Here is a 196,396-nt window from a genome sequence, read left to right as displayed (position 1 = left end):
CGGCCCCCGGCGCCCCCCCGGGGGGGGGGGGGGGGGGGCGCCCGCCCCCCCCCCCCCCCCGGCGCCGCCGACCGCGCCGGCCGGCACTGCCCACGCACCTGCCCACCCCTTGGAGACCCCGTTGTTCCCCACCCTTCACCGCACGCTGCCCTGGAAGAAGGCGCAGGCAGAACTCGCGCTTCCCGCCCACCGGGAGCAGCTCGACCACCTCACCGTGCACACCCGCGTCCGGCTGACCTTCCGGATACCGCTGGAGCTCACGTTCACCCACCGGGAGACCCCGGCCGGCTGGGAGCGGCTGAGTCTGGCGGTGCACCCGAGCGACAAGGCCGACAGCGCCTCCGCCCGCACGGCGCTGGCCACCCTGGAGCCGCTGGTCGTCGCGCTGCTCGCCGACCCGGCGCTGCGGGCCGACCTCGGGCCGCTGCGCGAGGAGGTGCTGCGCTGGCAGGCGGCCGTCGAGCTGAAGGCCGTGCGGCGCAGGCGGGCCGAGGTCGCCGCGGCCGCCGCCGGCCTGCGCGAGCAGGAGCGGGAGTTCGCGCGGTACGGCATCGACTGGGAAGTCGCCGCCGCCACCCTGGTGGAAGTGGAGGCCAGGGCCGCGGCGGAGACGGCGAGGTGGCTCGGGCACCGGTGACAGGCACCGCGGGCGGTGGGTTGGCGCCGGGTCCGGCGCCAACCCACCGCACAAATCGAACTTCAATTGTGGTATAGTTCTTTTTGTTGGCGAGGGTTGGCGCCCCGCCCGTCCACTCGATCCGCCCATCTCCATGGAGGAACCATGCCCCTGCGCCGAATCAGGATCGACCGGGACGAACACGGCCTGCCGCCGCTGTACGTCTCGGTCCTGGAACTCGTCGCCCGCCGCGATCCCAATTTCTTCGGTGGCCACTACCACGGCCTGATCGTGGTGTTCGGGATCTCCCTGCGGGCCGAGGGCGACCCGGAGGCGGACGGCAGGCTGCAGGCCGATCGGCTCGCGGGCGAAGTCGGCTGGCGGGTCGGTGCCGGACTGGGGCCCTGGGACCGCACGGAGGGCGTCCGCAGGATCGCCACCGCGCTGGAGGCCCTCGCGGACTCCGTGGCCCTGCAACGCGCCCTGATCGACACGGCCGCCCCGACGCAGCCCCTGCAACTCGCCTGCTGCGCCCGAGGGGACCACCCGGCCCCCGGCCCGGCGTCGGCCCTGGCCGCCGGGGGGCTCTCATGACGTGGAACCTCCGCCGGGGAACCGTGCTGTCGCGCGAAGCCGTGCACAGGCGGTTCGGGGGGCGTACGCGCGGGCGCATCAGCCCTTCCCGACAAGGCTTCGTGATGATCTTCCTCAACCACGAGAGCCCCGGCCGCCGGTACGAGGGGTGGACCGGCACCCACGTACAGGTGCTGGGCGAGGGCGGCGACAACGGCACGGACCAGCGAATGGTCCGCGGGAACAGCTCCATCCTGAACCACCGGGAGGAGGGACGGACGCTGCACCTGTTCGTCCCCGAGGCGCAGCAGGTGCGCTACGTCGGCGAGTTCGCGGTGGACGAGGCCCTGCCCTGGGTCCGCACGCGGATCGAGGAGGCCCCCACGCTGCGCTCCGGCAGCGGCCGCCTCGCGCTGGTCTTCCGACTGCTGCCCGTCGGCACAGCGCCGACCGGCCTGCCCGCCACGCGCGGCCCGGTCACCCGGATCACGCGGCTGAGCGTTCCCGCGATGACCGCGCGTCTGGGGCTGGACGAGCGCGAGCAGGTAGCCGCGTCGCTTCTGCGCGCCTACGCGGAGCACCAGGCACGCAGCCGCACCCCGTGCCCGGGCTTCACGGGGTGGCACATCACGCTGCCGGAGAACCTGGCCCCGCTGGAGGTCGACCTGTTCGACGAGGTGAACCGCGAACTCGTCGTCGCCGCGCCGAGCATGGCTGACACGGAGATGTACCTGAGCCTGGGCGAACTGCTGGACCTCGAAAGGCTTTTCGAGAGCGCGCCCCGCATGGTCGCCCTGCTGCCGTCGCGCCCGCAGGAGTGGCGGATCGCGTGGTTCAACGAGCGCGGCGTCGCGGTGGCCTGGCCCGAGGACGAAGGGTTCGTTCGCCGCGATCCGTCGTAGGCGCAGCGGCGTCCCGGCGGGGACGGTATCGGGGTTGCCCCGATACCGTCCCCGCCCGCGAGCAGCCGCCGGGCCGGCGGCAGGCTGCAGGTGCCGGCCTGGCAGCCGCCAGGCCGGTGCGGCAGGGCAGGCAGGCAACCCTTCGTCATTCAATTGTGGTATGCTTCTTCTTGTCGGTTCGGGTTGGCGCCCGACCCGGCCGCTCGATCCGACCAGAAGGAGATCCATGCCCACGCCCCCTCCGAGCCAGCATCTGACCAGGCCGCCGGGCCCAACAGTCTTCACGATTGTCCGAGCCGCCTTCGACGGGGCCGCGATCCCATACCGAGTCGACGGGCAGCCCAGCATCGACTACCAGGCGGTGATCGTCGAGCTTGAGAATCTGGCCCACCCCGGCGTCAACGACATCCCCGAGATTCGGGTCACCGACAACAACTCGTCGATGCGATACGGCGAGAAGGACTTCCACGGCCTGTGGGCGGTTCTCTACCAGTCCTACGACGACGACGGCCAGGACGTGTTCCAGTCCTCCGACTTCGGCGAGACCGGCGACGGCCGCGCCCGCCTGCGCGCGGACCTGGACGCGCTGATCACCGTGGTGTCGGGGCTCCGCAGCCGCACCGCCTGACACCTGCCGGGGCCACCTCCGGGCGGCCCCGGCCCACCATCCGCCAGCAACGAGGGGCCCACGTGCAGCAGACGAACATTCACCTCAGCCGGACCGACCCCGTCACCGGCGCGACGGAGGCGGCCGACTGGGGCCGCGAGTTCACCGAGGTCGACGGCGTGGTCCTGGTGGTGAAGCACACCTACCGCGGCGCCACCCGGCACCAGTTCTGGCGCGCGGAGGCCTACACCGATCACATCGCCGCCGCCGGATTCCAGGAGTGGGCGCAGGCGGGGCACGGCTTCGGCTTCGCGCACGTGCGGCGCAAGCTGCTGCTGCGCCAGATCGCCGACCTGGTGGGCACCGAGGAGTGGGCCGCCAAGCGCGCGGCGTGGCTGGCCGCACCCGCGGTGGTGGGGAACCTATCGCGCCGTCAACCGGGGCACCCGCCAGTGGTGGCTGGCGCCGAACACCCCGAGTCGCGACACCGAACTCGGGCCGTTCCCCAGCCGTCCCGCCGCACTCGCCGCCCGTCCCTGAACCCCTGATCACCCAAAGGACCGCCATGCCGCCCTCGCAGCCCCTCTCCCCCGCCCTCGCCGACGCATTGGCCCGCCACGTCGCCACCGGCGCCCGCCGCACCCGGACCGATCTGCCGGGCGGGTACGCGGTCGTCGCCGGCTTCGGTCCGGACGGCCCCACGGGCGACCTGCGGGTCGCCGTGCTCGCACCCTCGCCCCGGGGCCGGATCTGCAACGCCTGCTTCTCCCCCGGGACAGCGCTGCCCGCCGCCACGCGGCTGCTGGTCCGCGCCGTCCGCGAAGCGCCTGCCGTCCCTTGCGGTCCGACCGTCCGGCCCGCGCCCGCGGACGTGGCCGCGCACCTGACGATCGGCGCGCCGGAGCAGCGGCCCGGGGAGCCGGGCCTGTTCGTCGGGTACGGCCATGCGACCGGATGGCTGTGCGACGGCCGGCTGGGCGTCACGCTGGGCAGCGCGGCGTCGGGTGCCAGCATCACCCTCTCGGGGCCGTGGGACGCCGTGGCGGTGGCCGCGGTGGTCGACTGCGCGCTGCTGGAGCTCACCGACGCGCAGGCCCTGGCGGCCGAGGTCTCCGCGCTTCTGCCCGCGCGCTGGAACCGGGTGCTGCACGATCAGTGGCACCCGGCGGCCGCCGTCCTGCTCCCCCGCCACTCCCCGGGCCCCGACGATCCGCTCGGCCGGGTGTTCTCCCGGGAGCTCATGGCCGTGGGCAGGGATCTCCTGACCCGCTGGCCCGACCTGGAGATGCAGCCCTTCCTCTCCAACGAGGGCGCTGCGGTGGCGCTTCGGGTCACCCGCCGCGAGGCGCAGGTGCCGGAGCTGGTGAAGTTCGCGCGGCTGGTTCCGCCGCGCGCGGGAGAGCCGCCGATCAGCGTGCTGCACTCCGAGTACGTTCCGCCGGCCGTCCGGACGGCCCGTCGGGCGGCGCTCGCAGGCGAGAGGCTGTAGCACCGGACAAAATCAGACTGCATTTGTGGTATTCTTATTTTCATCGGAGGGGTTGGCGCCCCTTCGGCCACTCGATCCGCCTACCCGAAGGAGCATTCCGTGCCCACCAACAGCGCATCGGAGCCGTTCTACCCCGACCACTGCACAGCGTGCGGTTCGACCAGGCTCGAAGACGTCGACGAGGCCGACCGCTCGGACTGCTGCGACGCATCCGTCTGCGCCGGACCGCGGCTGATCAACTTGGGCACGCCCCGCCGCCATCGGCCCCACCCGTGCTGCGCCAGCGACCCCCGCTACCGCCCCGCGCTGACGAAGGTCCTCGGTGACGCCGGGATCGGCCACCACGGCATCAGGGTCGCGGACTTCCCGCACGACGTGCAGAACGCCCTCGATCTGCTCCTGCCGCAGCACATCACGCGCGAGGACCTGCGCCGGATCGTCGCTTCCCTGCGCCGGGGCGGCTGGCACTGCCGTCCGGATCGGTTCGACGCCCACCGAGCCCGGACGGTCGTCCGAATCGGGGTGGGCCCGGAGCCCAGCAGGCCGAAGCGGTCGGCCCTGCTCGCGGAGGCGGACCGGGTGGTCCAGCTCGCCGGATTCAGCCCATACCGGGACGGGCACGACCGGGCTCCGTTCTGGGGCTACATCGCCAGCCAGCTGTTCGACGACGAGGCCGGGTCGGTGTACATCGGTGCGCACGGCCCCGAAGGCGTCGGCTCCGCCGAGGCCGCCGAGGAGTCCGAGGCGATGCAGCAAGCATTGCGCGAGGTCGGGTGGACAGTCCAACCCGCACTCAACCACTCCTTTCACGCCTTCGCCCCCCTGCCGCCCGCCGCCTGAGCCGCCCCGCCCCGGGCGCGGAACCGCCGCGCCCGGGCTTCCGGGAACAGCCGGCCCCCGGGCTGGCACCCACAGCATCAGCCACACTCGAATGTTAATTGTGGTATGCTTATTTTCATCGGCGGGGTTGGCGCCCCTCCGGCCACTCGACCCATCCACCCGAAGGAGCTCCCCGTGCCGACCAGCGCTACCGAACCCGAGGCAGAGATTCCCGACCACTGCGAGGCCTGCGGCTCGACGGACCGGGAACACACCGAGGACCGCGGCTACTCGGGCTGTTGCAACGAGCCGGTCTGTCCCGGCCCGTGGCCCGTCGACTACTCCTTCCGCGCCCCCCGGCGCTACCTGGCCGACCCGTGCTGCGACAGCGACCCCCGGTACGCCCCCGCGCTGCTGAAGGCCGTCGACAACGCCAAGATCGGACGCCACCACGGCATCGGGAAGCCGCGAGGCGTGGAGAACGCCCTCGACCTCTTCCTGCCGCAGGATCTCGCCCGCGAGCACCTGCGCCGGGTCGTCGCGTCCCTGCGCCGGGACGGCTGGCACTGCCGCCCGGAGAGAATCGACACCTACCAGTCCCTGCCGGTCGTGCGGATCGAGGTCGGTCCGGAACGCAGCGGGCAGACGACGGCCCCGCAGGTCGCAAACGAGGACCAGGTGCTCCAGCTCGCTGGCTTCAGCCCGTACCGGCCTGGGCGGGACCGGGCCCCGTTCTGGGGCTACACATCCGACTTCCAGCTCGGGAACGAGAGCTGGTCGGTGCACATCGGCGCGCACGGCCCCGAAGGCGTCGGCTCCGCCGAGGCCGCCGAGGAGTCCGAGGCGATGCAGCAGGCGCTGCGCGAAGCCGGGTGGACGGTCCAGCCCGCACTCAGTCACTCCTTCAACGCCTTCGCGCCCCTCAGCCCCTCCGCCTGATTCTCCCCTGCCCCTCCCCGGGCGCGCCAGGATGCGCCCGGGGCCCAGACCATCCAAGGAGCCAGCAGCCATGGCTGTTTCGCCCAGGTTGAACGAGAAGTACCGCCGCACCGCCCGTTTCTGGCCCGCGACCCGAGAGGAGCCGGACGGCCCTCTGACCCCTCCTGCCATGCAGGAGGCCGGCGCCTTCGTCTTCACCTACGTCGACGGGAACACGCTGGTCGTGAGCGTCGACGTGGAGACCGTCCACAAGGGGCTGGTGGAACGCCGCGGCACAAGCGCGCGGGTCCCGCTGCACATCACGGTCAACGGCACCACGGTGTTCTACGAGCCCTCGGAGCGCTCCGGCCACACGGCATGGCGCGTCGTCGGACCGGGAAACGAGGTCGCCCTGTTCGCGGACGACGAGGTGTGGATGGCGCGGCGCCTGGTCCAGGAGAACGGCGGCGTGCTCCAGTTCCGGCGGGCGGGGCACGCCGAGTGGCACAACCCGGGCGCGCCAGCCGCCAGGCCGCTGCGGCCCCGGCGGTGGCGGGCGGCGGTCGGGTGGATGCGTCGGCTCGCCTTCCGGTGCGGCGTCGGTCGGTGGCTTCGATGAAGAGCTTCCGACAGGACGTGCTCCCGTTGGAGCTGGGGGAGTTCCCGACGTCGTCGCCCTGGTGCCAGCGGTGGGACGGGCGGCGGCATGCGTGGCGGCACGTGAGCGAGGGCGGGTTCGACGCCCGCCGCTACGTCGTCGGGGCGGTGTCGGAGGAGGAAGCTAAGGCGTTCGTGGTACGGCACCACTACTCGGGCTCGTACCCGGTCGCGGTGCGGCGCCTTGGCCTGTTCGACGTCTCGGAGGGGGGCCGGGTGCTGGCGGGGGTGGCGGTGTTCGGCGTGCCGGCCGGCCCGCGGGTGCTGACGCACGCGCTGCCGGAGTTGCGTCCGGTGACGGAGTCGCTCGAACTGGCAAGGTTCGTCCTGCACACGAATTGCCCGGGGAATTCGGAGAGTTGGTTTCTGGCCCGGTGCTTCGAGGACCTGCGCGCCGCGGGCGTGCGGGGAGTGGTGTCGTTCGCGGACCCGGTTCCGCGGCGCGGCGCCGACGGCCGGCTGGTGGCGGTGGGGCACGTCGGGACGATCTACCAGGCGACGAACGCGCTCTACACGGGCCGGGCGGCCCCACGGACGCTCAAGATCTTGCCCGACGGCCGAGTGCTGAGCGAGCGGGCGGTGCAGAAGGTGCGGCGGCAGGAGCAGGGCCACCAGTACGCGGAACGGATCCTGTGCTCGTTCGGGGCGCGGCCGCTGCGGGCCGGCGACGACCCGACACTGTGGCTGCGGCGCGCCTTGGCGGAGGCCGGGGTGCGTACCCTTCGGCACCGCGGCGCGCACCGATACATCTTCCGGCTGCGGGCCCGGCGGCGGGAGCGGGAGGCGATCCGGCTGGGCGTCCAGCCCGATCCGCGCTATCCGAAGGCCCCAGATCTCGATCCGTGGGCTTTCCCGGGTGCCCCAGGACCACAAAAGTGACCTAACTGTGGTATGCTTCTTTCTGTCGGCAGGGGTTGGCGCCCCTCCACCACTCGATCCCCGACCCCGGAGGAACACCATGAACCCGTCGCAGCGGGACGCCGATCGGCTCTGGCTCGCACTGGACCTCTCGCAGATCCCCGGCCGCGTCGTCCACACGGGCACCGGCGTGTACAGCGTCGAGGCCCCCATCGAACTCGGCGGCATCTCCATGACCCTGGAGATGGCCGCCGACCGGCACGGGCTGCTGTGGCAGTTCCTGAACAAGGGTGAGCCCTTGTTCGGGGCCACGCGCTCGGACCTGATGCCGGACGAGGTCCCCGCCTGGGTGCTCACCATGCTCTCCCACCTCGGCGGCCGCCTGGGCGAGCCCTACTTCAAGGTGGGCGACCGGGTGCTGGTCGGCCCGCCGGACTCCCGGCACTGCATGACGGTGCAACAGGTCGTCGAGATCGCGGGCGAGCACCACCTGATGGGCGACACCGACGCCCGCCAGTGGCCCGCCTCCGCAGCCGTGCACGCCGTGCAGCTCCCCGGCCGACGCGCCGCCCAGCAGGTCGGCTGACGCCTGCCCGGCCCGCGCACCGCGTGCGGGCCGGGCAGCGCCCCGCTTCCCTCCCTTCTTCCACTTCGAGGTTCCGATGACCTTCTCCCTTGCCCCCGCCGACCGCTTCGCTATCCGCGACGAGGCCACCGGCGAGTTCTTCTACTACGTGCCGTTCGACCTGGTGCGCAACAGCAGCTACCGGGACGGCTTCGCCCTGCACGCCGACGGCCACCCTATGCAGCGGCTGTCCTCGGGGAGCAACTGGTGGCGCTGCCCGGTCTGGGCGAGCACCCTCACCGCGAGCTGGACGCCCGCCCCGACGGTCACCGCCTACCGGCTCCACGACCCCGCCACCGAGTCGCAGGCGTTCCCCGCCAGCCTGCTGCCCGAGCAGTGGTACGAGCTGCGCACCAAGTACCGCGACGCCGCCGACGACCTCTACGAGCCGGTGACGGAGGAGCGACCGCGCGAGTCGGAGACCCTGCCCGGCGGCCCGTGGCGCGTCCTGGAGGGCCAGGCCCCGCCGGTCGACGGCGACGACCGCTGGATCGTCAACCTGCCCCAGGCCCTGGCCCACCACCCCGAGTTCCGCTGGTGGCTGCCCGGGAAGCTCACCGGCCTGCGGAATGCCGTGGCGAAGGCCGTCCGCAAGCTCCCCAACGTCACCGACGTCCACTGGTACAACGACTCCGGCCCGGTGCGGGTCGTCCTCACGCTTCCCTTCGAGCGGCCGCTCACCCGGGAGCAGACCCACAGCCCCACGACCGGGCGCAAGCTGCGCCGCCCCGTGAGCGAGGAGGTCACGGCCCGCATCCACCTGAATCTCACCATCCCGGATGCGGTCACGGGCGAGAACTACGAGAGGGCGCTGGTCGCCTGGCAGGAGGAGGTCGGCTACTGGACCGGCGTGATCACGCAGCACGCGCAGGTCTCCGCCTGCAACACCTGCGGAGGCCACGGCTACGTGCCCACCGACCCGACCCCGCACGCCGAAGCCCCCAGCCCCCGCCGGAACCGATGATCCCCGGGTGGAGGGCCGCGCCCGAGCGGCCCTCCACCCGCCCCGCCCAGCGCCCGCGCACCCGACCGGAGACCACCGTGCCCAGCTCCCCCGACTTCGCCGGCCGCACCATCCCGGCCTTCCCCTACTCGCCCAGCAACCTGGCATTGATCAGCACCGACCCGTTGAGAGGAGACACGATGGCGAACCTGACCGAACCGCCAGCGCGGGAGACGACGTTCTACCTCGGCGTCCCGCCGAGCTGGGCCCCGCGCAGCTCCGTACCGCTGATGCTGTCGGCCAACGCCCTGATGAACTACCGCTTGAGGGGAGAGCGTTCACCGGTCGCCCGAAGCCGCTATGCCCTCGACAGCGGCGGGTTCTCGCAGGTGGGCAAGCACGGGGACTACCTGCTGGACTCGGACGCCTGGGGCGGGATGGTGTACAGGATCATGGACCGGTTCGGCGCCCCGCCGGATTTCGTCTCCGTCCAGGACTTCATGACGGAGCCCCAGATCATCGCCCGCACCGGCTGGACCCTGGAGAGGCACCAGGAGTTCACGGTCGACTCGTACCTGTACCTGACACGGGAGTTCGAGCACGCGCCGTGGCTGCCGGTGCTCCAGGGGCAGAGGGTGGAGGACTACCTAGCGCACTGCGAGAAGTACGAGGCGGCCGGCGTCGACCTCGCGGCGCTGCCGCTCGTGGGTGTGGGCTCGGTGTGCAGGCGGCAGGGCACGCGCGAGACCGGGCACATCCTGGCCGCGCTCGCGGGGCGCTCCCTGAAACTGCACGGGTTCGGGGTCAAGGCCGACGGCCTGCGGAAGTACGGCCATCTCCTGGCCAGTGCGGACAGCTACGCCTGGTCCTCCGGCGCGCGTCACCGCCAAGAACGCCTGGCTGGCTGCTCGCACCAGGCCGCGGACTGCCGCAACTGCATGCGCTACGCCCTGCACTGGCGCGACCGAGTGATGGACGCGCTCAGGGCAACGCAGCAATTGACCCTGGCCTTCTAAGTCACACCCTCATTCGTCATTTAATTGTGGTATGCTTATTTCTATCGGCAGGGGTTGGCGCCCCTCCGGCCACTCGCTCCCACCCCGCCCCGAAAGGCTGTCCGATGACGCCCGAAGACCACCCTCGCGCCCGCCGACGGTCCGCCCCGATCGAGGAGGGATGAGCGTGGCACGCCGAGCCATCCCCGGGCAGGGCGCCTTCGACCTGGTCGAACTGCGCCCCGAGGTGCCGGACCTGGCGTCGTACGACGTCATCCTCATGAACGTCAGCGGGGGCAAGGACAGCCAGGCCGCCTTGTCCGAACTCGTACTGCACGCCACCGCCGCCGGCGTGATGGACCGCATCGTGGTGGTCCACGCCGACCTCGGCATGGTCGAGTGGCCAGGGGTGCGGGAGCTCGCCGCCGAGCACGCCGCGCACTACGGCCTGCGGTTCGAGGTGGTTCGGCGCGAGGGCTCCAGCCTGGTCGAACGGGTCGAGGAACGCGGCATGTGGCCGTCCGCGGACAACCGGTGGTGCACCTCGGACTTCAAGCGCGGCCCGATCCGCAAGCTGATCACCCGCCTGGTCCGCGAACTGCGGGCCGCCGGACACACCGGCCCGGTGCGGGTGCTCAACGTGATGGGGCTGCGCGCGGACGAGAGCGCGGCGCGTCGCAAGCTGCCGCCCTTCGCCCACGACGGCTCCAGGACCTGCCCGTGCCCGGAGTGCCAGCGGCGACGAAAGGCCACCGAGGCCGCCAAGGCCGCGGGGATCACGACGAAGAAGATCCCGGCCAAGGACAAGATGCAGCACGGCGCGTCGAACACCTTGCGATGGGTGGACACCTGGCTGCCGATCCACTCGTGGTCCGCCGCGGACGTGTGGACGGCGATCTTCGCGGCCGGCACCCGTCCGCACCCGGCCTACGCGGCTGGAATGCCCAGATTGTCCTGTGTTTTCTGCATTTTGGCCTCGCGTGCGGCACTGGTGCGGGCCGCTCAGCTGCAGCCGGCCCTGGCCGCGCGGTACCTGCTGGCGGAGCAGCTGGCGGGACATCGGTTCCGGCTGGACGTGAGCATGGCGGAGATCGTCGCGGAGGCCGCGGCCGCCCCCGCGCCACCGGCGGGAACCCTGGTGGCCTGCTGGGAGGGCTGACCGGCCCGGCAGGTCGGGACGGGCGGCCCACCGCCCTCCCGGCCCGCCGGGACCGTCCGACTCCGACGTCGAGCCCGCCCGCACCCCGTCGCAGCGCGGGCAAGGGCGGGCGCTGCCGGTCGGGGCGGCGGGGATCCGTCCAGCCACCCCGACCGGCCATATTTGCACTTCAAATGTGGTATTCTTGTTCTTGTCAGCACGGCTGGCCCGCCTCGGTGTTGGCGCACCACGGCGGCACTCGATCACCGCCCAGGAGCAGCCATGTCCCTCACCGCACCGGAGAAGCCCGTCGCCGCCGGTCTCCGCATCACTTCCTACGCGCCCACCCTGCTGGTCCTCAGGGCCGTGGTCGTCCACGCCTGGGGCAAGGAGGAGTTCGCCCTGGCGATGCCCACCGCCCCGCAGGGGAATGCGGCCTGGCAGTGCGCCCGGATCGCCCTCTACCTGGACGCGCTGAACCGCGAGACGGTCGCGCCGGGCGCGGCCGAGCTGAGCAGCTTCCTGCGCTCCGACTCCGGCGCGCCGGTCCTCACGTGGGACTACCCGTTCGAGGCGCAGAACGACGAGCGGGTCGAGTGCCTGCTGAACCTGGTCCTCAAGCCCGGCTCCGAGGGCGGGCCGCCGGGAATGTCTCTGGCCGTCGTCGAACGGGAACCGGGACCGGCAGGGTTCTACCGGCGGCGCTTCTGGGGCAGCGCGCGGAGGATCGCCGAAGAGGCCGCGAAGGAGATCGAGGGCGAGGCGGGCCGTCTCGCCTCGCTGGCGAGCCGTTTCAACTCCCGCCACCTGGCCAGCCTGGCCGAGGACGCCAGCGACTTGGCCCGCCGGATCGAGCCGGTGCGCCAGGCGCTGCGGGTCGCGGTGCAGCAGGCGGGTCGCTCCCGGGCCCGGGCCGCGACCAACGGCACGGCCGTGGAGCCGGAGCGGCGCAGGACGGTCCTGCTGCCCCAGGAGGAGTCGCTAGTCCTGACCGGGAGCGTCGTCCACGTGGCGAAGCCGGTGGAGGACGAGGGCGAGGCGGTCGGGCGTCTGGTCCTGGAGCCCGACGCGGACCATCGGCGACGCCTCGCCCCCGTCATCGGCCAGCTGATGTGCCGCCTGGCCGGTCCGCTGGTGGAGCAGGTGGACCGCGCCCGGCTGCGCCCCGGCGACCGCGTCACGGTGTGCGGCCACCTGGAGGTGCGGCACTACCGCGCCTCGGACGGCATCCCCCGCTCCGTGTCGGTGTTCGTCGTCGAAGGCGTCGGGTTCGGGGCCTTCCCCATCCGGCCCTGACTCGGCCGCCCGCCACCGCGCCCGAGACGTCGACCTGGCGGGGCGGCCGGGCTGCGGCCGCCCCTTCTGCCCATTCACCCCGTTCCGATTCCTAGGAGTTCCGATGCCCCTCCCCCACTCCCCTGCAGGCCAGTCGTACGCGCGGCCCAACGCCGCGGAGGTCGCCTGGGCGCTCGACGCTGCGGACGCCGCGCGCAGCGACGGCGCCCTGGGCGGTCACCGGGCGGCCCGCACCGCTTGCGCCATCCTCGCCGCCGCGGTCTGGGACGAGCTGACCGGCTTCGACCCGCAGGTGCCGTTCGACGCCGTGGGCCTGGAGCTCGTGCTGGACGCCTTTGGCGAGGTGATGACCACGGGACATCTGTGGCGTGCGGACGGGAGCGAGTTCGCGATCGTCGACGGCGTGTGGCTGCACGACGTCTGCGAGTGGACCTCGCTCCTGACCGATGACAACGCCTCGGCCTGGTCACCGTTGTGTTCGCCGCTGCCGCCGCTCGCGCCCGGGTTGTCCCGCTTCAGGCTCGACCTGGTGCGCGCCGCGCAGTCGGAGTAGCCGGGCGAATCGGGTCGGCGGGACCAGCGGTTCGGCCGGCCCGATCCGCAGCCCCGTGCCGGCGGCAGCCATGCCGCTATCCACAAGTCAGATGTGGGATTTTTTTCCGAGCACCCAGCGGGCCCTGACGGACGGCGCGCATGAATGATCGAAGCGATATCGAGCCAGTTCAAGGCCGCCTAGCGCCTGATGGCCCTGCATCCGGCACCACATTCCGAGGAGCGCATGACCGTCCGTAGGGCATACATGACGCCTTGCAATGCCAATCAAATGTGGTAACTTCTTTTTAAGGCACGGGGCCGGAACGGCCCACACCGAATGTGAATGGAGACGCCGATGATCCCCGCCGGCCAGATCCCCGCGGATGACACCGCGGCCGCCGACCTCTACAACCTCAGCGTTCACCGCTACCGGGTCAACAAGACCTGGGAGACCTTCCCCGCCGCGGTGAAGCCGCTACACCGGGAGGGTGCCAAGAGCCGGATCTACGACCTGGGACAGCTGACCGTGGTGGCCCGCAACGCCAAGGCCGCCAAGGAAGCCGCCAAGAAGAGCGAGAAGGCTTTCGAGGAGGAGATCCCGGTGATCTCGCGCGACACCCAGATCCTCGACCCGGGCGCCAAGGACCCGACCCTCAAGAAGGACAAGAACGGCAAGCCCGTCGAACTCGAGGCCGGCGACCTCTTGGACCGTGACGAGGCCTACGCGGCGCTCCCGGAGGAGCGCCGGCCGTCCTGGAGCACGTGGCTGCGGATGATCGCGCCGCCAAGCGGCGGCGCGAAGACGGTGGGGCCTCTGCCCACCGTGATCCTGGGCGGCAGCATCCGCCTGTGGTCCTACAAGGCGCTGCTCACCTGGAACGCCGACCGGACCGAGCTGCACCCGACCGGCCACGGATACGGCCGCCCGAAGGGCACGCCGGAGTCGACGCCGCGGGCGCCGCGGGCGGACAAGGTCGAGCGCAGCGAACGGACCCGGCAGCTGCTGGCCGAACGGCCGGCCATCACGGCCGAAGAGCTCGCCGCCGACCTGGGCGTCAGCGTCCGCACCGCGGACAGGTACCTGGCCGAGGCCAAGAACGACGCCTGATGCTGCAGATCCCCGACACGGACAACCCTTCCCGAGCCGGCCGGTTGGCCGCAGACACCGCCAGGAGCAGGAAACCGTGGTTCTTCCAGCACTGCTGATCTCGCCCACCGGGTCGGTGAGCAAGGAGCTCCTCCCCGGCCGCGACCGCCTGGTGAACGTCCGCACCCTGGTCGGCGGATCCGTCAACGGCGCGAACTATCGCCGCGGCACTCGGATGTGGACCCTCGGGGACGCCGGCGCCCACGGCCCGAACATCCTCGCCACCGCGTTGGCCAGTGTCTGGCGGGGCCGGGACCTGGCGGCCGCCTACTGGCTCCGCGGCCCGGTCCTGCTGACCGGGGCGGACGCGGAGGACCTTCCGGTCGCCCTGCAGCAGCAGGTGTACGACGACGTCCACACCCTCCAGGTGGTCCTCGACCAGGTACTGCGGCCCCGGGTCGGCTCCGGGCCGCGGTCGGACTGGGAGGCCTGGCAGCAGATTCTCGTCGGCGCCTTCGCCGCTGTCCCCGCGGCGGCGGCCCGGCCTGAGCGGGCCCCGAGTAGCAACGGCCGACCACGCTCGAAGGATGCGCGCCCGGGGCGCGCGGAGGCTGCCACATAGGATCGGGTCCGCTGCCGCCCGGGCGGCGCCGACGTAGGTCCTCCGACGCACAGCAGTGGCCGGACGGACCGGTGGGCGCGCTCTGCGGGCCGAAGCGGAACTCACCGGCTCCCGCGAGACGTCGCTCGTCCACCGACCTGCGCCTTTGGCCGAACTCACCGAGCGGCCTCCGGCAAACTCACCGGCCGCGGCAAGAGGCAGCCGGCGTTCTCACCGGTCGGTGATTTCCAGCCGTTACGACCACGGGGGGCACCGGTGAGTATTCCGGTGAGCACGGTGGGGTTTGCTCCGGGAGCACGATGTCGACCTTCCGGGGGCACCCATTGCGTGAACGATCTCTCCTGCTGGCGCTGTACATGCACCGCATGGCCACCACCTCGCGTCTTCACGAGTTGGTGTCCACCGAACTGCACATCACCTTGACCCGCCGTCAGCTGCGCGGACTGCGCGAAGGCGGCCTGGTCGAGCGGGCGGCGCTCAGCGGGCGCGAGACCATCTGGTACCTCACCGACCGCGGTCGTGCGGTCGGTGCGCAGCTGAAGGAGGTCCAGCACCGGTCGAGTCCGCCGGCTCCGGAGAGCCCGTTCGAGGCGAGGATGCGCAGCGAGCACACCCTGGCGGTGCTGGATGCCCACTTGGCGTTCCTGAAGGACGCCCGGCGCCGGGGGGACGAGTACGGGTGCCTGGACTGGGAGCCGGAGATCTACCACAAGGTCGCCGAGCAGGGGGCGGAGGCGCTGATCGCGGACGCGGTGATGCGGTACACGGTGGTGTCGCCGAAGCGGGCGCTGCACCGGGCGTTCATCGAGGTCGACCGGGCGACGATGTCGTCGGAGGCGTTGGCGGGGAAGCTGCTCGCGTACGCGCGGTTCCACCAGTTGCTGCCGTCGCCGGTGCGGCAGCGTGGCGGGCAGGTGCAGTCGGCGATGCAGGTGTGGAGGGGCTACTACCCGGCGTTCCCGCGGATCCTGTTCATCCTGGCCGAGGGCGGTGCCAAGGCCCAGTTGCGGCGGGTGCGGGATCTGCAGGCGTTGGCGCAGTCGAGCCCGCTGGTGGAGTCGATGTTCCTGACGGTGCGGGCCGGGGTGGCAAGTCTGCGGGAGATGCAGGAGTCGGGGCCGTCGGCGTCGGTGTGGTCGTCGTTGGTGGAGCCGCAGCGGGCGCGGTGCGGGTGGATGGAGTTGTGAGACGAGGCGGCGGTGGCCGGACCCGGGGAAGGTCCGGCCACCGCCGCGTCGTGGTTGGCGCCGGTCCGAGGGATCGACCGGGCTGGTGGCGGTTCAGGTGCCGGCGGGGCGCGGTCGTCCCCGGCCGGTGAACTTCTTGACCGGGCTGTGGGGGCCGTGGCTGAGGGGGCGGTGTCCGTCGAGGTGGATGATCCGTCCGCTGTCGGTGCGGGCCAGCAGGTTGGTCACCCGGTGGGGCCAGTTGTCGACGGGCAGCCAGTCGCCGATGGAGACCTCGGCCGGCAGGCGGTCCCGGGGGCGTTGATGACGGTGCCGTCGCTCAGCAGGAACTCCTGCGAGTTGATCTTTCCGCTCGGGGTGGGGGTGGGTCCGCTGGGCATGATCGGTCTCCAGGTCAGGGTGCCGGTTCGGGCGCGGGTGCGGGCAGGTGGACGGTATGGGCGATGACGTCGGCGAGCAGCGCGGCATCGGTGAGGCTGCCGGTGCCATCGGGTGTGTTAAGCCAGTTCGGGGTACCGGGCCGCGGGGCCATCAGGGTCTGGCCAGCGGCATGGTGAAGACCAGTTCCGGTGGGCCAGGTGGCACCGGGAGGGACGAGGAAGTGCACCGCGGCATTCGCACGGAGGACGGGGCCGGGGCTGATGCCGAGGGCGTTCAGGAGCTGGAGGGCGTTCCTGGCGCGGTGCGGCTCGGTCGTGACGACGTCGAAGTGGGTGCCGGTGGGTAGGGGGACGGTCTTGCCTTCGCTCCAGCGCCGGACGGCGCTGGCCCGGGCCGCGGGCGGGAGGCCCTGCAGGAGCCAGGCCGTGCCGTCGGTGGCGGGGGTGTGGGACGCCGCCGGGCGGGCGGTGTGCTCCGCTTCGGGGATCGTGCACCGGGCGGCGACGTACTTGCCGTCGGGGAGGGCGGCAGAACCCCAGCGCCGGTCGGTGAAGGCGTCGACCAGGCGCATGCCCTGCCCGTTGGACTTCAGGCCCGGCACGGTCCCGTCGATGCAGGGCAGGCGGCGGGGGTTGGTGTCGAAGACGCCGATCCAGAAGTCGTGGTCGGGGAAGGCCAGCAGGACGTCGATGCGCCGGGGGCCGCCGTGGCGGAAGGCGTTGGTGAGGAGCTCGGAGATGACCAGCTCGATGCCGAAGAGGTCGTCTGGGCCGTGCGGGCGGCCGTCGGCGGCGAGGGTGGCGCGGACGTGGTCGAACACCTCGGTGCGCAGCGAGCTGACCGATTCCTCGGTGGCGTTGGCGAGGGACCATCGGCCGCCGGTGAGCGGCGGTGCGGTGCGGGTGGAGTTCATGACGCCTCCTGGTGGTGCGGGGCCGGGGCTGTTCGGGGGAGCTGGCGGCGGTGCGGGCAGAGGTGGGCGTGGCAGCGGGCCGGCTGGCGCGGGCGGTGCTGCTGGCGGTGGTCATGGTTGATCCAAGGCCCTTTTGTGAGTACAGAAATGGGCTTTGCGTATTCAGAATGGCGAACGACTTGGCGGTGGTCAACCGATACGCCAGACTTTGTGAGTACACAAAAACTTGGATCTTGAGAGGACCCAGCGGCGTGCCCCACACCAAGCACCCGGCAGGCGACGAGCAGCCCGGGGACGATGCTGCTGACCAGCCGGACTACGAGCGGATCGCCGCGGACCTGGCGGCTCGCATAGAGGCGGGCGAGTTCCCGCCCGGCAGCCGCCTGCCGTCGCTGGCCGCCATGGAGGAGCACTACGGGACCTCGCTGACGACCGTCCGCAACGCGGTGGCGGTGCTCCGCCACAAGGGCCTGGTCGAGACGGGCAACCGGCGGGCGGGGACCATGGTCGCCCCGCAGCGCAGGACGCATCGACTGCTCTGGGACCGCTACAGCCGTCCTTCTGCCGAGCAGTCGACGCCGTTCACCGCGGACACCGCCACACCATGGGAGGACTACCGGCTCTCCAAGCGGTTCGAGGTCGTCCCCGCCGATGCGGAGCTCGCCGAGCACTTCGGCGTCGAGGCCGGCGAGTTGCTCCTCGCCCGACACTTCGTCTTCCACGACTCCGATGGGCCGGAGCAGATGTCCACCAGCTACGTGCTCTGGTCGATGGTGCAAGGCACCCCCGTCGCCGATCCCGCGAACGAACCGTGGCCGGGCGGTACCCGCGCGCAGTTGAAGTCGCTCGGCGTCCGGGTGGCCGAGGTCTACGAGTGGGCGGTGTCGCGGATGCCGACCGAGGACGAGAAAAGGGGCCTCGCCCTGGGTCCCGGAGTCCCGGTGCTCTCCATCACCCGGCGTATGCAGACCGCCGAAGGCAGGGTCGTGGAGGTCGGCCGGCCGATCGTGCGGCGCGGACCGACCACCGTCATCGAGTACCGGGTCGAGCTTCAGGAGGACGAGTGAGCGCGCGGCAGCGCGCGGCTCCTTCCCCGCTGCGCCAAGGTGCCGCAGCCACACGTCGTCCATGTCGCCCCGCCTTCGGTCCGGGGCACAGCTCACTACCGGTGTTCAGGGGTGTCGACGTCATTTCGCACGACATTTTCCGGGCGCCACCGAGCGCGACAGCGGGACGCTGATCCGTCGCTCGCTGTGGTCGCGGGGGCCGCGTTGAAGGGATTCGGAGGATCATGGGCTCGGGGAACGAACGCCTGATCGACGCCTGCGCGGCCTTCGGGTGGACCAGGCAGCAGGACTTCGTGGCGGCTTTCGAGGGCACCGCCCTCATGCTCCGCTCTGACGCCACGATCACCCTTCGGCAGGTGCAGAGGTGGATGTCCTCCCGCCCCGGCAGGCCGCACCCCGACGCCTGCAGTGTCATCGAGGCGGTGTTCGGGGCCCCGGTGGAGGATCTCGGGTTCGCCCCGCGGCGTACGCCCCGGCACCCCGGCGGGCACCGGCTGCCCGGATCGCGGGAGCTCACCGAGCGGCTCAAGCCCGCGCTGGCGGACCCCGCCCGGTTCGCGGACCGCGATCTGCTGGGCCTGCTCGCCGCCGAGGTGGACCGAGCCGCGCTTCTGGACGTCGAGGGAGGCCCTCGCGTCGCGCTGCCGCACGTGGGGGCGGTGCTCGACGCTCTGGAGAGGCTCATCCCCCAGGCCCGCGGGCCGGTACGAACGGACCTGCTCGCGCTGGGGGCCAGGGCCGCGGAGTTCATCGCGTGGCTGCACCGGGACTCCGGCGGGCCGGCACCGCTCACCGCGGTGTGGCACGAGCGGGCGCTGGAGTGGTCGACCATGGCCGGCGACAGCCCGATGCACGCCTACGTCCTGCTGCGAAAAGCGCAGGCCGCATCCCCCGGTGATCCCGCGAGGATGGGTGACCTCGCGCGGGCGGCCCACTCGGGGCCATTCCGGCTGCCTCCTCGCCCTCGTGCGGAGGCCCTCCAGCAGGAGGCCCGGGCGCTCGCTCTGACCGGCGCCCCGCTCCACCAGGTGCAGGAACTGCTCCACCTGGCGGTCGCGGAGGTAGCTACCGCCCCCTCGCCGAGTGCTCCGGCGACCTGCACCGGACCGCTCGGCGAGGGGTACACGCTGGAGCGGCTCATGGTTCAGTGGGCGCTGTGCCTGCGGGAGGCAGGCCGGCCGGAGCTTGCGGTGGCGATGTACGAGCAGCACCTGCCCCAAGCGGCCTTCTCCGCCCGGGACCGCGCGTTCTTCGGTGCCACGCACGCCGGCGCGCTGGCCCGCGCGGGGGAACCGGACGCGGCAGCGGCGGCGGCGCTGGCCGTCCTGCCGCTGGTGAGCGGCCCCAGGTTCGGGCAGGCCCTGGCGGAGCTGCGCCGTACTGCGGCCGTCCTGAGCGGCCACGGCCGGCGAACGGCAGTACGGCGGCTGCGCAGCGAACTCGCCGACCTTTCGCCGCCGGGGCCGCGACGGCGCTGACCGGCTGCCGCGAGCCGACTCTGGGCGGCCTTGGCTACTGCGGCCAGGCCGCCAGGAAGCTCGAGACTCGGGCGATCGCCTCGGCCTGCCATGCCTGAGTCTGCGGGTCTGCGTAGCCGGGGTCGTTGTGGACGGCGAAGCCGTGCTCGGAGCCGTCGAGCTCGTGGACGGTGACGGGGCCGCCGAAGACGGAGCGGTAGCGGCGGGTGCTCTCGATAGGGACGAAGGTGTCCTTCGTGCCGTGGACAATCAAGGTCGGCGCGACGGCGCGGGGCAGGTAGGCGTCGGGGTCGAGGTGCTGGCACTCGTTGAGCAGGGCCCGGCCGAGGGCGAAGGGCGAGTGCTCGGTGTAGCCGTTGGCGTCGAGGTCGCGCACGGCGTCGGGGGCGAGATAGTCGTCCCGAACGTAGGGGCGGGAGGTGAGGTACCTGTCCTTATAATCCAGGCGGGGGTTGAGCAGGACCAGGGCGGCCACGTCCTGCGGGCGGGCGGCGGCGTGAAGCGCGGCGGCGCCGCCGGAGAAGGACGCCGCAATGACGTGCACCGGCAGCCGGGTGCCGGCGATCTCGCGCAGGTGGTCGGCGGCGGCCCTGATGTCGTTGGCGATGCCGGCGATGGTGATCTCCTGCTGCAGCCCTTCGGACTGGCCGTGGGCGCGCAGGTCGAAGCGCAGCGACTCCACGCCGGCGGCGGCGAGGCCGGCGGCCAGGCGGTCGAAGAAGCCGCTTTCGTGCCGGGTGACGCCAGCGCCGTGGACCAGGACGGCGATGCCTCTCCTTGTGCCCTGGGCACCGGTGAGGGTGCCGCTCAGCCGGATGCCGTCGAGGGAGGTAAACGACGTCTCGCGTTCGGTCATGCGCGGATGGTAGCCGCCGGGCGCGGGTGCGGGCGACGGCGCGCGGGAGCGTCGGCGGGCGCGGGCGGAGCGGACCTCCGCTCCGGGGGCCGACCCTTCAGGGGCGGCGGGGTGTCCGGTCCCGGTGGCCGGGGTCGATCAGGCCGTCGACGAGGTGCGCCGCGGTGAGCCGCTGCCAGGCCCACCAGGTGTAGGGGTGGTCGGGGCCGAAGGCCCGGGTACTGGCATCGACGAGGTGGTGTCCTAGCCGGATGGCCTCGGCGGGTCGGCCTGCCGCGAGGGCTTCCCCAGTCTGTGCCCACGCGCTGCGGTACCAGGCCGGGGGCAGCGGCGGTCGGTCGGGTCGCGGCGGCGCGAAGGCGGCGGCGGGGGCGCTCGGCGGGCGCGGTCGGGCCCACCGGAAGGCGGAGAGTGCGAGGGGGGCACCGGCCAGCAACAGCAGCGCGGCGGCGGCGAGGAACAGAGAGGGCATCGGGTGGTTCTCCGGTGGGCGGCCGGTTCAGCGGACGGCTCGGCGGACGGCGTCCTGGGCCTGCTCCAGGCAGTCGGGACAGAGAGCGATGTCGGGTTCCGGGCCGAGCCCGGGTCGGCGGCAGGTGGAGATCGCGCAGTACCAGGTGGACGGCTGCTCCGGCAGCTGCGGCCGCGGCGCGCGGCGTTCGCGCGGAGGCGCGGCGGGCAGCGCTGCGGTATCCGCGGCGATCTTGGCTTCGGCCTGGAGAACGGCGCGTTCGGCCTGTCGGAAGCCGCAGGCGCTGCACTCGGTGTTGGTGGCCAGGAGGACGCCGAGCTCGCAGTCAGGGCGCTCGCAGTCGTGGCCCATCTCCAGCACGGTGGCCAGGAAGCCGACCGGGCGGCGGATCGCGTCGGGGTCGTCGGCTGGCAGGAGGGCACGCTCGGGGCCTTGGGCCCGGAGCCAGCCGCTGCTGACGCGGGCCCGAATGTGGTCGGCGGTGCGGCCGCGGCGCAGCAGGTCGCGGACCCGGTCCCTGATCAGCTTCGGGGTGCGCCCCCGCTCCCAGAGGCCGAGGGCGTCAAGTACGGCGTAGGCGTCGTCCTCCCCCAGCAGCGGACGGGCAGCGGTGGTCTTGATAGTTCGGGGTCGGGGGCTCGTTTTGGTCGTCGCGGCGCAGCCGCCGGTGTCGGCGGACTCGTCTACCTGGGCGTTCGCGCGCGCGTGTGCGCGTGCGAAGCCAGGCGTCGCCTGGCCTTCGGCCGTTCGGGAGGCGTCTGGAATAGGGGTGTGGACAGGGCTGTAGATATTGGGCGTCGTGGGTGACGCCAGGGTGGCGTCACCGGTGACGCCCGGGGTGGCGTCGTGGGTGACGCCACCCTCCTGCTTGCGGGCGGTGCCGAGGGCCCGGGTGCTGACGCCCTTCTCGACGCCGCCGCGGTGCTCGTATCCGGCCCGCTTCTTGGCCTCCACCCGCTGCGCGCGGAAGGCCTTGGCGGCGTCCGCCGCCTTGACGCCGGGCGGCAGGGGGTCATTCCAGACGGTCGTGCCCTGCCACATCACGCCGCCGTCGTACAGGTGGTAGATCGAGGCGTCGTTGTTGCCCGGGCGCAGCGGGTCGAGGCGCTCTTCGATGGTGAGCATCCCGGCGACCTGCATTTCGAGCAGGGTGCGGTCGAGGGTGGAGATGCTGACGCCGAGCTGCCGGGCCAGTTCGCGCCGGTAGGGGTGGCCGAGGGCGGTGTTGCGGCCCTGGGTATCGGCGTAGCTGACGAGGATCGCGTAGAGCACCCGGGCGTTGGTCGAGTAGCGGGGATCGCACATCCAGAGGTTGGCAACCATGCCGAAAGGCAGCCCGCCGCCGCGGCGGACTTCCGGCTTGAGGCTCACGCCGCCACCGCCGATCGGTGGGCGGCCGGCCGGGTGTGGCCCTTGGCGGTGGCGGCGAAGGCCGCGTGGGCGAGTTCGGCGAGGCCGGGGATCGCGTCCGGGGCGGCGGCGTGCGGGGAGCGGCTGCGGTAGTGCGAGGCGCTGAGGAAGCAGGGCAGGGCGCGCTGGTGCTCGCCGGCCAGGACGTAGACCTGGCCGAGGATCTCCAGGGCTTCGGCGGTGTGGTGGTGGTCGGGACCGAAGCGGCGGTCGGTGTCGTCAACGTGGAGGGCGGCCAGGCGGACGGCGTCGGCGACCCGGCCGGTTCGCAGGGCGGTGGCGATGTGGAGCCGCGCGACGACGACGGCCGTCGGTGCTCCGGTCGTCTCGGCCTGCGGCTGCTGAGTGGGCGCCGTGGCTGGCCCGGGCCGGACCGGGCGGCGCAGCGCCGCCCGGACGCGCTTGAGGAAACCGGTGCCGGGGCGGCGGTGGGCGGCTCGGCCGGTGTCGGTGGTGCTGGTCAAGGAGACTCCCTGGTCGCCGGTTTTCGTGTCGGGAGTCAGGGAACCTCTCGGCTCTCACCGGTCTTCTCCCCGGCAGACGTCACGGCTGGATAACGCCGGTGGCCGGCGGCCGGTGAGTTTCGCGGGAACCGGTGAGAAGTGTCCTGCGCCACCGATCTTTGATCGCATACCGTCAAATATTGACGGGCGCGAGTGCACGTCATCGAAGGTTGATCGCGCTGGTCGAGCCCTGGGTGTAAACGCGTGGCCGTCCTCGCCCGGGCGGGCGGGCCCCCGCCTGCGGCGCCATGCGAGTGACGGAGCTGTACGGGGGCGGTGCCGGGCCTCGGCACCGGCAATAGCTGAGGGGTGAGTATCCACAGCATGGACCCGGTGGGCCCGGACGCGATCTACGAGGCGTTGGTCGCACTGGGGGCGGCGCCGGTGATGGACCCGGAGCTATGGCCGACCGGCCCGCAGGACGAGGACCGCGCCAGGCTGTTGGGCTGTCTCCTCGCCAAGGCCGAGCTCGAACTCGCTTCCACGACCCGGACGAACGCGGACGAGGACGACCTTGCGGTCCTCGGTGACGCGTACATGGGGTGGATGGATGTGGTCGGGCCGGACAGGGAGATCACCCTCGCGGTTTTGGTCTCCCGGCTGGAGAGGACGGCGCTCCATCTCCTTGACCCCGAGGACCCGGATGCGGAGAACGCGCCGCCGGCGCAGTTCACGGCCTGGGCCGCGGTGGTGACCGCCGTGACCGCGCTGGGCGCCCACATGTGCGCCCAGCGCGGCGAGGTGGATGGGGTCCGCCGTGCTCTGGGCCGGGTGGAGTCGTGCGTCATCCAGTTGCTCCAAGGCATCCACGGTCTTCGCGTGTTCATCGGCGATGCGGAAGCGGACGAGAGCGAGGACTGAGGGGGGCAACAGTGCCTTGACGGCCGCGTAGGCGGGACCGACCTTCGCGAGGATGTCCTGGCGGGTGCCGCCCGTCCCGTTGGGTGGGCCGCGGGGGGCGGGCTCCCGGGGCGGCGTCCGGCTCGGCCCGGTGCACCGGCCGTTGCCCCGACGCCGTGCCCTCGTCCGCCGGTCGCAGTCGCACTGTCCTACCGTCGCACCGCGTTGTCGCAGAGGCAGCGGCACTGCTCGCGCCGGCGCAGGAGCAGGTCCAGCACCAGCTGCTCGGGCGCGGTCGGAGGAGCTGGCCGTGTGCGATCTGCACCCCCCGATGCAGCTACTCGGTGTAGCGGCTCCCCGGTGGTGCGATTCTCCGGCGGCTCCGCCTGCACCGGACGGTAGGCGCTCCGGGTCCGGTCGGCCGGCGCGGAGCAGCGCGTCCCGGGTCCCCGGCCGGACGGTCGTGCGAAGGCGGGGGACCGGGAGCTGCATCGGCGATCGCAGGTGTCCCTTGGACGCCTCCAGTCGCACGGCGCCGTCCGGCGGCCGGGTCGCCCGCCCGCCGGACCGGTAGTGGCAGCGGTCGCTTTCGGTGACGGCGCAGCAGCGGCCGGCCGGTGAGTTCCGGTACCGCCGCTGACGTGGGCCGGTGAGTTTCGGCAAGAGCTGCAGAGGCGGACCGGTGAGTTCGGGGAAGGTCCGCAGGACGGGCCGGTGAGTTTGGCCCACGGGGCGCTGCGCAAGCCGGTGAGTTTGGCCCACGGGGCGCTGCGCAAGCCGGTGAGTTTGGCCCACGGGGCGCTGCGCGGGCCGGTGAGTTTGGCCCACGGGGCGCTGCGCGGGCCGGTGAGTTTGGTCGCGCAAACTCCCCACCACAGGTCAGAGGGTATTTCCAAACTCACCGGGCGGCGTTGTACAGCCGTTACCGAAAGGGCCTCGTTCGGGCAGAAAACCGGTGAGAGCCGTCGGGTTTCCTCTGGTCGACCACTTGAGTCGACCATCCGAGAGGGACCTGATGTCCATGCTTTCCCGGCGCCGGAGTCCGCGTGACGCGGCACCCGGCGCCCCCGTGCTCGCAGCAGACCAACTGCGCCGTCGGGGCCGGCTGGCCCGCGCCGGTCGTTACGTTCTGTGGGCGTCGATCGCCTGCGGCCCGCTCGCCCTGGCAGCCATCGTGCCCATGACGAACGCGCTGGGGCAGCCGGTGGCCCAGGCGGCGGTGCCCGCGCCCACCGTGGTCCCCGAACCGACGGGCTACGCGGAGGTGTTCGTCGATCTGTGGCTGCGCAGCAGCGCGCGGTCGGGGACTGCGACGGACGCCGTGCACTCGATGGCCCCCGGTGTCGATCTCCCGCAGCCTTCCGACAAGACTCCGATGTCGGTACAGAGAGTAGCCGCGGTGCGATCGCAGTCGATGGGCGGTCGCACGTGGATGGTGACGGTCGCTGCGACCGTCCGGGTCGCTGCACCGGCCGATGCAGACGCGTCCGCGCAGCCGTCGCAGCAGCCGGGGGCGCTGTCGCAGCCCTCGCCGTCGCAGGGCGGCCGGGAGTCGCAGGCGGCCGACGGGCTGGCCGTCCGCTACTACGCGGTGCCGGTGTCGATGGTGCGCGGGGCTTCCAGCGCGGGTGCGCCCGACGCACTGGCCGTCACCTCGGCGCCGGCCCAGGTGTCCGGCCCGCTGGCCCTGTCGGGGCCCGACGAGGCGAACCGCCCCTACGGCGTCCAGGTCCAGCCGGGTCCTCTCCAGCAGGCCGTCGCCGAGTACCTGGACGCATACCTGACAGGTGTCGGGGAGTCCTCCCGCTACCTGTCCCCGGGGATGAAGATTCCGGCCGCCGGAGCCGTCTACCGGAAGGTCGAGCTGCAGACGCTGTCCGCCCGTACGACCGTCCCGGCGAACCCGGTGGACGGTGCCGTTCTTGAGGTGCTGGCCCATGTCCGCGCAACCGACTCCGCCGGGCAATGGCCGCTGGCCTACCCGCTGCAGCTCAAGGCCCGGGCCGGCCGGTGGGAGATCGCCGCCGTCGCGCCTGCGGGGACCGCGGCCGCCGCCTCCGCCTCTCCTTCTTCCTCCCCCGCTTCCCCGGCCGCTCCGGCGCCGACCGCTTCGCACGAGGTGAACTGATGCACGAAGTCATGCTGGCCGGCGCTCTCAAGAACATCGGCGACAACTGGTCGGTGACCCTCCTGGACTGGGTGAGCAAGTTCCTGCTCATCGCCCTGGTGCTGATCTGCTGCATCCAGGTCATCCGGAAGATGTCGATCAAGGCCGGCCTCGGTGCCGTCATCGGCCTGGTCCTGTGCTGGGCCGTGTTCACCGGCCGCGGCTCGCTGAGCAACATCATCAACACCGAGTTCAGCGACCCGGGCATGGCAGCGGGCTCGGTCTCCAAGACGGTCCAGGACGCGGGGGCGCGTGAGCTGCCCCCGGTCTTCCAGGCCCAGCTGTGAGCAGCGCCGCGCAGCCCAAGGTCGGACGCAGTTACACCCGGGCCCGTCGGCACCCGTGGGTGCTGGGCAGGCTGGGCGACTTCCGTCTCCCGATGGGGCCGTACACGCCGCCGCAGCTGATCATCGCCAGCGTCGGCGCGTTCACCCTCATCAAAACCGTCAGCTGGTGGGCGCCGGCCCTGGGGCCCTTCCCGGTCGTGGTCTGGGCGGGGGCGATCTGGGCTGCGCGGCACTCCCGGGTGGGCGGACGGTCCTTCGGCCCGGCCGTCCTGGACGCGGCCTCGCTGATCGTCGCCCCTCGCGGCGGGCGGATCGGCGGCCGGCCGGTGCGCCCGGTCGCTGGGCACTGGCTCCGAGGCGGCTTCGGCATCGAAGAGGCCGACAACGACGTACCGGTCCCGGAGCGCGTCACCACTCCGCTGCCGCAGGAGCCGGAACTGGCTGTCGCCCTCTCCCGCCCCACGCGGCCGGCGGTACCCGCGAAGTCCGACCGGGGCCGCGCCCGCCGCGTACGGACCCCTGCCACCACTGCCCCGCCAGCTCCAACCGCCGCCGGCGGCCGCCGCACAGCCCCTGCCGAAGCCCCGACCGCCGGTCCGGTGCCCACAGCACTCGAACTTCTTCTCGCCGCGGCGAGCGACAGCACCACGCACGACACAAGGGGGACTTCCCGATGAGGATTCCGATCCGGCACATCCACGGCCACCTGACGTGGTCCACGTCCGGCACGGTCTGGGCGATGTGGCGCCTGCAGCCGATCGGCTCACGGTACGCGCCCGCCCTGGAGCGCGAGGAGATCCTCAGCCGCGTCACCTCCCTGGTGCGGTCCCTGGAGGGCACCGCCCGGGTGTACTCGCTGTGCGCCGCCGTCGACCCGGGTGAGGTCGCCCTGCAGATGACCGAGGGCGTCGACATCGAGCGCTACCCCGCGGCCGCCGAGACCGCGCACGCCACCCTCCAACTGCTCAACGGCACGGAGATGCACCGCCGGACCCTGTGGCTCGCCGTTCCCCTGCGAGTCGGCGACCGCGGTACCCAGCTTGCCGCCGTCGCCGGCTCGGCCTGGGCCCAGCTCGGGGAGTCGGTCGGCGAGCCCGCTCCCCCAGTCACCCGGGACGAGGTGCGGGCATACAGGGCGGCCGCCGCAGAGGTGGAGGCAAGCTTCGGCGGCGGGCTGTCGATCCGCCGCGCCAAGCCCGCCGAGATCGTGTGGGTGCACGAGCACTCGGTGCGCCGCGGGATGGGCGAGCCGCTGCTGATCGAGGCGGAGCAGTCGGGGCTGCGCGGCGGCCGGATGCTCAATGGGGTGCTGCGCTCCCCCTCCTACGCGGACCTGGGCCAGGTCCGGCTGCAGGAGGGCGGCCAGAGCACCAGCCCGGCGGTGGTCCGCGGGACCCGTTCCCTGTTCAATCGCGTGACCGGCGCGGCGTTCGACAAACTCTGGCTGGAGGTTGAGACCGAGGAGGGTTTCGGCTACCAGTCCCACCTCGCGCTGAGCGAGATCCCGCGGCGCGTCGCCGCCCGGTCGGCGGACGTCCTGGCACAGCTGGAGCAGCTCGACTACCCGGTCGACGCGGTGATCGACCTGGACATCGTCGACGGTGCCAAGGCCCGCCAGCAGATCGCGAAGAAGAAACGCGAGCTCATCGACCAGGCCGAGCAGTGGTCGGCGCACCCGGAGGGCACTCCGAACTCGCTCTTCGGATCCGCCGAGGAGCTGGGTGAGGAGGAGGCGCTGCTCGGCGCGAACTCCGTGGAGCGCGAGGTGCAGTCGGTGACGATTCTGAGCGTGTGGGGGTCCACCCCGAAGGGATGCGACCGCCGTGCCCGGGACCTGAAGTCGCAGCTCGCGGGCGTGAACTACCGGTTGGTACGGCCGCGCGGCTCACAAGCGCATCTGTTCGCCTTCGGCCTGCCCGGCGCCGGGCCGGCGGGTCGGCTCCGGGAGTACACCCAGTACCAGCTGACCGAGGACTGGGCGATGGGCGGTGCCCTGACCGGCGGCGTCATCGGGGACACGACCGGACCGATGATCGGGATCAGCCGCGACACGGGCACGTGGCGGCCGGTGCTGCTCGACCTGGCGATGGCGGTGCTGCGCAACGTCTCCGCGTCGTTGGGCGTGATCGGCGACCTCGGCAGCGGCAAGAGCGTGCTGCTGAAGATGCTGACGGTCGGCCTGGTCGACCGCGGGCACCGGGCGATCGTGGTGGACCGCACCCCGCTGCGGGAGTGGGACACCTTCGCCCGGGAGGCGGCGCCGGGCCGGTGCCAGGTGATCGACGCCTCTGAGGCGAAGCTGTCGCTGGACCCGCTGCGGGTCTTGCCGCGCGGTCAGGGCGAGCACGCCGCCTTCTCGTACTTGACGCTGCAGCTGGGCATCGGGCCGATGACGGCGGCCGGCGCGGTGCTGGACCGGGCCGTCAAGGCCGCCGCCCGCTCCGAGCGGCCGGCGATGGCCCGGGTCATGGAGGAGCTAGAGGCCCTGGCCGCCGAAGAGGGACCGCGCGGGCAGGAGGCGCTCGGCGTCCTGGACATGCTGCGGATCGTCGCCGACGCACCCCTGGCGCGGCTGGTGTTCGACGAGTCGCTGCCGGCGCTGTCGCTCAGCGGCGACCTGAACGCCGACCTGGTCGTCATCACCACCCGCGGCCTGAAGCTGCCCCCGAAGGAAGCGCTGGGCAACCCCGAGATCCTGCGAGCGCAGCCGTTGGAGGCGCTGATCGGCCGCGCGGTGCTGTACCTGATCGCCGCAGTCGCCCGGCAGGCGGCGTTCACCGACCAGGAGCGGTTCTGCGCGCTGGTCTTCGACGAGTGCTACTGGCTGACGAGCAGTCACGAAGGGCACTCCCTGGTGTCGGAGATCGTCCACGACGGCCGCAAGCACCGCGCCGCCGTGATGCTCGGTGGCCACGACCGCGACGACCTGGGCGACGAAACGGTCCGCGGCCTGCTGTCCTACCGGTTCCTGGCGCGGACCTCCGACCGGGAGCTCGCCCGCAAGGGGCTGGCCTTCCTCGGGCTGTCGCCCGACGACGAGCAGGCGGTACGCCTGGTCACCTCCGGGCTGTCGCCCGCCGGGATGGCCGGCCGCGAAGGCGAGATGCTCCTGCGCGACTCCGCCCGGCAGGTCGGCCGGATCCAGGTTGTCATCCCGCCGGTCGACCGGATCAGGTCCGGCATCAGCACCACGCCCAGCGGCGGGCAGACCCGCCGCCCCGCCGCCAAGCGCGCCCCCTCCGCCGGACGGCGCGACACCCGCCCCACCACCTTGACCAAGCGTCTCGGAGAAAAGGGATCGCGATGATCGGCACGCTGCGCAAGGCCGTCCGGCGGGCCCTGCGAATCTGCGCCACGGTGCGCGTCTGGGTGGCGCCGTACTGGCCGGGGCGGCGCACCGCGCTGTGGACGGCCGGCATGGTGGTGCTGTTCCTGATCGTCGGGGCCAGCGTCGCGGGTGCGGACGACGGCTCCGAGCGCGGCGGCATCCTCGCGCCGCTGAACGTCACGAGCAGCGAGGGCGTGCCGCTGGACAACTATGAGCTGCGCAGCAACCCCGGCGGCGTGACCGATCTGCGCTCGCACATCTGCAACCTGCTGATCACCGCGATCTTCTCGCTGGTGCGGCTGGTGGTCGGGCTGATGTGCATGGTCCTGAAGTGGGTCTTCGAGTTTCCGATCGTGTCGGGGCTGGTCAACACCGCGGACCGGGTCGGCTGGTACCTGGGCCTGAACGCCACCTTCGACCTGCAGTTGCCCTTCCTGTTCGTCGCCGGCGCGTTCGCGCTTGGCTGCGTGTGGATCATGCGGGGCAAGGTCGCCAAGGGTGTGGGCGAGATCCTGCTGACGCTGGTGATCGGCGGGCTCATGGTGCTGCCGACCCTGACGCCGCGGGCGATCCTCGGCCCGGAGGGGCCGGTGGCCCAGGTTTCGGCGGCGGCGACGGAGGCCGGGCAGATCGTCGCCGACGCCGCCGGCGACCAGCAGGGCTGTACGAGCGACGCGGACAAAAAGGACCCGTCGTGCCCGATGAGGGTCATGCTGACCCGCACCCTCGTCGTCCAGCCGTTCCAGTTGTTGCAGTACGGCGCGATCTTGGACCCGAAGAGCGAGAACGGCAACATCCGGGCGCTGGCGGAGGTCCACCGCCAGTGGATCCACGGCGAGATCAAGGACACGGAGGGCTGCGGGCTGTCCTGGCTGGGCGGCGACAAGCTGTGCCAGCAGAGCGCCTGGGACAAGTTCCTGGGCGAGCTGGAGAAGCACGGCGACGAGGGCAAGATGGCGAAGAACTTCGCCGTCAACTCGAACTGGGACCGGGTGTTCGGTGCCTGCCTGGTCCTGCTGACGGCTTTGATGATCGCCGCGGTGATCCTCAGCATGAGTTTCGTCCACCTGGGCACGCAGTTCGCCGACGTCGGCGCCGCGACGATGACGCCGCTGGCCCTGATCTGGGCACAGCTCCCGGGTTCCAACCGGGCCGCGCTGTGGAAATGGGCGGGGACGTTCATGGCATCGGCGGCTGTGGCGTTCACGGTGTCGATGATGCTGCCGGCGTTCGGGATCACCGTAAACGCGATCATGACCGACCAGCACAACACGGTGATGCTTCAGCGAATGCTGCTGATGTGCGCGGTCGGCCTGGTCCTGATGATCTTCCACCGGCGGTTGCTGGCCAGCGCGAGCCGAATCGGCGACCGCTTCGCGGAGCGGATGAAGTACGCCAAGATCGGCGGTTCCGCCGGACTGGGTGAGGACTCCTCGCGCCTGGGCATGGCGATGTCGCACGTGATGTCGAACCTGGGCTACGGCGCGGGTGGCGCGATGATGCCGTCGGGCGGCCTGGGCCTGGCTGGCGGCGGAGCGATCGGCGGGGGCGGTGGATTCGGGGCGCTGGGTGCTCAGTCGCCGGTGCACGCGGCGATGCTGCGCCGGGCGCGGATCCAGTCGGGGCTTGCGTCGATGGCGTCGCCGGACCTCGGTCCGATGAACGCGGCAGGCATGGTCATGGGGGCCTTCGGCGAACTGCGGCGCGGCATGCACCAGCTCGCCACCCCGGTGCGGATGGCGCATCACGCCGTCGTAGGCAACCCGCTGCCCGAGCACGTCATGGCGCGGCGCCGCAAGCCCGTCAACGACGGCTCCGGCCGGATGCTCGTGGACGGAGTGACCGGCGAGGTGCTGCACGACCCCTCGCAGCCGACCCCGTGGGGACATCTGCTGCACAACCAGCTGCTGACCACTCGGGCGGGCCGGCTGGCGATCCGCGTCGGGCAGCTCGGCCGGCTCGGCTACGACGTCTCGCCGCTGGGCTGGGGCGCGACCTTCACCCGGCTGCGGCAGGGCGGCAGTCGCGTTGCTGGGGCCGTCCACGGCCAGTGGCAGCACTACAGCGGGGAGCTCTCCGGGCACCTGGCCGACCAGCGGGCCGGCTGGGAGAGCATGGACGCCCCGCTGCGGGTCGCGTCGCAGGGCGCGGGCTGGGTGTACGAGCACGGCCGCGGCGCCGCGCGAAATGCGGCGACGGCGGCCATGTTCTACGCGGGCCCGACCGGCGTGTCCGATCCGGACGGGCGGGGTGTGCCGGTGGTGCGGATGGTCGACGTGTCGGCGGACGGCCTTGATGACCTGGGCGGTGTGCCGGAGGAATCGGGTTGGATCCCGTCCGCGCCGATGTCGAAGTCGCCGGTGGGCCGTGAGGCCGGGTCGCGCGGCGACCTGGCGGCGGCGCTCGGTCCGGGTGCCTTCCCCGAGGGGGAGCCGGTGGCTGACACGGAGGTGCTGCCTGCGGCGTCGGTGGTCGAGGCGGGCGAGGCCTCAGCGGTGCCCGCCCCGACCGACCCGCCCGTCACGCTGGACAAGGCCGAGGTCGCAACAGCGCCGAGGACGTGGCGGGACGAGTCGCTGCCCAGCGGGCGCGACCTCGCGCTCGAATCGCTGCGGGCCCGGATGGATGCCGCCGCGGAGCGTGCCGGCGAGGACGTGGTGTGGGACGGCATGTTCGGTGGCTACACCGACGGCGGTGACGCCCCGGGTGCCGAACCGGACTTCGACGCCGGGGACCTGCTGTGATGCCGAAGAGGCTGCGCCGGTTTGGGTGCAGCGGTCTGATGCTGCTGCTCCTCGCCGCCGCGGGCCTGCTCGGGCTCGTGGCGATCTTCGACGACATCGAGTCCTCGAATCCCGCGCCGGTGGGCAACAGCGTGGGTATCCCCCAGCGGATGCTCGACGCCTACAACCGGGCCGTGGCGGCGATGCCCACCCTGTCGCCGTCCTGCAAGGGCTTGGACTGGGCCCTGCTCGCCGCGCTCGCCCAGGTCGAGTCGACGCAGGCGGCCGGCCACGAGATCGCGGCGGACGGCCTGATCACCCCGCCGATCGTCGGGCCGATCCTCGACGGCTCCGGAGCGGGCGGCAATAGGACGCCGGTCTACGACACGGACAAGGGGGCCTGGGACGGCAACGCGCAGTACGACGCCGCGGTCGGCCCGCTCCAGTTTCTGCCGGCCACCTTCGCGGGCCTGGCCGGAAAGATCCGGCCCGGCGGCGGGGCCAACCCGCAGAACATCGACGACGCGGCGATGGCCGCCGCCCTGTACGTGTGCGGCAACGGGCGGGATCTCACGGACCCGAAGCAGCTGAACGCCGCGATCTACCAGTACAACGCGAGTACGGCGTACGTGAACGAGGTCCTCAACTGGCGCCAGCAGTTCCTGGCGCTGGGGGCGGGCGACGGCGGGTCGGGCGTCCCGGCGTCGGAGCGGGCGCAGAAGGTGATCGCCGCGGCGCGCAGCCAGATCGGTGTCCCCTACTCCTGGGGCGGCGGAAACGAGCAGGGGAAGTCGACCGGGATCTGCTGCTCGGACGGTGGGCAGGACGGCCGCACGGTCACCGGGTTCGACTGCTCGGGGCTGATGCTCTACGCCTTCGGACAGGTCGGGATTCACCTGCCGCGGCTGGCGTCCGACCAGGCCGGAGTCGGTACCCGCATCCCTGCCTCCGCCGGCCTGGATGCTCTGCAGCCGGGCGACATGGTGTTCTTCGCGCCCGACGGCAGCCGCAGCGATTCCGCGATTTACCACGTCGGCCTCTATATCGGCGGCGGCCAGATGATCGCCGCGCCGAAGCCCGGCGACAACGTCAAGCAGCAAGCGGTTTGGAATTACAACTACGCGGGCGGTGCCCGTGTCCTCTGAAAGGAAGATCATGGACCAGGCCGGGCGGCCCCGCGTGCTGCTCCCCCTCGTCGGGGCCGCGCTCCTTGTCGTCATCGCGCTCGCGCTGTTGGCCCCCGGCCTCCGGGGCACCCGCCCGTCGGGCACACAAGCCCAGGGTGCTGCCCCGGCCGCGTCGGCACCGGCGGCACCGGACGCCGAGCGGCAGTCCGCGGCAGTCGGCTCGCCTGCGGGCGAGCCATCGGCCTTGCCCTCCGCCTCGGCAATCGGCACCCCTTCGGGGACGGGCACCGCCTCCGAGGTGCCACCGTCCGGCGCTCCGGCCGCTGCGGACGGTCCGGCCGCCGACGCCCGGATCGAAGCGGAGTTCGTGGCGAACCACCCGGGCGACCTGTCTGCGCAGGACGCCGCGCAGGTGCGCGAACTCGCGGTGCGGGTGTGGACGGCGGAAACCACCGGGGAGGGCCGCGAGCAGTTCCCCTCCTACTTCCCACCGGCGGGCACCCCGCTGCGTCCCTACACCCAGGTCCGCATGCAGGCGTTCTCCGCCCACACCGCGGAGGGCCGCGTGATCGTCCAACTGCTGTGGGCGGGAGCCGACCCGTCCGGCGCCTACCAGGACCGGCGCCCCGGCATGCTCGCCGTCACCCGTACCGCTACCGGTTGGGAGCCCGTCCGATGAATCCGACCCTGCTGGCCGCCGCGGCCGGTGACGGCAGCCTCCTCGCGGCCGCGATCCACATCGGCCACCTGGCCGCACTGTGGCTGGTCGACGCTGTGGCGTGGACCAGCCGAAACTTCCCCGGGCTGATCGCCGCCGCGACGCCGCTCGCCGTGGCCGGGTTCATCGTCCACCGGCGCTTGATCGCGAAGGCCCTGGCCGACCGGGTGCGCTTCGTGCTTACCCCTTCGCCCGGCTTCGACCCGCAGGACGAGCACCTGGTGCGCTACGCGATGCAGGTCGTCCGAGCCGCGAACTCCGGCCCCTGGTGGGCGCCGCGGGCCGGCCGCTCGGCCCGGATCCGGTTCCGTGCCGACGGCTCGGTCCCGCTGGAGATGTCGGTGGAGGCCTCCGGTTCCGCCCGCCAGGTGCTGCGCACCTCCCAGTACCCGGGGGTGGTCATCTCCGAGGAGCCGATTCCGAAGGACGAGACACGTGAGCACACCGTCCGCGCGGAGTTCCACCTCGTCGGATCGGAGACGGGCCTACTGCGCAAGGTCCCGATGGTCCCCGATCCGCTGCAGGGCATCGTCGGCGCCGTCGCCGACGTCAGCGCCGATCACGGCGACCTCGCCGAGCTCTGCCTGGACCTGCGGCGCATACCCCGGTGGCAGTTGCTGCTCAAGCGGTGGCAGGTGATGCAGGACGCCCGGGAGCGCCAGCGCAAGTGGGCGAAGAAGGAAGGCCGGCGTACTGCGCAGGATGCTGCCGAGATCGAGGACTCCTGGCAGCACCAGCTCGGCCGGCTCCTGGACCCCGAGCAGCAGGCCCCGCGCCGGCTGGCCCCGATGCCCGCGCGGGTGCAGCCGTTGGAGACCGAGAAGGTGCTGGGCCGCTTCTCGGCCTCCGACCGGCAGTTGCTGCGTACCCAGCTCCTGGTGCGCTGCGTCAGCGACAAGGAGGGGCGGGCGGAGACGACGATGGCCCGGCTCTCGGCCGCGCTCGACGTCTTCGGCGGCACCAGCACCTGGACCGAGGACGCCCAGCGCTTCGCAAAGTGGCGGTTCACCGCCGACATGACCGGCCGCCGCCAGCACTTCGACCGCCGGTGGAACACCGGCAAGGTCGCCTCCCGCAAGCCCTCTCAGGTCGCCGTCGGCGAGCTCCATGGCATGCTCAAGCCCGTCACCACGCACTGCATCCTGCCGGTGATGGCCTCCCAGCTGCCCACCTACAAGCTGCGCGAGCCGCTGGTGCCGCAGGGCATCCTCACCGACCCCGACGGGCACCGCCGCATCCTGTCGGTTCCGGCCGCGGAGTTCTTCTTCTCCCTCAAGGTCGGCCGCTCGCGGTACGGCAAGACCGAGACCGCCGAGGTCCAGGCGCTCGCGCTCGCGCTGGCCGGCTACGGGGTCGGCTTCATCGACCCGCACGGCGACTCCTGGGGGCACGTCGCCCCCTACCTCGCTCACAAGGAACTGGCGGGCCGGGTGTGCAAGGTCGACCTGACCGGGCGCAGCACGCGGGTGCCGACGTGGAACCCGCTGGGGATGGAGCGCGGCCAGGAGCCGCACGAGGTGGTCACCGCGGTGGTCGACAGCCTGAGCTCGGCGATGAACTGGGACAACGCCCACACACCGCGCGGTCTGACCCTGCTGGTCAAGGCGGTGGAGGCGTTGGTGTCCTACAACCGGTTCGCGGTGCGCAGGCAGGTGCCGCAGGCGCAGGCGACGCTCTTCCAGCTCCCGTCGCTACTGGAGGACAAGACGTTCCGGACCAGGATTCTGGAGTACGTGCCCACGTCGCAGCGGCAGTGGTGGATCACCACCTACGATCGGATGGACCCGGCTGCCCGCGCGGTGATCATCAACCCGATCACGCGGCTGGCCGCCAACCCGGTCGCCTTGGCCTTCCTGGGCTCGCCGACGAGCGGCTACGACGCCAGGGCGGCGATGGACGAGTCGAAGCTCGTGTGGATCTGCCCGGCCGGGACCGGGCCGACGGACGCGCTGCTGACGGCTCTGCTGGTCAACGACCTGTTCCGGGCGGGGCGGTCCCGGGAGGACCTGCCGGTGGGTCAGCGGCCGGAGTGGCACCTGTTCGTCGACGAGCTGATCAGCTTCGACAAGGCCACCGGTGGCGTGATCGCATCGTTCACCGAGCAGCTCGCGAAGTTCGGGCTGCGGGTGCACATGATGACGCAGCTGCTGCAGCGGGTCTCGCAGAGCACCCGGGACTCGGTGCTGCAGAACGCGTCGGCGCTGAGCAGCACGGCTGGCTCGTCGTCGGCGGTGCGGCTGGTCGCGGCGGAGTGGCACGACCGGGTCGACCCGGATCGGATCGCGACCCTTCCGAAGTTCCACTACTTCGCCAGCATGACCGCGGGCGGCGTGCAGTACGGGCCGATGCTGCTGCAGGGCATGCAGGTGGAGGTGGTCTTCGCGGAACTCGTGCGCGAAGAGGCCGCGGGCAGCGTCAAGGCGCTGGAGAGGTCGGCGGCGACGGCCGTGGGCAGCGGACTGCGGGAGCGCCTCGCGCTGGAGGCCGGCTACCACAAGGACCTGGTGGAGTACTTCGCCAAGGTGAAGGAGCTGCCGACCGGCGAAGACCTGAAGTCGATCATCGACGGCGTCAAGCCAGTGATCCTGGCCAAGCCCGAGGCGGAGGAATCCCTGGCCGAGAAGGACGGCGGGGCGACGGAAGGACAGAAGGGCGCGGTGTCCGGAGGGACGGCGCCCGCCGAAGGCCCGGAATGCGGCGGCACCGGCGCAGGGGCTGAGCCGGACGGCGAGTACGGCTTTCCCGAGATCAACGGGAACTGACCGCGAACACGGACCGGATTCGGCTGGGGCGGGAACGCCCTTCCGGCCGGATGCGGGACTGGTGGAGAGGGAAGAGCGGTGAAGATGACGACGGACAGCTGGGTGGATGAGGAGGACGCCGTGCAGGTCGCGGCGGGGATCTGGTGGTCGGCTTCGCGAGCGGCGGCACGGTGTTGGGGTTGCGGCAGATCGTGGTCGGGCCTGCGGGGGTTGTCCGAGGGGGTGGAGTGGGCGGGACGGCCACCTCGACGTTTGCGTGCCGATCGTGCCCGGGCGCGAGTGGGGCGGGTGAGCATCCTGGATTCCGGCGCAGTCCTGCTCGGGGCCTGGTCGTCATGATCTGACGAACTGTCATCGCCAATTTAAGCCGCGCCCTCGGGGGGATCTGTCGACATTGCTACCTCCCGGGGGCGGCCGGCGGGATGGCCTGTCGGAATCATGCATGGAATGCGCCTCGAAAGGCATTCCACAGTCGTGCCCGATTTGTGAATATATGTGGCGTTTGCCTGTGACTATGCCAGCGACATGCCCATCAGTGGCTGAAACTGACTGTGTTTTGGGCTAAAACTTTCGTATGGTGACCGAGCGGTACTCGCGTGAAGCAGGGGGTGTCCACGCTCCATGCGCATATCCGCACAAATCAGACATTGAGTTGATCATGAGGGCTGTCGCACAGCGTAACTCTCTGCGGTCACTCTCTGTCGAATCACCCAGGAAATCCACTCCGCGAAAACGCGGAGGAAGACAGGGAATCCCGCCACATTCGCCCCGAATGAAGCAGCGCAAAGCCACTCCGGAGCACGCGGCAGGGATTACTCAGGACAGCCGATCAACCGTTTGAGGATGACATGAAGACAACGGGGCAATCAGCAGACGGTACGGGTACGTCGGGCAACGCCGCCGCCGCTCGGCGGCAGACCGGCCCGACCGGCAGGGTTCCCACGGCAGCGCCCCGCGAACGGCGGCCCGGTGTGGCCGCCTTGGCGTTGCTGCTCGTCCTCGGCTGCGCCCTGGGCTTCGCCGTCCTGCTGCGCCAGAGCGGCGAGCGGGTCTCCGCGGTCCAGATCACCAAGCAGGTCGCACCCGGCCAGCACATCCCCGCCGACGCGCTCACCGAGGTTCAGATCGCCAAGGACAGCGGGATCAAGTACGTCCCCTGGGAGCAGCGCGGCCTCCTGGCCACCAAGTACTCGGCGGCGGTGGAGATCCCGGCGGGCACTTTGCTGATCGGTCCGATGATCACGGATGCGGCCGGCTTGACCGGCGACCAGTCTGTCGTCGGACTCGCGTTGAAGTCGGGGCAGTTCCCGCCGGGGCTGAAGGCGGGCGACCGGGTGAAGGTGCTGTGGGTGGGGCGCGACGCGGCCGCCAAGGGGTCCGCGTCGCCCGCTCCCGGCGCGCAGGCCGGCACGGGAGCGGTCGAGCTGGTCGGCTCGGCGACCGTCCGCGAGGTCTTCAAGCCCGCGGCCGGCGACTCAAGCTCTGCCTTGTCCCTGTCCGTGCTGGTGCCGGCCTCCTCGTCGGGGAGCGTGGTCCAGGCCGCCTCGTCGGGTGATGTGGCGCTCGCCCTGCTCGGCTCCGCCCAGTAGGCCGCGGGGAGACTGAGATGTCGCTGATCGTCATGGGGGCCGCCAAGGGCGCCCCCGGAACCTCCACCACCGCCCTGGCCCTGGCCGGGGTCTGGCCCCGCTCTGCGCTGCTCGCCGAGCTCGACCCGCACGGCTCCGATCTGGTCTATCGTCAGGTCGCGCCGGACGGAGGGGTCCTGGACCCGAACCGCGGGATGTTCAGCCTGGCGCTGGCGGCCCGCGGCGGGCTGAGCCCGGATGTGATTCGCGAGCACACCCAGCGCCTTCCCGGTGACCAGGAGATCCTGCTGGGCCTCTCCCGTTCGGAGCAGGGGGCGGCGTGGGGCGCGCACTGGGACCGGCTCGGCCGCGTCCTGGCAGCTCCCGGCTCCACCGACGTCGTCGCCGATGTCGGCCGGCTGTATCCCGACTCGCCGGCGCTGGCGCTGCTGCCGCACGCCTCACTGGTTCTGCTCGTGGCACGCACGACCGCCGAGGACCTCGCCCACGTGCGGGCCCGGGCGGCGGCGGTGCACCAGCGCCTTGCCTCCGGTGGACGCCGCGTGGCTCCGATCGGCGTCCTGCTCGTGGCTCCGCTGCGCCAGCGGTCCCAGGCGGTCGAGGCCGCGACCCGGGTGCTGGCCGGCATCGAGGCGCCGGTGCAGGTGGTCGGCGTGGTCGCGTTCGACTCCGGGGCCGCCGAGCAGTTGGCGGGCAGGAGGCGCGGGCGCATCCACAAGACGCAGCTGTTCGGTTCGGTGCGCGCCATCGTCGCCGACCTGGAGAAGCGTTTCGGCCTGGGCCGTACGGACGAGCCGGTTCCTGCCGGTCAGGGCCTGGAAGGAGTGGCACGGTGACGACGGTCGTGGAGCAGGCGGTCGACTACGACCTGGTGCGGGAGGTGCGCGAGCGCGTCGGCGAGGCGCTGCAGCAGCGCCGCCGTGTCCAGGAGAGCGGCGGCCGGCCGCTGTCCGAAGCGGATCTGAACGCGCTGGCCCTGTCCATCATCGAGGACGACCTGCAGGCCCTGTCGGCCCAGCGGATCAACAGCGGCCAGATTCCGCTGTCCTTGCAGGAGGAGGAGCGCCTCACCAGGGCAGTCCTGGCCGCGCTGGTCGGCGCCGGTCGGCTCCAGCCGTGGCTCGATCACCCGGACGTCGAGAACATCGACGCGAACGGGTTCGATGAGGTCTTCGTCAGCTACTTCGACGGCCGGGAGGAGCAGGTCGGGCCCATCGCCGAATCGGACGAGGACCTGGTCGAGATGGTCCGCGTCCTCGCCGCGACCTCGGGCCTCAGCTCCAGGCCGTTCGACTCCAGCAATCCGCAGCTCGACCTCCGTCTGCCTGACGGCTCCCGCCTTTCGGCGGTCATGGAGGTCTCGCACCGCCCGTCCATCTCGGTGCGCCGCAAACGCCTCAAGGTGGCCCGCCTCGCCGACCTGTTGGCCAACGGCACGGTGACCGAGGAGATCGGCTCGTTCCTGTCCGCCGCGGTCAAGGCGCGCCTGAACCTGATGATCGCCGGAGAGGTGAACTCCGGTAAGACCACCCTGCTGCAGGCCCTCGCGAACGAGATCCCGCGGCGAGAACGGCTGATCACGATCGAGCGGTCCCTGGAGTTGGACCTGCACCTGCTCAAGGACCTGCACCCCAACGTCCTCGCCCTCGAGGAACGCCTGCCCAACCTGGAAGGCCAGGGCTACGTGTCGATGGCGTCGCTGGTGCGCCGCTCGCTGCGCTCCAACGGCCGGCGGACCATCGTGGGCGAGGTGCTGGGCGACGAGGTCGTGGCGATGTTGAACGCCATGAACCAGGGCAACGACGGCTCGCTCAGCACCGTCCATGCCAACTCCAGCGAGGACGTCTTCCAGAAGCTGAGCACCTACGCCATCCAGGCGGAGGAACGCCTGCCGATCCACGCCTCCCAGCTCCTGATCGCCAACGCCCTGACCCTGGTGGTCTTCGTCCAGCGCGACGAGGACCCGGTCACCGGCCGCCAGCGCCGCAGGGTCACCTCGATCCGCGAGGTGAACGGGTACGCCGACGAGCGGGTCACCTCCTCCGAGATCTACCGGCTGGACGAGAACGGCAACGACACCGTCGTACCCCACGCCCCGGTGACCGACCGCACCCGGATGCGGCTGGAGAAGCACGGCTTCTCCACCGCGGACTTCGACTACCCGGGCAGGTGGTGATGGACAGCACCCTCATCACCCCCGTCCTCTTGCTCGCCCTGCTCGCCGGCGGCGGCGCGGGTGCCGGCATCGTGCTGTTCGCCGCCGCCGTACGGGGCTGGCCCCGCAAGCCGCGGACCTCCGTCTCGCCGGCGCAGCGCCTCGCACGGTTCCTTCGGCGCCGTGCCGGGGCCGCCCTGTCCGTCGGCCTGGTCGTACTCGTCGTGATGCGGTGGCCGGTGGCAGCGATCGCTGCGGGCCTACTGGTGCTGTTCTGGGCGAACCTGTTCGGCGGCGCGGCCGCCGAGCGGGCGGCCCTGGTCCGGGTCGAGGCCCTGGCGACATGGATCGAGAGCCTGCGCGACACCATCGCCAGCTCGGCCGGCCTGGAAGGAGCCATCAACGCCTCGGCGCGCACCGCGGGCCCCGCGCTCAAGCCCCACCTCGTCGCGCTGAACGACCGGATCAACTCCCGTATGCCGATGGAGCAGGCCCTGCTCCGTCTGGCGGAGGAACTCGACGACGGCGGCGCGGACGCGGTGATCGCCCAGCTCGTTCAGGCGGCGAGCCTGCGCGCCGACGGCCTGCGCGAGGTGCTGACCGACCTCGCCCAGGACGCGCGCGCCAAGGTCGCCATGCGCAACCGCATCTTCGCCAGCCGCGCCGGCACCCGCCGCAGCGTGCAGATCGTGGTGGGCGTGATCGGCTCGATGGTCGTCGGCATGCGGCTCTTCAACCCGGCGTACACCGAGCCTTTCGGCACCGCGCAGGGCCAGGCCGTCCTCGCCGTCGTGTTCGGCCTGTTCGCGTTCGGTCTGATCTGGCTCCAGCGGCTGTCGCGGGTTCCCGCACCCAGCCGCTTCCTCGTCAAGGCCCAGGAAGGGGGTACTGCGTGAACCTCGACCTGCTGTGGCCGCTCGCGCTCGGCGCGGGCTTCGGCCTCGGACTCTTCGCCTTGGTGCGCGCCTTGTTCCCGAGCCGGCCGAGCCCGGCGGCGGTTGTGCTGCGGGTCGACGCCCGTGCCCGGCTGCCGATCGGCGGCCAGCCGCTGCCTGCGGCGCGCCCGGAGCGGGGCGCCCGGGCGGCGCGGTTGCGTGAGGTGATCGGGCTCCAGGCGTCCCAGCTCTGTGTGCGCCAGGGCTGGGAGTTCCCGGCGCTGCGTGGCGACCTAGCGATTCTGGACCGGTCTTTCGAGGCGTTCATGGCGACGAAGGTGCTGGTCGGGCTGCTGGGACTGCTGTTCGGGCCGGCGGTGTTCGTCGGGCTGTGGGCGGCGGGCTTCGCCAGCAGCCTGACGCTGCCGGTGTGGCTCGCTCTGCTCTTTGGCATCCTGTTCTTCTTCCTTCCCGACATCGAGGTCCGCGGGGACGCGAAGAAGGCACGGGCCGAGTTCGTCCACGTCCTGGGCAGCTTCACGACGCTGGTGGCGAGCTCCCTGGCCGGCGGCCGCGGCCTCCCGGAGGCCCTCAAGACGGCGACCGAGATCACCGACACCGCGCCGATGCTGCGCCTGCGCCGCGAACTGCAGGGCGCGCGGGCGGCGAACCTGACGCACTGGCAGGCTCTGGACCGGCTCGGGAAGGAGATCGCGGTGCCCGAGCTGCGGGACCTGGCCATCCGGATCTCGCTCGCGGCCGACGACGGCGCCCGCATCCGCTCCTCGCTCATGGCGACGTCCAAGACCCTCGCCGAGCGGGAGCTCTCCGAGACCGAGGGCAAGGCCGGGGCGCAGTCCCAGACGATGCTGATCGCGCAGTTGTCGCTGGTCGCCGGATTCATGATCTTTCTGGTCTACCCCGGCCTGATGCGGGTGGCGGCCCTGTGAACCACCGCCTGCGCCTCCACGGACCTCCCTGCACGCGGCAACGCCGCCCCGTCCCGAACCACCGTCCGGCCACGGCCGGACTCCCAACCAACGAGGGGAATCTGATCATGGACAACGCCATCGACCGCTTCACCGGCTGGAACCCGACCCTGACCCTGGCCACCACGTGGGTGCGCGGCCGGGTGGCCGCTGCCCGAGACGAGGAGGACGGCGGCTTCTCGACCGTCGAGATGGTCATCGGCATCGCGATCCTCATCGCGATCCTGGTCGCCGTCGCCGTCATCCTCAGCGGCGCCCTCACCGGCAAGGCCACCCAGGTGGGCGGCTGCATCACCGGCGCGAACTCCACCAACAACGGCGGCTGCTCCTAACCGGGGCACGGCGAGGAAGAGACAACGGAAAGGGGAATCGTGGTTCGCGGATTGCGCCGGCTGCTGACGCAGCGGCGTGCTCAGGGCCGGGACGCCGGCATGAGCACCGTCGAATTCGTGATCGGGACGCCGATCATCTTCGGGATCATCTTCCTCGCCGTACAGTTCGCGCTGTTCTTCTTCGCCGACCAGGTCGCCCTGGCCTCTGCCCAGGCCGGGGCCAGGGAGGCAAGGACGACCGCGGACGCCGACCCGGGCGGCTGGCAGCAGCGGGCACGCACTGTGGCCCTCAACCGGGTCGCCTCACTCGGCCCGGCACTCGCCACCGACCCCGTGGTCTCGACGCAGAGCACGGGGGCCAACCAGGTCAAGGTCACCGTGCAGGTGAAGGTCGTCAACGTCATCCCCTGGCTGAACCTGACCGCGACCGCCACCAGCCAGGGCCCCGTGGAGAGGTTCACCCCCGATGCCGGCTGACACGAGGTGCCGCCGCCCGGCCGAGCGCCTGCGCGGCGACGCCGGAATCAGCACGGTGGAACTGGTCATCGCCACTCCGCTGATGCTGCTGATGGTCCTGCTGCTCGTCGGCTTCGGCCTCATGGTGCAGGGGCGCAGCGCCCTGGACGGGGCGGCGCGCGACGCCGCCCGCGCCGGGGCCATGCAACGCGACTACGGAACGGCCGGCTCCGAGGCGACGCGCGCGGCCCGGGCCAGTGCCCAGGGGGTGTGCGCGAACGGGAACGTCCAGGTCTCCACCGGCGGGGACTGGCGCTCCGGAGGGATGTTCACCGTGACGCTGCGCTGCGAGGTCCGCGGTCTGGCCTGGCTCGGGATCACCTCGGGCCGGGAGATGACCAGCACGTCCACCGCGCCGCTCGACACCTACCGGCGGACGTCATGACGGCCGCCGCGGTGCTGCGGCGCCTGGCCTCGCGCCTTCGTGGCGACGAGGGCAGCGGCGCCCTCTATCTGATCTTCGGCTCCATGCTGTTCCTGCTGTTCGCGGGGTTCGTCATCGACGGCGGGCTCGCGATCCACCAGCGGGAGCGGGCCTCGGACATCGCCGAGCAGACTGCGAGATACGCCGCCAACCAGGTCGACGCGGGCGCGCTGCGCAACGGGGCGGTCCGGGTTCCCGGCAACCCGGCGTGCAGCGCGTACGCCCAGTCGTTCGCGGCCCAGTCCGGCGCGAGCGCCACGTGCACGGCCGCCGGCGGCGACAAGGTGACCGTGCAGGTCCAGCTCACCTACCAACCGATCCTGATGCGCTTGCTCGGTCAGACGTCGATTACGGTGCGTGGTACCGCGACGGCGCAGGCCGTGCAAGGTCAATGATCATTCACGGGGACGGGAGATTCACCATGCGATCCACCACCAGCACCAACGCCCGCCGCACCGCCGCACTGTGCTGCGCGGGGCTCGCCCTCACCGCCGCGGCCGCCTGCACCAGCTCCAAGCCGGCCACCGACGGCACGATCAACGGCGCCCAGAGCACACCGGCCACCACGGCCTCCTCGAGCGCCAGCGCGACCGCGGCGCAGCCCGCCGGTGCGCCTGCGGTCATACTGCCTCCGGACCTGCGGGTCGTCACGTCCTTCGACGTGAAGGGCGACGGGGACAAGGAGGCCGTCGCCCAGGGCCTCGACTACGCGCTGCGCGCCTACAACGGCGCGTTCGCCGCCGGCGACGCGGAGAACCCGGCCTTCAAGTACTCCTGGGACGGACTGGCGCGCCCGTACATGGCCAACATCATCGGGCAGCTGGTCCAGCGCAACCAGACGATCACCGGGGAGACCCGGTACTACGCGGCCACCATCACGGTCACCGACGCCACGCACGCCGCCGCGACGTACTGCGAGGACCAGTCGAAGGGCTACCCGAAGGACAGGACCACCGGCCAGGTGCAGACCAGCACCCCGTCGGTGCGCGACTTCACCGAGTGGAACATGGGCCTGGAGAAGTCGGCGCAGGGTGTCTGGCGGGTCACTAATGCTCTCGGGGAGAAGGGGTCGACCAAGTGCCAGAACGCCTGACCCGCCGTGCCGCGAGCGCCGCCGCCCTGGCGGTGCTCGCGACCGCGCTGCTCCCTTCCCCGGCCCGCGCCGACTTCGGCGGCGACCCGGGCGGGGGCACTCCGAATCCGTGGACGATCGAGTCGCACGTCAAGCTGACCGTGAACCAGAACGGTGGCGAGGGCTCCAAACACCTGCTGTCGTCGGCCGGTTCCTGGGATCCGCCGGCGTGCTGGTACGAACCCGCCTACACCCCGGACAGTCTCGACAGCGCCTACCAGGCGCTCATGGAGTCCATGGGGAGCTCGTCCGGCGGTGCTGGCGTGAAAGAGGACTACGACAGGCTCAAGGCCGATCACGACTTCCACCGTGGCGAGCAGGGTGCCTGGTGGGCCATGGTCAAGACGACGGCGGCATGGGACTTGCCGGTCACGGCGGCGTGCACGCAGAGCCCCGGCCTGCGATGGGTGCCCCTGGGCAATCCCCCGGCAGGTCTGCTCGGCGTGACCCCGCAGATGCTCAGCAAAATCGCCTACGGGGCAACGAAGCTGCCTTCGCCGTCGGTGACGCTGTCACCCGAAGCCGACCGACAGACCGTCAACCTGCCGACCTACGTCAAGTTCGACCAGCCGCTTCAGCCGGTCAGCGTCACCGCGTCGCTGGACTACCTCGGGTACAGCATCGCCGCTTCCACCTTGGCGGTTCCCGTCTCGCTGGAGATCGACGCCGGCACCGACGACGCCTCGCCGCGGACCTGTACCTACCCATTCACTTCCTCCGGGGGCGGATATGTGGTCGATTCGTCGTCCAGCGGCTGCAACGTCACCTACATGCGCTCTTCCCGGGGCGGCACGTATCCGCTGACGGGGCGGGTGAAGTGGAAGGTCACGTGGACGGCGTCGACGAACCCGAACGCGACCCCGGCCAACCCGCTGCCGGACGGCCTGACCGACGCCGCCCCGCAGAACGTGGTGGTCAAGGAAATCCAGACCGTGGTCACCCACTGACCTCACCCTGCTGTACCGGATCGACCGAAGGACTGACCCATGCGCAAGACGACGCCGGCCACGGCGGCCCGCACGGCGGGCGACGTGGTGCGCGCCGGCCTGGCCGGCCTCGCGCTGCTCGCCCTGCTGGCAGCCGTGCCGTGGGGCCTAATCACCTTCATCGGCAACCCGCTGCCCAGCAGCGTTCCCAACTGGTCGTCGCTCAACAGCACGGTCGACGCCACCGTGATCATCAACGTGATCACCGTCGTCGTCTGGGCGGTCTGGGCGCAGTTCGCCCTGTGCGTGGCGGTCGAGTTGAGCGCGGCCCTGTCCAAGGTCGGCCGGCTGCCGATGCGGGTGCCGTTCGGCGCGGTGAACCAGGGCCTGGCCCGGCAGCTGGTGGCCGCGCTGTTCCTGGTCAGCGCCGGAGCGCTCACCGTCGGCACCGCTTCGGCCGCTCCCGCCTCCGCCGCCGCCCTGGACCAGGCGCCGCGTGTCACCGCCACGGCCGCCGCTGTGCCGCAGCAGGCCGCATCCACCCCGGCCGCCGCGCCGACGCAGGCCGACTCGCAGGTGCTGCCCACCTACGTCGTCAAGACGCCGACCGACGGGCAGCGCGACAGCCTGTGGCGCATCGCCGAGCAGCATCTGGGCGACGGCACCCGCTGGTCGGAGATCCAGCAGCTGAACGAGGGCCGTCCGCAGGGCGACGGTGGCGCACTCGGCTCCGACACGCGGATCCGCCCGGGCTGGACGCTGGTGATGCCGGCCGACGCCGTCGGGGCGGACCTGATCCGGCCGTCGGCCTCGACCGCGCTCCAGGGCACCGGACAAGCCGCCGAGCACACGGTGACCGTGGTCGAGGGCGACACGCTGTCCGGCATCGCCGAGCGCGAACTCGGGGACGGCGACAAGTACCCGCAGCTCATGGACGCCAGCCGGAACCTGGTACAGCCCGACGGCTCGCACCTGAGCGACCCGAACCTGCTCTTCCCCGGGCAGAAGATCGTGATCCCGGCCCCGAGCGATGCCATGACGCCCCCGGCCGCCGAACAGCCGGCTCCCGTCACGACCCCGCCTCCTGCCACCGTGGTGCCGGAACCCACCGCCCCCGCGACGCCCGCGCCGGATCCGAACACACCCGCACCCGCCGCATCCAGCTCCCCCGCCGCGACGGCTGCGCCCTCCGCGAGCGCGGAGCCGTCGACGGTCTCCCCGTCCGCACCGGCTACGGCGGAGCAGCCCGGAACGGGCGCGCGCAGCACCGCCACGGCTGGCCAGCCCGGCGGGCAGGACGAGCAGTCCATCGTCTCCGCCCGCCAGGTGACCGCGGTGGGCGCGCTGCTCGGCGCGGGGCTGCTCGCGACCCTGGCCACCCGCCGCCTGCTGCAGTTCCGGCGCCGTCGGCCGGGCCAGAGCGTCGCCGTGGCGGAGGAGACGACCCGCCTCGAAGCCCTGCTCGGGCGCACCGCGCAGCCCGGCTCCGCTGCCCTGCTGGACCAGGCGCTGCGTACCCTGGCCGGTGCCGTCCCCGCCGAGGAGACGCTTCCCGAGCTGCGTGCCGCCCGCGTCACCGCCACCGGCCTCGACGTCCTTCCCGAGGACAACACCCTGGAGCCGGCCTTCCCCTTCACCGCGGGCGAAGGCGAGTGGTGGACGCTCGACGCGAAGGCCGAACTCCTCGACCCGGACGAGGCCAAGCGTGTCCCGGCCCCGTACCCGGGTCTGGTGACCGCCGGCCGCGACGAGGCGGGCAACCACATCATGCTGAACCTGTTCCACGCGCAGGTGCTGCTGCTGAAGGGCTCCCCGGCGAACGTGCGGGCCGTGGCCCGCAGCATCGCCCTGGACGCGGCGACCTGCCCCTGGGCCGACCACATCGAGGTCGTCACCGCCGGTTTCGACCGGGATCAGAGCGGCCTGCTGGCCAAGGGGCGTATCCGCGTGACCCCGTCCGCGCACGCCGGGATCGTCGACGTCGCGGCGCTGCGCGCCGAGGCACTTCAGGCCGAGGAGTCCGGCGAGGAGGGGCCGCTGCCCTGGCTGATGGTGTGCACCGAGGACCCGGGTGACCATGCCTGGGAGCTCGCGGAGATCCTCAGCACGACCCGTGGGCGGCACGTCGGCGTCGTCCTGCCCGGTGACGCGCCGAGCGTCGCGGAGCAGTTCCCGGACGCGGAGGTCCTGGACGCCGACGTCCTGACCGCGCAGGCCTGCGACCTGGCGGGCGCCGAGGTCGTCCTGACCAGGGTCACCGACGAGGATCACCTGCAGTTGACCGCCGCGCTGCGCGTCACCGTTCAGGAGGCTGCGCCGGCCGCCGGTGCCTGGGAGTTCGTGCCGGATCCGGACCAGGTGCCGCCGCGCTTCGGTCCCGCCTCGATCCCTTCCCCCGTGACCTTCGGCGACCAGCTGCTGCCTGACGTTCTGACCGGTCGCGGCAATCGCGCGGACGATGACCGGGACGAGATGGCCGAGATGGAGGGAACGGACGTGGACGAGGCCGACGTGGCGGAGGTCGACGGCTTCGAGGGGGACTCCGCCGTCGTGGACGTCCCGGCCGGTGGCGCTGCGACGCCGATCGCGCTGACCAAGCCGGGTGCTTCCCGGGAGGCGCCGGTGGCACCGAGCGCGGACCAGCCCCAGCTCCTGGTGCTCGGCCCGATCTCGATCGCCAACAGTCAGGGCTCGGAGACCGCGTACCCGCCGCGCCTGGCCGCGTTGGCGGCGTTCTTGTACTTCCGCCCTGGCCGGGATCATGGAGCGATCGCGTACGCGATGGACCCCCTGTCCCCCTGGGAGGCCCGGACGCTGCAGACTCGGATCTACGAGCTGCGCGGGCAGCTCGGCCACGCGCCGGACGGCTCGCTCTATCTTCCCCGCAAGTCCGGCGACAGCTACCGGCTGAACCCGATCCACTGCGACTGGACGTGGTTCGAGTTCCTGGCCGAGCGCGGACTGCCGCGCGGGCTGGAGGGCCTGGACGATCTCGAGCAGGCTCTGTCGCTGGTGAGGGGCCGCCCCTTCGGCACCGACGGGGAGCACGACTGGGCGACTCCGCTGGCGCAGCAGATGGTGGGCCGGATTCTTGACGTCGCGCACACGGTGGCGTGCCTGCGGCTCCAGGACGGGGTCTTCGACCTGGACGCGGCCCGGCACGCGATCGCGATCGGCCTGGACGTCCAGGAGGACGAGCAGCTGTACCGCGACTGGCTGCGGGTGGAAGCGGCAGCCGGGCGCAGACAGAGCCTGTTCCAGGTGGTCGACGCCGCCAAGCACGCGATGGCCAAGCTGGACAGCGACCTGGAGCCGGCCACCAAGCGCCTGATCGGCGAGTTGCTGGGGCAGCGCGCGTGAGCGAGGCCGCCGTCGCCGCGGCGACGCTGGCCGGGGCCGTGCTGGGCGCGGTGCTGGTGCGGCCGGTCGTCGCGCTCTACGCCCGTCCCGCTCCCGCGCCGCCGGCCGTGGTCTGCGCGTTGTGCGGTGCCCGTGTCCTCGGAGGCGGCCGTAGGTGGGTGGCCGCGCTCGTTCGGGGGCGCTGCGGTGCGTGCCGGGAGCGGTTCGGGGCCGGTCCGGGAGTCGCCGAAGTCGTGACGGCCGCGGTGTTCGGCGGCGTGGCGGCCGGCGGCGCCGGAGGCTGGCTGATGGCCGCCCAGTTCTGGTTCGCCCTCGTCGGCTCCGCGCTGGTGCTGGTCGACGTCACCGTGCACCGGCTTCCCGACCATCTGACCGGGGCGGCCTCGGCGGGCCTGGCGGTGCTGCTGGCCGGTGCCACCGTCGCCGGTCAGCCTGGTTCCGTCGCGGTGCGTACTGTCGGGGGCGCGGCCGCCGTCGGGGCGCTGTTCTTCGTGGCGGTGCTGGTCGGCGCGGTAGCCTTCGGGGACTTCAAGCTCAGTCCGGCGCTCGGGATGCTGCTCGCGTGGACGAGTTGGCGGTCGGTGGCGGCGGGCCTGGTGCTCAGTGTGCTGCTCGCTCCGGTGCTGGTGCTGGGCAGGTTGGTCGTCCGGGATCTTCCGGGCCGGAGGGCGCTGCGGCCGGTGGTGCTCTTGGTGGGGCTCGCGGTGCCCGCCGCCGCCGGGTTGGCCGCGTCCCGGGCGAGCGGCGTCGGTGCTCTGGGGGCCGTCGCTGCCTGGGCGGTGCTGGTGCTGGAGTTCACCGTGGTGCTGTTGGCTCGGCGCGGGCTCGCCCGGCACATGCGGGTCGCGATCGGACCCGCGTTGGTCGTGGGCACGCTGCTCGCCTCGGTGCTGCTGTCCTGACGGACGGCCCGTCAAACCGGGCGGGCCGTCTTCGGGGTCGGTCGGCGTCACCGGACGGCGGAGGGCCGTCTCCGGGACCGTGAGGGGCGGGAATCGGCTGTTCGGGCGGCGATCCGGGAACCGAAATCGCCCCCAGGGGGCCTGTGCGGCCCTTTCGCGCCCCCGGAGGTCCCATCACACCGGGGCCTTCGCGCTAGAGCCCTGACGCCCCCCTGGCGGGGGCCGATTTTCGCGGCTTTCGCGGACTTTTGTCCGTATGGAGGCTTCTGGCCCGTTTCTGCGGCGGTGCGCCTAGCCCGGGTCCGGACGCGCGGATGCCCCCACCGGGCGATGGGGGCATCCGGACCGGACCGCGGTTCATCGGCGGTTGCGCGTGTCAGCCGCCGGCCCCGGCCATCTGCAGCAGGTCCGTCTGGGGCGTCTCGTACCTCCTCCGGTAGAGATCGGTGATGGACAGCCAGTACCGCTTGACACTCTCAGTGCTCAGCGGCTGGCCCGTCTGCCCCTTCTCCCCGTACGCGTCGAACATCCACTGCACGAACTGCTCCTTGCTGGGGTAGGAGCCGAACCGGTCGACGTAGGCGACGTAGTAGCCGTACAGGACCCGCGCACGCGGCTTGAGGCCGTCCACATCGCTGCCGTCCGGATCCTCGGCGGCCAGCTCCGGCCCCGGCTGCAGCGGAAGCGGGTCGGCCTGCGGCTCCGGGTCGAGCTCCGCCAGGATCTCGACCACGGGTGCCTGCGACCACTCATCGGACACGAACTCCGGCTCGGGCCGGGGTGCCGGGACATTCTCGACCGTCTCGGGAACGATCACGGGTACAGCGGAAACCCGGTCGGGAAGGGTCGGGGCCTGGGGGATCTGCTGCGGCGCGGCCGCGATCGCCCCGGGAACCGGAGCGGCGGACGGGGCCGGAGGCTGCGGTTCCGCCGGGATCGGAGCGGTGGCGACGGGCTGCCGGTTTGCGCCGTCCCGGGAGGACTGTTTGGCGCTCCCCGGGGCGGGTTCAAGTTCGCCGTGGACGTCGGCCGCGACCGGCATGGCCGAACTGCTCACGGCGATCGCCGCGGTTGAGGGCAGTTCACGCGAGGACAAGTCGGCCGTGACGGACGGGCGGGTGTCTGCGGACCGCCTGGAGTACAGGGAGATGCCGAGTTCGGCCAGCGCGTCCTCGTACATCGCAGGGTCACCCTCGCCGTAGGCCGCCATGCTGAACAACAGTTGCGCCAGCTCGGAGGACTTCTTGCGCCATTTGCGCCCGTACTTCTTCTTCAGCATGCGGCGCAGGATCCGGCGGTTCTTCTCCAGCTGGAGCAGCTCGACGTTGGAGGTGATGCCCCACAGGTGCTTGCGGCGCCACATCCCCAGCGTGCCGAAGGGGTCGTTGAGCCAGCGGCCGGCATCGAAGCCCTCCTTGGCGGGCTTGCCCGCCTCCAGGCTCGCCCAGCGGGCGACGGCGTGCCGTGCGGCCTCGACCACGATCACGAACAGCACCGGAACAACCGCGTGCATCGCCATCGCCAGCGGCCGGCCCCATGCGGAGGCGCTGTTCATGACGATCGTGGAGACGGTCAGCAGCCACGCCGTGCGGCGCAGAAGCGGATAGGGCATCCGCAGCCAGGTCAGCAAGAGTTCGAAGGCGTAGAGGACGACGATGCCCGCGTCGACGCCGACCGGGAGCACCCGGGCGAACCAGCCGAAGCCCTCCTTCTCGGCCAGGGACACGACCGCTTTGTACGAGCCGGCGAAGCCGATCGCGGCGATCACCATGACGCCGAAGACTATGACGCCGATGAGTGCCTTGTGTCCGCGGTTGATCGTTGGCCTGGTCAACGCTGTCCTCCTGTTGGCTGAGCCGTTCCACCATTTCATGGGGCCGGACGCCAACGCACGGCACTTCGAAGGAGCTTTGTCGTAGTTATGCCGCTTTACACTCTTTCTCCTGTCGCGAAGTGTTCGAATTTTCTCGGCCATCTGGCCAGCCGCTGCGACAGTGCGATCGCAGTGCCACCGATCTTTCGCACCGGATGCCGACGGAGCGCCTCGGAGCGCGCTTCCTGCTGGCGTTGTTGCAGTGCCGTCGGCCCGGCCGGTTGGAGTGGCTGCGACGGTGCGCGGCCCGGCAAAGTAATGAGAATGGGGGTTCGGCTCAGCTCGGGCCGAGCGGTGCCGGGGCGGCCCGCGGCGGCGGGCTGTTCGGCGGAGACCCCCGTCGAAGGTCGGCGACCTCGAGTGCGACCTGGCCAGCGCCTGGGGCACAGTCGCAGGCTTCAGTCGCTTCGGTCGCAGGTGCTGCGACGGCTGCGTCGCGATGCGACAGCGGTTCGGGGTCCTCCTGGACCGGAGCGGCCGCTCGGCTCCGGATGCTACGGCTTCCGCGAAGACTGCGACCGGTCGACCGTCGCCCTGCCGGGGTGCACGTGCGGGGTGGATCTGCCCCTGTGGGGCCGCCGACGCGGGCGGTGGGGAACGAGGACCGCCCGACGCCTGTGCGGACCGGGCGGTTGTGGTGGCTCAAGCCGTGGGGCCGCGGGTGGTTCAGCCGGCCGGGGGGACCTGGAGGTCGACGAGGATGCGGGCGGCCTGCTCGGCGTCAGCGATGGTGGCCAGGGCACTCTCACCGGCGAGATGGGTGCCGACCCGCCCGGCGAACTGGCCGCCCACGGCGTGCTTGTCCGCGTGGAGCTTGGCGGTCAGGTCGGCGGGGACGTCGGCGTAGCGCCGGGCGATGTCCACGAGCGGCTCGGGTTCGGGGTGCTCGTGCGGCACGGTGCCTTGCCAGACGGTCTCGATGACGTCCTCGTCCGCGTCGGCGGGCGGGACGTCGAGCACCTGCAGATAGAAGGTGGCCAGCGGGGCGTCCCAGCCGATGCGCACCTCCCGGCCTTCGGGTGCCGCGTCAAGGGGCTGCAGTGTGTGGGACATCGCGGGGTTGCCCTCCTCGGTGGACCGGTTCCAGGAGAAGTTACTGCATCGGCGGGCGCCCATGCAGGGGTCCACCGTGGACGCAGCGGTCGGCCGACTGCCGGCCGGTGTTCCTTCGCCGGGCGAGGAGGTGCGCGGGCGATCCGGGCCGCCAGCCTGAAGCGGGCCGATCGGGGCGGGCGGGCACGGGAGAATGCAGAGCAGTGTTCGCGCGTCCCCCTGGAGTTGCTGTGCCGGTTGATGCCCTGCCTGGTCCGAGCGCGTCCGCAGCGACCCCGCCAAGGACACCGCGTGATTCGGCCCGATGGGAGGCGATGCCGGAGAAGGCGTTCACCACCGCCTTGCTCGGCTCCGTGGGCAGTGGCCGGCAGGACCCTGCGATGGTCAGGGAGGCGGTGCGCCGCGCCGAGGCCGGCCAGGTGCCGGTCCGGGACGCCGAGGTGCTGCTGCTGGGAACCCGGCTGGAGGCGTGGCAGCCGGCGCGCGAGGCGGTTCTGCAGTGGCTGGTGGACCGGCCCGAGTTCGCTTCGGCGGTACTGACCGCCCATGCCCAGCTGGCGAAGCGCCAGCCGCCGCGCGCCGAGGAGGGACCTCCTCGCGATGGCGGCTTCACCGTCCGGGCGGTCCTCGACCTTCCTTCCGGGCCGGCCGTCGGACCGTGGGGCCAGGGCAGGGCCCGCAAGATCGCCCGTCATCAAGGGATGCTGGCACTGGTCGCCCAGCTCGCCGAGATGGAACTGCCCTCCCGGACGACCCCGGTCGGCCCGCCCGCGGCACCGCCGCCGGACCCCGTGGAAATCCCCCGCGGTCCGCTGGCCACGACCCGGTGGAGCGCCCTGGACAGCATCCAGTTCTCCGCCGCGCTGGCGACGCTGGCCAACTCCGGGCCGCCGAATACTGATCTGCTCGGGGAATTGGAGGAGCGCGGAATCGGCGGGCGTCTGTCCCCCAAGGACTGGCTGGCACTCCTACTCCAGGGCGATCCACAGTGGGCGGAGGCCAAGCAGATGGCCCTGCGAACCGCCGGCGAGGTGGCGGGGCTGGCCGCTAGCATCGTCAACCTGCTGGTACAGCAGCGCGGGACGCCTCCGGTGAAGTTCCGCGAGACCCGGGACGGTCCGGCCCACGCCCCTCGGTTCGAGATCCTCGCGACGCTGCTCACCGACGGCGGCCCCATCACTGGGCGACCGCGCCAAGGCGGTTCCCGCAAGGAGGCGCAGGAGAAGGCGCTGCGCTCCCTGCTGGCCGTGATCGCGGGCGCACCCGATCCGCAGGACGGCGAGCGTCTCGAGGATCTGCCATCGGCGCTGCGCCCGCAGGCCCGCGCGACTGCCCAAGCGATCCTGGACGGCGTCGCGGCAGCGGGCCTGGCCCCCGCTGCGGTCTACGACTTCGAGGAGGCGGGCGATCTCACGCGCTGCCGGGCTCGGACCTTGGTCAAGGGCCGGCCGCAGGACGGCTTCGGCACCGGCGGTACGCGGCAGGCCGCACAGGCGGCTGCGGCCGCGCACCTGGTGGCACGGCTGCGGGCCGGACACCACCAGGCGGCACCGACCACCGCACCGTCCACGCCGGCACCCGCGCTACCGGCGCCCCGCACGGAGCTCCAGCCCGAGGCGGCGCCGTCCGATGGGCGCGGCGCCGTCCGATGGGCGCTGCAGACGGGGTGCGCGCTGCTGTACAGCCCTTCCGAGCCCGGGAAGCTGCTCCTCCACCGGCCCGACGGCGCGCCACTGCACCCGCTCTCGCCGCCAGATCCGCTGCTCGACACCACCGTCGACGTCGTCCTGTTGGGGCCGACGGGCAAGCCGTGGCGGACCACCACCCGGGCGTGGGCGGTACCGCTGGACCTGGTCCTGCCCTGCCTCGCCTCGCTCCCGTCGCAACCGCTCCACCCCACCGTATCCGGATGGGCCGCCGTCGCACGCCTGGCCCTGCAGGTGATGGCGGCCGACGCCATCGTCCCGGCGATCGACCCCGGGGGCTGCGACGTCTGGCGGCCCGCGCCGAGCGCGGAGCTGGAGACGCAGCTGCGTCTGACTGCGGCCGCGCTCCCGCCGCTCGCGCACGCGGCCACCGCCGCCGCCGGTCCGCTACGCATCCACCCGGCGCTGCCGGCCGTGGAGGCCGTCGTCGACGGCCTCGTCGAGGCGCTTGTCCGCAGCCCGGGTGCCGCGTTGCTTCATGGCGAGGGCGCGTTCGCCGCCGCGCCGACGCGGCAGCCCGCCCACGTCCAGCAGTGGGCGGACAACCTGGAGGGCGACCTCGACCCTGCGCCCCGTCCGGACCTGCTGCTGGCCGTGCAGCCTCTCGGCCCGGCCGGGCCCTTCCTGCGCGAGGGCGAGCCGGTCGTCCGGGCCCACCTGTCGGTCCGGGACGCAGATGGACCGGTGCCTGCGGCGCGCAGCCGCGGTGCACGGCGGATCCTGCGCCGGGCCGCCGCCCTATGGCCCGTGCTGGAACAGCTGGCCTACTCCCCTGACCCCCAGTACATCGACTTCACCCTCGACGAGATCGGCGAACTGCTCGGCCCGCGAGCGGACCTGCTGGAGGACGCCGGTATCCGGGTCGAGTGGCCGGTGGAGCTGGTCGGCGCGGTCGATTCCTACACGGTGCTCGGCACCGGCTCTGCGGCCGCGGACGGCAGGGGGCTGACGATGGAGGCCATGCTCGACTGGAGCTGGCAACTCACCCTCGACGGCGCGGACCTGACCGAGGAGGAGATGGACGCCCTGGCCGAGGCCGCCCGTCCCCTGGTGCGGCTGCGCGAACGGTGGCTGATCATCCCCCCGCTCCTGGCCTCCCGAGCGCGGAGCCGCTCACTCGGGCAGATCGCGACCCGCGAAGCCCTCACCTCCGCGCTGGCCGGCGTGCTGCTCGTCGACGGCACCGCCGTCCCGTGCCGCCCGGTCGACACCCTGGCGACCGTCGTCACCGCGCTGAGGGAGGGCCCGGTCGCTAGCCCACCCGTCCCGGTGCCCCCGGCGCTGCGCGCGACGCTGCGCCCCTACCAGCAGCGCGGCTTCGAGTGGATGGCGCATCTGCGCTCCCTTCACCTGCAACCCCTCAACGGCGACGACATGGGGCTGGGCAAGACGCTGGTCACGCTGGCGTTCATCCTCCACCGCGCGGCGTACGTCACGGGTCCGGCCCTGGTGGTCTGCCCCACCTCGCTGATGGACGTCTGGGAGCAGCAGGCCGCCCGGTTCGCCCCGACCCTGCGGGTGCTGCGCCACCATGGCCCGGGCCGCCGCCTGCCCCCGGGCCTCGCCGCGGGCACGTTGGTGGTGACCACCTACGGCACGATGGTCCGCGACGTCGACGAACTCGCCGGTGTCGGCTGGGGCCAGGTCGTCGCAGACGAGGCCCACGTCATCAACAGCGGGACCTCCCAGGCCGCGACCGCGATCCGCCGCCTGCCGGCCGAGGACCGCGTCGCGTTGACAGGCACGCCCGTGCAGAACCGCAGCGAGGAGTTCCGGGAGATCGAGGACTGGCTGAACCCCGGCCTCTTCGGCAGCCGCTCGGCGTTCCGGGAGCTGATCGGCCGCCACACCGCGAAGGAAGCCGACGGGGACGCGGCCGAGCTGCTGCGCCGGATCGCCGAGCCGTTCGTGCTGCGGCGCCTGAAAACCGACCCGGAGATCGCCCCGACCCTGCCGGAGAAGATGCGCGTGCTTCACCCGGTGGCACTGACGGCCGAGCAGGCCGCGCTCTACGAGGCGGTGGTGCGCGAGGCGGCGGAGGAAATGCGCACCGGCCCCCGGGCGGCCCGGAGACGGCTCGTGCTGTCCCTGCTCAGCGATCTCCGGAAGATCGTCAACGACCCCGGCCTATATCTGGGCGAGCCGGTGCAGGACATCGCGGCCGACCTGACCCGGGCCCGCTCGCGCTCGGCAAAGCTGGACAAGCTCCTCGACCTGGTGGCCACCGCCCGCGCCAAGGACGAGCAGGTGATCGTCTGCGTCAACTTCCTGCCCGTCGGGGAGCTGATCGCGTCATGCCTGACCGCGGCCGGGCACCGAGCGGAGTTCTTCCAGGGCTCCACTCCGGCCAAGGTCCGCAAGCGGATGGTCGAGGACTTCCAGGCCGGGCGGATGCCGGTGCTGGTGCTGTCGGTGCGCGCCGGCGGTGAGGGGCTGACGCTAACGGCGGCGACCGAGGTCATCCACTTCGACTCGCCGTGGACACAGACCGCCGAGGACCAGGCGACGGACCGGGCGTTCCGAATCGGACAGACCCGAGTCGTCCACGTCCGCCTCCTGCGGGCGGCGGGCACCGTCGAGGAGCGCATCGCAGAAGTCGTCACGCACAAGGCGACGCTCGCCCAGGCCGTGCTGCCGTCCGGCGCGAACGCCTTCACCGACATGGACGAGCACGATCTGACCGCCCTCGTGACCCTCGGAGGACTGGGCCGATGACCACCGCCAGCCCCACTCCCGCCACCGCCGGCGAGGCCTTCGCCGACGCCCTGGCGCAGGCCTTCACCGCCTCCGTCGGCACCCGCCAGGACATCCTGAGCGCCACCCGGGCTCTGCCCCACAGCGCCTACACCGGGCAGTTGAACACCGCGACCACGTCCTACGTGCGCAGCACCGTGGCGATGCCCGGCCGCGCGCGGGCCCGCGCCACGCTCCACCTCGGGGCCCTCAGCGAGGCACAGTGGGACGAGGCCGCCGCCGCCCTGACCGAGCAGCCCGACGTCCTGGCGGCCGTCATGTCCGGCCGTGTCCACCCCGCGTTCCTGGTCGCCGCGCGTACCGCCGGGCACCCGATCGTCCCGAGCGAAGTCCACTTCGAGTGCAGCCTCCACCGGCCGCCCGCCGGGCAGGCCGCAGGAGAGCTGTGCGAGCACACCGCGGTTCTCGCGCACGCCCTGGCGGCGCGTCTGCGCAGTCAGCCCTCCGCGCTGCTGGTCGTCCGCGGCTGTTCGGTCGGGCGTCTGTCGGCCAAGGTCCGCACCGCCCTGACCCGGAACCGTCGCCCCGGTGACACCCCGGCGGCAGACCATCCTGCGGCAGCACCGACCGTCACCGCCGTCAACCCCGGCGCAGTGCGCGCCGACGACGCCTTCGCCCTGTGGATCGCGGCCGGCAAGCATGGGGGCGACACCGCGGCCGTCTTCACCCCGCCCGGCTTCGACCTGCCCGATCCCCCGGCCGGAGTGAGCCCGGGGCTGGCGGGCATCGTCGCCGACGCCGCCGAGCGCGCCCGGGAACTCCTGCGGGGAATCGTGGTCGAGGAGCTGGACCCGCTGACCGACGCGATCCGCCACCTGGCCACCCCGGCCGGGGCACCGATGTTGGAGACGGTCGCAGCCCGGCTGGGCCGCAAGCCGGCCGACGTGCGATCGCTGGTCCTGGCCTACCGGTACGGCGGCCCGGCCGGTGTCGCAGTCGCAGCAGGCCCGCTGCCGGTCGACGGCGAGGTGCTACAGCGTGGGGCCGCTGCGATCATCGCGGCGCAGCCGACCGTCCGCGGTTCCCTGGACCTGCGACAAAACAAGATCACCAACAGTGGCGTCGGAGTACAGGTGCGACTCGGCCCCGACGGCCGGTGGTACCCCTTCGCGGCCGGGGCTGACCAAAGCTGGCACCCCGTCCTGGGCCCCTCGCACGACCCCGTGACCGCCTACCGCGCAGCGCGCAGCGTGCGACGGGTGGGGCCCCGGAGGTAGCAGCGCTGCCGGGGGCGAGGTTCCCGAGGCTTTCCCCTGCCCATGGCGGGGAAGCAGGCTCCGTGGCGGGCGGTCCTGCAGCGGGGGCGCGGGTGGGTTACCGCCGTGCGACGGGCCGCCCCGAGCTGCGACGGTGCTCCTCAGTCGAAGGACTTGAGAGGTCGCACTGTCGCAGTCGCACCGCTGGCTCAGTAGACGGGTGCGGCGCACCGATCGAGCCGGTCGCAGCGGAACCTGCGACTGCTCGTAGTCGGCTGCCGCACGCTCCGCGGTAATGCGATCCGCCTTGGACTGCGGCCGGCGCTCTACGGGTATCCGGCTTCCTGCGCCAGAGCCGTCCCCTCAAGCTCCTCACGACGGGCCTTCAGATCGCCCAAGCTCACCGAGCTGCGCAGCAGATCGAGCCCGAAGAGCGGGAAACTCCAATGGTGCAGGACCTGATGGACGTGCTCATCTGTGGCGCTCTCCGCGAACAGCCCCGCGTTGTACAGCGCCTCAACGGCGGCCCCGTTGATTTCCAGGATCTCGCCCCAGTGGGTGGACTTCTTGAGGTCCACCGCCTTCCAAACATCGGCGACGACGTCCAGGCCGGCGCGCGTCGTCGCCCCGACCTGTTGCAGGGCCAGGGCGACAGTGATGGCCCCGCTCACCAGCACCACCCCGTACTGGTCATGGGATGCCGGCGTCGTCCACCACCCTGTCCCCCCTTCGCCGGTCACATAGTCGACGTACAGGGAGTCTTCGCGGTTCGCCTCGATCGCGTTGCGGAAAATGAAATCGAAGTCGTTGGGCCCGTCCAGGTAGTACTTCTGGCGCAGGTCTTCGACGTACTCGCAGACCTCGGCGAAGTCCGCCGGCCGGTAGTCGTAGTGCCGAACGTAGATACCCCGAGCGAGGTGCTCATAGAGGTACTTGATCTGCTGGGCAGCAGCCTCCTTGTCGCTCCAGCCCGATCTCGTGAGGTCCAGGAGGATCAGAACCTTGGCGGCTTCCTCACGGGCGAACGCCTCGATCACGGTCGCGCCTCGGCGGCCATCGTCGCCGAGTTGCAGCAGGCTCTGGTGGAGAGCTCCGACATGCTCGGTGAGCAGGCCCAGGCCTTCCGCGATGATGTCCGTCCGCTGGGCCGTGGGCTTCTGGAAGATGGCCCTGAGATTCCGAGGTTGCATGGCCTCACGGTAGGGAACGGCCGTTGCCGCCGCCAGCGTATTCCCCGGGGCTGGCGAGCGGCGCACCAGCGGATCGGCCCGTGGTTCAGTGGTTCGCGGAAGAGCTGTCTGTGGGTCGTCACAGTTGCACCTCGATCACCGTCGCAACGGGTCCATGCCTGCGCTGCGAGTGCGGCGGGCAGTCGGTGCTGTCGCAGCGCCGTATGCGACTGTGCCCTATCCCGGGGCGGGCCCGGCGCAGCTGCGACAGCACCAGGTGCTGCGCCGTTCTCTCCCGCCCCGAAGGCAGGCCTGTCAGGGCCTCCGGGTAGCCTCCCCCGATGATCATCGACCGCCAGGCTGCTGTGACCCCGACCCGCTACGACGACCGCGACCTGCGAAGGTGGATGGGCGCACAGATCTCTGCGGCGGACTCCGATGACCTGCTGGCGGCTTGGCTCTGGACCGAGGAGGCCCGGCTGTGCCGTTCGACCGCCGAGAAGTGGAAGGACCACCACGCGGTGGTCACGCGCGAGAAGACGGAAGTCCGCCAGCGGGTCGAAGTGCTCTGGAGGGACCGGCCAGGCGATCGGATTCCCACGGCACACCGCGACCAGGTGCAGGCTGCCCTTGAACGGGCTGCCCTGGAGCTCGGGGATCTCGCCTCTGCCGCGGCCAGCGGCAGCAGCGAGGCCGGCCTGGCCTGGAGCAGGATGCGCTGCTCCTTCGGCAAGGACCCCGTAGACAGTTACCAGGGAAGGGAAGACCGCGACCGATCCCCCGTCCAAGCCAGCTTCCGCCAGCGGGTCCAGCTGACGCGCAGCCAGGAGGCTCTCGCCCGCGTGCTGGCCGCTCTCCGCGAGGCCGTCCAAGTTGCTGCAGGGGAAGAGAACCTCCGGCGGCAGCGCATCGTATCCGGGGGCCTCAGCCCCGAGGAGCAGTTCCTGCGCGGCGTCCACGCCGCTGCCCACGTCCACCGGGACCGCGTGGAGCAGGAAGCGGATCAGCTGGAACGCCGGGAGAACGAAGGCGATGGCCCTCCCCCCGTGAACAACGAGGCCCACAGCTACGTGAACGACTGGCCGGCGACCCGAGCCCTGGCGCAATCCATACGAGCAGAACGCAAGGTTGCCTGGGCGCTGGCCGAGCAGGTGAACGACCTCTGGGAAGCCCTAGCTGATGACGCCCACCTGGATGGCCGCGATCCGGCACCGGGCACCCCTGGGAAGTCCGTGGCGCTGTTCGGCACCCTCGCGGTCCTCTCGCGCGAGGTCGCATCGGCGCGGGAACGTGTCGACGCCGCCGTGGAGCAGCATGCCGAGGCACTCCACCACTTCGGACTGCGGCGAAACCGTCGACACAACTGGGAGCGGTCAGGGGAGTATCGCTCGCTGAACCGGATCAGCGAGATGCACTACCGGGAGTTCGAACACCTCGTCGCCGACCTGCTGGTCAGGGACGGCTTCTCCGTCAAGCAGCGCGGCGGAGGCCCTAACGACCAGGGCGCTGACGTCATCGCCATGTGCCCTGCTGGCCAACGGTTCGTCGTGCAGTGCAAGCACACCTCCGTGAACGCCAGAGTCGGCACTCCCGACCTGCAGCGCTTCAAGGGCACTGCCTGGGACGTGCACAGCGCAGACGTGGCCCTGGTGGTGACCAACTCCGGTTTCTCCAGGAACGCGAAGGCTTTCGCTGCGGAGCACAACTTCCAGCTGGCGGGAGACACCGCGATGTGGCGGTGGGCCTACCTGGGGGATCCACTCCTGGACATCCTTTCGAGCCTGGCCAAGGACACCCTGGTCCGCGGGGCATGACCGTGAGGCTGACCTCCCCGCCTTGATGGGACTGAAACGGCGGAAGGTGGTGTGCTCAACTCCCAGGAGTCGAGCACACCACCTTCCGTGGCGCGTGCCCTTGCTCTACGCGGTGGCTTCTTGGACGACTCGGTGGATCGGAAGCTGCTCAGCCGCATACGCAAGGTGGGCCCGGAAGCGGTCTGCAAGTTCGGCTGCACCCTGCGGATCTGCCTTTGCGGCTCTCGTGTAGGCCTGAGTCATGCCCCAGAGCGAGTCTGTGAAGGCAACCGCTTGGTTGACGTACACGGCGAAGTCGGCGAGGGGGTCGGCTGCTGGGCTACCCGTCGTCGGTTTCGGCTGCGCAGGATAGGTATCGCCTTGCGTGGGAGAGGGCAGTGGCGCGCTGGCGGGCTTTACCGCGGTAAAGCCCTCAGTCATGGGCGTCCCGGCCGGGGTGCCGTCAGCCTGTGCCGCATTCCGGGCAGGTTCGACAGCCGCAGCAGATGCAGCGGCGCCTTCGCTTGTGGCCGCCTTTACCGCGGTAAAGCTCTGCTCCACAGGGGTGTTGGGTGGCTTCGCCGCCGTCGGCTGTGTTCTTGGCTTCCGCGGCGGCCGAGGCTGGGCCTTTTCTTCCTCCCGCTCGGCGGTCCTGACGCGCCAAGCGTCCATCTGTTCAGACGCAGGAAGCTTCACCAGCGTCCGCGTTTCCCTCAAGGGCAGTTCCCCGGAGCTCACCAGCTCCTGCAGGTCCGGTACCAGATCCAGCAGATACATCTGCTGGGTGACCCAGCCAGCCGACTTCTCGTAGTGCTCGGCGACCTTGGCCTTGCCTCCGAGTTCTTCCACCATCGTCCTGATGCCGATGGCCCGCTCGATCGGGTCAAGGTCCTCGCGATCGTTGTTCTCCGCGAGGACCGCGTCCAGGAAGTCGGCGCGGGACTTGGCGATCTCGTCGTCGACGAGCACGTCGAGCGTGGGGTTCTCCGCCTCTCGGGAGCCCCGCCAGCGGCGCTCGCCGTTGGCGATGACGTAGATGGCGGTGCCGATGACCTCCGCCTCGCTCGGCCAGAGCGCGAGGTATGCCTCTCGGGTAACCGCGACGGCGGGCTGCAGCTGCTTTCTCTTGAGCCGAAGCCCGAACTCCCGCAGCTCTTCGCTCGTGCCGAAGTTGCGGCGGGGGTTGAACCTCGTCGGCACGAGCTGCGCGAGCGGCAGGGCGCACAGGCGGCTGTCCGGTGCGCCGGCGGTGGCGGCGCCGGTGCTGGCGGCAACGGCTTGGCGCCGTGCACTGACACCGCCCTGCGTACGGGCGAACGCGGAGCCGGTGCCGAGCTTGTCTCGCATGCTACTCATGAAACCTCCCGGGCCAGGGCGCGCATCGTGGCAGCCTGCTCGCCGCGCGGGGCAAAGGAGAGCAGGGACTGCCTCATGCGGACGGCCTTGAGCTGGTCGGTGAGGTTGCCGATCACGGCGACAACGCGGGGGTCCTGAATCTCTATCCACGACTGCAGGGAAGACTTGGCGATGAAGCCACGGCGCGCGTCGTAGAGGTTGACCACGATGCCGAGGTAGTCGATCTCTACCGTCATGTCGCTTCGGAGGTCCTCGATCTGGCTGACGAGCAGGTCGTAGGCGTCGGCGCTGCTGTCCTCCGCCTGCACCACGATCAGCGCGCCGGAGCTTCCGGGGTCTTCGTCTTCCCGGCGGCGCCCGTAGAAGATCGCCGCGTCCATGCTGAGCCCGAGGCTGGGCGGGCAGTCCACGATGATCTCATCGTAGAACGGCTCGAGCGGAGCCAGCGCGCGCTCCAGAGAGCCCTCGCGAAAGCGAACCTTCGAGAGAGCCACATCCAGGAGGAAGCCGTCCTGGCAGCCGGGCAGCAGGTCGAGTCGGCCGCCGTACCGGTCGTCTTGGATCTTCACCACCAGGTCGCGAATGTCCCCCTTGGCTTCCCCAGTCATGTGCTTGGAGAGGCTGTCCACGTTGGGAGCCATGGGGATCTCTTGCTGCCCCAACTGATTCGTGAGGTGCCGCTGCGGGTCGAAGTCGACCAGCAGCGTGCGGCGGCCGAGACCGGGCACCTCCTCAAGCTCCAGGGTGGATGAGTCCTCTGTCTCTTCAAGAAGCGCCGCGAAGTGCTTCGAGATCCGCACCAGGTACAGGGACTCCGGGTCCTCCGCGAACGCTGCACCCATACCAGCCGTGACGGACGTCTTTCCGACGCCGCCCTTCTGATTGCAGACGATGCGACGGCGTGGGTGCTTGGCGCGAACAACGGCGGGCGCCGGGTTCGTCTCCAACCACAACTGCACAGACTGGGCGAGTCCCTGCGTCAAGGAGACGCCTCGGCTACCTGCGGTCTGTCGGAACGCTTCCCACTGCCCGCTCGGCAGGAAGGTCGAGAACGACTCGGCGCCAGCGGTATCAACGGTGCCTGGGGCGGAGGCCAAGGCCATCCAGGCAGTGATCCCCCGCTGGACGGCGGTCTGGATCTCGATGCGGTGCTGTGCCGCTCTGACCTTGAGCCGCTGCCAGAGCTCACCTGGCAGCTTAGATACGACCTTCTCGCGGTCGCCGGGTACGGATGTCATGGCGGTACCTTACTAACGCCGTGAACCATTCTTGCAGCAGAACACGTTAGTAATACCAGAATCTTCGGCTTTACCGCGGTAAAGCCCTCGATACGGGATCGTGCCGGGCGAGCAGTCCAGGAAGTGCCTGACCTCCGGCGGCAGGCAGATCTGGCCTGCTACCTGATGGCCGCCGCGGCGAAGGGCGGCAGCCCCCGGTTCGACCTGCTGGCGGAGCAGGGGATCAAGGCCGCCGCGCACTTCGGCCTGATTCAGCCCGGCTGGGCGGAGGTCGGCCGCCAGATGCGGCGTCCCAGCCTGCAAGCCCTGTCGCTGGGCGCGGCGGTCCGGCTCCTGGTCGCGGCGGCCGAACTCCACCACCCCTCCCGGAACCGGCTGGAGTGCCGGATGCTCGCGGTCGACCGCGCGGAGACCCGCTTGGTCCTGTACTTGCGTCTGTCCATGTTGCCCGTGCCGCGCCGCCGTCGCGGAGGGCTGGCGGCGCGGTCCGAGGTGGGGCGTTTCGTGGCCCGGCTCGATGGCCACCTGTGCGAGCTGGACACTCACCGCCGGGACGCGGGCGTGGCCGCGCTCGCCCGGCTGGGGCTGGGTCTGGTCAGCCACCTCGTCCACGGCACCGACCTGCCCGTCTGATCCGTCGTGCCGAGGCGGCGGGCGTCGAGGCCGGCTCGGGCCGGTCAGAGTTCGGGCTGGGGCGAGTCTTCCGGAACGACGGCGGCGATCCGCACGGTCGGCGGCCACGGCGGGGCCGGGGAGTGGGCGTGCATCACGTTGATGGCCGGGCAGCCGGTTTCCGGGGCGGCCTCGATCCGGGTGGAGTACAGCTCGACGTGCTGGCCGCCTTCGGCGACGACACGGATCAGCCGGCCGAGGCGCGGTTGGTGCTCCAGCTCGCGGCGCAGCTTCTCCAGGGCATCGTCGGCGCCGAGTTCCTTGGCCCGGTGCGCGGCGCGGTCGGTGATGGCGGCGATGGCTTCGCCGTGGTGCTGGTCGGGGTGGTTCACTCGGCGTCCTGCCGGGCCAGCAGGTCGGTGACGACCTGGTCGACCGCGGCGGCGGCTTCCGGGCCGGCGGCCAGGTGCACGCGGCTTCGGTAGGCGGCGAGGATGTCCTTGACGGTGGGCAGGTCGACGATGTTGCCCGGGTCGTGAACTTCGGTCACCTGGTCGACCCGGACGCTGGGAAGCAGTTGCTCGGCGAGTTCGGCGTCCAGCTTCTCGGCGTCGCCGGGGTATCCGTGGCCGGCCCGCAGTGCGGCCCGAAGCTCTTGCACGGTGCCCGTCGGGTGCGGGTGCGGGTGGCTGCGATGCGGAGGTCACCCAGCCTTCGGGCCCTCCGCTCCCTCAGCCTCCGCAGTACGCCGGCTTCGGGTGCGGACCTGGCTCCAGCCACCATGGTCCGCAGCACCGCCGGCGGCTGTCTCCGTACCTTCGCTTCTCGGACACGTTGCCGGATCTGGTGACCTTCGACGCCGCTGCTCGCCATGAAGCCGTACTGGCCAGGGCTGTCCTGATCGCGATGTACTGCACGAGCCCGGCCGGCGCGCCAGGGGTGGTGAGGCGACTCGGCCGGTCGGGTCGCTCGTACGGCTCGATGTCGGCTCCCCGGCCGGTGCCATGCCGGACACGAAGCCGGCTTCTGGGTCGCGGCGGCACCGTGCGGATTCTGGCAGGCGCTGCGCGGTTCAGGGCCGGTGCCCGCGCCGTCCGGGTCGCCGACCGTTCTGGCGTCGGTCACCGTCTCGCCCTCGATCCGCTGGGGTGGTCATCGGAGCCGCACGCCCCGGAGTGTGGCGCGCAGTCTGGGTGCTCACCCCCTCGGCTTCCCGCTGTCGCTGTTGCCGTGTGGGTGATCTGACCGCCGCGCGCTGGCGGCGGCCGCGGGGAGGCGGTTCTCGCCGGGTCGGACAGCGCGATGGCCGGCTACGGTTCGACGGGCTCAGGGCTGCTGCACTGCTGGGCAGCCGTGGATCCGTTTCCCCGCCTCGCCCGAGCCGACGTCGGGCGCCGACGGGTTGAAGTGGCCCGGGGAATCCGGCGCGAGGGTCGGTTCCAGGAACGGGGCTCGCACGACAGCGAGGAGCCGGGCTCGGCCGTCCGACGGAGGAGTGTGAGCGGCTGGCCCGGCGAAGACATCTCAGGGTGGTAGGACGTCGAGCTGTGGCTGGAACTTGTGGTGCTTCAGCCGTGAGCGGGGCTGGTGGGCTTGGCCACCGACGTCATGGTGGGTGTTCGTACTACTGAGGTATCAGGCGGGTTCATCGCGGGCCAGGGCCCGGTCGAGGAACTGGTTGCGGGTGGCCTCGTCGATCTTGCTGTCCAGGACCAGCGACCTGCGGAGGGCTTCCGCGCTCAGGCCGGCCGAGATCCCGAGCCGCTCGGCAGCCTCGTGCTGGACATTGCCGAGGGTCGACTGGGCCGTGCTGGGGTCGAACCGGATGAACCAGTCGAGCGTCTTGGCGACGGGCCGGCTGATGGCGAGCTCGAGCGGGGTGATTGCCCTGGTGTGATTGCCCCGCTGATGGCGCTGCACGCTGGTTGTGAACTCGTCGAGGATGGCGTGGCGCAGGGTGGCGCTGAACAGGTCGGTGGGGACGATGTCGTTGAGGGTCACCGCGACGTTCCAGGCGAGTTCGGTGGCCACCCCCTTGATGGCTTCCTCCCCGCGGTGGCGCAGGGACCAGCGCTTGAGCGTGGAGGGCCGTCGCAGGGCGCTGAGGAAGCGAGCGGTGTACCGGTCGCGGACCTCGGCTTGCAGGGGGGAGAGGGGGTGCTCGTCGTCGGTTGCCAGGATGGCTTCGACGCCTTCGGCGGAGCGGTTGCGGGCCTCGACCCAGTCGGCTCCGACGGGGCGGGACCAGAGGTTGCGGCCGGAGATGGTCGCCTGCGGCATGGGCACGTCGTTCTCGTCGCGGGCGATGTAGGAGCGCAGGGTGGAGGCGGAGATACCGGCCATGGCGGCCAGGTCGGGGGCGCCGATCAGATGGTCGGCGGCGAGTTCGGGGCTGGCGAGGTTGACGACGCACCGGTCCAGCGGCCGGGCGCCGGGGTGGGTGTGGTGGATCTGGGCCCACAGGGCGAGCTGGTCGAGCCAACTGCTGGGCGGTTCGGCGGCGGGCGCGAAGTCGGTGACCTTGACGATGGTGGCGCTGCCGGGGCCGGTGCTGGTGTCGAGGAGGTCGGCGGCGGTGATGGTGGTCGGCGCGCTGGCCTTGCGGAATTCGTGGCGGTGGTGGACGGGGTGCCAGATCTGGCCAGGCCGGTACCAGGTGGTGCCGTCCCACCAGTAGCCGCCGGCTCGGAAGAGCAGCTGGGGGCCGTCCCACTCGCTGTGCATCGAGGCGATGTCGCTGTCGGACATCAGCAGGACGGTCTGGCCGTGCTCGGGGTGGAATCGGATCGACCAGCCGAGGTCGGGCCGGAGCGGGTCGGTGGTGAATGCGTGCCACCCGCCGTCGGGAAGCGTGTCGTAGCGGCCCCACGTGCCGCTGCCCTCGTGCCGGCCAACGGCTTCGATCGCCTCGGGTCCCTCGTCGAGGGGGAGGTGGGAGTCGTCGACGAAGGGCAGGTCCGGCACGGGGTGATGGGTGCGGGTGCCATTGGCGAGAGGACGGTGCTGGAAGGTCATGGTGCTGCCCCCTTGGTTCGCTACGTGCTGTATCTATTACAGCGCACAGGTTGCCGCATCTACAGCATTAGAAGCCAGTAGCTACAGCGAATTCTGGCCAGCAACGTGGGCGCAGGGATCGGGGCATCCACGGGCCGTAGTCCGCAGCGCCCTCGGAGGCTGTTCGGAATACGCAGGTCAGGCACCTGCCAACGATTGCCGAGGACGGCCGAAAGCAGTCTTCCGGCGCGGCATCCGTGCACCAGTCGCGTCGGCCGGCCCGGCACAGAGCCGCCCTCCCGCCCAGCGCGCAGGCCGACGGAAGGAACGACGCGACGGCCGGCCGGCCCGCCTTGCGCCTGCGGGCACCCGCGCCGGATCGACCTGGGAGTCGGGGACGAGTCGCCTCGGCTCCGTATTGCGGCTGGTGACCTTGGGTGAAGCCCGAGCGGGAGCCGGCCTTGCCGGTGGCCGGACGTAGCATCGGGTCCTGGTTCGGGGACCACCTCCGCACCTTCAACTCGAGGAATCTCCACCATGGGCAAAGCCTCCAGACGCCGTGCCGATCATCGCGCCCGAGCCAGCGTGTCCCACGGCCCGCTGTCGATTCGCCCGCTGGCCGCCGATGATCTCCCGGCCGCACTCGAACTCCTCGCTGGCACCGTGGACACCCTGACGCCGGAAACCGCGGCGCTCTACCTGGCTCCACCCACCGAGAACAACTCCTTCGCCAGGGGCCTGGTCGCCGAGACCGAGGACAGCATCACCGGCATCGCGCTCGCGATCGGCAAGGCCATCCATCTGCCCGGACTGCCCGTGGACACGGCCACCATGGTGCGCCGCCTGGTGTGGCTCGACGCGGTCGCCGTCCACCCCGCAGCACGTCGCCGGGGCGTCGGCACCGGACTCATCAACGCGACGCTCGACAGCTACCGGGCCGATGGGTACCGCTTGGTGTGCGCCAACCTGGCCACCGGTCGGCACGACCTGCCGCCGATCTACACCGCCTGGGGCTGGACCGTCGGCCGGGCCGGTGCGGGGCTGCCGCTTCACCTGGGCGGCTACGACATCGAGATCAACGCTCACCCCGAGGTTCGAACCGCATGGCAGGCTCTGGACGCGGGTGTACGCGTGGAGCGGGGCGTCGTGACCGGCGTGGTCTGACCTCTGCGCGCTGGCAGCGGGTTCGGTGCTCGGCCAAGCGGGCTCCGCCCTGAGTCGGCGGGCGCCGGTTCCCACTTGAACTGGCAGACCATCCAGTAGGCCTCCGCCTCGGCCTGCACCAGCCGCGCACCGAACCGCGGAACACCGTAGAGGCCGCCCTACGTCAGCACCGGTCCTGAAGCCGCCACATCGTGAGGGTCAGCGGGTGCCAACTCGGCCGGGCGGTGGTTCCGCTGTCCGGTTTCGGCAGCCGGCTGGCGTCGCCCCGCCACTCGTAGGTCGTCCCGTACCCCAGGGCGCCTTCGATCTCGTCGTAGGGCACGAGCGGTTCGGGTCGGCCAGGACGGCCCCGGCGGCCGTGCACGCCGCCAGAATCTTGTCATGGCGGCGGAAGAAGTTCTGGGCGATCTCCTGCACCGGGCGCGGCGTGAAGGCCGCCAGATCCGCTTCGCCGACCTCGTCGCCGAAGCGGGCGCGCAGCGTGGCGGCCGCGTAGTCGCAGGTCTCCTCGAACGCCTGCTGCACGTCGACCTCCAGCCCGGAGTACCAGACAGGTCGAGTGTCGAACGTCCGGAGCAGGGCTTCCCCCACCAGCCGCTCGGCGGTCTCCTGCAACGACCCTTCGTCCGCTTCAAGCGCTCCGGCTTCTACCGCCATGGCGAGCTGTGCGGTCAGCGCTGCAGCGGCCGGGGCCAGGACCTCCCTCAGCTGCTGGAGCCTGGCGAGCCGGCCGTAGTACGGGTCGCACGCGGCGAGGACCTTGGCCGCGGTGGTGGGGAAACTGATCGTGACGTAGTCCGGCAGGGTGGCGAGGTAGAGCTCGGCGTCGGCGTCGCCGGCGTCCCGCAGCCGGATGCCGTCACCGTCCCGCCGATCGTCGGCGGCGATTTCGAACAGCGTCCTGGGGACGCCTTCGTTCTCCCATCGCTGCCGGCAGGTGCGTGCGGCGGCGACGGCCTCGTCGACGTTGGCCCGGTTGAAGCGCGCCGAGGCGGCTTCGAGCCCGGCAAGCCTGGCGTCGAGCGGGTTCTTGCGGATTTCCTGAGTAGGCATCATCGCCCTTTCCTGGAGGGTGCAGTGGCAACGGGGCCCCGCCGGGCATGGCGGAGCAGCGGCCCCGGATGGTGCCCGTGCGCGGCACGGGAGGAAAGGTGGGCCGTACAAGGGGTGCTGGACCTCCGAACGGTCCCAGCACGGTGGCGCGATGGTGCCCCGGGCCTCACCGGCCCGAGGAGGATGTTCAGCGGCAGTCTGGCAGGCACCACCGACAACCCGTCCCGGAGCCCGGGATGCGACACCAGTGGTCGGGAAGCGGTGATGCTGCGGGGTCGGGGCGGCAGCGCGCCGGTGGCGGTCACCGGTCCACGCGGGTCTCGGCGTTCGGGCACGCGCGCCGTTGGGCCGGGATGGTGCGCGATCCCGGTTCCTGGGTCTCGCTCGGTCGACGGCCCCGGTGCGAGCGAGGCCGTCTACCGCTGCTTGCCGCTGCGCCGGGGAAGGGCGGGCGCGAGGTCGGCAAAGTCGGGGGCGAGACGCGCGAGGTCGGACAGCGGCGGCCGGTCGGCGGCGTGGCTCCCGAAAACCACCAGGCCGTCCGGGGCGCCGTGCAGCGTCTCGTCCGGGCGGTCGTCGTGGACACGCTTGGCCGGCTCGGTGCTGCGAGGGTCCAGCACCGACACCAGGCGGCCTTCGCTGTCGTTGAACCAGGTCAACCGCCGCCCGTCGGCGCCTTCCACGGTCTTGAACATCGACGTCGACTCAGGCAGTCTCCGCTCCGGGCGCCGTGCTGCTGCCTCCATGCCGGGGAGGGAGAGGACACCTCCGTCGGCGGTCAGGGACAGGACCTGGTCGGGGTTCCTCAGCTGGCGCCGGCTGGCGGGCGGAGTGTTCCAGAGCCACAGCTCGGAGCCCGGTTCGGCGATCAGCGTGGTGTAGGCCGCGGGGCGGTCGGGGTCGACGGGGACCTGGAAGAGCGTCAGTTCGGCGCTCCGCAGCAGGCCCTGGTGCCGGAGGCGGTGGCGGGCGATGTCGCGCACCCAGGCTTCGGCGGCGTCCGCGTTGGGCAGCTCGATCAAGTCCCGGGGGTCGGTCTCCCGCCAGCCCTGGTGGCGTTCGGCAGCGATCTGCCCGTCGGTGTGCCACATCGCCTGGACGCGGGGCCCGGGCTGAGCACGGTGCCGGCACAGCGGGCAGGGATCGGGGTGGACGTCGATCTCGCGCATGGAACCGGGGTCGAGCAGATCGAGCACCTCGCCGTCGTAGAGGCCTTTGAGGAGCAACTCCGTCAGGGCGGCTTCCTGCGAACTGCCGGGAAGGATCTGGACTTCCTGCCACGGCTCGGTGGTGGTCCTGCGGCTACGGATCACTGTGAGCCTGATCCGCATCGGGCAGTGGTCGTCGTGGGAGTCGCGGTCGGGGGCAGTGGGGTGCACAAGGGTCTCCATGGCAGGCGTCGGTCGGCCCGCATCGTGCGAGCCATCGGCACAGGTCGCTCTCGCCCCGTTCGGGGCGCCACTCCGGCAGAGCCGGGTTGATGCTGCTGCGACTTGAGATCCTCGGCCCCGAGGGCCGCCACCACGGGAGCCATCCCCGCTCCGTCCAGGGTAGGGCCCGGGTACGACAGCGGACCGACCCAGGCTGGCCGCAGAGTGCCAGCCGTAACCGGCACGGGCACCGATCGTTCTAGCGATACCGCGTCGATCCGTCGCGGTAGGGCACGGCGACCGCGCCGGTGCTGTGCAGTGGAACCCCAGGGAGGGATCATGACCGCAAGGAAGCAGGCGGGAAGCGAAGCCGGAACGGGTTGGCGCCACGCCTTCCGGAAGGCGGGCGAGTATTGGGCGGCTGCGGCCGAGATGCTGGCGCGGGCCAACAAGATCGCCGTCAAGGTGGACGTGATCATCCGCGAGTGCCGGAAGATTGCCGACGACATGAAGAAGTTCAGGGCGCTCTTCGCCGACGGCTTCGGCCCCAGCACCGCCTGACCGCACTGCCGACGCGAGCGGCCGGGTGGCCCACCGTGAGGATGGGATACCCGGCCGCTCGTCGTACGGCTGCCCGGCCAGCGGACTCAGTACCTGATGGTGATGTGCGCCGTGTACGCCCCGTCGGGCTGGCAGAGCGTCCACTCCGTGCCGCCGGGAGCAGCAACCAGGAAGGTATCGCGCAGGTCTCCGCACACCCAGAGGGGGCCGATCCCGTCTGTCATCGCATCCCATAGGCCGGTGGGCAGGTTGGCCCGGCCTGAACCGACGGGAGCGCCGCCGGGACCACCGCCAGCAGGTGGACCCTGCAGGCGGTGGTCCCGGGAGGGGCGGCGTGCCACAGCGAGCGGGCTTCGTTCGCGGTCAGGGCCTGCAGGTGGCACGGCCAGATCTGCCAAGGGTGATGGGTCAGGAGGGTGCGCTCGGCCTTGACGCGGGAGCGCCGGTACCAGATCCAGCCGATGAAGGCTGCCAGCGTGCCGAGGCAGATCGGCGCGGCTTGGACGGCCTGGCTGGCCCACTGCCCGATCAGTAGGAGGAGTCCGGCCACCGCGGCGCCAGGCCGACGGCGGCGTACACCTGCCTGCGATCAGACGCTTCCTCCGCGCGAATCCTGGATGCCTTCCCGGTGGCCGGAACATCCAGGGCCACCCCGGGCAGCACCCGGTAGCCGAACAGATCAGCCTTCACCGCTGCTCCTCTCCGTGGTGCAGTTGGTCGACGTGGTACTCGGTCACCGCCTCGCAGGCTCGAGGTGGTGATGACCGATCACGACCTGGCGATGGCCTTCAGCTGATCGAGGGTCAGCTCCTGGCTTCGTGCGTCGGACTCGCCCGTGGTGAACTCCAGGAGGCCCCGGCCGGGGCTTCCTCCGCCCGGACGAAGCGCCGCGGTGTCCTTACCGTCGGAGTCCACCAGCTGCTGGAGGTAGGCGGCAAGTGCCCAGGGACCGCCGCCGCTGTAGCCGACGTTGTAGCCGTTGGCACGGCGTTGGGGAAGGAGGCACAGGACGTCACGGCTGGTCCTGGCCCAGAAGGTGCCGCGGTCGATGACCAGCACAACGACGCTCTCGCCGTCGCGCAGGTTGATGGGGGAGAGAGTCTCGTAGGCCCACCGGTCGGTGCTGCCGCTGGCGGTGCGGTAGTGCTCGGCCACCACGGGCGTGCCGAATTGGGGGTCGGTGAGGGTTCGCAAGCAGGTACAGCCGGCCCCGCCGACGACGGAGGAACTCTCGGGGTTCTCCGTCGCGCAGGTGTCGAACAGCCTCGGCATCTCCTGGTTGGCGACCAGGAGGGCGTGCAGGGCGTTGGGGGTGGAGCGGCGCAGACGGCGCACCCACTCCTGCACGTACGGGCTGGTGTGCTCGATCCTGGTGTCGAAGTGGAGGCCGGTGGTGACGACGTCTGAGCCCGGCTCCGTGTAGAGGACGAAGTCGGCCCAGGAGGACCGGTCCTGCGGGTCGTAGGTGGCCTTGAGGTCGTGCTGGGTGTAGCTCAACTGCGTTCGCTCCCTTGGGGTTTTCCCCGCCGCACAGGCGATGTCACGCATAGTGTTGCAGTTGTTACCGGGGCGCGTGAGGCCTTCACCGGCTGCGGCCGGATCGCAGGGTGTGTCGGCCGGTTCCCTCCCGTCACCGCCTGGGAGCACCAACGCCAGCCAGACCGGCACGAGGGTCCTGCTGCGCTTGGGCGGGAACCCTGGCTAATGGGTCCGAACCACCGAGCGGGCGCCGCCCCGGGCGTGGGCACGGAACAAGGCGCTGTGGCCGGCGTGCTCTGATTCCTGCCGATCGGCAGCAGGCTCGGGCATCGGGCCGACCGGGCTTCTATCCGGCGTCGGCGGGCACCGGCGCCCACTCGCTCCACCGCCACGGTCGGTGCCGGGTGTGCAGGCGGTGGTAGCCGCACATACGGCAGCGGGCCGGCGCGATCGACTGCGGCCGGAACCGGTGCGGGCTCTGGAGCCACTGGCCCTCGGCCTGGACGTGGTCGGATCGGTGCCGACCGCACTCCTGCCGGGCGCAGATCCAGTAGCCGTCGCCTCCGTCGAGTCGGACTGGACCAACGTGGTGCCAGTGGTCAGTGATCAAGGGCGGTCGTCGAGTGCTCATGGTCAGGGCTTCCTGTCGGTGGTGGTGCCGTCGAGATACGAAGAGCGGGAGCGGGCTCCGGGTGGCGGGCTCTCCCACGGTGAGGAGTGCCGTCTCGTACTCGCCGAGCGTCCAATCCGCACGATCACCTCCCGTGTTCGGCGGCGGCCGTTTGTCGCCGCCAGCTGGGCCGGGGCGTCGTCGCTGGTCATGAGCACTCCTGGAGGTCTCGGTGATGGGCCCGCGCGGTGGGCGCGGCGGCCGGGCAGGGCTGGCGCAGCGAGCGGACGAACCGCAGCTGCTGCTCCAGCAGTTCGCGGGCGGCGGCCAGCCGGGCGCATCCCCCGGCCTCGAACGCGGCCTTTTCGGCGTCGTAGCGGGTCTCGTACCGATGGGCGCGGCGCAGCTCGGCCGCGCTCGCCAGCTCGGCCTCCTCGCAGGCGGCGGCGGAGCGGGCCCAGTGCTCCAGCGCCCGGTGGTGGGCCTGGTCGCGGTGGGTCTCGGCGTTGACCCGGTCGGAGGCCGCGATCATGTCGCGGTTCGCCTTGGGGTGGCGGGCGGCAATCAGCTTCTCGGTGGTCTCGGCGTTGACCCGGTCGACCACGGCCCGCACGTCGTTCCAGCAGGTCACGGTGGTCATCGCGAGGTGGAAGTTGACCGTTTCGACCATGGCGGCGCGGGTGCCCCGGCGGCTGCTGCAGTGCAGGCACAGCCCGGCCGACCGCGGGGCCTGGCAGTCCTCGCACGGCACGGCGAGGCGGGCCGCCTCGGCTGCGGCCTCGCGAGCTTCACGTGCGGGGCGCTCGGCTTCGTAGCGCAGTCGGCGCTGCTCGGCCTCTCGCTCGAGGGCGGCCAGGGCCTCGGCCCGGCGCATCGCCAGGTCGTGCAGGCGCCGCTCGTGCTCGGCCTGGCGCTCGCGGTCGGTGGCGTCCGGCATCTCGGCCAGGACCTGGCCGGCCACGGCGGCCCGGGTCGTACGCCGGTCCTCCACCCGCAGCTCGCAGGTCACGCAGTCCGCGCCGGAGTCCAGGCGGATGCCGTCGTCACACGCGTGGGCCGAGCAGGACTGGCCTTGGGGCAAGCCGCGGCGCAGCATCCACCCCACGGGGTCGTCGACCAGGACGGGGCCGCCCTGGCGCTTGAGCCGCCAGGTCAGGCGCTCGGCCAGCGCGGTGGGTGCGTGGGCGGCGCCGGTCCAGCGCGCGATGCCGCGCAGGGCGGCGCGGACGTGGCCGGCGAGGAACTCCCGGGTGGAGGTGCCGGTCACGCGCCGCAGCAGATCCTCAACGGGCTGGAGCGCGACCCGCAGGTCGGCGTCCAGGCCGATGTCCCAGCGCAGCAGCCGGACCGCCGACTGCTGCCCGCGCCGGATGTTCGCCGCCATTCCCGTGCCGACCCGAGATCCTGGCTTGTCCCCGCGAAGCGGGCGGCCGAAGGCATCCACCGGGCCGCCCCCGGTGAGCACGTCCTCGCGCGCACGTGCGTCGCGCGTTACCGACGTGTCCGCTACGCGGGAAAAGCAACCATCGACGGAGTTCGGCCTGTTGGGAGAAGCTTGTTGTAGGTGGCCTGTTTGTGGAGCCGGAACGAGGGGGGCCTGCGGAAGCGAGACCAGGGGGGTCGCGGGAGCCGGAACGAGGGGGGTCGGCAGCTCCTCGGAGCCCTCCCCGAACAGCGCCAGCTGGCCCGCACAGACCCCGGTGACCGGGTCGGCGACGTCGTCCACCAGACCGGGCACCCCTTCGGGCCGCGCCGACTGCCGGGGCTGCACGAACAGGGCAAGCTGCGCCGCCGCACCGGACACCGGGGCCGGGTGCACCTCGTACTTCGGGGCCCGACCGACCGGGGCGTCCCGGGACACCCAGCCGTCGGCCACCAGGCCCTGGGCGATCGTCCGGCACGCCTCCGCGCTCATCCCGCAGGCCCGCGCCAGCACGGCAGCCGAGGCGCTCAGCCCCAGATCGGATCGCAGCGAGATCGCGCAGTAGACCTTGAACCGGTGGCCCGACAGGGAGTTGCGGGCGAGCGAGGAGACGGTCACCGCGAGCTCGTCACCGACCGGCCGAACTCGCCGGCCGAGCGTCCCGGTGGGCGAGGGCTGATCGGCCAGCACCAGTACGCCCTCCACCTCCCGCAGCGCCGCGGCCACGGTCTTCTCGTGCAGCCCCAGGGCGTCGGCGATGGTCGAGTTCGACGCCCAGCACGACCCGCTGCGCCGGGAGTAGTCGGCGACGGTGGTGACGGTGCGGATCGTGTCGCCGGTGTGCCGGGCCAGCCAGGCAGCCGGGAAGCGGCACCAGAACGCGCGCTCGGAGTTTGTTGGCGCGCGGTCCGGCTCGGTGGGGGCTGGGGTGGACGGCTTCCGGCGTTGGCGGGGCAGTACCCCGGACCTGCTGGTCAGGACTGCCGGGATCGCGGTCACCGGCTGCCTCCAGAGACAAATGCGCAGCGCGCAGCCTCGATTGACGACCCGTCACAGAGATGGCGATCGTCTGAAAATCGGCGGTTTCGACGGCGCGCGGGTACAGCGAAGTGGAAAACGGCAGCACGATGCTGCATCATGACCTCGTCCTCGAGAACTTGGCGAGGGCACGCAGAAGGCCCCCGCTGGGGTCGGCTGCGGTTCTGTGGAGAACCGAGAAATACGAGTCGACAGGCCCGGCAAGGCGGTCACTCGCGAGGAAGAATCTGGGCGCTTCCCCGGGCGGCAATCCCGGTCGGCACCCGGGCGGCCCTCACCGCACAACCCTCCCGGCAAGGAGAGTCAGCAAGACGAGGCGCCGCCCCTGACGGCCTAGGTCATCTCGACCTCCAGGCCAAGCCGTTCACCAGAGGTGATCTCGGCCGACAGCCTGCTCCTGACGATGCGGAGCACGGCGACACCCGAACGGATCAAGCCCCTGCTGGGTGCGATGCATTCACGGGTGAGTCCTGCGGGGCGCGCCATGCCGCTGCGCAGAAGGATCTGGGGGAGGGGGCCTGTGCTGGCAGGGCGCGACATCGGCCGGCCGCTGTTGCGCCGATGGGCACTCCAGCGGGTACGCTGAAGCACAGCGCGCACCTCCCAACTAGGTGTTCGCACGAGCCGGTGCAGTTCCCCGGCTCCCCGGCCCCGGGTGACCGAGACCGGCGGGACTTCCACAAATTCCCCGCCGCGGTTGCGACGGGGCCGAGCCTTTTCCTGGACCTTCACCGTTCAGCGGGTCTTCCACCTCCCGCCGTCAGTGACGGTCCGCGTCTGATCCTAAGCCCACCGCACACGGTGGCCGCCAAGCCCCTGCTTGCATCCCTGTGTGTCGCCTGCCTCCGGGCCGTGCCTGCATCGAGCGGTTCGAAGCCGGGCGGTCTCGATCATGCCCGCCCGACGCTACAGCTATTCGCAAAAGGCAGCAAGGTTGGCCGCGTCAGAAGATGTACTTGAGCGCGTATAGGTGCCCAGCCTTCACCATCACGGTCACTTCGATCACAACCTCCTCCGTTGTCCGCACGACCCGGAAGGTCCGGAGAACTGGAACCAACTCCCCCGGGAGCTGGAGAGCCGCAAACTGCTCCTGCGTCGGAATGCACGCCGTCACCAGGTCGACGGTTCCCTTGGGCGCAGGCACGTAGCCCAAGCTGGCGAGCAACGTTGGCGTCCCGCCCTTGATCTTCCGGGCCTCCAGCAGCGGAGTCCCCTCTGCGATCATCAGCGGGTAGTAGGAGTGCACCAGCTCGGCTGGCTGGCCATCAAGGCGAAGTACCTGGCTCCGACAGACCACGGGGGACGCCTCCGGGATGCCGAAGGCCGTCGCCACCTCGCGGGGCGCATCAACCACGCCTACCCCACGAAGCTCGCTCGTGGCCTGGTAGCCCTGGCCCTCAGCCTCTGTGATCCACCTGTACGTCTCGCCCGGTTCGGCCGGCGCCGAGTAGGCCTCCGGCACCATGATCTGGCGCGGCCTGGCCGTCACGGTGACACTCGCCCCGGGGCGGCCCGTCACGAGATCCTCGTCCTTCAGCAGGCCAACGGCTTTCTGGATCGTGGCGTTTGACGCGCCGAAGCGCTCGACGAGCTGAGCCGTCGAGGGCAGCTTCTTGCTGCCACTGTCCTGCGGCAGTTCACCGGCGAAGATTTCATCTCGAAGGTCCGCGGCGATGCGCTGATGAATCGCCCGCGGATCCTCCCGGTCGCCCTTCCTAGGTTTTCTCTGGTCGGTGCTCACGTCATTCCGTCCGTTCGCATCTCGTAGCGAAGGCGCTGGTGTAGCGCGGAAGCCACCATCACATCCACCTGTACCGGCTGGCCATCGGTCGTCCTGCAGATGCGATGCATGACCAGCACCCAGACGTTGTCCGGGAGCTGCAATGCCTCACGTTCCGCCTCGGCGGCCGGCCGCGCTTCGATCTCTTCGGCGATGTGGGGTGTCTCGACCCCGAGTTCGCGAAGAACCCGCGCCGGCCCGCCTTTGATCTTGGCAGGCCGGGCGAGCGCCGTCCCTGCCGCGATGTCCGCGCGGAAGTAGGAGTCGGTCAACTCAACCGTTCGGCCATCAAGGTCCATGGAGCGGCGGCGAACGACCGCCTGCGCGCCGAGAAGCGCTGCGACGCACTCGGGGGCTTCGACCAGCCCCGCTTCGAGGACCCGGTGCGTACCGCGCTGTCCCGCGCTGGCTGCTTCCTGCTCCCAAGCCGCTCCCGGTGCCTGCGCGCCGGCGTACAGCGATGAGCTGCTCGTCCACCCTGCTCCGGCCATGCGCGGCCCCCAATCGTCGCTCCGACCTTGCTGGTTTCCAGATTAAGCCCTGGTCCTCACCGGGGTGACGGCAAGAGAAGCTTGCTACTTTACGCGAAAAGCATTACGGTTCACGTGTTGGACGAACCGAGCAGGAAGAAGCCCTGATGGAGACCGGCAAGCCGGGACCTGGGGATTCACCAGCAAGGAGCGTTGCGATCCGGCCCTGGGCACGTCCCGGCAGGGTCCGCCGCTGGAATCCGGCACGTCAGCCCCAGCCGGAGCAGACGGTGTCGGTGAAGGAGGCAGCACTGCTCCTTGAGGTGCATCCCGCCACGATCTACCGCCTGATCAAGGCCGGAAAGCTGGCGCACACGCGCCGAGGTGCAGCGCCGCCGGCGGACGCCGGAACTGGCAAGCGCGGCGGAGGGATCAGGGTTCTGGTCTCCGCCATCGACCGGATGCGTCGGATCAGACAGAACGACATCAACTGACCCGAGAACCACGCGAGATGGAAACGAAGAGACCTCGGCTCCGCCTGGACAGCTGCCACCGAGGTCTGGAATCAACCCAAGGGAGTGATTCGCATGGACATCACGCACCAGGACCCGGCAGGCCCCCCGCCCGGGGATCCCACGTGGCTCGAGCAGAGAATCGCCAGCTGGAGCCAGAGCCAGGTCGAGGTCCAGGAGATCCAGGACGAGGTCGCTCGGCTTCGTGCCCAGCTGGCGGGGGGTGTGTCCTGATGGGCCTGCTCGACAGCGCGAAGGCGTACCTGGGGCTCGGCTCCAGCGGGTCCTCGACCTCCACCTCCGGGACGATCACCCGCACGGGCGGTTCGTCGTCCGGTGGCTGGCACTGCTACGGCCTGGCGGCGGTCCTGCGCCAGCAGCGCAAGGTCCACCCCACGCCCGCCGCGACCGACCGCTTCGGCCGGCGAGTGTGCAGCCCGGACCCGTACGGCCAGCCCGGCTCCGACCGGCACACGGTGCGGAACTTCGGCGGCCCGTACCGGGACGGGGACGGGGCACCCGATGACGCTCACCTTCGAGGTCCGCAGTTTCATCGGCGGCGACCCGAAGCCCAAGCCGGAACCGGCCCCGCCTGGCGAGCCGACGAGGGGCGACCAGTATTGGAAGTCCAGCAGGAGAAGCAGACCGGACAGGCCTTCCTCTTCCTGATCTGGTCGAGGAATCCGACCCAGCCGGAGCCCGCGCCGCAGGCAGCACCGCAGGGCAGCGGCACGCAGCGCGCCTCGTAGATCGCCACCCGCAGTACCCCGTCCCGGCGTGTGCTCTCGGAACCGCTCTGTCATGGCCATGCCTGGCCGAGCGGCGCCGGGAGTGTGCGGCGGGCCCGCCAGGGCCTCAGCACTCTGCACCACCACGACGCACCCGGAAGCCGGGCCCGAAGGGGCCTGGCCAAGGAAGTGCCCGTCTACTTCTCAACTCCACAGTGTGAAAACAGAGTTAGACCCCGAAGCCGCGAGCGTGACGCCGCCGCGGGGTGAGCGACCAACACCGCGAGACGCAAGCACCTTGGCCGCGGGGCCCGCCTCCCCGCACACCATCCAGGCGAGACCGCTCGGCTCCGGCCGAGCGGCAAGCGGCCCACCGTCCCGACGGGGTGCGGCCGTCACGCACACCAAGTTCCACCTGCTCGGCCGGCCGCCGCCCGCCGCAAGGAGGGCGGCGGCCACCTTTCGGCTCCCTCCGGAGCTGCCCAGAACCCGCATCCGAGACCAGGTCAACTTCCCTTCTCCGTACGGCTTCTGGGGGGTTCCGGAACCTCCGACCCCCGCAGGCGCAGCGCTTGCGACCGACACTCGACAGCCGCCCCGGTCACCCGCTCGGTGGCCGGGGCGGCTCGAACCGGAGTCGCCGTGCACGAGTCCCTTCCGGCACCGCAGGTGCCCCGCTTCCTCCGCAGCGGCCCGATCGGCCTGCTGCGCGCCGGGAAGGGCGTCTTCGCTCTTGTCGGACTGGGCGTCTCCGGGGCCGTCGGCCTGCTGGGCACCCTGCAACTCACCTCTGCTGCGATCGCGTTGGACCGGCTGTACTTCTGGCTGGCCGTCCGCGCCGGGCGCTGGGGCTACCGAGCCGCGTGCCTGGACGGCACCGTCACGACGGCGCTTCCCGGGCCGGACGACAGCGTCTACCTGGCCGGCACGGAGGACGGGCCCTTCGACGGCACCTCGCCAGTGCTGCTCGACCGGGCCCGTGAGGACCACCTGACCGGCCGCTGCTGCCCGGACGGCGCGCCCATCGAGGGGTGCCGACTGGTGCAGGACGCGGTGCTGGCCGCCGACCCCGACCTCCTCGACCAGGCCGAGGAGGAGCTGATGCGCCGGTTCGCCGCCCTCGACGTCCTGCTGGCCGACGAGAGCGAGAGCCCGCGCTGAACAGCAGTAGTGCTCCTACCGGGTGGTCAGCGCGACCACCCCGAATCCGAACCGCGTTCCACCCGCCCCTGACCGCCGCCCGGCAAACCGGGTCGGCCGCCACCCGCAAGAAGGAGGAGATGACCATGGATTGGCGCCATCGCGCTGTTTGCCGGGAAGAGGACCCTGAGCTGTTCTTCCCGATCGGCAACACCGGCCCGGCCCTGCTGCAGATCGAGGAGGCCAAGGCGGTGTGCCGCCGCTGCCCCGTCGTGGAGCAGTGCCTCCGGTGGGCGCTGGAGACCGGCCAGGACGCCGGCCTCTGGGGCGGGATGAGCGAGGACGAGCGGCGCGCGATGAAGCGCCGGGCCGCCCGCAGCCGGGCCGGCCGCACCTGACCGCGGCGCTCAGAACGACATTCAGGCCGCCGCCGAGCACACCGGCGTGGCGGCCGTCGACACCCTGGCAGCCGTCGAGGTTGCCGCAGTCGGACCCGCACACGGCTGCCGCCGGTGGCGCGGGTTCAAGAACGACCAGCTGGACAGCACCCCGGTGACAGAGCCGGCGGACCGTCACGGCGAAGGAGGCGCTGCGCCGCCTGCAGACCAATCCCGCTGTCTGATCACCATGGAGACAACCTCATGAACCCGCCGTCCAACCACCTCGCCATCTCTGTGCCCGGCACCTCGTGGCTGCCCGGCTGGGCATGGTTCGGCCACCACGCCGACAAGCTCCTCGCCGGCCTGGTCCTGGCGATCGCCGCGTTGCTGATGCTCAGGGCGTGGCGACGGTCGGAGGCCGCGTACAAGCTCGAACAGACCCTCACCCCCGAGGAGCTCAACCGCCGGGACGCCTTGGCCGACCGTCGCGGACGTCAGGGCGACGACCTCGGCGTCATCATCGTCGCCCTGGCTGCCGCGAAGCTCAGTTCGGACGGGCTGCGCAAGCTCGGGCGGGACATCGGGCTGCAGGGCTACTGGGACTGGTTGCCGTTCCTTGCGCTCGATGTCGCGGCGTACGTCTGCGGCCGCCGCGCCAGGCGCCGCTCCCGCAACAACGAGCCGCCCGGTCTGTCCGGAGTCCTGGTCTGGGTCCTGGCCGCCACCAGCTCCGCGTTCTCCGCCTCCGAGGCCACGACCCTCAAGGGGCAGATCGCCCGCGCGATCTGGCCGATCATCGCGGCCGTGCTTTTCGAGCTCGGGTCGATCGAAGAGCGGGGGGCGGCCCGCCGGCGGCTGCGGGAGGCCGGCGAATGGCTCGACCGCCGGCTTCGCCTGCTGCGCCTGGCCCACCCCCTCGAACTGGTTCACGTCGCCCTGGCGCTGGCCGCCGACGCCGACCTGTCCCAGGCCGATGCCACCCGAATCGTCCGCGTCCAGGGCGCCGCCCAACGGCTGTACGTTCTGCGCCTGCTGGACAGCCGCCTGCCGTCCGAGAGCCGCGCTGAGCCTCGTTCCCGTCGCAAGGACAAGGCCAAGCGCGCCGTGTCCCCGCGCGGCATCGGAACCTTCCTGCTGCGGCTGCGCCTCGGGCTGGCGGAGCGCCGGGCGCAGGCCGCTCAGACCCGGGTCCGGGCCGAGGACCACGACGACGTGCTCGCTGCACTGCGCCGCCTGGTCCGGACCCGCGAGTTCGCGGCGCTGAACTTCGACGACTCCCAGGCCGTCGAAAGTCTGCGGGCCACCACGCTCGGCGACCGGCCGGCTCCGGCGGCGCTCGCTACAGCCGGCGGTGGATACGACCCGCTCCCCTACCCGGGTGAGGGAGCCACCACTGCCGGTGCCGGTACGGCGGGTGTACTCGCCTCCGCGGGTACACCTCGGCCTGCGGTGCCGTCCTACCCGCTCCAGCCGCGGGTGCACCCGGCGGGTGCACCCGGCGCAGCGGGTACACCCATCCCGCCTCACCCGGCCGAACCCCGGGTACACCCGATCCAGGACCGGGTGTACCCGGGCGGCCCGCAGGTGCACCCGGCCGATTCGCAGGTGTACCCGACGGGTGTACCTGCCCCGGCAGGTACACCCGGACTCCCCTGTCCGCCCGCCGAACAGGTACACCCGGCAGCGGGGCAGGTACACCCCAAGCCCCCTACCCGTGAGGCCCCAAGGAGCATCGCCCCGGTAGAGCACCAGGTCACGGCAGGTATGTCGGTGGATGGCCCCGGCTCTCCCGCTGCCGATGGGGGTGAAGCAGGTAGGGATCGGCCGCGCACCGAGGACGCGTCGGATCTGGGCGCGGCCGCTCCGCACGACGCCCCGAGCGCGACGGGTAGGGCGCGGGAGGTGCCGCACGCCGGAGACGGCGAGTCGGGTAGGGCTGACGACCAGGACGACGAGGAGTCCGGCAAGCGCTTGACCCCCAAGGAGATTGCCGACGAGTTGTTGGCGTACGTCAACGAGGCCACGGGCTGCCTCACGATCGGAATCGGTCCGGTCAAATCGATGTTCCGATGCGGTCAGACCAAGGCCAAGCAGGCGATGGCCCTGGCGCTGGTCCTGCACCGCGAGCAGGTCCGAGCCACCCGGGCCTCCACCGGGCCGCAGGAAGCCGAACACCGGGCGGACGCTGATCCGGCGACGCCGTCGGTGCCGGCGGTTCCGGCGCAGGGGGTTCTGCGGGAGCTGGTCGATGCCGGGGTTTGACTGCTCCGGCCCCTCCCCCGCAAGCAGCCGGGTTGTTCCGGCCAGCGGTTGGCGCTCTTGGGCTGCCGTCCCCGCGCGCCCGGCGCGGGGACGGCGCCGCCGACGGGCGCGCCTGGCTGATCCCGACTCGATGCGGTTCGCTCTGTCGCGGCCGAGAGCGGCCGGACGACGGCCCGCCCCGCCCACGACGCCCCAATGTGATTACCGAGAGTGAAGGAGAAAGGCGTGAGTCCCCTTCTCGAACTGGTCGGCTGCACGCTCGCGGTGGGCGCGTCCACCGCCGCCGGACTGGCAGTCATTCCACGCATATCGGACATCGTTCGTACACGACAGGACGCCAAGGAGAATTGGTGCGAAGCGGACATGTTGCCCCCTTCGGCCGGCGCGCCCACTCCCCCGCGACAGCCCCCGGAGCACTTCCTCGAGGTGCCGGAGGAGGCCGACCCCGACGGGCGTCGGCCGGTCCGAACGGCCTGACCCGAACACCCCGCCCGGCCGCCCGCCGCTCGACCTTCCGGGGCGGCGGCGGACGGCCCCAGGCCCCCGTTGGAGGAGCCCGTGCGAGCCGACCGCGCCGCCAAGAACAAGCAGAGATACGCCGAGCACTGGTCCCGACGCAAGGCCGCCGACCCCACTCCGCGAGGCCTGTTCGAAGTGGCCTTCGACCAGCTCCGCGCCACGCTCAACAATGCCTCCGAGGGGGCGGGGGAGGGGGAACTCATCGCCCTCACCGAGCGAATGAACCTCCTTCGAGTCCGCCTCGAGACCCGATCCCGCGGATAGCCCGGTACGCACCCTGCGAACCGCATGAAATCGCAGGTCAGAGGCCAAGTACGCAACCAAGTACGCAGTTCGCACTGCGAACCCGCCCCCAAGCCCGATAGGGCCTCCAAGGCGCGTGCGCGCACGCGCGTGCCTGCGCGCGCGCGATTCTGCCTGAAAACCTGCCAACCGTCAAACTGAAATGGAAATGATCATGCAAGGCGGCTCCTACACGGTCAGCATCACCACCGCTCTCACCTCCGCCGCACTGCTCTGGCTGCTCTGGTCCTTCGACCCCAAGCAGCAGTCCCGAGGCGGCGGCCCCCGCCAGCCGGTCATCGGCTGGTTCCCCCCGGTCACCTACCGGCTGGCCAACCTCCTCGTCCTCCTGACGGGCATCGGCGTCGCCGGCGTGCCCTTCATCCACAGCTTCCTCGTCTGGTCCGCCGAGGCCACCAGCGACCTGCCCATCTTCGGCAACGGCTGGCTCGCCGTCCTCGGCGGCCTCGCCATCGTCACCACGCTCATCAGCCTGATCCGCAACACCGTGAACAACACCCTCCTCAGCATCAGCTTCTCCACTCCGCTGCTCACTCCGTTCGTCGCCGGCCTCGCCGGGGACGGCAGCCGCACCGTCCTCGACTGGATCTCCATCGGCCTCGGCGGAGCCATCCATTCCCTCTTCTAGGAGTGACGCTCCGTGATTGAATTCCTGATCGGAGCCGCCCTCGCCGTCGGCAAGGCCTACGACGTCCCGGCCCGAACCCGCGCCTACGCGGCAGAGAAGAAGAACAACCTCGTGGCCAAGTCCAAGGCCACAGCGCGCAGCGTGCCGACCGCGGCGAGGAACAAGATCGGACAGTGGTCCTCGGCAGCCGGCACGAAGGCCAGCCACTGGTACCTCGTGGCGGGGGAGAGGTTCCTCGTCCAGGCCGAACGCTTCCAACTCTGGGCCGACACCTCCGCCGAGGACGCCGTACGGCGGTACATGGCGAAGTGGACCGGACGGCCGTTCGCTCCGCTCCAGGCACCGAGCTCGAAGCCGGCCGGCACCCGCACCGCCCCGACCACCGGCCCCGGAAGTTCCCCCCGTTCCGCCCCCGCCGCTTCACCGGCAATGCCCACAAGCAGCGGCGGCCCGCCCCCGGCACGCCCGAGTGCACCTGCCGGGCCGACCGCGCCCGCAGCAGGCAGCACGGGCCTCCAGGCCGGCTCGCTGCCCTACCCCAACCCCGCGCCCTACAGCAGGGTCGTGCGGCCCGGGTTCGACCTGCCCACCCCCCGCCCGACGCCCCCCGCGCCGGTCCCGTACCAGAGGAACCCGATGGACAACTACCGTCCGGCCACCCGCGAGCAGGCCATCAGCGACGTCAACAGCTACAGCGAGTTCAAGGGGCGCCTCGACGAGTTCAGGAACTCCGCCTACGACGACCTCGAAATGGCGCTGAACGACCTGGCCCGGGCCAACAGCTGGGCCGCCCACCTCGACACGACCGCCAACGGCCTCAAGGACCGGGGCTTCGACGACGCCACCATCGCCGAGGTCCGCGTTCTCGCCGAGCACGCGAAGGCCCAGGCGGCGGCCCAGCAGGGTGTCGCCGCGGCCGCGGCCGGCACCTTCTCCGCCGCCTGGGCCGCCCACCAGAACGTGGTCGCGCGCTGGGACACCGTCCAGACGTTCGTCGCCGAGCTGCAGAACATGCCCGACATCAACTTCTTCAAGTCCTGACCGGACCTCACCCCACCCACCAGAGCAGCGACAGAAGGGAAGCACGACATGAACGGCACCGTTCCGGTACTCCACCCCGGCGAACGCGAGCGCATGGAGAAGGTCGTCAAGGAGTACACCAAGCAGCAGGAGCAGCAGACGGGGGACGCAGCCCTGTGGGAGGACCGGGTCCTCGCCGGGCTGTGGCGCGGCGTCCGGTCCGCACCGGGGCCGGTCAAGCTCGTCCCGTTCACGATGTGGGTCGGCACCTTCGTCGCAGCGAAGTTCGGCATCCGCTACTGGCGGGCGCTGCTGCCGTTCCACACCGCCGGCGCCATGGCCGCCGCTGCCGCCGTCGGCGTTCCTGGAGTCCTGGTGGCGGGAGGCGCGGCCGCCACCGGTGCCGAGCTGGCGCTGCGTCTGGTACCCGCCCGACAGCCGCCCGAGGACGAGGCACCGAACAAGGCGGAGTTGCGGCGGGTGCTGGCCCGCTCGCGGCTGTCGACGGGCGAGGCGATTTACATGATCGGGCTGTGGGCGTCCGTGTGGGGCTGGCTGGCTGCGGCATCGGCGGGCGACGGCCTTCACGCGCCGCTGCCGGGCTGGCTCGGCGTCGGCACCGCGGTCTTCGGCAGCGGCTGGTGGTGGATGCGGCGGCTCGGAGCCGCCGCCGCGCGAGGGGAACCCGAGGAGCAGGAAGCCGACGCACTCGACGACGTGGAGGAGGAACTCGGCGAGGACGAGTGGGACGACGAGGACGATCCGCTGGGGGAGCAGCACCAGGTCTGGGCCGACTACGTCGGCAACCCAGTCGGGGCGCTGCCCGGCGCCGAACTGGAGGACCTCACCATCCGGGACGGCAACTGGAGCGGCATCGTCGTCCTGCGCAGGGGCGGCATCCCCGCCTCGAACGCCCTCGCGGCGAAGGAGCGGATCGCGATGGCCTACGACGTGCCCGAGGTCTCCGTGGCTCTGGACCTGATGCCGGGCGAGTCCCGGCGGCTGAAGCTGTCGATCTACGAGCAGGATCCTCTGATGGAGTCGGTCGAATGGGCCGGCCCCCACCTGCTGGACCCGACCACCGGGATCGCCCCGATCGGCAGCTACCAGGACCGGACGCCGGTGCAGTACAGGTTCTGGATGCCGCGCTCGGGACCGGTCCACGACCTGATCGCCGGCACCACCGGCGCCGGGAAGTCGGGCATGCTCGGCATGCTGCTGAGCTACGAGCGCTTCAGCGAGCACCTGGTGTCGTTCGTCGTCGACGGCAAGCTCGGGCAGTCCCTGCCCGACTGGCAGGACAACGTGCACTGGTACGCCGACCATCCGGATGAGTGGCTTTACCTTCTGCGCGCCCTCGTCGGTGCCGCCCGCGCACGCCAGAACAGCCTGGCCCGGCTGGAGTGGGAGGACGAATGGGGCCAGCGCCGCATCGGCGTGTCCGACTTCGACCCCGTCGAACTCGGCCTGCCGATCCTGTCGCTGACCATGGACGAATCGCAGAAGATCCTGCGCCCCAACGGGGAGGCCGTCGCCCTGTGCGAGGAGTACGTCGGCCTCGGCCGCAGCGCCGGCGGCCGCCTGCGGATCGCCAACCTGATGCCCGTCCTGGACCAGATGGGCAACTCCAGTCTGCTCCGTGACACCGTCGCCAGCGGCAACATCATCGTGCTGCGCACGGGCTCGCCCACGAGCGGGCAGGCCGCGTTCCACGGCACCGTCCCCGTCCAACCGCACCTGATCCCCAAGGCATGGCCGAACGGATCCTCGACCTCCGGACTCGGCTTCGCCGATGTTCCCGACGCCCGGCGCAGCATGCTGCGCCTGTTCTGGAACCGGAACCCGTACCGGTGGGCCACCAACGGCCAGTTGCAGGAGCTGCAGGAGCAGGACGCCCTGGCGCTCGGCCCGTTCTTCGAGAACTGGCGCGAGCGTCGGGAGGACCGGCGCAACGGCATCGTCGCCCGGGTCGCGGTCGACGGTCTGGCCGGAGCCCAGCAGCAGGTCGCCCTCGCAGCCGGGTCTGCCCCCGCACCCGCCTTCGCGGCCCCGGTGGCGGCGGGCGGCCCCGAGGCGACGGTGGCGCAGCTGAAGGCGCAGGCGGAGGCGGCTGCCACCGCCGTGCCCGTCACCGACGGCTCGCGCAGCACCTACAGGTCGGACGTCCTGTCGCTGCTGCGCAGCGACCTGGAGAAGGTCTGGACGAACGCCGAGATCATCGACCGGACCGGGTTCCCCAAGACCACGGTCGCCTCGACGCTCAAGCGGCTCAACGCCGACGGCCTGGTCCTCAAGCCGGCGACCGGCCAGTGGAAGGCCGCCGGACCCCGGCCCGCCTCGCTGCCGCAGCTCGCCTTCGCCGCCTGACGGCACACATTTCCCACCGGGTGCGGACCGGCGCCTTCTGCGGCGGTCCGCACCCGGTGTCCAACCATCACCGAGGAGTTCTCATGACCGGCAAGTACAAGCTCACCCCCGGATACATCGACGTCGATCGGCCGGGCTGGGAGATCACCAGCGACTACGACGACAACGCCGACCACATCTGCCACGCCCCGTTCTCGAAGGATGCCGCCAAGGACGATGCCAAGGCGCAGGCCTGGGCGGACCAGGTGATCGGCAGCCCGCAGAAGTGGCGGCGCGTGGAGGGGCGGGGGATCTCCGCCTCCTACCACTTCGAGTCCTGCTGACCGGCAAACCCCTACCCCGAGTTCTTCCCGGCCGCCGCATCCCTGCGGCGGCCGGCCCGTCAGCCCACCACAACCACACTCCGAGGACCCTTCATGACCGATCTCCTGCAGCGAGCCATCGCCCTTGCGAAGGCCGGTTCGCCGTCCGCGCGAACCCTCATCTTCGACTTCGACGGCGTCATCCACGACGAGAGCGGCGGATGGCGTGACGGGGAGGTCTCCGGCACTCCCCTCGACGGTGCCGTGGACGTCCTGCGCGCCTACCTCGACGGAGGTTGGTGCATCGCGATCTGCACCGCGCGTCACTCCGACTACCACGAGGCCGCCGCGAAGTGGCTCCGGGGGCATGTCGAGCGCCCCGTGGTCGTGCTCAAGGGTGCCGAGACCGCGTACTGGCAGGAACCCGGGACCATCCTGATGACCAACGTCAAGCCGGGCGGGGTCGTATTCATCGACAACAACGTTCGGCTGTTCACCGGTTGGGACAAGAACCCGCTGGCCGGTCTGCCGACCAGTCCCGACGACCTGCCCCTCGACGAAGAGGCCGCGGCCGCGACGTCCTCGGCCTGCGGTACCACCTGCAGCCTCGCGGCCGTCTCGATCCAGGAGGAGGACGCCGACCTGGGCTCGCCCACCGGCCCGGCCGCCGTCCGACCTGAAGGCCTTCCCGCGCCCGAGTTGCCCGACCTGCGCGCCATCGCGCTCGGCGCACTCGCCCGCCCGATGAACGCCCGTCACTTCACTCCCGAGAACCACGCCATCCTCCAGCAGCTCAACGGCATGACAGCCGCGCTGCTCTACCTCGCCGACACCGTCAACCAGCCCGCCCCTCAGTTCTGACCCCCTGAGGACCTGCCGTGTCTGCCGGACTTGCGCCGGCCGACAGCTCCGAGCCGAGCGGTGCGCCCGGGCCGTGACCCGCCGCCCCATCGAGCCCGAACGCCCCAGTGCCGGATCGGCCCTGCCGTTCCCTGCAGGACCGACCGGCCAGGCGCTCGGGATCACTCGACTTCTGACGTTCCCGAACGCCCCATGGAGAGAGAAGCCGTGATCACCACCGCAGTTCCCGCCGAATTGGCCGGCTCCGTTGCGCTCGACCTGCTGCCGCTGGCAGTGCTGCTCGGCTTCGGGCTGGCCCTGCTCATCACCGGCAAGTCCGCACGCCCCCTCAGCCGTGCCCGACAAGCCGTCCGTCGGGGCCTCCAACTCCCGGGCCGGGCAGCGGTGACGACACCCAGCGGCCACGTGGAGGTGCCGATCGCTGTCCGCCTGATCGGCTCCGCCGGCTTCTACGCGGGCCTGGCCGCGTACCTGTACCAGGACGGGCTGCTGGCGTGGAGCGGAATCGCCCTGGCCGCCATCGGCCTCGTCGCCTCGATCGCCTGATGATGCCGGGGCTGTAGGACCCCGGCGGTCTGCCGCGCCGGACGGCGCGGCAGACCATCAATTCCGGAGACACCGCGCCCCCTTCGTGACCAGAATCTGTCCACGCACCATCAGACATCAGCCCCAGCGACTCACGGACACCGCCTGCACGGCACCCGCCGCGGCACCGGCCAGCACCGGGCGCGGTGAACAGCCCGACCGCGAGACAGGAGACCGTTCACCGTGTTCGACCGCCTTCGCCGACGACGTCACGTCCTCACGGCTGCCGAGCTGATGCAGTCGCTCAACCAGGTGCTGCGGCGCGCCAGTCGGAGCTGGATCGGACCGCAGCGGGCCGGCAAGTACGGCCGCCTCGACGGTCCCGCGGATTTCCAGCAGCCGCTCGCGGCGGCGTATCGGGCCCACACCGAGGTCCTGGCCGACGTCCTGGACCTTGCCGCGGCCTCGCGCACCCACCTCTCCGACACCGTGCCCAGTCTGAAGGCGCGCGAGTCGATCGAGTGGGCCGCCTACCTCCTCGGTCAGGCCGAGGCCGCTCTGCGGCAGGCCGCGCTCGACACCTGTCCGGACGCGAACCTGCTGGCACCTCGCAGGACCTGATCCAGGCGGCTGCCGCCACTTCCACGCCCGACCGGTACTCGTCCGGCATTGCCCCGGAACGGAACCCGGCGGGCCTCCGCAGGCCTGGCAGCGCTACAGGCCAAGCCCCCTTCCCTCATCTCGTACTTCCCTTCACACCCAAGGAACAGCCATACCCTCCACCACCATCCTCACCCCGGCCGGCCCGGAGACCGTGACCATCAAACCGGTCCAACGAAGCGGCTGGGCACAGACCCCGCTCAACGGGTTCAGCGGCAGGTGCATCCGCATCAGCCTCGACCCGAAGACGCGCGTGCTGTCCGCCACCATCAACCTCCGCAGCTACACCAGGTGGCCGGAGGAGTTCCCCGAGTACCAGCTGGCCGGGGACAGGACGTACTTCAACGGCGACACTGACCGGCCGACCACCCCGCCCGATGCCGTCCGGGCCTATCGCTGGTTCCCGTACGGCTGGCTCGGCATTGAGGACATCAATGCGCTCCTTCAGGTGATGGCACGGTACGCCGCCGCGCTGCTGAACTCCTTCCAACCGCTCCCCGGGCGACCGGCCGCCCTGGACTGGACGCCGCGCAGCGCCGCGCTGCTGCACCTGCTTGCCGCCCTCACACGCTTCCCCGGCCACTACGTCGTCAACGGTGAGGCCCAGCAGGACCAGATCGACGCCGCCGTCCGCGAAGCCCTCGCCAAGGCAGACCGCTGCGTCACCTGGGACGAACTCCACCACGCCGACCCCTCCATCGCACTCGGCGAGTGGGCGCTGGCCGACGACGCCACCCTCGACCAAGCCGCGGAGAAGCTCGCCGGCAGCCTCGACCCCCCGCTGCCACCTGCCCGAGGACTGCCGGGCTTACAAGGTCACCGGCGTACGGGCCGGCCTGTACGGCTACCGGCAGACCGCGGCCGCCGGGCTGGCGGTCGTTCAGGCCGCCGACTGGTACGCCGACCACCCGGGCCTGGGAGAGAGGATCCACCCCGCATGGGACGAGCCCCTCCTCCAAAACCTCCACCCGGACGAGGCGCGGGTGGCCGCCAACCAGGGACTGCGCCTGGTCGGCTTCGTGCCCTTCGCCCTGAAGATCCGCGACCAGGCCCGCCAGGAACTGCGCCGCCGGGCGGCCGCGGCAGCCGAGCAGAGCACGCCCCGGCTTCGGACTGCGGTCGTCGGCCTTCTGCTGAAGATCGACTCGTGGGGCGACCCTGCAGACGGCGTCGGGGACCGCGACGTGCGCCTCGGTGAACTCGCCGGCATGAGCCCAGAGGCCGTCGCTCTTCTGCGGGCCCGCATCGGCGGAGCGGACCAGTGGAACGGCTGGATGCCCGTCGTCGTGGTGCGCGACGCGCCGAGGCTCCGGCGGCGGTGGTTCGGACGGGCCGTCAAGTGACCCAGGCCACGCCCTCGGTGCCCAGTGCCGGGCACGCGGCCGCCTCAGATCCCGACACCATGTCGCCCACGAACGCCGCCGACCGTACGCCGAGGCCTTCGGTGCGGTCCGCATCGAGCCGGACCACACCCGCGGCGGCTCGACCCTCTCTACACCCATCGCAAGACCAGGAGACAACAACCGTGACCGAGCCCATGAACATCCCCGCCGAACTGCGTGACTGGTCCGTGAGGTGGCCGGAGTACGCGCCTGTGGACATCACACCGAAGGAACTGCTGCCGCAGGCGCTCGCGCGGGAAGTTCCGGTCTGGGCCGAAGAGGCAGCCACCCCGGCCGCCGTGACCGACTGGCCCCAGCGCCAGGACTACGCGCTCGTACGATTCGAGTGCGACGCCCGGAGCTGGCCGCTGCACCCCGCCGGCCGCACCGGACACACCGGCCGCAACCTGGGCAGGTGGGGTGAGAACCGGGCCGTCGACCCGATCGTGATCGCGAACGCCGGCCCGGCTCAGCGCCTCCTGCTTGTCACCCGTGACGACAACCACCAGGAAGCGGCACCCGGCGGCATGGTGAACCCGGACGAGACCGACGAGGAAGCACTTCTCCGCGAGCTGTTCGAAGAAACCGGATTGGACCTGAGGCGCTACCGGCCCATCATCCTGGGCCGGGACCTGGTGGACGACCACCGCCAGAGCGACCACGCCTGGGTGGCGAGCACTTCCGCTCTGTTCGTCCTGCCCACCGTCGTCCCGGTGACGGCCGCCGACGACGCCCTGGACGCGACCTGGTACCCGGCGGATTCGATGACCGAGCTGGAGACCGCGATCAGTGCCGCCGGGCGCACCTTGTTTGCCGCCCACAGGCCTCTGATCGCGCGCGCCCTCGCCCACCTCGCCCAGAAGTAGCGTTGGCGCCGCCCTGCACCACGTGCGCCACGCCTGCCGCAGCGGACCAGCGCGTGCTGGACGGGTCCCTCGCCACCATGCGGACGGCCGATGATCTGGCGGCCACCGCCGAGCACCTCGCCTGACACAGCTGTGCGGACCGGCCGGACCACCGCAGCCGGCCGGCCCGCACGGAGCCCACACCACCCGAGGGGGAATACCCACGATGAGCACCCCGACCATGCACCCGAACCCCGGAGAGAGGCCGCCGACCCGTCGCACCGAACCCGGCAGCGACGCCGCCCAGTTCGAAGATCCGTGGATCTACACGGACACCGAATTCCTGCCCAGCGACCCGCGGACCACCGGCCTGGCCTCGATCGCGCTCGTCGGCCGCGACGACCGGATGTACTACGCCGTCAACGCCCACCTCGACCTCGGCGCCGCCCACCTCGACCCGCGCAACAAGTACTTCGCCGAGCACGTCCTGCCCCACCTGCCGCTCACGGACGACGGCCGCCGCCTCGACCTGTCCCATCCCGACGTGAAGACGCCGGGGCAGATCCGCAGCGACGTCGCCGAGTTCCTGGCGCGCGCTGCCGAGCACGGGAAGCCTCGACTCGCCGCCTGGCAGGGCGCCCAGGACCTCGGCCGGATCCACGAGCTGTGGGGCAACGACTGGTCGGCGTTCCCGCCCGGCATGCCCTGCACCCTGGACGACCTGGAACGCGAAGCCTTCCGCTTCGGCCTGAACCAGTACCTGCCACCCCATCGGGGACGCCAGCACCACGCCCTTGACGACGCGCTCTGGGACCGTGCCGTGCACGACATGCTCACCGGCGCAGCCCCGACTACCACCCCGCTGTGGGACCGCCCCGTCGGCGATGAAGTCCTGCATCATCGCCTCGCCCGGGTGCTCCAACAACTCGCCGACATCGGCCGCACGACCTGTGCCGGCCACATCACCGCGGGCGTGCCGGTCACCGACACGGCCCGGCTGCGCGACCTGGCCGACCAGGCCCACGGGCTCGCGGTCCGCCTGGACGGCACCCTGCCGACTCACTACCTGCACCGCACGATCCGCGCCGACGTCCCCCACGACCCCTACATGGAACAGGTCGACCGTGCGCTGGACGCGGTCGACCTACGGCCTGTCCGCTGGTGGAGCCAGCCGACCGGCGACGGCCTCGACGGCGGAATGTGGCTGGACTCGAACGACACCCCGTCGTGGCCGGAGCAGATCCGCCTGGTCTGGACTCCGGACACCGGCTGGACGGTCACCCACGGCGCGATCGAACGGACCACGCACCCGCTCGGCATCCCGGCCTTCGCCGCCGCAGAGCACGTAGCGGCCGCGGTCCGGGCGTTCGTCGATCGCCGACAGCTTCCCGACAGCAGCAACGCCCCCATCGCTGTCGGCGTCGAAGACGCCGTGCGGGCGTGGGCTCACCGCTGACCCGCCCTTGCCGCGCCCGGCGTGCCGGGCGCGGCAAGGGCGGGCGAGGAATGCACACCAAACCGACACGACAATGAGAGGAATACCGATGAGCACCACGAACACGGGCGAGATCAGCAGCGAGACGTCCGCGGCCTCCAATGCCGACCCCGGTCGCGGCGTCGGGCCGACGGTGGCCGCCGCCATTGCCGACAACACGTCCTCGGGCTACACCGCCGACCGTGGCCTCGCCGACGAGCTGGCCGCCGTCACCGGCGACCTGCTGCGCACAGAGCCGAAGTCGGGCGCGGTCTATACGACCGCTACCGCAGTGATTGCGGGAATCGCGCTCATGCCGAAAATGCCGCCAACTGCCCTCGCTCTGGCCTCGATCGGCATGGCCGCGACGCTGGTTGCGACGGTGCTGGCCACCTTGGTGGTAACGCCCCGTCTGGACCGGAGCCGGTCCACGAGCTTCACGCGGTGGGCGGTGATGAGGCCGGAGGAGATCCCGGCCGCGCTGGCCGTCGACCAGCGGCCCGAGCGTCTGCACAAGCTCAGCAAGTTGTGCGAGTGGAAGATGACCCTTCTGATCTGGGCCAATGTGGGTTCCATCGCCTCCATCGTGTCCCTCGGTCTGGCCGCGATCATCACGAAGTTCGCCGCGTAGCCCCAAAATGGTGCGCTCCGCCGTGTTGCAGGGAATCAGCAACCGCCGCAGAGCCCACTCACCACAATCGGCCCGGCCCGACCTCCAGTAGGAGCCCGGTGGCCGGAGCACGAGTCCGGGAGAGCTGTAAGCAGCACACCATGCGCGTCAGACGGCGCGCAGAAGGGACCACAACCATGCCCGCACTTCCCCACGGCCTGCCTCACACCGATGCCGTCGGCCGGCCCGTCCCGGTCCACGACCTCGCCGAAGCGCTTGCCACCGGCACGGTGATCCTCGACCTCCCCTACCGAGGACACCGGGTCCAAGCCGTCACCACCAGGTTCGGAGCGTTCGCCCGACGCGACGTCTTCGGCTGCTTCGCGAAGATCTCCCCGGACACCCTGGGCGAATGGCGGTCGTTCACGACCGAGGAGGCCGCCACCGCGTGGTGCTGCAACTCCCTCGCCGGGAGCCTCTACCGCACCAGCCCGGCCGGAGTTGACCGGCAGTTCGCGGTCTGGCACGGCAGCCGTTGGAGCGTCGAGATCGACGCCCACCGCCAGCGCTACACCCTGGCAACGGGCACGTCTCCGAACGCCACCTACGACGTCCTGGACGCCCGCGAGGACCCCGACGAACGGCTGGCGGCGGTCGAGGCCCGCGGCTGGGCTTGGATCCTCGAACGAATGCCGATCCCCGTGCCGCACTGGCCTCGCACCATGGCGGACGAATACCTGCGCCGGGTGCTGCTGGCGGACGTGAAGTAGGTCGCCCTTGTCGGCGGGAGACAGGACGCCGACGGCACCTGCTCCCGATCATGACCTTGGGCATCGCCCATTCCGGGCCGCCGAAATCCCGGGGCCCGCCGACACCTGCGGGCACTATCATGCCCGCAGGCCGGTCGAGGACGGAGCAGTAGCTCTCGACCGGTCTGCACGTTCGCGGCCTGCCGCAGCGGGGTGCCGACGTTGTGCGATTAGGGGAAGTGTGAATGACCGACTTGGACAAGCAACAGCCCGAGGCCCGGCCGGTCTTCGATCCCGATGTACCGGTCAAGACCCAGGCCGCGCTGGCGGACCTGGCCAACGCCTGCCCGGAACTCCTCGCCGACGCCGACAAGCCGGACCGGCTCACGCTTTCCTACCGCAGCAACGGGAAGCTGCTGCGCCGCAGTCAGGGAACGGCCGCGGCGGGCGGGGCAGTCGCGCTGGCGATCTGGATCTTCAAACTGTGCGGGGGCCTCGACGAGGACATCGACCCGGGGACATTCGAGCCGTTCGTGAGGGACTTGATCGACGGGTTCGGGGCCCTCGGCCTGGTCCTGCTCATCGGCGGGGCCGCGCTGGCGGCTCTCGTGGTGGCCATGGAAGTGAGCCACTCCGGTGACATCAACCGCCACATCGAGCGGGCCCTCGGCCACTACGTCCACCCGAGCTGGCTGGCCGATGACGCCGCTCTGTTGCTCGGCCGGGCGCAGCAGGCGGCCGAGACTGTGCTCGCCTCCCGGCTTCAGCGGGACGACCTGGGCGGACTGGGCACCGCGAACCGTATCCAGCTCCCACAGCTGCTGTGGGATCTCGCCGACTCCCTGCACCGTTACAGCAGGACCGCGCAGGCCGCCGCCGAGGCGGTCGCCGACGGGTCGGAAGTCAACGGACTTCTGGCGGCCGAGCGGGAGATGCTCAGCGCCGTCCTTGCCGGAGCCGAGGAGCAGGTCGAGGCGCTGGAGGACTACGCCGCCCTGGCCCGGGAGGTTGACCGGCTCGCTGCCGGCCATGCGGTGACAGAGGGGATCAAGGCGCGCGGCGCCGAGGTGCGCGACTTGGTCGCCGGGACCGCCGCCGCGCGCATCGGTGTCGAGGAGATCACCTCGCTCAGCGCTTCTGCTGCGCTGGTGGGCAACGCCCTCGCCGATGCGCTCCAGGCAGCCCAGGATGCCGCAGCCGCCGTGCTGCCGGCCCACCCGGTCACCGGCCGCCAGCTCCTGTAGCGCAGGGCTTCGCCGACGGATGGCCGGGTGCGGTGGTCGGGTCAGCTGGCCCGTTCCCGGTCCGGCGCCACGCCATCGCGATGGCGTCGGCCGTCTGACCCGCGACCACTCGACACCAAGGCCCTGCCCACCCGGGCGGGGCCTTCGCCATGTCGTACCGCTGTGGTCGGCACTTCCAGCGCGATGGGACCGGGACCCGAGAGGTCGCCCAGGTCGTCCATGAGATCCTCGCCGGCAAGCGCCCCGACCCGTGGGGCCGCCGCTACTGACCGGCCCGGCTACGGCACCAGCACCTCGGGCAGCAGCAGCCGCGCCGCCTCGCCGGCGGTCCGGGCCCGCCGCCGACTCCGGCCGATCAGCACCTGCTGCTCCGGGGTGAGGTCCTCTCGGCGGTCGGCGACCCGGCCGGCCAACGTCGCCCTCGGCGAGCCGGGGTCCGGCCCCAGCACCGGGGCGGTCAGGTCGGGACGACGGCCCAGGCCGCCGCGGCGCGCGATGCTCACACCCCGGTGAACGAGCAACCCGGCGACCGGGCTACGGCTGGTCGGCGATCAGCCCGCCGGCCCCGTCCGGGCGCAGCCGCACCGGGCGCCGGCCGAGGTCGGCGACCGGGTCGGTGAGGTACCCGCCACCCGGTGCCGGGTGGGCCGCGGCGGCCAGCAGCCGCAGCCCGACTTCGCCCAGTCCGTGCTGGCGTGTCAGCGCGGCCCGCTATCGTGGTGCTCTGGGTTGAACGCGCAACCCGTCGGACCGCCCGAAGCTCCCACGCCGGGGCGGCGACCGGCCCTGGTCCCGTGTGGACACCGCGATCACCGTTCGTGCTCGTGTCATTTTCCGTCCGGGTCGTTGCTGTGCTGGCCGGCGGACAGCGTGGGGTTCGCCGAGGAAAGAACGCACATGCCCCGCCATGCCGACCGCAAGGCCTTCACCCGCGACCTCGCGAACACCTTCCGGCTGCCCTACCGCAAGGTCCAGAACGTCCTGAACGCCCACCGCCCTCCGACGGACGCCGAGATCGAGGCCGCCGGCCGGATTCCGTTCGGCCCTGCCCACGGCCCGGCGCCCACCGGACGGATCATGACCCATCTGCTGGACGTCAACGGGGAGGGCGGCGGCCTTGACCTGTACCCGCTGCGCGTTCGTGCCCCGTGGGACGACACGTCGGACGCAGAAGGAGTGCTGAGGATGGCCTGCCGGTCCGACTGGTTCGGCAGCCGCCGCCGGCCGGCGCTGGTCGTCGAAATCCGCGCGTTCCCACCCCAGCTTCCGCCGGGGGCGTGGTCGAACGCCCTGGACTTCCTCCTGCACGACGAGGGCTGGAACTACGACCCCCACACCTGGCTCGAGACCTGGCGGGCGGACCTGTACCCGACCGCTGGCCGGCCCTCCGCACGGGCGCGAGTGCACGTCCACCACCCGAAGACCGGGCTGACCCTCTTCGACGGTCCGGTCGTCCTGCCCCCGGTGTGGCTCGCCAGCACCGGCATCCACCCGCTCGGCATCACCGTCGTCGCCGGCCCGACGGGCGGTGCCGTGATGCCCGACTTCCTGGACCACGACGACCTGCTCAAGGAACTGTTCGACCAGGGCGACCTCGTCGCGGGAGTCGTCCCGGTGCGCGTCACCCCCCTCGGCCACGAACCCGACCAGCCCGCCGTCCGCATCGGCCGCACAACCGGTACGGAGACCGTCCGATGAGCGCCGGAGCGCCGGTGGTCTGGCACCGGCCCGAGTACGAGCACCGCCTGGACGAGCTGGTCGACCAGAGCACCTGCGCCGCACTCGCGAAGGTGACCCGCGCCGCCGTATCCAACTGGATCAAGCGCCACCCCGGCTTCCCCAAGCCGGTGGCCAGTATCGGCAAGGGCGCCCGCGGCCCGGCGCAGCGGCTCTTCGTGCAGGCCGAGTTCGAGTCCTGGCTGAGCGACCACCGCCACGGCCACAGCACCAACCGAAGCCGGGTCCAGGTACTGGCGGACGAAATCGCCTTCCTCGACCGCCTCGCGGCCCGGCACACCCGACACATCGAGGAGCTCAAAACCCGGCTGCTCACCGCCTCCTCGGACCTGCGCGGAACCCTGGCCGACCGGGCCGTCTACCAGGACCTGCTCGACCGGGAAATCGCCGACGCCCACGCGCACGCCCGGTCGGACTGGCCCGCCCGCACAACCATCGCCGCCGGCCGGAACGTTCCGGCCAGCACCATCACCGGAGAGGAATCACCATGGCCCGCCGTACCCACTACGACGAGCAGCAGCTCGCCCGCAACCTGCACGTCCCCATCACCAAGCTGCGCTGGGCCGTGCACACCGGCCTCGTGCCGGCCCCCGACACGATGACCCGGACCTGGCCGCGGGCCGTCGTCGACGCCATCGACCGGACGACGATCGAGGCCTCCCTGCCCGGGGACCCGATCGGCGCCTGGCAAGCCGCCCGCCTGGTCGCCGAGGCCCTCGGTCTCTCCTGGCCGCCCGACGAGCCCTGCCCGGTGAAGGTCTTCACCGTCGGGCGGTTCGTTCGCCTCGGCCTCCTCTTCGACCTCACCGCGCAGCGCGAGGAGTGGCAGTTCCACCCCGACCAGGTCGCCCAGGTCTGCGTCCGCGAGGACCTCGCCGACCTGGTGGAGCGGGAGTCCCCGCTTGGGCCGAACCAGGCCGCGGAGAGGCTTGGCCTGCGCAGAAGCGACTGGGACCACCTGGTCCGGCTCGGTTGGGTACGCCCCACCCTGGTTCAGCCGGTCCGGTTCGGGTCCAGCAAGCGGGGTGCCGTCCGCGTCCCCATCTTCCGCGCCGGTGACGTGGACGCCGTGCCGCAGGCTCACCCCGAGGTGGACTGGGAGGCTCTGCGTCGTACAGAGAAGGGCCGCCGATCCCCGTTGTCCGCTCTTCGGCCGGCGAACGTACCGGCCACGATCGCGGCCTGACCAGGCCACGATCCCCGGTGACGTCGCTGCCCCGCTGCCGGCCGGACGGGAAGCCGAGCGGCTGCGCGGGCCGTCTCGCTGTCGGCTGCCCGGCGGCCGGTCTGCCGCAGTCGCTCCTGCATCAACTCGGTCGCGGCGTACTGCTGCTGGTGCCGCGCGATCCACGCGGGGTCGTCCTGGTACTGCGTCACGTCGGCTCTGCGGTGTGGTGGGTGGGCGGTCCGGCGGCGCGACGGTGCGCGCCGCCGCCGCAAGGTCGTGCCGACGGCGTCGAGATCCTCGGCCCCAAGGGGGCCGCCACCCGCCGGCCGGGAGAACCGCGGCGGTGGCGCCACCGTAGCGCCGCCCCCACCGCCGCGTCCGGGAGCCGGATCAGGTGGAGATGGTGACGGACTGCCAGCGGACGGGGGCGGACGGAGTGGGCACGGGACCACCTCGGTGACGGTGCGGCGCGTGTGCGCGCGGGTTCGTGGCGTACGGACGCGGGCCGGAAGAGCGGACCGCGATTCCCGCGACGGCGGGGAAGACCAGCACCGCCGGGTCCGGCGGCTTCGTCAGTAGTCGCCACGCAGGGAGTTGATGTACTCGGAGGCGGTGTCCTGGGAGAGGTTCTGGATGCCTTCGGTGTCGGTCGGGCCGGGGCAGTAGCCGCCTCCCACCCCGAGGGCGAGGAGGCGGTGGATCTCGCGGACCTGGTCCACCGTGGCGAACTCGAAGTCGGAAGGCAGGCCGTCGCGTTCGGCCTGCCGCTGTTGGCGAAGCTCGGCGTGGACGCCGCCGGTTCGGCGGCGAGCCAGATGCCGGGCGGTCCGGGGACGGATGCCGAGGGCCCGGTCGGCGGCGAGGGTCCGACCGAGGTCGGCGATACCGATGGAGGCGAACTCGATATGAGGGTCGTACCCGATCTCTTCCGCGGCGGCGTCGGAGAGAGGGGTGAGCCCGGCGGTCCGGCATCCGGCCTCGTACTGCTCCCGACTCAGGGGGCCTGCAGGGCCGACGACGTCGATGGCGGCCTGCAGGGCGGCCCGGTCGGCTCGCTCGCGTTCGGCGTCCAGGCCGGCCCGGCGCAGCTGGGTCAGGTCGCTGTGGATCCCGGCATCCGGGGTGCACGTGGCCAGGTCCCAGCCGCCGTAGCCGCCGGACCTGATCTGGTCGTCGGGAGTCGGCTCCAGGCCGATGGCTGCGCATGCCGCCTCGTACGCGGCGCGTGTCAGGACGCGTTCGGGCCCGTACTTGCCGGCCACTTGGTTGCTCGGGCCGGCGGCGTCGGCGATCTCCCGCAGCTCCTGTGCGCGGCGCTTGCGGGCGTCGAGTTCGGGCTGGTGCCGGGCGGCGGCCAGTGCATCGGGGATGCTGCGGTACGTGGCGCCGCCGCCGATGCAGCGTTCGCGCAGCGGCAGGTACTGCCTGAACCCGTCCGGGCCGCAGGAGTTGGAGGTGCAAAACCATTCGTTTTCGGGGGCGTCGGTGCGCAGCACCACGTACGCCGGTGTCTCGCTGCCGGCAAGGACGAGCGGGTAGATGCCTGCGGCCTCGTCAGCGAGGTGGGGGCCGCGGTCGACGCGGACGAGTGGTCCCCGGCCGAGGCGGGCGCCCTCGGGCAGGTGGGTGCGGTAGATCCGGGTGGTCGGGTCTGCGGGCGTACCCGGTTCGCGGTGGGTCTCCCGCTCGGGCAGCAGAAGGGTGCCCCTCTGGTGGCCGGGCTCTCGGCGAGGTGCGGTTTCGGTCATGGCTCCGTGGTCTCTGGGAGGTTGGCGGCCGATGCCGCCGCTGGGGGATGAGGGACGGTCCGGTCAGTGCTGCTGGAGCGGGGTGTGCGGGTCGGACCGCGCGACGGTGCGCGGCCCGACCCGGCCGTTCCCGCTATCCGGTCGTTCCGGGCAGGTCGTCGAGGAAGACTGCGAAGGGGTCGTGGGTGGGTAGGTCAGGTTCCCGGGGGAGCGGGACGGCTGTGGCGGTGACGGGTCGGGCGCGGTGGCGGTGGTGATGGAAGTCGACGGGATGGTCGTCGCCGTGATGGGTGGGGTGCTGTCCGGGTCGAGTGTCGGTGTGGACGGGCAGGGTGTCCGGCCGGCCGTGGCGGTGTTGGTACCAGGGCGCGGCCTGCCACGGTGCCGCTTCCAAGGCTTCCTCCAGGGTGAGGTCGTGGCGGACGTCGAGGAGGACGGGGCGGCTGGGCACGCAGGAGCGGCGGCCCAGGCAGGGCGCGTAGACGGGGTTGCGCAGCGCACGGGCTATGCCGCTGATGTGCTCGCGGTCGCTTTCGACGGCGGCGGTGAACACCGCGTCGGCCAGGTAGTACCGGTCGGAGACCGTGCGGGTGCGATTGCGTCCGGGGGCGGTGTGGAAGTCCCGCATCAGGATGCCGGGCTGGTCGGTGCGCACGCCGAAGCGCAGGTCGGCGAGGCGGGCCAGGCCCTCGGTGTCGGTGCGAGCCAGGCCCTGGGCGGCGCCGAGCAGGCCGACGACGGCGGACTTGGTGGGCATGGGCAGGGTGTCGCGCCGGCCGGTGGAGGTGGGGCCGCCCCAGGACTGCATGGGCCCGGCGAGGACGAGCAGCAGGGTGCTCACGCGGTGGCCCCGGTGAGGTGACCGGCTGCGGCGGTGGTCGCGGCGGCGGCCAGGTCGTCCAGGGTCGGCATCCGCTTGCCGAGCGGCTCGGCGGGTTCGGTGGCGGCGCCGACGCGCAGCAGCCAGGACTCCACGAGGCCTCCGTAGGCGGCGTCGCGTTCGGCGGCGTGGTCGGCCAGCGCCCGGCAGGCCGGGCGGATGTGGCCGCCGGCGGCGGGGTGGACGGGTTCCTCGAACGCGGCGACGTAGGAGGCCGGCTCGGTGCGCAGCTGGGCGAGGACGAGTTCGGGCTTGGTGTGGGGGGCGGTGCCGCTGTTCTGGCCGGCTGGCATGGAGGAGGTGAAGGCGGTGATCCAGGCGGCCACGGCGCGCTCCAGCGGGGTGCGCCCCTCGGTGTGTTCGGGGAGGCGGCCGAGGTTGGCGGCGAGGGCGTCGAGGTTGAGGCTGGCGTAGCGGTAGAAGGTGGTGGAGTTGAAGCCGCGCGTGCCGATCATGGTCGCGGAGGCCGCGCGGCTGAGGTCGTCGAGGGCCGTGAAGTAGTCGATCTCGGCTTCCAGGGCGTGGACGCCGATGGCCTGGGCGACCTGGACGGCGGCGTCGACGTTCAGCTCGGGGGTCTCGGCGACCATGCGGCCGAACAGGGCGACGTCGACGGAGTGGGCGGTGGCGGCGAGGTGCTGGGCGCGCTGGACGGCCATTTTCTGCTTGAAGAACGCGGCCGGGTCGGCGGCGGCTTCGGCGGCCAGCGCGGCCAGGGCGTCGAGCTGGGCGGCGGACAGGAAGGCCAGGGCCTTGGCGGTGGGCAGGTCGGCGGCGCTGCTGCCGCTGGAGCGCTTCGGCTTGTCCAGGGTGATCCCGGCGGCGGTGATCGTGTGCTGGGCGGCCAGCGCGCGGGCGGCGTCGTCGATGTCCGGGGCGAGGCCGGTCAGGCGGTCGGTGACGGCGGCGGCCAGGTGCACGGTGCGCACGCCGAGCTCGGAGGGGTCCAGGATCCTGGCGAAGTAGGTGCGGGTGGCTCGCTTCCACGCCTGGCTGGAGACGCGGGCGCGCTCGACGCCGCCGAACTGGGCGCTCTTGGGGGCGCCGGTGTCGTCGCGGTTGACGCCGTGGGAGGGCAGGGTGTGCAGCAGGTGCAGGTCGAGGAAGCGGGCGCGGCCGGCGGCGGCGGTGTCGTTCACGGGGTGTCCTTCTCGGTGGTGACGGTGGTGTCGGTGTCGGTGGTGTCCGGCCGGGGGGCCGGGCGGGTCTCGAAGTGGGTGGTGCTCCAGTGACGCTGGACCTGGCGGCGGCCCCCGGGCATGCGCCAGCGGGTGAGCTGGACGGCGAGGGCGGCGTAGTCGAGCGGCACTCCGCCCTCGCGCAGGCAGCGGATGAGGGGGCGCAGCGTGGTGGTCGGCAGGCCGGTGGGTGCCATGCGGGTGAGCTGGGTGAACCGCGGGGTGATCGAGGCGTTGTCGACGGTGCGGGAGAGACGGCTCAGCGCGCCGCCGAGGTCGAGGGAGGTGTCGGTGCGCCCGGGGCGCGGGGTGCGGTGCATCCGCTCGGGCCGGGACTGTTGGTGGTGGGCCCACAGCACGAGCGTGGTGCAGGCGGCGTCCAGGGCGTGGCGTCGTGGGTCGTCGGCGGGCGCGGTGTCGGGGGGAAGGAGCGGGTCGAGGTTCAGGTAGGACCAGGCAGTGGGGGAGAGGGTGCCGTCGTTGCCGGTGCGGCGCAGGTGGGCGAGGGCAGCGGCGCCGTCGGGGGCGTCGGCGAGGTAGCGGTTCAGCAGGCGGTTGATCTCGGTGTCGGTGGTGCGGCGGACGAGGTCGAGATCGGGGTCGGGTTGGCGGGGTTCCACGGGGTCCTCTTCTAGGCGGTGGTGAGCTGGTGGACGGCGGCGGCCTGTGTGAGCGGGGTGGCGCCGAGGTGGCGGGCGATGCGCTGGTGGAGGGCGTCGTGGAGGGCGTCGTCGAAGCCGGGGCGGTCGAGGTCGTGCAGGTAGCGGTTCCAGGCGGTGCGGACGCCGGGGTCGGCGGCCAGGTCGACGCGGTCGCCGCCGGGCAGCCGGGCGTCCTCGGCGAGCTTGTGGATGCGGTGGCGAAGACCTGCGGCGCGGCGGGCGGCGGCGAGCAGCTGGTCGCGGACGGCCGGGTCGGCCAGGTGCGCGGCCGGTCCCAGGGGCAGCAGGGGCGCGAGGACGGCGCTGATCGCGGCGCGGTGGGCGGTGGTGTGCTCGACGCGGTGGAAGCGCAGCGCGAGAACGGTGGCGGGGTCGACGGTGCCGCGTTCGCAGGCGGCGACCAGGTGTGCGATCGCCGGCGCGGCGGCTGTGCGGTCGGTGCCGGGCAGCGCCAGGACGGCGGCCCACGGCGCTTCGAAGCCGCGGTCGCGGCCCCGGCCGTCGCGCCCGCGTAGGTCGAAGCGCGCCCCGCTGGGGGAGATGGCCGCGCACGGGTCGGCGGCGCGCACGGCGGTACCCGGGTCGGCGGTGCGGTCCCCGTCGTGGAGGGCGAGCGCGGCGACACGGCCGTCGTCGTCGGGCAGCAGCCGCACCCGGCGACTGGGCCAGGTCCACAGGTCGAGCCGTCCGGCGGGCTCGCGCTCCCGGCCGGTGACCGGGGCGGGCGGCTGCTCCCAGGCCGGCCGATCGTCCTCGGCCCGCGGCCCGGGCGGGGTCATCATCAGCAGCAGGTCCTTCAGGAAGGCGCCCTCCGGCTCGACCATCACGTGGGTGGCGCAGCTGAGCAGGCCGGGGTGGGAGCCGTACACCTTGCCGCCCTTGGTCCGCGGGTCGCCCGGGTGGCCGGACTGGATGCCGCCGGGGTGGACGCCCTGCAGCACGAGCAGGGCGAGCGCCGCATCGGCTGCCGCGAGCGGCCGGGCGGGGCCGAGCTGCGTCCAGTCGAAGTGGGTCGAGGCCGTGCCGGACCAGGAGCCGGCCCGCAGCGCGTGAGTGTCCCGGTTCACTGCGGCGAGCAGACCGCACTGGCCGAAGGGCCGCTCGGGGTGGAAGAGGTCGAAGGCGTCGCGGTGCTGCTCCAGGTAGGCGGTGATCGCCGCGCCGTCGAGGGCGGGGCTGTTCCACTGCTCGTCCCACCGGGCGGTGGTGCCGGTACCGGTGGCGGCGTCCAGGACGGCGGCCAGCAGGCGCAGCAGCACAGTGCGTTCGGTGGGGTCGGTGGTGGCCAGGTGCAGGCGGTGGGCGTGGGTGAGGGCGTCGGTGATGTTGACGTGGCGGTGGTCGGTGCCGTCCAGGACGGGAATCCAGGGGCGGCGGGTGAGGTCGAACTCGGGCACAGGGCCTTCTCGGGTCGTAGCCGGCAAGGGGGTTCAGGCGAAGGAGAGGAGGTAGTCGGCGTCCTCGCTCCAGCGGTCGCAGCGGTGGCAGACCTTGCCGGGGATGCCGCTGCTGTCGTGGCGCTCGACGACGCCGCGGCGGGTGCCGCACTCCGCGCAGCTGCCGCGCTTGACCGGCGGCTCGGGGTCCATCTCGCCGTCGGCGGGGCAGGCGGGCCAGTGCTCGACGGCAAAGCGGGCGCCGTCGGCCGGGCGGACCAGGTGGCCGCGGCGGGCGGCGACCGGGCGCTCGCAGCGCGGGCAGCGCGGCTCGTAACGGCGGTTGGGCCGCTGCACCTCCTCCAGCAGCTGTGGTTCGGCCGCCGGGGCCTGCTCGGCGAGAGCCTTGGCGACGCGGGTGCGGACGGTGGTGCCGAGGGCGGTGGCGGCCTTGGCGAAGTGCCGCGGGCCCCACAGGACTTCGGTGGTGCCGTCGCCCTGCACGCGGGTGAGGGTGACGGTGGCGTCCTCGGTGACGTAGCTGCGGCCGGTGCGGTAGTTGCGGTCGGTACCGGTGGCGCGCTTGTCCACGACCAGCAGCAGCGTCCCGGCCGGGCAGGCGACGGCGTCGCCCGCGTACAGCCGCAGGCCGGCCAGCGCCTGCTCGCCCTGTACGCCGGGGTCGACGTCCGTGACGGCCAGGCGCCAGCTGCCGGCCCGGCCTCCGTCGGGGACCGGCGGGACGGTCAGCCGGACCCATTCATCGGGGACGGGGTCGGTGCTGACGGCCCGCCGGCCGGGAGCCGATTCCTCGGCCGGACCGGTGCTGCTGCGGTGCATGGTGGGCTCTCCGTTCAACTCGCCTGCCCTGTAGGGCGGGTGACTGGTGATCAGCCTGCACCTCTCCACAAAAAATCGCAACAGATGTTGCGATTTTTTCTCGGAGAGGGCATGCTGGGGACTCTAAACATTGATCACTCTCCGGGAGCGAGCAAATGCACTCCGCTACGGCCATCGTGTCGGCCGCCACTGACAATCCGGCCGCCCGCGCCCTGGGCACCGTCGTCGTCCAGGTCCCGCCCGCCGGCGCGGACACCCTCTCCTCCTGGGCCCGCCTCGTCACCGCCGTCGGCCCCGGCGAGGGCACCACCGCCCTCACCGGAACCTGGCTCACCCCCGACTCCCTGGCCGTCCTCCCCACGGGCGCCCTACTTCTCACCGCCGACCAGCACCCCGGCCGCCAGTGGCGCATCACCCTGCTGCGCGCCGACCCCGACGCGGAGAACGGCCTGGACGTCCTCAAGCGATGGGCCCGCCGAACCCCGCCCGGCCGCCAGCAGCTCGCCGCCGTTCGCACCCACCTGGCCGCCGACGCCGCCGACCACACCGTCGGCGCCACCATCACCGCCAACCGGCACCCCGGCCGCTGCCACCGGTGCACCCGGCAGATCCCCGCCCGCGCCGGCTGGCTCCATCACCACGGGCCGGGCCGCCACACCCTCACCCACCGCCCCGGCGACTGCCCGCCCCCCGCCGAAACTGTCGAGCCCAACGCCTACCCGGGCCGGTGCCTGCTGTGCGAAGGCTGGGTCGACGCCGGCGAAGGCCGCGCCGTCCTCGTCGACCGCACACCCGCCCCCCTCACCCGCACCCCCCAAGCCCGCCGCGCCCGCTACGCCCCCGAACACCGCACCTGCCCCGAGGCACCGGCACCCGGCCCCCTCACCACCGACGACCGCTGGTGCGTCGACTGCCGCCGCCGCATCCACCCCGGCCACGGCCACCGCCTCCCCGACGGCACCCACCGCCACACCACCTGCCCCGCCCACGACCCCGGCCCGCTCTGGCTGATCCACCGCCCGGCCACTGCCCCCCTCGCCACCGGCACCACCACCGTCGTCCGCCTGCGCCCGCGCCCCGGCGAACCCCCCGTCCCCGAGCACGCTCCCGGCGCCCGAACCCTCGATGAGACCGGCTTCGCCGAACTCATCGCCACCGTCGAGGACGCCACCGACCCGGACGCCGACGGCCGCACGCTCGCCCTGCTGCGCCCGGCCACCTGGGACGAGGCGATCCCGCTGCTCGTGGAGCGTGCCGAACTCGACCTCGACGCCGCCCCCGCCGCCTCGACTTTCCGGGCCGTCTGGCAGCGGGAGCGGATCTGCGGCGACGCCCCGTGGCTGGCCGAGATCACCGGCCACCACCCCCTCTACGGCCTGCGGCGGACCTTCATGTCGGCGCAGCGCGACTACGATGCGCTCCAGGACCGGTACGGATGGCGCGGGGTGCACTACCTGTGGACGCTGCGCACCAACCGGGTCTACGAGGCTGGCTGGCCCGTGGACCCGGTCGATCCAGCCTGGCGCGGCATCCGCCGCACCGGCGTCCGGACCCGGGTCACCGCGCAGGAGCGCGCGTTCCTGCGGGTGACCGCGCAGGGCGACATCGAGCAGATCAGCAGGGAGCAGGCACAGGCGTGGTTGAGGAACGCGGCCGGGACGGCGGCAGCGGAGTTGGAGCGGTGAGCACCTTCCAGGCCCCCGAAGCCGTCCCGCCGCCGCAGAACCCGGCGCTGCTCCCGGAGGGCGCCCGGCCGCTGCGGGGCGCCAAGCGGGCCACCGGGCGTAGCGTCCACGAGGAGACCCTGCGCCGCGTGCGCCGCACCTTCGCCGACTTCCCTAACGTGTACGTGTCCTTCTCCGGCGGCAAGGACAGCGGCGTCGTCCTGGAGATCGCCGCGAACGAGGCCCGGCGTCTGGGCCGCGCGCTCGGCGTGCTCATCGTCGACCTCGAAGCCGGCTACCGGGCCACCGAGGACTTCGTACGCACCATGCTGGTCCGGCACGCCGACGTCCTCGAGCCCTACTGGGTCTGCCTGCCCCTCAACATGCGCAACGCCGTCTCCTCGATCGACCCGCAGTGGACCTGTTGGGACCCCGAGGCCCGCGACAGGTGGGTGCGCCCCGCCCCGGCCGGGGCCGTCACCGACCCCGCGTTCTTCGACTTCTACGCGAAGCACACCGCCGACAACGTCACCCCGGACGGCGGCGGCCGGTACATGGAGTTCGAGGAGTTCGTCCCGGCCTTCGGGCACTGGTACGCCGCCCGGCACGGCAACCGCCTCACCGCCTGCCTGGTGGGCATCCGCTCCGACGAGAGCCTCAACCGCTACCGCACCATCGCCACCCTCAAGAAGCGCACCCACGAGGGCCTGCGGTGGACGACCCGGATCAGCGGCGGCCCCAACCTCTACAACACGTACCCGATCTACGACTGGCAGACCCGCGACATCTGGATCTACAACGGCCGCTTCGACGTGCCGTACAACCGGATCTACGACCTGATGCACCAAGCGGGCCTGACGATCCACAGCATGAGGCTGTGCCAGCCCTACGGCGACGACCAGAAACTGGGGCTGTGGCTCTACCACATCCTGGAGCCCCGCACCTGGAGCCGCGTCGTCGCCCGGGTCTCCGGTGCCAACTTCGGTGCCAAGTACTCGACGAAGACCGGCAACATCTCCGGGCGCATCACCATCACCTGCCCCGACGGCATGACCTGGTTCAGCTACGCCCAGTACCTGCTGAACACGATGCCGGAGCAGACCGCCGAGCACTTCCGAAACAAGATCGCCCGGTTCATCTTCTGGTACTCCACCCGCGGCTACCCCGACGGCATCCCGGACGACGGCCCGATGGACAAGTCCACGCCGTCCTGGAAGCGCGTCTGCAAGGTCCTGCTCGCCTTCGACTACTGGTGCAAGGAGTTCGCGATGGCCCCGCCGGCCAACGCCAAGTCCTACGAGAAGCACCAGGAGCGCATGCGTGCCAAACGACAGGAGTGGAAGTTCGATGGCACCCTCTGACCGGCCCGCTGCTGTGGATCTGGCCGTCCGCACCAACACCGACCCGGACTTCTACCAGGTCATGGGCCCGCACCTGGCCTCCAAAACCGTCCACAAGGCCCTCGGCGGCCCGCCGTGGGACGAGGACGGCAAGGTGTGGGTCACCGCCGGCGCTGATGGCGAGCCCGCGCTCGGATTCGTCGGCGTCGTCCTCCTGAAGAACGGTACCGGCCGGGTCGAGTCCCTCTACACCGTGCCCGGCGAGCGCGACACCGGCCTCGCCCAGCGCCTGGTCGCCGCCGCCGTCCAGGCCGCTGGCCCCCGCCACCTGCGCGCCGTCGTGCCCCCGCAGTTCGTGGACGCCTACACGGCGGCCGGCTTCGCCACCACCGCCGTCCCCGACAAGTACACGCGGATGCACCGCGACCCCGACCCCACGGAGCAGCCGACGTGAGTGCCGAGCAGACCGGCCTGGACCAGATCCTCGCCGACCAGACCGCCGAGGGCATCCTCCAGCAGGGCGCCGACCTGTTCGCACGGCTGGAGGAACTACCCGACGAGCAGCGCATCGACACCATCAACGCCCTCAAGCTACTCCTGCGCCCCCACTCTCCGATGCGCGACCAGCCCGTCGACTGCGTGATCTGGGTGCCCACCGCGCAGGTCCACGGCAACGACTACAACCCCAACTTCGTAGCCGCACCGGAGATGGAGCTGCTGAAGCTGTCCATCGAATCCGACGGCTTCACCCAGCCGATCGTCACCTGGCGCGAGGACCCCGACCAGGAGCGCTACGAAGTCGTCGACGGGTTCCATCGCCACCTCGTCGGCCGCAGCGAAGGTCTCGCCGGCGCCCTGCACGGCCGCCTGCCGGTCACCGTCATCCGCCCCGACCGCACCGACCGCTCCGACCGGCAGGCGTCCACGATCCGCCACAACCGCGCCCGCGGCGAGCACGTCGTCGAGCCGATGAGCGAGATGGTCAGGGACCTCCACCTGCGCGGCAAGAACGATGAGTGGATCGGCCGCGAACTCGGCATGGACCCCGACGAGGTCCTGCGCCTGCGCCAGGTCAGCTCCCTGGCCGCGCTCTACTCCACCGAGGACTTCAGCGCCGGCTGGGAGCCCGATCCCGACGCCTTCACCGGCACCGGCGACCAGAGCCCCAGCCCTTCGCAGACGCCGCCCCGCCTCCAGGGCGCCGAGACGATCGGCCGTCTCACCGCCTACCGGGTGGAGCTGCCCGAGCAGCCGGCCTCCTACACCATCGCCCTCGACGGGCAGTTCCTGCCGGGCTCGTACGCCGACCGGGCCGCGGCCCTGGTCGCCTACGGCGTCGTCCTCGGCGGAGAGAACCACTTCCGCCTCGACGACCTCCGGGACTCCGGGCCCACCGCCGTGACCGACCTCGAGAACCACGTCCGCAGCAAGGGCCTGAGCGTGCCCGAACTCGCCGACCTCCCCGGCGACTTCGCCGACGACGACGCGCGCCTGGTCGCGTACGGCACCCTGCTGGGCGGCGGCACACCCAACCTCACCGCCCTCCCCGCACCGGTCACCCTGACCGCGATCGAAGCAGCCGCCTGACCCCGGACCGCGCCCCGCCCCGGCCGCAGGCCCGACAACGACACCCCCTCACCATCCAGGACTCAAAGGCCCCGACCCGTGACCACCCCCGCACCCCGCCAGCCCGGCCCCGACAACCCCGAGTCGGTGCCGGAGTGGCCGCTGCCCGTGGCCACCCTCGCCCGCCACCTCCACGTCAACCGCTCCACCCTCCACCGCGCCCTGGCCAACGACCCCACCGCACCCACCCCCGTCGAGCAACCGGACAACGGCCGCGACCTCTACTACTACCGGGCCGTGCATGCCTGGTGGCCCAACCGCCGCAGCCGCGGCGAACGCGGCCCCGACCAACAGCCACGCGCACCGTACAGCCGAAAGGACAGCACCTCCGGCACCTGATCCGGCCGAGCATCACTGCGGCAGGGGTCGCTGATGATCAAGGGTGGTCCTCACGGCTGCCGTCTGGCCTCCTCCAGCCGTCGGTGAGCCCGGTACACGACGGATACGCCATGGCCGAGCGCCGCGGCGATGGCACGGTACGACACGTCTTCGCCCTTGAGCTTGAGAATCTGCTCCTCGTCGGCCTCGGAGAGGACCGTCCAGCCACCGACGTCGGCACGCAGCGCGGGCGGCTCGGCGACGCCGCGCCAGGTGAACCCGAGGACCGCGTTGCGCACGGTCGCCTCCCCGACGTCGTACTGGCGCGCGAGGCCGCCGAAGGTGGCCTGACCGGACCGGTAACGGCGCCGCATGTCTGCCACAACCTCTGGCGTCAACCGGGCGAAGGACGGCACTGGGACCTGCTGCGAGGCAGGAGGTTCGAGGGGTGCCGGATCAGTGACAGCGCGCCAAGTATAGCCGTAGGCAGCGTTCTCCACCGTCGTCCAGCTCACGCCCAGCTCCTGGGCGCGACTGTTGATCGTCGTTCTACCGGCGGCGAGGTCTGCGCGCAGCTTCCGGACGAGGGCTGCAGTCAACCTGGTGCAGGCCGGCCGGGGTGACGAAGGGGTCGGGCTGGTCATCATGGGCTCCACGGGGGATCGGCGAGTGGTTCGATCCCTCCAAGGGCTGATGATTCCGACGAGCGTAGCGCGGTGGGCGAGGGCGGGCATATTGTTCGCGCAGCCCCCCGGGGTCGGTCGGGAGCGGCGCATCGAATCGGCAGTCGGCCGTGCACTCGAGAGCCCGCCGTGTTCGTTATTCGCCGCAGCTGCGAGGATGGCCCCGTGGAGGATTCCGGCCGGTCGTGGGGCGCGGTGCCGTTGCCGCCGACGGTCGCGGTCCTGGTCCGTGACGCCCGTGGCTTCCCGATCTCCTGGGCGACGCAGTGGAGTTCCGGCAGCGAGAGCCGGGCGGCGTGGCCTATCGACCCCGCGGGGCGGGAGCAGCAGGTCGGCTGCTCGTGCTGGCCTGGGCGCGGCCGGCCGGTGTTCGGACAGCTGTGCGTGGTGCGGCAGCGCTCCTGCATGCGCCGACGTCGCTGCCAGCTGTGCGGCCATCGTCGACCGCCTCACCTTCGGCGGCAACATCATCGAGACCGGCACCGACTCATACCGCCTCGCCACCACCCGAGCCCGCGCCGAACAGACGGCCGCTGGCTGACCGGACTCACGGGCCTCACCACTGTCAGGCAGAACCCTCTTGAGGCCCTGGGAGACAACGGTCTATCGTCAGGTCACTAGTTTTCTGACCATCTGGAAGTCTTTATGCCTCGCCGTTCTCCAGGCGAGATCAGGGCCGAACAGTCCCCGCGCAGGGCAGCCGGCACCAGGCAAGTCATCACGGGCTTGTCCGCTGCGACAAATCGACAGATCGCGCAGTTCGAGGCGCGATACCGGCTGCCCCCTGGGTCTGTCGCCCGTGCCTTCCGGGCATGGGACTTGGCGCTTCATGAGTGGCCCGACCATGGATCCAACCGTGGACATGGGACCACGGACTGGAGAGACAGGCACGCCCGAACGCTCCTAGAAGGGGCAGCCGCCTCCATGCGACGAAAGGCGCGTCGCGAACTCCTCACAACGGTCGCACCTCTGGACGACCACTTCCTGGCGCGGACACTGCAAGATCCCTTCGCGCCTGCCTTCGAGCCCTGGTGGAAGCGCCGGCTCGGGTGACGACCTACTTCGTCGGCGACTCCATGACCGGCGCGGCCATCCTGCCCGGCGACCTCATCGCGATCCGCCGTCAGCCCGACGCGCACAACGGCGAGATCGTCGCCGCCCTGATCGACGGCGAGGCCACGATCAAGGAGCTCCGGCGTTGCGACGGCAAGACCTGACTCGTGCCGCGCAGCCCGGCAAACCGTCCGCTCCCCGGCGACCACGCAGTCATCCTCGGCAAGGCAGTCGCGGTCCTGCGTACCTGCTAGTTCTCCGCGGGTGCCGTGCGGTAGAGGTCGGGGATCCGCAGGGCCCCCCGGCGGTTCAGCCCCGCCGGGGTATGCCAGTGTGCGATCGGCCAGGGGTGGCTCAGCTCGGTACCGAGATAGCCGTCCGGCCGGACTTTCTCGCCCAGCGCCCCGAACTCATGAGTGAAATGGCCGGTACCGATCGCGGGCACCGGGTGGAGGCGGCCATCCGGCTCGATCAGGTAGGGCTGTCCGCAGCCGATGCAGTACAGGCCCAGCCGGCCCCAAGCCGCACTGAGCGACCGTTCGTCCAGCGTGCTCGCAGCAAAGCGCGCCGCGCCGACCCCGCACGGGCACCGGTCGTCTGCCTGGTACAGCGCGATGTCCACCACTGTGTCGCGCTGCACTCCGAACCACCCGGGGGCAACGCCCAGGACGCGGGCCAAGGTGCGGCGCTGCGCGGCGTCCGGCCTGGTCTCGCCTTTGAACCAGCGGCCGAGAAGGTGGGATTCGAGGCGTGCGGCGCGCGAAACCTCCGCAGCGGTACGGCCGGTGGAGACGTGAACGATCCGGATGCGTCGGGCCAGGGGATCGAGATGGTGGAGCACCCAGACCGGGTGGCCGAGCAGCCGCTCCACGGCCTGCCCCGGGTCGGCCTTGGTCTCTTGCGCCCGTTCCAGAGCTCGCTGCCGATGTGCCTCCGCGAGCCAGGCCCGGGCGGCCGCCTCGGACTGGGCGGAATCCAGCGAGAGGCCGGCAAGAGCATCACCCGCCCGCGCGAGCTCGACGGCCGCGCTGGTGCCCCCGGTTCCGCACTCGAAGACGGTGGCGAGCAGCCGCTGCAGCACCGCCATTCCGGCTTCGCCGACTCCGGTGGCGAGCAGCGCGGTCGCCCCGTCCAGGGCGCGCAGAGCGCGCAGCTCCCGCCCGCGGTTCCACAGCTCCAGCATCCCGTCTCCCTCCCGGTCTGCGGTCGAGCAGCCGATGCGCCAGCAGGCTAGCGGCTCAGGCGAGGCACCCGGACCACATCACTCGCCTCCGCCTCACCCCGCCTCTTCTCACACACCTTGCCAGACACAAATGTTCTATAAATGCACAGGTCAGGGCCATTTGATTTGGCACAGCATTACATTTCATGCCCTGATGTGTATGTGTTGGTGTATGGTGAATCCATACACGATAGGAGGCCTGCCATGCACTCCAGCAGTGGCCCGAACCCCTCGCCCGCCGCGTCGGAGGCGCTTGGAGTCGACAGCGCCCGAAAGAGGCTGACCGCGCTGATCAACGCTGCCGAGAGCGGCGAGGAAACGACGATTCGGTTCGACGGGCACAGCGCCAAGATCGTCCCGATCGCGCCCGGCACCAATCTGGACAACCTGCCGCGCTTCGGTGTCCGAGACGCCCGGGAGAAGCTCTCCTCGCTGGTCACGCAGGCCGCGGGCAGCCCTTCCGTCATCACCCGCAACGGCAAGCCGGTCGCGCTCCTGGTCTCCGCCCACGCGCCCGCCCGCCCCGCCAGCTCGCGCACCCTCACGACCATCGGCGACAACGCGGCAGCCCTCCTGGACCGCCAGGAAGACCGCCGGGCCCGCATCGGCATTCCCGGTGTCGACCGCGCCTCCGCAGTCTTGCGTCCCGGGCGTCTCACGCTCGCCGCCGGCGCACCGGGGGCCGGCACCAGCCTGCTCGTCCTGTCCGCCGCCGCGAGCGCCGCGCTCGACGAGGGCGCCATGGTCCTGTACGCGGCTTCCGGCCCGACCAAGAACGACATCCTCTTCCGACTCACCGCAGCGCGAGCCGACGTGGACTACCAGCGGCTGAGGGCTGGAACCCTCACCACCGAGGAGCAGGCCCGCGTCAGAGACTTCACTCCGAACCTGCAGGCCGCGAACCTGCTGATCGACGCCGGATCCGACCTCGACGCAGCCGCGATCGCCGACGTGCTCGACACGGCCGGCGTCGACTTCCACCTGGTTGTGGTGGACCGCCTCCAGACCGACCCGCACCCCGACCGCCCGCTGTCCGGCACCAACGTCCCGCAGGCCGTCAAGGACCTCGCGTTCATTGCCCAGCGCCATCAGATCCCGGTCCTGGCCGCGCTCGACTCCCCGGACCACGGCACCGCACTCGCGCTGGGCCCCGATCTCTTCCTCGCGCTCACCCGCACCGGCTCCGAAGTGCAACTGCGCATCCTGGAAGCGGACCTGGGCGTGGAAGCAGAGGTCCCGCTGCTCCTGGACGGCTCCCGTGCCCGGCTGCTCGACCGACCGAACACCGATCCGATCACAGAACCTTCGAGGCTCAGTGCGGCTCCCGCTCCGGCGGAACCCGCCGTCGTCGCCTCGGACACCTCGCCCGGCACCGCCGCCGAAGCCGCTCCGGCTCCCGCTCCGGGCAGCGTGCCTGACGGGCCACCGGCAATGATGCCAACAGCAGCCCCGGTGGAGGGCCAGGTAGTGCGCACCGGCGCGACGAAGCTATCCACCGGCCGAGGTAAGGACGCCATCGTCGCCCACCTGCTCACCATGATCGAAGACCGGCGCACCAGCGCGCTCGAACTCGCGCAGGGCGATATCCAGTTGGCCATCCGCATGCTGCAGAAGACCGCTATCCCCGACATCATGGCGATGCTCGCCTACACCCGAGAGGACGCACGCTACGAGCACACGGCCCACCCGCCGCTCCTAGAGATCTTCAGGCCACAGGGGCAGGGGAGCAAGAAGGCGGACGCGATCTGGGAGGGGCGCCCCAACTGGGAGAACAAGGATCTCAAGTACGGATTGGGGGCACGGCAACTGGTGTCCCGGCTCGACATGAACGCGGCCTACCTGGCCGCGTTCAAGGCGCACTTGCCGATCGGGCAGCTCAAACACCACGTCGGTTCTGACTGGGATCCGAGGTTCGCAGGAGTGGTGCGCGCCACGGTGGCACCCTGGGAGCACCGACACCTTCCGGACCCCCTGGGCAGCCGGGACGAGCGCGACAGCGTGTGGATCACCACCGCCACACTCAGCCTGCTGCGGCGGGTGGCCAAGGAGGGCCTGATTCAGCTGCCCTCGGTCCACGAGGCCTGGGTCGCCCACAGTTCCGAGCACATGCTGGAGTACCTGCGAGTCGCACTCGCGACCGCCCGCCAGGCCGGAATCGACGAGGGCGACGACGTCGTCGTCGAGTACGTCAAGGACATGTACGCCAAGTTCGTCTCGACATCGGGGACCAGCACCAACAACCACCTCCTGAACAACCCGTCCTGGCAGCACATCCTGCGTAGCCAGGCATTCTTCAACCTCTACCTGAAGGCGTTGAAGGCCCGTAAGGCCGGGCTCCAGCTCGTCGCGATGAAGGGAACGGATGAGCTGCACGTCATCGGCGACTGGCGCGAGGTGTTCGAAGAGGGCCGAGGGCTGACCCAGGTCAAGGAGAAGAAAGAGGAGAACTACTGGATTCCGCAGGAAATGCCCAAGAGGAAGGGGCGTAGGTAGTGGCCGGCCGGTGGATGGAACTCGGGAAGTATGAAGCCCGAGGAATCGAGGGGGGAGTGGCGATGGCCATCCATCTCGACTCGGAGGTGATGAAACGCGGCATCAAGTCTCCTGTCACCAGCAAGCGGGGCCTTGCCGCCAGGCTCAAGTATCTGATGGAGAAGAAGGGCGGCCCAAATGCTATGGTGGAAGCGGGCATTGCCGTCAAGCCGAAGACCATTCAGAATTGGGTGGACGGCAAGACTGTGCCCAGGCCCGACAACCTTGCCAAGATCGACGCCGCCTACTGGGCCTTGAAGGGCCACAACCTCGGGCCGCGACTGAAGGAGTTGCTCGGCAACGAGGGCCTGGGAACCGAGATCGAAATCTATCCTGTCGATCAGAGTCAGGTCCCTGAGAAATACAAGAGGGAAATCAACGTTCGAAAGATCCATCTCAAGGGCGACATCTGGGACGACTTCGTCGACGCCTGGCGGGACGATGATGTCCAGATGCTCGATGAAATCTGGGACGAGGTCCTGAACAAATTGGACTCGAACTACGATTCCTATACCTATGTTCAGCACGTCGGATTCGCGGTACCGCAGTAGCAGGCGGAATGCGGATGGGGCTGACACGCCCTCGAGTTTGCGCAGCCCCGAAGCATTCCGCCGCTAAATCCCTGACCAACGTCAGGGCGACAATGACAGGAAGGCCAGCGCGGAGGCTCTGCTGAACGCGCTGGAGATGGCGTCCCCGGATATCGCCGCCGTCGCGCTCGTCCGGGTTGGCCGAAGCTCCCCGACCTGCGCGCCATCGTCGCCCGGAAGACCGTCGAAGCCGCCGGCATCACGCTGGAACCCGCCCGCCGCAAGGGCCGCGAACAGAACGACCTCCCCGCCGCCCGCGCCCCACTTTCCTCTCCGCCGCGCAGCTCGGCGCCCTGGCCTGCCTGGGCGCCGAAGCCGCCGCCAACAGCGATCCGGCCGCCCACCTCAAGGCGGCCACCCTCGCACACCCCACACCGACGACCGAGGTCGCTGAACCTGTCCGGTACGACTGCCACCGATGACTGAGTGGGTGCCGTCCGGCCCCGAGACCGTGACCCGCGCCGCCCACCCGTTGCGGACGGCCGAGGGCACCACAGGCATCAATCCTCACAAACAGGAGAATCATGGACTGGACGATCAAGGAGACCGCCGAAGTCCCCAAGGCCCGTACCGGGAAAGGAGACGACCGACTCCTCGTCCGCTCGGACAACGACGGACTCGCCCTTCTCGCGGTGGTCGACGGAACCACGGACAAAAGCGGCCGACACTTCGACGGCCGCTGTGGCGGGGCCCTGGCCGCGGAATGCGTTGTGGACACGCTGTGTCACGTGCGCCCCAACACGCCCCCGGCCGAGCTGGTGGCTACGGTCACCCGAGACCTGGCCGAGATGCACCGCCGCTGGGGCATCGGCGCCAGCGACACCCCCCCGCCCAGCGCCGTCGCCGCGATCTTCCTTCCCCGCCAGGGAGTTGTGGTACGCGTAGGGGACGTGCACCTCGCGCTGCGCCGTCGCGGTGAGTGGCAGCAGCACCCGGCGAACAAGCGGATCGACGTCGTTGCAGCCGAGGCCCGAGCTGCCCTACTGGCCGCACACCTCAGAGCCGGTGTTCCGCTACTGGAGTTGGCGGAGCACGATCCGGGACGGGAGATGATCCTGCCCCTGCTGCGCAGCCAGCACCATTTCGCCAACAAGCCCGACTCCGACGACGGACTGGCGTTCGGTGTCTTGAACGGACGGCCTGTCCCGCAACGGTTCGTCGAATCCCTCGACCTCGACGGTGCGACGGAGATCGTTTTGGCGACCGACGGCTACCTCGGCCCGTCGTCCACGCTGTCCCTGGCCGAACACGCACTGCAAGTCTCCCTGGCCCAAGACCCGCTACGCATCGGGGCGTATCCCGCCACCAAGGGAATCCGGCCCGGCGCCAACGGCCATGACGACCGCACCTATGTACGCCTGGTTCGTGACGACCCCGACGGACCGAGGTAGTTGGAAGAAGTGACGCCCGGTGGACAACGCCCTCAACACCCTCGCCGGCCTGCTGCCTCGCCCCGCCAGCGCCCGACCCAAGGACTGGGACTCGGTGCGCCGGCAACTCGGCACCGACCTGCCCGCCGACTACAAGGCCTTCATCGACTCCTACGGTGGCGGCTGCGTCGACGCCTACCTGTGGATCCTCGAACCCGGCTGCGTCAACGAGTACTACGACCTCTTCGAGGCCGTGGAGGAGCGCGCCGAGGCCAACGAGTACCTGTGGTCCAGCGGCGAGCCGAAGCCCGCCGAACTCGACCATCGCGACACCCGCGTCATCCCCTGGGCCTCCACCGACAACGGCGAGTTCCTGTACTGGCTCGCCAAGCCGGGCCAGGACCCAGACCAGTGGACCGTCATGGTCAACGAGGCACGCGGCCCCTGGTGGGAGCACTTCGACCTCACGCTCACCCGCTTCCTCGCCCGCTCCCTCACCCGCGAGACGCGATCCGAGATCCTCTCCGACCTCTACCCCACCATCCCGCACGACTTCCAGCCCTCCGGCCGCTTCATGTAGTGCAGCCCGCCGTCGCCCGCAGACGTCGGACAATTCCCAGACCGGGAACGGGCCGGCGTGTCTCGGCAGGGAACGTGCCGTGACCGACCGATCGCGACCACGAGGACTTTCTCGAGGTCTTCCAGGCCGCCGTCAACTGACGGCCCGTGGCCGGGGCCATGGACCGTGGAAGTCGGCGGCCCAGCGTTCTCGGACGCTGGGCGCCTTGTCGGCCCGGTTACCCCGGCGATACCAGTCGGGCAGGTCTAGGGACAGGTCGGCCCACTCAACGACCCGGCCGCGCGGTCCGCGCCCGCACCGGCCCCCACAACCAGCCGGGCCTGGACGCCGAGGCCGGCCGCCTGCGTGCTGCCGAGCACGACCGGCACACCAGCCGGACGATCGTCTCCAGGTATGTGTCCCCGTGACCGCACGCCGCAGAGCCGTACGGATCGTCGCCGGCGGTGCAGTGATGCCGTACCGCGCCGCACTCCAGATTCTCCTGCTGCCCCGTCATCCGTCAGGCTTCCGGTCGGACGGCCCCCTCTGGCCACACCACCAAGACGGGAGTGCCAACCGCATGGGCGTAGGCGACGACGTCGGCGGTGCCCCCGTAGCCTCGCGCGGGTCGGCCGTCCCACACGGCGATGAGAAGGTCGGAGAGGCCGACGAGCATCTCGCTGGCGACCATGTGCGCCTGTGGGGTCGAGTCGGGCAACCCGGTCTCGTGCACGTCGGCTGCTGCGGCCAGGAGGCGGTCGTAGGTGGCGTGGTGCCAGTCGGGGAGGCCGTCCCGGTATCCGCGGGCGGGTATCACCGCCTCGAGGCGGCCGCCCAGGGCGAGCACGAGGTCGGCGAAGGTGCTGTCTGGTCCGTCGGCCAGGCAGCTGATGCCGGTGAGGTCCTGCGCATGCGGAGCGAGGGCATGGGCGAGGAGCTCGGCGATTCTCTGCTGGAGTTGGTCGTCGAGGCCGCGGTGTCCGGTGATGCCGAAATGCATGTACAACTCCGATCAGAAATAGGCGCCGGCGAGGCGATCGTCGAGCGCGGTGACAGCAGCGGAGCCCGCAGCGCCGGCGGGCAGAGCCCTGCGGACGCGTCGCGCGGATTCGATGACCCGGCCCGACTTGAGGTCGAGCCCGATGTCGAGCCCGCGCACGGCGAGTTCGAGGGATGTGTCGATGCGGCCGGCGGCAATATGACCGAGGGCCAGTTCCATGCACAGCAATCCGTGCTGTGTGGTGTGCGTGGTCGCTTGCACGGCCCTGGCGTGGCTGAGTGTCCAGCTCGAACGGCCCAGCCAGGCCCCGCAGGTGACTCGGATCGTGTCGATCTTCGTTTCGGAGAACTGGAAGACCCACGGCCACGGCGGAGGTGATTCCTGGTGGATCGTGCGCGCGAGCGCGGCACTGCGGACCAGGCTGCGGTCGCAGGCTTCAGCGTCGCCGAGCGCGGCGTGACCAAGGGCCTCGGTCGCGGTGAGCCACGCGTCGGCGACGGTCGGGGTGTTGTCCGTCAGCGCGCTGCGGGCCCGTCCGGCCAGTGCCAGGCAGGAGGCTCCGTTGTCGAGGTGCGCGTCCATCTGGGCGAGGCTACCCAGTTGATAGGCGAGGAGGAGGGAGTGCCGGGCGGAGCGGGCGGCGGTGATGGCGGTGCCGTACGCGTGGCGGGCCGAACCGTGGTCGCCCATGTCCCAGGCGAGCCAGCCGGTGAACGAGGCGGTCTCGCTCTGGCAGGCCCTGAGCAGGCTCTGCTGGTCGGAGGGGGCGGAAGCGACGGCTGCCTCGATCAGTTGCAGGTGCGACCGGGCAGAGGCGATCAGGTTCCGCGACGGCATGGTGGCGTCGAGCCGCCGGTAGGTGCTGGTGACCAGCCGGAACGCGGCTGCAGGGGAGCCGTCCTCAACGGAGGGAAGGCCCGGTGCCGCATCACGGCGTCCGCCTGATGCCGTGCGCAGGACCGACGATGCGGCCAGGGCTGCGGTTCCAGCGAGAAGTCCCCTGCGTTGCACGTGCCCTCGCTGTTCCGTCGCGTCCGGGTCGACAAGACCGACGAGGTGGAGCGGGATCTCAAGGAACTCCGCCACCGCGCGGAGCAGGTCCATGGGGTAGGCCCTGTTGGGCCTGCGTTCGATCTGCCGGGAGAGCACCGACTGGGCCACCCCGCAAGCCCGCGCCGCCCCTCGCTGTGACAGCTGCTGGCCTTCACGCGCTTCCCGTACGACAGTCCCGAAGTCGCCAACTCTGGCGGCCGCGAGAGCGGCAGCCGTCGGATTCCACATCGTCATCTCCATGCACTGTACGAACCGGGAGGCTGCGAACCACGGCCTTTGATGCTGTTTCGGCATCGCCTGATGCCAAAACAGCATCGTCGGTGGCGCCTGCTCGGAGACAGCCTGTTGACTGATCGTCAGAAAGATTGCGGCGCTGGAACATGACCAGCTGGCCGCGATCGCACGACGCCGACGAGAACGGCCGCGGTTGGCCTTCCGTCAAGACGATAGGCCGCCCAGCCCTGGGGTGATGGCGGATTCCGCGAGTTGGCCGATGCCAAACCTGCTCCTGCGTGCACGTTCTGACTTGCCGAACTACGAACCACACCAAGCGATTCCGGAGGAGACGATGACCAGCTCGCTTACGACCGGAGGTGCCCGCGGCCGTCAAGCGACCACGGCGTGGCTGAGCCGTCTCGACTATGGCGTGGCGAGCCGTCGACCCCGGGAGCCGGCGTGCGGCAGTGGAGTGGGCCAGGCGCTCTCCATGACCGCCGTGGGGCCGGGGGCTGAGCGAGTGCACCCGGTGGCGGCCGAGACCGATCTGCCTGACCTCGACCTGGGGTTCGCGACGAGAGACCAACTGGTGCGGCTGGCGGCAGCGGCCGAGCGCGCCGACAGCCTGGCTGCCCATCGCAGGAGTGAGGGCGCCCGGCAGGTCTACCAGAGTGAGGCCCGCCAGGCGGTGAACGCGTTGGTGGAGATCGTCACCCGGGGTGGCTGGCCCGGCCTGGCTCTGGTGGGAACCGACGGCATTACCGCGGCACTGGTCATAGCCTCGCACGCGTCGCTGTACGAGCAGGCGGTCCTGCTGCCTGCGTTGAAGCGGACAGTGCACAACGGCGGCGCCCCTGACGAGCACCGCGTCCGGTTGGAGACGCTGATTGCCGGGGCGTTGGGGGACCCGTCCCCGGACGACCCTTCCGCGCACAGCCGATTCCATGACGACGAGGGAGACCCCGGACATGTCCGCTGACCTGCAATCCAAGGCGTTCCCTCCGCTGCGTACGGTGCTGCCGACAGGGAATGGAGCTGGGATGCGGTGGCTGGTCGAGCGGGCCGTCGATCCGGTGGAGTGCCGGACCGCATGGATGACGGGCAGGCTCGCGGAGATCACCCTTCGGGGGTTCGCGGTGCTGCGGGTCGCGCCTGCGCTCGGCCTGCGCCTGCTGGACGAACGGCTCCCCAAGCGGCCCGCCCCCGTGTTGTACAGCCGGGACGACTCGTCCCTGCAGTTCCTCGTGGGGCCGCCGAAGGCCACTTCGCTGGACCTGCCGGACCGGTCGGGTGGGACGGGAATGGTCGACCTCGGCCTGACACTGCATCCGGTGACGGTGGACCAGTTCGATTCGGCCGGCACTGCCGTGTCGGCGCTCGACCAACTGGCAGGCCTGATCGAGATGATCGTTACCGGCGTGCTGATGTGCCCGGCCCCGGGGCGCGAGTTGCCACTTCGGCGCACGCGGTGGGTGGTCGAGCCCGACGGCACCGGCCTGGTGTGGGATGCCGCCGCCGTCGTGGAGGCGCTGGCGGAGGACCAGCAGTGGCTGTGGTCGTTGAAGGACCCCATACCGGCCAACTCCGAGCAGGCACCCGACGGTGACACAGCAGCCAGGTTCGTCATGGCGAGTCGGGCGCTGCGCGCCGCGTCGTGAACGTCCTGGGGCAGGGACGTGGGACTTCCCTGCCCCAGGGGCTATTCCCCCGCCCCTGCCGGGCGGGGTGTGCGGCAGGGCAGCGCGATCTCCCCCTTCTCGCGCCGGGCTCGCCGCGCCGCGCGGATTCTCCGCACCCGCCCGCCGGTATCCGGGGCCCGCGCAACGTTGCCGGCCGTCGCACCGCCCCTGCGAGCGTGAGGGTCGGCAACGTCACGGGTGGACCCGGCGGGCCATGAGGGTGGTGGCCGGGTCCACCCGACGAACAGGACAGCCCACAGGAAGAGGCACGGGGATGATCACCAACGAGATGCGCAGAACGCTGTCGCCCGATGCGGACGGGTGGACTGGGCAGGTCGCGCTCGAAGACACGCTCGACACCGGCCGGTGTGTCGTGAGCCTGCCGGTGGCGGGCGGTGCCGACCTGCTGCGGTGGCTGCGCAGCATGGGCCACACCACATCGCCCGTGATGCTGGCGCCGCCGCGCGACGTCGGCGACGGGATCGGTCGGCTGGCGTTCCCCACCATCTACGCCGTCGGCCTGGCCGTTCTCCCCGGAGTCCGGGCAACGGGGACGTTCGACTGCCCCAACGCATTGACGGCGACCGAACTGTCCGCGATCGCGGGCACCGCGGTTGTCGACGCGGTGTGGTTGGTCGCGCCCGCGCCGGGAGCGGGGCTGTGGAACCCCGAACTGCTGGCTGGCGGGATTCGGTACCTCCTCGGTCACAACGACTCGGCGGCGGTGGCCGAGCCGCGTGCCGCCGAGTGCGAATGGGAGCTGCTCGTCAGCGCGATGGAAGGCAGCCGGTGGTAGGGGCGGCCGGACTGCCCCCACGGGTGGCGGCCGACATCCGCAGGAGGTTCGCCGAAATGGCCGATGATCCGGATCGCGTCCTTCGGGCGTGGGGGAAGGGCGAGCTGGCCCCCATCCGGATATCGGGCTTCGCGGTGGTGGAGGTTCCCGGACGGGCCTGGGGTCGTGCCACGGTGGACTACCTGGCAGGGCTGTCCGACCGCAGCACGACGCCGGTCTTGATCGGCCCGGTCGTCCAGCGCCGCACCGCGCGGCGTGAGCGGCACGCCACGCTGCGCGAGCAGGACGAGCGCTCGGCGCAGCGCGGCCAGCCGGCGGAACACGAGGTCCGCACACGGTACGAGGATCGGACTCTGTTTCTCACGAGCGTGCCCGACGCGAGGTTTGCGCCGTGGTGCGTCCCGGGGCTGCCCAGGGTCGTCCTGCACACCACCGGGGTGGTGCGTGTGCCCTCGCCCGTGGTGGACCGTCCGGGCGCTCGGTGGCTCGTAGCACCGCGGTTCGGCCGGTTGACGGACCCGCAGTTCCTGGCGCTGGCGCTGCCGCGGACCCGCCGGTCCCTACGCCGGACAGGGCTGCTCTGACGAATCGTCCTGCCGGCCACATACGTCCATCGGACGCGGCGTCCGCAGCGCGGTGCAGGAGGAAGAGAGTGGTGGGGGGGGGGCGGGGGGGGGGGCCCCCCCCCCCGGCCCCCCCCCCCCCACCGACCGGGCCCGCCTCCGGGCCGGTGGAACGACCCACCCGATTTCGACCAGGCCGGACGTGCTCGGCACCTTGAGGAGATGACTGACATGGGCTCGGACTCTCGGGAGAACGGGTTGGTGGCGCCGCTGTCGGTGGCCGAGCTGGCGCAATTGGTGGGGGGCCGTGTTCATGATGCCGCGTCGGACGTGCTGGTGCGGCCGGTGCTGTCCGCGGACTGCCGCACGGTAGGCGGCGGCGAGCGCCACCTTGCGGTCGTCACCGGCACCGACGACACCGACGCCCGGGCGGTGCTTGCTGCGGCCGCCGGCGCCGGTTTCGGACACACCGAGCTGCTCACCAGCGGAGTTGGTCCGGGCCTGGGCCGGTTCACGGAGGCTCTGCCGACCGGGTCTGCGGTGCTGGTGAAGGGCCTCGGCCTGGGCCCGATGCTGCTGCCGTACCTGAGCGCGCACTTCGCCGCCCGCTCCGCGAAACCCTGACGCGCCGCCCGCCCCCGGGCCCGCGGCCGGACGCGATCCTGCACCCCGCCCGGCCAGGGCCCGGCACTGCCGGCCCCCACCTCATCCAACCTCTACCGCTTGGCTTCCTGATGACCACCACCGCACCCGGCCTGCCGCGCCGCCCCCATGCCGTCCTGCGCCCGGCCCAACCGCTCGACGAGCTGTTCGACATCGTCTTCGTCTTGCCGGGGGCGGAAAGGCCAGCGCTGCCGCTCAACGTCGTTCGCCTCGCCCAGTTCGCGGTGCGGCGGCCGGCCGGCCGCCGGTGGCACGGGCCGCCGACCGGGCCCGCCGCCTGACGGCGTCGACACGGCTACAGCCCACACCCACACCCGCCACGAACCGCAGGACCACACCATGACCATCACCGAACCCCGGCCTGCCGACACCGGTCCGCAGAACCCGGCCGCGGTGGCACCGCGAGGCAGGGGACGCTCCGGCCGGGCCGCGCCGTCGCGCGTCGCGCTCGCCCTTGCCCATCCCGACCAGACCACGCACGACGTCCCTTTACGGGAGCGGGCTGTGGCCGCCTCGCTCCGCGACCGGCACCCACGACTCGCAGCGGCGATGCGCGGCGCCAGCGACTTCGAGGAGGCGGCCGTCCGCCACGCCGTCCAGCAGCACGACCAGGTGCTGCACATCGGTTTCGGTGCCGGAGTCCATGGCCGCGAACCCCACCAGTGGTGGCAGCGCCCGTACGGGCGCTGCCCGAACGTGATCGCGGTGACAACCTGTCAACACGCCCTCGAGCGGACCCGCGCACACTGCGAGGCCTCGGCCACGCTGCTGCACGAACCCGGAAGGCGCCTGCACCGAATCCTGGGCAACCCCTTCCAGACCACGGACTTCTGCCGGCCCGTCGGCGTGGTGCTCGCGGCGCAGCGCAGCCCCCGGCGGGCCACCGACGAGCTGTTGAAGCAGCTCCTGGGGCGGCTCGTCCCGGGCAGCACCCTCGCCCTGACGGGCATTGCCCTCGACGACATCGCCGAGCGCCGCCGACTACGCGAGCGGTGGGCGCGGTACACCGATCAGCGCCTTTGCCTCCTGCACGGCCGGCGGCCGGCCGGACTGCTGTACCGACTGCGCCACCTCGAACAGGTCCCCGGCGCCCTCGCGGCACACCTGCCGCCGGCACATCGGACTCCCGATTCGGGCCCGGGGATCCGCGCCTTCGGCGCGGTGTACCGCATCACCGCCCGCGACCACTGACCAGCTCCAGGCCCGGGCCCGCGCCGCCGACCACCACCTCTCACCTCCGGAGCACCACCGTGACCCACCCCGACAGCGACCCCACCTCCTGGGAGCCCGCCTGCCCGTACCGCCTCGACATGGCATGGGCGACCGGCCCCGACACCCAGGACCTGACCAGCGCCGACATCGCGACCGCCGAGGAGATGACCAACACCCCCCTCGGACGCAGCCTGCCCGGGATCACCCGCGAGCTCGACCGCTACGAGAGGTGGGCGCTGCGGCACGCCGGGAGCAAATACGACCAGGTCCTGCACATCGGCCACGGCTGGATGACCCCCGACTACGGCCCGCAGCAGCTGTGGCAGCAACTGCGCGAGCGCCGGCCCGACCTGACGCTCGTCACCATCGCCACCGACCACGGCGTCGGCGAAACCACCCGCAGCCACTCCGGCGACACCACCACCGCACTCAGGTGCGTCGGCCTCCTCGATACCCTGCTCGACCGGCCGATGCTCACCGAGTACGTCGACCTGAGGCGGCCGCTGGGGGTCGTCCTGCCAGCCGTGCACCGCCAATCGCCGTTGGGCTACCGAGAACTGATCAACGCCCTGGTCCGCAGGTGCGCGCCCGGCAGCATGATCGCCTACACCTCCCTCGCCCACACTCCGCCGCCCCGGACCCCACACACCACCCCCCACCACACCGACGCCGCCCGAGTTCTGACCAGCGCACTGCGCCACAGGACCGACGGGCGGTTCGGCGAACTCGCCGACCCGCGCGAATCCAGCCGGGCGGTGGCCCCGTTCGAGGCCGTCGTCCCGTACCCGCTCACCCACACCACCCGACGACGCCGATCGCGCCCCGTGGGCCTGCACGCCCTCGCCGTGGCATTCCAGGTCACCCGTCGCACCGCACAGCACACCGGGACGACGCGATGACCGACACCACCACCGCCACACCCCTGCCGGCACCGCTGCGCCCCGGCGCCGTCGTGCCGAGCGCGCTGGGGCGGAACACCTTCGGGGACCGGGCCGTGCCCTCGCGGGTCGAGCTCGTCCTTGCCGGCCACCCCGGGCCCGTCGCCAACGTCTTCCGCTGTGACGAGGTCGCGGCGGCGGCGATCCGCCAGGTGTGCCCGGGGTTGCCCGCGGCGGTGCGCGACGCCGCCGTCGCGGAGGAAGCCGCGGTCCGGTCGGCGGTGAGGAGAGGCCGGCAGGTCCTGCACATCGGGTACGGACTCGGCCTGCCCCACCGCGAGCCCCACGACTGGTGGGAGCGGACGTCCGGGCGGCATCAGCGCGCGGTCGCCGTGACCTCCTGCGACGGCGCCTACGCCCCCGCCCGAGCGTTCTGCGGGGACTCCACCGCACTACTGTTCGAGCCCGAGGAGCGCCTGCACCTGCTGCTCGAACACCCGCACATGCCCCGCCTGATCGACCTGGCCCGGCCGGTCGACGTGGTCCTCGCCGGCACCCACCGCACCTCCTGGAGGGCCGTCGAGGCGCTCCTGGACCGACTGCTGGGAGGCCTCGCGCCGGGCAGCACGCTCGCGCTGGTCGGCGTCACCGTCACGGACGGCACCGCGCGCCGCCACATGCGCGACCGCTGGTTTTACTACACCGGCCAGCGACCGGCCGTGCTCCACCACAGCCACCCGAGCGGGCTGCTCAGCCGCCTGCGCCGCTTCGAACAGAGGGCCCTGCTGGTACCTCCTCACCAGGACCGTTCCGAGGCCGGCGCCGTCGGCACGGTGTATCGCATCGGTGGGAGGGTCCGATGATCCGGGCTCTCATCCGTTCCCCCGGGCGCCGTCCCGCCGGAGGGCCGGCCCGCGAACCGGCTCGGAACGCACGCCCTTCCCAGGCCGAGTCGCCCGCGAGTCGGTGAACGGGCCAGCACCGCCGCCAGAGCCGTGGATACCCCCAGGAGAGGACTCCTTGGCGCCGTACGACCGGGGCTGAGCATGATCGCCATCACAGTCTGCCGCTATGCCTACGCCCGCGCCGGTGCAGCACCACTCCGGTGCTGCTCTATTCCTACCCGCAGCACTACGACAGGCTCCTGGACAACCCGCGCCTGCCGTCGACCGTCGACCCGACCAGGCCGGTCGGCGTGGTCCTTGCCGGCCCCCACCACAGCCCCCGTCTCGGCACCGCCGCCAGGGCCCTGCCGACCTGGACCTGCAGCCGGTCACGCTGGACGCCCCTGCACACGCCCGCAGGCCCGACATTCATCCACGGCGTACCGGCATCGACCGGATCGCCTGGCACCGCTACCCGTCCCGGGCAGCACGCCCAGCCTCGCCGAGACCGACTCGACCCGATGAGACATCATGCCGACCAACGACAACACCCGACCAACCGTCACCAGCTCTGACGGAATACAGCAGCTGAGGCCTCACCAGGTCCGCGCCGTCGCCGATGTCGCCGGCGCACTGCGCGTCGACGACCGCACGCAGTACATCTCCAGCTGCGGCACCGGCAAGACACGCGTCAGCCAGGCGATCGCCGAACACCTCGGTGCGGATCGGGTTCTTCGCACCTTTCCGTCCCTGGCCCTGATCAGTCAGACCGTCGACGACCTGATCTCGGGATTCGGCCCGCACAGCCTCGGACGGATCATCGCCGTCTGCTCCAAACGCAACTTGCTCGATCCCGTCGTTCGGCGGGTGGAGTCCGTGGCGCGCGTCGTCTCCCACCCAGCCGACCTCGCCCACCTCCTCGCGCGGCCGGGCCGGACAACTGTGCTGAGCACCCTGCAGAGCCTGGAGGTGCTGATAGAGGCACACGCCCACCACGGACTCGGCCGCTGGCCCCTCATCGTGGTGGACGAGGCACACCGAACCGTGGGCTGGGAGGACCGAACCTGGACGGCCGTCCACAACGACGCGCTCGTCCCGGCGGTGCGCCGCCTCAACATGACCGCCACCCCCAAGATGATCGTCTCCTCCCGAACCGGGGACGGTGTGGTCCTGAGCATGGACGACGCCGCGGTGTTCGGCCGGGTCTCCCACCGCCTCACCTACGGCCGGGCCCGGGACCTCGGGCTGCTCGCCCGCTACCGGCTGGTCGTGCCGGTGGTCACCGACGCCGACATCCACCGGGCCGCGACCGCCCAGCAGGATCCCGTGTTCCTGCGCACCGGCGGTCCGGGCGCCGTGAGCGCCGACGTCCTCGCCACCCAGATCGCGTTGCTGAGAGCCGCCGCCGAGCATGGGGCCCGCCGAATGGTCCTCTACCACCGCACCGTCGCGGACGCACGATGGTTCTCCACCACCCTGCACCACGCCTGGGAGCTGCTCCCGCCCGGCGAGCGGCCCGTTGCCCTGTGGGCCGGCCACGTCCATGCGCAGCACCCCCCGAACGTCCGCGAGCGCATCGTGAACCAGCTGCGCTCCGACCGTCCCGGCCTCGTCGTTGTGTCGAACGCAGGGCTTCTGACCGAGGGCGTCAACGTCCCGGACATAGACGCGACCGGATTCCTCTCCCCGGGCGGGCAGATCCGCTACGTGCAAGCGTTCGGCCGGGCCGCTCGCCTGCCCTACCCGGGGGCGCAGAAGACCGCCATGCTGTTCGTCCCGGTGTTCGTCGGTCCGGGCGACACCGATCCGGCCGGCACCGTCGCAAACTCGTCGTACAGCACTGTGTACGGCGTTGTGCGGGCGATGGCCGCCCAGGACGAGGACCTGGCCCATTACCTGGAGAACATGCGGCGAAACCTCGGCCGGACCGCGGAGAACCGCGACAACAGCGCCCACACGCTGCCCGACTGGTTCGCCGTCACCGGCCCCGAGATCCCTCCCGGCTTCGTCGACGCGATCAGGGTGTGCACGGTCCGGGCCGCGACGGCCTCGGCCGCCGAATACCTGGGCGCCCTGGCCGAGCACGTCGCCGACGGCACCGACATCAACACCGTCGCCCCCGGCACCCTGTCACCGTCCGGTCTCGACATCGGGAACTGGCTGTGGAACCAGCGCTCCTACCACTCGTCCGGCAAGGTCGACCCGATCACCGCCGCCGAACTGGAGGAAATGGGCATCATATGGGACCTGGCAGGCATCCCATGGCGGAGATTCGTCAAAGAACTCTCCGCATTCAAGGACGAGAACGGGCACGCGAACCCCCTCCAGACACATGTCACCGCCGGCGGGTACAAACTCGGAGCGACAGCCAACTCGTACCGGAACCGCTGGGACTCCATATCCTACGACCAGAAGAAAGTGCTGACCGACCTCGGATTCATTGCTGCGCCGATGGAACACTACTGGGACGTCCGGTTCGAGGCGCTGAAGGAACTCGCAGAAAAAGCCGGGCATCCCATCGTCCCAAGGACCCGAACGGCGCCGGACGACCTGGACCTGTACACCTGGCGCCAGAGCCAGATCATCCTCCTGCGGACCGGGCGGATGCGCCCCGACAGGATCAAGCGATTCTGCTCCGCCGGACTGCACCTCGGCCGAGAAGAAGCCCGACGGAACATCATCATGCGCGAACTCGTGGCCTTCCGTGAGAAAACCGGCCAGCAATGGCCCACGGACAGCTACGTCACCGACGACGGCCTCGCCCTTCACCGGGCAATCAGACGCCAGCGCAAATCCATGCTGGCCGGCCACGTTCCCAGATGGCAGATCCGAAAATTAGTTAAACTCGGAATAATGCCGAAAAACCCGAATAGCAAATAGGGGAGGAAAACGCTTTGGGAATCGACATGGCAAGGGACGCCAATGAGATCCGCGTCCTGACCTTCAACGGCGAACACGACTTCGGCGGCCACACCACCGAGGCGTGGAAGGCCGTCTACGGGTGGATCGCCGACGACATCAGGCCGGACATCATGCTGCTACAGGAGGCCTCCCATGCCCGCAAGGACGGCCGGCGCGGCCTCTACGCGGCGATGCACCGCCTCGGCATGACCGGCTTCCTCGCGGAGACCTCCACCGTGGAGTCCCCGAACCCGCCGGCGATCCTCGTCAACCCGGCCAAGATCCGCATCGTCGCCCGGTACCCACAGCCGACCGGCCGGTGGCACGAACCGGCGCAGTGCCGCATCACCCGCGCCGACCGCGAGGACGGGCCGGAGGTATCCCTCGCCTCGGTGCACCTGTGCGCGCGGTCCGCGACCCTGCGACTCCAGGAGGCCGAACTCATGCCCCACTGGGGCCAGGTCGGCCAGGTGGACAACCCGGACGACCCTGACGGCCCGCGCCTGCAATGGACCGTCCCGTGCATCATCGGCGGCGATTTCAATAGCTACTCCAGTTCCGCGCACGAACTCGCGCCACTGCCGGACCTGACGAACACCGCCGACCGCAACCACCGCGCCCACCGCACCCTCCCGGACCGCCGCACCCCCGACACCCAGCCGTGGGACACACTCACCGCCGCCGGCTTCCGCGACCTCGCCCTGTTCGCCTACCTGCACCGCGGCCAGGGCGAGCAGGCGATGCAGGGCACCAGCCACGGACGTACCGATCAGGGCATCGACCCCGCCCGCGGACAGCGCCCGCCCCGAATCGACTTCACCTTCGCCAACGGCTCCTTGCCTGGGGCTTTGCGCAGTAGCCACGTCATCGAGGACCCGAACCGCCACAGCGACCACAAGTCCCTCCTGAATGTGTTCGAGGCCGAACCGTTCTGGGAGGCGGCACAGGCCATGCTCACCCCCCACCTGCCTGTCTGACTTCCACCGGGGCGGAAGTCTCTTCCGCCCCGGTCATCACCAATGCACGAAGGAGAACCCTCCTGTGGACGACAGGCACTTCTTCAGCACGCTGTCCGTCGCCGGCCAGCGACTGCTGGGCCAGCTGGCCCACCTGCCCGCCCCCTTCGACCGCCCCACCGCCGCTGCCGCGGCCGGCACCGCCTTCGCCCCGCTCGACACCGACGAACTCATCACCGCTCTCATCCTGCAGGGCGCCCTGAACACTGTCGGAGTCGACCCGATCCGTGGCAACCTCCACACGATCCTGACTGACGCCGCCCGCAACCACGACCCCGCTGCGGCTGGCCGGGTCACCGCCCGCTACCTCGACTACACCGTCGCCTGCGCCTACGCCGCCTCCACGGTGATCACCCCCCACCGCGGAGGCCTCGCCCGCACCGCCCGCCATTGCGACATTGCCCCGTTCGACCTCGACGGCTCGACCGAGCGCGCCATGGACTGGCTGCTCGGCGCCCTCCCCGACCTCGACGCCGCCCTCGACCTCGCCGAGCGACATGGTGAGCACCAGGCCGGCAACTGCGAGGCCACCGTGCAGATCCTGGGCGAGCTCCTGCCCCGGTACGACCTGACCCGGCCCGACGACAGTCGCCAGCACATGCTCGCCCTGGTACTCCTGGGCTCCACCCACTGCCGTCTCGGCACCCCCGCCATCGCGATCCGCCACCTCACCCAGGCCCTCGAGCTCCACAAGAAGCCGCTCGACAAGGACCCCCTCAACCACGGCCGCGCCCGTCTCTACCTGGGCGAGGCCTACGCCATGTACGGCGAGCACGCGGGCGCGATGACCGAGCTCGCCCAGGCCCACCTGCTCTTCGCCGACGCCAGGGCACCGCTCTGGAGCGCCCATACCCTGGACTACCAGAGCAGGGCCGCCTCCCGCGCCGGACGGAAGGACGCCGCGCTGGCCTTTCTGCAGCGTGCCTTGGCCGCGTACGAGCGGCTCGGTGAACTCGCGCATCTGGAGCGCCTGGAGTCCCGCCTCGCCGAACTCCGCGCGGCCGCGCGCGGATCGGGCCCGGCGTGATCACCGCACGCGATCAAGGCCGTCTGCTGGACGTAGCAAAAACGGGGAACGAGAAGTGACCATGGGGCCCGCCTTCCCCGGCGGGGCACAGCCGACCGGACCGGCCGACGGCGGGCACCACGACCCGTCGGAGCCGGAACCAGCGGGCACGGCCCGTAACGCCTGGCGCCGCCTGTTCGGCGCTCCGCGTCCAATGGGCACCGAGCACCGGCAGGCGGCCCACGAACTCGACCTCGCCGTCTCGCTCGTCCTCACCCAGCCCCAGGCCGCCACCTCGCTCGGGCAACTGGCCAACAGCCCGCGCATCCACCCCGAGGGCGCGCTGGTTCTCGGGGCCCTGCTCCAGGTGACAGGCCGCTGGGAGGCCGCGCAGTTCTGGTGGGAGTTCGCCGCCGGCGCCGGCAGCTACACCGCCGCCAGCTGCCTCGACCTGCTGCACCGCAGCCGCGCCGAGTTCGAGGACGCCGACCTGTGGCGCGATCGGGCCGAAGCGATGGCCGACGAGCCCCGCCCGATCGCTGTCCCCGCCGCCTTCGTCGGCAGCCTTCTCCCCACCCACGTCCGCAACGACATCATCGCCCGCTGCCACGAAGGCCTCGACATCCACCTTCCGGCGCGGATCGCCGCCGCCATCCACCAACTCCCGGTCGCCGAAGACGACGAGGAGTACGGCGAGATCCCCCAGCCGGACCCCTCACTGCTGCCCGCCCTGACCGCCACCGATCCCGCCCGCTCCGACGAGTCCGTCCCCTGGCACGACCCGCACCGCCGACTGCGCGAGGACACTTCCACGGCGGCTGACCCCGGCTGCGAGGTGACCCTCGACATCCACCGCCCGCACTCCGCGCGGGTGAACGACTACTTCCTCGGCGGCACCACCAACTTCGAACCGGACCGGGACCTGGCCGCGATGCTGCTCGCACTGCTCCCGAGCGCGCCGGTCGCCGCCCAGGCCAACCGGGCGTTCATGCGCCGGACAACCAGGATGTTGGCCCAGCGCGGCATCACCCAGTTCCTTGAGGTGGGAATCGGGATCCCCGACTCGCCGGACCTGCACGAGGTCGCCCAGGAGGTCGACCCGGCCTGCCGGGTGGTCTACGCGGACAACGACGCGATAGTGCTCACCCACGGGCAGGCGCTGCTGCGCAGCACACCGGAAGGCCGCATCAGGCTCATCCAGGCAGACGTGCGCGACCCGGAGCACGTGCTCGACGCCGTCGAGAACGTCGGGACGATCGACCTGAGCCGGCCGGTGGCGCTCAGCATGGTCGGCCTGCTGCACTTCGTGCCGGACAACGATCGCGTGTACGCGATCGCGCAGGCGTTCAGGCAGAGGCTGTGCCCTGGGAGCGCCCTGGTCGTTTCCCACCTCACCCCCGACTTCGCGCCGGCGGCCGTGGCACACGCTGCCCGCACGTACACGGCCTGGGGCATGCCTGTGCGGGCCCGCACGGGCACCGAGATCGCGAGGCTCTTCACCGGCTGGAACCTGGTTGATCCTGGCATCGTGGCCGCCTCGCGCTGGCGCCCCGATGCGGATCGAAATGCCGTCAGCGACGCTCAGGCGTCCCATTACGGCGCGGTGGGGGTCCGGCCGTGATGAGCGAGATCCGTCCGCGGCTCCGCGGCTGGCTCGGGACGGGACGGGGTCCAGTGAAGGGGGGTCCTGGGCGGACCCACCGGTGTCGCGGCGACTACCACGGCCGGAACGGCGCCGCGGCGACGGTGACGCCGGCGGTGACGGCAAGACGGGCGGCCAGCGAGGCGACCGTCGCTTCCGCTTCGGCAACCGCTGCGGTGGAAGCCAGTTCGACCTCGGTCACCGCGAGCGTTTCGGCGGTGGCGGCAGCGGCGGCGAGCGCCGCGTGCGACGCGCACCTCGCCCACACCTGCCCGGCATGGCGCAGCCGGTCCCGATCGCCCTGCGGACAGAACCGCCCGGCGGCGACTCGGCTTGGGAAGGGCGTGCGTTCCGAGCCGGTTCGCGGGCCGATCCTCCGGCCCGGCGCCCGCTTCCACGTCAGCCGCCGGATCAGCACCGGCAGCACCGGCAGCGCCGCCAGCGGCGGCGTCCCGGACGACTGAGCCCTCGACGGGCATCCGGACAATGGGGAGAGCAAGCTCTCCGAACCGTGTCGGCAACTCGCTGAAGCGCTTCACGAGATCAGCTGCAACTGGCACGGCGACGGCGCCATGCACGACTACACAGACTGACGACGCTTCTCATACATTATGATCAAAGCAAAAAGCAGAGATATTTTCCCGCCCTGGCCAAAAAGTGGCACAGTGTTCCGCACCACTTCTACTTCAACATATCGAGTTAAGCGCCCAGGAGCGTTCCCAGGTGGACCGTGGAACGTTCCACGGTCCACCTGAGGCAGAAGCCGAATTTGAGCCTGGGGGGAACATTCCCCTCAGCCTCGAGCCGAACAGATATCGAAGACGAGGTTCACACCTTCCAGGCCGAGAAGAAACTCTGCGAGAAGATCCGACCCGGGAAGAAGAAACATGGCAACACTGCCGGCGAACGTCACCGCATGAAGACCCGAAGTGACGGCAGGGTGCTTCCATCGACGTTGGACATGCGGAAGCTCCTCCTCGGGAACAACCGCTGCGGAAGCCGGTGATGGCGTTGCCGCTCTGCATAGAATTGCCGTAGTCTGTGTGACTGTGCTGGACATCGTGATGGTCTCGACGACTGTCCATTCTCGTTCGCCAAGACAGTTCCTTAATATTAAGTGACTGGAAAAGGGAAAACGAAGCCAAGGCCCCCGAATCGCCGCCAAGCTAACGCGGGGGCCTTGGCCTTTATTGTAGGCCGTCCCGGCGCCCTGTCTGGCAATACGGACCGCCGCAGAGAAAATAGTTCAGCGATCCGGGGAAATGCCGCGAAATGCCCTTCCCTGCGCCCATGTACCGAACTGCTTGCACGGCCAAAGAAGGCAGGGCTCGAAGGCGTGCAGAGGGGGCGGGGCTGCTGCAGCAAAGACCCCGGCCGATCTGTGGGGGCTCGACCTCAACGCGAACCCGGGGCCCGTCCCACAGGAGTTGCTGGTGTGACCTGTACCGCCGGCACGTCGACGCGATCGCCGAGGGCTGCCCCGTGCCGCGGTAGAGCCGCTACGCTGAACCCCGGGCGGCCGGTGTGCCGCCCGCCTCATCATCCCTGGAGGGATCCCCGGCCACCGGCCGGCCGCCGCGAGCACGCGGCGCTTCGACATACCCCCAGGAGGTGTGATGGAGAGCGTGTTGACCCGGGACCTGATCCGGCTCGCGACGGAGTCGATCGACCGGCTGGGCGCCGCCGAGGAACTGCCCGACCCGGTGGTGCTGGAGCTTCCCGACACCCTGCCGCTCTCGCGCGGCCGGACGGTGGAGTGGCACCCGCTGGTCGCCCTCGCGGTGGCCGGGCACATCTGCCGGTACTGGGCCCAGGGTGCGGGCCCGCGCGGGCCGTTCGCGATCGAGGCCGGCTCGTCCCCGGCGGGCTGGGCGACGCTGGTTTCCCCCGGTAACGGCTCCTGCCCCTCCCGGCGGCTCCAAGCGGGCGGCGGCCCGTGGAGCCCGAGCGGGATCTGGATCACGGAGCTGTGCGGCCACCCGCGCTGCACGGAGCCCGCGCCGGCCGGGCCCGGTTCGCGCTGCCCCAGCCACTTCGGCGACCCGGGCCCGTCCGGCGGGACGGGCCCGCACTGGGCCGACCTCGCCGCGCGGGCCTGGGGCGAGCGCCACGGCGCCGACGGCCGCGAGCACCCGCGCAGGGTCGCCGAGCGCCTGTCCCGGCTGGTGAAGCAGGCGGTGGCCGCCGGGATGCCGAAAGAGGACGTGGCCGCCGCGACCGGCTCGAGGCGGGCCGCCGTGGCCGAGATCCTGCGCCCGGCCCCCGACCCGGAACAGGGCGACGAGTGGATGTGACATTCCGCCCGGGCGGGCGCTGCCGGCGCGTTGGGGCCGCGTTGGGCGTGTGCGAGGTGGAGGTGGACTTTGAGTCGCTGAGCGAGCGCGTCCGGACAGTTTGCCCGGGCGTGGTTGGTCGAGGGGGGCTGTGTGTTCCGGCCGATCGGGCTGCTGCGGAGCTGCCCGGTAGGCGTCGGTTTCAGCCTGCTCCCGTGTACCGGGGCGATGTCCCTGCTGCACCGGCTGCCCACCGCGGACTACGGCCCGGCGAGGGTGCCGACCCCGATCATGAGGTTCGGACCGGCCCTCAACGACTACCGGCGGCCGGGCGGCAGCCTGGACTTCGACCGGTACTGGCCGGCCGCCGAAGCCGCCCGGGCCGCCTGGCAGCGCGCCGCAATGCGCCCAGACCCGATCGCGATCGCCCTGGAGCGGCTCGGCTCCGCCTGGGCGCCGAGGTGTCCCAGGCGACGACCGCTGGGACGCCGATGTTCGGCCGCACCCTGCGCTAGATCAACGCCGGGGCCCCGATCCACTGCGACGACCTGAACCACCACGGTGTGGCGGCACCGCTGGGAGTCGGCCGACAAGATGTAGCGCCAGGACTACGGCTACCACGGCGAGACGGTGGCGCATTGCCAGTCCGTCAGCCTCACCCCGCAGCTTGGCGACGGGCTGGTGTGTTGGGCCCGGACACCGTGGTGGGCGCGGTCGGCGGCGGCCTGTTCGCGGGCGTGCCCGCTGCCGCCCGCGAGCGCGGCGTCCGTGTCGTGGTGGTCGAGCCGGCGGTCAAGCGACACATTTCACCCTGCCGGTCGAGTTGAGCCGCCGTCAGTTGACGGCGGCCTGGAAGACCTCGAGCAGGTCTGGATGGTCACGGTGGTAGGTGATCTGGAACCGTACGACGGTCCCGCCGTGCCGGATGGACTCCACGGGGACGGGGAGGCCGGCGGGCCAGCGCCCGGTGCGCTCGCCGTCGGTGAGGGTACGACGGAAGAACGCGGTGGAGCCGCGGAGGTTGTCGGTGCCGAGTTCGGCGCGCAGGTCCTTGGCGCTGTACTGGCCGTCGCGGTCGGGGTGGGCGAGCAGGCGCAGGACTTGCTTGTTGCGGGGCGGGAGCCGGCTGTAGTAGTCGCGGGCGAGCGCGACGGTCCACCGGGGCGGAGCGACGGCGATGGCGTCGCGGTGCCGCGCGAGGAACGGGGCGAGCAGCTCCAGGTCCTCGGCGGTCGGGTCGATGATACGAATCTCCACGCCAGGAGGCTAGCCCTCCTCTTACAACAAACGCGAGTAAAGCCAATCTGTAAGCATGGCGATGGGGGCGGTGCTACGGTGACGCCACCGCCGCGGTTCTCCCGGCTGGCGGGTGGCGGCCCCCTTGGGGCCGAGGATCTCCACGCCCTCGGCACGACCCTTCAGCGGCGGCGCGCACCGGCGCGCCACCGGACCGCCCACCCACCACACCGGAGAGAGCCGACGTGACGCAGTACCAGGACGACCCCGCGTGGATCGCGCGGCACCAGCAGCAGTACGCCGCGACCGAGTTGATGCAGGAGCGGCTGCGGCAGACCGGCCGCCGGGCAGCCGACAGCGAGACGGCCCGCGCAGCCGCCGTCCAGGACGCGGGCCAGGCGCTGGCCGACTACCGTCAGCAGCTGCGCGAACTGCTGCCCGCCGACGAGGCCGAATCCTGGCGAATGGACGCCGAGGACCTGGCGAACCTCGCCGGACTGCCGCTCGCCGAGCTGCGCCGGGCGCTGGAGGCCGCCGACACCACGCACTCCACCGCAGGGCCCATCGCGGGCTGGACGGACCGGGCACTGGCCACGACCCTGCACGGATACGGCTACGACCACGAGGCCGCGGCCACCGAGCTGCACCGCCGCTACCCCCATCTACTTGGGATCCTTGCCGCGCACAGGGCCATCTCTGGCGCCGCGGACGAGGCGCTGGAGGCCGCGACCGGCGAACTGGTCTGGCAGATCGACGAGATCCCGGCCCCGAGCCCGCAGGAACTGCTGGTGCGCGACCTGTACCGCAGCCACGTCGACGCAATCGCCGACGGCCGGCCCTTGCCGCGGTAGCCGGGAGGCGATGTACCCGCTCGTTCGCCGAGCGCAGAGCCGCCTGGGAAGGCTCCGCCGCTGCCGGGTGAACGAGCGGGCTTCGAAGAAGTCACAACCTGGTGAACGCGGAGCGTAGGGTCGGCGGCGATGACGTACATCCCCGTGTCGGCGTGGACCAGCGCGTGGCCGAGATTGACCGGGACGGATTCGACGACGGGCAGCGGGCCGAGCAAGCGGGCCAGCGGGCGGTGCAGCAGCCGGGCGTTCTCGCCGGTGAGCTCCAGCACGGTGCGCACGTCGGCGTCGACCAAGTGGTGCTGCATCCCTGGTGCATATGCCAGCGCCGGACCAACTGCCGCCAGGAGTCCGCCTGCTGGCACACCGTCGGGTGGTCGGGGCGCTCGAGCCGAGCATGGCACGGGCCGCCGACAACGAGCACGGCGGCCTGTAGGCTTGTGATTTATCCGTTTCTAGCGGTTCGTCGGGGTTTGGTGCCCTCCTTGTGGTGGGCGGGCCGGGCGTACGCCTCGCCGGTGGCGAGGACTCTGCCCACGTCGTGGCGGGGTGTGGGGCGCTTGCGGCCGGGCGGCCCGGTTCGGGGCGGGTGGGTTTCGGCGCTTGCGCTGGTGAGGGGGCCTTCGTGTGGAGGTTCCTGAACCCGCGCCGGACGCGGGCGGGGGTGAGCTTGTTCGGTTCCGCCAGCTTCTCCCCAAGGTGGCGGAGGTCGGCGACGGGCAGCGGGCGAGACGAAGTTGGGTGCGGGCGGCGATCACCAGCCAGGTCCAGCGGTCCGCCACCGCGGAGTCGCGCAGGCGGGGCCGGGTCCAGCCGAGGGTCTGCTTGAGTAGGCGGAACGTGTGCTCCAGGTCGAAGCGGCGGAGGAACGTCTGCCAGCAACGGTCGACGTCTTCGGCGTCGGCGCCGGTGCGCGACCACCAGAGCCAGACCGGGCGGTTCACCCCGCCGCTGGGCAGCTTCTCGACGACCAGCCGGATCACCGTGCCTTCGAGGAGCGGCAGCTTGCCGTCGTGGTCCAGCCAGGCCGCGGGCCGGGTCCGCTTGTTCGAGGCGAAGAGTTCACGCGGCTGCACCCGAGAGAGAACCGAAGACCCTGGCCACGTAGGAATCGAGCTGGTCACCGAAGGCCGCCGCCGAGCCGATGGCAGTCATGGGCAGGGTGCCGGAATCGTCGATCCCGGCGAAGTAGTCCACATCGGCCCAGCCTCCTCTGAACAACACCACGGAGAGTTCGCCTCCCAGGCCCGTGAGCACGACCCCGAAGGAGTCGGCATCCACGACTGCAGCCCGGTCCAGCTCCAGTTGCTGCGGCCACTCCTGTGCCGCATCGCGCCAGGTGACCGGCTCCACGGTGAGCCCGGCATCCTCCCAACGGCCCCTCCGCCGTTCGACCTCAAGGACAGCCTCGTCAAGATCAACAACTCGCTCCATGCGCTGATCATGCCGGAAGAGCCGCCCACCGCGCTGGGATGGCCCGGAACCGCAGACCATCCCACCCGGCTGTTCGCCTCCGCCTTCGACTCCGAGCCCTACCGGGTGGCCGCCGACCTGGAGTTGCTGGCCGACGCCCACGACGACACCACCGACCTGGAACACACGATCGCCGAACGCTGGAACGAACTGGCTGTGCTGGCCAGTCGCGGGGAGGACCAGCCCGGCCACGACGGCGAACGCTGGCAGACCGTCGAGACCCCCCGCGCCCCCTACCTCGGCCCCGGCACGGACTCCGGCCCCATCGTCCTCGCCCGGCTGCGCCTCGGCGGCACCTGGACCGAGATCGCGGCCGGTTTCGACATGACGACCGAACAGGCCCGGGCCGTGCTGCGGCACTTCGCCGACACGATGCGCCAGCGGTACGAACGCACCGGTAGCGACACCGAGGGCTTCCCACCCACCAAGCACGCCGCCATCCTGGCGCTGCTCGACCTCGGCGACGACGAGAGCACCCGCCCCGCTGCTGCCGGCGGGACCCGGCGGTGAGCGGCGCCCGGGCCCTGCTGCCCGACCAGGTCCTGGACCAGGCCGCCGAGTTGCTGCTGGCCGCCGCCGTCCACGACGGCCGCGACACCTGGCTGCCGGGCCGCACCCTGCGCGGCAGCGGCCCGGTCGTCGTGGACGACCCGAAACGTCCAACCGCTCGATTCGTCCGGCCCGGCCCGACACTCGATCAGCCAGGCCGCACCTGCGCCCGACCTCCACCGCGTCCGCCAGCAGCGTCTGTGCCAGCGCGGCGGCCAGGGCCTGCACGTACACGAGCGTAGTGCGTCTCTTACAACAGACGCAGAGAAAGGCATTTCGCAGGACTGGACGGGGCGCAGTCCGCCGGTCCGGGCCCGGTGGCGGTGCCGGTCGCCCGGCCGTCGGCCGGTGGAGTCGCCCGCAGGGCGATCGGATCCGTCCGGACGGGACCGGTGTTGAGCGTCCGTCACCCATTCGTGCAGGTTGTGTCCTCTAACAGTATTTAGAGGACACAACTCCGATAGGGTCCGACTATGACCACCGACACGGGCTGGCGCCCGCTCGCCGAGTGCATCACCCCGGCCGCCGTCCTGCGGCTGCGCGCCTTCCTGGACCAGCGGGCCCTGGAGCTCGTCGAGGCCTCCGACTTCGACTCCGAGCCCTACCGGGTGGCCGCCGCCCTGGAGTTCGCCATCGGCTACATCACCGAACCGCTGCTGGCCGACCTGGAGCTGCTCGCCGACGCCCACAACGACACCACCGGCCTGGACCGCGCGATCGTCCAGCGCTGGAACGAGCTGGTCGTGCTGGCCGGCCGCTGGGAGGACCAGCCCGGCCACGACGCCGACGGCTGGCAGCTCCTCGGCCCCGCCCCCGTCCTCGGAGCGGACTTCGGCCCGACCGTCCTCACCAGGCTGCGCCAGGGCGCCACCTGGGCCGAGATCGCGGCCGACCTCCAGATGACGACCGAACAGGTCCGCTCCGTGCTACGGGAGTTCGCCGATGCGATGCGCGAGCGGTACGACTGGCACGACAGCGACGCCGAAGGCTTCCCGTCCGAGAAGTACGTTGCCGTCCTGGCGCTGCTCGACCTCGGCGACCACGAGAGCGCCCGCCCCGCCGGTAATCGCGTCCTGCTCACCGACCTCGACGGCCAGGCCAGCGCCACCGGCTGGGATCGGCGGTGAGCGGCGCCCGCGGGCTGCTGCCCGATCAGGTCCTGGACCAGGCCGCCGAGTTGCTGCTGGCCGCCGCCGACGCCGCAGTCCACGACGGCCGAGACACCTGGCTGCCCGGCCGCACCCTGGGCACCCACAGCCTGGGGGTCCTCAACGACCAGGCCCGTCCCGCTGTCATCATCGAGACGTGGGCCGACCGTCTGGAGGCCGTCAACGCCTACCTCTCGCCGGTCGGCCCGGTCACTGGCCGGGCCTTCGCCGCCTGGCTTGCCGACGCCGCGCACCGGCACCGCTCCAGCGCCAAGGCCGCGCGCAGCACCTGGCCCCGCGATGCCGCCGCCCGGGCGAGCTGGGTTCAGCAGCACACCGACCAGCACGCCCTGGCCGCCGCCCGTGCCCTGCTGGTGACTGCCGCCGCCCACCCGGCCGCCGCGGTGACGCGGTGAGCGCCCTGGCCCGGTACGGGCGCAGCTCGGCCTCCGGCCGGGTGCTGACCGTGGCGGGGTACGAGCACAGCGCGTCGAACGTCGACCTGTCGATCCCGGGCGGCTGGCCGATGGTCGACCACGGCGACGGCTGGGAGCGGGACCTGTCGCCCGAGCGCACCGGGTACTCCCCGTCCCCCGCCGCCGAGCCGGACCTCGACCGCACCCATCGGATCCTGCGCATGATCGTCGACGACGTCCGCGAGCAGCTGGAGCGCCTCGGCGAGCCGGTGGCGGCGCTCGGCGGCCGGGCCGACACGGCCGAGGCGCTGCTGCGCCGCACCCTGGCCCGGATCGAGTCGTACGCGGCCCCGGCCGGCGCGCTCGGTCACCACCGGCCCGAGGACTGTCCCGAGCGGGTGTGGGTCGGTACCGCCGGCGAGCCGGAGGCCTTCATTCACGGCCGGTGCGCGATGGGCGCGCCGGCGGACCTCGAGGAGACCCGTGTCTGAGCAGATCGTTCCCGCCGCCGAGCCCGTCACCGAGACGGCGCCCGCCCCGCAGTGCCCCCGCTGCCGGCGCAACCCGATCGAGGCGTTCGCCGGCGACACCGGCGCCGGATCGCGGATGGCCCTCGCCCGCTCGGCGATCCGCATCTGCGGCGACTGCGGGGTCGACGAGGCCGTCCGGGACGCGCGCGGCCTGGCCCCGATCCCGCTCGGCGAGTGGCCGTACACCGGTGAGCTGCTGACCTGGACGGGCGCCCGGTGACGGCCCGTCAGGAGGCCGCCGTCCTGCGGCACACCGTCGACGTGACGCCGGACGACCTCGACGCGCTGGCCGAGTTCATGCTGGAGCGCATCCAGGAGGAGATCAACGCCCGCGGGGCGCGGGGAGCCGCCGACGCCCTCGAGGGGATGGTCGCCGCCACCCGGGTCCAGGCACGGCGCTGCCTCGAGGAGCTCGGCCGCGTCAACGTCGACCCGGTGCAGCGGGCCTCCGCGCTGGTACGCCTGGATGCCGCCTGGGCGTCGCTGTGTATGGCCGTCCGCGCCTGGCAGGAGCACCCCAACTTCGACACGGCGCGCTGGCGGCGCCCGGAGGGCACCTTCCCCGACCGGCTCGGCCCGATGACCTGGGTACCCGGCAGAAGCTGACGATCTCTCACCGCCCCGGCCCGGCCCCGCTCGCGCGCCTGCGCGGGCGGGGCCGGGATCATGGAGGGGCGCGGGGACAGCGACTGGAGCGACCGAGATTGGAGATTGCCGTGGAGGTGCTGCCCGCGCGGGTGTCCGACACCGATGGCGACGACCTGGACGTGCTGGACGGCGAGCTGTTCGATGCCGAGCCGGACCGGCGGCTCGCGCTGCTGGACGACGTAAGCGAGGAGCTGACCGCGGAGGCCGCCGCAGATCCGGCGGACGGCCGTTCGGAGCGCACCTCGAGCACCTACGCCGAGCAATGGACGTACTTCGAGCGGTGGTGCGCGACCAACCGGCACCGCCCGGGCCCGAAAACTGACGAACGGGTGATGTTCTCCTACATCTCCCACCTGCGGAACTACGGTGGCCGGAAACGGGAGGACGGCACGTACCCAGGGGCGGCGGTGTCGTCGCTGCGCCTGGCGATGGCCGCGATCCGGGATCGCAACGCCCGTGACGGGTATGAGGACTGGCCGCCGAAGAAGGCCGCGTCCGAGCTGATCCGCAAACAGTCCAGGAGGTTCGCCCATGGCCCGGACCGGCGGCCGGCGAAGTCGTCGCCGCCGCTGGACCGGGCCCGCATCGCACATCTGGCCCGGCACACCCGCGACGACACCCTTGAAGGGCTGCGCGACCTGCTGATCCTGCGTCTGGGGTACGGGACCCGGGCCCGCTGTTCTGAGCAGGCCAACTACCGCATCGACTCCCTCGCGTTCGAATGGGTGGAGCTCGAGGTTAAGGACGCCGACGGCAAGGTGGTGGATGCGAGGCTGGTGGAGCAGCTGACGGTCGGCAAGCGCATCTCGAGACGACGCGACGAGTGGAACAGCGACGAGAGCTACAAGATCCGCGACCCGTTGACGATCGACTACGCCCACCGGTACCTGGCGCTGCTCGCCGAGTACGGCCAGGCCGAGCCAGAGATGCCTCTGCTGCGCGGCGTCACCAAGGCCGGCGCGCTGACGCCCGTCTCCGCGAAGGGGATCGGCCTGACCGGGCGCTCCGTCAACCGGATCCTGAAGCGGATGATCGCCCGTACTCCCGGCTTCGACGCCCCTGAGGCCACCAGCCACGGCCTACGCGCCGGCGTCCCCGCCGACCTAGGCACGGCCGGCCACAGCGCGCCGGAGACCTAGGTCATCACGGGCGGGGACCGGGCCTCCACCGGGATGGTCGACCAGGACGCGGAGCCGGGCTGCACCGCGCCGGAAGGGGCAGCGCCGGCCTGGCGCAGCAGGCCCTCGACAACCTGATCGTCACGGGTGCCGAGGCGGCGTAGTGCGGGCCGCCGAACGCCGGGGAACCCCGGCGTGCCGATCGGCGGACGCTACGATGGGATCGCGCTGAGAAGCCCGACTGCTCCCGCCCGGTTCCGACCGGGCGGTGGCAGCGGCGTCTACTGGCCGTGGTCCGGGATCTCGACCTCCGCCAGAACGATCCATGGCTGGTAGTCGCCCCGCTCGCACACCGCCTTCAGGTGCAGCTTCTGTCCGGCGAACCGTTCCTGCCACCGGAGTTCCTGGCTGTGCTCGGCGAACCAGCTCGGCGGCACGCTCTGCTCCAGCACCCGCGGCGCGTAGCATCGCTTCGCGTAGACGTCCTCACGCCCCGCGAACAACGCCCTGGTAGAGGACTGACAGCACGTGGGCGAGAAATCCGGCTGTCTGAGGGGCGGCTTTGTGCTGCACCGGCCGTGTTCCACCAGGGTTTTGGGCCCGGGCGGGTCAGAGCTTCACCGCACTGTATTCCTCGGTCAGTTCGAATTTGCCCTCGCGCAGCCGCGTCGAGTCTGGGGCGGGGTCTCCGTCGAAGGCGAACGTCAGCACGCTCCCCGCCCGTGCTGCGCGCTTGCCACGGTCCGACGGGGCAGGCCATGTCGCGCTGTCGGGTGATGCCTTGTCCCGATGGTGGCGCTTGCTGGTCATGGTCGGGGCCACTGGGCCGATCTGGAGACGAGGCGTCATGATCCCGGCCGGCTCCGGTGGCCGACGAGCGGGCCGTCGGCCACCGGATCGCGGTCCTGCGCTGTCGCCACTCGGGGCAGCTCCTTCGCCATCGCGCGGTTGATCGAGGGTTGCCGACCCGGGATGTAGGAAGGAATCGGTGTGTAGCCAAACTTCTTGTACAGTGCCAGCGCCGCGGCATTCCGGCTGCCGGTCTCCAGGATGGCGCGCCGGGCACCACACTCGCTCGCCTGTTGTTCGAGGAGGTCGAGGATCTGGCTGCCCAAGGCCAGTCCACGCGCAGCGGGGTGTACGTACATGCGTTTGATCTCGACGGTGGTGGGGTCGGTCATCCGCCACCCGCCACAGCCGAGGGCTTGGGGCCGCCCCTCAACGCGGGCCACGACGAAGAGCCCGTGCGGAGCGGCGAAGTGGTCGGCGGGCGTATCGAACGGGTCGTCGGCGAAGCCGTAGGTGTCCAGCTGCTCGGCGTGGAGTGCTGATGTCAAGTACCGCGCCTCCGCGTGATCGTAAGAGATCGCCGTCAGGACGGCGTTGCGCGTCCGGGGGGCGGAACTGGTCTGCGTCATACGGCCGATAGTGCCTGGTCCACCCGGCGTAGTGCATCTGTGCCGCTGGGGGTCTTGATGCGGCTGCCCGCGTGGCGCCGGAGGCCGGCGAGGAGGTTGCGGCAGCGGATGGACTGGACGTCGGGGACATGGGAGGTGAGGTCCAGCAGGGTGTTGAGGGTGGCTTCGGTGTCGTGGGCGAGCATGTGCGCTCGGGCGAGGTACACGCCGTGGAGGAGTGCGGATCGCTGGTAGCCGTTGGTGGGTCCGTGGCGAGTGAGCGGGGACAGGAGGCTGTTCGCTTCAGCGCGGCCGGGGCCGGGACCATGAAGGTGCGCGGGGACAGCGACTGAAGCGACCGAGATTGGAGAATGCCATGGAGTTGCTGCCAGCGCGGGTGACCGACACCGATGGCGACGACCTGGACGGTTACGGCACAACGTGTGCCGGACCCCGTTAGTTGTCACCGTTTGCTCGCGCTACTTGTCACCAGCACGTGGTTCTCACGCTTGTTGTCACCGCTGGAGCCTGAGGACTTGGGCTCGGACCTGCTGGTTCACGTTGGCAAGGATCGGTGCTGCCTCGACGGTGACAGTTTTCGCGGGTAGGTGCCAACCAACGCGGTCCGGCACACAACGTCCGACCGTCGTGTCATGAGGTTCGGGACTTGCAGGTTTTCGAACCTGCGTTCGAAAATGGCCGGTATGAGCACCACCCATACCGCCAGCACCGCCCGTTCGGAGTCCAGCCGACCCTCCTCCCTGCCCGCGCCGACCCTGGGGGACGCGGAGCGGGTGCCGGAGCAGGTGCTGTCCGGGCCCGGGTACAGCCCGCAGCACGAGCGCTGGCAGCTGGTGCGCATCCGTCTCGGCGGACGGTGGCGGCTGGGGCTGCTCACCGCGTGGTGGCAGCCGCCCCGCACCGGGCGGTGGACGGCGTCCGTGGAGTGCGAGGACCCGGACGGCGGACGGCGGGCCCACGACTGCTACTGGTACTCCCCGCAGACGGTGCAGCTGCTCGAAGTGCCGCAGGGCCCCGAGCCGGTGCCCGCGCCCGCAGCAGTTGCCGGTGGCGGGGACCCGCAGTGAATACCGTCGATATACGCCACCGGCCAGAGCGCCGGGAGCAGCGGCCGGAGCGGGCGGTGCGCCTGGCGGAGCTGCTGGAGTCGACGTCGCCGGCGGCGCGGGCACGGGCGGAGATGACCGGCACCTGGCCGGTTGCCGGGCCGCTGGCGCCGCTGCTCCCGGACGGGGGTCTGCCGTGCGGGGTGGTGACGCAGGCGGCCGGGGACCTGGCGCTCGCGCTCGCGCTGACCGGCGGGGCGAGTACGGCCCGGCCCGCCGCGTGGTCGGCGGCCGTCGGACTGCCGGAGCTCGGACTGGCGGCGTGGGCCGGCCACGGCCAGGACCTGGCCAGGGCGCTGCTGGTGGACCACCCGGGCGAGCAGCACTGGGCGGAAGTGGTGAGCGTGCTGATCCCGGCGGTGGACGTGCTGCTGGTCGCCCCGCCCCCGGGCGCACTCACCCCGCACCTGGTGCAGCGTCTCGGGGCGCGGCTGCGCCGGCACCGCTGCGCGCTCGTCTCCACCGGGCCGTGGCCGGGGGCGGCGCTGCATCTGGAGGTCGCCGGACATGAGGGGTGGGAGGGGTTGGCGGACGGTCATGGGCAGCTGACCCGGCGCCGGGTGACGGTCCGCTCCACCGGGCGGCTGGTGTGGCGGGCGCGGGAGGCGGAGCTGCTGCTGCCCGGCGCGAGTGGCGCGGCGGAGACCGTGGTGGACGCCGAGACGTCCGCGGTGCCCCCTGTCGTGCCGCTCGCGGCCGGGTGGGACGCGGCGGCGGAGGCGTACTGACCGGGGCTCGGCCGGGCGGGGCACGGGGCGCTCCGCCGGCCGGACCGGGCGTGGCACTGGCGCCGCTGGCCGGATCGACGTTGCTTGTCGGACCGGGGCGATACCGTCCGATCATGATCGACACGGCCGCCGCTGCCCGCCCCGCCCCCACGTCCACGGCCCGTTCGCAGGCCTCGGCCGGCGGCTGGCTGCCCTACCCGTCCCCGGCGCCGCACCCCGCGCTCGGCGGACGGCGCATCACCTACGTGGCGGGCGGGCTGTGGCTGGGACTGCGCGCGATGCTGCTCGGCCTCGACGCGGCAGCAGCCGAGCACGACCCCACGGCGGGGGCATGCGACGTGCTGCGACTGCTGGCCGCCGCGGCCCACCCGGCACCGGGTGGCGGGTACCTCACCGACCCGGTCGCCGACCTCGGCCGGCGCCCGGTGCGGCTGCGCCCGGACGGGGCCGGCGGGCTGATCGCCGACCAGCCGTAGCCCGGTCGCCGGGTTACTCGTTCACCGGGGTGTGAGCATCGCACGCCGCGGCGGCCTGGGCCGTCGTCCCGACCTGACCGCCCCGGTGCTGGGGCCGGACCCCGGCTCGCCGAGGGCGACGTTGGCCGGCCGGGTCGCCGACCGCCGAGAGGACCTCACCCCGGAGCAGCAGGTGCTGATCGGCCGGAGTCGGCGGCGGGCCCGGGCCGCCGGCGACGCGGCGCGGCTGCTGCTGCCCGAGGTGCTGGTGCCGTAGCCGGGCCGGTCAGTAGCGGCGGCCCCACAGGTCGGGCGCTTGCCGGCGAGGATCTCATGGACGACCTGGGCGACCTCTCGGGTCCCGGCCTCGGTGATCGGGGCACAGAGGCACAGGACGCCGCTTCCGGGCCGGTTGACGCCGAGGTCCCAGCTGATCGTCAACGGCGACACCAGGAACTGTTGCCGTTTCAGGAGTGCGCGGTCGGGCTGCCGGGAGCGGTGGGCACGGGCCCCCTCCGGGTACGGTCACGGTGTGAGCAGCGCAGCCGACCTTCCCACCCCGCCGGACGGGTTCGACGTCGAGGCCGCCATCGAGCGGGCGGTGGAAGAGATCGTGAACACCGCCCAGCCGGAGACCTGCCGCGCCCTGCTCGACGACCTTCAGGCACGCGACGCACTGTGGGACGGGATGCTTCAGCTCCTCGGCCCCACCGCCGGCCGACCCCTATTCGGGCTCGGCGAGGAACGCGCGGCCAAGCGCCTGGCCGTGCTGGCGGACACACCGGACCGGATCACCGCCCTGTCCTACCGGCTGTGGGCCGCGCACCGCGCGCAGGGCGGGGACGCGGCCCACGAAGTATGGGCCGGCGCCGACCCGCAGACGCGGTACGGCGCGGCCCTGCAACTGCTCGTGGCGTACTGCCGCACGGTCGGCGGGGAGTCCGGCCGCCTGGACGCCCGGGCCACGGTCCGGCTGACTCGCACTCTCGTGCCCATCACCTGGTAGCCCGCCACGGCGTGCCCCGCTGCGGGACACCGATCGGTGGACATCGGGCGGCGCGTACACGGGCAGGGCGGGAGGGTGGTGGTGTGCCCCGTACCCGCACTCCCGTGGCGCTGCGCCCTCCGGTCGAAGTGATGCAGCCGGTGCCGGTGCGCGCCGTCCCGGCCGAGGACGCCCTGCCCGGAGGAGTCCAGTACACGATCAAGGTGGACGGGATCCGGGCGGTGGCCCACATAGAGGAGGAACATCGAGTCCGGCTGATCTCCCGCCGCGGCAACGACCTCACCGACCGGTTCCCGCAGCTGCCGCCGGCGCTCGCCACCCTCCCGATCGGCACCGTGTTGGACGGCGAGATCGTCGCCTACACGCCGTCGCCCGGCGGCGGGCCCGGTCACCTCGACTTCCACGCCCTGCTGCGCACCGACCGGGCGCGGCGCGCCGCCGGCGTCCAGGTCCACTACGTGGCATGGGACGCCCTCGCCGTACCGGGCCGCGACGTGCGGGGGGAGCCGCTGCGGGAGAGGTGGACGATGCTGGAGATCCTCCTCGCCGCTGCCCTGCCGCCGCTGGCCCTGTGCATGGCCACGACCGACCGAGCCGTGGCGATGGCCTGGTATCGGGACCTGGCAGCCCTGGGCGTGGAGGGCATCGTCGCCAAGGGCCTCGACGCCGCCTACCGGCCCGGTACCGGCACCGGAGCCTGGCAGAAGACCCGACACATCCACACCACCGACGCCGAACTGCTGGGCGTGGCCGGCTCCGCCCGTCGGCCCGAGGCGCTGTTCGTCGCCCTCCCCGACGGCCGGCGCGCCACCACCTCCCCCCGACTCACCCCCGCCCAGGCCCGCGAACTCGCCGAACACCTTGCCGGCCGGCTGCGTCCGGCGGCCGGGGGCGCGGGGTCCGGCGCGGTATGGGAGGTCGACGGCCTGCCCCGGCTGGTCGAGGTGGTCGCGGGAACCGGCAGACACGCCACCGTCCGCTACGTGCGTCTGCGCCCGGCAGAGTGAGGACCGCTCAGCGAGCGCGAGCGACGATCAGTTCAGCGCCGCGGCGGGCGGCGGCGAGGCGGTGGAGGGTGTCGGCCTCGGCCTGGTCGATCGTCAGGCCCCAGTGGGTCTTCACGACGGTGACGCCAAACCTGTGGGCCGACACGTCCCCGTTCTGAGGGAGCCGACCCGCCCAGCCGAACGCCAGGCCCGACCAGGTGCCGCTACGCGCAGGTGCCGAGCATCTCGGTGAGCGCGTTCTTCTCGGCCTGGGTGGTGCTGAGGCCGTAGATGTACTTGATGTCGGTCCAAGCACGGGAGTAGTGCTGCGGGAACAGGCCGACGACCCGACCGTGACCGACGACAACTACCGCGAGGCCCCAAAAGCCGCCAACCTGGCCATCCTGGGCAGCTAGTAGGCGGCGCGACGATCCGAGACGGGGCGGGAAGTCGAGGTCCGGGCTGCCGTCGGTGTCTCACGACGAAGGCCCAACCCCGGCCGCCCGGGTTGGGCCTTCCCCGCGGAGTGGGGCGTCGCCGTCAGGTTGCCGCCGTCATCGCGAGGGCGTGCCGGCCGGCGGCGTTGGCCCGCTCGATCGCGCGGTCGTGACGGCCCTTGTCCGGGCCGGTCCGGGTGGGGGTCATGCTGATCGCATCGGCCGCCTGGATGTCCTTGATGTAGACCTCGACCGCCGCCGCGAACGAGTCCATGGCCGCGGTGCTCTTGCTGCTGGCCATGTCCTGGGCCAACCTCCAGAAGCCCTCGGCCAGTGCCTCGCGGTCAGGACGGTCGACGGACGTCAGGAAGAAGGTGCAGTCCGTGACGTCGACCAGGGCCCGCTGCGCCCGCGCCGCCGACGCCCAGGCGGTTCGGGTGAGGTGCGTGTCGGGCAGCAGGTAGCGGCTGCGTGCCTCGGCCAGGTGGCGGGCGACTGACTCGCGTCCGCCGTCGACCCGGGCGCGCAGCAGCTCCATGACGATGTTGCCCACCACCGCCAGGGCGATGCCGACCACGATCGTGGGCTTCAAGTACTGGGGGACCGAGCCCTTGCCCGGGTCCAGGGCCTGCTCCATCTTGGGCATCAGCCAGAGCATCCCGGCTCCAAGGACGGCGCCCAACACGACGGTGATGAGCACCCCGCGGGCGCCCCCTGCCAGCTTCCGATGGTCGAACCCTGCGCTCCGGGGAAGCGCTGCTGCCGGATCACGGAGTACCTGGGGGTGCTGCCGCGCGACCATGAGCACCGTCTCCTGGACCTCCGATGGCAAGCTGGGGTCGACAATGGCAACGGCGCCCGAGTGGCCGGACCGAGACTTCATCGGTGATCAATCTCCATCGCTCTTCGCCCACCTCGCGGGGCCCGCCCAGTATGGGCCCGCCCAGCGACAGATCCTCTAGGCGCCGAATCCGGGCCCGGGCGGCGCTTTTCCGATCCTTCCAGGCTGAGCCCGATCCGAAGGCTTGGCAGTTGAGGGGTTGAAGCGGCAGCGCGCAGACCGCGGTGATCCGGGCCAGCGGCATGCCGAGCAGTCGCAGCCACTCGACCCGCTCGACAACACCAGACTGCCCGCCGTCCCCGGACGCCGGGCGTGGGTCCCGCGCGCCAGGACTTCCTGACCGCGGCCGGCCCCACGCAGTTGCGCGGGGCCGGCATTCACCACGTGGGGCCGCGAACAGCCGCTGCACCGTAGAAGCGGTGCGGCGGCTGTCGATGTTCGGTACGCCGCGTCTGCCCGGCAGCGGGCCGCGGTGGGACGGCCCCGGACCGGGCAGGCCGCAGGCCGGAAGCGGTGGCCGGCTGAAGTCAGGTTCGCGAAGCCGGGCCCTGGCGGCCGAGCAGGTCTTGGCGATCGTCCGACGAGGTGGTGGCAGCCAACAAAGCGGCTCCCGGTTCCAGGAAGGGCGAGCGCTCCACGGAAGGCAGGCTCGGGCGGCTGCCCGCAGCGACCGGCTCGTCGACGGCGGACGAGGAGAACAGCAGACCCACCGGGTTGTGATCGGTACTCATCGCCACAGTCTGACCCATCGCCATCACCTCGCCCCCACTGGCCGTTCGACTACACCTCGCTGTCGGGCTGGTAGTGCCTGCTCTCCCGCAGGTGCTCGCCTGCGCGGGCGGTGCCCACGCAGGTGATGAACAACCGCCAGGTGTCCCTGCAGTCGATGGTCGCGCCGTATCGGAACGTCGGCGGGTTGGGTCCGGTGCTGTACCGCTCGACGCGCACCACATGTCCCTCGTCGACGTCGGACATCAGCGCGGCCAGCAGAGCCTGTTCGACGTCCGCCGTCGCGGTCTTGCCGCCGGCCAGGTTCGGCACCGGCTGCGGGCCGGGCCCACCGCCGTCCTCAGGTGCCGCGGCGAATCCCTGTGCTCCGGTGATGGCCCAGTAGACGCTCCCCCCACCCTGCAGGGCGACCACCAGCCCGTACGGGCGCTCTGCCCATCGCTCGGCCGAGCAGACCCCGGACAGTGACGGGTTGGTCAGCAACTTCTGCAGTTCGGCGGGCGTCATGCTCGGAGCGTACCCGCCCCTCCCCGCACATCCGGAAGCCGGCTCCCACGTCCTCTTGTGGGCCCCGGACCTGCCGACCGGCCAGGCTGCGGGTGACGCCGACTGCACCGCCCGAGCACGACATCTTCTGGATTCGGTGGCGCCGATCGGCCGCCGGAGCAGGGCCGGGGAGGCCGCGTTCAGGCTCTCCTCCCCACCTTGCAGGCCGTCCGGCGGCCCGCCCGCCAGCTTTCGGCGCTCGCACCCGGGCACGGCCCGGAATCCTGCCACCGCAGACCCCGAGCTGCGGCATCTGCTCCTCGGGACGCGCCGCGCCTCCGGCGATGGCCACGAGGGCCGCAGTGCGGCTTCGGCGGCGGGAGGCGAATCGAACAACTTGGAAACTATCGTTTCCGGCCACTCCGGGGGCGAGCCGCTCGGCCACCGGGACGAGGCGTAGCGGAGCAAGCCGATCCGTGACGTCGGAGGTGCCCGTCCCGTTGATGGGATCGAACTCTCCTGCTCTCCTCGGACGGCCACCATGCCCGGTATTACTCTCCACCAGGTAGTGACGATCCTCGACGCCAGCCGGCTGTCGGTCACACCGTACGAGCCCATCATCGAACGCGAGCCGCCGTGCATGTACGGGCCGTTGGTCGAGGAGGCGGCCCGCCTTGACCCGGCTTTCGCGCCCGGGGCAGCCGAGGAGCTGTCGCTGGACGTATCGCCGGGCCGGCTGCGGGAACTCGCGGCTGCGGTCGGCGCCGAGGTCTGGCTCAGGCGGGTCTACGGGTACGGGATGCCGGTGCGGCTGGACGAGGCCCGGACGGTCTTCCTCGGTATGGACGGGATGCCGGTGGCTTCGGCATCTGCGGCAGACGATCTCAAAGGTGTCACCACCGCGCTGTTCCTCCTCTCCAAGGAATCCGCAGAGTTGGAAGCCCAGCGAGATGCCCTGATCCGGCACGCCGGCGTGCTCGGTGCGGGCGCGGAGAGCCTCACGATCTGCGGGCTGAACCGCGCGGGCGTGGAAGAGGTCATGGCGAGGCCGGTGGAGGCGGCCTCCCACCAGTCGCGCGCGCTGCGGGTGCTGGAGCTGGCCGGCATTCCCACGGCCGCTGTCGCCGCCCTCCACAACTCGCGCTGGGAATCAGCCCGACCCGGCCGCGCCTCCGCCTGCCCCGAGGGCGCGGCAACGATCCACTTCTGGGTGGACGTGACCCTCGAGGGCTTCGGCCTTACCAAGGAGCTGCGCCTGGGGCCGCAGTACCACCGCAGCGACGCGGATGCGGCGTTCTATTCACGGGAAGCGGCCGCGCTCGCCCGCCGCGCATCGGGCGTCCTGCAAGGCGCCGGCTTCATGGTTACCCCGCGCCCCAGCACCAAGGCCGGGCATCCCGAAGCAGCCCTCCAACCGCACTTCGTCCTCGCCCCTCTCGGCTGAAGGGGCGGCGCTCACACACGAGTGGTGCGGAGGCGTGGCGTTCTGCCTTCCCGATGTCGCAGTTTCCGGGCGCGACATCCCGGCATGGCCGGCCGCAGGTCATGCTGCAAGAGATCGTTCGTGGAGCAAAGGACATGCCCGGCGGCGACGCGCCGCCCGGCGCGAGGCCGGGCCCGGCCAGCGATTCAGGGCACCGGTACGCGCGGCGCAGCAAGTTCACTAGCCTGGTTGTCGTGATCCGAGGAAGGAAGCGTTGGTGAGCGGCAGTTACCGCAGCAGGACGCCGGACCGGCAGGCCTTGGAGCGGGCCGGCGTCGCCCTGCCCGCGATCGTGTCCGCGACGGTGCCCCTTGCGCGGCGCGGGAACGGGAAATGGCACGTCGTCGTCCCCCCGGAGACGCGTTGGAGCGTCTGCCCCCACGCCCGGAACCTGACGGCGGGCACCGACATGCCGTTCCTCGACACCCAGTCAGATGTCTGCGCGAAGTGCGATCCCGTCGGCGCCCTGCCCGAAGCGGTGCGCGGCCTGTGGAACGCGGCGACGGCAATCGTGGCCGCCGACGAACGGGCCCGCGCCCTGGCCTCGGCCACCGGCCCCCGGACGTGGCCCGGGTACGCCCGAGCCCTGGCCGCCGCCGCCCACCACGACGACGACACCGTCCGAACGCTGCTCAAGCCCTGGCTCGACGACGCCGAGGCCGGCGGCCAGGCGTGGACGGCGCTACGGGCCTGGACCGCCTGCGTGGAGCGCTCCAACCTGGCCCTTGCCGCCTACCAGGCCGCGGCACCCGCAGCCGACACCACCGCCGCCGTCAGCCGGGCCTGCGACATCGCAGAGCAGGACCGCTCCGTCTTCGCGACCTCCAACGCCTTGGACGCAGCCCTCGGCCGGGAACGCCGCTACAACTACGACCACGTCTCGCTGTGGCCGCTGGTGCGCACCGCCTGGAGCGCGGCCCGCCGCCAGGGCCGCGACCCGCACGACGCCCTCGACCTCACGCTGGCCATGGCCGCGAAGACGTGGACGCGGACCCGGGTCCGGGACGTCACCGCACTGCCCGACCCGCCACTCGTCCCGGCCGGCGGCTTCCCCTCTCCGGCCGCTTGGGCCGACGGGGTTTTGCAAGCCTGGTGGAAGCAGACGGTCATCGCCTGGTGCACGCTGCTGGACAGCATCCTGGAACCCGGCACGACCAGCTCCGACGAGCGGGTCCTGCTGCTCGTAAGGGACTGGCCGCTCACCCGGCACGACGACGAAGACCTCGCCTACCTCGCCCAGTTCGAACAAATCGGCCCGGCCGTTGCCGACCATCTGGCCGCCGACCCGCGCGACCCCTACCAGCGCGAGCCCCGCTACGCCGTCGTGCTCTCCGTGCCCCGGTACGCCGCCGACCACGCCCTGGAACACGCCCGCCACCAGCGCGGCCGGATCACCGCCGGCGAGGCATGCGTCCACCCCGCCGCCGCGCACACCCCAGGGACGGAGCCCCACCAGGCCGCCCTCGCCCTGCTGCGCACCGCCTACCCCTACCTGCCCTTGGACGCCGCATCGGACGGGTCCACCGCCGAGCCCACCGCCGCCGTCCGGGCCGCCCGGGCGGCCGAGCGCGCTGCCCGCGGCAACCGGGAGCAGCTGCACTGGTCGGACAAGCGCCGGGAGGAGTCCCGGTGGGACTGGATCCGAGCGTTCACCGAGGGAGCGTGGACGTGGGTGCCCGACGACGCCGGCGACCTGCTGGCCGGCCAGCAGCTGATCGACCTGCTCTCCCACTGCCGCAGTTGGACGCCGATGCGCCTTCACGTGGAGTCCGGCCCCGCCGGCACGGCCGCGCAGCACACTCTGTTCGGCCACCTCGAGGACTGGGACCCCCGCCGCGGCATCCTGCGCTTCGGCCCGGTCGACGGCCACCGTCCTCTGGCCGTGGCGCAGCACCGGGTCATCGGACTCAGCGGTGTGCCTTACCGGCGCGGCTCCGGGCAGGCCGCGCTGTGGGAGGACTACCGCATTCCGGGGCCGCGCCCGGCGTGGTGATCGCCCGCCCGGCGAGCGCGGCAGCGGGCCCCATCCCGTCGGCGAGCATGCGTCGGCGCCGGTGAGTACCCCGCACTGGTGGCGGGCCCCAACGGTGCTGGGGCCCGCCAGGTGGAACGGCGGGCCCCAACGCCGCGGCGGGGGGACGTGCTCCACGCGCTCGATCCGCGCCACGCCCTCGTCCTCGGACAGTGCAGGAGTCCCGCAGTGGAGTCCGGTGGTGACGGGAAGTCAGTTCCAGTCGTGGTCCGCTCCCCGTTCCGAGCCCGTCAGGTGCGACGCACCTAAGCGGCTGACCTGGGGTTTTGCGCCTGGGCCGTGGGTGCTTTTGGGGCGTCCGCCACATTCCCCTTACGCTCAGTCCCAGCAGGGGACAGGTCACGAAAACGGACGCCACGAGCACCCGGTTGACTGACGTGTCGCCAGCGCTCCCTCCCGATCGGCCTCCGGGCCCCTCGGCGTCCGGCGGCATGGTGCCGCCGGCGAACACCTGCCTTCAACGGCGGGGGAGGGAGGGAGCTGGATGAACGGATCCGAGCAGCAGGGGTTGCCGCCGGAGGAGCAGTCGGCCTCGGGGGAGCAGTCAGCCATCGAGGAGCAGCCGGCCTCGGCGGACCGTGAAGTCCGGCGCCACAACAGCCGGCCCAGGCCCGAGCGTTCCCCACGGAAGTGGGGTCGCGTTCTCGACACCATCGTCAAGGTGGTGACGATCACGGCCAAGCTGGCAGCGGTACTGAAGGTCATCCTCGACCTGATGTAGCCGCGGCCGGCCCCCGGCAAGGGGCCGACCGCGCATGCCGTAGTGGTACCGGCGTTCCATCCGGGACGGCGGATTGGTGTTCGCCCACAGGCACTCGCGATGCCGGCGGACCCAATTCGTCGTCCCTCCACAGTTATCCCAACGCCATCAATCTAATGTATTAGGACCAGCGCCACGGTACCGGGCCGCGAAGGCGAGCGCGCCAGGCGGCGACGGTGTGCAGCCGCGCGTCGCACTCGCCGCCCTTCTCCGCCGCGCCAACCGTGGCGTGCACGCACGCGCTGCAGCCGTTGATCCCGGGCGCGCGGGCGGTGCGCAGCAGGGCGGCGGTGCCCGGGGTGAGTTCGGCCGACGGGGCGGCGCGGCGACCCGAGCACCAGGGAACCCGCCGTCGTCGTCTGCGGAGCAGCGACTGGAGCCGGCCGTCGACCAGGTGGTCCGGGCCGGCACGCTGACGTCGACGGCCGAACTGGCGAAGGTGCTCAAAGCCGCGGTTCGTCCGGCCGCCGCACGCGGTGAGCGGAGCAGCTGCCGCGCCGCCGCCCACGGCGACCGGCTTGAAGAGCAGTCGATGTCTGGCCCCCTCGAGGGCCTGGCGGGCGGTGTCGCCGAAGGCATCTGCCGGGGTGTCCTCGTCGGCGAGTAGGTCGCGGGCGATGTTCGCCTCGTGGTGCTCACCCCCGGCGCCGGGGGTGAGGGCGACGCAGGTGTAGATCGTGGTCTTGGGGGGGTGACACCCTGCGCGAGGGGCACGAACTACTCAACGCAGCCTTGGCCCGGCACGAGGCGGTGGCGGTCGGCGTGGAGGACCTTCTCTTCCTCGGTAAGCCTGGCGGGCTACCGTGCGGAGCTCGGCTACGGCCGCTGGCGGCCAGCACGGCGTTTCTGGTCTTCGAGCCGACGGCCCGGGCGATCGACGGCCTGGAGAAGGCCCTGGCCGGGCTCGGTCTGCTCGACCAGGCCCTGGCCACGGACCTGAGGCGCCCGCAGGACTACTTCAGTCGCCTCTGGAACACCGGATTCCCGGTGCCCGACCTCACCAGCCATGCCGACCCCGACCACGGCGAAGACACCGATGAGGAGCGCGTAGAAGTCGCATGAGCGGAACGCCAGAGCAGACGGCCGCCGCCATCGCGGCCCGCCGCCGGCACACGGACAAGCTCCTCGCCCGCGTCACGTCCGCTCTCGCGGCGATGCGAAAGGAACGGGCACTCGTCACGGCCCGGGCCGTTGAGCGGCGGGCCGGCGTCTCCCGCTCGTTCCTCTACCAGAACGCCGACGCCCGCCGACTGATCGCGGCCGCGAGCGCCGAGGCCGAGGGCCGCGGCACCCGTTCGCGTCAGGAAGCGGCCGAGGCAGGCGAAGCGTCCTGGAAGGAGCGGGCCCTGAACGCGGAAGACGCGCTGCAGCGGACCGTCGCCGAGATCCAGGCCCAGCGGCGGACCATCGGCGAGCTCATGGGCCGCATCCGAGACCTCGAACTGGACCTTCCCGCCGACGCCGTCCAGCGTGTCGTCACCGAGAACACCACCCTCAAGCAGCAACTGCGGACCGCCACCGGCGAGAACAGGACGTTGACCAGCCGACTCGCGGCGGCCCGTGACAACAACCGCTCGCTGGAGCGTCGCATGTCCGAGTTCCACGCCCAGTTCCTGGAAGAACAGCCGCAAGTCCCTGACCGACACCTTCGGCCGCTGCCATGACCGCTGCCGGCCGTCAGATCAACGGGGGCCGCCCCAGGCGGGTCATCCGCCACACCGTTCGCCAACTCATCGGCCGGCGGGGCCCGCACGGAGTGCGCCAGCCTTCGAAGAAGCCGCCCCACCACGCCTTCAGCCCGCTGGTGGACCGGAGACGGGCCATGGTCAGCAAGATCCGCAAGCCCAGAGACACCGGGATCAGGAGCAGAGGAAGCCGACGGCGCGTGAGCCAGACCCGGTTGCGGGCGGTGAAGCGGTAGAAGTTGGCATGGCGGGCCGCAGCCGTCGCGGGGTGCTGAAGGATCAGCTCGGGTTCATAGAGGATGTCCCAGCCGTCATCCAGGGCCCGCCACGCGAGGTCGCTCTCCTCATGCCCGAAGAAAAATTCGCCGGCCCAGTCGCCGATGCGTTCGAGCATGGGAACCGAGAAGGCATGGCCCCCTCCGGGGAAGGTGGTGACCAGGCCTCCGCGTGTCGGGTCGCCCGCGCGAAGGCGGGGGATCCAGCGCCGCAGAGTCACTCCGTTCTCGTCCGCGATGCGAAACGCGATGATCCCGAGCTTGGGGTCCGCCGCGAAGAGCCGCTGGACCCTGCGGAAGACGTCGTCGGCGATGAGCAGGCCGTCGTCGTCCAGCTCGACGACGACATCGACCTCGCCCGACTCGCGGAGGATCTTCAGCCCGACGTTGCGGCCTCCCGGGCAGCCGAGGTTCTCCTCCAGCGGCACCTTGATGGCGTCCGTCGCGATATCCGTGAGGGGCGTCGCGTTGCCGATCAGCACTACCCGAGTCGCCGGCGTGTCTTGCTTCTCGACCGAGGCCAGCAGGGCTTCCAACTCCCGCGGGCGAGTGCCCATCGTCACGATGACGACTCCGATGCGCGGCATCGACATAGCAGTTACTCCCGGTGTCGGCGAAACACCGATGGTAGTAGCGGTTGAGCCCCCGCCTTCCCACGTCACACACATGCCTACGACGTGAACTAGCTGGTCAGAGACCCTGGGGAGACCTCGGAGGGCAGAAAACTCGACGGCATGGACCTGTCGTGGCCGCCGTGGGGATCCGGCCGTGACGAGCGAGAGCTGTCCGGGACCGCGACCGGCCCGGGACAGGACCGGTGCGTCCGGAGAAAGTCAGTAGTTCCTGAGTGTTCGATTTCAGACGTTCAGACGCAAGCACCAGCCGTCTACGCCGCGCGCGAGAGCGGGGGTGTGGGCCTCGGGTGCGGGGCGGCCGGCGGCCTCCCAGGCGGTGAGCCAGTTGTGCAGGACGGCGAGGGACGGGGAATCCGGGCGGTCGGCGAGGATCGTTCCGTCGTGCCGGAGGACGGCGGCCGTTGTCGCGGTGGAGTGCCCGATGGCGAGCACGTCCGGGTTCAGGCCGGCCACGGTGAGGTGGGGGTCGTTCTGGGCGGCCACGTAGGTCTGCCATGAGGGCCAGTCGAGTTCGGCCCCGTCGTACGGCTCGGTGTGGGCGTCCGTGAGCAGGCGGGCGAGTGTGGCGCGGGCGCCGGTGTGGAGGTCGTCGTCGTGCTCGCGCCAGGCGATGGAGATCCACGCCGGGGCGGGGATGCGGTTCTCCCAGTCCACCCACCGGCCCGGCACGTCCGGGTCGGTCTTCGGGGCGCCGGTCGCCTCGATGTAGCCGCCGGTGCTCACCGTCTCGACGACCGGTTCGCCGCCGGTGACACGGATCGTGGCGACGACGGTCATGTGAGGGACGTCCGCGATCGGCAGCGGGGCGACGATCAGACCGCCGTCGACGATCTGGTCCACCCACGCCTGCGGCAGCAGCGGCGGGGTGCACCAGGCCACCATCCGGTCGTACGGCGCCCGCGCGGGGAAACCGGCGGTGCCGTCGGCAACGTGACAGCGGACGTGCTGCAGGCCGCGCTGCTGATGGATGAGGTTCCCCCACCGCACGAGGTAGGGGTCGATGTCGAGACTGGTCACGGTGCCCGAGGGGCCGACGAGTTCGGCGAGCAGGGCGCCGGAGTAGCCGGAGCCGGTGCCGACCTCGGCCACGTTCATGCCGCCGCGGACGTCCAGGGCGGCCAGATCACGGTGGATCACCGCCGGGTTGGAGCGGTTCGGGGTGACGCCCCGGCCGTCGTGGTGGGTGTAGTGGCGCTCAGGGACTCGCGCGGCAACGTCGGCGACGGTCACGTGGTCACTCCTTCGAGGGGCTGCGGGTACGTATGCGACAACTGCTCCGGGCGGGTGAAGGACACGGTGCCCGGTGGACGGATCAGTCAGATCGTCAGGGCCGTGTGGTGGTGCCACCCGTCGGCCGTGTACTCGCCGACGGGGCCGTGGCCGGGCAGCTCGGTCCACGCGTGGTACTCGACCGGGGGCGGCGCGAACCGCACCCCCAGGCACCAGTCGAGGCGGCGGCCGAGCAGAGCGGCAGCGAGCACGGCGCCGAGAGAGGTCTCCATGCACGCGGCCCTGCCCGGCCACCGGCGGGCCGCATGCCGCACCGCGCCAACAACGGCCTCGGCCCGGGCCGCGCCCAGTTCGCGCCGGCCCAGACGGCGGGCGAGACGAACAGTCCGAACGGTGTGCCGGAACGGCAGCCGGAGCAGCACCACGGCGGTGGTGAATCCGGCTGCGGCGGCCAGGCGTTCGAGGTGCGTGCCGGTCCGGACCGTGGAATACGCCTCCATGCTGGTCACGCCCGCCACCCCTTCCACCAGCGGCGCGGCGCGGCCGCCGGTTCGTCGTCGGCGAGGCCCTGTGCGGCCAGCGCCTCGGCGACCGTGCGGACGTCGGTGGCGGCTCGCCAGACGTCGATGCCGTGCCACTCGGCGAACCGGTCGGCGGCCTCCGCCTCGGTGGTGGAGGCGAGCAGGGACAGTACAGCGGCCGCAGCGGTCGGCGTCAGGAAGATCCAGCGGCCGGTCTGTTCGCTGAGGATCGCGCCGCCCTCGTCGGTGAGCACGGAGTGGGTGCCCTCACACAGTCGCCACACGGCTGCCCACCTCCTCCCACCACGTCGTCGAGGCGCCGGCGTGCTGACGAAGCCACACCTCGGCAGCGACCACCAGGTGCAGAGCACCTTGGGCGGTCGGCTGCCCGGCTGCCGCTCGGGCCAGCATGTCGGCGACCGGCTGTTCGGTGACCAGGCCGAGCGCCGCCAGCTCCGACGACGGGCCCAGCAGATCCCGCAGGACGGGGGCGTTCTTGCGCAGGCCCGCGTACGCGACCCCGTTGAACCCGCCCTTCGTCGTACGGGCCAACACGAAGGGCGGCAGCACCCGGCTGTCGGCGAACGCCAAGCTCAACAGCGGTTTGTAGGCACCCGGTGCACCGCGCTCGTCGGCGGGCACGGCGAGGCAGGCCCGGACTACCTCGTTGTCGAGGAACGGCGCGGCCAGGTCGATGCCGTACTCGGCGGCGGCGAGCGTTCGCCACCCCGTGATGTCCGCGCCCAACCGCACGAGGTCTTGCCGGTCGGACCACTCCGCGAGCCGGGCCGGCACCTCGGTGAGGGTGTCGGCAGCCTCGTCCACGGCGGACGCGAGCATCCGCCGGGCATCGGGCGTCATCCAGTCCGCCGACGTCAGCAACACCGTCCACGCCACCGGGCGCTGCGCCTGCGGAATCCAGTCGGCGGCGGGCCCGCGCAGCGCGGCGGCGATCTGCCGCCAGGCCTCCGCCAGGTCGACCTTGGAGGCCGGGCGGGCGCGGCCGAGGAGACGGAACGGGGAGGTGTGCCGCAGACGGGCGTGGGCCACGGTGTGCTGCCATGCCCGGCCGTACCGCCGGGCGCGCAGCAGATCTGCGAGGTAGGAGGAGGGGGCGGACAGCACGGCGTCCCCGGCCGCGCCGGTGAAGTGCACGCCGGGGCGTGGGGTGCACTCGGCGACGGTGTTCAGGACGGCCCGCGTGATGGACGCGGTCACGGTGTACGCGTTCGGGGCGTCGGTCACCGGAAGCGCCGTCAGGTCGCCGATCCCGTCGTAGTACACGGTGCCCGCCCCGCCGGGAACGGTGTGATGGGTGATCCCGTGTACGGCGGCTGCGGTGCGGACCGCGTAACCGAGGTCGTCGTCCCGCAGGCGGTGGTCGGCGAACGTCATCGCGGCGACCGGACTTCGTTGGGCGGCCAGGCACGCGAGCGTGGTGGAGTCCAGGCCCGCCAGGTCCGAGCTGACCGGCCGGTCGTCGACCCGGGCGGCGACCGCCTCGGTGAGTGCGGCCCGCAGCACCGGCGCCTGCCGGCGCAGGTCGACGTACGGGTAGGAGACCGGCTCGTACCGCTCCACCGCCGCCCCGTCGGGGCCGAGCAGCAGCAGATGCCCGCCGGGCACCCGCCGCACGTCGCGGAACAGGCTCCGGCCGGCGAGGACGTCGGGCTGCCCGAGGGCCACGTGGGCGGCGAGCGCGGACGCGTCGACAGGGGCGCCGTCCAGCGCGGCGAGCGCGGACGCGGCAGTCGCCCACCACACACCGGCCGCCTCGGCCCGGTAGTACACCGGGTGCTGCCCCGCCAGGTCCCCGATCACCGCTGTCGTCCCGCCGCTGCGGGCGACGACGAGGTACGAGGCGGGCCAGCACGTCAGCGCCCGCCACCTCTCCGCTCGCACGGTCGGCAGCGCCGCCCGCAGTTGGGCGTCGTCGGCTCCGCACTCGCCGATCACCGCCAGTGCCGTGCGGCCGTCGTCCACCGCGCGGATCCGGGCTGCGGGCCACCCGGCCGTCCACGTGCTGCCCATGCCCGGTACGGCACGGCCGCCGGCGGGCCGCCGGTCGCTCCCGGTCGTCCCGTACCGGCCAGCGCTCCACCTCATCGGTGCCTCTCCCCTCTCCGTCCGATCGAAAGGCGGAGGCACCGGGCCCCGCCCGCTCCCGAGCACGAGAACAAGAACAGGCCCGGCGCCTCCGTGCCGCCGGGGCCGGGGCGCGGCACTCGACTCCACTCGCCGGCCCCAGCCCCAGCCGGGGTCAGTACTTGTACTGGGTGCTGTCGGCGGTGTCGAAGGTGCTGCTGCCGAGAGTCACCTCGACGACGTCGCCGGCGTCGAGGACGACGGGGGCCTCGTAGACCGGGTTGCTGTTCTTGTCCATGGCGGATTTCCTCCCGCTCGGTGCCCGGCTGCCTGTCGCCGGGCTGGTGACGATCAGTCAACTCCCGGGCGCACCCCGTGCATAGGTGCCACAATGTCTGCCAGTTGTAGGCCAGTTGTGAACCAGCACCGCGAGAAATCGGGCCGGACCATGACCACCATCGGGCAACACATCCGCGCCGCACGCGAAGCGCGGCGATGCAGCCAGCAGAGCCTCGCGGACGAACTGTCCATGGCGCGCTGGGGGAAGACGGCGTTCTGCGACAGACAGCAGGTCTACCGCTGGGAGAAAGGCCTACGGGTCCCCCGTGAGTGGCTCCCGTTCATCGAACGGGTACTCAACATCGACCTGTCCGAGGACAATGAGGGCAAAGCGACGCACGAGGAGGACGACGACATGCGCCGCAGGACCCTGTTCACCGGAGCCGCCACCATCGGTGCCGCGCTCGCCCTACCGCGCCCCGCCGCCGCCCGCGAGAGCGAGCCCTACGACGCCGCCCCCGACATCGAACGGCTGCTGTTCACACCGCCGGCACCGCAGCGGGCGTCGCTCGTGACGCTCCAACACTCCCTGGCCGCCGCCCGCGCCCACTTCACCGCCGCGACCTACCGCGAACTCGGCGCGACGCTCCCCGACCTGGTCGCCACCGCCGAAGCCCTGCGCGGCTCCAGCACCGGACGGGAACGCGAACTCGCGGACACAGCCGCCGCCCGCAGCTACGTCCTGGCCACCGAACTCGCCGCCAAAGCCCACAGCGACCTGGCCTGGGCGTCGGCCGACCGGGCCCTACAAGCCGCCCAGAGCAGCGGAGACCCGGCCGTCGTCGGGGAGGCCGTCCGCGTCCTGGCCATCACCATGCGCCGCGCCGGCCGCCCCGCCGCCGCTGTCGACCTGCTGCGCCGCACCGCCACCGACCTCGACTCCCGCCCCGGGCCCGCCGCCCGCGCGGTCGCCGCCACCTTGTGGATGACCGCCGCCTACACCGCTGCCTGCAACAAAGACGCCTCCAGCGCCCACGACCTGATGACCGGCGCCGCCGAAGCCGTCGACCGTCTGCCTGCCGACCTTCCGCCCCAGCAGCTGTACACCGTCGACGCCACCCCCGCGCAGGTCGACCTCTACCGGATCGGCATCCACACCGCCCTCGGCAACCCGGACCACGCCGTCCGCTACGCCACCCGTATCACCCCGGCCGCACTGCCCACCGCCGAACGCCGCGCTCGGTTGGGCACCGACACCGCCCGGATGTGGCAGGCCATCGGCGACGGCCCCCGCACCCTGGCGGCGCTGCGGTTCGTGGAGCGCGTCGCCCCCGAGGAGGTCCGGCGTCCAGCCCTGCGCACCATGGTCACCGCGCTGGTGTTCGCGCCCATGCCGACCCCCGGCGCAAGGGAGTTTGCCCGACGGATCGGCATCGCCGGCTGATGGCGCGCCGGCCTTGGTGACGCCGCGCGCAGCAGCGGCATCGCCTGGTCACCCGCGCCACCGACGGGGCGTGACCCGCGTCGCCCGGCAGCGGGGCGCGCCAGTAGGCATCGCGGATCTCGGTGTGGGCGCTGATCTCGGTGCCGGGCTGGTGGACGCGGGCGACGATGCCGCCGTGCAGAGCCAGATGCCGTTGTCGAGGGCGCGGATCAGCTGCGGTGCTGCGGTGTCGATGCCGGTGAGGAGCCTCGGCCTCCAGCACCACCGCAACCGCCGTCCCCGCCCGTCGCCCACCACGCACGGCCAACGATCATGGCGGGCCGCCGCCGCACCCGGCAGGATGGGCCCGTGCAGAAGAACTCGCCGGAATCGGATGCAGCACCACCTGCGCCAGCGCCTGAACCGCCACGGCGCCGCGGTGGGCGGCTTTCTGCTGCTCAGGCTGCCTTGGCCTTGGCCACCTTGCGGACCCGCTCGGTGAGTTGATGAACTACTTGGACGTCCGGCCTCGCTGCGATGTGCCGGCGCAGGGTGCCGAAGTGCTCGTCGCCTCGCGCGGTGGAGAGGGTTTCGTAGTCGTCCAGGAAGCGTGACCAGGTCGCGGCCGCGGCTTCGATGTGCCCGTGCTGCCATTGCCGGGTGGCGAGCAGTCCCTGCGCGTGAACCCGGCCCTGCCGCTCGGTGGCTGCCCGGAAGCGGTTGGACTGCTGGAGGGCCTTGATCGACCCGGGTAGGTCGCTGAGGGCGGCGAGTACGTGGGAGACGTGGAAGTGGTAGGCGGCCTGGTCGTAGCCGCCGACCGCATCGTTGCGGCCGTCCGCCCGAGACAGCGCCGCTTCCGTCTCGGCGAGGCGACTGAACGCCGTCCTCTGGTCGCCCACCATCGCCGCTCCATGGGCCTGTTGGCCGCGTAGGAATGCCACCAGGCGGGGGCCGGCGACGGGTGCGGCCTCCGCCGCGCTGTCGGCGAACTGCAATGCCTTCGGCCCGTTTCCGAGGTTCGATGCCTGTAGGGCCATTCCACGCAGGGTGCGGCAGTAGGTGAGCTGGTCACCCGCGTCCCCGGCAAGCTTGAGCGCCTGCACGTAGTAGCGCTGACCGAGCCCGTGGGCCCGTTCGTACATCGCCATCCAGCCGGTGAGGTAGACCAGGTCGGATGCCGCGGCCTGCATGTCGGCCTTCACGGTGGAGACGGCATCGGCGGTGAGCCACGGCATCACGGTGTTGGCCAGGAATGCCGCGGCCATGGGGCGGGCGTGGCCGGCGCCGAGTTCGTCGAGGATGTCGGCGATCCGGGTCGTCATGGTGCGGACGGTGGCGACCTCGGCCGGTCCGATGCGTACGGTGCGGCCGGCTGTCGCATCGTCGCGTGAGCGGTCCAGCCGGTCGCCGAGCTCGGAGAAACCAGGCACCGCCAGGGTTGCGGAGTACAGGCCGGCGGCGAGCACGCCGCGTCGGGATGGGTCCATGTCGTCTCTCACCAGGTCCACCAGGTTTTCGGGTCGCTCGCCCGAGGCCGTGGCCGACGAGGGGGAGAAGCCGGCCGCGACTGACGTTACGGGCCGACCGAGCGCGGTTGAGAGCGCTTCGAGGACCAGTGGCTGGACTTTCGGGCGCGGGGTGGTGCCCGAGCGCCAGTAGGACACCGTCGACTCGCCGTAGGACAGGTCGAGCCCGGACGCCGATCCGAGACGGTTGACGGCTCGTGCGAGCTGCCCGTTTGTCCATCCGGCCTCGTCGATCAGGGCGGACAGGGGCTGGTTCGGTACGCGCTTCCGTGGTGCTGTCACAGTCGCCTCCCAGTTTTCAAGGCATTCAAGTTTCCTACCAGCATGCCCAGTTCCGGCGCGTTGCGTTCGGGCGTTGACTGATTGTCAGGCACCAGAAGCCATCGGCGCCGGGCGTTCGGCTGATCGCAGAGGAGCTCTGGGAAGCCAGCGCCAACTGTGTCTGCCCACACCCATAGTCGAGGCCCCGGCGTGTGCCCGAGCGGTGCGTCTGCGGGCACTTTCCCCCTTCAAACCTGAGGAGCACCTTGATGTTCAGTGCGTCCGTACCGGGCCGCACGCGAACGCCGGTTACAGCCGGGGGCGTTGTGCAGAGCGACGGCCGCCCCGTCGTGGTGGATTCCCTCCGAGTTCTGGTTGTTGGCCAGGGCTACGTGGGGCTTCCCCTGGCGGTGCGGGCCGCCCAGATGGGTCACCGTGTGGTGGGTCTCGACACCAACGTGCACCGGATCGAGGCCCTGACCTGCGGCAGTTCGCCGGTCGAGGACATCACCTGCGCGCAGTTGGGGCCGCTGCTGCGGGATGGCACCTACCGGCCCACGTCGGTGCCGAACGACGCGGCGGGGTTCGACGTGGCGGTGATCGCCGTCCCGACGCCGCTGAGTGAGGGCGTGCCCGATCTGTCGTACGTGCTCACGGCCGGCCGGACGGTGGGGCGGTACCTGCGGGAGGGCGCGTTAGTAGTGCTGGAGTCCACCAGCTACCCGGGCACGACCCGGAACGTTCTGGGGTCCGTCTTGGAGGAGGTCTCCGGGCTGCGGATGGGCGTTCAGTTCGCGTTGGGGTTCAGCCCCGAGCGGATCGACCCCGGCAACCGGCTGTGGACCCTCGTGACGACTCCCAAGATCGTCAGCGGCATCGACTCCGCGTCGCTGGAGCGCACCGCCGCCTTCTACCGCGGGCTGGTCGAACGGGTCGTCCCGGTGGGTCGGTGCGAGGAAGCCGAGCTCGCGAAGCTGCTGGAGAACACGTTCCGGGCCGTGAACATCGCGCTGGTCAACGAGCTGTCAGAGGTCGCCCGCGACACCGGCCTGAATTTGCGCGAGGCGGTGGCCGCGGCGGAGACCAAGCCGTTCGGCTTCATGCGCTTCGACCCCGGCCCCGGCATCGGAGGCCACTGCCTGCCGATTGATCCGGTGTACCTGTCGTGGTGGGCGGAGCAGGCCCGTGGGCAGGGGTCGCGCTTGATCGACCTCTCCGCGCAGATCAACGCGGGCCGCCCCGCCTACGTGGTGAACCGGGTGGGCCAGCACCTAGCCGGCCTGGGCCGCGGGCTCGACGGCGCGAGGGTGCTGTTGCTCGGCTTGGCCTACAAGCCCGGCAGCAGCGACCTGCGGGAGTCCCCGTCGCTGGAGGTGGCCCGCCTGCTGGCAAGCCGCGGAGCACAGGTCCGTGCGGTGGACCCCTTCGTAGACCCTGTCGCCGCCCCGGCCGCGCTCAACGGCGTGCGACTGGTGCTGGCGACCGACGAGGAGCTTGCCGCCGCGGATGCCGTGGTGGTGCTGACCGATCATGAGACCTTCGACTACGACCGGGTCGCCGCCCTCTCGCCCTTCGTGCTCGACTGCCGGGGCCGCTTGGCGGACCGCCCGACCGCCACCGTGGAGCAGTTGTGACCGACGGTCTGCGGATCACGGTCACCGGCGGGGCCGGCTTCAGGAACCTCGCGCCGCACATCCGCGCCTCGTTGCCACACCTCGCGGGCCGATCCCTCCCGGCTGCTCGTGCTCGGACTGTCCCGGGCTCAGCCGCCTCGGCCCGGCAGCGGACTGCCGCAGTCTTACCCGCCCGGAGGAACTGATGCGCATCCTGATGTACCACCTGGTGCAGGACCTGCCCAGCCCCATGGCCGTGCCGCCCGAACGCTTCACCCAGCAGATGGAACTGCTGGCAAACGGGCCGTACACGGTGGTCACCGAGGACGACCTGCACACGATGGTCGCCCGCGGCCTCCCCCTTCCGGCGAACGCCGTGCTGATCACCTTCGACGACGGCTACGCCAACACCGTCTCCACCGCGTTGCCCGTCCTGGACCGGTTCGGCATGCCCGCCGTGATGGCAGTGTGCGGCGGCTACCTCGGAGCAGACCGGCCACGCCAAGTGTGCCACCCTGTCCAGGAGTTGGCCGATCTCGACCAGGTGCGGCATTGGGCGGCGTCCGGACACGCGGTCGCGGCCCACAGCTACACCCACCAGCGGCTGACGGCCACCAGCGACCTGGCCCTCGCCTGGCAGACCGCAGGCGACCGCGAGGTCCTCGCCGAGCTGCTGGGCCGCCCTCCGCGCACCTTCGCCTACCCCTACGGCGCCTACGACGCCCGGGTGCAGCGGGCCGTCGCGGAGCTGTACCCGCTCGCGCTGGCCACGGATGAGCACCACCGGGCCGACGTGCACCACCCCTACGCGCTCTCCCGCATCCAGGTCGATCCCGGCTGGTCGCTGGCGGCCTTCCGCACGGCCCTGGACAGCGAGACCGATCCGGCCGCCGCACAGCGCGCGGCCCGCCAGACTGACGCCCGTACCCGTGAGGAACACAGCCGATGACGAACCCCGGCGCCCGCACCGTCGCCCTGTACTGGCACAACGGCCGCTCCCTGGGCCACACCTCCAGCACGGCGAAGGTGACCAGCTACCTGCTGCGGTCCCCTGAGCCGTACTCCATCGCCGGCATCACCGGCGCCTACCGCGGCCTGGACCTGCTCCCGGCCGAGGTGGACATCATCAAGATCCCCTCGTTCGCGAACTTCGACGACCCGTCCGGCTGGAACCTTCGCGCCCGCCTGGCCATGGACGAGGACGCCCTCCACCAGGTCCGCACCGACCTGATCACCACCTTCCTGCGGCACTACCGGCCCGAGGTGCTGATCAGCGACCACATCCCCCGCGGCACCGACGACGAGCTGGTGCCCGCGTTGGAGGCCCGGTACGCCGAGCACGCCGTGCTCAGCCTCCGCGGCGTGCTGTTCGACCGGGACAAGACGCTCCGCAAGTACTTCGGCGACCCGGGCCGCGGCCCGTGGGTGCTCGACCACTACTGCCAGTTCAACGTGCACACCCACCCCGAGGTCTTCGACCTCGCGGACTACTACCGGATCCCGCGGGAGGCCGCCGACCGCCTGCACTACACCGGCTACCTCGCCGAGCCCTACACCGTGCCCCGGGACGAGGCCCGCCGGCAGATCGGCGTCGGCCCCGACGAGCGGCTGATCGTCGCCGCGATGGGCGGCGGACAGGGCGCCGGGGACCTGTGGCGCGCCCTCTCCGCGGCCCTGCGCGGCCGGCGCGACCTGTTCGACCGGGCCTTGCTGGTCACCGGCCCCTACCTGGAGCCCGAAGTCCAGCGCGGCCTGCGGCAGTTGTGGGAGAACGACACCGCCGTGGAGATCCGGACGTACGAACCGGACCTGCTTCCGTGGATGCGGTCCTCGGACCTGTTCGTCGGCGCCGCGGGCGCGAACAGCCTGGGCGAGGTCCTGGCCACCGGCGCCAACGCCATCGCCATCCCCCGGCAGATCCGGGAGATCGAACAGCAGGTCCACTCCCAACGCCTTGACGAACTGGGCCTGCTGCGAAAGGTCGATCTCCCCGACGTCCTGAGCGGCGCACTGGACCGGGCCGTCCCGCTGGCCCTCACCGAACCGCTGACCCCGGACGGCACCCGATACCTGTGGGACGGCGGCTCCTACGACCGCCACCTGCCCGGCGGCGTCCGCGGAACCGCGTGCGCCTGCACCACCGCCCGGCCCGCCTCCACCGCGGTGGGGGTACGCGGGTGATCAGCCGAGGGAACTTCACCGACTGCGTGGTCATCCGCTCCGGCACCGTGATCCACCCCGACCCCGAGCAGACACGCATCAGACAGGTGCTGATCTGCCGCGGCAGCGTGAGCAACGACTGCCCCCACGAACCCGCGCCGATCGACGCCAGCGGCTGCCTGGTCAGCCCCGGCCTGGTGGACATCCACCTCCACGGCGCACTCGGCCACGACCTCACCGAGCCCGACCCGGCCGCCTGGAACCAGGTGCTCCACGCCCACCTTCTGGCCGGCACCACCACCGCACTGGCGACCCTGGCGAGCACCGGCCCCGCCGAGACCGCCGCCGCCCTGGCCACCGCCGCCGAGCTGATCGCCGGCAGACAGACCCCGACACTGGCCGGTGTCCACCTCGAAGGTCCGTGCCTGGCCCCGGAACAGCGCGGCGCACACGATCCTGCCCACCTGCGTTCGGCGACGCAGTTCCTGCGCGAGCTGACGCCGCTGCCCGAGACCCTGCGCATGGTGACCCTCGCGCCGGAACTGCCCGGCGCCGACGAGCTGATCTCCTACCTGGTCGCGCAGGGGGTCCGGGTCTCCGCCGGGCACAGCAGCGCCACCCCGGAGCACCTGGCCCGCGCCCGCCGGCTCGGGCTGAGCCACATCGCGCACCTGTGGAGCGGCCAGTCCACACTGACCCGCCCCCAGTTGCACCGGCTTCCCGGTCTGCTGGAGGCGGCCCTCGCGTCCGACGAACTGACGGCCGAGGTCATCGCGGACGGCCACCACCTGCCCGCAGCCCTGCTGACCATCGCCCTGCGCTGCCTGGGGCCGGAGCGGCTGTGCCTGGTCTCCGACGCCACCGCCGGCACCGGACTACCCCCCGGTACGGCCTTCCGCACCGGTGCGAGCGCCGGGCGGGTCCACGCCGGCTACGCGGCCACCGAGGACCGCACCAGCCTCTGCGGCAGCGTGACACCGCTGGCGGTCACCGCCGCCCGGATGCGCGAGATGACCGGCGCCCGCGTCGAGGACGTGCTGACCATGGCGACTGCCACCCCTGCCCGCGCGGCCGGCCTGTACCCGCGCAAGGGCAGCTTGCTGCCCGGGGCGGACGGCGATGTCGTCGTCCTCGGCCCGGACCTGAGCGTGCGCGCAGTCGTTCTCGGCGGACGCCCGATCACTGCTCCCCTCGCGGGCGGTGGCCGGTGAACGAACCCCTGCGCGTTCTGCTGATCGGGGCCGGAGCCCGGACCCGAAAGGTCTACGGCCCGTGGCTGTCCGGCCTGCCGCCCTACCAGGCGGAGCCGGTCCGGCCGCTGGCCGTGGTGGACACCGACACCGGCGCCGCCCGCGACATGGCCCGCAGTCTGCCTGGCGCGGCCGTCGCCCGCCCGGCGGAACTGGACCGCATTCTCACAGACGACCGACCCGACCTCGTGGTCGTCGCCACCCCCGACGCAGCCCACCGCGACCACGTGGTGCAGGCCCTCGCCGCCGGGTGCACGACGCTGGTGGAGAAGCCGTTGGCGACCACCGCCGAAGACGCCTTCGCCCTCGTCCGGGCCGCCGAGGACTCCAGCGCGCGGCTACTGGTCGGCCACAACCTCCGCTTCACCAACCTCCACGGCCAGGTTCGCGCACTGCTGGCCGGCGGCCACATCGGGACGGTGCTCGAGGCCGACTTCCACTACACCCTGGGCGCCTCGCACTCCCGCAGCTACTTCACCCGCTGGCACCACACGCGCGCCGCCTCCGGGGGCCTGGAGGTCACCAAGGCCAGCCACCACCTCGACCTGCTGGCATGGTGGCTCGGCGCTCAACCCGTCACCGTCACCGCCCTGCTGGAGCGCCGCCACTACCTCCCCGGCAAGGAAGGCATCCCGGAAGACGCCGACATCCACGACAGCGTGCACGCCCTGATCCAGTACGCCTCCGGTGCCACCGTCCACTACGCGCTGACCCTCAACTCCCCGGAAGAGGGCTACACCTGCACCCTCCGCGGAACGGAAGGCACCTGCACCGTCCAGTACGACGCCCGCTCCGGCCCCCACTTCGTGGACCTGCGCTCCGCGTCCGCCGCCGAGGGCACCCTGCGCAAGATCCGCCGGGAGGAAGGAAGCCACGCCGGGGCGGACCGCCGGATGCTCGAAGCGCTGCCCGAGGCGCTGATGCCCGGGGCGACATCGCCGTTCGCCACCGCCGCCGAGGCGGCCCTCGCCGTGGCCACCGGCACCGCCATGTACGACGCCAGCCGGCTCGGCCGCCGCCTGCCGATCCCCGCCCCGACAACCCCGGAGAACCGCGATGAATGACCCCGCCACCGTCCGGACCCCCAACGGCCTTGACCTGACCTACCACCGGATCCCGCCGGGCCAGCGCCTCGTCCTCCGCGCCCGCCCGCAGCAGGAGACCGCGCTCATCCTGGTCTCCGGCCGGCTCACCGCAGCACTGCACGACGGTGACCACACGGTCGAACGCGACGACCCCTTCACCGTCCCCGCCGCCGGATGGCACCTCACGCCCGGCACCGAGGCCACCGCGACCGCCGGCCCGCGCGGCGCCGAAGCCGTCGAGGTGCACTCGCCGATCGTCGGGGCGCTCCCCCAGGAGAAGAACGCCACCACAATCACCGCCCCCGAGCGCGAAGTCCGCGGAACCGGCTCGTACGAGCGCCACGTCACCACCCTGCTCCAGCCGCCGCGCACCTCCGGCTTGCTGCTGGGCGAAACCCTCGCCCTGGACGGCCGGTGGTCCACCTACCCGCCGCACCGCCACCAGCACAGCAACCCGCCCGACGAGACCGCGCTCCAGGAGGCGTTCGCCTTCCGGGTCCGCCCGTCCAGCGGCTTCGGCGTCCTGCTGACCTACGACGAGACGGTGCGCGACGCCCGCAGCACGGTGATCACCGACACCAGCCTGGCGAGCGTCCCCAGCGGCTACCACACCGTCGCCGCCGCCGCCGGACACGACCTCTACTACCTGTGGGCCGCGCACGGCGAGGCCGACACGCACCTGGCCCTGCACACCGACCCGGCCCACGCCTGGCTTCTGGACTCCTGAACGGGAGTCCAGACCGCTCCACCCGGATCAGCCAATCGCGATGAAGGGAACCCCCGTGAGCAGTCAGTCCCCCCGCGGCCTCGCCGTCGTCACCGGCGCGAGCGCCGGCATCGGCCGGGCCACCGCCGAGGCCCTGGAGAAGGCCGGATACGCCGTCATCTCCGCGTCCCGCCGTCTGTCCACCACCCCGTCCGCCCCCACCGGCATCACCACGCACCAACTCGACGTCACCGACGCCGACTCGGTGGCCGCGCTGGAGCGCACCGTCGCCGAGCACCTCCTCCCGCTGACGCTGCTGGTGAACAACGCCGGCATCCCCACCCACGCGGCCACCATCGCCGACAGCGACATCGCCGACTGGCGCGGCACCTACGAGACGAACGTCGTCGGCGCCGTCCAGACCACCCAGGCCCTGCTGCCCCACCTGATCGCCAACCGCGGCCACGTCCAGTTCATCGGCTCCACGGTCGGCCGCGTCCCCTACGAGCGCGGCGCTGCCTACGCCGCCAGCAAGCACGCGCTGACCGCGCTGGTGCAGACCCTGCGGCTGGAGCTGAACGGCGCCCCCGTCCGCATCACCGAGATCGCCCCCGGCATGATGCGCGGCGACGAAGCCGGCGGCGAGTTCATGCGCGAGCGGTTCAACAACGACGCGGAGGCGATCGCCGCCGTCTACCAGGGAGTCGAGCACCCGCTCACGCCCGAGGACATCGCCGAATGCGTGGTGTGGTGCGCCGGCCGCCCCGCCCACGTGGACATCGACCTCATGGAGGTCCGACCCCTCGCCCAGGCCGCCCAGCACAAGGTGCACCGCACGAGCTGACCGCACCGGGCCGGGACCTGCAGCAGGACCCGGCCCGCCCCTACCCCCGGGAGACCGCCATGCCCTCCGCCCAGCCGCCCACCACCCGCGTGGTGATGATCCTGCGCCACTTCACCGTCGGCGGCCTTGAACGCGTCCTGCTCTCGCACGCCCGCATCCTGCTCGCCGCCGGATACGAGGTCGCCGTCTGCATCCTGGACCCCGGCCGCGACAACGCGCTCATCGCCGAACTCCCCTCGCAGGCAAAACTCGTGATCGCCCCGCCCGGCCGCCTCCGCCGCATCGCCTTCCTCTCCCGCCTCGTCAGCGGCGCGACCGTCCTGCTCCAGTTCGGCGACGGCCGCCTGTACCCGTCGATCCGCCCGGCCCTCCACGGAGCGCGCACCGTCGTCCGCTTCTGCCACTCCGACTACTCCCACCTGCGGACCCCCGCGAAGAACCGGCTGGACCGCAACCTGGCCCGGTTCGAGGACAGCATCGTCGCCGTGGGAGGCCGCTCCACCCGCTTCCTCCTCGAAGACGTCGGTGTGCCCGCCGGCAAGGTCAGCACCCTGACCAACGCCACCGAACCCCGTACCGCCGTCCCGGCCCCGACCTGGCACTGGGCACAGGACCCCTACCTCGTCTCCGTCCAGAGCCTGTACCCCCACAAGGGCCACAACGCCCTACTGCACGCCTTCGCCCACGTCGTCGCCCACGCCCCCAAGCCGGTCCGTCTCGTGATCATCGGCGACGGGGACCAGACGATCCCCCTCCGCCTGCTCGCCGACCGGCTCGGCATCACCGACCACGTGGTCTGGCTCGGCGCCGTGTGGCAGAAGGACATCGTGGACAGCGCGCTGGCCGGCGCGCGGGCCTTCGTGTCGATGAGCCGCTTCGAGGGGGTGCCGATCTCCATCCTGGAAGCCCGGCAGCACGGCCTGCCCCTGGTACTGACCGACATCCCCGGCCACCGCGACGGCGCCGGCATCTCTCCGGCCGCGTTCGTACCGGTCGATGACACCGAAGCGTTCGCCAACGAGGTACTGGCGGTCCTCGCCGACGAGCAGTTCGGGGGCGAGCACCAGCCGGACGCCGACCGGCTCCGCCACGAGTGGGAGACCTACCGCGATGGCTTCCTCGCGATCGTTGCCGCCGCCTACGGCTCCCCGTTCACCGATGCCCAGCAGCAGAACGCCCATGCCTGACCACCCGAGCAAACGGCCGGGCCGCCCGAAGACAATCACCGAATCCGGTGGATCACCGTGCCGATTCGGCCAGGCTCCGGCCGGCCCGCGCTACGCTCGTTGCCCACCCAGACCACCGAGGAAGCCTGTGTCGTCGTTCTCCGCACTTCCCCATGCAGTGCAGCTCGAACAGCTCGAAGCGCTGACCCGGGCCGCACTGGCCGAGCAGTACGGACTCGACGGTACGGCCGCTCGGATGGACGTCCAGCAGTACGAGGACAACGCCGTCTGGCGAGTCACCCCCCCTGGAAGCGGCTCCTTCGTTGCCCGACTCTCCGTCCGTGACGGTCGCCCTGCTCACCAGCAGCGCAGCGAGATGCGGTGGCTGGAGCGCCTGGCCGCCTCACGCACGGTCGCCGTTCCCGAGCCGGTCACCACCACCAACGGCAACTACGTCGTCCCCGTCGAGGTCCCCGGCCACGACGAACCGTCAACCCTCGCAGTTCTCCACTGGCTTCCCGGCACCGCAGAACCGCCCTACCGCCGGCCCGGGGTGGCCGAGGAGATGGGCAGCGCAACGGCCCACCTGCACCAGAACGCTGCCACGGTGGCGTTGCCGGAGTTCGACCGGCCGGTCTGGGATGCGGAGACAATCCTGCTCAAGGGACACGCCCTCGCCGATCCAACAGGCCGGAGCCAGTTGGGGTCCGAAGGCACCACTGCGCTGCGCAAGGTGGCCGAGCTGATCACCCCGGCGCTCCATGAAGGCGGTCCGGACGACCGCGGACGCATCCATGGAGACCTGCACCGAGAGAACATGATCGCACTGCCCAGTGGCGGGATCGGCATCATCGACTTCGACGACTGCGGCACCGGCCATTTCCTGCTCGACATCGCCACCGTGCTCTCGTCCATCCACCGGATCGCGCAGAAGGAGCCGGGCGCTTACGAGGACTTCGCCCGCGCGTTCCTGGCCGGGTACATCAAGGTGCGTCCCCTGCCCGCAGACTCAAGCCGTCTCCTGGAGCCCTACCTGCTGCTGCGGGACGCCTTCATCCTGAACTTCGTCACCACCGCGGCACCGGTCAACGCCAGCGTCGCCTCCTGGGGGCCGGGCCGGATCGCCGGGATCGTGGCGAACATGCAGGCGTATGTAGAAGGGAGCCCCTACCCGGGGAGTCTCACCTCCATGTGAACAAGGCCTCAATCGGCCGACCGAACGCCGCCGGCCATGCGAACTCGTCGATCCGATCCGGCGGCACCATGGGCACCCTCGCACTCGATGGCACACCGGTCGCCCCGGCCGGCGGAACCCGCCCGATCAGGTGACCGCCACCCGCAGCAGCGCGGCCACGGACTCGTTCGCGGCGGCCGTCGAGGTCTACCGCGCGGCCGTCGAAGCGGCCGACTCGATCAGCTTGGCGCCCACCCGCTCCGGCCCAGACAGGGAGCGGCACCAGCGCGCGATCGAGCGGGCCAACGCGGCCGGCCGCCACGCCATCGCGATGGCGTCCACCGTCTGACCCCGGCACCCCTCCCCGCCAGGCCCCGCCCACCCGGGTGGGGCCTTCGTCGTTTTGCACCACTGCGGTCGCCGCCCGGTGCGGCGGGCACGTTCCGGCCCAGGCGCTCGCGCGCCGTCCTCCGTCGCGGGCTGGCCAGGGCCACCCGGAGTCCGATCGCAGCCGTGCACCAGCCACTCCCGGCCGCCCCGGTCCGAGGTGCGAAAACGGGCTGAAGCCGACGTCCCGCTCGGCAACAATGCAGAGCTGATGCATCTCCCAGTAGGAGGTTTGACGATGGGTCACGAACGTGAGGTAGCCCCGGCCGCGCTGCGCCGAGTCCTTCAGGACGTCGTGCACAGCCTGGAGGAGGAGGCGGTGTCGACCCTTGCCAGCTGGCTCGACGTTCCGGTGCCCGCCAGCCTGTGGGGCAGCGATCAATTCGACTGGGTCAACGAACAGCTGCAGCAGCTGCCAGCTCCCAAAGTGTTCGACCTGCTGGAGCAGGCCCTGCGCTCGAACGGCATGGGGCGCTGGTCGTCCTACGACGAGCGGGTCAACAAGATCCTCAAGGAGGCCGATATCGGGCTCGCGATGATCGACGGCTCCTTCGTCGAGGACGACGAGGGGGCCGTGGAGCTGGATGTCCAGGACGCCACGGTGCGCCCGCTGACCCTGCTCGCCGGGAAGTACGCCGCCGCCCGCAACCACTGGTCCAAGGCCCTGGCCGCTCAGAAGGCCGGGGACGACCGCCAGGCCGTCGCGCTGGCCGTCAACACCCTGGAGGGCGTGGTCAAGATCGCCTCCGGACAGAAGGACATCAACTCCGGGCTGCGCCGACTGTTCCCCGAAGGCGAGCGCACCCCGCTGTGCCAGGCGATCAACCAGCTCCACAACTACGGCTCCGCGATGCCGTGGGTGCGCCACGGCGGCGGCCAGAAGAACGTGGAGCTGACCCGGATTGAGGCGCTGGGCGTTGTGCGGGCCGCGGCCGTGTGGATAGTCATGCTGATCAACCTGGACAAGGAGGGCCGCTTCTAGCCCCGCCGGAGGTTCGGTGCCGCTGCCTGCGGCGCCGACCTGTAGTTGTCGGCGTACTCCTCGCCGTACGCCGCCGCGACGAGCGCGAAGTGGCTGGCCGACAGCGCCCGGGTGGAGTACCACCACATCGCTCGGTGGACCGCAGGGCGCACCCGCCCGGACGCCCGGCAGCGCACCGCCTTCGCCCGTGCCCTGGGGTGTTGCGGCCGGCTGGTTCAACGTGCAGCGCGACTCGACGCCGGACATCGACCTGTACCGCTCGGTTGCCGGATGCCCGTGCGGCGCCGGAGCCGACCGGTTCGCGCTGGGCGCGGTGAACGGTGAGAGCCTGAAGACGTCCTGGACGAGCCAGGGCTGGTACTGCGTCGGCTGCGGCACTCCGTGGATGTCCGAGAACGACGGCCGGATCTACGCCGTACCCGTCCTCGCCCCGGCCGGCGGGGAGCTGAAGTTCCTCGCCGTACTCGACACGGTCAAGCCGCTGGCGCACTGGAGCGCCCCCGCAGGACTCCGCCGGCGCGGGGCAGCGCAGGTCCCCGCCCTCTACCGGGCGGCTCCCCCGCGCCCGTAGCGCGCCGACCGCGAACGACAACGGCAACGGCAACGGCAACGGCACCGAGATCCACCCGGTGGACCAGAGCCAGGTCGAGCAGAAATACAAGCGGGACATCCAGATCCGCCGGAAGAACATCCGCGGCAACCTGTGGAACGCCATCGTCGACGCCTGGGTCGAGGGCGACGAGAACGCACTCGACATCTGCTGGGACGAGATCCTCGACGAGCTGGACTTCGACTACGACAGCTACACCTACGTCACCGCGGCCGGATTCGGCGTGTAGGGCCGGCAGGTGCGGGGGCAACGGAGCCACGGCAACCGCCCCCGCACCCCAGCCGACGCCTGCGATACGGTCAACAGCTCAACCGACAACCGAGGAGGATTGATGGCCAGACCGCCGATGGACGACGGACGCCACGGGCCGGTGAGGGAGATTGATCCCCTCGCGTCGGCACTCGCCGGTGAGAATGTGACCCACCTGGTCTGCCAGTGCGGCGAAGTGACCAAGGATCTGGCCGGGCACGCGGTCCACGCCCGGGCCGTCCTCCAGGTCCCCGGCCCCGCCTGGCTGCCGGTCGGCGCCCGGCTCGCCCTGCTGCTCGCCAGCGGAGTGGCACTGGCCATCGGCATGATGCTGATCGCCGAGAACCTCCTCACCGGAACCGCCCGCCTGGTGGTTCTGGGCCTCGCTGGGCCCGGCGCCTTCGGCGTCACCATGGGATTGGCCGTCCTGCTGCGCCCGTACATCGTCCCGAACGGACGCCACCCGATCAGGTGAACGCGCTCTCCCTGACGGCCGGTCCGGGGGACAATCGCGCCGTGTACACGAACTTGAACCCGACTGAAGGTCAACTACGCGAAGCTCTCAGGGCGTTGGGCGTCGATATCCCGCCCGCCCTGGAGCACGAGGACGGCGAGGTGTGGGCCGGCCTGCTCGCCGCTCACCTCGGCCGTGCGGCCGATCACGCCAGCTACAACCTGCTGGCCGCCGTCAGCCCGCACACCGCAATCGAGATCTCCGAGCGAACCAAGCCACTGGCCTGGCCCGTGCCCGAGGACCACCAGGCCGCAGTGCTGCGCCACCTGGGCCGGGCCGACGGCCACCTGGCGGTACTCGCCGAAGACTTCGCCCCGCCCGGCGCTGTGGCCCTGGACACCGGCGGGCGGATGGAAGAAGGGTTCGCGGCGGCCGTGGCGAAGCTGCTGGACGCCGCCGACGAGGCGATCCGATTCCGGTCACGGGCGGACAGCACCAACCAGGCAGAGGAAGAGCACCACGCGCAGCAGGTCACCGACTACCTGCACGAGGCGGAGGATCTCCTGAATCAAGCGTTGAACCGGCGGGAGGCAGCGGCGGTCGGCGTGCAGGAGCTGCTCTTTCCCGGAGAAGGGTGAAACGGGCCGAGCGGCACGCCAACGGCCGTTCTGTCAGCAGCCCTACAAGGCGTTGAGCTCGGTCGGCCGGGTGGTGATCGGGACGCGCCGTCAACCCGGGACGGAGCCGTTCACCGCTCGGCGAAGGCACCGCCCGGCGAGCAGTCGGTAACCGGGCCGACGTCGGTACCGGGCAGCGTTCGGCGGGCTGGTAGCCGAGGATGTCCCAGTCGTCCCGGGAAAACACAAAGAGTGGGCACGTGGACGGCAGAGGTGGCTCACGCCCGGACCAGTCTCGGGCCCGCGACTGCGACCGTGACCACCACCTGGCGATCGGCCCACCGCTGTGGGCCGACAGCGGGATGCTGGAAGGAGACGGGAGCGGCGAGGAGGTGGCCGTGGTGAAGACGGCCGGGATTCGGATTGGGGAGAGCTACCTGGTGCGGGTGCCGCAGCATCTGCCGTACGACCGGTACCCACCCGGGGACACCATGGCGAGCGTGCTTATGCACTGGCGGCGGTTCATCAGCTCCGGCACCGAGTTCGAGCTGACCGTCACCGCTCTGCCGGAGCCGGAGCGCGAGCACATGGTGGCCGGGTTGATCGTGAAGCCGCACTCTGGAGTGCGGGTGCTGCTGACCGACGACCAGGCCGAGGAGCTCGGCCTGCCGGCCGGGGTCGGCTACGTGGTGGACGGCTCGCTCACCGACCTCACCGGCGCGAAGGTCGACCTGATGAGCCCCACCCCGATGACTGTCCCGGCCCGCTGGCTACATCCCCTGCCCGACGACCGCGGGCAGGGGCCGCCGTGACGGGGGTAAGGCAATCTCCGGAGCAGCTAGACGAGGCGGGTCTTGCACACGGGTGGTCCGTGCGGCTGGAGCTACGACGGGATCCGCAACGCCGAGACCGTGGCCGAGCACAGCCACCGCGCCGCCGTTGTCGGCATCGTCCTGGCCGCCATGGAAAGCGCCGACCCGGCCCGCACCGCGCTGCTGTGCACGCTCCACGACCTGCACGAAGCCCGGATCGGGGACCTCACCCCCCTTACCCGCCGCTACGTCTCCGCTGCCGACCCCCGCACGGTGACGGCGGACCAGGTCGCCGCCGCGCACCCGGAAGTCCGCGACGTGCTGGCCGGCGCCGTCGACGAGCACGAGGACGACCTCACGCCCGAGACACGGTGCGCGCACGACGCCGACAGGCTCGACTGCCTGGTCCGGGCGGTCGAGTACCGGGCCCAGGGACACAGCGCCGTCCAAGGCAAGATCGGCCGTTGCCGGGCGGCGCTCAAGACCGATTCCGCCCGGCGTCTCGCGGATGCGGCGATGCAGATGGCCCCGGGAGACTGGCAGGTCGCGATTCGCGGGGCCGCTGCCTCATCCATGGCCAGCCACTGATACACAGTCAACCCGGCTTTGACGCACTGCCCGCGTCCCGGGGCCTCTTCGTGGCAAGCTGACCACTTCGGCCGGACCGGGCCGTGTTGACGAGGGGGCGATGTGGGCAGCGCCGTAGTGATGACCGCCATGATCCTGTTGTTTCCCCTGCCGGTGACCTGGCGCCACCTGCGCACCCTGCGGCAGCCGGCACTCGATGTCCCCCGCTCGAGCCGACTTGTCTCCTGGGCGGTCGTCTCGGCGTGGCTGCTGCCGGTGATCGCCGCCTGGGCCTCCATGCCGGGCAACAACGCCGTCGTCCTGGCGTCAATCCTGCTCTGGTTGATCACTCCACCGACTCTGGCCGTGGCCGCCGCTCGCTACCGGACGCTCGAACACCGCGAGGAGGACGTCCTGCGCGCCGCTCAGGGACTGCCGCTCCGGCGCCGTCTCATCTCGCCCTGGAAGATCGGCGCCCTCTGGGCCGCCGCCGCCTTCACCCTGATGCTCACCGTCGTTGTGGGCCCCGCGCTCGCCACCCCGCCTGGCCAAGCCGTCCAGCGCAGCACCCACCTCCTCGACCTCGTCCTGATCCCCGTCCTCCTCGGCGCGGTGCACACGACCACGCAGTTCGTTCGCCGCGAGCGCGAGGCCGCCCGCGCCCTCCACGCCGACCGCCTGGCCGTCGGCCTGGCGGCCACCCGCCCCGGACGCTGAGCAGACCGGCCCGGCGGCGCCCCCGGCCCAGAGCATCCTGTCCAGGGGCTGGCCGGGCCCTCGCAGATTATGGGCGCTACCGATCTCGGACGAAGTCGAGTACCGACCCAGCAGCTCCGTAGCCGAGCAGCGCAACAACAACCGCCATGACGAGCTGCCCGGCCATGCCGTCGCGTCGACCGGTGGCCAGCAGCATCCGCCCGCGCAGCGCCATCGGGTCGATGGCGGCCGGGTTCAGCAGCATCACCCCAGGTGCCGCTGCTGACCGGGGAAGATCGAAAGCCATGGCCCCAGTGTGACCGCTTCCCAAGGTGGTGAACAGGCCTGCACCGGGCTGGCGGCCCCGATGGCCACCTTCGCTGCCGAGCGGGCACGGCCTGGCCGGAGTTCCCGATCGCGTTCGCCACGCTGGTCGCTCCGGTCTGGCCTGCACGCGGTGCCCGCAGGAGCGCGTCGAAGCGCACCTCGCCGGGCCGTCGGCGATGCTTCCTCGTCCGATTCGCTGAAACGCCTCCCGGCCGTGCCCGAATACCGGCATGATTACCAGCGGTTACCACTTGTCTCGCCAGCGTCACACGCAAGAGGAGAGATCAGGATGCCGGACACCGTCTCCATTCCATGGGGCGCCACTCGGATGCGCCCCTACTCCGAGGCGTCGCCCTGCCAGGTGCTGACGCCGGTCATCGACCCGGACACCCAAATCGCGGTCTTCCACGACGAACAGGGCCGCACTGTCGAGATGGGCAAGCACGGCACCAGCACCGACCAGACCGTCCCGACCAGCACCGGTGGCGGCGGCGGGGACGGCCAGAGCGGCGGCCAGGCCCAGCCGACCGACGTGGACAGCGTGACCTCCAACGACCAGGACCAGAGTGGCGAGTGACCAGACACGACGCGGTTCTGGTCCTGACCTGCGACTACGATCCGACGGCCGACCTGGTGCTGCGGCACCTGACCGACCGGCGAGTGCCGGTCGTTCGCGTCGACGCCGGCGCAGATCTCCACCGGGGCGCCAAACTGACCGCCCGGTACGCGGCGGACCGCAGGCGCGGTGTCCTCGCCACGGCCAGTCGCACGCTCGACCTCGACCGTGTCCGCGCGGTCTGGTACCGCCGGCCCTCGAACTGGGGCGCTCCGGCCGGCATGGACGGGCAGGACGCCGACTTCGCCCGCGCCCAGGCGCAGTGGGGCGTCGGCGGCGTCCTTGCGGCGCTGCCCGGCGCCCACTATGTGAACCATCCGTGGCGGATCCGGGCCGCCGAGCACAAGCCCGCCCAGCTCGGCACGGCACTCGCGGCGGGCTTCGCCGTCCCCGACACGATCGTGACCACCGACCCGGAACAGGCCCGCGCGTTCTGCGCCGAGCAGCCGGCCGGGGCGGTCTACAAGCCCCTGTGGAACGCCCCCTACCACGACGAGGGGGGTCGGGCCCTGCAGGCGTGGGTCGGCGAGGTCCGCCCGCACGAGATCACCGACGCCGTGGCGGCCTGCCCACATCTGTTCCAGGCGAAGGTCGACAAGGCGTTCGACGTGCGCCTCACCGCCGTGGGGGAGCAGCTGTTCGCGGTCCGGATCGACAGCCCCGACCTGGACTGGCGCCGCCGCCAGGACCTGATCACCTGTACTCCGCTCGCCGTGCCCGCCTCGGTGCGCGCCTCCGTGGCCCGATTCCTTGCCGAGTTCCACCTCGTGTTCGGTGCGTTCGACTTCGCGGTCGACGTCTCCGGCGCGTGGTCCTTCCTCGAGTGCAATCCCAACGGGCAATGGGCGTTCCTCCCGCCCCCGACCACCGGCGCGATCGCCACGGCGATCGCCGACGAGCTCCAGAAGGGCCACGCCGCATGACCTCCACCGCCGCGGACCTGCGCGCCGCCCTCGTCCGCCGGCTCGCTGCCGAGGAGGGCCTCACCGACCCGCGCTGGCGCGCGGCCGCGGAAGCGGTGCCGCGCGAGGCCTTCGTCGGCAGTTACTTCCGCGAGGTCCCCGGATCCTTCCCCACCGCCTACGAACCGGTCCGCGACGGCAACGACGGCTGGCTGGAGGCCGTCTACACCAACCAGACCCTCATCACCCAGCTCGACGGGCACACCCACCCCGACGACACCGACGCGCCGGTCACCGGATCCCCGTCGTCGTCGTCCACCTTGCCGTCCCTGGTGCTGCGCATGTGGCAGCAGCTCGACGTCCACACAGGCCACCGGATCCTGGAAGTCGGCACCGGCACCGGCTACTCGACCGCCCTGGGCGCCCACCGCCTCGGCGAGGAGAACATCGTCAGCGTCGAAGTCGACCCCGCCGTCGCCGCCCGCGCCGCCGCCTCGCTCAAGACCGCCGGCTGCACCCCGCACCTGATCGTCGGCGACGGCCTGGCCGGCCACAGACCCCTGGCGCCCTACGACCGGCTGATCGCGACCTGCGCCGTGCGCACCGTGCCCTACACCTGGCTGCACCAGGTCACACCCGGCGGAAAAATCCTCGTCACCCTCTCCGGCTGGCAGTTCGGCTACGCCCTCGCCCTGCTGACCGTCACCGAGCCCGGAGAAGCCACCGGCCGCTTCCTCCCCGGCCACACCAGCTTCATGATCGCCCGCCCCCACGACCGGCTCCCACGCCAGAACCCCACCCTGCTGCCCGGCGACGAACGCCCCACCCGCATCGACCCCGCCGCCATCACCACCTGGACCGGCACCTGGGTCGCCCAACTCGCCGCCCCCTCCGCCGAACGCATCACCGCCGGCGACCAGCAGATCCTCATCGACCACGCCACCGGCTCCCACGCCCGCACCCGCCCCGACAGCCACGGCGGCTGGACCGCCACCCAACGCGGCCCGCTGCGCCTGTGGGACCAAGTGGAGCGGGCGATGGTGGCGTGGCAGGACGCGGGCGCGCCGCACCAGGAGGAGTTCGGCATCACGATCACCGGCGACGGGCAGCGGGTGTGGCTCGGCAGCGAGGGCGGGCCGAGCTGGTACCTGCCGCTGTAGTGCCGCGACGCGGGTGGTGATCGGCGAGGCGCATGACAACGCGGCCGGCGGACGGTGCCGTTGCGCGCCGGCCGAAGGCGGTCCCTGAGACAGCCGTGTCGGGCCCGGGCGTGGACCCACGCGCGTTCGAAGCGGATTCGTGTCACCGAAGATTGAGCCTCGGCCAGGAGCAGAGCGCAGTGAAAAACTCCCGGCCAGCGTAGTTCTGCAGGTCAAAGTCTTGTTTTTCAGACCTTGTTCACGGCTGTTCACTCAGATTGTCAACCGGCCAGAGCCTCAACCACAATGGCGGCAACACCTTGAGTCTCGATCCGGACCAGGTGCTCTGCCGTGGGGAATCCTGTTGGCGCAGGACCACGGACGAGGCCGGCGGCGACGCCGCCGGCCTCGTGACATTCCGCGCGTATGGCGTCGAGGGGCCAGCGACCCGCCCGCGGCGTGGCTGAACTGGACGCACGTCCGGCACTCCACCACCCTCAACCGGCTGCTCGCGCAGGTGTGCGGGGTGCGGTGCCCCGCCGTTCGCTCCGGCCCCGTGCCCCGGCCGCCCCACCGTCGGCCGACCTTCGCTCCTCGGCGCGTCCCACCGCGCTTCCGCACACCGAGCTGCTGTAGTGGACGCGGGTAGTTCAGAGCGCCCGACCGTCGGCTCCCACACGGCCCCGGCCAGCCGAATTCGGTCCCAAGCCACCGCACTCTGGCAGAACAACGCACGATCATGTCGACCCGCTGAAGCAGCGCGTCGCCGCCGGGGCCAGCGGCGCGCGGAACCGGGACCGGCAATGCCCAACGTGAACACCCGACTCCAGCCTCTGGCCAAACTGCGCGGACGGGTCACGGGAGAGAAGTACGAAACCGCGCTGAGGCGGATGGCGGCCTGGGAACCGGGTCGGCCGATCGTTCCCGCCGCGTCCACCCTCGCCCAGGCCCGCCTGGAAGCAACCGTCCTGCACCGCGGCCGGGGGCTGTCGACCATCTCCACGTACCCGATGGGCATCAAGTCCCTCCACCCGCAGAACAACCTGCTGACCATGAAGCTGGAGCCCGAACCGTTCGCGATCCGACACTGGGCCCAGGCCCTCCTCCCGGTCGACCCGGGACCGGGCAACGAGGTCTACGGGGTCGGCGGACTGCGCTACACCACGACCAACAACCACGTCCTGCTGACCCAACTCGGCACCGGCACCCGACTCAAGCTCGCCGGCTTCCCCATCCACTGGTGGGAACTCGCCGCCTGCGCCGTCGCCGACGAGGCCCACGCCCAGGGCGAGCACCCCTGCTTCCGCACATCCTCCACCTGCGCCGCCGAACGCGACATCGAACAGTGGCGCGCAGCCCTGCGCCGCGACCCTCACTTCAGCAGCGCCCTGCTGCGCCGTATCCACGCCACCTCCTACAAGGGCGGGTACGGCGGCAGCGACGTGTGGTCCGACCCGGGTCGACCGGGCTGGACGTGGAAGCTCGAAGTCGTCAACGTCCCGGGCCACGACCGTCTCCTGGAACTGTTCACACACCCGCTGGTCGGACTCGACCTTGGTGTCTCCCGCCGCCATTGCCACTGCCACGAACCCGACACCGACCTCTTCGGTCTGGGCAGCGACCGCTCCGGCTGTGTCATGATGCTGGCCAGCGCCGACGGGCACCGGGAGTTGATGCTGCGCGACCTGCGCTGGAGCGGCGACAGCGCCGCGCGCGAACTGGCCATGGCGCAGGAGAACCGGGCGGCGTTCACCGCTCGCACCTAGGGGTGCCCCGGCCCGCCGCGCTCTCGCGTCGTGGCGGTGCCGGCGGAACCCGTCCGGATGGGACCGTCTCTGATCACCTGTCGCCCGTGGTCGAGTCGAGTCCTCTCACCAAGGACGGGCGGGTGTAAACCGACCCGTTCGAAGCAGGAGCGGGCCCACGCGCTCACACGTTCAGGGCAAGCCATGCCCACCGCCTGGCGCTGCCGGGCCCCGGGCAGACAGGGTAGGAACCCGTCGAAGTCCAAGGGGCAGAGCAGAGGAGTGCGGGTGGACGCCGAGGTGTTCAACGGGCTTGTGGAAGTGTCGAAGAACAGCCATGCCGCCATGTGCGAGCAGGGTTTCACGACCGTTCCGCACCTGTACGTCGTGGACGGGAGCCGGCTGGTCGCCCGCGTGCAGGTGAGGCCGATGCACGTTGGCGAGGACGCGCTCACCGCGCTGGGGGAGATGTCCACACTGGTGGCGGCGGCCGAGGCGGACGAACTGTTGCTCGTCTGGGAGACACACGACATCGCGACCGCTTGCGACCTGGCCCCGTTCGGAGTGTGGCCCTGCCTGAACATCCTGACCGCCACCGCGACCGGGCACGTACTGCACCGATTCCCCTACACCGAGGCCCGCGCAGGGGTGCTGCCGGACGGTCGCGCGTCGGTCAAGCCGCTGTGGAGGACGCCCTTGGCCCCGGTGCCCGGAGCGGAGCTGTTCCCGCCGGTCCGGGGCGTGGTCGATTATGCCTTCGTCCCGTTCGAGGGCGCCGCGGCCGGCCGGATGCGCGCGGCGGGTGCCTACCTGGAATCCGAGGGCTACACGGTGAACTTCTTCGAACCGGCCTGACCAGGAAAGCGGGCCGGATCTGGCAGATTCCCGCGCACGGCCCCCCGGCCGCGTCCGCCCCGAACTCCGGGACGTCTGCGCGGTCCACGTTTACGGCCAGGAGCACGCCGCCGGCGTCGATCGCATCCGGCACCGCCCGCGTCCAGTTTCGGGCCTGCCCCGCAGCCGCGACGACGGGGAGCGGTCAGCCGGTCGACCAGGCGGTCCAGGACTCTTCCGAGGTGAATGCGTCGGCCGGGATTCCAACGCGCTGCCAGGAACCCGGGTAGACCTCGGAATAGCGGCGCCCGTAGGCGGCGGCGAGGGCGGGCGGGTAGAGCAGCCACAGCGCCGGGACGGCGTGGAGTTCCAGCATGCCGAACGGCTCGCCGGGTTGGGTGAGTTCGCCGTGGAGCAGGCCTTTGTCGTGCAGACCTTCCCAGATCCGGGCAACCTGCTCGGGGGTGCCGCGCCCGGCATCGTTGCCGCAGACCGCGTACGGCATCAGCCGCCGGGGCAGGGCGGTGGACTCGACCCAGGCGTACAGGCCCGGCAGCTTCAGGACACGCCACAGGTGCAGGCGGTGGGTGCCGTCCATGTGCGAGGTGTACAGCGGGCCGGTGGGCCCGTCCAGGCGCCGGAGTTGGACGGGCGAGGACCCGGTCATGGCTTCCCGGAGCAGCGCGGGGACGTCGTCGCAGGCCAGCCACTCGCGGATCGCGTTCGGGATCCAGGCCGAGCCGGCCCGCTCGCCGTCGCGGGCGATCGTCCCCCATGCCGCCGGGTCGGCGGTGCGTACGACCGACGCCGGGTCGACCCAGGTGTAGCCGCCCGCGAGCACGTACGGCTCCTCCAGACCGTCGGGGTCGGGCAGCAGGTCGGGCAGCTGCGCCGCCGTGGTGTTCAGCACGGCGCAGCGCTCGGCGAAGAACGCGGGAACCTCCGCCGGGGCGAGGTGCTCCCGCAGGCGCAAGAGGGCGGCGGCGACCAGGTCGGCCTGGCCGTCGCGGCCGTAGTCGTCATGGGCAAGGTCGGCGTGCTCGAAGTCCCAGGGAGAGGGTGCCGAGTCCCGCTCCTCGGAGGTCAGGGCGAGCTGCGCCGGCAGCAGGACGGGGCGGCCTGCGGGGTAGCGGGCCTCGGGCGGGGACGGCGGGCAGCTCCAGCGGGCGAGTTCGGCTTCGAGGGCGGCGGGCAGCACCGCCCGGGCGCGGACGCGGACGCCGTGCTCCGAGACGGCTTCGAAGGCGCGGTTCGCTCCGGTGGTGACGCTCCAGCGGGTGGTGACCGGGGAGCGGTCGTGGGCCAGGGCCAGGCGCTGCGCGAAGGCGGACTCGGCGGCCAGGATGTCCCCGCGGGTGCGCGCCGCGACGAGCTCGGCAACGGTGGGAGCGCGGTCGGCGGGAAGCGAGTCGCGGTCCACCGGCAGGCCCTGCAGGATCTCGCGCAGCACGGAGGTGGCGGCGTCGAGGTCCTCGACCGTCCGGCGGGCCCCGGCGGCCAGCGGCGCGGTGTCCGCGTACTCGCTGTCCAGCGCCGTCAGCCACCGCGCGATGTACTCCTGCAGGGTCCGCAGGTTGTGCAGGGCACGCAGCCGCCCGCCCACCGCCTCCGCCGGGACGGCCGGCCCCTCCCGTCCGCCGGCGATCGCGACATCGACCGTGTGCAGCAGCCGCTCGAAGTCCGAGGACTGCGCCACCCAGTTCTCCACCACCGCCCTGCTGCGGGCCAGCCTCCACCGACGCCAGTGCGGAAAGCGCGCGGTTCCGGCAGCCGTGCGGCAGTCGGATGTCGGGGCCGCGGCGCACCGGGGGCACGGCCAGTACCTGGTCCGGGTACTCATGGACAAGATCGTAGGGGCGCCGGCCGGGGGGAGACGGCGACTTCCGTGAAGGCGGCGATACCGATCGCGCTGCTGCCGAATCCCGCCAGCCGGTCCTGCGGGAGCTCACCCGTACAGGCCGGTGCTCACGGCGCCATCCTGACGCACCACCAGGTACGGCGACGGCGACCGGTGCGTCACCCGATCGTGGTGGGACGCAGCGCCCCGGCGGAGCGGGGAGGGCCCGCACCGGGCGGCTTCAGCGTCGCTCGCCGCGCGTCCAGAAGCCGATGCGGCCCCCTGGCCGACGCGGAAGTCAGAGGGCCACTTTCGGGGTGACGCGGTAGCCGTGCGGGGTCTTCACGACGAGGCCCTTCTTCCGAAGCCCCCTCAGCGCTCTCTGAACCCAGGGAAGGGCAGGGTCGAACGGGGCGGACCCAATGAGGCACAGCAGTACTTCCCGCTCGCCGGACGACAGATCCCGCCTGGTGATCAGGGAAGCATTGATGTCGATGGGACCGCGGGGTTTCGGGGCAGCGGCTGTGTTTTCGCTCATCGCGCTCGCGTTTCTGGGAGCCGGGCTATTCGGTCAGCTGCTGGCGCTCGGCCGGCGACTGATCCTCCAAGGGCAGAGTAGAAGCTGTGTCAGGTCCTGCGTTGGAGAGGCGGAATCACCCTACCGGCCGAACTGAAGAGAGGCTGCTCCGCCAGCCCCGGGGCCGCTGCACGAGCGGCATCGCGTCAGAGTGCGAACGGCCCGCCCCGAGCGGAGAGGAGGGTGGGGTGCGGGGTCTGGAGCAGGATCTCGCGGCGGCCGGCCCACCGGGAGCCGGCCGCGGTGGGCCCGCCGCTGCTCCACTCCTGGAAGTGCTGGGCGACGGCGTCGAGGACTTCCTCCAACTCCAGGGCGGCCCCGTGCTCGGCGGAGGCCCGCAGAGCATGGTGCCGTGTTCGGCGGCTACGACTTCGCGGAGCCTGGCGATGATGCCGACCAACTCCTGGGCATCGGCCGGCGCCCGTCCAATGTCTGGGCCGAAGGTCTCCTCCAGCCAGGTGGCCAGCTCCTCGGCCTCGTAGAGGTTGAAGCGGATTCCACTGCCGAGGAACGTGGCGTGGAAGATTCGCAGGATCAGGTCCCGGCGGCGGGGCTTGATCCTGCGGTCGGTGAGGCAGTGGCCGCAGAGCCAGCCCAGAGGCACGCCTTGCTGGTAGCGCGGGCGCGGAAGCCGGCCGAGTAGCTCACCGTGGGGGATCGGATCGGCGCACAGGTCGCACGTCGAGCTGTCGGCCGCGGCACGGGTCGCAGCTGGGGCGGGCAGGACGCCGGGCACCCACTCCGAGGGCGGTTCCTGGACGGCCTCGGCCACGGGCCGGTGGTAGGTGCCCGGGCTGCGCAGCCACTGCTGGACCTGGCGGAGCGCGTTGCGGGCTTGGTCCTGGTCCATGTCTCCGCGGGTCGGGGCGCCGACCGACTCGTTGATCCGGATCTGGACGAACGGGATCGGCTCGCCGACGGCCTTGCTCAGCAGGCCGACGCGGCGGGCCACCTCCTCCCGGGGGCACCCGCCAGGTCGAGGAGGGCGATCTCCTCCTCGCGCAGCACGGGCGAGGGGATCACCATCGTCGACGGGTCGGCGATGGATCACCCGTAGCGGCTGGTGGAGCAGCCGGCCCAGCTCGGTGGCCAGGTCGTTGAGGTGCCGGCGGGCGTGAGCGTCCGTCAGCAGGGACACCGGATCGCAGACCCGGCACTGCGCCCCGTCGGCCGGGGCGGGGCGCTCGCCGCAGGCCGTACACACGAAGCCGGGGCAGCTGCTGCAGAGGGTGTCGCCGGGGCCGGCCTCGATCCAGGCATCGGCGGGAGCTTCGTCGCGCAGGGCCTGGGTGAGGGAGCGGCAGGTCCGAGTGCACCGCTCCGCGGCCAGGGCAGCACCGGCCCGACGGACCAGGGCGTTGCGGAACACCTGGTGGCCGGCGGGCCATCTTCCGGCGAGGGGGAGGTCGGCGGTGGGGTGGACTTGTTCGAATTTGGCGGCGGTGCAGGCGTCGACCAGCCAGGGGTCGACCGCGTGGGGGCTGCTGCCGCCGTCGGCGACGCAGCCGCAGGGGAGTTCAGCCGGATCGCCGAAGGCGGCGACGTTCGGGCGGGTGCAGGCGGGGCAGATCACCCACTGGTAGTGGTCGTCGTCGTGGACGTACATGCCGCCAGCGGGGTGGGCGTGCCATAGGTCGTCGGGGTGGTTGTAGGAGCGTGCAGGGATGGGGCCGAGGGCGAGGAGAGCGGTGCCGTGCCACTCGTCGGGGATCTTGACGGCAGCGGTCCACTCCGCCGGGTGCAGGTCCTGGTCGGCCTCGTCGTACGGTGCCTCCGCGCAGGCTGCGGCGAACCTTCGCCACCAGCCGAGCCAGCCGACGGCATGGTAGTCAGCCTCGCTCTCGTGAGCGTCCAGCCATAGGCGCTCGCGGGGGAGCCAGAAGGCTGGGGTGAAGTTGCGGCCGTCGTCGGCGGTGAAGGTGACCGGCTCATAGGTCCAGGGGATCTCGAGCAGGTCGAAGACCACGGACCACTGGGCGTGCAGCCCGGTCCGGAAGGAGGGGTGAACCAACTCGAATGGCATGCCGTGCCTCGCCGGTCGGAGATCGAGATCGCCAGGTACAACGAGCCGGAGAGACGAAGTACACGCCAGCTGGATGCCGGTGTCGAAAATCGCCCCGGAGGCAAACCGGACACCTGGTGTCGCCCACGACGGCGGTCGCCGTCAGCCCCAGGTCGTGCAGGCCGGTTCGTGCCAGGTGGTGCGCACGACCGTGCCTCCGGGGGAGAGACGCTCACTCGACCAAGTCCGGCAGCACCCGCCGCCGAACGGTCGTGTGGGAGCTGGCGGCCGGGTGGCCCTGACGGGAGAGGTGGCGGGGGTGTCCGCACGGCGGCGGCGCCGGGTGGGTGTCGTCATGCCCAAGGCTGTGCCCGCCGCATGCTGGCTCCGAACCTGGCCGCCGCCCGGACGGAGCAACGGCCCGAGTGTGAGGTACTGCGACAGATGTGTCAGATACCGCGACAAACCAAGGGAGTTGTGTCGTACGGGGAGCGACACTGCTGGGCCGAAGGCGCGAACGAGGATGGGGTTGGGCCGCCTGCTCAGGCAGCCCAACCCCATCATGAACGGGTGACCCGGAGAGCCCTTCGGCTCGGATGCGGAAGCTCAGCTGACGGCAGAGAGTCCTGAGCTGACCGGCCGAAGGATGGAGCGCCGGCGCCGGTTGTTGCGCGCGGATTCCTCCTTCTTCACTCGCTCCCGATAGAGCTTCACGAAGTCGTCGTCGTCAAGGCGCATCTCGTCTGCCATGGCTTCGATGGCGTCCCAAGCATCGCCAGGTGTGCGGTAGCCGGCGATCATGGGATTGAGCTGGTAGACACCGTACGACTTCATGTGAACCAGGAACGCGGTGTCCAGCGCGGCCAAGGCCGAAGTCACGCTCGACCGGCTGACGCCGAGGAGCTTTCCGAGTCGCTCCTGAGCGATGACGATCTGCCCGCCCGGATCCTGGTGCTCCTGGAGCATCATCAGGACCCGATACGCCTGCACCGGAAGGTTGAGTTCGGCGATCAGTCCGTTGAAGTTCACGGCCGTGAAGAGTGCTTCAGGCTCTTGCACCGCTTGCGCTGCCTGCGCCGCCATGGTCATCACTCCTGGTCCGCGTCGATGTCGTCGAACAGGGTCTCAGTCTGCCCGACCTTGGCCCGTTTCTCAGCCGCCCGACGCTCTTCCTGGCGCTGGCGGCGCTTCGCTGCGCGTGCCTTCTTGTCCTGCTCGATTGCGTCCTTGAGAGAGTCTAGCGAGGGATACTTCACCTGCTCAGGCAGACCACTGTCCCAGATCTCCCTGAGCACGTCGCTCTGTTCCACCTCGGTGTACTCCGAGGTGCCGTCGGCGTTGCGGACCAACTGCGCCCCGCGCCAGCTGTACACCGGGTTGATCCGATACCGCCCACGCGCGAGCATCATGACGATGCCGAGTTCCATCAGCTCCGCGAGTGTCTCGTTGACCTGCGTACGGTGCACATCCAGGATCTCCGCCATTCGCTCCTGGGTCAGCTCGATCGGCCCGCCCGCCTTCTGGTTGGCGATCAGAATCATGATCAACCGCAGGGGCGTGTTCCCTCGGTAGTACTGCGCCACGATGAAGAGGAACTCAAGCGAGTCCATCGCGAAGGCGTTCGGCTCCTCGGGGGTGCCGTAGAACTGGAGGGCCTTCCGCTCCTTGCCGAGCGTAAGGCTGCGCCCTGGGTGGGCCCGTGCGACGTCGTCGAGGCTGGGCTGATCGAGCTTGACCGCCTTCGTACGCTTGCCGCGGAACGCCTGACGCCGACTTGGTGCGCCGGGGGGCTCCTCGGGCAGATTCGGTACCGCCGTCAACTTGCTGCGGTTCCGGCGACCCGCCTCGGCTTCCCTGCCCATGCTCGGTGGACCTCCTGATCGACGGCGGGACGTGCTGACAGTAGCGCGAGAAGTCTAAATGTCGCGGTAGCTGACAGATGTGTCGCGGTATCCGGCACTTCGTCGTCTCAATGTCCGGCCCAGCACGACATTGGGGCCCTTGCACCGTCGCCCCCGCACCCGTTGAGCAAGCCGGCAGACCCAACGTACCCAGAGGACCCTCCAAGTGTCAGACACCGCGACACATTTGTCAGGTGTGGCGACACTTTTACAAGATCATTTGTCGCTACACCTGACACTCGGAGAGCGATCTGTCTGCGGAGAAGGTGCGTTACTCGTCAGTAACGTCTACCGTGCCCGACACACTTTGGGACCTGAAAATGCTCTGACCAGCAGAAACGCCGAGTCTGCGCACAATCTGATACCGGGCCTGGCCTCAGCCGGCGGGTTCACCCACCACCGGGGGCATCGAGCTTCGCTCGATCCGGCAGTGCCGCGCACGGCCTCTGCCACTTCTCGTCACGTTACTCCCGAAGCGACGGGAGAGCCTTCGGCGCGCGGGGTGCCGGCGGGGGCTCCTCCGGACCCCCGCCCCCGCCGGGTGTATTGGCGGGGTGAGTGTGGGTCGTGGTGTTCGGCGGGTTGGGGTTGTGGCCCAGCAGTGGCGCTGTCGCGTCGGCCAGCCGGGCAGTCGGCTGGGTCTGGCCGTGGGGCGGTGTCCGGTCCGGAGGGTCGGTGGTGTGGTACGGAACGGCGAGGAGCGTTCTCCACCCCATTAGTCGCGTACATGTCACGCGTGAAATGAGGTCCAGTCCATGCCTCCGGAAGGGGCGGTTTAGGTCGCGTGCATGACAGTTTCGCTATGTGGTCCAGTCCAATCTGAGTGGTCTAAACCTTAAATGTCTAGACCACTAAAAACTGACGATATGTCACAAAAACTTGACATACCGTCAATGAGTCAGAATCCCACCACCCACCCTCGGACCCGCTACACTCGACTCATGACGACTCCCACCCATCACCCAAGCGCGGAGCGCGCCACCATCAACCCTCTGACCAGCCAAAACGCCACCCTCCACCCCCAAAAGGCCGGCCGAACCCCACCCACCACCACCGCGCTCCGGAGGAGCGCAGCCACCCTCCCGCACTTCGCCACGGAGTGGCGAAGCAGCGCCCGCCGCGTAGCGGCGGCGCGGCGCGGCTCCGGAGGAGACCGGCG

General features: G+C 71.5%; 197 protein-coding genes and 2 pseudogenes. 140 read left to right on the top strand and 59 right to left on the bottom strand.

All coding sequences use genetic code 11. From position 1 onward, the window contains the following. Window positions 1-121: 121 nt before the first annotated feature. The 19 genes from ACIQF6_RS28885 (at window position 122) to ACIQF6_RS28795 (ending at window position 15,866) form a co-directional block, all read left to right on the top strand. Window positions 122-637, top strand: a complete 516-nt coding sequence (locus tag ACIQF6_RS28885; RefSeq protein WP_400900152.1) for a hypothetical protein — start codon at window positions 122-124, stop codon at window positions 635-637. Window positions 638-781: 144 nt separating this feature from the next. Further along, entirely contained in the window at window positions 782-1,210 is a 429-nt protein-coding gene (locus tag ACIQF6_RS28880; protein WP_400900150.1) for a hypothetical protein, read from the top strand. Between the two features lie 104 nt (window positions 1,211-1,314). Continuing rightward, window positions 1,315-2,091, top strand: a complete 777-nt coding sequence (locus ACIQF6_RS28875) for a hypothetical protein (RefSeq protein ID WP_400900148.1) — start codon at window positions 1,315-1,317, stop codon at window positions 2,089-2,091. Between the two features lie 226 nt (window positions 2,092-2,317). Then, the gene (locus ACIQF6_RS28870) at window positions 2,318-2,719 is read left to right on the top strand and encodes a hypothetical protein (RefSeq protein WP_400900146.1); all 402 of its coding nucleotides are present in this window, start codon (window positions 2,318-2,320) and stop codon (window positions 2,717-2,719) included. A 62-nt stretch (window positions 2,720-2,781) separates the two neighbouring features. Further along, entirely contained in the window at window positions 2,782-3,246 is a 465-nt protein-coding gene (locus tag ACIQF6_RS28865; RefSeq protein WP_400900144.1) for a hypothetical protein, read from the top strand. A gap of 17 nt (window positions 3,247-3,263) precedes the next feature. Then, the gene (locus ACIQF6_RS28860; RefSeq protein WP_400900142.1) at window positions 3,264-4,187 is read left to right on the top strand and encodes a hypothetical protein; all 924 of its coding nucleotides are present in this window, start codon (window positions 3,264-3,266) and stop codon (window positions 4,185-4,187) included. 99 nt (window positions 4,188-4,286) lie between these two features. Continuing rightward, on the top strand, window positions 4,287-5,027 hold the full coding sequence (locus tag ACIQF6_RS28855) for a hypothetical protein (protein WP_400900140.1): 741 nt from the start codon (window positions 4,287-4,289) through the stop codon (window positions 5,025-5,027). A gap of 174 nt (window positions 5,028-5,201) precedes the next feature. Next, window positions 5,202-5,945, top strand: a complete 744-nt coding sequence (locus ACIQF6_RS28850) for a hypothetical protein (RefSeq protein ID WP_400900138.1) — start codon at window positions 5,202-5,204, stop codon at window positions 5,943-5,945. A 70-nt stretch (window positions 5,946-6,015) separates the two neighbouring features. After that, entirely contained in the window at window positions 6,016-6,543 is a 528-nt protein-coding gene (locus ACIQF6_RS28845; protein WP_400900136.1) for a hypothetical protein, read from the top strand. Next, window positions 6,540-7,460, top strand: coding sequence for a hypothetical protein (locus ACIQF6_RS28840; RefSeq protein ID WP_400900134.1), 921 nt, complete (start codon window positions 6,540-6,542; stop codon window positions 7,458-7,460). The genes ACIQF6_RS28845 and ACIQF6_RS28840 overlap by 4 nt, the downstream gene beginning before the upstream one ends. 79 nt (window positions 7,461-7,539) lie before the next feature. Next, window positions 7,540-8,025 (top strand): hypothetical protein, encoded by a 486-nt coding sequence (locus ACIQF6_RS28835; protein WP_400900132.1) that lies wholly within the window; start codon window positions 7,540-7,542, stop codon window positions 8,023-8,025. 76 nt (window positions 8,026-8,101) lie between these two features. Beyond that, window positions 8,102-9,028 (top strand): hypothetical protein, encoded by a 927-nt coding sequence (locus ACIQF6_RS28830; protein ID WP_400900130.1) that lies wholly within the window; start codon window positions 8,102-8,104, stop codon window positions 9,026-9,028. 77 nt (window positions 9,029-9,105) lie between these two features. After that, complete coding sequence (locus tag ACIQF6_RS28825; RefSeq protein WP_400900128.1) at window positions 9,106-10,023, top strand: hypothetical protein; 918 nt, start codon at window positions 9,106-9,108, stop codon at window positions 10,021-10,023. A 166-nt stretch (window positions 10,024-10,189) separates the two neighbouring features. Beyond that, entirely contained in the window at window positions 10,190-11,161 is a 972-nt protein-coding gene (locus tag ACIQF6_RS28820; protein ID WP_400900126.1) for a phosphoadenosine phosphosulfate reductase family protein, read from the top strand. Between the two features lie 261 nt (window positions 11,162-11,422). Continuing rightward, complete coding sequence (locus tag ACIQF6_RS28815) at window positions 11,423-12,436, top strand: hypothetical protein (protein WP_400900124.1); 1,014 nt, start codon at window positions 11,423-11,425, stop codon at window positions 12,434-12,436. Window positions 12,437-12,539: 103 nt separating this feature from the next. After that, entirely contained in the window at window positions 12,540-12,989 is a 450-nt protein-coding gene (locus tag ACIQF6_RS28810; protein ID WP_400900122.1) for a hypothetical protein, read from the top strand. A 336-nt stretch (window positions 12,990-13,325) separates the two neighbouring features. Further along, on the top strand, window positions 13,326-14,078 hold the full coding sequence (locus tag ACIQF6_RS28805) for a helix-turn-helix domain-containing protein (protein WP_400900120.1): 753 nt from the start codon (window positions 13,326-13,328) through the stop codon (window positions 14,076-14,078). A 76-nt stretch (window positions 14,079-14,154) separates the two neighbouring features. Further along, window positions 14,155-14,679, top strand: a complete 525-nt coding sequence (locus ACIQF6_RS28800) for a hypothetical protein (protein WP_400900118.1) — start codon at window positions 14,155-14,157, stop codon at window positions 14,677-14,679. Window positions 14,680-14,978: 299 nt separating this feature from the next. Next, entirely contained in the window at window positions 14,979-15,866 is an 888-nt protein-coding gene (locus tag ACIQF6_RS28795; RefSeq protein ID WP_400900116.1) for a replication-relaxation family protein, read from the top strand. Window positions 15,867-15,959: 93 nt separating this feature from the next. Here ACIQF6_RS28795 and ACIQF6_RS28790 read toward each other — a convergent pair whose 3' ends face one another. Both ACIQF6_RS28790 and ACIQF6_RS28785 read right to left on the bottom strand, forming a co-directional pair. After that, window positions 15,960-16,094, bottom strand: a complete 135-nt coding sequence (locus ACIQF6_RS28790) for a hypothetical protein (RefSeq protein ID WP_400900114.1) — start codon at window positions 16,092-16,094, stop codon at window positions 15,960-15,962. Between the two features lie 166 nt (window positions 16,095-16,260). Next, the gene (locus ACIQF6_RS28785; RefSeq protein WP_400900112.1) at window positions 16,261-17,160 is read right to left on the bottom strand and encodes an ATP-binding protein; all 900 of its coding nucleotides are present in this window, start codon (window positions 17,158-17,160) and stop codon (window positions 16,261-16,263) included. Between the two features lie 251 nt (window positions 17,161-17,411). On the opposite strand from ACIQF6_RS28785, the gene ACIQF6_RS28780 reads away from it, so the two are divergent. Then, window positions 17,412-18,227: a GntR family transcriptional regulator gene (locus ACIQF6_RS28780; RefSeq protein WP_400900110.1), complete on the top strand. Its 816-nt coding sequence runs from the start codon at window positions 17,412-17,414 to the stop codon at window positions 18,225-18,227. Window positions 18,228-18,451: 224 nt separating this feature from the next. Beyond that, the gene (locus ACIQF6_RS28775) at window positions 18,452-19,705 is read left to right on the top strand and encodes an XRE family transcriptional regulator (RefSeq protein WP_400900108.1); all 1,254 of its coding nucleotides are present in this window, start codon (window positions 18,452-18,454) and stop codon (window positions 19,703-19,705) included. A 34-nt stretch (window positions 19,706-19,739) separates the two neighbouring features. Here ACIQF6_RS28775 and ACIQF6_RS28770 read toward each other — a convergent pair whose 3' ends face one another. The 4 genes from ACIQF6_RS28770 to ACIQF6_RS28755 all read right to left on the bottom strand — a co-directional run bounded on the left by ACIQF6_RS28770 (window position 19,740) and on the right by ACIQF6_RS28755 (window position 22,907). Continuing rightward, the gene (locus tag ACIQF6_RS28770) at window positions 19,740-20,561 is read right to left on the bottom strand and encodes an alpha/beta hydrolase (protein WP_400900106.1); all 822 of its coding nucleotides are present in this window, start codon (window positions 20,559-20,561) and stop codon (window positions 19,740-19,742) included. A gap of 97 nt (window positions 20,562-20,658) precedes the next feature. Further along, entirely contained in the window at window positions 20,659-21,033 is a 375-nt protein-coding gene (locus ACIQF6_RS28765) for a hypothetical protein (RefSeq protein WP_400900104.1), read from the bottom strand. Window positions 21,034-21,060: 27 nt separating this feature from the next. Further along, the gene (locus tag ACIQF6_RS28760) at window positions 21,061-22,404 is read right to left on the bottom strand and encodes a hypothetical protein (protein WP_400900103.1); all 1,344 of its coding nucleotides are present in this window, start codon (window positions 22,402-22,404) and stop codon (window positions 21,061-21,063) included. Further along, on the bottom strand, window positions 22,401-22,907 hold the full coding sequence (locus ACIQF6_RS28755) for a tetratricopeptide repeat protein (protein ID WP_400900101.1): 507 nt from the start codon (window positions 22,905-22,907) through the stop codon (window positions 22,401-22,403). The genes ACIQF6_RS28760 and ACIQF6_RS28755 overlap by 4 nt, the downstream gene beginning before the upstream one ends. 363 nt (window positions 22,908-23,270) lie before the next feature. Between ACIQF6_RS28755 and ACIQF6_RS28750 the strand changes: the two genes are divergently transcribed. From ACIQF6_RS28750 to ACIQF6_RS28645, 22 genes are all read left to right on the top strand, one after another. Then, on the top strand, window positions 23,271-23,807 hold the full coding sequence (locus tag ACIQF6_RS28750; RefSeq protein WP_400900099.1) for a hypothetical protein: 537 nt from the start codon (window positions 23,271-23,273) through the stop codon (window positions 23,805-23,807). Window positions 23,808-24,855: 1,048 nt separating this feature from the next. Beyond that, the gene (locus ACIQF6_RS28745) at window positions 24,856-25,914 is read left to right on the top strand and encodes a conjugal transfer protein (protein WP_400900097.1); all 1,059 of its coding nucleotides are present in this window, start codon (window positions 24,856-24,858) and stop codon (window positions 25,912-25,914) included. Beyond that, window positions 25,914-26,240: a hypothetical protein gene (locus tag ACIQF6_RS28740; RefSeq protein WP_400900095.1), complete on the top strand. Its 327-nt coding sequence runs from the start codon at window positions 25,914-25,916 to the stop codon at window positions 26,238-26,240. Before ACIQF6_RS28745 ends, ACIQF6_RS28740 begins: the two co-directional genes overlap by 1 nt. After that, window positions 26,237-26,917 carry a hypothetical protein gene (locus tag ACIQF6_RS28735; RefSeq protein ID WP_400900093.1) on the top strand — a complete coding sequence of 227 codons (681 nt, stop codon included), beginning with the start codon at window positions 26,237-26,239 and terminating at the stop codon, window positions 26,915-26,917. The genes ACIQF6_RS28740 and ACIQF6_RS28735 overlap by 4 nt, the downstream gene beginning before the upstream one ends. Next, complete coding sequence (locus ACIQF6_RS28730; RefSeq protein ID WP_400900091.1) at window positions 26,914-29,547, top strand: ATP-binding protein; 2,634 nt, start codon at window positions 26,914-26,916, stop codon at window positions 29,545-29,547. The genes ACIQF6_RS28735 and ACIQF6_RS28730 overlap by 4 nt, the downstream gene beginning before the upstream one ends. Continuing rightward, on the top strand, window positions 29,544-32,312 hold the full coding sequence (locus tag ACIQF6_RS28725; protein ID WP_400900089.1) for a hypothetical protein: 2,769 nt from the start codon (window positions 29,544-29,546) through the stop codon (window positions 32,310-32,312). Before ACIQF6_RS28730 ends, ACIQF6_RS28725 begins: the two co-directional genes overlap by 4 nt. Window positions 32,313-32,350: 38 nt before the next feature. Next, window positions 32,351-33,436 carry a C40 family peptidase gene (locus ACIQF6_RS28720; protein ID WP_400900087.1) on the top strand — a complete coding sequence of 362 codons (1,086 nt, stop codon included), beginning with the start codon at window positions 32,351-32,353 and terminating at the stop codon, window positions 33,434-33,436. Window positions 33,437-33,662: 226 nt separating this feature from the next. Then, window positions 33,663-34,097, top strand: a complete 435-nt coding sequence (locus tag ACIQF6_RS28715) for a hypothetical protein (protein ID WP_400900085.1) — start codon at window positions 33,663-33,665, stop codon at window positions 34,095-34,097. Next, window positions 34,094-36,898, top strand: coding sequence for an ATP/GTP-binding protein (locus ACIQF6_RS28710; RefSeq protein WP_400900083.1), 2,805 nt, complete (start codon window positions 34,094-34,096; stop codon window positions 36,896-36,898). The genes ACIQF6_RS28715 and ACIQF6_RS28710 overlap by 4 nt, the downstream gene beginning before the upstream one ends. Window positions 36,899-37,878: 980 nt before the next feature. Beyond that, on the top strand, window positions 37,879-38,487 hold the full coding sequence (locus ACIQF6_RS28705) for a hypothetical protein (RefSeq protein WP_400900081.1): 609 nt from the start codon (window positions 37,879-37,881) through the stop codon (window positions 38,485-38,487). Between the two features lie 17 nt (window positions 38,488-38,504). Beyond that, on the top strand, window positions 38,505-39,323 hold the full coding sequence (locus ACIQF6_RS28700; protein ID WP_400900079.1) for a hypothetical protein: 819 nt from the start codon (window positions 38,505-38,507) through the stop codon (window positions 39,321-39,323). Further along, entirely contained in the window at window positions 39,320-40,663 is a 1,344-nt protein-coding gene (locus ACIQF6_RS28695) for a CpaF family protein (RefSeq protein WP_400900076.1), read from the top strand. The genes ACIQF6_RS28700 and ACIQF6_RS28695 overlap by 4 nt, the downstream gene beginning before the upstream one ends. Then, complete coding sequence (locus ACIQF6_RS28690) at window positions 40,663-41,538, top strand: type II secretion system F family protein (RefSeq protein ID WP_400900073.1); 876 nt, start codon at window positions 40,663-40,665, stop codon at window positions 41,536-41,538. Before ACIQF6_RS28695 ends, ACIQF6_RS28690 begins: the two co-directional genes overlap by 1 nt. Then, a complete protein-coding gene (locus tag ACIQF6_RS28685; RefSeq protein WP_400900071.1) occupies window positions 41,535-42,467 on the top strand; it encodes a type II secretion system F family protein in 933 nt (310 codons plus the stop codon). Before ACIQF6_RS28690 ends, ACIQF6_RS28685 begins: the two co-directional genes overlap by 4 nt. Window positions 42,468-42,574: 107 nt before the next feature. Next, the gene (locus tag ACIQF6_RS28680) at window positions 42,575-42,838 is read left to right on the top strand and encodes a hypothetical protein (RefSeq protein WP_400900069.1); all 264 of its coding nucleotides are present in this window, start codon (window positions 42,575-42,577) and stop codon (window positions 42,836-42,838) included. 99 nt (window positions 42,839-42,937) lie between these two features. Beyond that, window positions 42,938-43,315: a TadE/TadG family type IV pilus assembly protein gene (locus tag ACIQF6_RS28675; protein WP_400900067.1), complete on the top strand. Its 378-nt coding sequence runs from the start codon at window positions 42,938-42,940 to the stop codon at window positions 43,313-43,315. Beyond that, on the top strand, window positions 43,305-43,739 hold the full coding sequence (locus ACIQF6_RS28670; protein ID WP_400900065.1) for a TadE/TadG family type IV pilus assembly protein: 435 nt from the start codon (window positions 43,305-43,307) through the stop codon (window positions 43,737-43,739). Before ACIQF6_RS28675 ends, ACIQF6_RS28670 begins: the two co-directional genes overlap by 11 nt. Continuing rightward, complete coding sequence (locus ACIQF6_RS28665; RefSeq protein ID WP_400900063.1) at window positions 43,736-44,173, top strand: TadE/TadG family type IV pilus assembly protein; 438 nt, start codon at window positions 43,736-43,738, stop codon at window positions 44,171-44,173. Before ACIQF6_RS28670 ends, ACIQF6_RS28665 begins: the two co-directional genes overlap by 4 nt. Window positions 44,174-44,199: 26 nt before the next feature. Continuing rightward, window positions 44,200-44,871 carry a hypothetical protein gene (locus ACIQF6_RS28660; RefSeq protein WP_400900061.1) on the top strand — a complete coding sequence of 224 codons (672 nt, stop codon included), beginning with the start codon at window positions 44,200-44,202 and terminating at the stop codon, window positions 44,869-44,871. Then, window positions 44,856-45,857: a hypothetical protein gene (locus ACIQF6_RS28655; protein ID WP_400900058.1), complete on the top strand. Its 1,002-nt coding sequence runs from the start codon at window positions 44,856-44,858 to the stop codon at window positions 45,855-45,857. The genes ACIQF6_RS28660 and ACIQF6_RS28655 overlap by 16 nt, the downstream gene beginning before the upstream one ends. A 39-nt stretch (window positions 45,858-45,896) precedes the next feature. Beyond that, window positions 45,897-49,196 (top strand): LysM peptidoglycan-binding domain-containing protein, encoded by a 3,300-nt coding sequence (locus ACIQF6_RS28650; protein ID WP_400900056.1) that lies wholly within the window; start codon window positions 45,897-45,899, stop codon window positions 49,194-49,196. Next, a complete protein-coding gene (locus ACIQF6_RS28645) occupies window positions 49,193-50,098 on the top strand; it encodes a prepilin peptidase (RefSeq protein ID WP_400900054.1) in 906 nt (301 codons plus the stop codon). Before ACIQF6_RS28650 ends, ACIQF6_RS28645 begins: the two co-directional genes overlap by 4 nt. Before the next feature lie 376 nt (window positions 50,099-50,474). Here the strand turns inward: ACIQF6_RS28645 and ACIQF6_RS28640 are convergent, their stop codons facing one another. Then, entirely contained in the window at window positions 50,475-52,073 is a 1,599-nt protein-coding gene (locus ACIQF6_RS28640) for a DUF2637 domain-containing protein (protein WP_400900052.1), read from the bottom strand. A gap of 564 nt (window positions 52,074-52,637) precedes the next feature. Beyond that, window positions 52,638-53,024, bottom strand: a complete 387-nt coding sequence (locus tag ACIQF6_RS28635; RefSeq protein WP_400900050.1) for a hypothetical protein — start codon at window positions 53,022-53,024, stop codon at window positions 52,638-52,640. 314 nt (window positions 53,025-53,338) lie between these two features. Here ACIQF6_RS28635 and ACIQF6_RS28630 point away from each other — a divergent pair, with 314 nt between their 5' ends. Together ACIQF6_RS28630 and ACIQF6_RS28625 are read left to right on the top strand one after the other, a co-directional pair. Then, window positions 53,339-57,445, top strand: coding sequence for an SNF2-related protein (locus ACIQF6_RS28630; RefSeq protein ID WP_400900048.1), 4,107 nt, complete (start codon window positions 53,339-53,341; stop codon window positions 57,443-57,445). Further along, on the top strand, window positions 57,442-58,701 hold the full coding sequence (locus ACIQF6_RS28625) for a hypothetical protein (RefSeq protein ID WP_400900046.1): 1,260 nt from the start codon (window positions 57,442-57,444) through the stop codon (window positions 58,699-58,701). Before ACIQF6_RS28630 ends, ACIQF6_RS28625 begins: the two co-directional genes overlap by 4 nt. A gap of 305 nt (window positions 58,702-59,006) precedes the next feature. Here the strand turns inward: ACIQF6_RS28625 and ACIQF6_RS28620 are convergent, their stop codons facing one another. Beyond that, window positions 59,007-59,870, bottom strand: a complete 864-nt coding sequence (locus tag ACIQF6_RS28620) for a hypothetical protein (protein WP_400900044.1) — start codon at window positions 59,868-59,870, stop codon at window positions 59,007-59,009. A gap of 320 nt (window positions 59,871-60,190) precedes the next feature. Between ACIQF6_RS28620 and ACIQF6_RS28615 the strand changes: the two genes are divergently transcribed. Beyond that, complete coding sequence (locus ACIQF6_RS28615; RefSeq protein WP_400900042.1) at window positions 60,191-61,663, top strand: restriction endonuclease; 1,473 nt, start codon at window positions 60,191-60,193, stop codon at window positions 61,661-61,663. Between the two features lie 105 nt (window positions 61,664-61,768). Here the strand turns inward: ACIQF6_RS28615 and ACIQF6_RS28610 are convergent, their stop codons facing one another. Together ACIQF6_RS28610 and ACIQF6_RS28605 are read right to left on the bottom strand one after the other, a co-directional pair. Then, entirely contained in the window at window positions 61,769-62,989 is a 1,221-nt protein-coding gene (locus tag ACIQF6_RS28610) for a ParB/RepB/Spo0J family partition protein (RefSeq protein WP_400900040.1), read from the bottom strand. Window positions 62,990-62,994: 5 nt separating this feature from the next. Beyond that, window positions 62,995-64,236, bottom strand: coding sequence for a ParA family protein (locus tag ACIQF6_RS28605; RefSeq protein WP_400900038.1), 1,242 nt, complete (start codon window positions 64,234-64,236; stop codon window positions 62,995-62,997). Window positions 64,237-64,359: 123 nt separating this feature from the next. On the opposite strand from ACIQF6_RS28605, the gene ACIQF6_RS28600 reads away from it, so the two are divergent. Beyond that, the gene (locus ACIQF6_RS28600; RefSeq protein ID WP_400900036.1) at window positions 64,360-64,869 is read left to right on the top strand and encodes a hypothetical protein; all 510 of its coding nucleotides are present in this window, start codon (window positions 64,360-64,362) and stop codon (window positions 64,867-64,869) included. A gap of 44 nt (window positions 64,870-64,913) precedes the next feature. Here ACIQF6_RS28600 and ACIQF6_RS28595 read toward each other — a convergent pair whose 3' ends face one another. The 3 genes from ACIQF6_RS28595 to ACIQF6_RS28585 all read right to left on the bottom strand — a co-directional run bounded on the left by ACIQF6_RS28595 (window position 64,914) and on the right by ACIQF6_RS28585 (window position 67,863). Then, window positions 64,914-65,240 carry a hypothetical protein gene (locus ACIQF6_RS28595; protein ID WP_400900034.1) on the bottom strand — a complete coding sequence of 109 codons (327 nt, stop codon included), beginning with the start codon at window positions 65,238-65,240 and terminating at the stop codon, window positions 64,914-64,916. After that, entirely contained in the window at window positions 65,237-65,509 is a 273-nt protein-coding gene (locus ACIQF6_RS28590) for a hypothetical protein (protein ID WP_400900032.1), read from the bottom strand. Before ACIQF6_RS28590 ends, ACIQF6_RS28595 begins: the two co-directional genes overlap by 4 nt. 974 nt (window positions 65,510-66,483) lie before the next feature. Further along, window positions 66,484-67,863, bottom strand: a complete 1,380-nt coding sequence (locus tag ACIQF6_RS28585) for a hypothetical protein (protein ID WP_400900030.1) — start codon at window positions 67,861-67,863, stop codon at window positions 66,484-66,486. Between the two features lie 516 nt (window positions 67,864-68,379). Here ACIQF6_RS28585 and ACIQF6_RS28580 point away from each other — a divergent pair. Next, the gene (locus tag ACIQF6_RS28580; protein ID WP_400900028.1) at window positions 68,380-69,006 is read left to right on the top strand and encodes a GNAT family N-acetyltransferase; all 627 of its coding nucleotides are present in this window, start codon (window positions 68,380-68,382) and stop codon (window positions 69,004-69,006) included. A 198-nt stretch (window positions 69,007-69,204) separates the two neighbouring features. Here the strand turns inward: ACIQF6_RS28580 and ACIQF6_RS28575 are convergent, their stop codons facing one another. Continuing rightward, window positions 69,205-70,059, bottom strand: a complete 855-nt coding sequence (locus tag ACIQF6_RS28575) for a hypothetical protein (protein ID WP_400900026.1) — start codon at window positions 70,057-70,059, stop codon at window positions 69,205-69,207. A gap of 416 nt (window positions 70,060-70,475) precedes the next feature. After that, window positions 70,476-71,450, bottom strand: coding sequence for a hypothetical protein (locus ACIQF6_RS28570; protein WP_400900024.1), 975 nt, complete (start codon window positions 71,448-71,450; stop codon window positions 70,476-70,478). A 318-nt stretch (window positions 71,451-71,768) separates the two neighbouring features. Here ACIQF6_RS28570 and ACIQF6_RS28565 point away from each other — a divergent pair, with 318 nt between their 5' ends. Next, entirely contained in the window at window positions 71,769-71,990 is a 222-nt protein-coding gene (locus tag ACIQF6_RS28565) for a hypothetical protein (protein ID WP_400900022.1), read from the top strand. Window positions 71,991-72,076: 86 nt separating this feature from the next. On the opposite strand, the gene ACIQF6_RS28560 is transcribed toward ACIQF6_RS28565, so the two are convergent. The 7 genes from ACIQF6_RS28560 to ACIQF6_RS28530 form a co-directional block, all read right to left on the bottom strand. Next, entirely contained in the window at window positions 72,077-72,214 is a 138-nt protein-coding gene (locus ACIQF6_RS28560) for a hypothetical protein (RefSeq protein WP_400900020.1), read from the bottom strand. Beyond that, entirely contained in the window at window positions 72,211-72,540 is a 330-nt protein-coding gene (locus ACIQF6_RS28555; protein WP_400900018.1) for a hypothetical protein, read from the bottom strand. The genes ACIQF6_RS28560 and ACIQF6_RS28555 overlap by 4 nt, the downstream gene beginning before the upstream one ends. Continuing rightward, window positions 72,519-72,680: a hypothetical protein gene (locus ACIQF6_RS28550; RefSeq protein ID WP_400900016.1), complete on the bottom strand. Its 162-nt coding sequence runs from the start codon at window positions 72,678-72,680 to the stop codon at window positions 72,519-72,521. The genes ACIQF6_RS28555 and ACIQF6_RS28550 overlap by 22 nt, the downstream gene beginning before the upstream one ends. 78 nt (window positions 72,681-72,758) lie before the next feature. Next, complete coding sequence (locus tag ACIQF6_RS28545) at window positions 72,759-73,487, bottom strand: hypothetical protein (protein WP_400900015.1); 729 nt, start codon at window positions 73,485-73,487, stop codon at window positions 72,759-72,761. A gap of 800 nt (window positions 73,488-74,287) precedes the next feature. Then, complete coding sequence (locus ACIQF6_RS28540; RefSeq protein ID WP_400900013.1) at window positions 74,288-76,501, bottom strand: helix-turn-helix domain-containing protein; 2,214 nt, start codon at window positions 76,499-76,501, stop codon at window positions 74,288-74,290. A 982-nt stretch (window positions 76,502-77,483) separates the two neighbouring features. Beyond that, window positions 77,484-78,281 carry a GntR family transcriptional regulator gene (locus tag ACIQF6_RS28535; protein ID WP_400900011.1) on the bottom strand — a complete coding sequence of 266 codons (798 nt, stop codon included), beginning with the start codon at window positions 78,279-78,281 and terminating at the stop codon, window positions 77,484-77,486. Beyond that, window positions 78,278-78,811, bottom strand: coding sequence for a UTRA domain-containing protein (locus ACIQF6_RS28530; protein ID WP_400900009.1), 534 nt, complete (start codon window positions 78,809-78,811; stop codon window positions 78,278-78,280). Before ACIQF6_RS28530 ends, ACIQF6_RS28535 begins: the two co-directional genes overlap by 4 nt. Window positions 78,812-78,957: 146 nt before the next feature. Between ACIQF6_RS28530 and ACIQF6_RS28525 the strand changes: the two genes are divergently transcribed. The 19 genes from ACIQF6_RS28525 to ACIQF6_RS28435 all read left to right on the top strand — a co-directional run bounded on the left by ACIQF6_RS28525 (window position 78,958) and on the right by ACIQF6_RS28435 (window position 97,301). Further along, complete coding sequence (locus ACIQF6_RS28525; protein ID WP_400900007.1) at window positions 78,958-79,284, top strand: helix-turn-helix domain-containing protein; 327 nt, start codon at window positions 78,958-78,960, stop codon at window positions 79,282-79,284. A 251-nt stretch (window positions 79,285-79,535) separates the two neighbouring features. After that, window positions 79,536-80,051, top strand: coding sequence for a hypothetical protein (locus ACIQF6_RS28520; RefSeq protein ID WP_400900005.1), 516 nt, complete (start codon window positions 79,536-79,538; stop codon window positions 80,049-80,051). A 621-nt stretch (window positions 80,052-80,672) separates the two neighbouring features. Continuing rightward, the gene (locus ACIQF6_RS28515) at window positions 80,673-81,191 is read left to right on the top strand and encodes a hypothetical protein (protein WP_400900003.1); all 519 of its coding nucleotides are present in this window, start codon (window positions 80,673-80,675) and stop codon (window positions 81,189-81,191) included. A 125-nt stretch (window positions 81,192-81,316) separates the two neighbouring features. Further along, complete coding sequence (locus ACIQF6_RS28510; protein ID WP_400900001.1) at window positions 81,317-81,568, top strand: WhiB family transcriptional regulator; 252 nt, start codon at window positions 81,317-81,319, stop codon at window positions 81,566-81,568. A 243-nt stretch (window positions 81,569-81,811) separates the two neighbouring features. Beyond that, window positions 81,812-83,812 carry a DUF2637 domain-containing protein gene (locus ACIQF6_RS28505; protein ID WP_400899999.1) on the top strand — a complete coding sequence of 667 codons (2,001 nt, stop codon included), beginning with the start codon at window positions 81,812-81,814 and terminating at the stop codon, window positions 83,810-83,812. A gap of 558 nt (window positions 83,813-84,370) precedes the next feature. Then, complete coding sequence (locus ACIQF6_RS28500; protein WP_400899997.1) at window positions 84,371-84,595, top strand: hypothetical protein; 225 nt, start codon at window positions 84,371-84,373, stop codon at window positions 84,593-84,595. A 187-nt stretch (window positions 84,596-84,782) separates the two neighbouring features. Further along, the gene (locus tag ACIQF6_RS28495; protein WP_400899995.1) at window positions 84,783-85,262 is read left to right on the top strand and encodes a hypothetical protein; all 480 of its coding nucleotides are present in this window, start codon (window positions 84,783-84,785) and stop codon (window positions 85,260-85,262) included. A gap of 12 nt (window positions 85,263-85,274) precedes the next feature. After that, a complete protein-coding gene (locus tag ACIQF6_RS28490; protein ID WP_400899993.1) occupies window positions 85,275-86,303 on the top strand; it encodes a hypothetical protein in 1,029 nt (342 codons plus the stop codon). A 48-nt stretch (window positions 86,304-86,351) separates the two neighbouring features. Further along, complete coding sequence (locus tag ACIQF6_RS28485; protein ID WP_400899991.1) at window positions 86,352-88,649, top strand: hypothetical protein; 2,298 nt, start codon at window positions 86,352-86,354, stop codon at window positions 88,647-88,649. 83 nt (window positions 88,650-88,732) lie between these two features. Further along, window positions 88,733-88,972, top strand: coding sequence for a hypothetical protein (locus tag ACIQF6_RS28480; RefSeq protein ID WP_400899989.1), 240 nt, complete (start codon window positions 88,733-88,735; stop codon window positions 88,970-88,972). A gap of 93 nt (window positions 88,973-89,065) precedes the next feature. After that, window positions 89,066-89,812: a hypothetical protein gene (locus tag ACIQF6_RS28475; RefSeq protein WP_400899987.1), complete on the top strand. Its 747-nt coding sequence runs from the start codon at window positions 89,066-89,068 to the stop codon at window positions 89,810-89,812. A 207-nt stretch (window positions 89,813-90,019) separates the two neighbouring features. Further along, window positions 90,020-90,358 (top strand): hypothetical protein, encoded by a 339-nt coding sequence (locus ACIQF6_RS28470; protein WP_400899985.1) that lies wholly within the window; start codon window positions 90,020-90,022, stop codon window positions 90,356-90,358. A gap of 222 nt (window positions 90,359-90,580) precedes the next feature. After that, the gene (locus ACIQF6_RS28465; protein ID WP_400899983.1) at window positions 90,581-90,958 is read left to right on the top strand and encodes a hypothetical protein; all 378 of its coding nucleotides are present in this window, start codon (window positions 90,581-90,583) and stop codon (window positions 90,956-90,958) included. A gap of 1,022 nt (window positions 90,959-91,980) precedes the next feature. Continuing rightward, window positions 91,981-92,340, top strand: a complete 360-nt coding sequence (locus tag ACIQF6_RS28460) for a hypothetical protein (RefSeq protein ID WP_400899981.1) — start codon at window positions 91,981-91,983, stop codon at window positions 92,338-92,340. Between the two features lie 182 nt (window positions 92,341-92,522). After that, the gene (locus tag ACIQF6_RS28455; protein ID WP_400899979.1) at window positions 92,523-93,245 is read left to right on the top strand and encodes an NUDIX domain-containing protein; all 723 of its coding nucleotides are present in this window, start codon (window positions 92,523-92,525) and stop codon (window positions 93,243-93,245) included. Window positions 93,246-93,450: 205 nt separating this feature from the next. Further along, the gene (locus ACIQF6_RS28450; RefSeq protein ID WP_400899977.1) at window positions 93,451-94,680 is read left to right on the top strand and encodes a hypothetical protein; all 1,230 of its coding nucleotides are present in this window, start codon (window positions 93,451-93,453) and stop codon (window positions 94,678-94,680) included. Between the two features lie 88 nt (window positions 94,681-94,768). After that, complete coding sequence (locus ACIQF6_RS28445) at window positions 94,769-95,329, top strand: Pycsar system effector family protein (protein WP_400899975.1); 561 nt, start codon at window positions 94,769-94,771, stop codon at window positions 95,327-95,329. 176 nt (window positions 95,330-95,505) lie between these two features. Next, window positions 95,506-96,078, top strand: coding sequence for a hypothetical protein (locus tag ACIQF6_RS28440; RefSeq protein ID WP_400899973.1), 573 nt, complete (start codon window positions 95,506-95,508; stop codon window positions 96,076-96,078). Between the two features lie 224 nt (window positions 96,079-96,302). Further along, window positions 96,303-97,301 (top strand): hypothetical protein, encoded by a 999-nt coding sequence (locus tag ACIQF6_RS28435; RefSeq protein WP_400899971.1) that lies wholly within the window; start codon window positions 96,303-96,305, stop codon window positions 97,299-97,301. Window positions 97,302-97,579: 278 nt separating this feature from the next. Here ACIQF6_RS28435 and ACIQF6_RS28430 read toward each other — a convergent pair whose 3' ends face one another. Continuing rightward, window positions 97,580-97,804, bottom strand: coding sequence for a hypothetical protein (locus tag ACIQF6_RS28430; RefSeq protein WP_400899969.1), 225 nt, complete (start codon window positions 97,802-97,804; stop codon window positions 97,580-97,582). 394 nt (window positions 97,805-98,198) lie between these two features. Here ACIQF6_RS28430 and ACIQF6_RS28425 point away from each other — a divergent pair, with 394 nt between their 5' ends. The 3 genes from ACIQF6_RS28425 to ACIQF6_RS28415 are packed head-to-tail and all read left to right on the top strand — an operon-like array spanning window position 98,199 to window position 100,224. Continuing rightward, window positions 98,199-98,999, top strand: a complete 801-nt coding sequence (locus tag ACIQF6_RS28425) for a hypothetical protein (protein WP_400899967.1) — start codon at window positions 98,199-98,201, stop codon at window positions 98,997-98,999. Beyond that, the gene (locus ACIQF6_RS28420) at window positions 98,996-99,640 is read left to right on the top strand and encodes a hypothetical protein (protein WP_400899965.1); all 645 of its coding nucleotides are present in this window, start codon (window positions 98,996-98,998) and stop codon (window positions 99,638-99,640) included. The genes ACIQF6_RS28425 and ACIQF6_RS28420 overlap by 4 nt, the downstream gene beginning before the upstream one ends. Continuing rightward, the gene (locus ACIQF6_RS28415; protein WP_400899964.1) at window positions 99,526-100,224 is read left to right on the top strand and encodes a hypothetical protein; all 699 of its coding nucleotides are present in this window, start codon (window positions 99,526-99,528) and stop codon (window positions 100,222-100,224) included. Before ACIQF6_RS28420 ends, ACIQF6_RS28415 begins: the two co-directional genes overlap by 115 nt. 554 nt (window positions 100,225-100,778) lie before the next feature. On the opposite strand, the gene ACIQF6_RS28410 is transcribed toward ACIQF6_RS28415, so the two are convergent. The 6 genes from ACIQF6_RS28410 to ACIQF6_RS28385 form a co-directional block, all read right to left on the bottom strand. Next, on the bottom strand, window positions 100,779-101,954 hold the full coding sequence (locus ACIQF6_RS28410; RefSeq protein ID WP_400899962.1) for a hypothetical protein: 1,176 nt from the start codon (window positions 101,952-101,954) through the stop codon (window positions 100,779-100,781). 133 nt (window positions 101,955-102,087) lie between these two features. Further along, window positions 102,088-102,795, bottom strand: coding sequence for a type I-E CRISPR-associated protein Cas5/CasD (gene cas5e, locus ACIQF6_RS28405; RefSeq protein ID WP_400899960.1), 708 nt, complete (start codon window positions 102,793-102,795; stop codon window positions 102,088-102,090). Continuing rightward, on the bottom strand, window positions 102,792-103,973 hold the full coding sequence (gene cas7e / locus ACIQF6_RS28400; protein ID WP_400899958.1) for a type I-E CRISPR-associated protein Cas7/Cse4/CasC: 1,182 nt from the start codon (window positions 103,971-103,973) through the stop codon (window positions 102,792-102,794). The genes cas5e and cas7e overlap by 4 nt, the downstream gene beginning before the upstream one ends. Continuing rightward, a complete protein-coding gene (casB, locus tag ACIQF6_RS28395; protein ID WP_400899955.1) occupies window positions 103,970-104,632 on the bottom strand; it encodes a type I-E CRISPR-associated protein Cse2/CasB in 663 nt (220 codons plus the stop codon). Before casB ends, cas7e begins: the two co-directional genes overlap by 4 nt. Before the next feature lie 11 nt (window positions 104,633-104,643). Next, window positions 104,644-106,071 (bottom strand): type I-E CRISPR-associated protein Cse1/CasA, encoded by a 1,428-nt coding sequence (casA, locus tag ACIQF6_RS28390; RefSeq protein WP_400899953.1) that lies wholly within the window; start codon window positions 106,069-106,071, stop codon window positions 104,644-104,646. 33 nt (window positions 106,072-106,104) lie between these two features. Beyond that, window positions 106,105-106,890 (bottom strand): hypothetical protein, encoded by a 786-nt coding sequence (locus ACIQF6_RS28385; RefSeq protein ID WP_400899951.1) that lies wholly within the window; start codon window positions 106,888-106,890, stop codon window positions 106,105-106,107. A gap of 155 nt (window positions 106,891-107,045) precedes the next feature. On the opposite strand from ACIQF6_RS28385, the gene ACIQF6_RS28380 reads away from it, so the two are divergent. The 5 genes from ACIQF6_RS28380 (at window position 107,046) to ACIQF6_RS28360 (ending at window position 111,859) form a co-directional block, all read left to right on the top strand. Next, window positions 107,046-108,575, top strand: a complete 1,530-nt coding sequence (locus ACIQF6_RS28380) for a hypothetical protein (protein ID WP_400899949.1) — start codon at window positions 107,046-107,048, stop codon at window positions 108,573-108,575. Beyond that, window positions 108,572-109,915 carry a DUF3440 domain-containing protein gene (locus tag ACIQF6_RS28375; RefSeq protein ID WP_400899947.1) on the top strand — a complete coding sequence of 448 codons (1,344 nt, stop codon included), beginning with the start codon at window positions 108,572-108,574 and terminating at the stop codon, window positions 109,913-109,915. Before ACIQF6_RS28380 ends, ACIQF6_RS28375 begins: the two co-directional genes overlap by 4 nt. Next, the gene (locus tag ACIQF6_RS28370; RefSeq protein ID WP_400899945.1) at window positions 109,902-110,348 is read left to right on the top strand and encodes a GNAT family N-acetyltransferase; all 447 of its coding nucleotides are present in this window, start codon (window positions 109,902-109,904) and stop codon (window positions 110,346-110,348) included. The genes ACIQF6_RS28375 and ACIQF6_RS28370 overlap by 14 nt, the downstream gene beginning before the upstream one ends. Beyond that, complete coding sequence (locus ACIQF6_RS28365; RefSeq protein WP_400899943.1) at window positions 110,345-111,481, top strand: IbrB-like domain-containing protein; 1,137 nt, start codon at window positions 110,345-110,347, stop codon at window positions 111,479-111,481. Before ACIQF6_RS28370 ends, ACIQF6_RS28365 begins: the two co-directional genes overlap by 4 nt. 78 nt (window positions 111,482-111,559) lie before the next feature. Then, window positions 111,560-111,859 (top strand): hypothetical protein, encoded by a 300-nt coding sequence (locus ACIQF6_RS28360; RefSeq protein WP_400899941.1) that lies wholly within the window; start codon window positions 111,560-111,562, stop codon window positions 111,857-111,859. A gap of 50 nt (window positions 111,860-111,909) precedes the next feature. On the opposite strand, the gene ACIQF6_RS28355 is transcribed toward ACIQF6_RS28360, so the two are convergent. Next, window positions 111,910-112,353, bottom strand: coding sequence for a helix-turn-helix domain-containing protein (locus tag ACIQF6_RS28355; RefSeq protein WP_400899939.1), 444 nt, complete (start codon window positions 112,351-112,353; stop codon window positions 111,910-111,912). Window positions 112,354-112,948: 595 nt separating this feature from the next. Between ACIQF6_RS28355 and ACIQF6_RS28350 the strand changes: the two are divergent. Further along, window positions 112,949-113,062: pseudogene (locus ACIQF6_RS28350) on the top strand (AAA family ATPase); the annotation flags it as partial. A gap of 508 nt (window positions 113,063-113,570) precedes the next feature. Then, window positions 113,571-113,738: a LexA family protein gene (locus ACIQF6_RS28345; protein ID WP_400899937.1), complete on the top strand. Its 168-nt coding sequence runs from the start codon at window positions 113,571-113,573 to the stop codon at window positions 113,736-113,738. An 86-nt stretch (window positions 113,739-113,824) separates the two neighbouring features. Here ACIQF6_RS28345 and ACIQF6_RS28340 read toward each other — a convergent pair whose 3' ends face one another. After that, entirely contained in the window at window positions 113,825-114,757 is a 933-nt protein-coding gene (locus tag ACIQF6_RS28340) for a hypothetical protein (protein WP_400899935.1), read from the bottom strand. 243 nt (window positions 114,758-115,000) lie between these two features. On the opposite strand from ACIQF6_RS28340, the gene ACIQF6_RS28335 reads away from it, so the two are divergent. The 4 genes from ACIQF6_RS28335 to ACIQF6_RS28320 all read left to right on the top strand — a co-directional run bounded on the left by ACIQF6_RS28335 (window position 115,001) and on the right by ACIQF6_RS28320 (window position 119,868). Beyond that, on the top strand, window positions 115,001-117,289 hold the full coding sequence (locus tag ACIQF6_RS28335) for a DnaB-like helicase C-terminal domain-containing protein (protein ID WP_400899933.1): 2,289 nt from the start codon (window positions 115,001-115,003) through the stop codon (window positions 117,287-117,289). 56 nt (window positions 117,290-117,345) lie between these two features. Continuing rightward, window positions 117,346-117,879 (top strand): transcriptional regulator, encoded by a 534-nt coding sequence (locus tag ACIQF6_RS28330; protein ID WP_400899931.1) that lies wholly within the window; start codon window positions 117,346-117,348, stop codon window positions 117,877-117,879. 563 nt (window positions 117,880-118,442) lie between these two features. Then, window positions 118,443-119,309 (top strand): hypothetical protein, encoded by an 867-nt coding sequence (locus tag ACIQF6_RS28325; RefSeq protein WP_400899929.1) that lies wholly within the window; start codon window positions 118,443-118,445, stop codon window positions 119,307-119,309. A 19-nt stretch (window positions 119,310-119,328) separates the two neighbouring features. Beyond that, the gene (locus tag ACIQF6_RS28320) at window positions 119,329-119,868 is read left to right on the top strand and encodes an SMI1/KNR4 family protein (RefSeq protein ID WP_400899927.1); all 540 of its coding nucleotides are present in this window, start codon (window positions 119,329-119,331) and stop codon (window positions 119,866-119,868) included. Between the two features lie 499 nt (window positions 119,869-120,367). On the opposite strand, the gene ACIQF6_RS28315 is transcribed toward ACIQF6_RS28320, so the two are convergent. Together ACIQF6_RS28315 and ACIQF6_RS28310 are read right to left on the bottom strand one after the other, a co-directional pair. Further along, the gene (locus ACIQF6_RS28315; RefSeq protein ID WP_400899925.1) at window positions 120,368-120,847 is read right to left on the bottom strand and encodes a hypothetical protein; all 480 of its coding nucleotides are present in this window, start codon (window positions 120,845-120,847) and stop codon (window positions 120,368-120,370) included. A gap of 12 nt (window positions 120,848-120,859) precedes the next feature. Continuing rightward, window positions 120,860-122,134: a multiprotein-bridging factor 1 family protein gene (locus ACIQF6_RS28310; protein ID WP_400899923.1), complete on the bottom strand. Its 1,275-nt coding sequence runs from the start codon at window positions 122,132-122,134 to the stop codon at window positions 120,860-120,862. A gap of 511 nt (window positions 122,135-122,645) precedes the next feature. On the opposite strand from ACIQF6_RS28310, the gene ACIQF6_RS28305 reads away from it, so the two are divergent. The 13 genes from ACIQF6_RS28305 to ACIQF6_RS28245 all read left to right on the top strand — a co-directional run bounded on the left by ACIQF6_RS28305 (window position 122,646) and on the right by ACIQF6_RS28245 (window position 135,335). Continuing rightward, complete coding sequence (locus ACIQF6_RS28305) at window positions 122,646-123,095, top strand: hypothetical protein (RefSeq protein WP_400899921.1); 450 nt, start codon at window positions 122,646-122,648, stop codon at window positions 123,093-123,095. Then, window positions 123,085-123,774: a hypothetical protein gene (locus tag ACIQF6_RS28300; protein ID WP_400899919.1), complete on the top strand. Its 690-nt coding sequence runs from the start codon at window positions 123,085-123,087 to the stop codon at window positions 123,772-123,774. The genes ACIQF6_RS28305 and ACIQF6_RS28300 overlap by 11 nt, the downstream gene beginning before the upstream one ends. 295 nt (window positions 123,775-124,069) lie before the next feature. Then, window positions 124,070-124,591 carry a hypothetical protein gene (locus tag ACIQF6_RS28295; protein ID WP_400899917.1) on the top strand — a complete coding sequence of 174 codons (522 nt, stop codon included), beginning with the start codon at window positions 124,070-124,072 and terminating at the stop codon, window positions 124,589-124,591. 23 nt (window positions 124,592-124,614) lie between these two features. Further along, on the top strand, window positions 124,615-125,175 hold the full coding sequence (locus tag ACIQF6_RS28290) for a hypothetical protein (RefSeq protein ID WP_400899915.1): 561 nt from the start codon (window positions 124,615-124,617) through the stop codon (window positions 125,173-125,175). Between the two features lie 210 nt (window positions 125,176-125,385). Further along, window positions 125,386-125,778 (top strand): hypothetical protein, encoded by a 393-nt coding sequence (locus tag ACIQF6_RS28285; protein ID WP_400899913.1) that lies wholly within the window; start codon window positions 125,386-125,388, stop codon window positions 125,776-125,778. Window positions 125,779-125,888: 110 nt separating this feature from the next. Next, entirely contained in the window at window positions 125,889-126,098 is a 210-nt protein-coding gene (locus ACIQF6_RS28280) for a hypothetical protein (protein WP_400899911.1), read from the top strand. Between the two features lie 58 nt (window positions 126,099-126,156). Beyond that, window positions 126,157-127,008, top strand: coding sequence for a hypothetical protein (locus tag ACIQF6_RS28275; protein ID WP_400899909.1), 852 nt, complete (start codon window positions 126,157-126,159; stop codon window positions 127,006-127,008). A 59-nt stretch (window positions 127,009-127,067) separates the two neighbouring features. After that, window positions 127,068-127,928 carry a hypothetical protein gene (locus ACIQF6_RS28270; RefSeq protein WP_400899907.1) on the top strand — a complete coding sequence of 287 codons (861 nt, stop codon included), beginning with the start codon at window positions 127,068-127,070 and terminating at the stop codon, window positions 127,926-127,928. Further along, the gene (locus tag ACIQF6_RS28265; RefSeq protein ID WP_400899905.1) at window positions 127,925-128,770 is read left to right on the top strand and encodes a hypothetical protein; all 846 of its coding nucleotides are present in this window, start codon (window positions 127,925-127,927) and stop codon (window positions 128,768-128,770) included. Before ACIQF6_RS28270 ends, ACIQF6_RS28265 begins: the two co-directional genes overlap by 4 nt. A gap of 552 nt (window positions 128,771-129,322) precedes the next feature. Further along, window positions 129,323-131,671, top strand: a complete 2,349-nt coding sequence (locus ACIQF6_RS28260) for a Helicase associated domain protein (RefSeq protein ID WP_400899903.1) — start codon at window positions 129,323-129,325, stop codon at window positions 131,669-131,671. Window positions 131,672-131,685: 14 nt separating this feature from the next. Further along, a complete protein-coding gene (locus ACIQF6_RS28255) occupies window positions 131,686-132,669 on the top strand; it encodes a hypothetical protein (RefSeq protein ID WP_400899901.1) in 984 nt (327 codons plus the stop codon). Window positions 132,670-132,733: 64 nt separating this feature from the next. After that, the gene (locus ACIQF6_RS28250) at window positions 132,734-133,735 is read left to right on the top strand and encodes a tetratricopeptide repeat protein (RefSeq protein ID WP_400899899.1); all 1,002 of its coding nucleotides are present in this window, start codon (window positions 132,734-132,736) and stop codon (window positions 133,733-133,735) included. Between the two features lie 193 nt (window positions 133,736-133,928). Further along, the gene (locus ACIQF6_RS28245) at window positions 133,929-135,335 is read left to right on the top strand and encodes an SAM-dependent methyltransferase (protein WP_400899897.1); all 1,407 of its coding nucleotides are present in this window, start codon (window positions 133,929-133,931) and stop codon (window positions 135,333-135,335) included. A gap of 94 nt (window positions 135,336-135,429) precedes the next feature. On the opposite strand, the gene ACIQF6_RS28240 is transcribed toward ACIQF6_RS28245, so the two are convergent. Then, the gene (locus ACIQF6_RS28240) at window positions 135,430-135,783 is read right to left on the bottom strand and encodes a hypothetical protein (RefSeq protein ID WP_400899895.1); all 354 of its coding nucleotides are present in this window, start codon (window positions 135,781-135,783) and stop codon (window positions 135,430-135,432) included. Between the two features lie 1,189 nt (window positions 135,784-136,972). On the opposite strand from ACIQF6_RS28240, the gene ACIQF6_RS28235 reads away from it, so the two are divergent. Next, complete coding sequence (locus ACIQF6_RS28235; RefSeq protein WP_400899893.1) at window positions 136,973-137,650, top strand: hypothetical protein; 678 nt, start codon at window positions 136,973-136,975, stop codon at window positions 137,648-137,650. A gap of 593 nt (window positions 137,651-138,243) precedes the next feature. Here the strand turns inward: ACIQF6_RS28235 and ACIQF6_RS28230 are convergent. Both ACIQF6_RS28230 and ACIQF6_RS28225 read right to left on the bottom strand, forming a co-directional pair. Beyond that, the gene (locus tag ACIQF6_RS28230; RefSeq protein WP_400899891.1) at window positions 138,244-138,432 is read right to left on the bottom strand and encodes a hypothetical protein; all 189 of its coding nucleotides are present in this window, start codon (window positions 138,430-138,432) and stop codon (window positions 138,244-138,246) included. Between the two features lie 31 nt (window positions 138,433-138,463). Continuing rightward, on the bottom strand, window positions 138,464-138,886 hold the full coding sequence (locus ACIQF6_RS28225; protein ID WP_400899889.1) for a hypothetical protein: 423 nt from the start codon (window positions 138,884-138,886) through the stop codon (window positions 138,464-138,466). A 224-nt stretch (window positions 138,887-139,110) separates the two neighbouring features. Between ACIQF6_RS28225 and ACIQF6_RS28220 the strand changes: the two genes are divergently transcribed. Further along, window positions 139,111-139,716 (top strand): hypothetical protein, encoded by a 606-nt coding sequence (locus ACIQF6_RS28220; protein WP_400899887.1) that lies wholly within the window; start codon window positions 139,111-139,113, stop codon window positions 139,714-139,716. Window positions 139,717-140,158: 442 nt separating this feature from the next. Here ACIQF6_RS28220 and ACIQF6_RS28215 read toward each other — a convergent pair. Together ACIQF6_RS28215 and ACIQF6_RS28210 are read right to left on the bottom strand one after the other, a co-directional pair. Continuing rightward, window positions 140,159-140,753: pseudogene (locus tag ACIQF6_RS28215) on the bottom strand (transposase); the annotation flags it as partial. A gap of 22 nt (window positions 140,754-140,775) precedes the next feature. Then, window positions 140,776-141,147: a hypothetical protein gene (locus tag ACIQF6_RS28210; RefSeq protein ID WP_400899885.1), complete on the bottom strand. Its 372-nt coding sequence runs from the start codon at window positions 141,145-141,147 to the stop codon at window positions 140,776-140,778. Window positions 141,148-141,156: 9 nt separating this feature from the next. Here ACIQF6_RS28210 and ACIQF6_RS28205 point away from each other — a divergent pair, with 9 nt between their 5' ends. The 7 genes from ACIQF6_RS28205 (at window position 141,157) to ACIQF6_RS28175 (ending at window position 145,616) form a co-directional block, all read left to right on the top strand. Continuing rightward, window positions 141,157-141,696 carry a hypothetical protein gene (locus ACIQF6_RS28205; RefSeq protein ID WP_400899883.1) on the top strand — a complete coding sequence of 180 codons (540 nt, stop codon included), beginning with the start codon at window positions 141,157-141,159 and terminating at the stop codon, window positions 141,694-141,696. Between the two features lie 512 nt (window positions 141,697-142,208). Further along, window positions 142,209-142,862, top strand: a complete 654-nt coding sequence (locus ACIQF6_RS28200) for a hypothetical protein (protein ID WP_400899881.1) — start codon at window positions 142,209-142,211, stop codon at window positions 142,860-142,862. Continuing rightward, window positions 142,859-143,299 carry a hypothetical protein gene (locus tag ACIQF6_RS28195; protein WP_400899879.1) on the top strand — a complete coding sequence of 147 codons (441 nt, stop codon included), beginning with the start codon at window positions 142,859-142,861 and terminating at the stop codon, window positions 143,297-143,299. The genes ACIQF6_RS28200 and ACIQF6_RS28195 overlap by 4 nt, the downstream gene beginning before the upstream one ends. Beyond that, a complete protein-coding gene (locus ACIQF6_RS28190; protein WP_400899877.1) occupies window positions 143,296-143,790 on the top strand; it encodes a hypothetical protein in 495 nt (164 codons plus the stop codon). Before ACIQF6_RS28195 ends, ACIQF6_RS28190 begins: the two co-directional genes overlap by 4 nt. After that, window positions 143,783-144,049 (top strand): hypothetical protein, encoded by a 267-nt coding sequence (locus tag ACIQF6_RS28185; RefSeq protein WP_400899875.1) that lies wholly within the window; start codon window positions 143,783-143,785, stop codon window positions 144,047-144,049. Before ACIQF6_RS28190 ends, ACIQF6_RS28185 begins: the two co-directional genes overlap by 8 nt. Continuing rightward, window positions 144,046-144,435 carry a hypothetical protein gene (locus ACIQF6_RS28180; protein ID WP_400899873.1) on the top strand — a complete coding sequence of 130 codons (390 nt, stop codon included), beginning with the start codon at window positions 144,046-144,048 and terminating at the stop codon, window positions 144,433-144,435. Before ACIQF6_RS28185 ends, ACIQF6_RS28180 begins: the two co-directional genes overlap by 4 nt. Before the next feature lie 110 nt (window positions 144,436-144,545). Then, window positions 144,546-145,616 (top strand): hypothetical protein, encoded by a 1,071-nt coding sequence (locus ACIQF6_RS28175; protein WP_400899871.1) that lies wholly within the window; start codon window positions 144,546-144,548, stop codon window positions 145,614-145,616. Window positions 145,617-145,876: 260 nt separating this feature from the next. Here ACIQF6_RS28175 and ACIQF6_RS28170 read toward each other — a convergent pair whose 3' ends face one another. The 4 genes from ACIQF6_RS28170 to ACIQF6_RS28155 form a co-directional block, all read right to left on the bottom strand. Further along, window positions 145,877-146,047, bottom strand: coding sequence for a hypothetical protein (locus ACIQF6_RS28170; protein ID WP_400899869.1), 171 nt, complete (start codon window positions 146,045-146,047; stop codon window positions 145,877-145,879). 157 nt (window positions 146,048-146,204) lie between these two features. After that, on the bottom strand, window positions 146,205-146,405 hold the full coding sequence (locus ACIQF6_RS28165) for a hypothetical protein (protein ID WP_400899867.1): 201 nt from the start codon (window positions 146,403-146,405) through the stop codon (window positions 146,205-146,207). 35 nt (window positions 146,406-146,440) lie between these two features. After that, window positions 146,441-147,013: a GNAT family N-acetyltransferase gene (locus ACIQF6_RS28160; RefSeq protein ID WP_400899865.1), complete on the bottom strand. Its 573-nt coding sequence runs from the start codon at window positions 147,011-147,013 to the stop codon at window positions 146,441-146,443. Next, on the bottom strand, window positions 147,010-147,219 hold the full coding sequence (locus tag ACIQF6_RS28155; protein ID WP_400899863.1) for a hypothetical protein: 210 nt from the start codon (window positions 147,217-147,219) through the stop codon (window positions 147,010-147,012). Before ACIQF6_RS28155 ends, ACIQF6_RS28160 begins: the two co-directional genes overlap by 4 nt. 477 nt (window positions 147,220-147,696) lie before the next feature. Here ACIQF6_RS28155 and ACIQF6_RS28150 point away from each other — a divergent pair, with 477 nt between their 5' ends. The 6 genes from ACIQF6_RS28150 (at window position 147,697) to ACIQF6_RS28125 (ending at window position 151,315) form a co-directional block, all read left to right on the top strand. Next, window positions 147,697-148,080 carry a hypothetical protein gene (locus tag ACIQF6_RS28150; protein ID WP_400899861.1) on the top strand — a complete coding sequence of 128 codons (384 nt, stop codon included), beginning with the start codon at window positions 147,697-147,699 and terminating at the stop codon, window positions 148,078-148,080. A gap of 56 nt (window positions 148,081-148,136) precedes the next feature. Next, window positions 148,137-148,847: a hypothetical protein gene (locus ACIQF6_RS28145; RefSeq protein WP_400899859.1), complete on the top strand. Its 711-nt coding sequence runs from the start codon at window positions 148,137-148,139 to the stop codon at window positions 148,845-148,847. 113 nt (window positions 148,848-148,960) lie between these two features. Further along, on the top strand, window positions 148,961-149,323 hold the full coding sequence (locus ACIQF6_RS28140; RefSeq protein ID WP_400899857.1) for a hypothetical protein: 363 nt from the start codon (window positions 148,961-148,963) through the stop codon (window positions 149,321-149,323). Between the two features lie 31 nt (window positions 149,324-149,354). Next, complete coding sequence (locus tag ACIQF6_RS28135) at window positions 149,355-149,579, top strand: hypothetical protein (protein WP_400899855.1); 225 nt, start codon at window positions 149,355-149,357, stop codon at window positions 149,577-149,579. A gap of 255 nt (window positions 149,580-149,834) precedes the next feature. After that, window positions 149,835-150,308, top strand: a complete 474-nt coding sequence (locus ACIQF6_RS28130; RefSeq protein ID WP_400899853.1) for a hypothetical protein — start codon at window positions 149,835-149,837, stop codon at window positions 150,306-150,308. 83 nt (window positions 150,309-150,391) lie between these two features. Continuing rightward, window positions 150,392-151,315: a DNA ligase gene (locus ACIQF6_RS28125; protein ID WP_400899851.1), complete on the top strand. Its 924-nt coding sequence runs from the start codon at window positions 150,392-150,394 to the stop codon at window positions 151,313-151,315. 519 nt (window positions 151,316-151,834) lie between these two features. Here ACIQF6_RS28125 and ACIQF6_RS28120 read toward each other — a convergent pair. The 3 genes from ACIQF6_RS28120 to ACIQF6_RS28110 all read right to left on the bottom strand — a co-directional run bounded on the left by ACIQF6_RS28120 (window position 151,835) and on the right by ACIQF6_RS28110 (window position 153,808). Then, window positions 151,835-152,377 carry a hypothetical protein gene (locus ACIQF6_RS28120; RefSeq protein ID WP_400899849.1) on the bottom strand — a complete coding sequence of 181 codons (543 nt, stop codon included), beginning with the start codon at window positions 152,375-152,377 and terminating at the stop codon, window positions 151,835-151,837. Window positions 152,378-153,099: 722 nt separating this feature from the next. Next, window positions 153,100-153,303 (bottom strand): hypothetical protein, encoded by a 204-nt coding sequence (locus ACIQF6_RS28115; RefSeq protein ID WP_400899847.1) that lies wholly within the window; start codon window positions 153,301-153,303, stop codon window positions 153,100-153,102. 49 nt (window positions 153,304-153,352) lie between these two features. Next, window positions 153,353-153,808 (bottom strand): hypothetical protein, encoded by a 456-nt coding sequence (locus ACIQF6_RS28110; RefSeq protein WP_400899845.1) that lies wholly within the window; start codon window positions 153,806-153,808, stop codon window positions 153,353-153,355. A 547-nt stretch (window positions 153,809-154,355) separates the two neighbouring features. On the opposite strand from ACIQF6_RS28110, the gene ACIQF6_RS28105 reads away from it, so the two are divergent. The 6 genes from ACIQF6_RS28105 to ACIQF6_RS28080 all read left to right on the top strand — a co-directional run bounded on the left by ACIQF6_RS28105 (window position 154,356) and on the right by ACIQF6_RS28080 (window position 159,726). Continuing rightward, window positions 154,356-155,231 (top strand): hypothetical protein, encoded by an 876-nt coding sequence (locus tag ACIQF6_RS28105; protein ID WP_400899843.1) that lies wholly within the window; start codon window positions 154,356-154,358, stop codon window positions 155,229-155,231. Window positions 155,232-155,487: 256 nt separating this feature from the next. Next, window positions 155,488-157,263, top strand: a complete 1,776-nt coding sequence (locus ACIQF6_RS28100) for a hypothetical protein (RefSeq protein WP_400899841.1) — start codon at window positions 155,488-155,490, stop codon at window positions 157,261-157,263. 523 nt (window positions 157,264-157,786) lie between these two features. Then, window positions 157,787-158,023 carry a hypothetical protein gene (locus tag ACIQF6_RS28095; RefSeq protein WP_400899839.1) on the top strand — a complete coding sequence of 79 codons (237 nt, stop codon included), beginning with the start codon at window positions 157,787-157,789 and terminating at the stop codon, window positions 158,021-158,023. 217 nt (window positions 158,024-158,240) lie between these two features. After that, on the top strand, window positions 158,241-158,669 hold the full coding sequence (locus tag ACIQF6_RS28090) for a hypothetical protein (protein WP_400899837.1): 429 nt from the start codon (window positions 158,241-158,243) through the stop codon (window positions 158,667-158,669). 125 nt (window positions 158,670-158,794) lie between these two features. Next, window positions 158,795-159,124, top strand: coding sequence for a hypothetical protein (locus ACIQF6_RS28085; protein ID WP_400899835.1), 330 nt, complete (start codon window positions 158,795-158,797; stop codon window positions 159,122-159,124). Next, entirely contained in the window at window positions 159,121-159,726 is a 606-nt protein-coding gene (locus ACIQF6_RS28080) for a DUF6262 family protein (protein ID WP_400899833.1), read from the top strand. Before ACIQF6_RS28085 ends, ACIQF6_RS28080 begins: the two co-directional genes overlap by 4 nt. Before the next feature lie 13 nt (window positions 159,727-159,739). Here ACIQF6_RS28080 and ACIQF6_RS28075 read toward each other — a convergent pair whose 3' ends face one another. From ACIQF6_RS28075 to ACIQF6_RS28050, 6 genes are all read right to left on the bottom strand, one after another. Continuing rightward, entirely contained in the window at window positions 159,740-160,615 is an 876-nt protein-coding gene (locus ACIQF6_RS28075) for a glycosyltransferase family 2 protein (protein WP_400899831.1), read from the bottom strand. A gap of 264 nt (window positions 160,616-160,879) precedes the next feature. After that, window positions 160,880-161,887: a protein-L-isoaspartate O-methyltransferase gene (locus ACIQF6_RS28070; RefSeq protein WP_400899829.1), complete on the bottom strand. Its 1,008-nt coding sequence runs from the start codon at window positions 161,885-161,887 to the stop codon at window positions 160,880-160,882. Between the two features lie 86 nt (window positions 161,888-161,973). Continuing rightward, the gene (locus ACIQF6_RS28065; RefSeq protein ID WP_400900154.1) at window positions 161,974-162,387 is read right to left on the bottom strand and encodes a lasso peptide biosynthesis B2 protein; all 414 of its coding nucleotides are present in this window, start codon (window positions 162,385-162,387) and stop codon (window positions 161,974-161,976) included. A gap of 5 nt (window positions 162,388-162,392) precedes the next feature. After that, window positions 162,393-162,692, bottom strand: a complete 300-nt coding sequence (locus tag ACIQF6_RS28060) for a PqqD family peptide modification chaperone (RefSeq protein WP_400899827.1) — start codon at window positions 162,690-162,692, stop codon at window positions 162,393-162,395. Further along, window positions 162,676-164,514: an albusnodin/ikarugamycin family macrolactam cyclase gene (locus tag ACIQF6_RS28055; RefSeq protein WP_400899825.1), complete on the bottom strand. Its 1,839-nt coding sequence runs from the start codon at window positions 164,512-164,514 to the stop codon at window positions 162,676-162,678. The genes ACIQF6_RS28060 and ACIQF6_RS28055 overlap by 17 nt, the downstream gene beginning before the upstream one ends. A 154-nt stretch (window positions 164,515-164,668) precedes the next feature. Continuing rightward, complete coding sequence (locus tag ACIQF6_RS28050; RefSeq protein ID WP_400899823.1) at window positions 164,669-164,791, bottom strand: lasso RiPP family leader peptide-containing protein; 123 nt, start codon at window positions 164,789-164,791, stop codon at window positions 164,669-164,671. A gap of 150 nt (window positions 164,792-164,941) precedes the next feature. Here ACIQF6_RS28050 and ACIQF6_RS28045 point away from each other — a divergent pair, with 150 nt between their 5' ends. After that, window positions 164,942-166,216 carry an XRE family transcriptional regulator gene (locus ACIQF6_RS28045; protein WP_400899821.1) on the top strand — a complete coding sequence of 425 codons (1,275 nt, stop codon included), beginning with the start codon at window positions 164,942-164,944 and terminating at the stop codon, window positions 166,214-166,216. A 437-nt stretch (window positions 166,217-166,653) separates the two neighbouring features. Here the strand turns inward: ACIQF6_RS28045 and ACIQF6_RS28040 are convergent, their stop codons facing one another. Continuing rightward, window positions 166,654-168,006, bottom strand: coding sequence for a hypothetical protein (locus ACIQF6_RS28040; protein ID WP_400899819.1), 1,353 nt, complete (start codon window positions 168,004-168,006; stop codon window positions 166,654-166,656). Between the two features lie 305 nt (window positions 168,007-168,311). On the opposite strand from ACIQF6_RS28040, the gene ACIQF6_RS28035 reads away from it, so the two are divergent. The 11 genes from ACIQF6_RS28035 (at window position 168,312) to ACIQF6_RS27985 (ending at window position 179,352) form a co-directional block, all read left to right on the top strand. After that, window positions 168,312-169,619 carry a nucleotide sugar dehydrogenase gene (locus ACIQF6_RS28035; RefSeq protein WP_400899817.1) on the top strand — a complete coding sequence of 436 codons (1,308 nt, stop codon included), beginning with the start codon at window positions 168,312-168,314 and terminating at the stop codon, window positions 169,617-169,619. A 184-nt stretch (window positions 169,620-169,803) separates the two neighbouring features. After that, entirely contained in the window at window positions 169,804-170,547 is a 744-nt protein-coding gene (locus ACIQF6_RS28030; RefSeq protein ID WP_400899815.1) for a polysaccharide deacetylase family protein, read from the top strand. Next, on the top strand, window positions 170,544-171,779 hold the full coding sequence (locus ACIQF6_RS28025; protein WP_400899813.1) for a glycosyltransferase family protein: 1,236 nt from the start codon (window positions 170,544-170,546) through the stop codon (window positions 171,777-171,779). The genes ACIQF6_RS28030 and ACIQF6_RS28025 overlap by 4 nt, the downstream gene beginning before the upstream one ends. Next, a complete protein-coding gene (locus tag ACIQF6_RS28020; RefSeq protein ID WP_400899811.1) occupies window positions 171,776-172,969 on the top strand; it encodes an N-acetylglucosamine-6-phosphate deacetylase in 1,194 nt (397 codons plus the stop codon). The genes ACIQF6_RS28025 and ACIQF6_RS28020 overlap by 4 nt, the downstream gene beginning before the upstream one ends. Further along, window positions 172,966-174,072, top strand: a complete 1,107-nt coding sequence (locus ACIQF6_RS28015) for a Gfo/Idh/MocA family protein (RefSeq protein ID WP_400899809.1) — start codon at window positions 172,966-172,968, stop codon at window positions 174,070-174,072. Before ACIQF6_RS28020 ends, ACIQF6_RS28015 begins: the two co-directional genes overlap by 4 nt. Further along, window positions 174,065-174,820, top strand: coding sequence for a 5-deoxy-glucuronate isomerase (locus ACIQF6_RS28010; RefSeq protein ID WP_400899807.1), 756 nt, complete (start codon window positions 174,065-174,067; stop codon window positions 174,818-174,820). The genes ACIQF6_RS28015 and ACIQF6_RS28010 overlap by 8 nt, the downstream gene beginning before the upstream one ends. Before the next feature lie 55 nt (window positions 174,821-174,875). Continuing rightward, a complete protein-coding gene (locus ACIQF6_RS28005) occupies window positions 174,876-175,643 on the top strand; it encodes an SDR family oxidoreductase (RefSeq protein WP_400899805.1) in 768 nt (255 codons plus the stop codon). 59 nt (window positions 175,644-175,702) lie between these two features. After that, on the top strand, window positions 175,703-176,830 hold the full coding sequence (locus tag ACIQF6_RS28000; protein WP_400899803.1) for a glycosyltransferase: 1,128 nt from the start codon (window positions 175,703-175,705) through the stop codon (window positions 176,828-176,830). A 157-nt stretch (window positions 176,831-176,987) separates the two neighbouring features. After that, window positions 176,988-178,004, top strand: coding sequence for a phosphotransferase enzyme family protein (locus tag ACIQF6_RS27995; protein ID WP_400899801.1), 1,017 nt, complete (start codon window positions 176,988-176,990; stop codon window positions 178,002-178,004). Between the two features lie 130 nt (window positions 178,005-178,134). Continuing rightward, window positions 178,135-178,332, top strand: a complete 198-nt coding sequence (locus ACIQF6_RS27990; RefSeq protein ID WP_400899799.1) for a hypothetical protein — start codon at window positions 178,135-178,137, stop codon at window positions 178,330-178,332. A 276-nt stretch (window positions 178,333-178,608) separates the two neighbouring features. After that, a complete protein-coding gene (locus ACIQF6_RS27985; protein WP_400899797.1) occupies window positions 178,609-179,352 on the top strand; it encodes a hypothetical protein in 744 nt (247 codons plus the stop codon). Here the strand turns inward: ACIQF6_RS27985 and ACIQF6_RS27980 are convergent. Then, window positions 179,349-179,480 carry a hypothetical protein gene (locus tag ACIQF6_RS27980; RefSeq protein ID WP_400899796.1) on the bottom strand — a complete coding sequence of 44 codons (132 nt, stop codon included), beginning with the start codon at window positions 179,478-179,480 and terminating at the stop codon, window positions 179,349-179,351. The two genes, ACIQF6_RS27985 and ACIQF6_RS27980, sit on opposite strands and share 4 nt — an antisense overlap. A gap of 59 nt (window positions 179,481-179,539) precedes the next feature. Here ACIQF6_RS27980 and ACIQF6_RS27975 point away from each other — a divergent pair, with 59 nt between their 5' ends. The 7 genes from ACIQF6_RS27975 to ACIQF6_RS27945 all read left to right on the top strand — a co-directional run bounded on the left by ACIQF6_RS27975 (window position 179,540) and on the right by ACIQF6_RS27945 (window position 183,378). Next, window positions 179,540-179,923, top strand: a complete 384-nt coding sequence (locus ACIQF6_RS27975; RefSeq protein WP_400899795.1) for a hypothetical protein — start codon at window positions 179,540-179,542, stop codon at window positions 179,921-179,923. A gap of 58 nt (window positions 179,924-179,981) precedes the next feature. Continuing rightward, window positions 179,982-180,191, top strand: a complete 210-nt coding sequence (locus ACIQF6_RS27970) for a hypothetical protein (protein ID WP_400899794.1) — start codon at window positions 179,982-179,984, stop codon at window positions 180,189-180,191. 102 nt (window positions 180,192-180,293) lie between these two features. Further along, window positions 180,294-180,686: a hypothetical protein gene (locus ACIQF6_RS27965; protein ID WP_400899793.1), complete on the top strand. Its 393-nt coding sequence runs from the start codon at window positions 180,294-180,296 to the stop codon at window positions 180,684-180,686. Between the two features lie 41 nt (window positions 180,687-180,727). Continuing rightward, window positions 180,728-181,303: a hypothetical protein gene (locus ACIQF6_RS27960; protein WP_400899792.1), complete on the top strand. Its 576-nt coding sequence runs from the start codon at window positions 180,728-180,730 to the stop codon at window positions 181,301-181,303. Between the two features lie 239 nt (window positions 181,304-181,542). Next, window positions 181,543-182,094 carry a hypothetical protein gene (locus tag ACIQF6_RS27955; protein WP_400899791.1) on the top strand — a complete coding sequence of 184 codons (552 nt, stop codon included), beginning with the start codon at window positions 181,543-181,545 and terminating at the stop codon, window positions 182,092-182,094. A gap of 42 nt (window positions 182,095-182,136) precedes the next feature. Continuing rightward, window positions 182,137-182,682: an HD family hydrolase gene (locus tag ACIQF6_RS27950; protein WP_400899790.1), complete on the top strand. Its 546-nt coding sequence runs from the start codon at window positions 182,137-182,139 to the stop codon at window positions 182,680-182,682. Window positions 182,683-182,802: 120 nt separating this feature from the next. After that, on the top strand, window positions 182,803-183,378 hold the full coding sequence (locus ACIQF6_RS27945) for a hypothetical protein (RefSeq protein ID WP_400899789.1): 576 nt from the start codon (window positions 182,803-182,805) through the stop codon (window positions 183,376-183,378). Between the two features lie 76 nt (window positions 183,379-183,454). Here the strand turns inward: ACIQF6_RS27945 and ACIQF6_RS27940 are convergent, their stop codons facing one another. Continuing rightward, window positions 183,455-183,664: a hypothetical protein gene (locus ACIQF6_RS27940; protein WP_400899788.1), complete on the bottom strand. Its 210-nt coding sequence runs from the start codon at window positions 183,662-183,664 to the stop codon at window positions 183,455-183,457. 309 nt (window positions 183,665-183,973) lie between these two features. On the opposite strand from ACIQF6_RS27940, the gene tgmA reads away from it, so the two are divergent. The 5 genes from tgmA (at window position 183,974) to ACIQF6_RS27915 (ending at window position 188,941) form a co-directional block, all read left to right on the top strand. Next, window positions 183,974-184,261: a putative ATP-grasp-modified RiPP gene (gene tgmA, locus ACIQF6_RS27935; RefSeq protein WP_400899787.1), complete on the top strand. Its 288-nt coding sequence runs from the start codon at window positions 183,974-183,976 to the stop codon at window positions 184,259-184,261. Then, window positions 184,258-185,223, top strand: coding sequence for an ATP-grasp ribosomal peptide maturase (tgmB, locus tag ACIQF6_RS27930; protein ID WP_400899786.1), 966 nt, complete (start codon window positions 184,258-184,260; stop codon window positions 185,221-185,223). The genes tgmA and tgmB overlap by 4 nt, the downstream gene beginning before the upstream one ends. Continuing rightward, on the top strand, window positions 185,220-186,362 hold the full coding sequence (gene tgmC, locus ACIQF6_RS27925; RefSeq protein ID WP_400899785.1) for an ATP-grasp peptide maturase system methyltransferase: 1,143 nt from the start codon (window positions 185,220-185,222) through the stop codon (window positions 186,360-186,362). Before tgmB ends, tgmC begins: the two co-directional genes overlap by 4 nt. Window positions 186,363-187,144: 782 nt before the next feature. Further along, on the top strand, window positions 187,145-188,107 hold the full coding sequence (locus ACIQF6_RS27920) for a hypothetical protein (protein ID WP_400899784.1): 963 nt from the start codon (window positions 187,145-187,147) through the stop codon (window positions 188,105-188,107). Between the two features lie 267 nt (window positions 188,108-188,374). After that, window positions 188,375-188,941, top strand: coding sequence for a hypothetical protein (locus ACIQF6_RS27915; protein ID WP_400899783.1), 567 nt, complete (start codon window positions 188,375-188,377; stop codon window positions 188,939-188,941). Between the two features lie 184 nt (window positions 188,942-189,125). On the opposite strand, the gene ACIQF6_RS27910 is transcribed toward ACIQF6_RS27915, so the two are convergent. The 4 genes from ACIQF6_RS27910 to ACIQF6_RS27895 form a co-directional block, all read right to left on the bottom strand. Beyond that, window positions 189,126-190,616 carry a hypothetical protein gene (locus tag ACIQF6_RS27910; RefSeq protein WP_400899781.1) on the bottom strand — a complete coding sequence of 497 codons (1,491 nt, stop codon included), beginning with the start codon at window positions 190,614-190,616 and terminating at the stop codon, window positions 189,126-189,128. A gap of 794 nt (window positions 190,617-191,410) precedes the next feature. Continuing rightward, window positions 191,411-193,357 (bottom strand): hypothetical protein, encoded by a 1,947-nt coding sequence (locus tag ACIQF6_RS27905; RefSeq protein ID WP_400899779.1) that lies wholly within the window; start codon window positions 193,355-193,357, stop codon window positions 191,411-191,413. A gap of 585 nt (window positions 193,358-193,942) precedes the next feature. Beyond that, window positions 193,943-194,419, bottom strand: coding sequence for a MarR family transcriptional regulator (locus ACIQF6_RS27900; RefSeq protein ID WP_400899777.1), 477 nt, complete (start codon window positions 194,417-194,419; stop codon window positions 193,943-193,945). A 5-nt stretch (window positions 194,420-194,424) separates the two neighbouring features. Further along, window positions 194,425-195,198, bottom strand: coding sequence for a replication/maintenance protein RepL (locus ACIQF6_RS27895; RefSeq protein WP_400899775.1), 774 nt, complete (start codon window positions 195,196-195,198; stop codon window positions 194,425-194,427). Window positions 195,199-196,396 lie beyond the last annotated feature (1,198 nt).

Origin of the sequence: Kitasatospora sp. NPDC092948, from assembly GCF_044754805.1 — a bacterium.
Taxonomy (GTDB): Bacteria; Actinomycetota; Actinomycetes; order Streptomycetales; family Streptomycetaceae; genus Kitasatospora.
Note: the sequence above shows the minus strand (reverse complement) of the source record. Positions and strands in the feature narration are given on the sequence as shown.

Coding starts and splice junctions, on each gene's coding strand:
- ACIQF6_RS28880 (WP_400900150.1), top strand. CDS start 782: ATGCCCCTGCGCCGAATCAGGATCGACCGGGACGAACACGGCCTGCCG.
- ACIQF6_RS28875 (WP_400900148.1), top strand. CDS start 1,315: ATGATCTTCCTCAACCACGAGAGCCCCGGCCGCCGGTACGAGGGGTGG.
- ACIQF6_RS28870 (WP_400900146.1), top strand. CDS start 2,318: ATGCCCACGCCCCCTCCGAGCCAGCATCTGACCAGGCCGCCGGGCCCA.
- ACIQF6_RS28860 (WP_400900142.1), top strand. CDS start 3,264: ATGCCGCCCTCGCAGCCCCTCTCCCCCGCCCTCGCCGACGCATTGGCC.
- ACIQF6_RS28845 (WP_400900136.1), top strand. CDS start 6,016: ATGGCTGTTTCGCCCAGGTTGAACGAGAAGTACCGCCGCACCGCCCGT.
- ACIQF6_RS28840 (WP_400900134.1), top strand. CDS start 6,540: ATGAAGAGCTTCCGACAGGACGTGCTCCCGTTGGAGCTGGGGGAGTTC.
- ACIQF6_RS28835 (WP_400900132.1), top strand. CDS start 7,540: ATGAACCCGTCGCAGCGGGACGCCGATCGGCTCTGGCTCGCACTGGAC.
- ACIQF6_RS28830 (WP_400900130.1), top strand. CDS start 8,102: ATGACCTTCTCCCTTGCCCCCGCCGACCGCTTCGCTATCCGCGACGAG.
- ACIQF6_RS28815 (WP_400900124.1), top strand. CDS start 11,423: ATGTCCCTCACCGCACCGGAGAAGCCCGTCGCCGCCGGTCTCCGCATC.
- ACIQF6_RS28810 (WP_400900122.1), top strand. CDS start 12,540: ATGCCCCTCCCCCACTCCCCTGCAGGCCAGTCGTACGCGCGGCCCAAC.
- ACIQF6_RS28805 (WP_400900120.1), top strand. CDS start 13,326: ATGATCCCCGCCGGCCAGATCCCCGCGGATGACACCGCGGCCGCCGAC.
- ACIQF6_RS28795 (WP_400900116.1), top strand. CDS start 14,979: ATGTCGACCTTCCGGGGGCACCCATTGCGTGAACGATCTCTCCTGCTG.
- ACIQF6_RS28785 (WP_400900112.1), bottom strand. CDS start 17,160: ATGAACTCCACCCGCACCGCACCGCCGCTCACCGGCGGCCGATGGTCC.
- ACIQF6_RS28775 (WP_400900108.1), top strand. CDS start 18,452: ATGGGCTCGGGGAACGAACGCCTGATCGACGCCTGCGCGGCCTTCGGG.
- ACIQF6_RS28770 (WP_400900106.1), bottom strand. CDS start 20,561: ATGACCGAACGCGAGACGTCGTTTACCTCCCTCGACGGCATCCGGCTG.
- ACIQF6_RS28765 (WP_400900104.1), bottom strand. CDS start 21,033: ATGCCCTCTCTGTTCCTCGCCGCCGCCGCGCTGCTGTTGCTGGCCGGT.
- ACIQF6_RS28750 (WP_400900099.1), top strand. CDS start 23,271: ATGGACCCGGTGGGCCCGGACGCGATCTACGAGGCGTTGGTCGCACTG.
- ACIQF6_RS28740 (WP_400900095.1), top strand. CDS start 25,914: ATGCACGAAGTCATGCTGGCCGGCGCTCTCAAGAACATCGGCGACAAC.
- ACIQF6_RS28730 (WP_400900091.1), top strand. CDS start 26,914: ATGAGGATTCCGATCCGGCACATCCACGGCCACCTGACGTGGTCCACG.
- ACIQF6_RS28725 (WP_400900089.1), top strand. CDS start 29,544: ATGATCGGCACGCTGCGCAAGGCCGTCCGGCGGGCCCTGCGAATCTGC.
- ACIQF6_RS28720 (WP_400900087.1), top strand. CDS start 32,351: ATGCTGCTGCTCCTCGCCGCCGCGGGCCTGCTCGGGCTCGTGGCGATC.
- ACIQF6_RS28710 (WP_400900083.1), top strand. CDS start 34,094: ATGAATCCGACCCTGCTGGCCGCCGCGGCCGGTGACGGCAGCCTCCTC.
- ACIQF6_RS28700 (WP_400900079.1), top strand. CDS start 38,505: ATGTCGCTGATCGTCATGGGGGCCGCCAAGGGCGCCCCCGGAACCTCC.
- ACIQF6_RS28690 (WP_400900073.1), top strand. CDS start 40,663: ATGGACAGCACCCTCATCACCCCCGTCCTCTTGCTCGCCCTGCTCGCC.
- ACIQF6_RS28680 (WP_400900069.1), top strand. CDS start 42,575: ATGGACAACGCCATCGACCGCTTCACCGGCTGGAACCCGACCCTGACC.
- ACIQF6_RS28675 (WP_400900067.1), top strand. CDS start 42,938: ATGAGCACCGTCGAATTCGTGATCGGGACGCCGATCATCTTCGGGATC.
- ACIQF6_RS28670 (WP_400900065.1), top strand. CDS start 43,305: ATGCCGGCTGACACGAGGTGCCGCCGCCCGGCCGAGCGCCTGCGCGGC.
- ACIQF6_RS28665 (WP_400900063.1), top strand. CDS start 43,736: ATGACGGCCGCCGCGGTGCTGCGGCGCCTGGCCTCGCGCCTTCGTGGC.
- ACIQF6_RS28660 (WP_400900061.1), top strand. CDS start 44,200: ATGCGATCCACCACCAGCACCAACGCCCGCCGCACCGCCGCACTGTGC.
- ACIQF6_RS28650 (WP_400900056.1), top strand. CDS start 45,897: ATGCGCAAGACGACGCCGGCCACGGCGGCCCGCACGGCGGGCGACGTG.
- ACIQF6_RS28640 (WP_400900052.1), bottom strand. CDS start 52,073: ATGGCCGAGAAAATTCGAACACTTCGCGACAGGAGAAAGAGTGTAAAG.
- ACIQF6_RS28635 (WP_400900050.1), bottom strand. CDS start 53,024: ATGTCCCACACACTGCAGCCCCTTGACGCGGCACCCGAAGGCCGGGAG.
- ACIQF6_RS28630 (WP_400900048.1), top strand. CDS start 53,339: ATGCCGGAGAAGGCGTTCACCACCGCCTTGCTCGGCTCCGTGGGCAGT.
- ACIQF6_RS28625 (WP_400900046.1), top strand. CDS start 57,442: ATGACCACCGCCAGCCCCACTCCCGCCACCGCCGGCGAGGCCTTCGCC.
- ACIQF6_RS28620 (WP_400900044.1), bottom strand. CDS start 59,870: ATGCAACCTCGGAATCTCAGGGCCATCTTCCAGAAGCCCACGGCCCAG.
- ACIQF6_RS28615 (WP_400900042.1), top strand. CDS start 60,191: ATGATCATCGACCGCCAGGCTGCTGTGACCCCGACCCGCTACGACGAC.
- ACIQF6_RS28610 (WP_400900040.1), bottom strand. CDS start 62,989: ATGCGAGACAAGCTCGGCACCGGCTCCGCGTTCGCCCGTACGCAGGGC.
- ACIQF6_RS28605 (WP_400900038.1), bottom strand. CDS start 64,236: ATGACATCCGTACCCGGCGACCGCGAGAAGGTCGTATCTAAGCTGCCA.
- ACIQF6_RS28585 (WP_400900030.1), bottom strand. CDS start 67,863: ATGACCTTCCAGCACCGTCCTCTCGCCAATGGCACCCGCACCCATCAC.
- ACIQF6_RS28580 (WP_400900028.1), top strand. CDS start 68,380: ATGGGCAAAGCCTCCAGACGCCGTGCCGATCATCGCGCCCGAGCCAGC.
- ACIQF6_RS28575 (WP_400900026.1), bottom strand. CDS start 70,059: ATGCCTACTCAGGAAATCCGCAAGAACCCGCTCGACGCCAGGCTTGCC.
- ACIQF6_RS28570 (WP_400900024.1), bottom strand. CDS start 71,450: ATGGAGACCCTTGTGCACCCCACTGCCCCCGACCGCGACTCCCACGAC.
- ACIQF6_RS28565 (WP_400900022.1), top strand. CDS start 71,769: ATGACCGCAAGGAAGCAGGCGGGAAGCGAAGCCGGAACGGGTTGGCGC.
- ACIQF6_RS28560 (WP_400900020.1), bottom strand. CDS start 72,214: ATGACAGACGGGATCGGCCCCCTCTGGGTGTGCGGAGACCTGCGCGAT.
- ACIQF6_RS28530 (WP_400900009.1), bottom strand. CDS start 78,811: ATGGCCGGAGCAGGGTGGACGAGCAGCTCATCGCTGTACGCCGGCGCG.
- ACIQF6_RS28525 (WP_400900007.1), top strand. CDS start 78,958: ATGGAGACCGGCAAGCCGGGACCTGGGGATTCACCAGCAAGGAGCGTT.
- ACIQF6_RS28520 (WP_400900005.1), top strand. CDS start 79,536: ATGGGCCTGCTCGACAGCGCGAAGGCGTACCTGGGGCTCGGCTCCAGC.
- ACIQF6_RS28510 (WP_400900001.1), top strand. CDS start 81,317: ATGGATTGGCGCCATCGCGCTGTTTGCCGGGAAGAGGACCCTGAGCTG.
- ACIQF6_RS28505 (WP_400899999.1), top strand. CDS start 81,812: ATGAACCCGCCGTCCAACCACCTCGCCATCTCTGTGCCCGGCACCTCG.
- ACIQF6_RS28495 (WP_400899995.1), top strand. CDS start 84,783: ATGATCATGCAAGGCGGCTCCTACACGGTCAGCATCACCACCGCTCTC.
- ACIQF6_RS28485 (WP_400899991.1), top strand. CDS start 86,352: ATGAACGGCACCGTTCCGGTACTCCACCCCGGCGAACGCGAGCGCATG.
- ACIQF6_RS28480 (WP_400899989.1), top strand. CDS start 88,733: ATGACCGGCAAGTACAAGCTCACCCCCGGATACATCGACGTCGATCGG.
- ACIQF6_RS28475 (WP_400899987.1), top strand. CDS start 89,066: ATGACCGATCTCCTGCAGCGAGCCATCGCCCTTGCGAAGGCCGGTTCG.
- ACIQF6_RS28450 (WP_400899977.1), top strand. CDS start 93,451: ATGAGCACCCCGACCATGCACCCGAACCCCGGAGAGAGGCCGCCGACC.
- ACIQF6_RS28445 (WP_400899975.1), top strand. CDS start 94,769: ATGAGCACCACGAACACGGGCGAGATCAGCAGCGAGACGTCCGCGGCC.
- ACIQF6_RS28440 (WP_400899973.1), top strand. CDS start 95,506: ATGCCCGCACTTCCCCACGGCCTGCCTCACACCGATGCCGTCGGCCGG.
- ACIQF6_RS28435 (WP_400899971.1), top strand. CDS start 96,303: ATGACCGACTTGGACAAGCAACAGCCCGAGGCCCGGCCGGTCTTCGAT.
- ACIQF6_RS28425 (WP_400899967.1), top strand. CDS start 98,199: ATGCCCCGCCATGCCGACCGCAAGGCCTTCACCCGCGACCTCGCGAAC.
- ACIQF6_RS28420 (WP_400899965.1), top strand. CDS start 98,996: ATGAGCGCCGGAGCGCCGGTGGTCTGGCACCGGCCCGAGTACGAGCAC.
- ACIQF6_RS28415 (WP_400899964.1), top strand. CDS start 99,526: ATGGCCCGCCGTACCCACTACGACGAGCAGCAGCTCGCCCGCAACCTG.
- ACIQF6_RS28410 (WP_400899962.1), bottom strand. CDS start 101,954: ATGACCGAAACCGCACCTCGCCGAGAGCCCGGCCACCAGAGGGGCACC.
- ACIQF6_RS28385 (WP_400899951.1), bottom strand. CDS start 106,890: ATGCACCGCAGCAGCACCGGTCCGGCCGAGGAATCGGCTCCCGGCCGG.
- ACIQF6_RS28380 (WP_400899949.1), top strand. CDS start 107,046: ATGCACTCCGCTACGGCCATCGTGTCGGCCGCCACTGACAATCCGGCC.
- ACIQF6_RS28370 (WP_400899945.1), top strand. CDS start 109,902: ATGGCACCCTCTGACCGGCCCGCTGCTGTGGATCTGGCCGTCCGCACC.
- ACIQF6_RS28340 (WP_400899935.1), bottom strand. CDS start 114,757: ATGCTGGAGCTGTGGAACCGCGGGCGGGAGCTGCGCGCTCTGCGCGCC.
- ACIQF6_RS28335 (WP_400899933.1), top strand. CDS start 115,001: ATGCACTCCAGCAGTGGCCCGAACCCCTCGCCCGCCGCGTCGGAGGCG.
- ACIQF6_RS28325 (WP_400899929.1), top strand. CDS start 118,443: ATGGACTGGACGATCAAGGAGACCGCCGAAGTCCCCAAGGCCCGTACC.
- ACIQF6_RS28315 (WP_400899925.1), bottom strand. CDS start 120,847: ATGCATTTCGGCATCACCGGACACCGCGGCCTCGACGACCAACTCCAG.
- ACIQF6_RS28310 (WP_400899923.1), bottom strand. CDS start 122,134: ATGACGATGTGGAATCCGACGGCTGCCGCTCTCGCGGCCGCCAGAGTT.
- ACIQF6_RS28300 (WP_400899919.1), top strand. CDS start 123,085: ATGTCCGCTGACCTGCAATCCAAGGCGTTCCCTCCGCTGCGTACGGTG.
- ACIQF6_RS28295 (WP_400899917.1), top strand. CDS start 124,070: ATGATCACCAACGAGATGCGCAGAACGCTGTCGCCCGATGCGGACGGG.
- ACIQF6_RS28285 (WP_400899913.1), top strand. CDS start 125,386: ATGGGCTCGGACTCTCGGGAGAACGGGTTGGTGGCGCCGCTGTCGGTG.
- ACIQF6_RS28280 (WP_400899911.1), top strand. CDS start 125,889: ATGACCACCACCGCACCCGGCCTGCCGCGCCGCCCCCATGCCGTCCTG.
- ACIQF6_RS28275 (WP_400899909.1), top strand. CDS start 126,157: ATGACCATCACCGAACCCCGGCCTGCCGACACCGGTCCGCAGAACCCG.
- ACIQF6_RS28265 (WP_400899905.1), top strand. CDS start 127,925: ATGACCGACACCACCACCGCCACACCCCTGCCGGCACCGCTGCGCCCC.
- ACIQF6_RS28260 (WP_400899903.1), top strand. CDS start 129,323: ATGCCGACCAACGACAACACCCGACCAACCGTCACCAGCTCTGACGGA.
- ACIQF6_RS28245 (WP_400899897.1), top strand. CDS start 133,929: ATGGGCACCGAGCACCGGCAGGCGGCCCACGAACTCGACCTCGCCGTC.
- ACIQF6_RS28235 (WP_400899893.1), top strand. CDS start 136,973: ATGGAGAGCGTGTTGACCCGGGACCTGATCCGGCTCGCGACGGAGTCG.
- ACIQF6_RS28210 (WP_400899885.1), bottom strand. CDS start 141,147: ATGGAGCGAGTTGTTGATCTTGACGAGGCTGTCCTTGAGGTCGAACGG.
- ACIQF6_RS28205 (WP_400899883.1), top strand. CDS start 141,157: ATGCCGGAAGAGCCGCCCACCGCGCTGGGATGGCCCGGAACCGCAGAC.
- ACIQF6_RS28200 (WP_400899881.1), top strand. CDS start 142,209: ATGACCACCGACACGGGCTGGCGCCCGCTCGCCGAGTGCATCACCCCG.
- ACIQF6_RS28165 (WP_400899867.1), bottom strand. CDS start 146,405: ATGACCAGCAAGCGCCACCATCGGGACAAGGCATCACCCGACAGCGCG.
- ACIQF6_RS28160 (WP_400899865.1), bottom strand. CDS start 147,013: ATGACGCAGACCAGTTCCGCCCCCCGGACGCGCAACGCCGTCCTGACG.
- ACIQF6_RS28150 (WP_400899861.1), top strand. CDS start 147,697: ATGAGCACCACCCATACCGCCAGCACCGCCCGTTCGGAGTCCAGCCGA.
- ACIQF6_RS28140 (WP_400899857.1), top strand. CDS start 148,961: ATGATCGACACGGCCGCCGCTGCCCGCCCCGCCCCCACGTCCACGGCC.
- ACIQF6_RS28120 (WP_400899849.1), bottom strand. CDS start 152,377: ATGCCCAAGATGGAGCAGGCCCTGGACCCGGGCAAGGGCTCGGTCCCC.
- ACIQF6_RS28115 (WP_400899847.1), bottom strand. CDS start 153,303: ATGAGTACCGATCACAACCCGGTGGGTCTGCTGTTCTCCTCGTCCGCC.
- ACIQF6_RS28110 (WP_400899845.1), bottom strand. CDS start 153,808: ATGACGCCCGCCGAACTGCAGAAGTTGCTGACCAACCCGTCACTGTCC.
- ACIQF6_RS28095 (WP_400899839.1), top strand. CDS start 157,787: ATGAACGGATCCGAGCAGCAGGGGTTGCCGCCGGAGGAGCAGTCGGCC.
- ACIQF6_RS28080 (WP_400899833.1), top strand. CDS start 159,121: ATGAGCGGAACGCCAGAGCAGACGGCCGCCGCCATCGCGGCCCGCCGC.
- ACIQF6_RS28075 (WP_400899831.1), bottom strand. CDS start 160,615: ATGTCGATGCCGCGCATCGGAGTCGTCATCGTGACGATGGGCACTCGC.
- ACIQF6_RS28065 (WP_400900154.1), bottom strand. CDS start 162,387: ATGGAGGCGTATTCCACGGTCCGGACCGGCACGCACCTCGAACGCCTG.
- ACIQF6_RS28055 (WP_400899825.1), bottom strand. CDS start 164,514: ATGAGGTGGAGCGCTGGCCGGTACGGGACGACCGGGAGCGACCGGCGG.
- ACIQF6_RS28050 (WP_400899823.1), bottom strand. CDS start 164,791: ATGGACAAGAACAGCAACCCGGTCTACGAGGCCCCCGTCGTCCTCGAC.
- ACIQF6_RS28045 (WP_400899821.1), top strand. CDS start 164,942: ATGACCACCATCGGGCAACACATCCGCGCCGCACGCGAAGCGCGGCGA.
- ACIQF6_RS28030 (WP_400899815.1), top strand. CDS start 169,804: ATGCGCATCCTGATGTACCACCTGGTGCAGGACCTGCCCAGCCCCATG.
- ACIQF6_RS28025 (WP_400899813.1), top strand. CDS start 170,544: ATGACGAACCCCGGCGCCCGCACCGTCGCCCTGTACTGGCACAACGGC.
- ACIQF6_RS28010 (WP_400899807.1), top strand. CDS start 174,065: ATGAATGACCCCGCCACCGTCCGGACCCCCAACGGCCTTGACCTGACC.
- ACIQF6_RS28000 (WP_400899803.1), top strand. CDS start 175,703: ATGCCCTCCGCCCAGCCGCCCACCACCCGCGTGGTGATGATCCTGCGC.
- ACIQF6_RS27985 (WP_400899797.1), top strand. CDS start 178,609: ATGGGTCACGAACGTGAGGTAGCCCCGGCCGCGCTGCGCCGAGTCCTT.
- ACIQF6_RS27980 (WP_400899796.1), bottom strand. CDS start 179,480: ATGTGGTGGTACTCCACCCGGGCGCTGTCGGCCAGCCACTTCGCGCTC.
- ACIQF6_RS27965 (WP_400899793.1), top strand. CDS start 180,294: ATGGCCAGACCGCCGATGGACGACGGACGCCACGGGCCGGTGAGGGAG.
- ACIQF6_RS27945 (WP_400899789.1), top strand. CDS start 182,803: ATGACCGCCATGATCCTGTTGTTTCCCCTGCCGGTGACCTGGCGCCAC.
- ACIQF6_RS27940 (WP_400899788.1), bottom strand. CDS start 183,664: ATGGCTTTCGATCTTCCCCGGTCAGCAGCGGCACCTGGGGTGATGCTG.
- tgmA (WP_400899787.1), top strand. CDS start 183,974: ATGCCGGACACCGTCTCCATTCCATGGGGCGCCACTCGGATGCGCCCC.
- tgmC (WP_400899785.1), top strand. CDS start 185,220: ATGACCTCCACCGCCGCGGACCTGCGCGCCGCCCTCGTCCGCCGGCTC.
- ACIQF6_RS27920 (WP_400899784.1), top strand. CDS start 187,145: ATGCCCAACGTGAACACCCGACTCCAGCCTCTGGCCAAACTGCGCGGA.
- ACIQF6_RS27905 (WP_400899779.1), bottom strand. CDS start 193,357: ATGCCATTCGAGTTGGTTCACCCCTCCTTCCGGACCGGGCTGCACGCC.
- ACIQF6_RS27900 (WP_400899777.1), bottom strand. CDS start 194,419: ATGGCGGCGCAGGCAGCGCAAGCGGTGCAAGAGCCTGAAGCACTCTTC.
- ACIQF6_RS27895 (WP_400899775.1), bottom strand. CDS start 195,198: ATGGGCAGGGAAGCCGAGGCGGGTCGCCGGAACCGCAGCAAGTTGACG.